This is a genomic window from Citrobacter sp. Ca225, from assembly GCF_030337175.1.
Taxonomy (GTDB): domain Bacteria; phylum Pseudomonadota; class Gammaproteobacteria; order Enterobacterales; family Enterobacteriaceae; genus Citrobacter_A; species Citrobacter_A amalonaticus.
Genome location: NZ_JAOWCD010000078.1, coordinates 226,326 through 389,705 on the forward strand (window position 1 = coordinate 226,326; position 163,380 = coordinate 389,705).

General features: G+C 53.3%; 156 protein-coding genes, 3 tRNA genes, 1 other RNA gene and 1 riboswitch (1 of these 161 cut by a window edge). Of the genes, 86 read left to right on the forward strand and 74 right to left on the reverse strand.

What is annotated here, in order from left to right; all coding sequences use genetic code 11:
• Together edd and kdgA are read left to right on the forward strand one after the other, a co-directional pair.
• A protein-coding gene (gene edd, locus OGW13_RS13775) for a phosphogluconate dehydratase (protein WP_044257635.1) crosses the window boundary here: on the forward strand, positions 1-1,752 show its 3' portion. Its footprint begins 60 nt before the window's first position; the window shows 1,752 of its 1,812 coding nt (coding positions 61-1,812); its start codon lies off the left edge, out of view; it ends in the stop codon at positions 1,750-1,752.
• 35 nt (positions 1,753-1,787) lie between these two features.
• Positions 1,788-2,429: a bifunctional 4-hydroxy-2-oxoglutarate aldolase/2-dehydro-3-deoxy-phosphogluconate aldolase gene (kdgA, locus tag OGW13_RS13780; RefSeq protein WP_043000369.1), complete on the forward strand. Its 642-nt coding sequence runs from the start codon at positions 1,788-1,790 to the stop codon at positions 2,427-2,429.
• Between the two features lie 105 nt (positions 2,430-2,534).
• Here the strand turns inward: kdgA and purT are convergent, their stop codons facing one another.
• A complete protein-coding gene (gene purT / locus OGW13_RS13785) occupies positions 2,535-3,713 on the reverse strand; it encodes a formate-dependent phosphoribosylglycinamide formyltransferase (protein WP_287116218.1) in 1,179 nt (392 codons plus the stop codon).
• Positions 3,714-3,844: 131 nt separating this feature from the next.
• Between purT and yebG the strand changes: the two genes are divergently transcribed.
• The 4 genes from yebG to ptrB all read left to right on the forward strand — a co-directional run bounded on the left by yebG (position 3,845) and on the right by ptrB (position 7,480).
• On the forward strand, positions 3,845-4,135 hold the full coding sequence (yebG, locus tag OGW13_RS13790; RefSeq protein WP_043000371.1) for a DNA damage-inducible protein YebG: 291 nt from the start codon (positions 3,845-3,847) through the stop codon (positions 4,133-4,135).
• 73 nt (positions 4,136-4,208) lie between these two features.
• Positions 4,209-4,562: a protein YebF gene (gene yebF / locus OGW13_RS13795; RefSeq protein WP_043000372.1), complete on the forward strand. Its 354-nt coding sequence runs from the start codon at positions 4,209-4,211 to the stop codon at positions 4,560-4,562.
• A gap of 94 nt (positions 4,563-4,656) precedes the next feature.
• Positions 4,657-5,316 (forward strand): tellurite resistance TerB family protein, encoded by a 660-nt coding sequence (locus OGW13_RS13800; RefSeq protein ID WP_061070010.1) that lies wholly within the window; start codon positions 4,657-4,659, stop codon positions 5,314-5,316.
• Between the two features lie 88 nt (positions 5,317-5,404).
• The gene (gene ptrB, locus OGW13_RS13805) at positions 5,405-7,480 is read left to right on the forward strand and encodes an oligopeptidase B (RefSeq protein ID WP_181627569.1); all 2,076 of its coding nucleotides are present in this window, start codon (positions 5,405-5,407) and stop codon (positions 7,478-7,480) included.
• Here the strand turns inward: ptrB and exoX are convergent.
• From exoX to OGW13_RS13820, 3 genes are all read right to left on the reverse strand, one after another.
• Positions 7,462-8,124, reverse strand: coding sequence for an exodeoxyribonuclease X (gene exoX, locus OGW13_RS13810; RefSeq protein ID WP_287116219.1), 663 nt, complete (start codon positions 8,122-8,124; stop codon positions 7,462-7,464). The genes ptrB and exoX overlap by 19 nt on opposite strands.
• Before the next feature lie 23 nt (positions 8,125-8,147).
• On the reverse strand, positions 8,148-8,810 hold the full coding sequence (locus OGW13_RS13815) for a carbon-nitrogen hydrolase family protein (protein WP_287116220.1): 663 nt from the start codon (positions 8,808-8,810) through the stop codon (positions 8,148-8,150).
• Positions 8,811-8,918: 108 nt separating this feature from the next.
• A complete protein-coding gene (locus OGW13_RS13820) occupies positions 8,919-9,149 on the reverse strand; it encodes a DNA polymerase III subunit theta (protein ID WP_042318454.1) in 231 nt (76 codons plus the stop codon).
• A 137-nt stretch (positions 9,150-9,286) separates the two neighbouring features.
• On the opposite strand from OGW13_RS13820, the gene yobA reads away from it, so the two are divergent.
• From yobA to pphA, 4 genes are all read left to right on the forward strand, one after another.
• Complete coding sequence (gene yobA / locus OGW13_RS13825) at positions 9,287-9,661, forward strand: CopC domain-containing protein YobA (RefSeq protein ID WP_043000377.1); 375 nt, start codon at positions 9,287-9,289, stop codon at positions 9,659-9,661.
• A gap of 2 nt (positions 9,662-9,663) precedes the next feature.
• Complete coding sequence (gene copD, locus OGW13_RS13830; protein ID WP_090049236.1) at positions 9,664-10,536, forward strand: copper homeostasis membrane protein CopD; 873 nt, start codon at positions 9,664-9,666, stop codon at positions 10,534-10,536.
• Positions 10,537-10,552: 16 nt separating this feature from the next.
• Entirely contained in the window at positions 10,553-10,891 is a 339-nt protein-coding gene (locus OGW13_RS13835) for a YebY family protein (protein ID WP_043000379.1), read from the forward strand.
• A 408-nt stretch (positions 10,892-11,299) separates the two neighbouring features.
• A complete protein-coding gene (gene pphA, locus OGW13_RS13840) occupies positions 11,300-11,962 on the forward strand; it encodes a protein-serine/threonine phosphatase (protein WP_090049235.1) in 663 nt (220 codons plus the stop codon).
• Here pphA and OGW13_RS13845 read toward each other — a convergent pair whose 3' ends face one another.
• From OGW13_RS13845 to yebS, 5 genes are all read right to left on the reverse strand, one after another.
• The gene (locus OGW13_RS13845) at positions 11,963-12,154 is read right to left on the reverse strand and encodes a YdfD/YebW family protein (protein ID WP_043000391.1); all 192 of its coding nucleotides are present in this window, start codon (positions 12,152-12,154) and stop codon (positions 11,963-11,965) included.
• 101 nt (positions 12,155-12,255) lie between these two features.
• Positions 12,256-12,492, reverse strand: a complete 237-nt coding sequence (locus OGW13_RS13850; protein ID WP_161215572.1) for a YebV family protein — start codon at positions 12,490-12,492, stop codon at positions 12,256-12,258.
• Between the two features lie 114 nt (positions 12,493-12,606).
• The gene (rsmF, locus tag OGW13_RS13855) at positions 12,607-14,046 is read right to left on the reverse strand and encodes a 16S rRNA (cytosine(1407)-C(5))-methyltransferase RsmF (protein ID WP_287116221.1); all 1,440 of its coding nucleotides are present in this window, start codon (positions 14,044-14,046) and stop codon (positions 12,607-12,609) included.
• A gap of 77 nt (positions 14,047-14,123) precedes the next feature.
• Entirely contained in the window at positions 14,124-16,757 is a 2,634-nt protein-coding gene (locus OGW13_RS13860; RefSeq protein WP_287116222.1) for a PqiB family protein, read from the reverse strand.
• On the reverse strand, positions 16,726-18,009 hold the full coding sequence (gene yebS / locus OGW13_RS13865) for a membrane integrity lipid transport subunit YebS (RefSeq protein WP_043000395.1): 1,284 nt from the start codon (positions 18,007-18,009) through the stop codon (positions 16,726-16,728). Before yebS ends, OGW13_RS13860 begins: the two co-directional genes overlap by 32 nt.
• A gap of 130 nt (positions 18,010-18,139) precedes the next feature.
• Here yebS and msrC point away from each other — a divergent pair, with 130 nt between their 5' ends.
• The 4 genes from msrC to htpX all read left to right on the forward strand — a co-directional run bounded on the left by msrC (position 18,140) and on the right by htpX (position 22,575).
• Positions 18,140-18,637 carry a free L-methionine (R)-S-oxide reductase MsrC gene (gene msrC, locus OGW13_RS13870; protein WP_287116223.1) on the forward strand — a complete coding sequence of 166 codons (498 nt, stop codon included), beginning with the start codon at positions 18,140-18,142 and terminating at the stop codon, positions 18,635-18,637.
• Positions 18,638-18,734: 97 nt separating this feature from the next.
• Positions 18,735-19,421 (forward strand): RNA chaperone ProQ, encoded by a 687-nt coding sequence (proQ, locus tag OGW13_RS13875; protein ID WP_043000397.1) that lies wholly within the window; start codon positions 18,735-18,737, stop codon positions 19,419-19,421.
• Positions 19,422-19,440: 19 nt separating this feature from the next.
• A complete protein-coding gene (gene prc / locus OGW13_RS13880; protein WP_043000398.1) occupies positions 19,441-21,489 on the forward strand; it encodes a carboxy terminal-processing peptidase in 2,049 nt (682 codons plus the stop codon).
• A 192-nt stretch (positions 21,490-21,681) separates the two neighbouring features.
• Positions 21,682-22,575 carry a protease HtpX gene (gene htpX / locus OGW13_RS13885; RefSeq protein WP_287116224.1) on the forward strand — a complete coding sequence of 298 codons (894 nt, stop codon included), beginning with the start codon at positions 21,682-21,684 and terminating at the stop codon, positions 22,573-22,575.
• A 32-nt stretch (positions 22,576-22,607) separates the two neighbouring features.
• On the opposite strand, the gene OGW13_RS13890 is transcribed toward htpX, so the two are convergent.
• Positions 22,608-23,981, reverse strand: a complete 1,374-nt coding sequence (locus OGW13_RS13890) for an MFS transporter (protein WP_287116225.1) — start codon at positions 23,979-23,981, stop codon at positions 22,608-22,610.
• A gap of 176 nt (positions 23,982-24,157) precedes the next feature.
• Here OGW13_RS13890 and kdgR point away from each other — a divergent pair, with 176 nt between their 5' ends.
• A complete protein-coding gene (gene kdgR, locus OGW13_RS13895; RefSeq protein ID WP_043000400.1) occupies positions 24,158-24,949 on the forward strand; it encodes a DNA-binding transcriptional regulator KdgR in 792 nt (263 codons plus the stop codon).
• Between the two features lie 111 nt (positions 24,950-25,060).
• Here the strand turns inward: kdgR and OGW13_RS13900 are convergent, their stop codons facing one another.
• The gene (locus tag OGW13_RS13900; protein WP_043001907.1) at positions 25,061-25,300 is read right to left on the reverse strand and encodes a YobH family protein; all 240 of its coding nucleotides are present in this window, start codon (positions 25,298-25,300) and stop codon (positions 25,061-25,063) included.
• Positions 25,301-25,460: 160 nt separating this feature from the next.
• On the opposite strand from OGW13_RS13900, the gene mgrB reads away from it, so the two are divergent.
• From mgrB to rlmA, 6 genes are all read left to right on the forward strand, one after another.
• Positions 25,461-25,604: a PhoP/PhoQ regulatory lipoprotein MgrB gene (mgrB, locus tag OGW13_RS13905; protein ID WP_042318479.1), complete on the forward strand. Its 144-nt coding sequence runs from the start codon at positions 25,461-25,463 to the stop codon at positions 25,602-25,604.
• Positions 25,605-25,678: 74 nt separating this feature from the next.
• Positions 25,679-25,966: a YebO family protein gene (locus tag OGW13_RS13910; protein WP_287116226.1), complete on the forward strand. Its 288-nt coding sequence runs from the start codon at positions 25,679-25,681 to the stop codon at positions 25,964-25,966.
• Positions 25,967-26,622: 656 nt separating this feature from the next.
• Complete coding sequence (locus OGW13_RS13915) at positions 26,623-26,766, forward strand: DUF2627 domain-containing protein (protein ID WP_043000402.1); 144 nt, start codon at positions 26,623-26,625, stop codon at positions 26,764-26,766.
• Positions 26,767-26,778: 12 nt separating this feature from the next.
• Positions 26,779-26,988, forward strand: coding sequence for a transcription antiterminator/RNA stability regulator CspE (cspE, locus tag OGW13_RS13920; RefSeq protein ID WP_001062678.1), 210 nt, complete (start codon positions 26,779-26,781; stop codon positions 26,986-26,988).
• 220 nt (positions 26,989-27,208) lie between these two features.
• Positions 27,209-28,954 (forward strand): peptidoglycan DD-transpeptidase FtsI2/PBP3(PARA), encoded by a 1,746-nt coding sequence (gene ftsI2 / locus OGW13_RS13925; protein ID WP_109740317.1) that lies wholly within the window; start codon positions 27,209-27,211, stop codon positions 28,952-28,954.
• Between the two features lie 63 nt (positions 28,955-29,017).
• Positions 29,018-29,827, forward strand: coding sequence for a 23S rRNA (guanine(745)-N(1))-methyltransferase (rlmA, locus tag OGW13_RS13930; RefSeq protein ID WP_044264753.1), 810 nt, complete (start codon positions 29,018-29,020; stop codon positions 29,825-29,827).
• On the opposite strand, the gene mntP is transcribed toward rlmA, so the two are convergent.
• The 5 genes from mntP to manX form a co-directional block, all read right to left on the reverse strand.
• A complete protein-coding gene (gene mntP, locus OGW13_RS13935) occupies positions 29,824-30,390 on the reverse strand; it encodes a manganese efflux pump MntP (protein WP_044264752.1) in 567 nt (188 codons plus the stop codon). The two genes, rlmA and mntP, sit on opposite strands and share 4 nt — an antisense overlap.
• A 417-nt stretch (positions 30,391-30,807) precedes the next feature.
• The gene (locus OGW13_RS13940) at positions 30,808-31,266 is read right to left on the reverse strand and encodes a DUF986 family protein (protein ID WP_061070018.1); all 459 of its coding nucleotides are present in this window, start codon (positions 31,264-31,266) and stop codon (positions 30,808-30,810) included.
• A 61-nt stretch (positions 31,267-31,327) separates the two neighbouring features.
• On the reverse strand, positions 31,328-32,179 hold the full coding sequence (locus OGW13_RS13945; RefSeq protein WP_287116227.1) for a PTS mannose transporter subunit IID: 852 nt from the start codon (positions 32,177-32,179) through the stop codon (positions 31,328-31,330).
• A 12-nt stretch (positions 32,180-32,191) separates the two neighbouring features.
• A complete protein-coding gene (locus OGW13_RS13950; protein WP_042318487.1) occupies positions 32,192-32,992 on the reverse strand; it encodes a PTS mannose/fructose/sorbose transporter subunit IIC in 801 nt (266 codons plus the stop codon).
• Between the two features lie 58 nt (positions 32,993-33,050).
• Positions 33,051-34,019, reverse strand: coding sequence for a PTS mannose transporter subunit IIAB (gene manX, locus OGW13_RS13955; RefSeq protein WP_200050087.1), 969 nt, complete (start codon positions 34,017-34,019; stop codon positions 33,051-33,053).
• Positions 34,020-34,390: 371 nt separating this feature from the next.
• Here manX and OGW13_RS25890 point away from each other — a divergent pair, with 371 nt between their 5' ends.
• Both OGW13_RS25890 and yoaE read left to right on the forward strand, forming a co-directional pair.
• Positions 34,391-34,474 carry a hypothetical protein gene (locus OGW13_RS25890; protein ID WP_371192182.1) on the forward strand — a complete coding sequence of 28 codons (84 nt, stop codon included), beginning with the start codon at positions 34,391-34,393 and terminating at the stop codon, positions 34,472-34,474.
• On the forward strand, positions 34,462-36,021 hold the full coding sequence (yoaE, locus tag OGW13_RS13960; protein ID WP_043000408.1) for a CNNM family cation transport protein YoaE: 1,560 nt from the start codon (positions 34,462-34,464) through the stop codon (positions 36,019-36,021). Before OGW13_RS25890 ends, yoaE begins: the two co-directional genes overlap by 13 nt.
• A gap of 6 nt (positions 36,022-36,027) precedes the next feature.
• Here the strand turns inward: yoaE and pdeD are convergent, their stop codons facing one another.
• The 4 genes from pdeD to pabB form a co-directional block, all read right to left on the reverse strand.
• Positions 36,028-37,626: a cyclic di-3',5'-guanosine monophosphate phosphodiesterase PdeD gene (gene pdeD, locus OGW13_RS13965; protein ID WP_287116228.1), complete on the reverse strand. Its 1,599-nt coding sequence runs from the start codon at positions 37,624-37,626 to the stop codon at positions 36,028-36,030.
• 151 nt (positions 37,627-37,777) lie between these two features.
• On the reverse strand, positions 37,778-39,142 hold the full coding sequence (sdaA, locus tag OGW13_RS13970; protein ID WP_044257644.1) for an L-serine ammonia-lyase: 1,365 nt from the start codon (positions 39,140-39,142) through the stop codon (positions 37,778-37,780).
• 185 nt (positions 39,143-39,327) lie between these two features.
• A complete protein-coding gene (locus OGW13_RS13975) occupies positions 39,328-39,906 on the reverse strand; it encodes a CoA pyrophosphatase (RefSeq protein WP_043000411.1) in 579 nt (192 codons plus the stop codon).
• 3 nt (positions 39,907-39,909) lie between these two features.
• Positions 39,910-41,271: an aminodeoxychorismate synthase component 1 gene (gene pabB / locus OGW13_RS13980; protein WP_287116229.1), complete on the reverse strand. Its 1,362-nt coding sequence runs from the start codon at positions 41,269-41,271 to the stop codon at positions 39,910-39,912.
• A gap of 73 nt (positions 41,272-41,344) precedes the next feature.
• On the opposite strand from pabB, the gene OGW13_RS13985 reads away from it, so the two are divergent.
• Positions 41,345-41,524, forward strand: a complete 180-nt coding sequence (locus OGW13_RS13985) for a YoaH family protein (RefSeq protein WP_043000413.1) — start codon at positions 41,345-41,347, stop codon at positions 41,522-41,524.
• Positions 41,525-41,531: 7 nt separating this feature from the next.
• Here the strand turns inward: OGW13_RS13985 and OGW13_RS13990 are convergent, their stop codons facing one another.
• On the reverse strand, positions 41,532-41,876 hold the full coding sequence (locus tag OGW13_RS13990; RefSeq protein WP_043000414.1) for a RidA family protein: 345 nt from the start codon (positions 41,874-41,876) through the stop codon (positions 41,532-41,534).
• 129 nt (positions 41,877-42,005) lie between these two features.
• Here OGW13_RS13990 and yoaA point away from each other — a divergent pair, with 129 nt between their 5' ends.
• The 5 genes from yoaA to rnd all read left to right on the forward strand — a co-directional run bounded on the left by yoaA (position 42,006) and on the right by rnd (position 48,559).
• Positions 42,006-43,916, forward strand: coding sequence for a DNA repair helicase YoaA (yoaA, locus tag OGW13_RS13995; protein ID WP_287116230.1), 1,911 nt, complete (start codon positions 42,006-42,008; stop codon positions 43,914-43,916).
• Positions 43,917-43,973: 57 nt separating this feature from the next.
• Positions 43,974-44,669 carry a tRNA (adenosine(37)-N6)-threonylcarbamoyltransferase complex dimerization subunit type 1 TsaB gene (tsaB, locus tag OGW13_RS14000; RefSeq protein ID WP_061077780.1) on the forward strand — a complete coding sequence of 232 codons (696 nt, stop codon included), beginning with the start codon at positions 43,974-43,976 and terminating at the stop codon, positions 44,667-44,669.
• 59 nt (positions 44,670-44,728) lie between these two features.
• Positions 44,729-45,310 (forward strand): Slp/YeaY family lipoprotein, encoded by a 582-nt coding sequence (locus OGW13_RS14005; RefSeq protein ID WP_044264737.1) that lies wholly within the window; start codon positions 44,729-44,731, stop codon positions 45,308-45,310.
• A gap of 204 nt (positions 45,311-45,514) precedes the next feature.
• Positions 45,515-47,200: a long-chain-fatty-acid--CoA ligase FadD gene (fadD, locus tag OGW13_RS14010; protein WP_061070023.1), complete on the forward strand. Its 1,686-nt coding sequence runs from the start codon at positions 45,515-45,517 to the stop codon at positions 47,198-47,200.
• Positions 47,201-47,431: 231 nt separating this feature from the next.
• Entirely contained in the window at positions 47,432-48,559 is a 1,128-nt protein-coding gene (gene rnd / locus OGW13_RS14015) for a ribonuclease D (RefSeq protein ID WP_081048514.1), read from the forward strand.
• 44 nt (positions 48,560-48,603) lie between these two features.
• Here the strand turns inward: rnd and OGW13_RS14020 are convergent, their stop codons facing one another.
• A complete protein-coding gene (locus tag OGW13_RS14020; RefSeq protein WP_043000420.1) occupies positions 48,604-49,689 on the reverse strand; it encodes a tartrate dehydrogenase in 1,086 nt (361 codons plus the stop codon).
• Between the two features lie 103 nt (positions 49,690-49,792).
• Here OGW13_RS14020 and OGW13_RS14025 point away from each other — a divergent pair, with 103 nt between their 5' ends.
• The 7 genes from OGW13_RS14025 to OGW13_RS14055 all read left to right on the forward strand — a co-directional run bounded on the left by OGW13_RS14025 (position 49,793) and on the right by OGW13_RS14055 (position 56,593).
• Positions 49,793-50,710 (forward strand): LysR substrate-binding domain-containing protein, encoded by a 918-nt coding sequence (locus OGW13_RS14025; RefSeq protein WP_044257651.1) that lies wholly within the window; start codon positions 49,793-49,795, stop codon positions 50,708-50,710.
• 94 nt (positions 50,711-50,804) lie between these two features.
• Positions 50,805-51,443 (forward strand): leucine efflux protein LeuE, encoded by a 639-nt coding sequence (gene leuE, locus OGW13_RS14030; protein WP_044327136.1) that lies wholly within the window; start codon positions 50,805-50,807, stop codon positions 51,441-51,443.
• Between the two features lie 129 nt (positions 51,444-51,572).
• Complete coding sequence (locus OGW13_RS14035; protein WP_248381977.1) at positions 51,573-53,549, forward strand: acyltransferase family protein; 1,977 nt, start codon at positions 51,573-51,575, stop codon at positions 53,547-53,549.
• Positions 53,550-53,716: 167 nt separating this feature from the next.
• Complete coding sequence (gene yeaR, locus OGW13_RS14040) at positions 53,717-54,079, forward strand: DUF1971 domain-containing protein YeaR (protein ID WP_043000424.1); 363 nt, start codon at positions 53,717-53,719, stop codon at positions 54,077-54,079.
• 2 nt (positions 54,080-54,081) lie between these two features.
• Complete coding sequence (locus OGW13_RS14045) at positions 54,082-54,264, forward strand: DUF1869 domain-containing protein (protein ID WP_012132688.1); 183 nt, start codon at positions 54,082-54,084, stop codon at positions 54,262-54,264.
• Positions 54,265-54,517: 253 nt separating this feature from the next.
• Positions 54,518-54,937, forward strand: coding sequence for a translesion error-prone DNA polymerase V autoproteolytic subunit (locus OGW13_RS14050; protein WP_043000425.1), 420 nt, complete (start codon positions 54,518-54,520; stop codon positions 54,935-54,937).
• Between the two features lie 390 nt (positions 54,938-55,327).
• Positions 55,328-56,593 carry a Y-family DNA polymerase gene (locus OGW13_RS14055; RefSeq protein WP_044263724.1) on the forward strand — a complete coding sequence of 422 codons (1,266 nt, stop codon included), beginning with the start codon at positions 55,328-55,330 and terminating at the stop codon, positions 56,591-56,593.
• 64 nt (positions 56,594-56,657) lie between these two features.
• Here OGW13_RS14055 and OGW13_RS14060 read toward each other — a convergent pair whose 3' ends face one another.
• Entirely contained in the window at positions 56,658-57,494 is an 837-nt protein-coding gene (locus OGW13_RS14060) for an MBL fold metallo-hydrolase (RefSeq protein WP_044257654.1), read from the reverse strand.
• A 228-nt stretch (positions 57,495-57,722) separates the two neighbouring features.
• On the opposite strand from OGW13_RS14060, the gene OGW13_RS14065 reads away from it, so the two are divergent.
• From OGW13_RS14065 to OGW13_RS14080, 4 genes are all read left to right on the forward strand, one after another.
• Complete coding sequence (locus OGW13_RS14065) at positions 57,723-58,112, forward strand: RidA family protein (RefSeq protein ID WP_043000428.1); 390 nt, start codon at positions 57,723-57,725, stop codon at positions 58,110-58,112.
• Between the two features lie 31 nt (positions 58,113-58,143).
• On the forward strand, positions 58,144-59,124 hold the full coding sequence (locus OGW13_RS14070) for a threo-3-hydroxy-L-aspartate ammonia-lyase (protein WP_044257655.1): 981 nt from the start codon (positions 58,144-58,146) through the stop codon (positions 59,122-59,124).
• 52 nt (positions 59,125-59,176) lie between these two features.
• Positions 59,177-59,806 carry a helix-turn-helix transcriptional regulator gene (locus tag OGW13_RS14075; protein ID WP_043000430.1) on the forward strand — a complete coding sequence of 210 codons (630 nt, stop codon included), beginning with the start codon at positions 59,177-59,179 and terminating at the stop codon, positions 59,804-59,806.
• Positions 59,807-59,984: 178 nt separating this feature from the next.
• Positions 59,985-60,059: transfer RNA gene (locus tag OGW13_RS14080), tRNA-OTHER, on the forward strand.
• A gap of 59 nt (positions 60,060-60,118) precedes the next feature.
• Here the strand turns inward: OGW13_RS14080 and cdiA are convergent.
• Positions 60,119-61,003, reverse strand: a complete 885-nt coding sequence (gene cdiA, locus OGW13_RS14085) for a CdiA family class A beta-lactamase (protein ID WP_099433091.1) — start codon at positions 61,001-61,003, stop codon at positions 60,119-60,121.
• 191 nt (positions 61,004-61,194) lie between these two features.
• On the opposite strand from cdiA, the gene sedR reads away from it, so the two are divergent.
• Entirely contained in the window at positions 61,195-62,055 is an 861-nt protein-coding gene (gene sedR / locus OGW13_RS14090) for a beta-lactamase transcriptional regulator SedR (RefSeq protein ID WP_090049216.1), read from the forward strand.
• A 29-nt stretch (positions 62,056-62,084) separates the two neighbouring features.
• Here the strand turns inward: sedR and uspF are convergent, their stop codons facing one another.
• Entirely contained in the window at positions 62,085-62,513 is a 429-nt protein-coding gene (uspF, locus tag OGW13_RS14095) for a universal stress protein UspF (RefSeq protein WP_287116240.1), read from the reverse strand.
• Positions 62,514-62,678: 165 nt separating this feature from the next.
• On the opposite strand from uspF, the gene zinT reads away from it, so the two are divergent.
• Both zinT and ant(3'')-Ic read left to right on the forward strand, forming a co-directional pair.
• The gene (zinT, locus tag OGW13_RS14100; protein WP_043000434.1) at positions 62,679-63,329 is read left to right on the forward strand and encodes a metal-binding protein ZinT; all 651 of its coding nucleotides are present in this window, start codon (positions 62,679-62,681) and stop codon (positions 63,327-63,329) included.
• A 77-nt stretch (positions 63,330-63,406) separates the two neighbouring features.
• Complete coding sequence (ant(3'')-Ic, locus tag OGW13_RS14105) at positions 63,407-64,207, forward strand: aminoglycoside nucleotidyltransferase ANT(3'')-Ic (protein WP_287116231.1); 801 nt, start codon at positions 63,407-63,409, stop codon at positions 64,205-64,207.
• 104 nt (positions 64,208-64,311) lie between these two features.
• On the opposite strand, the gene minE is transcribed toward ant(3'')-Ic, so the two are convergent.
• From minE to minC, 3 genes are read right to left on the reverse strand one after another with little or no spacing between them, the layout of a single operon-like run.
• The gene (minE, locus tag OGW13_RS14110; RefSeq protein ID WP_043000436.1) at positions 64,312-64,578 is read right to left on the reverse strand and encodes a cell division topological specificity factor MinE; all 267 of its coding nucleotides are present in this window, start codon (positions 64,576-64,578) and stop codon (positions 64,312-64,314) included.
• Between the two features lie 3 nt (positions 64,579-64,581).
• Positions 64,582-65,394, reverse strand: a complete 813-nt coding sequence (gene minD, locus OGW13_RS14115; RefSeq protein WP_043000437.1) for a septum site-determining protein MinD — start codon at positions 65,392-65,394, stop codon at positions 64,582-64,584.
• A 23-nt stretch (positions 65,395-65,417) separates the two neighbouring features.
• Positions 65,418-66,125, reverse strand: a complete 708-nt coding sequence (minC, locus tag OGW13_RS14120; protein ID WP_090049212.1) for a septum site-determining protein MinC — start codon at positions 66,123-66,125, stop codon at positions 65,418-65,420.
• A gap of 126 nt (positions 66,126-66,251) precedes the next feature.
• Between minC and OGW13_RS14125 the strand changes: the two genes are divergently transcribed.
• From OGW13_RS14125 to ycgN, 3 genes are all read left to right on the forward strand, one after another.
• Positions 66,252-66,545 (forward strand): YcgL domain-containing protein, encoded by a 294-nt coding sequence (locus OGW13_RS14125; RefSeq protein WP_216081395.1) that lies wholly within the window; start codon positions 66,252-66,254, stop codon positions 66,543-66,545.
• A 68-nt stretch (positions 66,546-66,613) separates the two neighbouring features.
• On the forward strand, positions 66,614-67,273 hold the full coding sequence (locus OGW13_RS14130) for a fumarylacetoacetate hydrolase family protein (RefSeq protein WP_044257661.1): 660 nt from the start codon (positions 66,614-66,616) through the stop codon (positions 67,271-67,273).
• Between the two features lie 92 nt (positions 67,274-67,365).
• Positions 67,366-67,812: a cysteine cluster protein YcgN gene (gene ycgN, locus OGW13_RS14135; protein ID WP_042318693.1), complete on the forward strand. Its 447-nt coding sequence runs from the start codon at positions 67,366-67,368 to the stop codon at positions 67,810-67,812.
• A 222-nt stretch (positions 67,813-68,034) separates the two neighbouring features.
• Here the strand turns inward: ycgN and dsbB are convergent, their stop codons facing one another.
• Together dsbB and nhaB are read right to left on the reverse strand one after the other, a co-directional pair.
• Positions 68,035-68,565 carry a disulfide bond formation protein DsbB gene (gene dsbB, locus OGW13_RS14140; protein ID WP_043000441.1) on the reverse strand — a complete coding sequence of 177 codons (531 nt, stop codon included), beginning with the start codon at positions 68,563-68,565 and terminating at the stop codon, positions 68,035-68,037.
• Positions 68,566-68,706: 141 nt separating this feature from the next.
• Positions 68,707-70,251 (reverse strand): Na(+)/H(+) antiporter NhaB, encoded by a 1,545-nt coding sequence (nhaB, locus tag OGW13_RS14145; protein ID WP_043000442.1) that lies wholly within the window; start codon positions 70,249-70,251, stop codon positions 68,707-68,709.
• A 222-nt stretch (positions 70,252-70,473) separates the two neighbouring features.
• On the opposite strand from nhaB, the gene fadR reads away from it, so the two are divergent.
• Positions 70,474-71,193 (forward strand): fatty acid metabolism transcriptional regulator FadR, encoded by a 720-nt coding sequence (gene fadR, locus OGW13_RS14150; RefSeq protein WP_042318544.1) that lies wholly within the window; start codon positions 70,474-70,476, stop codon positions 71,191-71,193.
• 33 nt (positions 71,194-71,226) lie between these two features.
• Here fadR and OGW13_RS14155 read toward each other — a convergent pair whose 3' ends face one another.
• Complete coding sequence (locus OGW13_RS14155; RefSeq protein WP_043000443.1) at positions 71,227-72,759, reverse strand: SpoVR family protein; 1,533 nt, start codon at positions 72,757-72,759, stop codon at positions 71,227-71,229.
• A 328-nt stretch (positions 72,760-73,087) separates the two neighbouring features.
• Between OGW13_RS14155 and OGW13_RS14160 the strand changes: the two genes are divergently transcribed.
• Together OGW13_RS14160 and dadX are read left to right on the forward strand one after the other, a co-directional pair.
• Positions 73,088-74,386, forward strand: a complete 1,299-nt coding sequence (locus tag OGW13_RS14160) for a D-amino acid dehydrogenase (protein WP_044257663.1) — start codon at positions 73,088-73,090, stop codon at positions 74,384-74,386.
• 12 nt (positions 74,387-74,398) lie between these two features.
• Positions 74,399-75,469 carry a catabolic alanine racemase DadX gene (dadX, locus tag OGW13_RS14165; RefSeq protein WP_044257665.1) on the forward strand — a complete coding sequence of 357 codons (1,071 nt, stop codon included), beginning with the start codon at positions 74,399-74,401 and terminating at the stop codon, positions 75,467-75,469.
• Positions 75,470-75,569: 100 nt separating this feature from the next.
• Here dadX and OGW13_RS14170 read toward each other — a convergent pair whose 3' ends face one another.
• The gene (locus tag OGW13_RS14170; protein ID WP_043000446.1) at positions 75,570-77,306 is read right to left on the reverse strand and encodes a potassium/proton antiporter; all 1,737 of its coding nucleotides are present in this window, start codon (positions 77,304-77,306) and stop codon (positions 75,570-75,572) included.
• Between the two features lie 97 nt (positions 77,307-77,403).
• Complete coding sequence (gene ldcA, locus OGW13_RS14175; RefSeq protein ID WP_044263738.1) at positions 77,404-78,318, reverse strand: muramoyltetrapeptide carboxypeptidase; 915 nt, start codon at positions 78,316-78,318, stop codon at positions 77,404-77,406.
• Between the two features lie 138 nt (positions 78,319-78,456).
• On the opposite strand from ldcA, the gene emtA reads away from it, so the two are divergent.
• The gene (gene emtA / locus OGW13_RS14180) at positions 78,457-79,068 is read left to right on the forward strand and encodes a membrane-bound lytic murein transglycosylase EmtA (protein ID WP_044263741.1); all 612 of its coding nucleotides are present in this window, start codon (positions 78,457-78,459) and stop codon (positions 79,066-79,068) included.
• Here emtA and ycgR read toward each other — a convergent pair whose 3' ends face one another.
• Positions 79,069-79,803, reverse strand: coding sequence for a flagellar brake protein YcgR (gene ycgR / locus OGW13_RS14185; protein WP_043000448.1), 735 nt, complete (start codon positions 79,801-79,803; stop codon positions 79,069-79,071). It lies immediately after the preceding gene.
• 203 nt (positions 79,804-80,006) lie between these two features.
• On the opposite strand from ycgR, the gene OGW13_RS14190 reads away from it, so the two are divergent.
• Both OGW13_RS14190 and OGW13_RS14195 read left to right on the forward strand, forming a co-directional pair.
• Positions 80,007-80,261 carry a GlsB/YeaQ/YmgE family stress response membrane protein gene (locus OGW13_RS14190; protein ID WP_043000449.1) on the forward strand — a complete coding sequence of 85 codons (255 nt, stop codon included), beginning with the start codon at positions 80,007-80,009 and terminating at the stop codon, positions 80,259-80,261.
• 122 nt (positions 80,262-80,383) lie between these two features.
• Positions 80,384-82,495, forward strand: coding sequence for a TonB-dependent siderophore receptor (locus OGW13_RS14195; protein ID WP_109740635.1), 2,112 nt, complete (start codon positions 80,384-80,386; stop codon positions 82,493-82,495).
• 53 nt (positions 82,496-82,548) lie between these two features.
• Here OGW13_RS14195 and OGW13_RS14200 read toward each other — a convergent pair whose 3' ends face one another.
• From OGW13_RS14200 to dhaK, 4 genes are all read right to left on the reverse strand, one after another.
• Complete coding sequence (locus OGW13_RS14200) at positions 82,549-84,255, reverse strand: alpha,alpha-trehalase (protein WP_287116232.1); 1,707 nt, start codon at positions 84,253-84,255, stop codon at positions 82,549-82,551.
• A gap of 102 nt (positions 84,256-84,357) precedes the next feature.
• The gene (gene dhaM, locus OGW13_RS14205; RefSeq protein WP_104446519.1) at positions 84,358-85,791 is read right to left on the reverse strand and encodes a dihydroxyacetone kinase phosphoryl donor subunit DhaM; all 1,434 of its coding nucleotides are present in this window, start codon (positions 85,789-85,791) and stop codon (positions 84,358-84,360) included.
• 10 nt (positions 85,792-85,801) lie between these two features.
• Positions 85,802-86,434, reverse strand: coding sequence for a dihydroxyacetone kinase subunit DhaL (dhaL, locus tag OGW13_RS14210; protein ID WP_043000453.1), 633 nt, complete (start codon positions 86,432-86,434; stop codon positions 85,802-85,804).
• 10 nt (positions 86,435-86,444) lie between these two features.
• Entirely contained in the window at positions 86,445-87,515 is a 1,071-nt protein-coding gene (dhaK, locus tag OGW13_RS14215; RefSeq protein ID WP_043000454.1) for a dihydroxyacetone kinase subunit DhaK, read from the reverse strand.
• A gap of 240 nt (positions 87,516-87,755) precedes the next feature.
• On the opposite strand from dhaK, the gene dhaR reads away from it, so the two are divergent.
• A complete protein-coding gene (dhaR, locus tag OGW13_RS14220; protein WP_287116241.1) occupies positions 87,756-89,660 on the forward strand; it encodes a dihydroxyacetone kinase operon transcriptional regulator DhaR in 1,905 nt (634 codons plus the stop codon).
• Between the two features lie 236 nt (positions 89,661-89,896).
• Here the strand turns inward: dhaR and OGW13_RS14225 are convergent, their stop codons facing one another.
• Positions 89,897-90,613, reverse strand: coding sequence for a YebC/PmpR family DNA-binding transcriptional regulator (locus tag OGW13_RS14225; RefSeq protein WP_043000457.1), 717 nt, complete (start codon positions 90,611-90,613; stop codon positions 89,897-89,899).
• Positions 90,614-91,213: 600 nt separating this feature from the next.
• Here OGW13_RS14225 and OGW13_RS14230 point away from each other — a divergent pair.
• Entirely contained in the window at positions 91,214-91,525 is a 312-nt protein-coding gene (locus OGW13_RS14230; protein WP_043000459.1) for a hypothetical protein, read from the forward strand.
• Positions 91,526-91,912: 387 nt separating this feature from the next.
• Here OGW13_RS14230 and gap read toward each other — a convergent pair whose 3' ends face one another.
• The 3 genes from gap to OGW13_RS14245 all read right to left on the reverse strand — a co-directional run bounded on the left by gap (position 91,913) and on the right by OGW13_RS14245 (position 94,541).
• On the reverse strand, positions 91,913-92,923 hold the full coding sequence (gene gap, locus OGW13_RS14235; protein ID WP_043000460.1) for a type I glyceraldehyde-3-phosphate dehydrogenase: 1,011 nt from the start codon (positions 92,921-92,923) through the stop codon (positions 91,913-91,915).
• 78 nt (positions 92,924-93,001) lie between these two features.
• A complete protein-coding gene (locus OGW13_RS14240) occupies positions 93,002-93,982 on the reverse strand; it encodes a GlxA family transcriptional regulator (RefSeq protein WP_054176268.1) in 981 nt (326 codons plus the stop codon).
• A gap of 205 nt (positions 93,983-94,187) precedes the next feature.
• Positions 94,188-94,541: a helix-turn-helix domain-containing protein gene (locus OGW13_RS14245; RefSeq protein ID WP_043001911.1), complete on the reverse strand. Its 354-nt coding sequence runs from the start codon at positions 94,539-94,541 to the stop codon at positions 94,188-94,190.
• A 336-nt stretch (positions 94,542-94,877) separates the two neighbouring features.
• Here OGW13_RS14245 and oqxA point away from each other — a divergent pair, with 336 nt between their 5' ends.
• Complete coding sequence (gene oqxA / locus OGW13_RS14250) at positions 94,878-96,053, forward strand: multidrug efflux RND transporter periplasmic adaptor subunit OqxA (RefSeq protein ID WP_287116233.1); 1,176 nt, start codon at positions 94,878-94,880, stop codon at positions 96,051-96,053.
• A 24-nt stretch (positions 96,054-96,077) separates the two neighbouring features.
• A complete protein-coding gene (gene oqxB, locus OGW13_RS14255; protein WP_222168214.1) occupies positions 96,078-99,233 on the forward strand; it encodes a multidrug efflux RND transporter permease subunit OqxB in 3,156 nt (1,051 codons plus the stop codon).
• A 64-nt stretch (positions 99,234-99,297) separates the two neighbouring features.
• Here oqxB and oqxR read toward each other — a convergent pair whose 3' ends face one another.
• Positions 99,298-99,777, reverse strand: coding sequence for an efflux pump transcriptional repressor OqxR (gene oqxR, locus OGW13_RS14260; protein ID WP_043000464.1), 480 nt, complete (start codon positions 99,775-99,777; stop codon positions 99,298-99,300).
• Positions 99,778-100,663: 886 nt separating this feature from the next.
• On the opposite strand from oqxR, the gene OGW13_RS14265 reads away from it, so the two are divergent.
• Complete coding sequence (locus OGW13_RS14265) at positions 100,664-102,337, forward strand: methyl-accepting chemotaxis protein (RefSeq protein WP_054176266.1); 1,674 nt, start codon at positions 100,664-100,666, stop codon at positions 102,335-102,337.
• Between the two features lie 98 nt (positions 102,338-102,435).
• Here the strand turns inward: OGW13_RS14265 and ychF are convergent, their stop codons facing one another.
• Both ychF and pth read right to left on the reverse strand, forming a co-directional pair.
• Positions 102,436-103,527, reverse strand: a complete 1,092-nt coding sequence (gene ychF / locus OGW13_RS14270; protein WP_043000470.1) for a redox-regulated ATPase YchF — start codon at positions 103,525-103,527, stop codon at positions 102,436-102,438.
• Positions 103,528-103,643: 116 nt separating this feature from the next.
• Complete coding sequence (gene pth, locus OGW13_RS14275) at positions 103,644-104,228, reverse strand: aminoacyl-tRNA hydrolase (RefSeq protein WP_043000471.1); 585 nt, start codon at positions 104,226-104,228, stop codon at positions 103,644-103,646.
• A 274-nt stretch (positions 104,229-104,502) separates the two neighbouring features.
• On the opposite strand from pth, the gene ychH reads away from it, so the two are divergent.
• Complete coding sequence (gene ychH / locus OGW13_RS14280; RefSeq protein WP_012132144.1) at positions 104,503-104,781, forward strand: stress-induced protein YchH; 279 nt, start codon at positions 104,503-104,505, stop codon at positions 104,779-104,781.
• Positions 104,782-104,850: 69 nt separating this feature from the next.
• On the opposite strand, the gene OGW13_RS14285 is transcribed toward ychH, so the two are convergent.
• The 12 genes from OGW13_RS14285 to lolB all read right to left on the reverse strand — a co-directional run bounded on the left by OGW13_RS14285 (position 104,851) and on the right by lolB (position 116,583).
• A complete protein-coding gene (locus tag OGW13_RS14285) occupies positions 104,851-105,654 on the reverse strand; it encodes a cytochrome c1 (RefSeq protein WP_353622483.1) in 804 nt (267 codons plus the stop codon).
• A gap of 5 nt (positions 105,655-105,659) precedes the next feature.
• On the reverse strand, positions 105,660-106,799 hold the full coding sequence (locus OGW13_RS14290; protein ID WP_043000472.1) for a cytochrome b: 1,140 nt from the start codon (positions 106,797-106,799) through the stop codon (positions 105,660-105,662).
• Position 106,800: 1 nt separating this feature from the next.
• Positions 106,801-107,352, reverse strand: coding sequence for a ubiquinol-cytochrome c reductase iron-sulfur subunit (gene petA / locus OGW13_RS14295; protein WP_044257819.1), 552 nt, complete (start codon positions 107,350-107,352; stop codon positions 106,801-106,803).
• Between the two features lie 14 nt (positions 107,353-107,366).
• Positions 107,367-107,807: a pseudoazurin gene (locus tag OGW13_RS14300; RefSeq protein ID WP_044267213.1), complete on the reverse strand. Its 441-nt coding sequence runs from the start codon at positions 107,805-107,807 to the stop codon at positions 107,367-107,369.
• A gap of 11 nt (positions 107,808-107,818) precedes the next feature.
• Complete coding sequence (locus tag OGW13_RS14305; RefSeq protein ID WP_104446515.1) at positions 107,819-108,634, reverse strand: ABC transporter ATP-binding protein; 816 nt, start codon at positions 108,632-108,634, stop codon at positions 107,819-107,821.
• Positions 108,631-109,698 carry a FecCD family ABC transporter permease gene (locus OGW13_RS14310; protein WP_099433069.1) on the reverse strand — a complete coding sequence of 356 codons (1,068 nt, stop codon included), beginning with the start codon at positions 109,696-109,698 and terminating at the stop codon, positions 108,631-108,633. Before OGW13_RS14310 ends, OGW13_RS14305 begins: the two co-directional genes overlap by 4 nt.
• 64 nt (positions 109,699-109,762) lie before the next feature.
• Positions 109,763-110,815, reverse strand: a complete 1,053-nt coding sequence (locus OGW13_RS14315) for an ABC transporter substrate-binding protein (protein WP_054176263.1) — start codon at positions 110,813-110,815, stop codon at positions 109,763-109,765.
• Positions 110,816-111,035: 220 nt separating this feature from the next.
• Positions 111,036-111,263, reverse strand: a riboswitch (cobalamin riboswitch).
• 161 nt (positions 111,264-111,424) lie between these two features.
• Positions 111,425-111,934, reverse strand: coding sequence for a GNAT family N-acetyltransferase (locus OGW13_RS14320; protein WP_043001918.1), 510 nt, complete (start codon positions 111,932-111,934; stop codon positions 111,425-111,427).
• A 146-nt stretch (positions 111,935-112,080) separates the two neighbouring features.
• Entirely contained in the window at positions 112,081-113,760 is a 1,680-nt protein-coding gene (gene dauA / locus OGW13_RS14325) for a C4-dicarboxylic acid transporter DauA (RefSeq protein WP_071888393.1), read from the reverse strand.
• A gap of 137 nt (positions 113,761-113,897) precedes the next feature.
• Positions 113,898-114,845, reverse strand: coding sequence for a ribose-phosphate diphosphokinase (gene prs / locus OGW13_RS14330; protein ID WP_001518537.1), 948 nt, complete (start codon positions 114,843-114,845; stop codon positions 113,898-113,900).
• A 266-nt stretch (positions 114,846-115,111) separates the two neighbouring features.
• The gene (gene ispE, locus OGW13_RS14335) at positions 115,112-115,963 is read right to left on the reverse strand and encodes a 4-(cytidine 5'-diphospho)-2-C-methyl-D-erythritol kinase (protein WP_043000478.1); all 852 of its coding nucleotides are present in this window, start codon (positions 115,961-115,963) and stop codon (positions 115,112-115,114) included.
• Positions 115,960-116,583: a lipoprotein insertase outer membrane protein LolB gene (gene lolB, locus OGW13_RS14340; protein ID WP_044328030.1), complete on the reverse strand. Its 624-nt coding sequence runs from the start codon at positions 116,581-116,583 to the stop codon at positions 115,960-115,962. The genes ispE and lolB overlap by 4 nt, the downstream gene beginning before the upstream one ends.
• Positions 116,584-116,784: 201 nt before the next feature.
• Here lolB and hemA point away from each other — a divergent pair, with 201 nt between their 5' ends.
• The 6 genes from hemA to kdsA are packed head-to-tail and all read left to right on the forward strand — an operon-like array spanning position 116,785 to position 122,087.
• Positions 116,785-118,041, forward strand: coding sequence for a glutamyl-tRNA reductase (hemA, locus tag OGW13_RS14345; RefSeq protein WP_043000480.1), 1,257 nt, complete (start codon positions 116,785-116,787; stop codon positions 118,039-118,041).
• Between the two features lie 37 nt (positions 118,042-118,078).
• Positions 118,079-119,161, forward strand: a complete 1,083-nt coding sequence (gene prfA / locus OGW13_RS14350; RefSeq protein WP_044257688.1) for a peptide chain release factor 1 — start codon at positions 118,079-118,081, stop codon at positions 119,159-119,161.
• On the forward strand, positions 119,161-119,994 hold the full coding sequence (gene prmC / locus OGW13_RS14355; protein ID WP_287116235.1) for a peptide chain release factor N(5)-glutamine methyltransferase: 834 nt from the start codon (positions 119,161-119,163) through the stop codon (positions 119,992-119,994). Before prfA ends, prmC begins: the two co-directional genes overlap by 1 nt.
• Positions 119,991-120,383 carry an invasion regulator SirB2 gene (gene sirB2, locus OGW13_RS14360; protein WP_043000483.1) on the forward strand — a complete coding sequence of 131 codons (393 nt, stop codon included), beginning with the start codon at positions 119,991-119,993 and terminating at the stop codon, positions 120,381-120,383. The genes prmC and sirB2 overlap by 4 nt, the downstream gene beginning before the upstream one ends.
• A 3-nt stretch (positions 120,384-120,386) precedes the next feature.
• Positions 120,387-121,196: an invasion regulator SirB1 gene (sirB1, locus tag OGW13_RS14365; protein ID WP_043000484.1), complete on the forward strand. Its 810-nt coding sequence runs from the start codon at positions 120,387-120,389 to the stop codon at positions 121,194-121,196.
• A 36-nt stretch (positions 121,197-121,232) separates the two neighbouring features.
• Entirely contained in the window at positions 121,233-122,087 is an 855-nt protein-coding gene (gene kdsA, locus OGW13_RS14370) for a 3-deoxy-8-phosphooctulonate synthase (protein ID WP_043000485.1), read from the forward strand.
• A gap of 53 nt (positions 122,088-122,140) precedes the next feature.
• Here the strand turns inward: kdsA and chaA are convergent, their stop codons facing one another.
• Positions 122,141-123,241, reverse strand: coding sequence for a sodium-potassium/proton antiporter ChaA (gene chaA, locus OGW13_RS14375; RefSeq protein WP_043000486.1), 1,101 nt, complete (start codon positions 123,239-123,241; stop codon positions 122,141-122,143).
• 273 nt (positions 123,242-123,514) lie between these two features.
• On the opposite strand from chaA, the gene chaB reads away from it, so the two are divergent.
• Positions 123,515-123,745, forward strand: coding sequence for a putative cation transport regulator ChaB (chaB, locus tag OGW13_RS14380; protein ID WP_044267207.1), 231 nt, complete (start codon positions 123,515-123,517; stop codon positions 123,743-123,745).
• 196 nt (positions 123,746-123,941) lie between these two features.
• On the forward strand, positions 123,942-124,637 hold the full coding sequence (locus OGW13_RS14385; protein WP_044257693.1) for a gamma-glutamylcyclotransferase: 696 nt from the start codon (positions 123,942-123,944) through the stop codon (positions 124,635-124,637).
• Between the two features lie 47 nt (positions 124,638-124,684).
• On the opposite strand, the gene OGW13_RS14390 is transcribed toward OGW13_RS14385, so the two are convergent.
• Positions 124,685-124,930, reverse strand: coding sequence for a DUF1883 domain-containing protein (locus OGW13_RS14390; protein ID WP_042318612.1), 246 nt, complete (start codon positions 124,928-124,930; stop codon positions 124,685-124,687).
• 263 nt (positions 124,931-125,193) lie between these two features.
• On the reverse strand, positions 125,194-125,547 hold the full coding sequence (locus OGW13_RS14395) for a DsrE/DsrF/TusD sulfur relay family protein (RefSeq protein WP_043000489.1): 354 nt from the start codon (positions 125,545-125,547) through the stop codon (positions 125,194-125,196).
• A gap of 208 nt (positions 125,548-125,755) precedes the next feature.
• On the opposite strand from OGW13_RS14395, the gene OGW13_RS14400 reads away from it, so the two are divergent.
• Positions 125,756-127,162 (forward strand): YchO/YchP family invasin, encoded by a 1,407-nt coding sequence (locus OGW13_RS14400; RefSeq protein ID WP_287116236.1) that lies wholly within the window; start codon positions 125,756-125,758, stop codon positions 127,160-127,162.
• Here OGW13_RS14400 and narL read toward each other — a convergent pair whose 3' ends face one another.
• A complete protein-coding gene (narL, locus tag OGW13_RS14405; protein ID WP_042318615.1) occupies positions 127,163-127,813 on the reverse strand; it encodes a two-component system response regulator NarL in 651 nt (216 codons plus the stop codon).
• Positions 127,806-129,602, reverse strand: coding sequence for a nitrate/nitrite two-component system sensor histidine kinase NarX (gene narX / locus OGW13_RS14410; RefSeq protein WP_192502591.1), 1,797 nt, complete (start codon positions 129,600-129,602; stop codon positions 127,806-127,808). Before narX ends, narL begins: the two co-directional genes overlap by 8 nt.
• Before the next feature lie 352 nt (positions 129,603-129,954).
• Here narX and OGW13_RS14415 point away from each other — a divergent pair, with 352 nt between their 5' ends.
• From OGW13_RS14415 to narI, 5 genes are all read left to right on the forward strand, one after another.
• Positions 129,955-131,346: a NarK family nitrate/nitrite MFS transporter gene (locus OGW13_RS14415; RefSeq protein ID WP_044267202.1), complete on the forward strand. Its 1,392-nt coding sequence runs from the start codon at positions 129,955-129,957 to the stop codon at positions 131,344-131,346.
• A gap of 392 nt (positions 131,347-131,738) precedes the next feature.
• Positions 131,739-135,482 carry a nitrate reductase subunit alpha gene (locus OGW13_RS14420; protein WP_109740776.1) on the forward strand — a complete coding sequence of 1,248 codons (3,744 nt, stop codon included), beginning with the start codon at positions 131,739-131,741 and terminating at the stop codon, positions 135,480-135,482.
• Positions 135,479-137,014 carry a nitrate reductase subunit beta gene (gene narH / locus OGW13_RS14425; protein WP_044257698.1) on the forward strand — a complete coding sequence of 512 codons (1,536 nt, stop codon included), beginning with the start codon at positions 135,479-135,481 and terminating at the stop codon, positions 137,012-137,014. The genes OGW13_RS14420 and narH overlap by 4 nt, the downstream gene beginning before the upstream one ends.
• Positions 137,011-137,721 carry a nitrate reductase molybdenum cofactor assembly chaperone gene (gene narJ, locus OGW13_RS14430; protein WP_142765175.1) on the forward strand — a complete coding sequence of 237 codons (711 nt, stop codon included), beginning with the start codon at positions 137,011-137,013 and terminating at the stop codon, positions 137,719-137,721. Before narH ends, narJ begins: the two co-directional genes overlap by 4 nt.
• Complete coding sequence (gene narI, locus OGW13_RS14435; protein ID WP_044257700.1) at positions 137,721-138,398, forward strand: respiratory nitrate reductase subunit gamma; 678 nt, start codon at positions 137,721-137,723, stop codon at positions 138,396-138,398. The genes narJ and narI overlap by 1 nt, the downstream gene beginning before the upstream one ends.
• Here narI and OGW13_RS14440 read toward each other — a convergent pair.
• Positions 138,392-139,291: a DMT family transporter gene (locus OGW13_RS14440; RefSeq protein ID WP_104446507.1), complete on the reverse strand. Its 900-nt coding sequence runs from the start codon at positions 139,289-139,291 to the stop codon at positions 138,392-138,394. The genes narI and OGW13_RS14440 overlap by 7 nt on opposite strands.
• Before the next feature lie 107 nt (positions 139,292-139,398).
• On the opposite strand from OGW13_RS14440, the gene OGW13_RS14445 reads away from it, so the two are divergent.
• Positions 139,399-139,842 (forward strand): Lrp/AsnC family transcriptional regulator, encoded by a 444-nt coding sequence (locus tag OGW13_RS14445; RefSeq protein ID WP_044257703.1) that lies wholly within the window; start codon positions 139,399-139,401, stop codon positions 139,840-139,842.
• A gap of 95 nt (positions 139,843-139,937) precedes the next feature.
• Here OGW13_RS14445 and OGW13_RS14450 read toward each other — a convergent pair.
• The 5 genes from OGW13_RS14450 to OGW13_RS14470 all read right to left on the reverse strand — a co-directional run bounded on the left by OGW13_RS14450 (position 139,938) and on the right by OGW13_RS14470 (position 141,833).
• A non-coding RNA gene (locus tag OGW13_RS14450) (RtT sRNA) lies at positions 139,938-140,068 on the reverse strand.
• Between the two features lie 46 nt (positions 140,069-140,114).
• Positions 140,115-140,199: transfer RNA gene (locus tag OGW13_RS14455), tRNA-Tyr, on the reverse strand.
• Between the two features lie 35 nt (positions 140,200-140,234).
• Positions 140,235-140,319: transfer RNA gene (locus tag OGW13_RS14460), tRNA-Tyr, on the reverse strand.
• Between the two features lie 160 nt (positions 140,320-140,479).
• Positions 140,480-141,322: a formyltetrahydrofolate deformylase gene (gene purU / locus OGW13_RS14465; RefSeq protein WP_043000499.1), complete on the reverse strand. Its 843-nt coding sequence runs from the start codon at positions 141,320-141,322 to the stop codon at positions 140,480-140,482.
• 55 nt (positions 141,323-141,377) lie between these two features.
• Complete coding sequence (locus OGW13_RS14470; protein ID WP_043000500.1) at positions 141,378-141,833, reverse strand: YchJ family protein; 456 nt, start codon at positions 141,831-141,833, stop codon at positions 141,378-141,380.
• A gap of 111 nt (positions 141,834-141,944) precedes the next feature.
• Between OGW13_RS14470 and rssA the strand changes: the two genes are divergently transcribed.
• The 3 genes from rssA to galU all read left to right on the forward strand — a co-directional run bounded on the left by rssA (position 141,945) and on the right by galU (position 145,068).
• On the forward strand, positions 141,945-142,853 hold the full coding sequence (rssA, locus tag OGW13_RS14475; protein WP_043000501.1) for a patatin-like phospholipase RssA: 909 nt from the start codon (positions 141,945-141,947) through the stop codon (positions 142,851-142,853).
• 92 nt (positions 142,854-142,945) lie between these two features.
• Positions 142,946-143,959 carry a two-component system response regulator RssB gene (gene rssB / locus OGW13_RS14480; protein ID WP_043000502.1) on the forward strand — a complete coding sequence of 338 codons (1,014 nt, stop codon included), beginning with the start codon at positions 142,946-142,948 and terminating at the stop codon, positions 143,957-143,959.
• Positions 143,960-144,159: 200 nt separating this feature from the next.
• The gene (gene galU / locus OGW13_RS14485; RefSeq protein ID WP_125339778.1) at positions 144,160-145,068 is read left to right on the forward strand and encodes a UTP--glucose-1-phosphate uridylyltransferase GalU; all 909 of its coding nucleotides are present in this window, start codon (positions 144,160-144,162) and stop codon (positions 145,066-145,068) included.
• 139 nt (positions 145,069-145,207) lie between these two features.
• Here the strand turns inward: galU and hns are convergent, their stop codons facing one another.
• Positions 145,208-145,621: a histone-like nucleoid-structuring protein H-NS gene (hns, locus tag OGW13_RS14490; RefSeq protein ID WP_042318627.1), complete on the reverse strand. Its 414-nt coding sequence runs from the start codon at positions 145,619-145,621 to the stop codon at positions 145,208-145,210.
• Positions 145,622-146,225: 604 nt separating this feature from the next.
• On the opposite strand from hns, the gene tdk reads away from it, so the two are divergent.
• Positions 146,226-146,843 (forward strand): thymidine kinase, encoded by a 618-nt coding sequence (gene tdk, locus OGW13_RS14495; RefSeq protein WP_044257707.1) that lies wholly within the window; start codon positions 146,226-146,228, stop codon positions 146,841-146,843.
• Between the two features lie 139 nt (positions 146,844-146,982).
• Here tdk and adhE read toward each other — a convergent pair whose 3' ends face one another.
• Entirely contained in the window at positions 146,983-149,658 is a 2,676-nt protein-coding gene (gene adhE, locus OGW13_RS14500) for a bifunctional acetaldehyde-CoA/alcohol dehydrogenase (protein WP_043000504.1), read from the reverse strand.
• Between the two features lie 476 nt (positions 149,659-150,134).
• Between adhE and ychE the strand changes: the two genes are divergently transcribed.
• The 7 genes from ychE (at position 150,135) to OGW13_RS14535 (ending at position 158,036) form a co-directional block, all read left to right on the forward strand.
• Positions 150,135-150,782, forward strand: coding sequence for an NAAT family transporter YchE (gene ychE, locus OGW13_RS14505; RefSeq protein WP_043000505.1), 648 nt, complete (start codon positions 150,135-150,137; stop codon positions 150,780-150,782).
• A 752-nt stretch (positions 150,783-151,534) separates the two neighbouring features.
• The gene (gene oppA, locus OGW13_RS14510) at positions 151,535-153,163 is read left to right on the forward strand and encodes an oligopeptide ABC transporter substrate-binding protein OppA (RefSeq protein ID WP_156595181.1); all 1,629 of its coding nucleotides are present in this window, start codon (positions 151,535-151,537) and stop codon (positions 153,161-153,163) included.
• A gap of 119 nt (positions 153,164-153,282) precedes the next feature.
• Positions 153,283-154,203 carry an oligopeptide ABC transporter permease OppB gene (oppB, locus tag OGW13_RS14515; protein ID WP_043000507.1) on the forward strand — a complete coding sequence of 307 codons (921 nt, stop codon included), beginning with the start codon at positions 153,283-153,285 and terminating at the stop codon, positions 154,201-154,203.
• Between the two features lie 14 nt (positions 154,204-154,217).
• A complete protein-coding gene (gene oppC / locus OGW13_RS14520; RefSeq protein ID WP_044267192.1) occupies positions 154,218-155,126 on the forward strand; it encodes an oligopeptide ABC transporter permease OppC in 909 nt (302 codons plus the stop codon).
• A gap of 11 nt (positions 155,127-155,137) precedes the next feature.
• Positions 155,138-156,151, forward strand: a complete 1,014-nt coding sequence (oppD, locus tag OGW13_RS14525) for a murein tripeptide/oligopeptide ABC transporter ATP-binding protein OppD (RefSeq protein ID WP_043000509.1) — start codon at positions 155,138-155,140, stop codon at positions 156,149-156,151.
• Complete coding sequence (gene oppF / locus OGW13_RS14530; protein WP_043000510.1) at positions 156,148-157,152, forward strand: murein tripeptide/oligopeptide ABC transporter ATP-binding protein OppF; 1,005 nt, start codon at positions 156,148-156,150, stop codon at positions 157,150-157,152. The genes oppD and oppF overlap by 4 nt, the downstream gene beginning before the upstream one ends.
• Positions 157,153-157,199: 47 nt before the next feature.
• Positions 157,200-158,036, forward strand: a complete 837-nt coding sequence (locus tag OGW13_RS14535) for an ion transporter (protein WP_044267190.1) — start codon at positions 157,200-157,202, stop codon at positions 158,034-158,036.
• Between the two features lie 35 nt (positions 158,037-158,071).
• On the opposite strand, the gene OGW13_RS14540 is transcribed toward OGW13_RS14535, so the two are convergent.
• Together OGW13_RS14540 and cls are read right to left on the reverse strand one after the other, a co-directional pair.
• Positions 158,072-158,401, reverse strand: coding sequence for an HI1450 family dsDNA-mimic protein (locus OGW13_RS14540; RefSeq protein WP_043000512.1), 330 nt, complete (start codon positions 158,399-158,401; stop codon positions 158,072-158,074).
• Positions 158,402-158,435: 34 nt separating this feature from the next.
• Positions 158,436-159,896 carry a cardiolipin synthase gene (cls, locus tag OGW13_RS14545; RefSeq protein ID WP_043000513.1) on the reverse strand — a complete coding sequence of 487 codons (1,461 nt, stop codon included), beginning with the start codon at positions 159,894-159,896 and terminating at the stop codon, positions 158,436-158,438.
• 141 nt (positions 159,897-160,037) lie between these two features.
• Between cls and OGW13_RS14550 the strand changes: the two genes are divergently transcribed.
• On the forward strand, positions 160,038-160,211 hold the full coding sequence (locus OGW13_RS14550; protein ID WP_086512586.1) for a YciY family protein: 174 nt from the start codon (positions 160,038-160,040) through the stop codon (positions 160,209-160,211).
• Positions 160,212-160,252: 41 nt separating this feature from the next.
• Here the strand turns inward: OGW13_RS14550 and OGW13_RS14555 are convergent, their stop codons facing one another.
• Complete coding sequence (locus OGW13_RS14555; protein ID WP_043000514.1) at positions 160,253-160,549, reverse strand: YciI family protein; 297 nt, start codon at positions 160,547-160,549, stop codon at positions 160,253-160,255.
• A gap of 340 nt (positions 160,550-160,889) precedes the next feature.
• Here OGW13_RS14555 and OGW13_RS14560 point away from each other — a divergent pair, with 340 nt between their 5' ends.
• Entirely contained in the window at positions 160,890-161,567 is a 678-nt protein-coding gene (locus OGW13_RS14560) for a hypothetical protein (RefSeq protein ID WP_287116237.1), read from the forward strand.
• 514 nt (positions 161,568-162,081) lie between these two features.
• Here OGW13_RS14560 and OGW13_RS14565 read toward each other — a convergent pair.
• A protein-coding gene (locus tag OGW13_RS14565; RefSeq protein WP_109455549.1) for an IS3 family transposase occupies positions 162,082-163,289 on the reverse strand; the annotation gives its coding sequence in 2 pieces (ribosomal slippage) (positions 162,082-162,968 and positions 162,968-163,289; 1,209 coding nt in all).
• Positions 163,290-163,380: the final 91 nt, after the last annotated feature.

Genomic DNA, 163,380 nt, shown 5'->3' on the forward strand with positions numbered 1-163,380 from the left:
TCTGCCTACCTCGCTCGTATAGAACAGGCTAAATCCTCGACCGTTCACCGCTCACAACTGGCATGCGGGAATCTGGCGCACGGATTCGCGGCTTGTCAGCCAGACGATAAAGCCTCTCTGAAAAGCATGTTGCGTAACAATATCGCGATCATCACTTCCTACAACGACATGCTCTCCGCACATCAACCCTACGAACATTATCCGGACATCATTCGCAAAGCGCTGCATCAAGCCAATGCGGTCGGGCAGGTCGCGGGCGGCGTTCCGGCAATGTGTGACGGCGTCACGCAGGGGCAGGACGGTATGGAGCTTTCGCTGCTGAGCCGCGAAGTGATTGCGATGTCCGCCGCGGTGGGACTCTCTCACAACATGTTCGACGGCGCGCTGTTCCTCGGCGTCTGTGACAAAATCGTCCCGGGTCTGGCGATGGCGGCGCTGTCATTCGGTCATCTGCCTTCCATCTTCGTGCCGTCAGGTCCAATGGCGAGCGGCCTGGCGAATAAAGAGAAAGTCCGCATTCGTCAGCTTTATGCTGAAGGTAAAGTTGATCGTATGGCGCTTCTGGAGTCTGAAGCCGCCTCCTATCATGCGCCGGGCACCTGCACGTTCTACGGTACCGCGAACACCAACCAGATGGTGGTGGAGTTCATGGGGATGCAACTGCCGGGGTCCTCGTTTGTTCACCCGGATGCTCCGCTGCGTGAAGCGCTGACGGCAGCAGCAGCGCGCCAGGTGACGCGCCTGACCGGTAACGGTAACGAATGGATGCCGATCGGCAAAATGATTGATGAAAAAGTGGTGGTGAACGGGATTGTCGCGCTGTTGGCGACCGGCGGTTCAACGAACCATACCATGCACCTGGTGGCGATGGCCCGCGCTGCGGGTATCCAGATTAACTGGGATGACTTCTCTGACCTCTCCGACATCGTGCCGCTGATGGCGCGTCTCTATCCTAACGGCCCGGCGGATATTAACCACTTCCAGGCCGCGGGCGGTGTCCCGGTCCTGATGCGTGAACTGCTGAACGCGGGTCTGCTGCATGAAGATGTCAACACCGTGGCCGGTTACGGCCTGAAGCGCTACACCCTGGAACCGTGGCTGAACAATGGCGAACTCGACTGGCGTGAAGGTGCGGCCAAATCGCTGGACAGCAATGTCATTGCTTCCTTTGACCAGCCGTTCTCTCATCATGGTGGCACTAAAGTGCTGAGTGGTAACCTCGGTCGTGCGGTTATGAAAACGTCCGCCGTACCGGCCGAGAATCAGGTGATTGAAGCGCCGGCCGTTGTTTTTGAAAGTCAGCATGATGTCCTGCCGGCCTTTGAAGCGGGTCTGCTGGACCGTGACTGCGTGGTGGTTGTGCGTCATCAGGGACCAAAAGCGAACGGAATGCCAGAATTACATAAACTCATGCCGCCACTTGGTGTATTATTGGACCGTCGTTTCAAAATTGCGTTGGTTACTGATGGTCGACTTTCCGGTGCGTCCGGTAAAGTGCCTTCAGCCATCCATGTAACCCCGGAGGCCTATGATGGCGGACTGCTGGCAAAAGTACGCGATGGCGACATTATTCGGGTGAACGGACAGACAGGTGAATTGACGCTGTTGGTTGATGAGGCGGAGCTTGCCGCTCGCCAGCCGCATATCCCGGATCTGAGCGCATCGCGCATCGGTACGGGGCGTGAAATGTTCGGCGCGCTGCGTGAACAGTTGTCCGGCGCAGAACAGGGCGCAACCTGTATTCATTTTTAAGGCATATTTTGTAATCAGGCGAGAGAAAAACTCTGATGAAAAACTGGAAAACAAGTGCAGAAGCAATCCTGACCACCGGCCCGGTTGTCCCGGTGATCGTAGTGAATAAACTGGAACACGCTGTGCCGATGGCAAAAGCGCTGGTTGCGGGTGGGGTGCGCGTACTGGAAGTGACGTTACGTACCGCCTGCGCGATGGATGCTATCCGCGCTATCGCCAAAGAGGTTCCGGAAGCCATTGTGGGTGCGGGTACGGTGCTGAATCCGCAGCAACTGGCTGAGGTTACTGCAGCCGGTGCGCAGTTCGCTATCAGCCCAGGTCTGACCGAGCCGCTGCTGAAAGCGGCAACCGAAGGCACGATTCCGTTGATTCCTGGCATCAGCACCGTTTCTGAACTGATGCTGGGTATGGACTACGGCCTGAAAGAGTTCAAATTCTTCCCGGCAGAAGCCAATGGCGGCACTAAAGCGCTGCAGGCCATTGCCGGTCCGTTCTCTCAGGTGCGTTTCTGCCCGACTGGCGGCATCTCTCCCGCTAATTACCGCGATTACCTGGCACTGAAAAGCGTGCTGTGCATCGGCGGCTCCTGGCTGGTGCCGAATGACGCGCTGGAAGCCGGTGACTACGATCGTATCACCAGACTGGCTCGCGAAGCGGTTGAAGGCGCGAAGCAGTAAGCTACCCATGTGTAAGCCGTAGGCCCGATGAGACGCGTTAGCGCCGCCATCGGGTTTTGCCGGATGGTGGCATGACTGCCTTATCCGGCCTACGGTTGCTGTTGTTTACCCTGTCACTTTCACCTGCGCGGCGGCGTTCTTCGCGCGTTTAATAGCGTCATCAACGTTGTCTGCCGTTGCCAGCGCCACACCCAGGCGACGCGATCCTTCAATTTCCGGCTTACCGAAGAAACGGACCTGCACACCGGCACCGACGGCGGCCTGAACATTGCCAAACGTCACGTCCTGACTGGTCAGTTGCGGTAAAATCACCGCAGAAGCTGCCGGACCATACTGACGAATGGCCCCCACGGGCAGTCCGAGGAAAGCGCGTACATGCAGGGCAAACTCCGACAGATCCTGAGAGATCAGCGTCACCATGCCGGTATCATGCGGGCGAGGGGAGACCTCGCTGAAGATGACCTCATCCCCGCAAACAAACAGCTCCACGCCAAACAGACCGTGACCACCCAGGGCTAATACCACTTTACGGGCAATGTCCTGAGCGCGTTCCAGCGCCAGTGCGCTCATCTGTTGCGGCTGCCAGGATTCACGATAATCGCCATCTTCCTGGCGATGACCTACCGGTGCACAGAAATGGACGCCATCGACCGCGCTGACGGTGAGCAGGGTGATTTCAAAATCAAACTTCACAACCCCTTCGACGATGACCCGACCGGCACCCGCGCGACCGCCCTGTTGGGCATAGTCCCAGGCTTGTGACAGCTGCGCTTCGGAACGAATAAAACTCTGCCCCTTGCCGGATGAACTCATCACCGGTTTGACAATGCAGGGATAACCAATTTCAGCCACGGCGTCGCGGAAGGTGGCTTCACTGTCGGCAAAACGGAAGGTTGATGTGGGCAGTGCCAGTTCTTCTGCCGCCAGGCGGCGAATACCTTCACGATTCATCGTGAGTTTTGTCGCGCGCGCGCAGGGCACGACGTTCAACCCTTCCTGTTCCAGCGCCACCAGCATATCCGTGGCAATGGCTTCAATCTCTGGCACGATATAGTGCGGTTTTTCCAGCTCCACTACGCGACGAAGCGCGTCGCCATCCAGCATATTAATGACGTGAGAACGATGTGCGACATGCATGGCCGGTGCGTCGGCATACCGGTCCACCGCGATCACTTCCACGCCGAGACGCTGGCACTCGATGGCCACTTCTTTACCCAGTTCACCAGAACCCAATAACATCACCCGAGTTGCTGCCGGACGCAGCGCTGTGCCTAATATCGTCATGAAAATATCCCCCAACAAATTTGGCCGCAGTATATACGAAAACGTTTGCGTCTGTCTTTATTGCCAGGTTGATTTCAGCGGTGAAATAGAATATACTGTACATAAATACAGTAATATTGAGAGGCTGCAACATGGCGGTTGAAGTTAAATACGTAGTCATTCGGGAAGGTGAGGAAAAAATGTCATTTACCAGCAAAAAGGAAGCCGATGCGTATGACAAGATGCTGGATACGGCGGATCTACTCGACACCTGGCTTGAACAGTCCCCGCTAACGCTGGAAGACGAACAGCGTGAAGCGCTGTCGCTGTGGCTAGCCGAACAAAAAGAGGTGCTGAGCACCATCCTCAAAACCGGCAAGTTGCCTTCTCCGCAGGTGGTTGATAATGACGCCGCTGCCGGGGACGATACGCAGGCGGCCTGAATCTGACTTGCGCTCCTGACGTTTTGTACCATGCTTTTCCCTGTATCACTGTGCTATGGAGAAAGGGAAAAGTATGAAAAGAACGGGCGTGTTAGCCTGCTTGCTGTTGTTATGCACCAGCGTATCGGTGTCTGCGGCAGGTACGGACAGTAAGACGGTTAAATTCCTTAACTGTGAAGGTCTGGATACCGAGGGTATTGCGGCGAGCGTTAAGCGCGATTATCAGCAGAATCGCATTGCGCGTTGGGCCGACGATCAAAAACATGTGGGTCAGGCCGACCCGGTGGCATGGGTTAATCCAAAAGAGATCACCGGTGGCGAGGGTAAGTGGGTAGTACCGCTGACCGTGCGTGGGAAAAGTGCGGATATTCATTATCTGGTGAAGGTCGACTGCAAGGCCGGCACGGCGGAATATCGTTCGCAATAGCACGAACATTTGCGCATCTTTAGCGCTGACAGACATTTCCTGACATCCCCTCGGGTACGCTTTGACAATTCATTGTCAGTACTTGAGGGGCAAAATGGCTAACTGGCTTAATCAATTACACTCTCTTCTCGGGCAAAACGGATCGTCCTCCTCTTCTTCAGGTGAACAGGGATTAAGTAAGCTGCTGGTACCCGGCGCGTTGGGTGGTCTGGCGGGGTTACTGGTCGCTAACAAATCCTCACGCAAACTGCTCAGCAAATATGGCACCAGCGCGCTGCTGGTCGGCGGCGGTGCGGTAGCGGGGACGGTCTTGTGGAACAAGTACAAGGATAAAGTCCGTGCGGCGCATCAGGGTGAACCACAGTTCGGCGCGCAAAGTACGCCGCTGGATGTGCGCACCGAACGGCTGATCCTGGCGCTGGTCTTCGCCGCGAAAAGTGATGGCCATATCGATGCCAACGAGCGGGCGGCAATCGAACAGCAACTGCGTGAAGCCGGCGTAGAAGAGCAGGGGCGCGTTTTCATTGAACAGGCGATTGAGCAGCCGCTCGATCCTCAGCGCCTTGCGCAGGGGATCCGCAACGAAGAAGAGGCGCTGGAGATCTATTTCCTCAGCTGTGCGGCGATTGATATCGATCACTTTATGGAGCGCAGCTACCTGAACGCGCTGGGTGATGCGCTGAAGATCCCACAGGATGTCCGTGATGGTATTGAGCAGGATTTGAAACAGCAAAAACAGGCATTACCTGGCTAACGAAATACCGCGCGCAGCATGTTTCGCTTGCATCATTCGTGACTTTTGCCACCCTTAGAGGATGTATAAAGACGAAAGAAACAGACACATGCTGCCAAAAGCAAATCGTATCCCTTACGCCATGACGGTCCATGGCGACACGCGCATTGATAACTACTACTGGCTGCGGGACGACACGCGCTCGCAGCCCGAGGTGCTTGACTATCTGCAACAGGAAAACTGCTACGGACATCAGGTTATGTCTACGCAGCAAGCCTTGCAGGATCGCGTGCTAAAAGAAATTATCGATCGCATTCCTCCCCGCGACACCTCTGCGCCATACGTGAAGAACGGTTATCGCTATCGCCATCTCTATGAACCCGGGTGTGAGTACGCCATTTATCAACGCCAGTCTGCACTGAGTGAGGAATGGGATGACTGGGAAACGCTGCTTGATGGCAACAAACGGGCGGCACACAGTGAGTTCTACACTCTGGGACGACTGGCGATAACGCCGGATAACACCATTATGGCGCTGGCGGAAGATTATCTTTCGCGCCGCCAGTACGGGATCCGTTTTCGCAATCTGGAAAACGGTAACTGGTATCCGGAGATGCTGGATAATGTGGCTCCCGAATTTGTCTGGGCAAATGATTCCCTGACCTTTTACTACGTCCGTAAACATGCCACGACGCTCTTACCTTACCAGGTCTGGCGTCATACCGTCGGCACGCCCTCAGCCGATGACGAGCTGATTTACGAAGAAAAAGACGACACTTTCTACGTCAGCCTGCACAAAACGACGTCGCAACATTACCTCGTCATTCATCTGGCGAGCGCGACGACCAGCGAGGTTTTACTGCTGGATGCTGAACTGGCTGATGCTGAACCTTTCATCTTTCTGCCGCGCCGCAAGGACCACGAATACAGCCTCGATCACTATCAACATAAGTTTTATCTGCGTTCGAACCGCGAGGGTAAAAATTTTGGTCTTTATCGCACCCGTGTGCGCGATGAGAAACAGTGGGAAACGCTGATCCCGGCCCGTGAAGCGATCATGCTGGAAGGGTTTACGCTTTTTACCGACTGGCTGGTAGTGGAAGAGCGCCAGCGTGGCTTAACCAGCCTGCGGCAGATCAATCGTAAAACTCGCGAGGTGGTGGGGATTGCCTTCGACGATCCGGCTTATGTCACCTGGCTTGCGTACAATCCGGAACCGGAAACCTCACGCCTGCGCTATGGCTACTCCTCGATGACCACGCCGGACACGCTATTTGAACTGGACATGGATACCGGTGAACGACGGGTAATTAAACAGACAGAGGTACCGGGATTTGACGCCGCCAACTATCGCAGTGAACACCTGTGGATCACCGCCCGTGATGGTGTCGAGGTTCCGGTATCACTGGTCTATCATCAGAAATACTTCCGTAAGGGGCAAAATCCGTTACTGGTTTACGGCTATGGTTCCTACGGTGCCAGCATGGATGCCGATTTCAGCAGCAGCCGGTTAAGTCTGCTGGATCGCGGATTCGTCTATGCCATCGTTCACGTGCGAGGCGGAAGCGAACTGGGGCAGCAGTGGTATGAAGACGGTAAATTCCTGAAAAAGCGCAATACCTTCAACGACTATCTCGATGCCTGCGATGCGTTGATTGCCCAGGGCTACGGCTCGCCCTCTCTCTGTTATGGCATGGGCGGTAGCGCGGGAGGAATGCTGATGGGCGTGGCGATCAACGAGCGTCCCGAACGCTTTCATGGCGTGGTTGCCCAGGTGCCGTTTGTGGATGTGGTGACGACGATGCTGGATGAGTCGATACCCCTGACGACCGGTGAGTTTGAGGAGTGGGGGAATCCGAAAGATCCGCAGTATTACGCTTACATGAAAAGCTACAGTCCGTACGATAACGTCAGGGCGCAGGCTTACCCGCATCTGTTGGTCACCACCGGACTGCATGATTCGCAGGTCCAGTACTGGGAACCGGCAAAATGGGTGGCGAAACTGCGCGAGCTGAAAACTGATGACCATCTGCTGTTACTGTGCACCGATATGGATTCCGGACACGGCGGTAAGTCAGGTCGTTATAAATCCTGGGAAGGCGTGGCGCTGGAATTTGCATTCCTGATTGGTCTGGCACAGGGAACATTGCCCGGTAACGACGCAGTTCAGGCGTTATCCAGATAGTGTTTGAGGGTTAAACGCAGCTCCGGGCTCATGCTGTCGAGGTTGTTAAACAACCAGCGCAAATAGCCCGGATCGCGCTCTGCGACATCGGAAACGGCTTTGCCGCGATACTTACCAAAGGTGAAGGTGGTCAGTAACCCCGGCCGGCCGGTGATATCGACCATCTGCTCCGCCGTCCAGCCGGAAGTATTCATAATATCGATGAGCAGCGCGGCGGTAATATAGCAGTCATAGAGTGCGCGGTGGTGATGCAGACCCGCAGGCGTTTGTACGTTCAGTTTACGTGACTTGTAGAGCGCCATATTACTGTACTTAATCCCCGGCCAGAGGCGGCGGGAAAGTTTCATGGTGCAGATCCACTCGCCTGACATGTCTGGCAGCACACGACGGTCAAAGCTGGCGTTGTGCGCCACATACCATTCGCTGCCGTAATAGTGGGGGATAACCTCTTCAATCCACGGCTTATCTGCCACCATCGCTTCGGTAATGCGATGAATGGCCATCGCCTGTGGCGAGATTGGCCGGTCAGGGCGCACCAGGTGGCTCATAGGATTCACGATCTTACCGTCAACCACGTCAACAGAGGCGATCTCTACAATCCCGCCCTGCAGGCCACAGGTCTCAGTATCGATGATGCGCAGCATGTAAAACTCCTGACCGAAAACGATTAGCGTAATGGAATGATATCACCTTGCCAACCCTGCGTTGTGCGTTGCCCCGTTAATAACAGCGAACCACGGTCGGCGCGGACAATTAATTGCCCGCTTTCATCCCATAATGCGCTACTTCCTCGCGCATTGGCCATCAGTACGGCAATCGAGAATTGATGTGAGAAATGTTGTAACTGCGACGTGGAGGTCAGCAATTCCGGCTCACTGACGCTTTGGCTGGTGGTAAACAGAGAAAACGCCGGATCCATATCGACACCTTCCGGTTGCTCATCCACCACGCTGATAGTTTTCAGGCCCTTACCAAGACACGCGCCGTGGCTTTGAGGAAACAGACGCAGTGAGGTTATCCATGGTGCGAAGACGGCAATCCCTTTGACAAAACGGTTGTTATGCTCGACCGGAAGACCGGCAATGATCGTCATGCGGTGCGCGTGGGCGGCCTGAGAGAGCGGTTGTAGCAGACTGATATCGATATCCGGCGGCGCAGGCAGGCACTGCGATTCGTCCATGCAACCGAGTAAGGAGAGGGCGGGAAACACCAACAGTTCGCACTGTTGCCGGGCTGCTGCGTCGATGAAATTCAGGTGATGAGCGATATGTTCACGAACAGATGTTTTTAGCGGTTCATACTGTGCAGCAGCGATTTTCCAGCGTGACATAATGACTTCCTTTTCATAGTGTCTACAATCATCCTTAAATCATAGAATAAGAATGCACTTATACTGTAGCAGGCAATATGTAAGGATATGTAACTTCACGCCGAAAAATTATTTAGGTTTCGGCTCATACGGTAAACGGGACAACGAAACGGACGCCAGACGATGGGCGATCAGACGCTCGCGAAACCAGTCGCGCAGATGTGCAGGTTGCTCACGTTCTACCACTTCAGCGACAACGGGCATGTTGTAGCGCTCTTTAAACGCGACGCCGGCAGCGGCCAGATCTACGTTTACTTTGTCCATTTCAGCCTGTTCAAGCTGAGCCAGATTTTTGTGCATGGGCTTCTCCTTCGATCTTGCGCGCAGAAGTTACTAAGAGTCGACCACAATGGCAAGCCGCAATTGATGATTGTCGACGCGAACATTATAGAAGGTTATCCTCTCAGGATAAGTCATTACAAAAGGGAATAGTTGATATGGTCTCTCCTGCACGTACTTTCCGCTATACGCTCCTTTTTCTGGCAGCCGCTCTGGCAACCCCCACCGTGTGGGCGCATGCGCATCTGACACACCAGTATCCCGCGGCGGATGCCGAGGTGACCGCCGCGCCGCAGGCGCTGACGCTTAATTTCTCTGAAGGTATTGAGCCCGGATTCAGCGGAGCGACAATTACCGGTCCAAAACAAGAGGGAATCAGAACCCGTCCCGCAAAGCGTAACGAACAGGATAAAAAACAGCTCATCGTCCCGCTTGATGAAACGCTGAAGCCGGGCGAATACACGGTGAACTGGCACGTGGTGTCTGTCGATGGACACAAAACCAAAGGGCAGTACACCTTTAGTGTGAAATAAACATGCTGACGCTGACGTGGGTTGTTCTCCGCTTCATCCATTTTACCGCCCTGATGCTGGTGTTTGGCTCTGCGCTCTACAGCGCATGGCTTGCGCCGGCATCGATCCGCCGTCTGATGAGCAGACGCTTCCTGCGCCTGCAACAACATGCTGCGTTATGGGGTTTTGTGAGTGCATTACTGATGCTGGCAGTCCAGGGTGGGCTTATGGGCTCTGGCTGGCAGGATGTTATCTCCGTGTCTGTCTGGGGCGCGGTATTGCAAACTCAGTTTGGCGGTGTGTGGCTCTGGCAAATCGTTCTGGCGCTGGTTACGTTGGTTGTCGCGTTGATTGTGCCGCGTGATTTAGCGCGACTATTACTGCTCTTAACTCTCGCACAGTTTGCCCTGCTGACGGGGGGTGGGCATGCCACACTGCACTCGGGGGTTATTGGTGCGCTCCAGCAGACAAACCATGCAATGCATCTGATTTGCGCTGCAACCTGGTTTGGAGGACTGCTACCGGTGATTTATTGCATGCACATGGCAAAAGGACGCTGGCAGCAACAGGCGGTTTACACCATGATGCGTTTTTCCCGCTATGGGCATCTTGCCGTGGCGGGCGTATTACTCACCGGTATCACCAATCTGCTGTTTATTCAGGGTTTTTCCCTGCCATGGCAGACCGCCTGGGGGCAACTGCTTTTGCTAAAATGTGCACTTGTCCTGCTAATGGTGGCAATCGCACTGGCGAATCGGTATCTTCTCGTACCACGAATGCGGCAGGATAGTCGACGCATCAATCGGTGTTTTATTTGGATGACGAAGATCGAATGGGGAGTTGGCGCCGTCGTGCTGGCAATCGTCAGTGTGTTTGCGACGCTGGAACCGTTCTGAAGGACAGGCAAAATTCATGAAAAAAGTGATTCTCTCTTTGCTGCTTCTGACTAGCTCAGGGGTTGCGCTGGCGGCACCGCAGGTCATCACCGTAAGCCGTTTTGAAATCGGTAAAGATAAATGGGCGTTCAATCGTGAAGAGGTGATGCTGACCTGTCGGCCAGGAAACGCGCTGTATGTGATTAACCCCAGCACGCTTGTTCAGTATCCGTTAAACGATGTTGCACAAGAGCAGGTGGCGAGCGGTAAAACAAATGCGCAGCCCCTGTCGGTGATTCAGATTGACGATCCGGCAAAACCGGGTGAAAAAATGAGTCTGGCACCGTTTATCGAACGAGCGGAAAAGCTCTGTTAGTTACCAAAAGTATCTTTCTGATTTCCAATAAAAAACCGCAAGCCTTTTGTAAAGCGTCTTGCGGTTTTTACATTTCAGCCAGTGATCAGCGCCGTTTTTTTCCAGCCGTGCAAGCCGCAGACTGGAAAACCTGGCGTCGTCATCTATTCTTAAAAGGCAAGGCGACTTAGCCTGCATTAATGCCAACTTTTAGCGCACGGCTCTCTCCCAAGAGCCATTTCCCTGGACCGAATACAGGAATCGTATTCGGTCTCTTTTTATCTGTAGAACGGGTGCTTTTCCTGAGCCTAATGGCATTTCGCACTTATCATTCTGAGTAAACCATACCCACACCTGGGCATAAACGTCCAGCGTTTTTTGCTGCTATTGTTAAATTTGTGTTAGGGCGTGACTGAGGACAAAACTCTCATGAAACAGCCTGAAAAAATCTACCAAATGATCGAAGGGGCACAGTGGCGACACATCTGGGTGGTCGGGGATATCCACGGCTGTTTTGCGCTGCTGATGGCAAAGTTGCGGGCCTGTCGCTTTGATCCCTGGCAAGATTTACTGGTCTCTGTGGGCGATCTCATCGATCGCGGTCCTGACAGTTTGCGCTGCCTGCAGTTGCTGCATAAGCGCTGGATGGTGGCAGTCAGAGGGAACCATGAACAGATGGCGATAGATGCATTGCGTACGTCACAGTGGTCGTTGTGGACGATGAATGGTGGCGGCTGGTTTACGGCGTTGCCTGAGCAGAAACGGCATCATGCAACGCTGGCACTGGAATACTGCCAGCATCTGCCGTGGATCCTGGAATTGCATTGCCGCGAGGCGACCCATGTGGTCGCCCACGCCGATTACCCGGAAGATATTTATCAGTGGCAAAAGCCGGTTAACCTTACGGAGGTGTTGTGGCGACGCGCGCGACTGAGTGCGCATCTGGCAGGAGAAGGGACAGCTATCGCCGGCGCTGACCATTTCTGGTTTGGCCATACGCCGTTGCGTCAACGTGTAGACAGCGACAATCTGCACTACATCGATACGGGAGCGGTATTCGGCGGCGAGTTAACGCTGGTACAACTACAGTGATTAAAAGTCGCTGTATTGCTGGGCGGGCGCCCAGAATCCATCGATAAAATCCTCAACCGGAAAGCAGCCGCCCTGACGAATCCGTTGATCGTCCATATAATACAGGCACTGCCGCTCTGTATCGTAAACATCCACTACGATATCTTCGCAACCACCATCCAGATAACAGACAAACAGAACCAGTGCGAACATCCTATCCTCATTTTGTACAGCCATAACAAAAGTGTAGGAGGAATTAACGCAAGCGGGAAGGGGGAAATAAATAACCCGCCGGCAGACGGGTTCTTTTTGAATCAGGCAAGACGCATGATCCAGGCATCAGACTTACGATCGTAGTGTTTACGGAAAAGAACCGAATGTTCGCCATTCAGTAGGGCCGGAACGCTGGTTTCGTCGTCCCAGGCATCCAGTTGCATGCATAAATCCGGATCAGATTTACACGGAATGGTTAACGTTCGGTCTCCCGGCGACTCGCCGTGTAACTCGGCATCGTCAATTTCAAAGGCGCCAATGCGCACACTGGTTTTCATCATCGTGCTCTCCGTTAATTCGCTGATTGTGGTACGACCAGTTAGGCCGTCCATTTTTCAGCGTAGTCAACGCAGGCAAAAGCGCCAGTCAAAAAATGCGCAAATTTTCTGATTTCAGACGTTACCGGTAAACAATTTGCCATCACGAACCAGTTCACGCGGGTAACTGTTTTTCAGGCGCGAGCCGATCCGTTTGGCAAGGCCAATCGGCTGATGCTGGAAGGTCACCAGCACATCGTCAGTGGTGGGGACGGTCTGCGGGTAGACATCGCGACCGCGATACCACTCTTCGGCTTCCTGCTGAGACAGTTCAAACGCACAACGATGATTGACATCAGCCAGCGCGATGACCGCTTCGTGCTGCCAGCGATAACCTTTATTATGCGTTTCAGCCAGCTTAATGCCGAGCCGGGAGAAACGGACTTTGCCGATCAGCGGTTCTATCTCCGCCGGGAAAAGCCAGACCTCTTTATCACGCTGCCAGAGGCGCAGGTTTTCGCCCCAGTGCAGACTGAGGGCATTAGCTGCCTGGGTCAGATTCGCGGCTTCGCGACCTTTGACGGGGGTGAAGGGGAAGTTGCCCACTTTGTACTTCGGTGCTGGCAGTGCGGGAATGGAGGCCGTTTTACGCAGGCGGGCGACGAAGAATCCTTCGCAGTCATAAATCTGCGGGAACACATGCAGGAAACCTTCTGCCGTCAGCGCCTGATTCGCCTCAGGAAAAAGATCGCCCAACGGTAAAAATTCCACCGCCTCCGGCCAGGTCTCTTTCAGCCAGGCCAGCACCGACTCGTTTTCTTCACGATTCAACGTACAGGTTGAATAGACCAGCGTACCGCCAGGGCGCAGGGCGTGAAACGCACTTTCGATCAGTTCGCGCTGGGTTGCGGCAATCTCAAGATTGCTCTCAACGGACCAGTTTTTTAGCGCATCCGGATCCTTACGCACCACACCTTCACCCGAGCAAGGTGCATCAAGCAAAATCGCATCGAACATTTCCGGCAGCGCTGCACCAAATACGCGGCCGTCAAAATGGGTCAGTGCCACGTTACTGATCCCACAGCGACTGATATTGGCATGCAGCACTTTCACCCGACTGGCTGAGTATTCGTTCGCGAGGATCGCGCCCTGATTACCCATGCGCGCAGCGATTTGCGTGGTTTTTGAGCCAGGCGCGGCAGCAACGTCCATCACGCGTTTGGGGGAATTATCGTCGGCAAACAGGGCGGCAACCGGCAACATGGAACTGGCTTCCTGAATATAAAACAGACCGCTCAGATGTTCGGCGGTACTGCCGAGCGGCAGCGCATCTTCATCCTCACGCTCAATCCAGAAACCTTCTTCGCACCAGGGAACGGGCGTCAACGACCAGCCATACGGGGCGGTTAAGGTGAGAAAATCGGCCACTGAAATCTTAAGCGTATTCACGCGGATGCTGCGGCGTAACGGACGCTGACAAGCGGCGAGAAAATCGTCAAAAGAGAGGTGCGCAGGCATTGCCTCGCGCATTTGCGTTAAAAAGGCGTCAGGAAAATAAACAGCGTGTTGAGTCACGGGGGAGTACCACCGGCAGAAAAACAAGCGCGCAGTGTAGCATAAAGGCTCCGGCGCGAGCACGCCGGAGCCGGATATTAACGTGGCAGCGCGGTGCCCCATTCACGCCACTCTTTCGGTTCACTTTCCAGCAGCAGGAAGTGTTTACCCGCCTGCGCTTTCGGCGCCAGCGGAGTGCCAGGGGGCGTGGCGAAGGCGATGCCGCCGCGAATGAACTGATTAAAGGTACCGGTCTTCACTACGCCGCCCGTCAGGCCGAAGTCCAGACTGTAACCGGACGCCAGCCAGAAGACAGAGTTGTTGCGGACCAGGTGCTGGTAGCGTTGACTGATGCGCAAGGCGATCATCACGCGGTCAGACAGAGTACCGAGCGTCATGCCGGTGACAGTACCAACTTCAATCCCGCGGAACAGTACCGGCGTACCGATCGCCAGCGAGCCCGCTTCGGGAACTTCGAGCACAATACTCAGCCCGTCAAGGTAGCGTGAGTCGGTAATGGTCGCTTCTTGCAGTTCAAAGTCACGGCGCGGATTACCCCGACCCGGCTCGACGTTGATGTAGGGTTGCAGGATCGTGTCGAGATGTTCCACGCCAGCGGCCGAGATTTGCGGCGTAATCACAGAGAAGCGCGTCCCGCCACGGGCGAAGGTCTGCACATATTCCGGATACAATACCGCCTTCGCCTGTACCTCGTTGCGCGAAGTGAGCAGTTCAAGCGTCTGGATCTGTCCGATATCAATACCGAGGTAGCGAATGGGCATTCCTGCCGCCAGTTTCCCGGCATCAAAGGCGTGAAGGGTAATCTGCCCGCCAACCGCACGTGCGGCGGTTTCGGAAGCATACAAAATGCGCTTGTCGCCTTTGCGCTGGCTGGCGCTGGCGCCGCTGAGGTTATCAAAGCTGATCGCCCCCTTCAGCGCACGCGACAGGGGAGAGGCCTGCACGGTTAACCCGCTGCCGTTGAGCTGCACTTTTGCGCCACCTTCGGCCCAGAAGACGCTATTGCTGGTCAGCAGGTTGCGGTACTCCGGTTTGATGTGCAGATCGATATCAAAGGCGTCGGCGCGCGGGCGTACGGTAATCACTTCACCCACTTCAAATTTACGATACAGCACCACGGAGCCGGCCTGCACGTCCGGCAATGTTTCCGCTCGCAGGCTCAGGGTAGTGGTCGGCAGATCGCTCAGGCTATTCTCTACCGCTTTTTCCAGGTTGGCATACAGCGGATAGCTTGATTTCATTTCCCCTTTGCTGCCGGGCAATATGCGAATACCGCCACTGATCCATTCGCTGGCGCTGGCACCGAGGAACTCCACGCCATCCAGACCTACTTTGACATCCACGCGGCTGTTGACCACGAATTTGCTGTCACCCTGGACCAGGCCACGATGTTGCGGATCGACCGCCACAATAAACTCGACCCCTTTGCTGGTCAGCTTACGTTCGATCACCTGCCCCACCTGGACGCCGTGAAGGATCAGCGGTTGACCTGCATCGATACCGTAGCTTTCGGGCGCGGTCAGGGTAAAGGTCAGAACGTCCGGTTCGTGGAGCAGTGCTTTTTCACCGGGGACGACCACGAACTCGCTGCGCGGTTCACCGGTGCCGGGCACCAGTTCAAAGGTTTTACCCGTCAGTAACGAACTGATATTAGCGTCACTGAGCGAAAGTTTGGAACTGCGCAATTCAATGCGCGTGCCGTCACGTAACAGCGCTACGACGCTGGGGTCAACGGTCATTTCACCGGTGACTTTGCCACCGGATTGTAAATCCAGTTTTGTGAGCTGGCCGACTTCGAGCCCCTGATACATCAGGGGCGTAGAATCAGCCTTCAGTCCTTCGCCGCTCGGCAGTTCAAGTTTAATAATGACGCCGCGCTGACTGTGGGCCAGATCTTTATACAGGCCGAAGGTATCATCTTGCTCTGCCGTTTTTGAATCATCGGGTGAGTCAAAGGCGATTGCACCATTTACCAGGGCCGCCAGACTTTCCAGTTTAACCTTCGCACCACTCAGGCTGACGTCAGCATCCACACCGGAAACGTTCCAGAAGCGACTGCCTTTTTTCACCAGATTGGTAAATCGGCGTTCAACCAGCACGTCGATGGTGACGCCCTGTTTGTTCGGGTTAATGCTGTAGTCGTAGACTTTACCGACCGGGATTTTGCGGAAATAAACCAGCGAGCCGCTGTTCAACGATCCGAGGTCTGGCGCGTTGAGATGAATCATCAGATCGCCGTTATCCAGCCGATATTTCGGCTGGGTGTCGAGGGCGACGAAATGATCTTGCTCTTTACCTTTACCGGGCATCATGCCGATATAATTGCCGCCGACCAGCGCATCGAGGCCAGAGACGCCCGCGAGCGACGCTTTAGGCGTCACCAGCCAGAACTGCGTCTCTTCGCGTAGCGCGTCTTTCATGTCGGACTTGATGCTGACCCGCACCTCAATTTTGCGTAAATCCTTGCTCAGGCTGATGTCCTGAACCGTACCCACCTCAACGCCCTGATAGCGAACAGGCGTACGGCCCGGGACAATGCCATCCGCAGACATGAAGTCGATGGTCACAGTGTTACCGCGATCTTCATAGCTGTTCCATATCAGCCATCCCGCAATCATTAATGCGATCAGCGGGAGTAGCCAGAATGGTGAGATACGGCGTTTCGTTTTAATCTGCGCTTCAGTCTGCGAAGCGGGCGTTTCCTGACTCATGTGCATCCCAAAGTAAGCGGCTGTCCAGCCATTCCACTGCAAGAATAGTCAAAATGACCGCTGAGCCGAAATAAAACGCAGCCGGTCCCATAGTAAAAGCAAGAATCTGGTCGCGGTTAATCAGCGACATGGTTAAAGCGATAACAAAAAGATCCAGCATCGACCAGCGACCGATCCACGTGACCAGACGCAAGAGTTGCATTCGCGTGCGTAAACCCTGTTCGCATTTGAACTGAATGCTGAGTAGCAGCGTAAACATGACGATCACTTTAGTGAATGGCACCAGAATACTGGCGATAAAGACCACGGCGGCCACGGCGACATTGCTGTTCGCCAGCGACAGGATACCGGACATGATCGTATCTTCCTGTCGTCCGCCGTTCACGTAGATAACCGAGATAGGCAGAAGGTTAGCAGGCAGCAGCAAAACAATCGATGCCAACAATGCCGCCCAGCATTTTTGGATGCTCTGGTTTCGGCGCTCGCGTAAAGGAATATGGCAGCGCGGGCAGCGGCCACGCGGGTCCGGATAGCCGGTAAAATGGCAGCCGAGACAAACGCGCAACTGTTCATCCGGACGCTTTGCCGGTCTCTGCGGATAAAAACGTTCCCATAGTTGTTCGATGTTCAGGTGCGACAGCGTCAGGATGCTCAGGACCACCAGCGCAATAAAGGCGTAAAGTCCTACGCCCGGCTGCAAAAAAGCGTAATCCTGAACTTTGATCGATGCCACACCAATGCCCACCAGATAGATGTCCAGCATCACCCACTCTTTAAGCCTTTCCAGCATTAGCAGCACCGGGCGCAAATTCATACCGAGAATATTGCCGAACCACAGATACGCAATTGCGGTGACGAGGATCAGCGGCGCGCCCGCGACACAAAACAGCACCATCGCCGCGGTAATGGGATCGCCTTGCTTTGTCATCTGCCAGATCCCCTGCATCACATTGGCATCAATACGGATGCCCAGCAGATAGATGTGCAGCAGCGGCTCGCCCCATGCGAAGGGCATCAGCAACAGCATGGTGACCGCCATCGCGCCCAGCCGCGTCAGCGACCAGTCGCGGCCATCACGAATTTTCGCCTGGCAGCGGGGACAGTATGCGCTCTGGTGAGAACGCATCTTCGGCAGACTAAACAGCAAATCGCACTGAGGGCAACGCTGATAGTGCGCACGAGGCAGTGCTTCGCTGATGGATCGGATCGCTATTTTTTTTGTCGGCGTGATCTGGGGTGTCTTGAGAGCCATGTATCGCGAATCAAAGTGTTAGATTTATGTAATCTTAACTCATGACGGGAATGATCTTGAGCATTAACGCATTTAATGCTTATTTTAATAGGCTGGCAGTATCAGAGTAAGACAACTAAGTGATTATATAATGAACAAGACAGAGCTATACGCGGAACTGAACCGCGATTTCCAGGCATTAATGGCAGGAGAGACCAGTTTTCTGGCCACGCTGGCGAACACCAGCGCACTGTTATACGAACGTCTTTCGCAAGTGAACTGGGCCGGGTTTTACCTGCTTGAGGGCGATACGCTGGTATTAGGTCCGTTTCAGGGCAAAATTGCCTGTGTACGAATCCCGGTGGGGCGCGGTGTGTGCGGCGCAGCCGTTGCCCACAATCAGGTGCAGCGGGTTGACGACGTTCACGCCTTTGATGGTCACATCGCCTGCGATGCGGCCAGTAATGCGGAAATTGTCCTGCTATTAACCGTCAATGGTCATATTATTGGCGTGCTGGACATCGACAGTACGGCGTTTGGGCGCTTCACCGCTGAGGATGAAGAGGGGCTTCGCCGGCTCGTTGCGCAGCTTGAAACCGTGCTTGCAATGACGGATTACAAAAAATTCTTTGCGAGCGTCGCAGGATAATCAACGGATAACGTAGCAATTACTGATGGCGTCATTATAATGACGCCTGTTCATGCCTGCTGCTTGTTGGCTACGTCCGTTGTAATCAGGAAATTTCATGGAAAATCAACCTAAGTTGAATAGCAGTAAAGAAGTCATCGCGTTTTTGGCCGAGCGTTTTCCGCAGTGTTTTAGTGCGGAAGGCGAAGCGCGCCCACTGAAAATTGGCATTTTTCAGGATCTGGTAGAGCGTATTGAGGGCGAAATGAACCTCAGCAAAACGCAACTTCGTTCCGCTTTACGTCTCTATACTTCAAGCTGGCGTTATCTGTACGGCGTTAAGCCGGGCGCAACGCGTGTCGATCTCGACGGCAACCCGTGCGGTGAGCTGGATGAGCAGCACGTTGAACATGCGCGTAAGCAGCTTGAAGAAGCGAAAGCTCGCGTTCAGGCGCAGCGTGCAGAACAGCAAGCGAAAAAACGTGAAGCTGCCGCTGCTGCAGGGGAAACTGAAGACGCCCCGCGTCGTGAACGTAAGCCGCGTCCTGCACCACGCCGCAAAGAAGCGACTGAGCGTAAACCGCGTGCTGAAAAACCTGCCGCGAAAGCGCCTCGTGCACCTCGTGAAGAGAAATTGACTCCGGTTTCGGATATTTCAGCGCTGAGCGTTGGACAGTCTCTGAAGGTGAAAGCGGGCAACGATGCGATGGATGCCACCGTATTAGAAATCACCAAAGATGGCGTCCGTGTACAGCTGAATTCGGGTATGTCTTTGATTGTACGCGCAGAACACCTGGTGTTCTGAAACGGAGGCCAGGCCTGGCATGAACACATTTTTTAGGCTTACCGCGTTAGCTGGCCTGCTTGCAATAGCAGGCCAGACCTTCGCAGTGGACGACATTACGCGTGCCGATCAGATTCCTGTTCTTAAGGAAGAAACCCAGCACGCGACGGTGAGTGAACGCGTCACGTCGCGTTTTACGCGTTCTCACTACCGTCAGTTCGATCTCGATTCGGCCTTTTCCGCCAAAATTTTCGACCGCTATCTGAATTTACTCGACTACAGCCACAACGTGCTGTTGGCGGGGGATGTCGAACAGTTTGCGAAGAAGAAAGGGCAACTGGGTGACGAATTGCGTTCGGGTAAGCTCGACGTTTTTTACGATCTCTATAATCTGGCGCAAAAACGCCGCTTCGAGCGTTTTCAGTACGCACTGAAAGTGCTGGAACGTCCGATGGACTTCACCGGGACTGACACCTTCAATCTCGATCGCAGCAAAGCACCCTGGCCAAAAGATGAGGCTGAGCTGAATGCGCTGTGGGACGGCAAGGTGAAGTTCGATGAGTTAAGTCTGAAACTGACCGGCAAAGACGATAAAGAAATTCGTGAGACGCTGACGCGTCGTTATAAATCCGCGATCCGTCGTCTGACGCAAACTAACAGTGAAGATGTCTTCTCACTGGCGATGACCGCGTTTGCGCGGGAAATCGATCCGCATACCAACTATCTCTCGCCACGCAATACCGAGCAGTTTAATACCGAGATGAGCCTGTCCCTTGAAGGGATTGGTGCCGTGCTGCAAATGGACGATGACTATACGGTCATTAACTCCATGGTGGCTGGCGGTCCGGCGGCGAAGAGCAAGGCGATTAGCGTCGGCGATCGCATTGTTGGTGTGGGTCAGACCGGTAAGAGCATGGTCGATGTGATCGGCTGGCGCCTGGATGATGTGGTTGCGCTTATCAAAGGGCCAAAAGGCAGCAAGGTTCGTCTTGAAGTTCTGCCTGCCGGCAAAGGCACAAAAACCCGTATTGTCACACTGACGCGTGAGCGTATCCGTCTGGAAGACCGCGCCGTTAAAATGTCTGTGAAGACGGTAGGTAAAGAGAAAGTCGGCGTACTGGATATCCCGGGCTTCTACGTTGGCCTGACTGACGATGTCAAAGTTCAGTTGCAGAAACTGGAAAAACAGAACGTCAGCAGCATCGTCATCGATCTGCGGACCAACGGCGGCGGGGCGCTGACGGAGGCTGTTTCGCTGTCCGGTCTGTTTATTCCTTCCGGTCCGGTGGTTCAGGTTCGTGACAACAACGGTAAAGTCCGTGAGGACAGCGATACCGATGGTGTTGTGTATTACAAAGGCCCGCTGGTGGTTCTGGTCGATCGCTTCAGCGCGTCGGCATCGGAAATTTTCGCCGCGGCCATGCAGGATTACGGTCGTGCGCTGATTGTTGGTGAGCCGACTTTCGGTAAAGGTACCGTGCAGCAGTATCGTTCGCTGAATCGTATTTACGATCAGATGCTCCGTCCAGAATGGCCCGCACTGGGCTCCGTTCAGTACACGATCCAGAAGTTCTATCGTGTGAATGGCGGCAGTACTCAGCGTAAAGGCGTCACGCCGGATATCATCATGCCGACGGGGAATGAAGAGACCGAAACCGGTGAGAAATTTGAAGATAATGCGTTGCCGTGGGATAGCATCGATGCCGCAACGTATGTGAAATCAGACGATCTGACGCCGTTCGGCCCTGAATTACTCAAAGATCATAACGCGCGTATCGCGCAGGATCCTGAGTTCCAGTACATCATGAAGGATATCGCCCGTTTCAATGCGATGAAGGATAAACGCAACATCGTATCTCTGAATTACGCACAGCGTGAAAAAGAGAATAACGAAGATGATGCGCTGCGCCTGGCGCGAATCAATGACCGGTTTAAACGAGAAGGAAAACCGGTTCTGAAGAAACTGGACGACCTGCCAAAAGATTACCAGGAACCGGATCCGTATCTTGATGAAACGGTGAAGATTGCGCTGGATCTGGCGACGCTCGAGAAAGCGAAGCCCGCGGTACAACCGACCGCAACGAAATAACCTCATACAGGCACAAGAAATTGTGCCTGTTTTTTTAACAAGCGCATGAAGTCGTCAGCCTGATGCAGAAAAATGTAAAGTTGTGTCTTTCTGGTGACTTACCGGGCATTGATGCTTGAAAATAGCCGTACGACCCATACGATGTGGGTAATCGCATAGTGCGTTTTGTTAAGTTGAGGTTAAAAGAAAATTATGATGCGAATCGCGCTTTTCCTGTTGACGAACCTGGCCGTCATGGTCGTTTTCGGGCTGGTGCTGAGCCTGACAGGGATTCAGTCGAGCAGCGTTCAGGGCCTGATGATTATGGCGCTGCTGTTCGGTTTCGGTGGTTCCTTCGTTTCACTGCTGATGTCAAAGTGGATGGCCTTACGCTCCGTCGGTGGGGAAGTGATCGAGCAACCGCGTAACGAAAGAGAGCGTTGGTTGATGAATACGGTCGCCACGCAGGCGCGTCAGGCCGGTATCGCCATGCCGCAGGTCGCTATCTACCATGCGCCGGACATTAACGCGTTTGCCACCGGGGCGCGCCGTGATGCCTCTCTGGTTGCGGTCAGTACCGGTCTGCTGCAAAACATGAGCCCGGATGAAGCTGAAGCCGTTATTGCTCACGAAATTAGCCATATCGCGAACGGTGACATGGTTACCATGACGCTGATCCAGGGGGTTGTGAACACCTTTGTTATCTTCATCTCGCGCATTCTGGCGCAGATCGCCGCTGGTTTTCTCGGTGGTAACCGTGATGAAGGCGAAGGCAGCAATGGCAACCCGATGATCTACTTTGCGGTCGCAATGGTACTGGAACTGGTGTTCGGTATTCTGGCGAGCATCATTACCATGTGGTTCTCTCGTCACCGTGAATTCCACGCTGATGCGGGGTCCGCCAAACTGGTCGGCCGTGAAAAGATGATTGCTGCGCTTCAGCGTCTGAAAACCAGCTACGAACCGCAGGAAGCATCCAGCATGATGGCCTTCTGTATCAATGGTAAAGGTAAATCGCTGAGCGAACTGTTTATGACTCACCCGCCGCTGGATAAACGTATCGAAGCGCTGCGCAGTGGGGAATACCTGAAGCAAGCCTGTCGGTAAGAAGAGAAAGCGCGTCCATGGACGCGCTTTTTTTACGCCTGTGCCCGGGGCTGTGTGATGCGTAGACCGCTCACCACCGCTGCCACGGTCGCCAGAATCCCTGCCATCAGCAAAGAAACATGCGTGCCGTTATCTCCGAACTGGTTCAACAACAGCGCAACCAACGCCGCACCTGAGCTTTGTCCTAACAGACGGGCGGTGCCCAGCATGCCGCTGGCGCCGCCGCTGCGTTCACGTGGCGCAGAGGTGATGATCGTGTGGTTATTGGGGGATTGAAATAAACCAAACCCGGCACCGCAGAGAATCATCGGCCAGATGATATTCAGATCGGACGGCACGGCAGGAAGTAATACCAGGGCAAACAGTCCACTTGCCATCACCAGCAGGCCCAGCGCGCCCAGTAAACCGGCATGGACGCGTTCAATCAGATACCCGGCCAGCGGCGCCATGACCATCGTTGCCAGCGGCCAGGGGGTGAGTAACAAACCGGTTTCTACTTCACTCCGCCCCAGTACCGTTTGCAGATAGAAGGGCAGGGAGACCATCGCCAGCATCTGCGCGCAGAAAGAGCAGATTGAGGTGCCAATCGACAGTGAAAAAAGAGGAATACGCAGCAGGTCGACCGGCAATAATGGTACCGGTAATGAAAGCTGACGACGGATAAAGAAATAGCCCACCACCATCATTGCCGCCACTTCGGCCCCGATCAGCGTCATGGGTTGTCCCTGTGCAAAACCACTCAGTGCGGTGATCAACAGACCAAACGTCAGCGCATTCATCACGGCGCTGGGGAGGTCAAAACGCGGTTTATTGCTGCGTGAGCCATTAGGCGGCAGAAAGCGCATTGCCAGGATCAACGCAATAATCCCTAACGGCACATTGATCAGAAACAGCCATTTCCACGAGGCAATTGAGAGGATAGCGGCCGCGATGGTTGGGCCTGCGGCCGCAGAGACGGCAACGATAAAGGAGTTGATACCCATCCCGCGACCCAGATGGCGCTGAGGATAAATCAGACGAATCAACGCCGTGTTGACGCTCATCAGCGCCGCGCCGCCGAACCCCTGAACGACACGCGCTATCGTCAACATTTGTAGCGAGTCCGCGAGAGCGCAAAACAGTGAGGCCAGCAGAAAAACCACTAGTCCGCATTTGTAGATGCGTCGATAGCCAAACATATCGCCGAGAAACGACAGCGACAGTAACGAGACGACAATGGCGATCTGATAGGCGTTGACGACCCATATTGAGCTGGCGGCGGAGGCGTGTAAGTCAGTGGCTATCGTGGGGAGCGCCACGTTGGCAATGGCACCGTCCAGTACGGCCATCGAAATACCAATAACGATGGTTAAAATAGCACCATATCGCTGTGGAAGCGGCAGGCCGTCGGCCTGGGATTTATTCATGTGATTGATAGTTTTTGCGAAGAATATGATCAGGGTAGTGATTTTAGCATTGATATTCAGGCTTTATATCGCAGATTTGTAACGAAGTAAGCAAAGATGGATTGCGGGGGCCTGGCCATGAAATTATAATAAAAAATCGTTCTGATTTTTATAAAACACTCGTAATGAGGTGATAGATGGCTAACGCAGATCTGGATAAACAGCCTGATTCTGTATCTTCCGTGCTGAAGGTTTTTGGCATTCTGCAGGCGCTGGGTGAAGAGCGCGAAATAGGGATTACCGAGTTATCACAACGCGTCATGATGTCAAAAAGCACCGTTTATCGCTTTTTACAGACCATGAAAACACTGGGATATGTGTCACAGGAAGGTGAATCCGAGAAGTATTCTCTGACGCTGAAACTGTTTGAACTGGGCGCTCGCGCGCTACAGAATGTTGACCTTATCCGCAGTGCGGACATCCAGATGCGTGAACTCTCTCGTCTGACGAAAGAGACGGTGCACCTCGGCGCGCTGGACGAAGACAGCATCGTCTACATTCATAAGATTGATTCGATGTACAACCTGCGCATGTATTCGCGTGTGGGTCGCCGCAACCCGCTTTACAGCACCGCGATTGGTAAAGTGCTGCTGGCCTGGCGCGATCGTGACGAAGTGAAGCAGATTCTGGACGGCGTTGAGTACAAGCGCAGTACCGGGCGCACTATCACCACCACGGAAGCATTGCTGCCGGTGCTGGATAAAGTCCGCGAACAGGGTTATGGCGAAGATAACGAAGAACAAGAAGAAGGTTTACGCTGCATTGGCGTACCGGTATTCGATCGTTTCGGCGTCGTGATTGCGGGGCTGAGTATCTCCTTCCCCACGCTGCGTTTTTCTGAAGAAAAACTGCATGACTACGTTTCGATGCTGCATACCGCGGCGCGTAAAATCTCTGAGCAGATGGGTTACAACGATTATCCGTTCTGACGATGTCATGCTGTCGATAGTAAAGAAACGGCCGGCATTTTCGCCGGCCGCTTTAATCCTGTGACATTCTGCTTAAGCAATACGCCAGGCGCGACTCACGACGATGGGATATTAACCGTTATCGACGACCACGGTACTCTTGCGCAATATCGGACAATCCGTTAATCCGATGATACCGCTATCGGTATGAACATATTGCGCGGTGGCGGTTCCTCGCGCGGTGAGATACTTGCATTGCAACCCCAGCCCGGCAGCATTCTCCTGACTGCCTATCAGCACACCATACCCACTGAGTAATAATCCAATCCATACAAGCGCAAACAACACGATAGCGCGAATAATCAAACGCATTATGACCTCTTTTCTTCTATAAGTTAGATTGAGCTTAGCGCTTACGCTCATTGATACAAGTAAATGATTCTTAAAAAATCGCGAATGTCTGCTGTAGTTAGTCCTGGTTTAAGATACGCATGATAATTTGGTGGCATAAGATGTTGATGCGGAGAGTGGAGTGAAAAAGTTTCGATGGATAATTCTGGTGGTGGTAGTGCTTGTGTGTCTGCTGCTGTGGGCCCAGGTGTTCAACATCATGTGTGACCAGGATGTACAATTTTTCAGCGGAATTTGCGCCATCAATAAATTTATCCCCTGGTGAGATCATTTTTTCATCCGTTGATTTCCTTCCTGTGGCGCGGTGGTAAAATGGCGCGTCTACATTGAGGTGGTGAAATGAACGAAGTCCTGAATTCCGGCGTGCTTAATTTTGCGTCGTTGATTGTATCGGTGGGGGTTCTGGTTGTTGGGCTGGTGCTGTGGTTCTTTATCAACCGTGCGAGCTCGCGAACCAATGAGCAGATTGAGCTGCTTGAAGCGTTGTTAGACCAGCAGAGGCGACAAAATGCACTATTGCGTCGTCTCTGTGAAGCGAACGAGCCGGAAAAAGTGGCAGAGGCATCGCCTAAGGCTAATGACCCGCAAGAGGATGAGGATATCATCCGTCTGGTCGCAGAACGTTAATCCTCGTGTAACAGGAAGCGAAGGGGCTGGCGTCTCGCCAGTCTTTCCTTCCTGGTTTGTTATCCTGCACCCTATTAGTGCAGTCGCATGCCGCTTCGCTATATCCGTTCCTTCTTGTGTCATTGTGCGAGTTATTGCCAGCACACACGTAATTATATTTTTCCATACGTTAATAATGTGATCTTCCCCGTTTTGTGAGAATGATCGGCTTTATAATAAGCGAAACGTTTCTTTCACTATTTTTGTGCATTGTCATCATTCTTTCATTAAATGAGTGCATAAGAACAGTAGATATCAAGATGGAGCGAAATGTGGCGTTATTATGATATCGGGCCATTTTGCGTTGAAACAAATTATGCATAACAAAGCAGAATTTGTGATAACCGCAGATTGCTACGTTTTGACATCGCAACGATCTGGAAGTCGCGAAATTATTGAGCTATGGTTGAAAAGATCCCGCCGCGCTGCGGGTCTGGTAAGGGCTCAGCGAGCGCGCGGGAATATATCGGCTTGAGGATTGACGCATAACTGTGCAGATACTCTGTATCGACTGGCGAGATTTGTGCGACCGATCGAGACACGTTTAAAAATGGCTTGCCATAATTAACGTTGTATGTGATAACACGTTTTGGGTTAAACGAGGTACAGTTCTGTTTATGTGTGGCATTTTCAGTAAAGAAGTCCTGAGTAAACACGTTGTCGTTGAATACCGCTTCTCTGCCGAGCCTTATATTAGTGCCTCAAGCAGTAATGTCTCAGTTTTATCTATGTTATGCCTGCGGGCGAAGAAAACACTCTAAGGAATTTTGCAAATGGCAAAGATTAAAGGTCAAGTTAAGTGGTTCAACGAGTCTAAAGGTTTTGGCTTTATTACTCCGGCTGATGGCAGCAAAGACGTGTTCGTACACTTCTCCGCTATCCAGGGTAATGGCTTCAAAACTCTGGCTGAAGGCCAGAACGTTGAGTTCGAAATTCAGGACGGCCAGAAAGGTCCGGCTGCTGTTAACGTAACAGCTATCTGATCGACACCACTGATTTGAAGCGCATCTGCGCATCAACCTCAGATTTAAAGCCTCGCTGATGCGGGGCTTTTTCATTCATCTTCCTTCAAAGTATGTCTGAATGCCTCCTCCGTTAGCGCTTTGTTGCAAAGCCGTGATGTTATTAGCATAGTTTTCACCGCTTTCCCGCCGTTATTCCCGTTAAATCAGTCACCTGAATATCATGTTTGCCGGAGAACAGGTGAAAAAGAAAAATGATGGTACGGTGCGAAGTTTCACACCGCTGCGTTTTGCGCTGCTTTGTATCGCCATATTGCTGAGCCTGGGACTGTTGCTAGGGCGCGTTGCCTGGTTGCAGATTGTTGAACCCGACCGTCTGGTCAAACAAGAAGATATGCGCTCATTGCGTGAAGTCACCACGGCATCGCCGCGTGGAATGATCACCGATCGGCAGGGGCGACCATTGGCGGTCAGCGTACCGGTGAATGCGGTGTGGGCTGACCCCCACACGTTATTGAGCAAAGGAGGCGTAGGCGACAACGAACGCTGGCAGGCGCTGGCCAACACGCTACATCTTTCACTCACGAACCTGGCGGCGCGCGTTAACCACGATCCGTCGGCAAGGTTTATCTATCTTGCGCGTCAGGTCTCTCCTCAACAGGCGCAGTGGATCGATAAGCTGAACCTGCCCGGCATCAATTTGCGCGAAGAGTCCCGGCGCTTTTATCCGGCAGGACATGTCGCGGCGAATCTGATTGGTTTCACCAATATCGACGGGCAGGGCATTGAAGGGGTTGAGAAAAGTTTTAACGCACAGTTAATCGGAAAGCCGGGCTGCCGCCTGGTCCGCAAAGATAAATTCGGTCACGTGATTGAAAACATCACGGAAGTTAATCCTGTGCCGGCGCATGAACTACAACTCAGCATTGATGAGCGGCTGCAGACCGTCACCGAGGATGCGCTGGACAATGCGGTTAGCTGGAACAAAGCGGAATCCGGCGCCGCCGTGCTGGTGAACGTTGCCACTGGCGAGATCCTGGCGATGGCCAGCTTCCCCGATTTTAACCCGAACAATCGTGATGGTGCGGTGCTTGATGATTTTCGCAATCGTGCGATTAGCGATACTTTCGAGCCGGGCTCGACGGTGAAACCGCTGGTTATCATGACGGCGCTTGAGCAAGGGATTGTCCAGCCTGATAGCGTGATCGACACGCATCCGTTTTACCTCGACGGGCATCGGATTCGCGATGTGGGCTTTTATCCGGAACTGACGCTGACCGGCATTTTGCAAAAATCGAGTGACACCGGGGTTTCGCATCTTTCATTAGCAATGCCCGTCCAGCGTGTCGTCGATACCTATCGCCGCTTTGGCTTTGGTCAACCCACGGGGCTGGGACTCACCGGTGAGAGCCAGGGGGTGATGCCGCAACGTCGTTACTGGAGCGATCTGGATCGCGCGACCTTTGCCTTTGGCTACGGCCTGATGGTGACGCCGCTGCAACTGGCGCACGTCTATGCCACGATTGGCAGTTTTGGCCTGTACCGACCACTCTCTATCACGCGCATCGACCCGCCCGTTATCGGCAAGCGTGTCATGTCGGAAGCGCTGGTCAGACAGGTGGCGCACATGATGGAAAGCGTCGCCCTGCCGGGGGGCGGTGGGACGAAGGCGGCGGTCCGGGATTATCGCGTGGCGGTTAAAACCGGGACGGCGAAGAAGATCGGCGCTGACGGTAAATACATTGATAAATATGTGGCTTACACCGCAGGGGTGGCACCGGCAAGCAACCCGAAGTTTGCGCTGGTGGTAGTGATCAACGATCCGCAGAACGGGGCCTATTACGGTGGCGCGGTGTCGGCACCGGTTTTCAGCCAGATAATGGGCGATGTGCTGCGACTGGAAAACGTCAAACCGGATGGGATGCCCGCCGACTCCAGCCATTTGCTGGTGATGCAGAGCAATTCGCCGACACACTCCACGCGCTAAGTGATTCTCCCGGGGCGTAAATCGCGTTACACTTGCGCCCTGAATTTACCTGCCGGAGTTGTTATGTCGTTTTCCTGTCCACTTTGTCACCAGCCCCTTGCGCACGTTAATAACAGTTTTATCTGTCCGCAGCGGCATCAGTTTGATGTGGCAAAAGAGGGATACGTTAACCTGTTGCCGGTACAGCATAAGCGTTCACGCGATCCGGGCGACAGCGCGGAGATGATGCAGGCACGGCGTGCGTTTCTGGATGCCGGACATTATCAACCCTTGCGTGATGCTATTGTTGAGCAGCTTTCCGCGCGTCTCGACGCGTCGGCAACCTCGATTCTTGATATCGGCTGTGGGGAAGGGTATTACACTCATGCCTTTGCCGGTGCGTTGCCGACGGCGACCACCTATGGACTGGACGTGGCGAAAGTGGCTATTAAAGCGGCGGCCAGACGCTATCCGCAGGTAACATTCTGCGTCGCCTCAAGCCATCGTTTGCCGTTTGCAGATGCAAGCCAGGACGCCATTGTGCGGATTTACGCGCCGTGTAAAGCGCAAGAGCTGGCGCGCGTGGTCAAACCGCAGGGGTGGGTGATGACGGCAACGCCGGGACCGCGCCATTTAATGGAGCTGAAAGGGTTGATTTACGATGAGGTCCGACTCCATGCGCCGCATGCTGAGCAACTGGAAGGGTTCACCCTGCTGGAGGATATCGCACTGGCGTATCCGATGCGCCTGAACGGAAAGGAAGCGGTAGCGTTATTGCAGATGACGCCTTTTGCCTGGCGGGCAAAGCCGGAGGTCTGGGAACGTCTGGCAAGTACAGAAGTGTTTAACTGCCAGACAGATTTTCGTCTTCACCTCTGGCAGCGTGCGGATTAACCGTGAAAGTGCGTCCAGAGGATCTGGACGCCGATACCGATCAGTACCACCCCGCCCAGAATTTCAGCCCGTTTGCCAAGCAGCGGGCCAATGAAGCGACCAATCATCATCCCCAGTGTGGACATGATAAGCGTGGCACAGCCAATAGCCAGTGCCGTCGCGATAATATTGACCTGTAAGAACGCCAGACCCACGCCGACCGCCATAGCGTCGAGGCTAGTGGCGATAGCGGTGGTGACCAGTAACCAGAAACCGTGACGGCGCAGTGGTTCATCATCTTCATTATCCGCGCCGCGAAATCCCTCAATGATCATTCGTCCGCCCAGAAAGACCAGCAGGATGAAAGCAATCCAGTGATTCCATTCCAGCACGAATTTGCTGGCTAACATACCGAGCGCCCAGCCGATTAGCGGCGTTAATGTTTCAACTGCGCCAAAGATTAAACCGGTACGCAGGGCTTCAGAGAATTTGGGTTTATGCAGGGTAGCGCCTTTGCCAATTGATGCGGCAAAAGCATCCATCGACATGCCAAAAGCGAGAATAATAGTGGCGGTGATATTCATGACAGCGTCCTGACCGGGGTTTCCATAAAACACACCACTGCCCCCAGTAAACATGCACACCTGAACCCGGGGTTCATACAGTATGCATAGCAGTTGATGTGCCTATGGTCTCGCCTGACTGAAAGAGATTTCAGTCCGTACGTGCCACGTTTTGCAACGAGTATGTTGACACGTACATTTCCGGAGTCTGGAAATCGGCTACTCCCCAAATGACGGCGCAACCTTAACATATTTTGAGAATATAAAACAACAACGGAGAAATATTATTTGATCTCTAGTTGAAAACGATTTTCATTTGGGTTTATTGGTAGATAGAACGTTAAAATAAATAACATTTGCGCTGTCGTATTATAGCCTTAGCTATGTTTTTAACTGCAAGTAAATTGCGAAAAATAAAGCCCAGGCTATATCTCTAACTTACTGATAGGAAACGAGAAGTTTATATATCTTTTCCAGATCGTCGATATTCCGTACACGAATAAGCAGACGCCGTTGCTCTAATTGCATCACCAGAACACCATCTTCCGATAAATTCATCGCTTTAATGCGGTTATATTCTATCCAGACGTTGGCGAAGAAAAATCCATCCTGTTTGAAGAGGATCTTAGGGACCCGGATCCAGAAAATATAAAACCCCATTAAGGCCAGAGCACATAATAACCAGGTGGTGATGATTGCCCCATGGCTGGTGACATTGTTGTAGATAAGAATTGCGATGAGGCCAATGAAGATGATGCTGTCGACGCGGCTTCGGCGCAGCAGGGGAATCGCAAGCAAAGTCGGGCCATTGCGGCGTGGCATGATGAACTGATCGTAAATGGCATAAGCCAGTAACGCGGCAATAAAGAAAACCAGCACCAGGTCCGTGATAGTCATTGAGCCTTGTTCCTCCAGATAAAAAAAGGGGCCTTATAGGCCCCGGTAGTGTACTACAGTCTTACAGACCCAACAGGCCGAGCGCATAACCCGCGATACCGATGACAAAGAAGCCAACGATAATCCACAGTGGGTTGACTTTCTTACGCAGCAGCCACATACAGGCGAAGGTCAGCAGCAGCGGAACCAGACCCGGCATCAACTGGTCGAGAATGGTCTGTACGGTGGTAACACGTGTCTGCCCATCCTGACCGGTGATAGTTGAAACCACCAGCGGGATGTTTACATGCGTCCACTTGTTCACCAACGCCCCCATGACAAACAGGCCGAGGATTGACGCCCCCTCAGTCAGTTTTTGCAGGAATCCGCCGCCCATATCTTTAACGATATCGACACCTTTGCGATAACCGTAGGCGACACCGTAGTAACGGGTCAGCAGACGGACTGCGTTGAACAGAATGAAGAACAGCAAGGGACCGAGCAGGCTGCCGCTCATCGCGATACCCGCACCTAACGCGGCGAATACCGGACGCACAGTACCCCAGAAAATCGGGTCGCCCACGCCTGCCAACGGGCCCATCAGACCGACTTTGATACCGTTAATGGCACCATCGTCAATTTCTGCGCCGTTAGCACGCTGTTCTTCCATCGCCAGCGTTACGCCGAGCACCGGCGCGGCTATATACGGATGGGTGTTAAAGAATTCCAGGTGACGCTTGATGGCTTGCTTACGCGCATCGTTGTTCTCTGGATACAGGCGACGGATAGCCGGTACCATGGAGAAGCAGAAACCCAGCGCCTGCATACGTTCGAAGTTCCATGAACCCTGAAACAGGTTAGAACGAATGAACACGCCACGAATGTCACTCTGTGTGAGTTTTTTCTCAGTGGTAGTTTTAGTCATATCAACCATTTCGCTCACCTGCTAGTCCAGTTCGTTATCGAGGGAGTTGTCACCCGCAGCCTGTGCTGGTGCACCCGCCACGCGGTTATATTTCGGGCTCAGTTGGATGTAGAGGATGGCCATGACCGCACCAATCACACCCAGAGCAACCAGGTTGAAGTTAGTAAATGCCGCAGTCACGAAGCCGAGGTAGAAGAACGGCATCAGGTAGCCTGCACGCATCATGTTGATAACCATCGCGTAACCGACCACAACGATCATGCCACCGGCGATGTTCAGACCGCCAGTCACCACTTCCGGAATCGCATTCAGCATGCCCTGAACTTCGCTGGTGCCTACGGAAATCGCAACGATAACCGCCGGGATAGCGATACGCATCGCCTGCAGGAACAGGGAAGAGACATGCAGCCAGGAGAGCGCTGTCAGGTTACCGTTTTCCGCCGCTTTATCCGCCGCGTGCTGGAATGCCACGGTGATAGTACGAACGATGATCGTCAGAACCTGGCCTGCTGCAGCCAGCGGAATCGCCAGCGCGATACCGGCACCGATGCTTTGGTGACCCGCAATAACCAGAACGGTAGAGATAATGGACGCCAGTGCGGCATCAGGTGCAACGGCAGCACCGATGTTCATCCAGCCAAGGGCGATCATTTCCAGGGTACCACCGATGATAATACCGGTTTTCATATCCCCGAGAACGGCACCAATCAGCGTACAGGCCACCAGTGGGCGGTGGAACTGAAATTCATCGAGTACCGACTCCATACCCGCGATACATGCGACGATGAACACCAGCACAATCTGAAGAGTGGTAATCTCCATTGTACTTCTCCTATTGCTATAACAGCCTTAAGTGTGAAAGCTCATTCAATGCCAGGGGTTACTTGCCCACTTTGGCAATCAAATCCATCATTTTCAGTTTCTGATCGGTTGACACTTTACGCGCCTCAAGCTCAATACCGCGGGCATTAAGTTTGTTAAAGGCTTCGATGTCTTTCTCATCGACAGAGATGGCGTTGTTGACCTGCGTTTTACCCTGACGGAAAGCCATGCCGCCAATGTTTACGGAGGTGATTTTTACGCCGCCTTCGACAATGCGTTCAACATCGGTCGGATTGGTGAACAGCAGCATTACACGTTCGCCCGCGTATTTCGGGTTGTTGTAAACGCGAATCATCTTGGCAACATCCACCACGTGAGCGGTCACGCCAGGAGGCGCCACCTGCGTCAACAGCGTTTTACGCACGGTGTCTGCCGCCACTTCATCGCTGACTACGATAATGCGGGTCACGTTGGTTTCTTTGGTCCAGCGGGTAGCCACCTGACCATGGATCAAACGGTCATCAATACGGGCAAGACCGATTTGCATATAATCGTTCGGTCCCATTGGTTTTGCCGGGGCCGCGGCTTTGGGGGCCGTTGCGACGGGGGCAGGGGCGGCTTTTTCCACCGGTTTCGCTTTCAGCGCTTTCACGCCTTCGCGACCGGTTTCAACTGCCAGCGCGACCAGTTCATCGAAGCTTGGGTTGTCGTCACGCGCCATCAGCGTTTCGACCAGCATAGGGATGTTCACCCCGGCAATCACTTCATGCTGTTCTTTGTCGACGACAATGCGGCTGGCAGCGTTGAACGGACTGCCTCCCCATGTATCGACGAGAAACAGCACGCCGTTACTGGTATCGAGTTTTGCCAACTGAGCGTTGTACTTTTCAATCAGCGTTTCGGCATTTTCGCCGGGCACGAAATCGATCCAGCCGACGTTTTCCTGCTCGCCTAACAGCATTTCTGCTGTCTTGAGTAACTGCTCTGCAGCCCAACCATGTGTGCCTATAACAATAGCAATGGTCACTTGCTACCTCCTTTATTATCGTTAACACATCAACGTGAGAGATGTATTTGAATCGCCGTCCGCAACAGAATCGATTCAGATAAGGGTTACAATGAAAAACATATGATGTCCTTGAATTATTTTAGATATCGAAAAAAATATTTTATGTGATGAAGATCCGTAATTTAGTTTTCGGCAATGAGAAATTTCGTAGAGTAAAATATCCCTGTTACAACACTTTGCAAAGGAAGGTAAATCTTTGCCAAAAACAGGTTGCCTCTGTTATGTTTACGTTCTGTTTAACTAACCAGGAGTATAGGGCACTAGCCCGCTGTATGGATCGTCACCGACGTCATTTCACTTTCAGGCCGCATCGCGCCTGCCAGTCTGGCATGTCTTGCCACACGTTTTATCTGCACTGTGTTTTATCGCCTGTTAACCATTCCTTAAGCAGGAGCTTGTCATGGAATTCTTAATGGACCCCTCGATTTGGGCGGGTTTGCTCACGCTTGTCGTCCTGGAAATTGTCCTGGGTATCGATAACCTGGTTTTTATTGCGATTCTTGCGGATAAGCTGCCGCCGAAGCAGCGTGACAAAGCGCGTCTGATTGGTTTATCCCTGGCGCTCGTGATGCGTCTGGCCTTGCTGTCTATTATTTCGTGGATGGTCACCCTGACCCAACCGCTGTTCACCGTCATGGATTTCACTTTCTCCGGTCGCGATCTGATCATGCTGCTGGGGGGTATCTTCCTGTTGTTTAAAGCCACGACGGAACTTCATGAACGGCTGGAAAACCGCGAACACGATTCCGGGCATGGTAAAGGTTATGCCAGTTTCTGGGTTGTCGTGACGCAGATCGTTATCCTGGATGCGGTATTCTCGCTGGATGCGGTGATTACTGCCGTCGGTATGGTGAACCATCTGCCTGTGATGATGGCGGCGGTTGTGATCGCGATGGCGGTGATGCTGCTGGCATCCAAGCCGCTGACGCGTTTCGTCAACCAACATCCGACGGTGGTGGTGCTCTGTCTGAGCTTCCTGCTGATGATTGGTCTGAGCCTGGTCGCCGAAGGTTTTGGTTTCCATATTCCGAAAGGCTACCTGTACGCCGCAATTGGCTTCTCGATCATTATCGAAGTGTTTAACCAGATTGCGCGTCGCAACTTTATTCGCCATCAGTCAACACTGCCGCTGCGTGCGCGCACGGCTGACGCGATCCTGCGTCTGATGGGGGGTAAACGTCAGGCGGCAGTAGCGCATGAATCCGACAGCCAGGCCGCCGTTCCGATCCCGGAAGGAGCATTTGCGGAAGAAGAACGCTATATGATTAACGGCGTGCTGACGCTGGCACAGCGCTCGCTGCGCGGCATCATGACTCCGCGCGGTGAAATCAGCTGGGTGGATGCTAATCTGAGCGTTGATGAGATCCGCGAGCAGTTGCTCTCCTCGCCGCACAGCCTGTTCCCGGTGTGTCGTGGCGAACTGGATGAGATCATCGGTATCGTGCGGGCGAAAGAGCTGCTGGTGGCGCTGGAAGAGGGCGTTGACGTCGCGGCTATTGCGTCGGCTACACCGGCTATCGTGGTGCCGGAAACGCTGGACCCTATCAACCTGTTGGGTGTCCTGCGTCGTGCACGCGGTAGCTTTGTTATCGTCACCAACGAATTTGGCGTGGTGCAGGGGCTGGTTACGCCACTGGATGTCCTTGAAGCCATTGCCGGTGAGTTCCCGGATGCTGATGAAACGCCGGAAATTACCGTTGACGGCGAAGGCTGGTTAGTCAAAGGCGGCACCGATCTGCATGCCCTGCAACAGGCGCTGGCGGTGGATAACCTGGTTGATGAAGACGAAGACATCGCCACGGTCGCGGGACTGGTGATTGCGGCTAAGGGTCACATTCCCCGTACGGGCGATGTGATCGAGGTTCCTCCGCTGAGCATTACCATTGTCGACGCTAATGACTACCGCGTGGATCTGGTGCGAATTGTTAAAGAACAACCTGCGCAAGAAGAAGAGGAATAATCCTCTCTAACGCAGGGGCATAACGGGCGCGATGCGTCCGTTATGCCTGGGCGGCGGCGGGTTACTGCCCGCCAGCCACTGCGGAAAATCGCGCAGCGGCATCGGCTTCGCAAATAAAAATCCCTGCAGTAAATCCACACCGTGGCGACGCAGATGCTGCGCCTGCTCCTGCGTTTCAACTCCCTCCGCGACCAGTTCGATATTTAGTCGTTGCCCAAGGGCGATGATGATGTCGGTCACCGTTGAATTGACCGCATCAGTACCAATCGCATGGGTAAAGGACTTATCAATTTTCAGAATGTCAGGGCGCAACTTTTCCAGCCATGACAACGAACTGTTGCCGGTTCCAAAATCATCGATCGCCAGCTTGATGTTTTGCCGTTGCAACGCGTGAACGATTCGGTAATCAACATCCTGCAGCGCATCCCGCTCGGTCAGTTCTATCACCAATTGCTGAATGGGCTGCTGACTGAACCAGTACTGATCGAGATCTTTTAGCAATTCACCCTGCTGAAAATGGCTGGCAGCGACATTAATACCAATATGAAACTGGCTGCTCATGGGGAAAAAATGACGTTGCCGAATGGTTTCCGCTAGCACATAACGCGTCAGTGGTGCGATCTGGTGATGCTCTTCGGCAATCGGGATAAAGACGTCCGGTGAAATCCACCCCTGACGTGGATTATTCCAGCGCAGCAGGATCTCCACCCCCATGCACTGTCCGGTCCGCCCGTTCAGTAGCGGCTGGCAAAAAAGCTCAAATTCGCGCTGTGCCAGCGCGAGGTTAATCTCCCAGGAAAAACTCATTCGACTGGCGGTGGCCAGCCACGCCAGATAGCCCACCAGCAGACTGAGCAATAATGCCAGCGGCAGCTGCGCGGGCAGGGCTTTGAACGCCAGCGCTTCTGCTGCTGGCCCGGTCACGCTAATAGTAAAGGGATAGTGCTGTGAGGTGAGTTGATAGCGTTGCTCATCGTTGAGCGCAGGCAGGCGCTGTACTACGCCGCTCCCGTAAATTAAATGTCGGTTGCCGACTGTCAGGCTGGCAGCGGTAATCTGCGGCTTACGCGGTTCCAGCAGCAGCCTGGTAAGCAGGTCGATATTGATAATCTCCAGTATTCCGTCCTTACCGTCGGGAGAGGCCGGGTACCACTGGACGAGAATCGGGCTGCCTTTAATCAGCAGTGGATCGGTGGACAACAGCAGTTGCGCGTTTGCGGTAGGGAGGTCGGGCTGAAGCTGATGAACCGGGATATTGCGATAGCCAAAGACGCTGGAACAGTACAGTATGCCGCGCTGGACCAGGGCAATTGCGCGTACCGTTTGCAGTCTGGCAGCCTGTTTGCGCAGCGGGAGATGCGTAACGGAGCAGGGAAGGCCAATCAGTGGTAACAGGATATCGCGACCATTCTGCAACGGACGCAGTACTTCATCGAGCGTGGCGACCGCCCTGGAGGCAAAGGTAACGGTGTGGTGGTGATTTAAATTGCGCTGTGAAATAAATCGGACGCCCAGGGTCAGGATGAGCGTAATGAGCGCGCAAAGTATGCACAGGATAAAACGTTTGCGACGATATTTTTTTATGATCCGTTGTGCTGTCTGCATGCGGGCCGCCTGATAACCGTCAGCCACAAAAGCCAACCGTAACAGAGCAAGTGTAGTGGGGAATTGGCGAGCAGACGAGAAAGGGGGCAAAATTTCGCCCATCCGTTGCAGATGGGCGAGGAAAAAGTATTAGCGTCGCTTGCTGAAGTATTTAGTCACACTGAACTTTAATCGCCAGACCACCGCGTGAGGTTTCGCGGTATTTGGCGTTCATATCCTTACCGGTTTCGTACATCGTTTCGATGACTTTATCCAGTGAGACGCGCGGTGCGCTGGTACGACGCATCGCCATCCGTGCGGCATTGATCGCTTTTACAGAGGCAATTGCATTACGTTCAATGCACGGTACCTGCACCTGACCGGCAACCGGGTCGCAGGTCAGCCCCAGGTTATGCTCCATGCCAATTTCAGCGGCGACACACACCTGCTCCGGGCTCGCGCCCAGCAGTTCCGCAAGACCGGCCGCCGCCATTGAGCAAGCCACGCCTACTTCGCCCTGACAGCCGACTTCCGCTCCCGAAATCGAGGCATTCATCTTATACAACGCGCCGATGGCGCCTGCCGCCAGGAAGTAGCGGGTATAAATATCGGGACTGACGGACTCAATAAAGTGATCGTAGTAGGCCAGAACGGCTGGCACGATACCGCACGCGCCATTGGTTGGCGCGGTGACCACCCGACCGCCTGCCGCGTTCTCTTCGTTGACCGCGAGGGCGAACATGTTCACCCAGTCGATCACATTCATCGGGTCGTTAGAGAGCTTATCGCTGGAAACCAACATCCGACGCAGCGCAGAGGCGCGACGCGGAACGCGCAGTGGACCCGGCAACACGCCTTCGGTATTCATACCGCGATCGATACAGGCCTGCATGGTCTGCCAGACGTGACCGAAGTATTCTTCAATCTCTTTTTTGTCGTGCAAGGCCAGTTCGTTCTGCATCGCCAGTCCGGAAAGGGACAGGCCAGTGTTGTTGCAATACTCCAGCAACTCGGTTGCGGATTTGAACGGATAAGGAACGCTTACCTCATTTGCCGCATCCTGACCAAAGTGCTCTTCATCGACGATAAAACCGCCGCCGATGGAGTAGTAGGTTTTGCTGTAAACGACGGCATCGCCGTTATAGGCATGGATCTGCATGCCGTTTTCGTGCAGCGGCAGGTTGCCGTTATGAAAACGCATGCCGTCGTTTTGGGGGAAATCCACTTCGTGCTGACCGTGCGCCAGCAGCAGGCGACCGCGCGCCTCTACGTCGCGGATGAAACCTGGGATACTATCAATATCCACGGTGGCTGGCTCATTGCCTGCCAGACCCATAATAATGGCGATATCGGTGTGGTGACCTTTACCCGTGAGCGACAGTGAACCATACACGTCGACGGCAACACGAGTAACGCTATCCAGTAATCCTTTTTCGACCAGGTCATCGACGAACTGTTTACCCGCCTTCATAGGCCCTACAGTATGGGAAGATGAGGGACCAATCCCCACCTTAAACATGTCGAATAGACTAATCACGATAATACTCCTGACAGGGTGACTGGAAACTTCCAGAAACGATGTAATAACTGCGCATAGTGTAAGAGGGAACGCGGGGATCGGCTTAACTATTCACATGAATTAAACTAATGGGTAACCGCGTTTTTACTAATGTTGTGACGGGAGTTTCAGGTTGTGTCTTCTGCGCGTAAAGATAAGTATAGTCAGGGCTTCACACCAATTTGTAGCGCCAGTTCACGAATAATTCCGGCGGTCATTCCCCAGACGAAATAATGCTCATACCAGGAAAGCCACACGCGATGCGAATCCCCGCGACGCCAGACATCCAGCGGGTGATAGCGGCCTAAATGCAGCGCCTGCGCCAGCGGCATTTCAAAGACGGCGGAAACCTCGTCTTCGCTGGCGCGGTAAGGCAGATTAGGCGGAATAATGCCCACTACCGGCGTGACCTGGAAGCCGGTCACGCTGTCCACCGGCGGCAGCACGCCGATCACATCAACGGCTTCTGGCGGGATTGCCACTTCTTCTTCGGCTTCACGCAGCGCGGCGGCGATGAGAGAGGCGTCGGTGCTGTCAACCGCGCCGCCGGGGAAGGCCACCTGCCCGGCGTGTTTGCGTAAATGCACCGAACGCTGGGTCAAAAGCAGCCCTGGCTGGGGGCGGCGAACCACGGGAATGAGCACGGCGGCCTGGCGCAGGTTCAGCGACTCGCGATTAATCTGCGGGCGCAAAAGTTGGAAGCGCGATAGAAAATCATCCAGCGTCAGGCTCTTGTTTTCCACGTTTCAGTTCTCCAGTTGTTGCAGGATACGATTCACTTTATCAAAGGTTTCCTGATATTCCGCCTGTTCCTCGCTATCGGCAACAATACCGCCGCCAGCGGAACAGTACAGTTGACCGTTCACGGCGGTCAGGGTGCGGATGGTAATGCTGGTATCCATATTGCCGCAGACGCTCAGATAACCGATGCTGCCGCACCAGGCGTTACGACGGTGGGGTTCCAGCTCATCAATAATTTCCATGGCGCGCACTTTCGGTGCCCCGGTAATCGAGCCGCCCGGAAACGCGGCGCGGAGCAGGTCACTGGCATGCCGCGTGGGGGGTAACCGCGCGATCACGGTGCTGACCAGATGATGCACCGCCGGGAAGGGTTCAACCACGAACAGTTCCGGCACCTTCACCGAGCCCGGTACCGCCACGCGACCAATGTCGTTGCGCATCAGATCGACAATCATTACGTTTTCCGCCCGATCCTTTGCTGAGTTCGCCAGTTTCTGCGCCTGTTTCCGGTCTGCCTCTTCCTGCGGCAATCGCGGCAGGGTGCCCTTAATGGGGCGGGTCTGAATGTCGCCATCAGCCAGAAGAATAAACCGTTCAGGCGACAGGCTCAGAATGGCGCCGTCATCCAGGCGTAAAAACGCGCTGAACGGGGCGCGGTTCGCCTGATTGAGCCGCGCGAAGGCCAGCCACTCATCGCCCTGATAAGACGCCTGAAAACGCTGGGCCAGATTGACCTGATAGCAGTCGCCACTGTGCAGATACGCCTGCACCTGGCGGAATTTTTCGCCGTATTGCTCACGCGTCATGTTCGATTGCCAGTCGGTGGTTAACCTGAACGGCACACGCGCAGGAGGTTGCTGGCTTTCCAGCCAGGCGAGTCTGGCGTGGGCGTCCGTGTGGCTGAGTAAGCTCACGGTCTGGCGCTGATGATCGACAATCAGCGCCCAGTCGTAGAGGCCTATCGCCATGTCCGCCAGCGCGATATCCTGCCGGGCATAGCTGGGCAAAGATTCGAAGCGGCGTCCCAGATCGTAGCCAAATAACCCCAGCGCGCCACCCTGGAACGGTAAATCGGCGTTCACTGGCGGCTGAAGATTCAGCGCGGTCAGTGCGCTTTGCAGTACAGCCAGCGGATCGTCATGAGTAAGACGACAGCCTTGCGCATCGCAAATCTGCGTGGTTTCGCCGTGCGTTTTCACGGTGCAAAGCGGATCGGCTACCACAATGTCAAAACGGCTATGCGGGTGATCCGCGTGACCGGAATGCAGCAGCATTGCCCACGGCAGATGGCTTATTGGCGCGAAATACTGTTCGGCGGCGTCCTGACGCCAGGGGAGCGTGATAATAGCGGGAGATAACGTCTTCATTGATCCTGACTGTGCTGGCTATGTTCCGGGTTGCATGAAATAATTAGCGCAGACAATTTAGCAGGAGTTATCGATGTTTGCAGGTTTACCTTCACTCAGTCACGAACAGCAACAGAAAGCGGTTGAGCGTATTCAGGAACTGATGTCACAGGGTATGAGCAGCGGTCAGGCGATTGCGCTGGTGGCCGAAGAGCTGCGCGCCACCCATACCGGTGAGCGGATTGTGGCGCGTTTTGAAGACGAAGACGAGTAGCCCCGGCTTACACCGCGGCGACGATTTTAATCTCAACTTTATATTTCGGGTTCATTAATCCAGCCTGAACCGTGCAGCGTACTGGCGCATGACCGGCCACAACCCAGGCGTCCCAGGCTTTGTTCATCGCTGCGAAATCATGCTTATCGGCAAGGAAAATGGTGGCATCAAGAATGCGTGACTTGTTGCTGCCTTGCTGTTCCAGCGCGGCGTCAATCTGTGCCAGCGTGTTGGCGGTCTGCTCGAAGGCATCGGCATCAAGGTTTGCTGGTACGCCAGTGTAGTAGAGCGTGTTGTTGTGGATCACCACGTCAGACCAACGATCTTCGGCATCAATACGGATGATTGTCATAAAGCCTTCCTCTTTTACGTTCTGCATAAAATGGCAAGACTGCCATATTGTCAGGGCGGCGTCACCTCTTCAACTGGCGTAAGCCGCTGCGGCCTGACATAATCCCTGTTCAAATCAACAGGGGGTAGTGTGACGGACGATTTTGCACCAGAAGGTCAACTGGCTAAAGCGATACCGGGTTTCAAACCGCGCGAACCACAGCGGCAGATGGCGATGGCCGTCGCTCAGTCCATCCAAAAATCACAGCCTCTGGTGGTAGAGGCCGGAACGGGGACAGGGAAAACCTACGCCTATCTGGCACCGGCGCTGCGCGCAAAAAAGAAAGTGATTATCTCGACCGGTTCGAAGGCGTTGCAGGATCAGCTATACAGCCGCGATCTGCCAACGGTGGCTAAAGCGCTGAAGTACACCGGAAGGCTGGCCCTGTTGAAAGGACGTTCAAACTATTTATGCCTGGAGCGCCTTGAACAGCAGGCGCTGGCGGGCGGCGATCTGCCTGTTCAGACCTTAAGCGATGTGATCCTGCTGCGCTCGTGGTCGAATCAGACCGAAGATGGCGACATTAGTACCTGTGTCAGCGTAGCCGAGGATTCTCAGGCCTGGCCGCTGGTCACTAGCACCAACGACAACTGCCTCGGCAGCGACTGCCTGTTGTATAAAGACTGTTTTGTGGTGAAAGCACGTAAAAAGGCGATGGACGCGGACGTGGTAGTGGTGAACCATCACCTGTTTCTGGCCGATATGGTGGTCAAAGAGAGCGGTTTCGGTGAGCTGATCCCGGAGGCGGAGGTGATGATTTTCGATGAAGCTCATCAGCTACCGGACATCGCCAGCCAGTATTTTGGCCAGTCGCTCTCCAGTCGTCAGCTAATGGATTTGGCGAAGGACATCACCATTGCCTATCGTACCGAGCTGAAAGACACCCAGCAGTTACAGAAATGCGCCGACCGTCTGGCGCAAAGCGCGCAGGATTTCCGCTTGCAACTGGGTGAGCCGGGATATCGCGGCAACCTGCGTGAACTGCTGGCCGATCAGCGGGTGCAGCGCGCGTTTTTACTGCTCGATGATACGCTGGAGCTGTGTTACGACGTGGCGAAATTATCCCTTGGACGTTCGGCGTTGCTTGATGCCGCGTTTGAGCGCGCTACGTTGTATCGCGCACGTCTCAAACGGTTGAAAGAGATCAACCAGCCCGGTTATAGCTACTGGTACGAATGTACCTCGCGCAATTTTACCCTCGCGCTGACCCCGCTGACGGTGGCGGACAAGTTCAAAGAGGTGATGGCGCAGAAGCCAGGAAGCTGGATTTTCACCTCGGCAACGCTGTCGGTGAATGATGACCTGCATCACTTTACGGCGCGTCTGGGGATTGAAGAAGCGGAATCAATGCTGTTGCCGAGTCCGTTTGATTACACCCGCCAAGCCCTGCTCTGTGTGCCGCGTAATCTGCCACAAACCAATCAACCGGGCGCGGCGCGACAGCTGGCGGCAATGTTAAGACCGATCATCGAAGCGAACAACGGACGCTGCTTTATGCTCTGTACCTCGCATGCGATGATGCGCGATCTGGCGGAGCAGTTCCGCGCTACCATGACGCTTCCGGTGCTGTTGCAGGGTGAAACCAGCAAAGGCCAACTGCTGCAACAGTTCGTCAGCGCGGGTAACGCATTGCTGGTGGCGACCAGCAGCTTCTGGGAAGGGGTGGACGTGCGCGGCGATACGCTGTCGCTGGTGATCATCGACAAACTGCCGTTTACATCGCCAGACGATCCGCTACTGAAGGCACGGATGGAAGACTGTCGTTTACGTGGCGGCGATCCGTTTGATGAGGTGCAACTGCCCGACGCGGTGATTACGCTGAAGCAGGGCGTCGGTCGTTTGATCCGTGATGCCGATGACCGTGGCGTGTTGGTGATTTGTGACAATCGACTGGTGATGCGACCTTATGGCGCGACGTTTCTTGCCAGCCTGCCGCCGGCGCCGCGCACCCGGGATATCGCCCGTGCTGTGCGATTCCTCGCAATACCATCCTCCGAGTAATTTGTTACGGAGTATGGTAAGATGCGGGCCATTTTATTGATCTAAGCACGAAGACTCATGCGAATTCTGGCTATCGATACCGCCACAGAAGCCTGTTCTGTGGCGCTGTGGAACGACGGTACTCACTCTGCTCATTTTGAGCTTTGCCCACGAGAACATACTCAACGCATCCTGCCGATGGTGCAGGATATCCTTGCCGCTAACGGCACCTCTCTGACTGAACTCAATGCGCTGGCCTACGGGCGCGGGCCGGGCAGTTTTACTGGCGTGCGCATCGGAATTGGCATCGCCCAGGGGCTGGCGTTAGGTGCTGGCCTGCCGATGATCGGCGTCTCCACGCTGGCGACAATGGCGCAGGGCGCATGGCGTAAAACCGGCGCGACTCGCGTTCTGGCGGCCATTGATGCGCGAATGGGCGAGGTCTACTGGGCCGAGTATCAGCGTGATGAAAAGGGCGTCTGGCACGGTGAAGAAACCGAGGCCGTGTTGAAGCCTGAGCAGGTCACCGAGCGCTTACAACAGCTTTCCGGCGAATGGGTGACTGTCGGGACGGGCTGGCCTGCCTGGCCTGAACTTGGCAAAGAGAGCGGACTGGCGCTGCGCGACGGTGACGTCCTGCTGCCCGCCGCGGAAGATATGTTGCCGATCGCCTGCCAGATGTTGGCTGACGGTAAAACCGTGGCGGTCGAACACGCGGAACCGGTTTATTTACGTAACAACGTGGCCTGGAAGAAACTTCCCGGAAAAGAGTGAATCTCAGTAGTATGACCCGTAAAACATCGGGTTAGCCGTTTGAGAAAAGGAGTCGCAGTATGGCGGTTCAAAAACAAGTTGTGAAAGGCCTGCTCGCGGGCGCCATCGCCCTAATGTTAAGCGGGTGCGTCACGGTTCCGGAGGCGATTAAGGGCTCCAGCCCCACGCCGCAGGACGATCTGGTGCGGGTGATGAATGCCCCGCAGCTGTATGTCGGACAGGAAGCGCGCTTTGGCGGTAAAGTGGTGGAGATTCAAAACCAGCAGGGAAAAACCCGTCTGGAAATTGCCACTGTTCCGCTCGATAGCGGGGCGCGGCCGATTCTGGGCGAACCGTCGCGTGGTCGTATATACGCCAATGTGAATGGCTTCCTCGACCCGGTTGATTTCCGGGGGCAACTGGTGACCGTCGTTGGGCCAATTACGGGTACCGTTGAAGGTAAAGTGGGTAGCACGCCGTACAAATTCATGACTATGGACGTGACGGGCTACAAACGCTGGCGGCTTGCCCAGCAGGTGGTGATGCCACCACAACCGATCGACCCGTGGTTCTACGGCGGGAGAGGCTGGCCGTATGGCTATGGCGGTTGGGGATGGTACAACCCAGGTCCTGCACAGGTTCAAACGATCGTCACAGAGTAACGCGTTGTATTATCAGTAAAAGAAACAGCGGCTGGTCCGCTGTTTCTGTTTTATTAACGTCATAACAAAAATAAATAGTGACGCGCTTCGCAACCTTTCAGTTGAGTAATTAATAAACTGGTACGCTGAGTTAATATTATGTTAACGGCTTGTTTATTATCTGGGGTTGAGATGACGACGAACACTCATTTTAGAGGTGATGCAGTGAAGAAGGTTTGGTTAAACCGTTACCCCGCAGATGTGCCTGCGGAGATCAATCCTGACCGTTATCAATCCCTGGTGGAACTGTTTGAACATGCTGTCGCGCGTTATGCCGATCAGCCCGCGTTTATGAACATGGGGGAGGTAATGACCTTCCGCAAGCTGGAGGAGCGTAGCCGCGCCTTCTCAGCTTACCTGCAACAGGGGCTGGGGCTGAAAAAGGGCGACCGCGTCGCGCTGATGATGCCAAACCTGCTGCAATATCCGGTGGCGCTGTTTGGCATTTTGCGTGCCGGGATGATTGTGGTGAACGTCAACCCGCTTTATACCCCGCGTGAACTGGAGCATCAGTTAAACGACAGCGGCGCGGCGGCGATTGTAATTGTCTCCAACTTTGCCCATACCCTGGAAAAGGTGGTAGACAAAACCAGCGTGAAGCACGTCATTCTGACCCGTATGGGCGATCAGCTTTCCACGGCTAAAGGCACGCTGGTGAACTTCGTAGTGAAGTACATCAAACGACTGGTACCGAAATATCATCTGCCGGATGCGATCTCTTTTCGCAGTGCGCTGCACGCCGGGTACCGTATGCAGTATGTTAAACCGGAAGTGGTTTCTGAGGACCTGGCGTTTTTACAGTACACCGGCGGAACGACCGGAGTGGCGAAAGGGGCGATGCTGACGCACCGCAATATGCTGGCTAACCTGGAGCAGGTGAAAGCCACTTACGGACCGCTTTTGCATCCGGGTAAAGAACTGGTGGTGACCGCGTTGCCGCTGTACCACATTTTTGCCCTGACCATGAACTGCCTGCTGTTTATCGAGCTGGGAGGGCAGAACCTGCTGATCACCAACCCGCGCGACATTCCGGGGCTGGTTAAAGAGCTGGCGAAGTATCCGTTTACCGCGATGACCGGCGTGAACACTTTGTTTAACGCCTTGCTGAACAATAAAGAGTTCCAGCAACTGGATTTCTCTTCGTTGCATCTTTCTGCGGGCGGCGGCATGCCAGTGCAACAGGCGGTGGCAGAACGCTGGGTAAAACTGACAGGACAGTATCTGCTTGAAGGGTATGGCCTGACCGAATGCGCGCCGCTGGTCAGCGTTAACCCGCACGATATTGATTATCACAGCGGCAGCATCGGCCTGCCAGTGCCATCGACCGAAGCCAAACTGGTGGACGATGACGACAACGAAGTGTCGCCGGATCAGCCGGGTGAACTGTGCGTGAAAGGGCCGCAGGTGATGCTGGGCTACTGGCAGCGTCCGGACGCGACCGATGAAATCATCAAAGACGGCTGGCTACACACCGGTGATATCGCAGTCATGGACGATGAAGGCTTCCTGCGCATTGTCGATCGTAAGAAAGATATGATTCTGGTCTCCGGCTTTAACGTTTATCCGAACGAGATCGAAGATGTGGTGATGCAGCATCCGGGCGTGCTGGAAGTGGCTGCCGTTGGTGTTCCGTCCGGCAGCAGCGGCGAAGCGGTGAAGATTTTTGTGGTGAAAAAAGAGGCTTCACTCACCGAAGAGGCGCTGGTCACTTTCTGCCGCCGTCAGCTCACGGGCTATAAAGTCCCGAAACTGGTTGAATTCCGCGATGAACTGCCGAAATCAAACGTCGGCAAAATTTTACGTCGAGAATTACGTGACGAAGCCCGTGCCAAAGTGGACAATAAGGGCTGAGCGTTAAGCAACACGTCAAACGCCGGGTGAATCCGGCGTGAGAGTGATCGCGAACCTTATGCCGATACCGGACAAGCCGAGATCACCTTATTAAAAACCAGGAAAATCAATTTATTGATTTTCGGCTGATAACCACAAAGAAGGAAAAACCACGCTTTTTTCTTCTTTGTCAGCAATCTGACGCCGGGTGAATCCGGCGTTTTTTTTGGCGTAAACCGAAGAGAATGCAATTTGAATTACCAAATGATCACCACTGACGACGCGCTGGCGACCCTGTGCGAAGCGGTCCGTGCGTTTCCTGCGATTGCCCTGGATACCGAATTTGTTCGTACCCGCACCTATTATCCGCAACTGGGCCTGATTCAGCTGTTTGACGGCGAACATGTCGCGCTGATTGATCCGCATGGCATTAGCGACTGGTCGCCGCTGAAAGCGATTCTGCGCGATACCGCCATCACCAAGTTTTTGCACGCGGGCAGTGAAGATCTGGAAGTCTTTCTGAATGCGTTTGGCGAACTGCCGCAGCCGCTGATCGATACCCAAATCCTGGCGGCATTTTGTGGTCGTCCCCTGTCGTGGGGTTTTGCATCAATGGTGGAAGAGTACACCGGCGTGGCGCTGGATAAGAGCGAGTCACGTACCGACTGGCTGGCGCGTCCACTGACTGAGCGCCAGTGCGAATACGCGGCAGCCGACGTCTGGTATCTGTTACCGATTGCCGGGAAACTGATGGCGGAAACCGAGGCGGCGGGCTGGTTGCCTGCGGCGCTGGATGAGTGTCGTCTGATGCAAACCCGTCGTCAGGAGATCCTGGCACCGGAAGATGCCTGGCGCGAGATCACCAACGCCTGGCAGCTACGCACGCGTCAACTGGCCTGCCTGCAACTGCTTGCCGACTGGCGTCTGCGTAAAGCGCGTGAGCGCGATCTGGCTGTTAACTTCGTGGTTCGCGAAGAGCACCTGTGGTCCGTGGCGCGCTACATGCCCGGCAGCATGGGCGAACTCGACAGCCTGGGGCTTTCTGGCAGTGAAATTCGCTTCCACGGCAAAACGCTGCTCTCGCTGGTTGCCAAAGCGCAGGCGTTGCCGGAAGAGGCGCTGCCGGAACCGCTGCTGAATCTGATGGATATGCCGGGTTATCGCAAAGCGTTTAAGGCGATCAAGGCGCTGGTGACGGAAGTGAGTACGGAACATCAGGTCAGCGCAGAGCTGCTGGCGTCACGTCGTCAGATCAACCAGCTGCTCAACTGGCACTGGAAGTTAAAGCCGCAGACAACGGAACCTGAACTCATTTCCGGCTGGCGTGCGGCGTTAATGGCGACGAAGCTCAATACACTACTGCAGGAATACCCGCAATAAGCGGCTGTTGCCGGATGTCATTAGCGGCATCCGGCACGATGGTTTTACGACTCTAACACCTTACAAATGGCATCACCGACCTGCTGCGTCGATGCGCTACCTTTCAGATCCGGCGTTTTAGGGCCAGTGGCAATGACGTGCTCAATCGCTGCCAGAATTCCGTCATGCGCGGCGGTGTACTTCGCTTCTCCTGCACCGAGGAAATCCAGCATCATCGCCCCCGCCCAGATGGTCGCAATCGGATTGGCGAGGTTTTTGCCATAAATATCCGGTGCGGAACCATGTACCGGTTCGAACAACGAGGGGAAGTTACGCTCAGGGTTCAGGTTAGCCGAGGGGGCAATGCCAATGGTGCCGGTACAGGCCGGACCGAGATCGGAAAGAATGTCGCCAAACAGATTCGAGGCGACCACCACATCGAAGCGCTCCGGCTGCATCACAAAACGGGCGCAAAGAATATCAATGTGCTGCTTGTCCCAGCGGATATCGGGGTAGTGCTGCGCCATGGCTTCTACGCGTGTATCCCAGAACGGCATACTGATTGCCAGACCATTGGATTTGGTCGCCGACGTCAGCGTCTTACGCGGGCGGCTTTGGGCTAATTCAAACGCATAGCGCAGAATACGATCCACGCCCCGACGGGTGAAAACGGACTCCTGGATGACCACTTCATGCTCAGTGCCTGGGTTGATATGTCCGCCCAGTGAAGAGTATTCCCCTTCAGTGTTTTCACGCACGACGTAGAAATCAATATCGCCAGGCTTCTTGCCGGCCAGCGGGCAGGGCACGCCGGGGAAGAGGCGAACCGGGCGCAGGTTCACATACTGATCGAATTCCCGACGGAATTTCAGCAGCGACCCCCACAGGGAAATATGGTCCGGAACCGTCTCCGGCCAGCCGACGGCGCCAAAGTAAATGGCGTCAAAGGAGGATAACTGTTCGCGCCAGTCATCCGGCATCATTTTCCCGTGCTCAAGGTAATAATCGCAACTGGCCCATTCGAACGTCTCAACGCTGAGCGACAGATCCCAACGTCTGGCGGCGGCCTGCAAAACGCGAATGCCTTCTGGCAGCACTTCCTTACCGATGCCATCACCAGCAATGGCGGCAATACGACAGGTTTTTTTCATACCAGTTCTCACTTGTAGGGTAGCAAAATTGACTTCCTCCTTATCCTATAATTGACTGATCCACAGTTAATCTCCCTAACTGGTGAAACATAAAACACAGATCATGAATAATCCTCCTCTGCTGACTGATTTACGCGTCTTTATGCTGGTCGCCCGTCGGGCGGGATTCGCTGCCGTCGCCCAGGAACTGGGGGTCTCACCCGCCTATGTCAGTAAACGCATTGCGCTGCTTGAACAGAACCTGAATGTGGTTCTGCTGCACCGCACCACGCGTCGCGTCACCATTACGGAAGAGGGTGAGCGCATCTATGAATGGGCGCAGCGTATTCTGCATGATGTCGATCAGATGATGGATGAACTCTCTGATGTCCGGCAGGTTCCGCAAGGGATGCTGCGCATCATCAGTAGTTTTGGTTTTGGTCGACAGGTGGTGGCTCCTGCGCTGTCCGCCCTGGCAAGACAGTATCCGCAACTGGAGTTGCGCTTTGATGTGGAAGACCGGCTGGTGGATTTAGCCAATGAAGGTGTCGATCTCGATATCCGTATTGGCGACGACATTGCGCCAAATTTGATCGCCCGCAAGCTGGGAACGAACTACCGAATCCTTTGTGCATCGCCGTCGTTCCTGGCACAGCACGGTACGCCAAAACAGCTTGCCGATCTTGCTACCTGTTCCTGCTTAGTGATCAAAGAGCGTGACCATCCCTTTGGGATCTGGCAATTGCAGAATAAAGAGGGGGAGCACGCCATTAAGGTGACCGGGCCGCTGTCATCGAATCATGGTGAGATTGTGCATCAGTGGTGTCTGGACGGACAGGGGATTGCGCTGCGCTCCTGGTGGGATGTCTGCGATAACATTGCCAGCGGTCATCTGGTGCATGTCCTGCCGGAGTATTACCAACCGGCCAATATCTGGGCGGTGTATGTTTCGCGACTGGCGACGTCAGCCAAAGTGCGTATTACGGTGGAATTCTTACGCCACTATTTTGCCGAGCGCTATCCGGCATTCTCACTGAAATAAAGCGGGGGATAAGCGCTTCCCTTGGACTGGTGCATCCGTTAGCATATTGTTTCGCAGTTAAGCGAAAAAGTGGTTTCAGGAAGAAGAGGTTAACGTGTTTGCAGAGTATGGTGTACTGAATTATTGGACTTATCTGGTCGGGGCTATTTTTATTGTCCTGGTTCCGGGACCGAACACGATATTTGTGCTGAAAAACAGCGTCGGACGTGGAATGAAGGGCGGTTACCTTGCGGCAAGCGGGGTATTTATTGGTGACGCGGTGCTCATGTTTCTGGCGTATGCCGGGGTGGCGACGCTGATTAAAACGACGCCAGTGCTGTTTAATATCGTCCGCTATCTCGGTGCCTTTTACCTGCTTTATCTGGGCGCAAAAATCCTCTATGCCACGCTTAAAGCAAAAAGCGGTGAGACAACTGAAGACGCGGTTCCCTTTGGCGCCATTTTTAAACGTGCGCTGGTATTGAGCCTGACGAACCCAAAAGCCATTCTGTTCTACGTCTCCTTTTTTGTGCAGTTTATTGATGTGAATGCGCCGCACGCGGGACTGTCATTCTTTATTTTAGCGATCACGCTTGAAGTGGTGAGCTTCTGCTATCTGAGCTTCCTGATTATCTCGGGCGCCTTTGTCACCCAGTACATTCGTACCAAAAAGAAACTGGCGAAGGTCGGGAATTCGCTGATTGGCCTGATTTTTGTCGGTTTCGCCGCACGGCTGGCGACCCTACAGTCGTAAGCCATGGAGCCCGCCATCGGCGGGTTTTTTATTGAGGTAAACGACAACAAAACAGCGTGTCATTGGCGGTTCACTTTTGAATAATCTCATGTAAAATCCGCACTTTGTATTTCGTTCGCAGGATAATCGATGAAGTATCGTTCTGATATTGACGGCATAAGGGCGATTGCCGTATTGCTGGTGGTGTTATTTCACGCCGGATTTTCGCTATTTGCATCCGGTTTCATCGGGGTCGATATTTTCTTCGTCATTTCAGGCTTTCTCATCGCATCGATAATAAAAGACCGAATGGATGCGGGGCATTTCAGCTTTAGCGATTTTTATTTGCGTAGAATATGGCGATTGCAGCCAGCAATGCTGACAATGATGCTGCTGTGCGTTGTCATGGCGTCGCTATTCTGGTTGCCTGAAGATTATGCCTCTTTTCTCAAAAGCATAAAGCAGACGCTGCTGATTGTCTCAAACCGCTATTTTGGCGATGAAACAACCGCCTATGCAGCGCCTGATTCAAACGCCATGCTGTTGCTTCACACCTGGTCTTTATCCATCGAGTGGCAATGGTATGTCTTTTTCCCGGTAATCTATTACGTCATCCGTAAAAAAACGCACGAACGGGCGCTTAACTATCTGGCGCCATTGCTGACGATTGCAGGCATCTATATCGCCTGGCACTACTCAGGTGCGCATCCGACGAAAACGTATTATTTCTTCGCCTCCCGACTCTTTGAGTTCATGCTCGGTGTCTGTGCCTGTATTTATCTCCCGATGGCACAAAAAATAAACAAGATCGCGCTTAATAGCCTTTCGTTCATTGCGGTGGCGGCAATATTGTTTGTTAGCGTCAGAAGTGATGTCATTCTGGGTTATCCCAATGCTTACACCCTGATCGTTTGCGTCAGTACCGCGGTGTTAATTTTCACCGGTAGCCAGCAAAATATTCTGACCTGTAAATTGCTGTCATTCCCGCCGTTGGTCTGGCTTGGCACGATCTCCTATTCGCTTTATCTCTTTCATTGGCCGATTTTCGCGACACTGCACTACATCGGTATTACCAGTGTCTATGCCAGAATGGCTGGTCTGGGTCTGGCTGTGTTGCTGGCGATGGGATCATATTATTTCATCGAGAAACCCTACCGGAAGCCTCGTCAGTCGTTGAAAAAAACGCTGATTCTGCTGGTGGTTATCCCACTGATTGCCATTATTACCCTGATGTCGGTCAGTAAGCGTTTTGACGGATTTAGCTATCTACGATTCGGCGAGTCGTTAAGTCATATCAACCATGTGCTCAAAGAGACGAAGATAAAGCAGCGTCAGGATTGTATGAACGAAAACGTCACAGGAACCGATATGGCTTGTGTGGTGGGGGATAAAACCGCTTCTGAGAAAGCGCTCCTGATGGGCGATTCGCACTCTAATCAGTACTGGAATTTCTTCGATATTATGGGGAAAAATGCGCATGTTGCTGTTGATATGAAAGCGACTTCACTGTGCCTGGCGATTCCCCGTGTGTATCACGACGATCTCTATACTTATAAAGGCGATTATTACCGGGCCTGTCATGAGAATGTCAAAAAATACTATGAAGCGATCCGAAACCATAAATATAAATATGTGATCATTTCTCAGGTCTGGGAAAACTATGCGGCATTCAGGGTCAGATCGCAGATTGAGGATTCCCCATCGCCTGCGGAATCTATCAATATTCTCACCCGAGCCACGGAACAGGCAATACAGGACATTATTGATGCCGGGGCGCAGCCGGTACTGGTGAAAACGATGTTCCCGATGCCTAAGAACTTCCTGACCTGTTTTTATGAACATTTTAAGACGCGGGGAGAGTATGAGCCTCAGGCATGCAACCCGAATCCACAGATTAATAAAAGTGTCTGGACGGAACCGTTTTTTGCCACGTTACAGGCCCGCTTCCCATCGTTGATTATTGTCGATCCCAAAAATGTGCAATGTCCTGACGGGCTGTGCAGGACGGAAATTGAGGGCATACCGCTGTATCGTGACGTCGGTCATTTAAATGATTACGCCACGAAAGCGTTGGGGGAGGTGTATCTGGAGCAATTTGGCAATCCATTAAAAACACCTGGTCGATAATATAGCAGGAGGAGAGCCTGGAGGCAGGCTTTCCTCTCTCAGACAAAACCAGTGATGAATGTCACTTGCCCCTTTTGGTGTATTTAAAATGCCAGTTATGAGGCGTAACCTTTCTGGAACAGCGGTTTACTCACAATCGCATCCTACCGACTGGAAGAGGGAAGGACATGCTTCAGATTCCACAAAATCATATTCACACACGTGCCACGCCGTTCTGGAACAAAGAAACGGCACCTGCCGGAATTTTCGAACGCCACCTTGATAAAGGAACCCGACCGGGCGTTTATCCCCGTTTGTCGGTGATGCAGGGGGCGGTCAAATATCTCGGATATGCGGATGAACACAGTCCAGAAGCCGAAACAGTGATGATCATTGAAGCGGGCCAGTTTGGTGTGTTCCCACCGGAAAAGTGGCACAACATCGAAGTGATGAGCGATGACACCTATTTCAATATCGACTTTTTCGTCGCGCCAGAGGTACTGATGGAAAGCGCGAATCAACGAAAAGTCATTCATACCGGGAAGAAATAATCATGGGCAAAGCAACCTATACCGTCACTGTGACGAACAACAGCAATGGCGTCTCTGTCGATTACGAAACCGAAGCGCCAATGACTTTACTGGTGCCTGACGTCGCCGCTGAAGTGGTGAAAGATCTCGTCAATACCGTGCGTTCCTACGATACGGAAAATGAGCACGACGTCTGCGGCTGGTAAGTCACGCTATGCAGAGAGGAAACCGGCTGTCATCGCCGGTTTTTTTTTGCTTTCCGGAAATGCTCCCTTATACCAGTCCTGAAACGGCGGACGTCGTCACTCAGCGCAAAAATTTACAAACCGTATATTTGTAGGATCAATAAATGGTTACGCACAATGTGGCGACGCTTTGCGCAGCGGCGTGTTGCCAATGACTTGATCCCTGTCGGAGTTGAAATTACTGTATATAAAAACAGTATTAAAGGTGTGCATTATGACGTTGTACAGACCTGCGGAATGGCATGAAGTCATTACCTTTCCACTTTTCAGCGATCGGGTTCCGTGCGGATTCCCCAGTCCGGCGGCCGATTACGTTGAGCAGAGTATCGATCTCAACAAATTACTTGTTCAGCATCCCAGTTCGACTTATTTCGTCAGGGCTGCTGGCGACTCGATGATCGATGCGGGGATCGGCGACGGCGATCTGCTGGTGGTGGACAGTTCACGTACTGCCAGCCACGGAGATATCGTGATTGCGGCGGTGGAGAGGGAATTCACGGTGAAGCGGTTGCAGTTGCGACCTACCGTTCAGCTTAACCCTATGAACAGCGCCTATTCTCCCATCATCATCGGCAGTGAGGACGCCCTGGCGATTTTTGGCGTCGTGACATTTATTGTAAAGGCAGTGAGTTAACTATTGCTGCGTATTGTTCGTCCCCCAGGCGTTGCAAACCGTACACGGCTGGTTTCCTTGTGATTCCCCGGTGGCCTTAAGTGGTATCCCAATGGCAGGCAGGTTAATGAGTAATTAACCTGCCTGTTTTGTGAGCAGACATACCCACTTCGGTTTACGTTGTTACGGAGAGGAACGGAGATATCCGACTGACGTAGGGATACGGCATGCGAACAAACTTGATTAACAACGTCATGTCACTCACCCACAGGGTTATGCACCGTTTCTGTGGATAACCGACCACTTTTTCAGGCAGAACAATCCACTAAAAAAAGCGCCAGAATTTTGCTTGCAAGTTATAAAATATTTTAAATAATACTGTATATAAATACAGTTTCTATGGGGTGTGACGTGTTTGCGTTATGCGATGTGAATTCATTTTATGCGTCCTGTGAGACGGTATTTCGGCCCGATCTGAAAGGCAAACCGGTTGTTGTGCTGTCAAATAACGATGGTTGCGTGATTTCCCGTAGTCCCGAAGCGAAACCGTGGGTGGTCATGGGAGCGCCCTATTTCAAGCAAAAAGAGGCGTTCCGGCGTCATGGGGTGGTGTGTTTCAGTTCGAATTATGAACTCTACGGTGACATGAGCAATCGGGTCATGTCGACGCTCGAAGCGCTATCACCACGCGTTGAAATTTACAGTATCGACGAGGCCTTTTGCGATTTGACGGGAGTCCGAAACTGTCGGGATCTCACGGATTTTGGCAAAGAGATCCGCGACACGGTCTTAAAGCGGACACATCTGACACTCGGCGTGGGGATTGCACAGACAAAAACGCTGGCCAAGCTGGCCAACCACGCGGCGAAGAAGTGGCCGCAGCAGACGGGTGGCGTTGTGGATCTGTCGAATCTCGAACGGCAGCGAAAACTGATGGCGGCTCTGCCGGTTGATGAGGTGTGGGGCGTTGGTCGTCGTATCAGTAAAAAGCTGACCGCGATGGGCATAGAAACGGTACTCGATCTGGCGGATACGCACATCGCGGTGATACGCAAGCACTTCAATGTCGTACTGGAAAGAACCGTGCGGGAGTTACGCGGTGAGCCTTGCCTGGCGCTTGAGGAGTTTGCGCCCGCGAAGCAGGAGATTGTTTTCAGTCGCTCATTCGGCGAGCGCATTACGGAATACGAACAGATGCGCCAGGCGATTTGTGCTTATGCGACGCGCGCGGCGGAGAAGCTCCGGAGTGAGCATCAGTATTGTCGGTTCATTTCGACATTTGTGAAAACGTCGCCGTTTGCGCCGAATGAAACCTGGTACGGCAATAGCGCGTCCGTAAAACTGCTGACACCGACGCAGGACAGCCGGGACATCATCAGCGCAGCCACGCGATGCCTGGACGCTATCTGGAAAGAGGGGCATCGTTATCAGAAGGCTGGAGTCATGCTCGGTGATTTTTTCAGTCAGGGCGTGGCGCAACTCAATCTGTTCGATGATAACGCACCGCGTCCCGGCAGCGAGAAGTTGATGGAAGTTCTGGATACGCTCAATGCCAAACAGGGAAGGGGAACGCTGTACTTTGTCGGGCAGGGGATTCAGCCACCATGGCAGTTAAGACGGCAGATGCTTTCTCCGCGCTACACCACGCGTTTTTCCGATCTGCTGGTGGTCAGGTGATCGTCGCTGCAGGTATGAATCATCGGGAGACAGAAAACACGGTCTCCCTTCACATAATCTGCTCCTACATGGGGAAAGTCAGCGTGAGTCCCACGCCCGTTTCTTTGAGATCCACATAACGGGACAGATGGATTTTTGCGGCAAGATCGGTGCAATGGCTGGGATAAAGCGTAGTAGCCGACAATGCGCTAAGATATTTCCCGGTTTCCGAGAGTAAGGATTCATCAGCATTAAGGAGATGAAAGCCGCCTATAACGGAAGCAATTTTCGATTCTCCAGTGACTGATTTTGCGTGCTCAATAATATTACAAATCCCGGCGTGGGAACATCCGGTGACAATCACCAGTCCATCCTTTGTCTTAATTGCCATTGCACTATCATCAATCACGTAATCAGCCGTTAACTCACCATCATGATTATGTGTGTGGCCTACCGGATTTTGCGCTTCAAAATGGTTAAGGCGGGGGATTTGCCCTAAAAAAGTGATGTCTTCGGATAATTTCAGGGGTTGTGTGGAACTGACGATATTAAAGAAGTAATCAAAACAAAGGGCATTATGGTTCATCCCAATGGGTTTCGACTCATAAAATTTAGGCGTAAATGCGGCGGGGTGGGCGATGATATCGACTTTCTTTGCTGGAGATGATGGAAGTCTGTCGTAATGCTGGAATAAATGGTTTAACCCCCAGGTGTGATCGTTATGTCCATGTGATAATACAATTTTATCAATGTGCGTAAGATCGATATCCAGGATCTGTGCATTTTTTAAAAAAATATCAGAATAGCCAACGTCAAAAAGAAGTTTTAAGCCTGAGCATTCAATGTAATAGCAAACGCCAGGTTCTCCGGTCAAATACCTGTCAATGTAAGTATTGTTATCTACCAGTATGGTTAATTTCATCACTCTGCATCCCATTCGGATTCACTATATCGATTGAGGCCATTATCGAACCTTTTGATTTTCTGACGCAAATCATAACCGCGATCTCTGTCACATAAGCGAGGAGCGGAAACGGCGGACGTCAAAACAAGGGGTAGTCGCACAGCGCAATGTGGTGTATAAAAGACTTATACAAAAAGTATAAATTAATACATTATGTATTAGCTATGGAACGCAGGAGAGATGCACATGCACCCGGATATCACATTGAACACAACATCCCATGGGCTTCCTCCCGCTGGACACTACTCGGCGAGCGTGACAGCAGGGGGATTTGTTTTTATCTCAGGGCAACTGCCAATCACCCCGCATGGTGAGAAAAAGGCGGGGGCGTCTTTTGAGGAACAGACCAGACAAGTTCTGGAAAATGTCGATGCCTGTCTGAAGGGGGCCGGTGTCTCCCGTCAGCATCTGGTTTCCGTACGTGTCTATGTGACAGATATCAACCAGTGGCCGACGTTTAACGACATTTACGCCGAATGGATTGGCGATTTCCGTCCATCTCGTGTCGTTGCTGGGGTGGCAGAACTGCATTATGGTTCTGCCTTAGAAGTAGAAGCACTCGCGCTGGCGCAATAAGCCCGACGCTTAACGCTATACAGGTGAAAAAATGGTTGAGATTACACTCCCGGAATATGCTGATGTTGCCGCCGCCGCAGGGCGTATTGAAGGATATGCAAACAAGACGCCGGTGATGACCTCCCGGACCGTCAATGCGGAATTTGGCGCTGACGTTTTCTTTAAATGTGAAAACCTACAGCGTATGGGAGCCTTTAAGTTTCGTGGGGCGATGAATGCATTACGCCAGTTTACGCCGGAACAACGTGCTGCTGGCGTGGTGACATTTTCTTCCGGAAACCATGCTCAGGCGATAGCGCTGTCAGCTAAATTGCTGGGTATTCCGGCGACAATCATCATGCCTCATGATGCGCCAGCCGCGAAAGTAGCGGCAACCAAAGGGTATGGTGGCAATGTTGTTATGTACGATCGCTATACGGAAGATCGTGAACAGATTGGCCGTGAACTGGCTGAGAAACAGGGACTGACGCTCATCCCTCCCTACGATCATCCGCATGTTATCGCCGGTCAGGGCACGGCCACCAAAGAGTTAATTGAAGAGGTTGGTCCGCTGGATGTTCTTTTTGTCTGTCTGGGGGGCGGTGGTTTACTTTCAGGTTCAGCACTGGCCGCCCGGCAACTTTCGCCAGATTGCATAATTTATGGCGTGGAGCCTGAAGCCGGTAACGACGGACAGCAGTCTTTTCGAAGCGGAAAAATCGTTCACATCGATACGCCAAAAACGATTGCTGATGGTGCACAGACGCAACATCTGGGGCACTATACGTTCCCTCTGATTCAAAAATACGTCAATGATATTCTGACCGTTTCAGACGATGAATTAATTGCTTCGATGAGGTTTATGGCCGAGCGTATGAAAGTCGTCGCAGAACCCACGGGCTGTCTTGGCTTTGCAGCGGCAAGGGCGAGAAAAGCAGAACTCAGCGGGAAAAAAGTCGGCATTATCATCAGCGGCGGCAATGTGGATATCGCGCGCTACGGTGAGTTTCTGGCCGGGAAATCCGTTTCGTGAGGCTGTAAACGGATAGCAATAATGACAACGGGCATCACTGTGGGAGACCGGCATGCCAAAAAACGACGAGAATTCGCTTCTCAGCCAACTTGACACTATCGCGAAGGGATTAAGCGAAACGTTTTCTCCTTTTTGCGAAGTGGTTGTTCATGACCTCAAGGATCCTGAGCATGCGATTATGTCGATACATAATAATTTATCCGGTCGTGAGGCGGGACAACCGGCGACGGAACTCGGGCTGGCAAGGATTGCCTCTCCAGATTTTCCTGAAATTATTGCGAACTACGGCAATCAGTTTGCTGATGGCCGTCCGGTAAAAAGTACGTCTATTGGCATTAAGGATGAAAAGGGTAATTACGTCGCCGCATTATGCCTTAATGTCGATATGACGCTTTTCCGGGGGATGCAAAGCGCGCTGGCGCGTTTTACCGAAACAGAGAGTTCACCGGTGCGTGAACATCTTGACCCCGGGAGCACTGAAGTCATTCGCCAGCGCATCGATGACTTTGCCGCGAAACGCGCCACCACGGCGCGCGCGCTTAAAACGGAAGACAGAAAGGTTCTGATCCAACAGTTACGCAAAGAGGGATTGCTGAATGTGCGTAAATCCATGGATACGGTGGCACAGCATTTAGGGGTGTCACGGGCGACAGCCTACCTCTATGCGCGCCAGTCCGGGTGAATTCGCCGGTGTGCGATATATCATCTCTTATATATTGCCCAGCATGAATAATGAGCAAACGAACGGTAATAATAAGGGAAAGTCATCCACACCTATTGCAGGGGTAATTTGAGTTATGTATTATCTCGCCCGGTTCTGATAATGAGTAGATTCTCAATCGGAAATAAAAACCGGCAGACCGCCATTAGCTCATCTGGAAGAGCGAACGACTTTTGTTGTAGGGAACGGGGTTCGAGGCCTCGATGGCGGCCCAAATTTGAAGGCCCAGACATCTGTCTGGGCCTTTTTGCTTTCTTCGCTTACCCGCCGGGCTCAAAGCCCTTCCGTCACAATCTTTGCAGCGGCGGCCAGAATATCTTTACGCCCTTTGGCGTCCTGCTGTGGCTGTGTAAAGTAGGTGACGAGGATCAGCGGCGCACGATCTTCGGGCCAGATCACCGCGATATCATTGGTTGTGCCGTAATCACCGCCTCCGGTTTTATCGCCAACCACCCACCCTTCAGGGAGTCCGGCACGAATGCTCTGACCGCCGGTCGTATTGCCTTTCAACCATTCGACAAGCTGTGCACGCTGTGCGCCAGCCAGCGCATCGCCCAGCGTCAGTTTGTGCAGGCTTTTCGCCATCGCCAGCGGCGAGGTCGTGTCGCGCTCATCGCCAGGGATGGCGGTGTTCAGCTCGGGTTCTTTCCGGTCCAGACGAAACGTCGTGTCGCCAATTGAGCGGGCAAAAGCCGTGACGTTACTGGTACCGCCCAGGTGCTCAAGTAATTTATTCATTGCCGTATTATCGCTGTATTGCAGCGTGGCAGCGCTTAGCTCCGCTAATGTCATCTCTTTATCGACATATTTTTCCGTCACCGGATTCCAGTTCGTCAGATCGGCTTTTTTGATGACCATTTTCTGCTGCAAAATATCGTGCTGAGTTTCACTCTGTTTTAATACCGCGGCAGCGACCATTGTCTTACTGGTACTGCACATGGCAAAGCGCTCATCACCGCGATAAAGGATTTGCGAACGATCGGCGGTATTAATCAGCGCAACGCCCAGTCGGCCACCCGATTGTTTTTCTAATGCTGCCAGCTTTTGTTGGACCTGTGCGGGCTCCCCCTGCGTGCGAGCCAAAAGCGGTGAACTGGCAGTAAAGAAAGCGAGCACGGCGGCAATAAGTACCGTCTGATGCCCTCGTTTTTTAAACATAAATAACATCCTTGATAATCAGTAAATTGATCAATGCACGCACTTTATTTTTCCGCTCAAACAGACAAAAGAAGAAAGAGAATTAAAGGCGCATGATGTGTTTGCGATGCCAGAACTATCCGCTCTCTGCGCTTGCTTAACAAGCGAGAAGAATTTACCCTGGGATAAAGAAAATCTTATGAGTCTTTATTATGCGCTCTAATCTTCCGCTTAATGCCCTACGAGCCTTTGAGGCTTCGGCTCGCCATTTGAGTTTTACTCGTGCGGCACTGGAACTTTGTGTCACGCAGGCCGCCGTCAGCCAGCAGGTACGTATCCTGGAAGATCGCCTGAACAGAGTGCTGTTTAAACGTCTGCCCAGAGGGCTGGAGATGACGGATGAGGCGCAGGCACTGTTTGCCGTCCTGACCGACGCCTTTGGTCAAATCGACACCATTTTTCGTCAGTTTGAGGGTGGGGAATATCGTGAAGTGCTCACGGTTGCTGCAGTCGGTACCTTTGCCGTTGGCTGGTTACTGCCGCGCATTGATCAATTCCGGCAGGCGCATCCGTTCGTTGAGCTACGCCTGCGTACAAATAATAACGTTGTGAATCTGGCGGCTGAGGGACTGGATTTTGCCATCCGCTTTGGCAATGGCTTGTGGCCCGCCACCCATAACGAAATGCTGTTTGAGGCTCCGCTGACTGTCCTGTGCACGCCAGAAACGGCCCAACGGCTCAGGCGGCCAGCCGATCTCTTGCAAGAGAATCTTCTGCGTTCATATCGGGTAGATGAGTGGGATAACTGGTTTGCTGCAGCAGGCGTGACGGCAGAGCGGATCAATGGTGCCGTTTTTGACTCCTCACGTCTGATGGTTGAAACGGTTATCCATACCGGCGGTGCGGCACTGGTTCCGGCAGTGATGTTTGCCAGAGAACTGGCGGCCGGACAACTCGTTCGCCCCTTTGACATTGAGATCCAAATGGGCGGTTACTGGCTCACCCATCTGAAGTCGAAACCGATGACGCCCGCGATGGAAATCTTCCGCGACTGGATCGTTAAAATGGCATAAACGGGAGCCCGCAGACTCCCGTTTGCGGCTCAGCGAACGACCAGCACCGGACAGTGCGCGTGACGCACAACGGCGGCGGCGGTAGAACCTAACAGATATGTTGAAATACCGGGCTGGTGTGACGCGATGATCACCAGGTCAGCACTGACGGTATCCGCCAGCTTCAGGATCTGATCCTTCGGGGGGCCGTATACCACATGCGTCTGTACCCGTCCTTCAGGGATATCGAATTGCTTCACAATCTCGTTGAGTTTTTGTAATGCCTTCGTCTGCAGTCCATTTTTATCCGGGAGTTCGCCAGAGTAGGCGAGCCCCAGGGATGCATAAAAGGGGACTGAGGGAATGACTGACAGAAAATGGACTTTTGCCGTTTTGGCGTGGATTTTGACCTGAGGAATAATCTGCCGGGTGAGATCGGCTTCTGAGATATCAATGGGCACCAGAACAGAACGATACATAGTCATTACCTCCTGTTTTTTGTCTCCGGTTTCAGTATATCGAATCTGGTTTTTGCATAAAAAGTGACCAGATCAAGTTTCCTTCATTTACGCGCAACAGTGTTGAATAAATTTTATTGTTATAATATAACATTTCATCTTGTTCATTTGATTGAGGGTACGACGTTGGCTATTCATTGGAAAAAATTATCTGTTTCTCTGGGAATGTTGTGGTTCAGCAGTTATGCCTTCGCCCATGGCGATCACGCGCATGGTGTGCCGTTGACGGAGATGGAACAGAAAGCAGCGGAAGGCGAATTTGCGGATAGCAATGTTAAGGACAGGGCGCTTACCGACTGGGATGGCATGTGGCAATCCGTTTATCCTTATCTGGTCAGCGGTGAGCTGGATCCGGTTTTCAAACAGAAGGCGGCAAAGGATAAGGGGAAAACGGCGGAAGAGGTGAAAGCCTATTACCGGAAAGGCTATGCGACGGAAGTCGACACCATTGGTATCGAAAATGGCGTGATGGAGTTTCATACCGGTAAGCAGGTGGCTTCCTGTCAGTATGACTATGCCGGGTACAAGATCCTGACCTACACCTCAGGTAAAAAAGGGGTGCGTTATCTGTTTGAATGCAAAGACGCAAACAGTAAAGCGCCGAAGTTTGTGCAGTTCAGCGATCATATTATTGCGCCGCGGGCGTCGAACCACTTCCATATTTTTATGGGCAATACCTCACAGCAGGCGCTACTGGAAGAGATGGATAACTGGCCAACCTACTATCCTTATCAACTCAAGGCGCAGGCCGTGGTAGACGAAATGCTGCACCACTAAATTCAGGCTCAGCCCGTTGCTTGTCAGCGGGCTTCCTGTCGCGCTAAGGTGGCACCTGACATGATGACGGTGAGGCGATGACATTGAAGATTCCGGATACCCTTCGGAAACAACTGGAAAAGGCGACGGCCATCATTGAACGGATCTTTGAAGAGGATCTGTTGGCCATTCACCTGTACGGATCTGCCGTTGAAGGTGGGTTAAAACCTTACAGCGACATTGATTTGCTGGTCACCACGCGTGTGCCGCTGACGACGGCACAGCGAGAAGCGCTGATGCAGGAACTCCTGACGGTGTCAGCCTGGCCTGGTACGTCGACGCTCTGGCGGGCGCTTGAGGTGACGGTTGTGGTGCATACCGATGTGGTGCCCTGGCGTTTTCCCCCCCGACGGGAAATGCAGTTTGGCGAGTGGTTGCGCGAGGATATTCTCGCCGGGAAGTATGAACCCGCACAGCAGGATAGCGATCTGGCGATTTTATTGACTCAGGTGCGTAGTGCCAGCATGGCTTTAACCGGCGAGCGTGCGGATTTGCTTTTTGAGCCGGTCCCGGAAAACGACATTCGGGAGACATTCCGTCAGACGCTGACGCTCTGGCAGGACAATGGTGATTTACAGGGCGACGAGCGCAATATCGTGTTGACCCTGGCGCGCATCTGGTACAGCGTGGCGACAGGCGGTTTTACCGCGAAAGACAGCGCGGCAGACTGGTTAATGCCTTATCTCCCGGACGAGCACGCTTCTCTACTTGCAGCCGCGCGGCTCGACTATCTGGGACAGGTAAGCGTTGACTGGGCAGAGATAATACCCGCCGTCTCGCGCTTTGTCTGCTATGCAAAAGCAAAAATAGCCGAACAGTTATCGCTCGTGGATAAGTGATGCCATATTTCAGGCATCGTGATTGCCGTAACATCAGAATGGTTGATAATAAAAAAGGCAGATCGCTCTGCCTTTTTTTACCAGGAATTATCTGAGTAGAGCGTTTATTTCAACTCTTCAGCTTCCGGCAATGTAACGTTAAGTTCGAGAATGGAAATATCGCCGTCCTTTTGTTCAAGCTGAACGGTGACCATTTCCGGATCAATTTGTACATACTTACAAATGACCTCAAGAATATCTTTACGCAACTGCGGTAAATAATGCGGCTCAGCGTCACTACGACGACGCTCAGCAACGATAATCTGCAATCGCTCTTTCGCGATGTTCGCTGTACTCTTTTTCCGCGAGAGAAAAAAATCCAGTAATGCCATAACTTATCCTCCGAACAGGCGTTTGAGGAAACCTTTCTTCTCTTCGTCAATGAAGCGGAAAGGACGTTCTTCTCCCAACAGACGATCTACCGTATCGGCATACGCTTTACCTGCGTCTGCATTGATGTCCAGAATGACCGGTTCGCCCTGGTTAGAGGCGCGCAGAACAGACTGATCTTCCGGGATAACTCCGACGAGTTTAATGCGCAGGATCTCCAGCACATCTTCCATACTGAGCATGTCGCCACGGTTAACACGGCCAGGGTTGTAGCGCGTCAACAGCAGATGTTCTTTAATCGGATCTTCACCGTTTTCGGCACGGCGCGATTTAGACGCCAGGATTCCCAGGATACGGTCAGAGTCGCGTACCGAGGAGACTTCCGGGTTGGTGGTGATAATCGCTTCGTCAGCGAAATAGAGCGCCATTAGCGCGCCGGTTTCAATCCCCGCAGGGGAGTCGCAAACGATAAACTCGAAATCCATTGCTTTCAGATCGTCGAGAACCTTTGCCACGCCTTCACGCGTTAATGCGTCTTTATCGCGCGTCTGAGAGGCCGGAAGAATAAAGAGATTCTCAGTGCGCTTGTCCTTGATGAGCGCCTGATTGAGTGAAGCATCACCCTGAATGACGTTGACGAAATCATAAACAACCCGACGCTCACACCCCATAATCAGATCGAGGTTACGCAGGCCGATATCAAAATCAATAACGACAGTTTTCTTTCCCTTCTGGGCCAAACCAGTAGCGATGGCCGCGCTGGAGGTGGTCTTGCCAACGCCCCCTTTACCCGAAGTAACTACAATAATGCGTGCCATAGAAATTCCTTGTTAAAAAGGGATCAATTCAACGGTTGAACTGTCAAAGCGTTATCTGCTAACTGCAGACGCGCCGCTTTGCCATAAAATTCTGCTGGGATTTTATCACTCAGCCAGTAAACACCTGCGATAGACACCAGTTCTGCCGTCAGATGGGTACAAAAAATTTGCGCATCCCGGTCACCACTTGCCCCTGCCAGCGCGCGACCTCTCATCATGCCATAGACATGAATATTGCCATCGGCGATCAGCTCAGCGCCAGCACTGACGTGACTTGTAACAATCAGATCACATTGTGGTGCATAAATGCGTTGACCGGAACGAACGGGTATATCAATAAATCGCGTTTTTGTGACGGGAGTAGCGTTTTGCACTACAACGGCGGGAGCAATGGGTTCAGCCGGAGCGGAACGCGCCATTTTCTCTTTACCTTCAGTGAGTAAAGGAAGGCCCATTTTGTCGATTTCAGCTTTGAGCCGGGCATCTTTACAACCGCTGACGCCAACAATACGCAATCCCGTCGACGCCACCACCTTTTGCAACTGCGGCCAGTTTACCGGCGCATCAAGGCTACTGACATTCACTACCACAGGAGCATGTTTTAAAAAAGCAGGAGCCTGAGCGATTTTGTCTTCTAACGCCTGACGAATAACCTCGGGTTCTGCTTCATGTAAATGAACCACTGATAAGGTGAAGCTACTGCCTTTAAGTTCGATGGGCGTGTTTGACATCCTGGCCTTACTCAATTTGCTATTTATCATCCCCGATGTGGAGTGATATTCCGAAGTCCAGAAGGCATGTTATAGTCACTATTATATTGAGGCAAGTCGCCATCCGTTTAATTCAGAGTAAAATGTATGTTTTGTGTGATCTACAGAAGTGCTCAGCGTGACCAGACCTATTTGTATGTCGAAAAAAAAGACGATTTCTCACGTGTGCCTGAAGAACTGATGAAAGGATTTGGTCAACCACAACTGGCAATGATATTGCCGTTAGATGGTAGCAAAAAGTTAGTCAACGCCTCGCTGGATAAAGTAAAACAAGCCTTAACGGAGCAGGGATATTATTTACAACTGCCTCCGCCGCCCGAAGATTTATTGAAGCAACATCGTTTCAACGCCTCACAAAACAATCCAGAAACCGATAAATAAACGGTACCCGGCGTCATACCTGTCGGTGCCATTCCTGAAGTCAACGATGACAAATTAGGGGAAAATGAATGTATCAACATCATAACTGGCAGGGTGCGCTGCTTGATTACCCGGTAAGCAAAGTGGTGTGCGTGGGGAGCAACTACGCCAACCACATCAAGGAAATGGGCAGCGTCACGCCGGATGAGCCGGTGCTGTTTATCAAGCCGGAAACCGCCCTGTGTGATTTGCGCCAGCCGCTGGTCATTCCGACGGATATGGGCTCGGTGCACCATGAAGTCGAACTGGCGGTATTGATCGGCGCGACGCTGCGTCAGGCGACCGAAGAGCATGTTCGTAAGGCTATCGCTGGATATGGCGTGGCGCTCGATCTGACGCTGCGTGATATCCAGGGCAAAATGAAGAAGGCCGGGCAGCCCTGGGAGAAGGCAAAAGGATTCGATAATTCATGCCCGTTATCCGGATTCATTCCGGTCGCAGAATTTAACGGCGATCCGCAGGCGACGCCGCTGGGTCTGACGGTCAATGGCGAGGTTCGCCAGCAGGGTACAACGGCGGATATGATCCATAAAATCGTCCCCTTAATCGCCTATATGAGCAAATTCTTTACCCTCAAAGCGGGTGACGTCGTGCTGACCGGCACCCCGGAAGGCGTCGGACCGCTCGCCAGCGGCGACGAGCTGGTGGTCAATTTTAACGGTCACACCCTGACAACCCGTGTCCTGTAATGCCTGCTTGCCGCCTTTTTAGGCGGCAAAACTTGCATCAACGTGCCAGACTGGTTATAAGGTGCAGCTTTATAGCAATGGCGGATACCCTGATGAGCGATTTACCTTTCTGGCAACGTAAAACCCTGGATGAAATGACCGATGCCGAATGGGAGTCGTTATGTGATGGCTGCGGTCAGTGCTGCCTGCATAAGCTGATGGACGAGGATACCGACGAGATTTATTTCACCAACGTCGCCTGCCGCCAGCTCAACATCAAAACCTGCCAGTGTCGCAATTACGAACGTCGGTTCGAGTACGAGCCTGACTGTATCAAGCTAACGCGTGATAACCTGCCCACCTTTGAATGGTTGCCGATGACCTGCGCCTATCGTCTGCTGGCGGAAGGGAAAGGACTGCCTGAATGGCACCCGCTGCTGACGGGGTCGAAAGCGGCAATGCACGGCGAGCGAATTTCGGTGCGTCACATTGCGGTAAGAGAGTCAGAAGTCCATGACTGGCAGGACCATATTCTCAACAAACCGTCATGGGCGGACTAAATCGCTTGGTCTGATTTCAGGCTAACGGCAAAAAAACGCTCCCGGTTGGGAGCGTCAGACTGCTGACAAAGAAGGAAAAGACGTGGTTTTTCCTTCTTTGTGGTTATCAGCCGAAAATCAATGAATTGATTTTCCGGGTTTTTAATGAGGTGAACTTTGCTTGTCCGGTATCGGGATGAAGTTTGTCATCGCTCTCACGCTCCCGGCTGGGAGCGTCTGAGATTAACGACCGAACAGATCGCGTCTTTTCGGTTTAAGCGGCTGAGCAATCAGCACCAGAACCGCGACGACCAGATAGGCAACGAAAATGCCTAATAGCCATTGCGGCATTTCCAGAGATAAAAATTCCCACTGACGCTCGGCGCAATCACCAGAGGCGACAAACACCTGTGGTAACCATTTGTCCAGTGGCAACCAGGCAGGGAAGCGAGCCATGAAATCACAGGTCATGAACGGGGAAGGGTGTAACTGGATCATGGTATGTTCCCATGTCAGTTGAACCCCACGCCAGGCACTGTAGATCCAGATAATCAACGCCACATAGCGCAACGGTGTTTTAGGCGCAATAGCCCCAACCAGACCGGCCCCCATGACGCCAAACAGCGCACAGCGTTCGTAGATGCACAGTACGCACGGCTTAAGCAGCATAACGTGCTGAAACCACAGCGCGACCAGTTCAAGCGCTAAGGCAGTAAAAGCCATCAATAACCACGCGCCCCGACCCCGTGAGCACTGGTTCAAATATCGCAACATAATAATTTCCCTGCAACATGCGTAGACACGGCAGTGTAAACCAATTCGATTACCGCGCCACCAGGAGAAACTCAAATATTGTGTAATTGGAGAAATATCACGCAAAAAGGCAAACCGGGCAGTGAAATGCCCGGTTAGTTGTTATGAAAGTGTAGCTAACCAACCGGTTTGCATCATCCACTCGGTCATTGGCGTCAGGGTAAACTCGACGCACAGCAGGCCGACCAGCGTCAGCACGATGGTATAGGGCAGCGCCATCCAGACCATCCGACCATAGGAGAGGCGAATCAGCGGTGCCAGTGCGGAGGTGAGCAGGAACAGGAATGCCGCCTGACCGTTCGGCGTCGCCACGGATGGCAGGTTTGTCCCGGTGTTGATCGCAACGGCTAACAGCTCGTATTGCTGCAGGGAGATCGCACCACTTTCCATGGCCGCTTTGGCCTCGTTAATGTAGATAGTACCGACGAAAACATTATCCGAGATCGACGAGAGCAGGCCGTTGAAGAGATAGAACAGCGTCAGTTGCGCGTGCTCTGAGGCTTGCAATACGTACTGAATAATCGGCGAAAAGAGATGCTGGTCGATAATCACCGCGACAATGGAGAAAAAGACCGTCAGCAGCGCGGTGAATGGCAGAGATTCGGTGAACGCCTTGCCAATGGCATGTTCATCCGTCACGCCGGTCAGCGACGTTGCGAGGATAATCACGGAGAGGCCAATCAGTCCCACTTCCGCCAGATGCAGCGCCAGGGCAATCACCAGCCAGACGCCGATAATCGCCTGCACAATCAGTTTTACTCTGTCCTGACGTGAACGCTGATGGCGGCTCTGATCGTCAAACTGCTGCAATACGTCACGCACTTTTTCCGGCAGTGTTTCGCCATAGCCAAACCAGCGCAGTTTCTCAACCAGTACACAGGTGAGCAGGCCGCAAATCAGTACCGGAACGGTAACAGGTGACATCCGCAGGAAGAAGTCGCCAAAGTGCCAGCCAGCGGCTTTGGCGATGATCAGGTTCTGCGGCTCACCCACCATCGTCATCACGCCGCCCAGAGCGGTACCCACCCCGGCATGCATCATCAGACTGCGCAAAAAGCCGCGGAATTGCTCAAGCACTGTTTTGTAGTGTTGATCAATGTGACTGTCATCCAGGATGTCGCTATCATCGCCGCGGGAAGAGGCCACGCGGTGATAAATGCCGTAGAACCCGACGGCGACGCTGATCACTACCGCTACCACGGTCAGTGCGTCAAGGAAGGCGGAAAGGAAGGCCGCCGCCACACAAAACGCCAGCGACAGCAGCATTTTAGAACGAATGCTCAGCAGCAGCCGGGTAAAAATAAACAGCAACAGCTGCTTCATAAAATAGATGCCCGCGACCATAAACATCAGCAGCAGTAAAACTTCCAGATTGTTTGCCACCTCTTCGCGAACATGCGCGGCGCTGGTCATCCCGATGATAACTGCTTCAATGGCTAACAAACCGCCCGGTAGCAGTGGATAACACTTCAGCGCCATCGCCAGCGTGAAGATGAATTCCGCCACCAACAACCAGCCCGCAACAAACGGGTTGATGATGAAAATCAGTGGATTAACTATCAGGAAGATCAGTAGCGCAAGCTTGTACCAGTCTGGCGACTGGCCTAAAAAGTTGCGCCAGAGCGCGCGGCCCCATGAGAGTTCCATTATGGTTTCCCTTACCTTATTTATTGAAATGATGTTTTTATGGTTAGCGACAAAGAGTAACGGTCAGTCTGAATGCAGGCAAGCCTTTCACCCCAGACAGCCAGCGTTATCAAGAAAATGAAGCCTTGATCCACTTTTTCTTCGTTGTGTCTCCTATCGGGCATGTAACCCGTCTGGTATGATGAGTGTAACTATGTTTTGCTGTGTAATGGAAATCTCACTATGGTCATTAAGGCGCAGAGCCCGGCGGGTTTCGCGGAAGAGTACATCATTGAAAGTATCTGGAATAACCGCTTCCCTCCTGGCACTATCTTGCCTGCAGAACGAGAACTCTCCGAACTGATTGGGGTGACACGTACCACTTTACGTGAAGTGCTGCAGCGCCTGGCGCGAGACGGTTGGTTGACCATTCAGCATGGCAAACCGACGAAGGTGAATAATTTCTGGGAAACCTCCGGACTGAATATTCTTGAAACGCTGGCGCGTCTCGATCACGAAAGCGTCCCGCAGTTGATCGACAATCTGCTGTCGGTGCGGACCAACATCTCCACCATCTTCATTCGTACCGCGTTTCGTCAGCATCCTGACAAAGCGCAGGAAGTGCTGGCGACCGCGCAGGAAGTGGCCGATCACGCCGATGCGTTTGCCGATCTCGATTACAACATTTTCCGTGGTCTGGCATTTGCCTCCGGCAACCCGATTTATGGTCTGATCCTGAACGGCATGAAAGGGTTGTATACCCGCATTGGTCGTCACTATTTTGCCAATCCGGAAGCGCGCAGCCTGGCGCTGGGTTTCTACCATAAGCTGTCGCAACTGTGCCTGCAGGGCGCGCACGATCAGGTGTACGAAACGGTGCGTCGTTACGGTCACGACAGCGGCGAGATCTGGCACCGGATGCAGAAAAACCTGCCCGGCGATTTAGCCATTCAGGGCCGCTAAAAACGAACCCCCTCACGATGAGGGGGTTTTTGTTTACAGGCTGTTCATTCTGGGGGGGCAGCGCTCCAGCAGTTCCACGCTTCCGTCCTCGTTTTGCTGTTCCAGCAACACATCAAATCCCCACAGCCGATGCACATGCTTGAGCACCTCTTTGCGGCCTTTATCCAGCGGCGCGCGATTATGCGGAATATAGCGCAGGGTGAGGGAACGATCGCCCCGCAGATCCACGTTCCAGACCTGAATATTCGGCTCTACGTTGCTCAGATTATATTGCGACGAGAGGCGGTTGCGGATTTCGCGGTAGCCTTCTTCGTTATGAATGGCAGAGATTTCCAGATAGTTATGCCGATCGTCATCCAGCACCGTAAAGAGGCGAAAATCGCGCATCACCTTCGGCGACAGGAACTGGCTGATGAAGCTCTCATCTTTGAAGTCGCGCATGGCAAAATGCAGCGTTTCCAGCCAGTCGGAACCGGCGATATCCGGGAACCAGTACTTATCTTCTTCCGTCGGCGACTGGCAGATGCGCTTGATGTCCTGGAACATAGCGAAACCCAGTGCGTAAGGGTTTATGCCGCTGTACCACGGGCTGTTATAAGGCGGCTGGAACACCACGTTGGTATGGCTGTGTAAAAACTCCAGCATAAAACGTTCGGTGACTTTCCCCTCGTCATACAGGTGGTTCAGGATGGTGTAATGCCAGAACGTGGCCCAGCCCTCGTTCATCACCTGCGTCTGTTTTTGCGGATAAAAATACTGACTGACTTTGCGCACGATGCGCAGGATCTCGCGCTGCCATGACTCTAGCAGTGGGGCATTTTTTTCCATAAAGTAAAGCAGATTTTCCTGCGGTTCTGAGGGATAGCGCCGCGCTTCGGCAATCGTCTTCTCTTCCTCTTTTTTCGGCAGGGTACGCCACAGCATGTTCACCTGGCTTTGCAGATACTCTTCACGACTCTGTTGGCGGGCCTTCTCCTCCTGGAGGGAGATTTTCTGCGGGCGTTTATAGCGATCAACGCCGTAGTTCATCAGCGCGTGGCAGGAGTCGAGCAATCGCTCAACCTCGTCCACGCCGTATCGCTCTTCGCACTGAGTGATGTAATTACGCGCGAAGATCAGGTAATCAACAATGGAGCTGGCATCAGTCCAGCTGCGGAACAGATAGTTATTTTTGAAGAACGAGTTATGTCCGTAACAGGCGTGCGCCATCACCAGCGCCTGCATGGTAATGGTGTTCTCCTCCATCAGGTATGCAATACACGGGTTGGAGTTGATCACAATCTCATAGGCCAGCCCTTGCTGACCGTGCTTGTACAGTCGTTCGGTCTCGATGAATTTTTTACCAAACGACCAGTGAGGATAGTTAATCGGCATTCCGACGCTGGAGTATGCATCCATCATCTGCTCGGAGGTGATGACCTCAATCTGGTGCGGGTAGGTATCCAGTCTGTAGAGTTTCGCCACCCGATCTATTTCCGCCAGGTAGACATCCAGCAGATCAAACGTCCAGTCGGGTCCATCGCTCAAGCGTGTGGTGTCCTTGTTCATGGAATCAATCGTAGCCATTCGCGCACCCTCATTGTTGGCGGCACTCTCTGTGTGGAGCACCTCATTTCAAGCATAGAACACCCGGTTAAAAACCGTGTCAGTGAAGAAATATTTTCTTTGCGATTTCCGCTGGTCGACTCGCCAGATTACGGGGTGGTCACGATATTTTCTGCTGGATAAAAATAACCCACAGCATGAGATGCCAAAGCAGGGAGTTCATTGCTCTGCCTGCTATATGTGAGATGTGTCACCATAAAAAAGCCATATGTTGAATAATATTTTCATCTGGGTTATCAAGATGTAATTAGATGATTGTTCTTTTACTGTTACTGTTAACGGAGTGGCTATGCGAGTTGTCATACTGGGAAGTGGCGTCGTTGGCGTGACCAGCGCCTGGTATCTGAGTCAGGCTGGACATGATGTTACCGTCATCGATCGTGAACCCGGCCCGGCGCTGGAGACCAGCGCGGCGAATGCGGGGCAGATCTCTCCGGGCTATGCCGCGCCCTGGGCTGCGCCGGGTGTACCGCTGAAAGCGATTAAATGGATGTTCCAGCGCCATGCGCCGCTGGCCGTTCGTCTTGACGGGACACAGTTCCAGCTAAAGTGGATGTGGCAGATGCTGCGCAACTGCGACACCAGCCACTACATGGAAAACAAAGGGCGGATGGTACGTCTGGCGGAATACAGCCGTGATTGCCTGAAAGCGCTACGTGCGTCGACCGGTATCCAGTATGAAGGGCGGCAGGGCGGGACGCTGCAACTGTTCCGTACCGCGCAGCAGTATGAGAACGCCACGCGCGACATCGCCGTGCTGGAAGACGCCGGTGTGCCGTATCAGTTGTTGGAAGCCAGTCGACTGGCGGAAGTCGAGCCGGCGCTGGCGGAAGTGGCGCACAAACTGACCGGCGGCTTGCGTCTGCCGAATGACGAAACCGGCGACTGCCAGCTCTTTACCCAGCGTCTGGCGCAGATGGCCGAACAGGCGGGCGTCAAATTCCGCTTCAACACACCGGTGGATAAACTGCTCTGCGAAGGCGAACAAATTTACGGCGTGAAATGTGGGGATGAGATCGTTAAAGCCGATGCGTACGTCATGGCGATGGGGTCTTACTCCACGGCGATGCTGAAAGGGATTGTCGATATTCCGGTCTATCCGCTGAAAGGCTATTCGCTGACGATTCCGGTGGCGGAAGAGGACGGCGCGCCGGTTTCGACTATTCTTGATGAAACTTACAAAATCGCCATTACCCGTTTTGACCAGCGCATCCGCGTGGGGGGGATGGCGGAAATTGTCGGTTTCAATACCGAACTGCTCCAGCCGCGTCGGGAAACGCTTGAGATGGTGGTGCGCGATCTCTACCCGCGCGGGGGGCATGTTGAGCAGGCGACATTCTGGACCGGTCTGCGGCCAATGACGCCGGACGGTACGCCCGTTGTGGGACGTACCCGCTTCAAAAATCTGTTGTTAAATACCGGACACGGTACGCTGGGATGGACGATGGCCTGTGGTTCAGGGCAGTTGCTGAGCGATATATTGTCAGGTCGCACGCCCGCCATTCCGTATGACGATTTGAGCGTGGCGCGCTACCACGCAGGCTTTACGCCTTCACGTCCCCAACATCTGCACGGCGCACATAACTAAGAAGGACGAGAGATGACCCGCCCTATACTGGCCAGCCTTGACCTGCAGGCGATGAAACAAAACCTGAGCATTGTGCGTCAGGCCGCACCGGACGCCCGCGTCTGGTCAGTGGTGAAAGCCAATGCTTATGGACACGGCATAGAACGTATCTGGAGTGCGCTGGGCAACACCGACGGTTTTGCCCTGTTGAATCTGGAAGAGGCGGTCACCCTGCGTGAGCGCGGCTGGAAAGGGCCGATCCTGATGCTGGAAGGTTTTTTCCACGCTGAAGATCTGGAACGGTATGACACCTGGCGTCTGACCACCTGCGTGCACAGCAACTGGCAGCTCAAAGCGATCCAGAATGCGAAGCTTAAGGCGCCGCTGGATGTCTATGTGAAGGTTAACAGCGGCATGAACCGCCTGGGATTCCAGCCGGAACGGCTGCAAACCGTCTGGCAGCAACTGCGCGCGATGCCGAACGTCGGTGAAATGACGCTGATGTCGCATTTTGCCGACGCTGAGCACCCTGACGGGATCCACAATGCAATGGCGCGCATCGAGCAGGCTGCGGAAGGGCTGGATTGCCGGCGTTCGCTGTCAAACTCCGCGGCCACGCTGTGGCATCCTGATGCACATTTTGACTGGGTACGCCCGGGCATTATTCTCTATGGCGCTTCGCCGTCAGGTCAGTGGCGCGATATCGCCAATACCGGACTGAAGCCAGTGATGACGCTGAGCAGCGAAATCATTGGTGTACAGACACTAAAAGCGGGAGACCGCGTCGGCTATGGCGGACGTTATACCGCCAGAGGCGAGCAACGTATTGGTATCGTGGCGGCTGGCTATGCGGATGGCTATCCGCGCCATGCGCCGAGCGGCACGCCGGTGCTGGTGGACGGTGTCCGGACCACGACGGTGGGAACAGTGTCAATGGATATGTTGGCGGTGGATTTGACGCCATGCCCGCAGGCGGGCATCGGAACGCCGGTGGAGCTGTGGGGCAAAGAGATCAAAATTGACGACGTGGCGCAATCAGCTGGAACGGTGGGTTATGAGCTGATGTGTTCGCTGGCGTTACGCGTTCCTGTTGTGACAGTGTAACTTTTTTGGTATTGCCGGATGCTGGCGCGATGCGCCTGATCCGGCCTACAGCACACGCTACGCGGCGTCTCAGTAGGCCAGATAAGCGCCGGTAGAGTCACTATTCTTCGTCTTCATCCCCGGCAACGCGGACACCGACTTTGCGCACCTGATTATCCTCTTTTTCGGCAACCGTCCAGATCATCCCGGCAAATTCGACCTGGTCGCCGACGACCGGGGCGGCACCCAGCAGTTGCTGAACAATTTCACCCAGCGTTTGCTGCTTATCGCGGTACTCCGTTCCGTCATCCAGACCATAAATCAGCGCCACATCGGCATACTTAGCGTTGGCTTCCAGAATAAAGTCGCCGAAGAAGCGCTGATCCAGCGCCACCGGCGGCGACTGGCTGAACAGTTTGCCCAGCGCCGGAAGATCGCGTTCACGCCCGATGACGCACAGCACATCGCCTTCACGCAGACGGGTGCTGCCGGTGGGATGAAACAGTACATTGTCACGAAACAGCGCCGCAATACGCGTTTCCTGAGGCATATGCAGATCGCGCAGCGCCGCGCCGACACACCATTTATCGGCACTGAGCTGATAGACAAACTGCTCCCACGGATTGTCCGGATGAATATCCAGACCCACGCGTGAGACCGGCCAACCGACCGGTGGTACCACCACCTTCGCCTTTTTCGCCGCCCAGGAGAGCGACGTCCCCTGCAAAACCAGTGACACCAGCACTACGAAGAAAGCGACGTTAAAGAACAGACGGGCATTTTCCAGACCCGCCATCATCGGAAAGACGGCAAGAATGATCGGTACCGCACCGCGCAGACCCACCCAGCTAATAAAGACGCGTTCACGCAGATTAAAACCGCGGAACGGCAGCAGTCCGATAAATACAGAGAGTGGACGGGCAATGAAAATCATCCCGGCGGAAAGAATCAGCGCCGGAATAGCAATCGGCAACAGGTCAGAAGGATTCACCAGCAGTCCGAGCACAAGGAACATGCCGATCTGTGCCAGCCAGGCCAGTCCGTCGAAGTTTTGCAAAATACCATAGCGGTTGCGGATAGGGCGATTGCCCAGTAAAAAACCGCACAGATAGACCGCCAGGATCCCGCTGCCTTCCAGCGCCGTGGTCAGGGCAAACACCAGAATCCCGCCGCTCAGGGCTAATAGCGGGTAGAGTCCGGCGGGCAGAGAGATACGATTAATCATCTGCTGTAGCAGATAGCCGCCGCCCAGCCCAAGCAGGATGCCCAGACCAAACTGTTGAATAATGTGGACAGCGAACATCCAGCTTAAGCCGGTTTCGTGTTGCTGAATCATCTCGATCAGCGTAATGGTCAGAAATACTGCCATCGGGTCATTACTGCCGGATTCAATTTCCAGCGTCGCGCCGACACGCTCGTTCAGCCCCTTGCCGCCAAGCAGGGAAAAAACCGCCGCCGCATCCGTTGAACCGACAATGGCGCCAATCAACAGACCCTGAATCAGATCGAGATTAAACAGCCAGGCGGCAATCATACCGGTTAACCCGGAGGTGATCAGGACGCCAACGGTCGCCAGAGAAAGCGCCGGGCCCAGCGCGACGCGAAACGAACTGGCCTGCGTGCGCATCCCGCCATCGAGCAGAATAATCGCCAGCGCAAGGTTACTGACCATATAGGCGAAGGGATAATTATCGAACGGGATGCCGCCGACGCCATCGACGCCCGCCAGCATGCCAATGGCCAGGAAGATAACCAGAATCGGAATGCCAAGGCGTGATGAAAATGAACTGAGTAAGATACTGCTGGTAACGAGGACGGACCCCAAAATGAAAAGACTGATTATTGCCGCGGCGTCCAACGTTCGATTACTCCTCAATCAGGAATTTTTTGGTGCATTGACATTATCATATTAACGGCTACATCCGGGCGTTACTTAGTCCTGCAGCCGTTTTTTTTTATGATTTCAGAAAGGGATGACCCGAGATCGTCAGTTGTGTACCGTTTTGACTGTTTTGCAATACGGCATGCGCGCCCAACGCCAGCGTAACGGTTCGCGGCTCATGACCAAAATCGAGTCCGGTTATCAGGGGAATAGAGAGGCGTTCACGTAAAAACGCATACACGGTGTTAAGATCGTAACCGGCATCATACTCATTCGGGGTGCTACCGCTGAAACTGCCCAGCACAATGGCGCTCTGCCGGTTCAATATACCGGCGTCAACCAACTGCAATAACATGCGCTCAACGCGAAAAGGGTGCTCGTTAATGTCTTCCAGTACCAGAATGCCGTTTTCTATTTTGGGCATCCACGGGGTACCGATGAGCGAAATCAGCATCGCCAGATTACCGCCCCACAGCGTTCCTTGCGTGTGGCAGGCCGGACCGTCGCCTTGCCATTCCACCGTGTACTGCGCGTGACGCAATGCCTGCCAGAAATGGGTTTGCGTAAAGGTATTCAGCTCCGGCGCGCCAACGTTCGCCGCCAGCATTGGACCACTGAAAGTGATGACATTGCCCAGCGCCAGCAGACCGCACTGGATCGCCGTAAAATCACTGTGTCCGCAAATAAGCAGCGGATCCCGCTGTTGTCGGGCGGCAAGGGCCTGCCAGTCGATGTGTTGCAGTAGACGGCTCGCTCCATAGCCACCGCGCACCGGCATGACGATGGTGTCCGGCGCGTTGAGATGCACAAGGTCGTTCACGTCCGCCAGACGCTCCGAATCCGTACCCGCAAAGCGTTGATGGCGACGACTGACCACCGCCGTATTATCGACCTGATGCCCGGCCTCTTTAAGGCGCTGGATACCAAGTAAAGCCGCGTGCTGATTGATGCAGTAGCCCGAGGGGGCAATTAAGTGAAACCGGGACATGGCAATTCCTTGCTACAACAGAAACCAAATGTATATCATGCCGCTTATAGTAGAACGTTTTGCCGGAGGGTGCTTTGCTTATCCGGTTTATAACGGTGGTTTTAGTAACAAAGCGTTCCGGCGATAAGGACAGAAGACGTGAAATTGAGATGGTTTGCTTTTTTAATTGTGCTGCTTGCAGGCTGTAGTTCAAAACAAGATTATAAAAATCCCCCGTGGAACGCGGAAGTGCCGGTAAAACGTGCCATGCAATGGATGCCGATCAGCGAAAAAGCCGGTGCGGCGTGGGGCGTTAGCCCACAATTGATTACGGCGATTATCGCCATTGAGTCAGGCGGGAATCCCAATGCGGTTAGCAAATCGAATGCGATAGGGTTGATGCAATTAAAAGCGTCAACTTCAGGACGCGATGTCTATCGTCGGATGGGCTGGAGCGGCGAGCCTACGACCCGTGAACTGAAAAACCCGGAACGGAATATCTCAATGGGCGCTGCCTACCTGAGTATTCTGGAGACCGGCCCGCTCGCCGGCATTGAGGATCCGCAGGTGATGCAGTACGCGCTGGTCGTCTCCTACGCTAACGGCGCAGGCGCACTGCTACGCACGTTCTCTTCCGACCGGAAAAAGGCAATTAACAAAATCAACGATCTCAGCGCTGATGAGTTCGTTGAACACGTCGCGGATAATCATCCTGCGCCTCAGGCGCCGCGCTACATCTATAAATTGCAGCGCGCGCTGGATGCGATGTAATTAGTCGCGCACTTTATTTGATTTTTCGCGCGCTTCGCGCTCAAGGGAAAAGATAATCCGCTGAAGTTCCCGCTCCACCGCCGGGCCGACGTTGAGAAAACGAAAGCTCAGGCGGGGAGTGGAAATGGTCTCGTTTTTGCCGTCAATCACTTTGCGTTCGGTGACGGAAATCAGCTGTGCGTCAAAGTGAAACATTCCCCATTCCCCCATATCCAATGCCACCTGCGAAAAACGCATCCCTTCGGTGAGACCTGACGGTTTCGGGCCTTCCAGCAGAGCACCCATTCCGCCGAGGGAAAGATCGTACAGACGAAAACGTAGGGTGCTGTTATCCGGCATCTGTGCCGTACAACCGTAGGGAGGATGGAGCGGCGCGCAGATGCGGAAGTATTCCCGTCGTTGCACAAACCACAGCGCCGGAGGGAGCGGGGTGATAAAGGCGGGAAGCTGCTGATACTCACCGCTCTGCAACTGCTCAAGAGTAAACTCGACCTTCGCGCCCTGGGTTTCGGCGGTAAAGGTAATATTGCGCGCTTTTTGCACGGCGAGATTTTCTTTTTGCTGACTGCCAAAATCCATCACCAGCCTTTCGGCCGAGACGTCAAGGATCTTGCTGATGAATTGTCCGCCGGACCAGGAGACGCGCAAAGGCACCTGGTTGCTGTTTAAGTCGCGAAGAACCCCCAACACCGCCAACGGATTTTGCTTCAGGAACTGCTCATTGTAATGACTCACGCGGAATGCCTCCTGGCTGCCTGACAGTCTATCGAACGGTTATCGGCAAGACGCAGGAGAACTTAATACAAACGCGTGATTTTTTTTACCAAAGACAAATAATTCAGCCTCGCAGAAACAACGGGGATCAAGGGGGTGCCTATACTTAACGGACAAGCGCAAGAAACGGTTGCGTGTGGTTTCCCTGAAAAGAGGGTCTGAACATGGGAATTATTGCCTGGATTGTATTTGGTTTGATTGCCGGTGTTATCGCCAAATTGATCATGCCGGGACGTGACGGCGGCGGATTCATCCTGACCTGTATACTCGGCATCGTCGGTGCTGTAGTGGGCGGATGGCTGGCGACCATGTTTGGTATTGGCGGCACGATCAGTGGTTTTAACCTTCACAGTTTCCTGGTCGCTGTGGTGGGCGCCATTGTGGTGCTGGTGGTATACCGGCTCGTACGCCGCGATTAATAACAATACGGCTCCTGCGGGAGCCGTGTTTTTAATGGTATTCCCCTTCAATTCCTCTCTTGATTTACCCATTGAAATGAGAATAATTGGCATTCCAATTCAAACTTATAATTATTCTCACTATGACAACTTCTTGTTTTCGACTTTGCGCGCTTTCTGGCTGTATCTCACTGGCTCTGACCACATTGTCATATGCGGCGGACACCAACGAATCGACTATTGTCGTTTCAGCGACAGGTCAGGAGAGCCTGCTGCCTGCCTGGACTAACAGCGCCACCAAATCTGCTGTCCCGGAAAGTAAAACGCCGCAGGTGATTAATACCATCGATAATCACGAGATCGCGTTACGTCATGCGAATTCCGTCAACGAGATCCTGCGCTATGCGCCGGGGGTGTCGACAGAAATGCGCGGCAATACCTCCTACCTGAGCGAGTACAAGATTCGCGGTTTCTCTGTCGATCAGGAGTACTACAACGGCCTGCAGTTGCCGTACAACGTCACTGGCAACACCAAAGCACGTATCGACCCGCTGCTGGTGGAAAGCGTCGATATTCTGAAAGGGCCCGCCTCTGTGCTGTATGGCAGCGGTTCGCCAGGAGGACTGGTGAATATTCAGGGCAAAAAACCGCAGGCTGAACAAAAAACGGAGATCGGCTTTAATACCGGTACGCGAAATCTGAAAGAAGGCTATCTGGATTCCACCGGCAAAATCAGCGACAGCGACTGGAATTACCGTCTGCTGGGCAAGGCGACGGAGGGCGACGATCAACCGCGCACCACCCGTTATGAAGACTATCTGTTGGCGCCCTCCGTCACCTGGCAACCAGACAGCAAAACGCGCCTGACGCTGGATGCGCTGGTGCAAAATACACCGTCGTTGTCGCCGTCAAACCCGTTACCCATTGCCTATTTGCGCTCGGGGTATGCCGATCGCCGTGATTACGCCGGTGATGAGTGGAGTGGCTTTAAGCAGCGTCAGTGGATGGTGGGTTATCATTTCGAACATGAATTTGACAGCGGTTGGGGATTCAGTCAGCGGGCGCGCTATTTTGATGTTGATACGCACCAGCGCAGCGTCTATTCAACCGGCAATGGCACAAACCCGGTCTGGATGCTGAACCGCTTTGCCTATACCACCGATGAAGATCTGAAAAGTTTCAACATTGACAACCAGGTAACGAAAACGGTCACGCTGGGCGACTGGCAGCACCATATTCTGGCCGGTTTTGATTATCAGAAACTCGACAGCCATTACTTCTACCGTTACGCCAGCGCCACGCCGGGAATCGACATGCGCGACCCGGATTTCCATCAGGTGCATACTGCCGATCTGGGGTTGTACACCGCACAGAAAAACCGCCTTTCTTATCAGCAAAATGGCTACTACTTGCAGGATCAGGTGGCGTTTGGCGGCTTAAATCTGTTGGCCAGTCTGCGTTACGACGACTATCGGTCAACGACGACCGACGCGCTGCAAAATGATGAGAAAACCTGGATCGCCCAGGACCGGGTGACCAAACGTTTTGGCGCGCTTTATGCCTTTGAAAACGGTATTTCACCGTTTATCAGTTATTCCGAAGGCTTCAAACCGATTTCACCGCAGGGCACGCTGACGTCAAAAGAGGTGAAGCCGACAACCAGCAAACAACTGGAAGGCGGGGTGAAATACCTGCTGGCCGATTACGCGACCACGCTGACGGCTTCCGTGTTTAACATCCGTCAGAAGAATGTTCTTTCCGCCACGCCAACCTGGGATTATCGGCAGACCGGGGAGATCGAATCAAAAGGCGCGGAACTGTCGGTGATTAGCCGACCAGGTGACAACGTCACGTTGATTGCCAACTACGCCTATACTCATGCGATCAATACTGAAGACGAAACATACGAAGGCAAACGCCCGACACAGGTGCCGGAGAATGCGTTTAATCTGTGGGGCGATTACACCTTCGATGCGACCGTACTGCGCGGGCTAACAATGGGCGCAGGGGCGCGCTATACCGGGCCGATGGAAATTGCGCCGGATAACAAGAGCGGTAAACTCGGAGGCACAACGCAGTACGATCTCGCCGTGTCATATCAGTTGGGCGAGGCGCTGCCTTCATTGCGCGGCGTGACGTTAAAAGCCAGCGCGCAGAATATCACCAACAAAGAAACCTTCAGTTGCTACGACAGCACCAATTGCTGGATTGGTCGTGATCGTACCGTTCAGGTCGGGGCAAGCTACCGTTTCTGATCGCGTGAAGCGAAAACCGGCCTGGTATTTCCAGGCCGGTCAGGCGTTGGCTATTACGGCGTTGCCTGTTTTTGTGTCGGTTCGGTGGAGGTCTGGCGAGTCACAGGACGTTTTTCCGGCACGTTGTCGCATGGATTTTCCTTCGGACAGATCAGGTCGAGCATCTTCAGCGTGACGCCGTTGCTCCAGCCAAAACCATCCTGTAACGGATATTCACCGCCGCCACCGCCGGTTCCGGTGCTGCTGACGTCATATTTTTCCACCAGCTTTTGCTCGCGATTGTAGGTGTGCTGCACGTTGGTCAGAAAACGCCAGCTTACCTCCATTGCCACCTCACTCTGTCCATAGTTCTGTAAGCCCTCGGTGGCGACCCACTGCAACGGCGCCCAGCCGTTTGGCGCATCCCATTGCTGTCCGCTTTTCACCGAGGTGGTGGCAAGCCCGCCCGGCTGCAGCAGATGCGCGCGAGTGGCCACGGCCATTTTGCTGGCGCGATCTTTCGAGGCCGCGTTGACATACAGTGGGAACAGGGCGGCAGCGGTCAGTTGATTACGCACCTGCTTGCTCTTCAGATCGTAATCCGCATACCAGCCTTCTTTGTCATTCCACAGGTAGTGCTCAATCGCTTTCTGTCTGGCGTTCGCCAGCGAATCGTACTGGTTGGCTTTTGCTTCATCCCCCGCGGCTTTGCTGGCGCGCGCGAGGATTTTTTCCATCTTGTACAGCAGCGCGTTAAGATCCACCGGAACGATGCTGGTGGTCCGCAGCGTGCCGAGCTGCTGTGGGTTATCCATCCAGCGCGAACTGAAATCCCAGCCGGATGCCGCCGCAGCGCGCAGATCGCGATAAATGTCGGTGGCCGGACGGTTTGGATTGCTTTTTGCCGTGGCGATATCCTCAACCCAGGATTCCGGTCGTGGCGTATCCCGCTCATCCCAGTAGCGGTTCAAAATGGTGCCATCATCCAGTTTCACCACCCGTTTGTTCTGTTGACCTGCCTGCAGCGTTTCGACGCCTTCCATCCAGTAGAGATACTCTTTTTGCAGTTGCGGCAGGTATTTTGTCAGCGCATCGTCGCCGTCATGCTGCGCCAGCAGTTCCACCATCAGGGAGAAGAAGGGGGGCTGGGAACGGCTCAGATAGTAGGTGCGGTTGCCATTGGGGATATGACCGAAGGCATCAATCTCCCAGGCAAAGTTCGCCACCATATCGGCAATTTTGTCCCAGTGATCGCTTTCGGCAAGTCCCAACATGGTGAAGTAGCTGTCCCAGTAATAGACTTCCCGGAAGCGCCCGCCGGGTACCACGTAAGGTTCAGGCAGCGGCAGCAACGAATCCCATTTTCCCGCGCTTTCGGTAGAGCGTGTTAATACTGGCCACAGCCCGTCGATATGTTCGCGCAGCGATTGTCCTTCCGGCGGAACATATTTTTCTCCCTCTTTTGGCAACGTGAAGTTGACGCTCACAAAGTGGCGTAAATCGAAACTGGATTGATTTTTTTGCATCCGGTAATCCGCAAGGATCATCAGCGGATCGCTGTTTGGCACGGCATCAGCAAAGGTCTTTTGATCGGGGAACAGTCTGGCATTCTGCACATCGTTAAACAGCGGGCCGAGCAAAATATCCGGCGGTTGCGGCGGGGTAACCGGCATCTCTTCTGCGTGCACAGACAGTGAAGAGAAGGACAGAAGGGTGCCGGAAACCGCTAATTTTATGACCCACGACAGCGAACCAGACGTGCAAAAAGCAGGGGTATGCATTGATTCATCTCCTTAGTGTGTACCGAAAAACGGTATCTACCATGAGAAAATCGTAGTCCAGGATCGCCCCCGGCGCGTTGTTACCCTCCTTTTTTTGCGACGTTACAGGGTTTTCCTTTCCCTGACGACGCGATTTTGCGCCACATCAAGGGTCAACCGCTCACCCGTCTGCACATCGTCAAGTGCGTCGCCCTGCTGGCATATCCAGGCGATGCCCATCTCGCGGGCGATCAAGGCGCCATGCGCGAGCGGACTGCCTTCACGCAGGCAAATGCCTTTCACCACGTTCGGGTCGAATTCCGGCACTGTTGAGGGAAACAGATTGTCGGCGACCAGGATGGCAGGCGCGGTGAAATCAGGCAACGTCAGCGGGCTTTGCAGCAAATGACGTAGCGTGCGATGCAGGAGATCGTCGATATCGATGTAGCGCGCCTGCAGATAGGCATCATCCAGTTGCCGATACTGCATGCTGAGGCTGCTCAGCACCTGCTGCCAGGCATATTCCGCCGTACAGTGTTCACTACGCAGGATCCCGCAGGCGGTATCAAACAGCTCTGGATCGTCCAGCAACATATGGTGACCAGAGAAAATGGCCGCCAGGTCACCAGGCCAGTGTTCTTCCATGCGGGTGAGCAGCGTCATCAGATCGAGCAGGGTGAGATCCAGCGCGTTACGCAGTCGCGCCTGTTCTGCAACGGGACTGAGATCCGAGGCTTGTCGAACCGGCGGCAGTGTTGGGGTGTAACAGAACGCGCTGCCCGTAATCTTCTCCGTCGACGATGCGGTAATTGCGGCATCGTCCAGCGATTCACCGAAGTTCTCCGCAGCCAGTTGGCTAAATGCGGCGAGCGCGTCATCCGCCTGCGCTCCGCTTGCCAGCAGACGGATCGTGTCATTACAGCGAACCTGCAACAGCGATATCTGATTAAGGCTATCCGGCGTGACGCACTTGCCGTTTTTTTCCAGCAGCAGATCCGCGTCAAAGGCTGACAGCGTTGCCACAAGCCGGGACGCCGGACGAATGTGCAAACCGTTAGGGTTTTTGATCACCACGGACACTGATTTTGCCGCTGCGTCCGGTGTGCTAAAAACCGGAGTCATGCGGCGCTCATCAGCAGAAGAGGGTAAACCCAGTTGCTCGCGCTTAGCTTCAAGGGCGTTCATCGCATCGGCGATGACCTTTTCGATATCCGCGCCCGCGGCGGCGCTCACCGTTGCCGCCAGCGTCCCTTCAACCAGTGGCGCGGCGCACAGTCGCACTTTCCCGGCAATGCTCGGGTCGAGAAGATCCAGCGCCGTTTCCGCACTGAGCAGGGCACTGCCGATGTCCATCATCACCAGCACGTGGTCGGTATCAGCAACAGACTCGATCGCCTCCATCACCTTGATAGGGTCGGTACCGATGGGGTTTTGCGGATCGTCTATACCGGCGGCAACGGCGATTTTACAGTCGCCGCCCATTAACATCTGTTGCGCCAGTTCGCCCACCCCCTCACCGAGGCGGGCGCTGTGAGAGACTATCACCAGGTTTACCATCTTACTGTCCTTACTCTTTTGCTGCGGCTGCCAGCATCTGGATCATAAACATCACCGAGGTTGCGCCCGGATCCTGATGCCCGATGCTGCGCTCGCCCAGATAGCTGGCGCGACCTTTGCGGGCTTGCATCGTAATTGTGCTTTGCGCGGCGGCTTCAGCCTGAACGGCGGCGGCGTCCAGCGCGGCGGTGACGGAGAGGTTCTGTTCGCTCGACTGGCGCAGTGACTCCGCCACCGGCACCCAGACATCGCACATCGTTTTATCACCCGGCTCGGCTTTACCCCGGCTGATCACGCCATCGGCGCCTTCACGCATCATTTGATAGAGTTCATTTAGCGACAAACTCTGGTGCGCCTGAGTGACCTGCGCGGCGCGGATAAAAAAGGTGCCGAACAGCGGGCCGCTGGCTCCCCCGACGTTTGACAGCAGCGTCATCCCGGTATTTTTTAAAATGAACCCAATATCTTTATCCGCAATGGACGGTAATTTTTCGACCACTTTGCTAAAGCCGCGATGCATATTCAAACCGTGGTCGGCATCGCCAATCTCGCGATCCAGCCCGGTGAGATAATCACTCTCTTTGCTGAAAATCTCCCCGCAGCGATAAAGCCAACTCACAATTTGTTCTCTGTTCAGTGACATGACGCTCTCCTTAGTTGCCCCAGTTCAGGCCTGGGGTATGAACCGGTGCGTCCCAGAGTGCCAGCGTCTCGTCATCCACTTTTAACAGGGTGATGGAAAAGCCGGTCATATCCAGTGACGTACAGTACGAACCAATCAAATTACGTTCGATAACGATACCCGCCTGCTGGCAGCGTTCGTCAAGGCGGTTATAGACGCCATACAGTTCAGAAAGCGGCGTGGCGCCGAGGTTATTGACCAGCGCGATGACGCGATCGCCACGCTGCAAAGGCTGTTTGCCTTGCTTATCCTCCTGCCAGACGCCCTGAGCGGGATCCCAGTGGCGCAGCGTGCGGCTATAGGTGCCGTTTTCCAGTAGGGTATCGAACATCTCATCAACGGTCTGATCGAGGGAGACGAAAGCGCGACGGTCGATGCCGGGCTCGCCGTGGATCCCGACTCCGAACTCCATTTCATTGTCGGCAAGGGTGAAAGAGGGCTGACCGGCGGCCGGAACCGTACAGGCAGCGAGGGCGATACCGATCGAATGGCCGTGATTATTAAGTTTACGGCCAAGTTCCGCACACGCTTCCAGGGAATCGCCGCGCTCTGCCGCCGCCCCGACCAGTTTTTCAATCAGCACGGTGTTGGCGACGCCGCGTCGTCCGGCGGTATAGAGACTGTCTTTGACGGCCACGTCGTCATCCACCACCACAGTGGTGACTTTCACGCCACTTTCGTGCAGCAGTTCAGTGGCGGTTTCGAAGTTAAGAATATCGCCGGTGTAGTTTTTCACGATCAGCAGCACGCCTTCGCCGCCGTCAATCTGCATGGCGCATTCAAACATTTTGTCGGGTGTTGGAGAGGTAAAAATTTCGCCGGGGCAGGCGCCAGACAGCATGCCCTGACCAATATAGCCGCAGTGCATGGGTTCATGCCCGCTGCCACCGCCGGAAAGCAGCGCGACTTTGCCCTGAACGGGGGCATCTGCACGGGTCACATACACCGGATCCTGATGCAGGGTCAGCGACGGGTGCGCTTTTGCGAGGCCAGCCAGTTGTTCACTCAGTACGTCTTCCACACGGTTAATCAGCTTTTTCATTCTCTTGCTCCGGGTCTTAGGCTCCAGGGGATCGATGGTGTACAACGCCACGGCGACCGCTCGCTGCCGATAACGTAATTGTGCCCCAGCGCGCGAAAAAGAAAATTCATCGATGTTATGTTCCAAAAGAGAACATTTATTTTGATGAATGTTCCATAACGGAACGTAAAAGCGCGAGATACCGCAGAATTGCGAGCGACCGCACCCTGAAATGAGGGAAAACAGACAGTGAATAACAGCGTGAACATAAGCGATGAATCGAATATTCCTGAATTTATTCGCGACTCGTGGCTACGCTGCGGCAAAATAATGCAGCGTGATTTCTGGGCGCAACCGCACCGGGCACAGGGACTGACGTTTGATTCGATTTGTCGGCGTAAGACGGCGATGCTCACGCTTGGGCAGGCGGCGCTGGAGGATGCATGGGAATACATGGCGCCGCGAAAGTGTGCGCTGTTCATTCTGGATGAGAGTGCGTGTGTGCTGAGCCGCTGTGGCGATCCAAAAACGCTCGGGCAACTGGCGGAACTCGGTTTTGTCGACGGCACCTATTGTGCCGAAAGCATCATTGGCAGTTGCGCGCTGTCGCTGGCCTCTGTCGTAGGGCAACCGGTAAAAACGCTGCCCGATCACCATTTTAAACATGCGCTCGGTGCGTGGTGTTTTTGCTCAACGCCTGTTTTCGACAACCATGGACGCCTCTTAGGATCCATTGCGCTGGGCTGTCCGGCAGATCACGCATCGCCTGCCGATCTGCCATTAACCCTGGCGATTGCGCGTGAAGTGGGAAACTCGCTGCTCACCGACAGCCTGCTTGCCGAATCAAACCGTCATCTCAATCAACTGTACGGTTTGCTGGAGAGCATGGATGACGGCGTGATGACCTGGAACGCGCAGGGCAGTCTGCAATTCATCAATGCTCAGGCGGCACGGCTACTGCATCTTGATGTGACGGCTGCCCATGGCAAAAACCTCAATGAACTCCTGACGCTGCCCAGCCTGCTGGTGCGTGCGATCCGCCATCAGCGCCCGCTGCATCATGTTGAGGCGACATTTGAAAGCCAGCATCAGTTCGTTGATACCGTGATTACCCTCAAACCGATTGTCGAAACGCAGGGCACCAGTTTTATTCTGCTGCTGCATCCGGTGGAGAAGATGCGCCAGTTGATGACCAGTCAATTGGGTAAAGTAAGCCATACCTTCGCGCAGATGGCGCAGGACGATCCGCAGACCCAGCGTATCGTTCATTTTGGTCGTCAGGCGGCGCGGGGCAGTTTTCCGGTGTTGTTATGCGGCGAAGAGGGCGTGGGTAAAGAGTTGCTGAGTCAGGCTATTCATAATGCCAGCGAACGGGCAGAAGGCCCGTATATTGCGGTGAACTGTCAGCTGTATGCCGATCAGGTACGGGATTTTATCGCCAGTACGGCGGATGACGACAGCGAAGGGCGGTTGAGCCGCCTGGAACTGGCGCACGGCGGTACGCTGTACCTGGAAAAAATTGAGTATCTGGCGCCAGAACTGCAGTCGGCGTTGTTACAGGTGATTAAACAAGGGGTGATCACTCGCCTGGACGCGCGGCGGGTGGTGCCAGTTGACGTGAAAGTGATTGCCGCCACAACGGTGGATCTGGCGCGGCTGGTGGAACAAAACCGCTTTAGCCGCCAGCTCTATTACGCGTTGCACGCCTTTGAAATAATGATTCCACCGCTGCGACAGCGGCGTAACAGCATTCCTTCGCTGGTGAATCACCGCCTGCGTCGCCTGGAAAAACGCTTTTCGACCCGCCTGTTTATGGATGACGATGTGCTGACTCCGCTGATTGCCTGCGACTGGCCGGGGAATGACTTCGAGCTCAACAGTGTCATTGAAAATACGGCGCTGAGAAGTGACTACGGGCGTATTCACCTGAACCATCTGCCGGAATATCTCTTTAACGAGCACCGAGCCTCAGAACCCGCGACCGATCGTTTCTCTGCCAGCGTCGCTTTCAGTGATATTGAGAAAGACGCCATTATTCACGCGGCAAGGGTGACCGGTGGGCGGATTCAGGAGATGGCCAGCCTGCTGAAAATTGGCCGCACCACCTTGTGGCGAAAAATGAAGCAATACAATATTAACGCCGCGCATTTTAAGTTGAGTCCCTGATAAGCGGGATTGTTGCAGGAGAGTGAAGGCGATTTTTGTAGGTTGCGGCAAAGGGGACCCATCACGGGTGCCCTTTGCGCGATCTGCAGTCTGGTACCAGGGAGACGGGTCTGTTCTGAACGGTGAGTCCAACGGGTCGATGGACACTATCCCTGATACCCGGCTAAATATGCTTCGTTATAACAACGTGATAAGGTTAAAAACCTGCCATAATGGCAGATTCCTTTCATTCTTAATTAGAGATTTGCAACGTTATGATAGACTTTTTGAACATCATCGTCATCTTCAAGGGCATTAACAAGACCTTCAAAGATTTCTAAATCTTCTGGTGAAAGTTCAACTTCAGATTGAGCAATCATTTCTAATTCTGTTGTTGAGAATTCAGTAATACCTGCTGCTTTTAGCGCTGCAATTCCTTTGTGAAGGTCTGTAGGTTCAGTATAAATAACGATGTTTCCTTCTTCTTCGGTTACATCGCGAACATCAACTTCAGCTTCAAGCAAAATTTCAAAAATATGGTCAGGGTCTGTTCCTTTAAATACAATCACGCCAGTATTGTCAAACATATAGCTGACAGAACCTGCCGCGCCGATATTGCCGCCTTTTTTATTGAAAATTGTGCGGACATTAGCAATCGTACGGTTAACATTCGACGTTAACGTTTCAGCGATAACCATTGCACCATTGGGGCCAAAGCCTTCATAACGCCCTGGCACGAACGTTTCATCTCCGCCACCTTTAGCTTTATCAATGGCTTTATCAATAACGTGTTTTGGGACCTGTGCTTGTTTTGCACGTTCAATAACGAACTTTAAAGATGTGTTTAATTCAGGGTCTGGTTCACCTTGTTTGGCCGCGGCATAAATTTCTACACCGAACTTTGCATATACGTTAGATGTTGCACCGTCTTTAGCCGTTTTTTTAGCAACAATATTGGCCCATTTACGTCCCACTGGAATAGTCCCCTCGAAAATTTAATCACAAAGCATACAGGTTAATAACCTGCGTGCTTTTCCTCGTACATTATATCATGATATGTAAATTCTCGTCTATGAGAAATAAAAATATCCCATTTCATGGAGTGTTGTTTTAATACTATCAATTGTTAATATTATGGATAAACTATATTCGAAATGTTTCTGATTCTTTTTCTATTCTTAATTGTTGAACCGCAGCAATAATACATACGACAAGAGAAACAAAAGTGATTAACCTGGCAAAATACCTTTTTAAAGGCTTTCGATAACGCATTAACTAAACAGCTATCAAAATGCTGGGTCTGGCATTATGCAGGCCACAGGAGAGATCGGATTATGAAGGTTGTCATTTCAAATGGCATTCATGCAAGTACCGCCTTCGCCTTATATAACACGTTCACGTCTGCTGTTGGCTCGCAGAGGATAGACTGGCTGGTCCTCAGGTCTGCTATGAACGATAAACGAAGGTCAGAAGCGCCTGAAAACTCGCTATCAGAAGAAATACTCTTCATTAACTACACCATGAAATACCTTTTGGTGATAGGGTTATATTTCTCATAACAGGAGATAAAACTAATGATTGTAAGAACCTGGCACGGCTGCGTTCCACTTGAACATGCGGATGGCTTTGCTATGCATCTGGAGAAAACAGGAGTAGAGCATTCAAAGAGCATCCCAGGAAACATAGGCGCGTTTGTTCGCAGAGAAACGCAGGGTGGTTGGGAACATTTTTTTCTTGCTACCTACTGGCAGGATCTCCAGTCGGTGAAGGCGTTTGCTGGAGAAAACTATCACGTGGCGGTCACCTACCCGGATGACGAAGAATTTGAACTACTTTCTGATCCTTACGTTTTCCAGCATGTTGTTGAGTCCGTCTCACCCCTTTAATCCCATGTCGGGGCAACCTGTCTGTAACCCGGAAGTTGAATAACACCCGTACTAATTACTATCAGCAACGTCCGCTCATGGCACATAGCCGACGTGATATTGATTTCCCCTGGCGACGAGTTTTGCCCAACATTTCAAAGAAAATGTGGGCAGCATGTCGATGGACTACCCTATGCGTTAGCGCATGTTGTTGGCCTGCGATCGTCTGAAAAATACCGAAACATCGTCGTACTGATTGCCAACGCGTTGGATTACGAGTCTGACAGTGCGTTTGGTAAAGTCTTTAAACGTCTGATGGGCTGTTCACCCAGATTGCACCGCCAGGTAAGCGGCAGCAATTAAAAATCCACGCCAGGCGTGGATTTTTAAGGGGGCGATAGCAGGGGATTAGTGTTCACGCCTTGCCATCAACAGTGCCAGGTCGACGAGGCGGTTGGAGAATCCCCATTCATTGTCATACCACGCCAGAATTTTGACCATATTTCCGCCAATCACCAGCGTCGACAGGCCGTCGATAATGGAAGAACGCGGGTCGCCCTGGTAGTCGCTTGACACGAGTGGTTCATCGCTGTAACCGAGGATCCCTTTCAGTGGTCCCGCTGCGGCGGCTTCACGAAACGCATTATTGACCTCTTCCGTCGTCACATCCCGCTCAAGCGTTACGGTTAGATCGACAATGGAAACCACCGGAACCGGTACGCGCAGCGAGTAGCCGGTCAAACGACCATCCAGCTCAGGAATGACTTTGCCAAGCGCCTTCGCGGCACCGCTGGAGTAAGGCACAATCGACAGTGCGGCGGCGCGAGCGCCACGAAGGTCTTTTTCCGGCTGGTCATGCAGCGCCTGACTGTTGGTATAGGCGTGGGTGGTGTTCATCAGACCATGCTTAATACCGAAATGCTGGTGCAGAACCTGCGCGGCAGGTGCCAGACCGTTAGTGGTGCAACTACCGTTGCTGACCACGACGTGTTTATCCGGGGAGTAGAGGCCATCGTTAACGCCCATCACGATGGTTAAATCTTCGTTTTTACCGGGGGCGGAGATAATCACGCGCTTTGCGCCACCGCTGTGGATATGCACCGCTGCTTTGTCACGGTCAGTGAAGAAGCCGGTTGCTTCAATAACAATATCAACTTCGCTTTGACGCCATGGGATGTTGGCGGGGTCGCGTTCGCTGAACACGGTAATGGGTTTACCGTCAACGACAAGCTGCCCTTCACCGGCGGTGACGTCGGCATCGAGTTTTCCGAGCAGCGAATCGTATTTCAGCAGATGCGCCAGTGTCTTACTGTCTGTCAGATCGTTGATTGCCACAATCTGAATATCCGGGTTACCCAGCGCTGCACGCAGTACGTTGCGTCCGATACGGCCAAAACCGTTAATGCCGACCTTTACCATGATTAACTCCTTATCTGTTGTCTCTGAAGGTAATGTAGGTCGGTCATCAGTTGGCGTAAATGACAAAAAAGGATCACTTTACGCCATTTTACGACAGTGAAAGCGCTGACGATATTCTCCCGGGGTGAGCTGGAGCTGTTTTTCAAACAGTCGCCGTAGGTTAATGCTGCTGCCAAATCCCGTTTGTTCAGCGATACGATCCAGCGTCTCGTTGGTCTGCTCCAGACGCTGTCGTGCAGCAGCCAGACGGGCTTCGGCGACGTAACGGGCCGGCGAAGCGCCGGTTTCCCGGGTAAACACGCGGGTGAAATTACGCGGGCTCATGGCGACTTTTGCCGCCAGTTTATCCACACTGAGGTCGGCGGTGAGGTTTTCGAGCAGCCAGGCCTGTAGATCGCTAATGGGGCCCTGGGTACTGATCTGCTGAAGGTTGTAGCGGCTAAACTGCAACTGGCCTCCGGGTCGGCGCAGGTACATGACGAAGTCCTGAGCGATGTCGCGTGCCAGACTGAAGCCGTAGTCCTCTTCAACCAGGGCAAGCGTCAGGTCAAAGCCGGAACTGACTCCGCCTGACGTCCAGATGTGTTCGTCCTGAATATAAAGCGGACCGCCTTCGACGCGCACCTGAGGGAATTCTGCCTGCATGGTTTCCAGTAGCTTCCAGTGGGTGGTGGCTCGTCTGCCGTCCAGCAGTCCGGTTTGCGCCAGCAGCATCGCGCCGCCGCAAATGGATGCAATGCGGCGGGCATGGGGAGCGGCAAGGCGCAGCCAGTCAACCACTGCAATCCCTTCCTGCGGATTTTGACCTCTGCCGGTGATAATGATGGTATCCAGAGGCTCACGAGGGTCAATTTCATGCAGGCGATGATCTGCCAGTAAATTTAAACCAGACTGACCATGGATCACCTGATGCGGTTGAGTTGTTGCTAACTGCACCTGGTAACAGATGTCCGTAGCACCTTCCGGATGCAGGCGATTGGCCTGCATCAGAATGTCGGCAATACCAGCGGATTCAAACAGCATACCGCCATCGGGGACAATGATGAGTATCTTCTTCATGTCCTGAAAAGTAATCTTTTTACAGAATAAGTCAACAGCACAGACGCAGATGGAAGCGGTCTTATCCCTGCCGCAGAGACTGTCCCGCCTCTGACCGCCAGTAAACGGGCGGTGAATCGTGACAATAAGCGGCGAAGAGAGGGTCAATCAATTCATCAGGCTGGCGTAGAGGCATTCGCGGTGGTCCTGACCCCCGACAGAGGCATTACTGACATTGGCGTTTACTCAACGGGCAACCGGCATTGCGGCGCCATGCGCCGGGAGCCTGACCATACTGACGCTTGAAGCTGCGGTTGAATGACTGCTGAGAGTCAAAGCCCAACGCGATCGCCACGTTCAAAATCGGTTCGTCGCTGTGGGTTAAGCGTTCAACCGATTTTCGCAGCTTTTGCGCGCGAATATACCCGGCGATGGGATAACCCGTATGTTCTTTGAAGATGCGCTGAAGGTGCCATTTCGAATAACCGGCTCGTCTGGAAACGGTGTCGATGTCCAGGCGGTTATCAAGGTTGTTATTGATCCAGTCGAGTAAATCGTGAATAAATGCGCCAGTGTTCATCTCGCTTCCCCCGGGCTGCGTATCAAAAAGCATCTTTATCTGTTGCATTTAAAGGTGGCTCCTTTTGAAAATAATTGCAAGTTTTATTGTTACATTTAAATCCCTGCCTGAAACAGGTCTTTTCACATCCGCTCAAATAGCACATAAAGTGCAACAATTATTCTTGCACTTAGTTAAGCGCCTTCCTACAATCGCCGCGATAGTGTATTTGCAACTGTTACAGTTTTGTGGCGATGAACGACACAAATGGCCTTAAGTCAGCTACCGGACAAAGGAGGTGGCGCGGCGTCTCCCGCAGCGTCTTGCCCGGCGGCTACCAATACCGGAATAAAAATAATGAGCCTGCAAAAAACCTGGGGTAACGTTTATCCGAGCGCGCTGGGGGCGATGTTGCTCTCTATGTTGCTTGTCGGATGTGATAACAGCGTCGCGCAAAACGCCGCGCCGCCTGCGCCCGCCGTCAGTGCTGCTGACGTGGTCGTAAAATCCATTAGCCAGTGGGATAGCTTTAACGGTCGGATTGAAGCGGTGGAGAGCGTCCAGCTACGCCCCCGCGTCTCTGGTTACATTGATAAAGTGAATTACACCGACGGTCAGGAAGTGAAAAAGGGCGAGGTGCTGTTCACGATTGATGACCGAACCTATCGCGCGGCGCTGGAACAGGCGCAGGCGAACCTGGCAAGAGCAAAAACGCAGGCAAGCCTGGCACGAAGTGAGGCGAACCGCACCGATAAACTGGTCAACACGAATGTGGTATCCCGCGAAGAGTGGGAGCAGCGCCGTTCGGCCGCCACCCAGGCGCAGGCCGATATTCGCGCTGCCCAGGCGGCGGTTGACGCCGCGCAGCTGAATCTGGACTTCACCAAAGTCACCGCGCCTATTGACGGTCGCGCCAGCCGGGCGCTGATCACCAGCGGGAACCTGGTGACTGCGGGCGACAGCGCCAGCGTCCTCACCACGGTGGTCTCGCAGAAGACGGTTTACGTCTATTTTGACGTGGACGAGTCAACCTATCTCCACTATCAAAATCTGGCCCGCAGCGGGCAGGGGGCGTCCAGTCATCACACGGCGCTGCCGGTTGAGATTGGCCTGACGGGCGAGGAGGGCTATCCCCATAAGGGCAAAGTGGACTTCCTGGATAACCAGCTGACGCCGAGTACCGGCACCATCCGTATGCGCGCGCTGCTGGATAACGCGCAGCGTCAGTTCACACCGGGACTTTTTGCCCGCGTACGCCTGCCGGGTAGCGCGGAATTCAAAGCCACGCTGATTGACGACAAAGCGGTGCTGACCGATCAGGATCGTAAGTACGTGTATATCGTGGATAAAGAGGGTAAAGCACAGCGTCGTGATATTACGCCGGGGCGTCTCGCCGCCGGCTTACGCATCGTGCAGCAGGGACTGAACCCTGGCGACAGAGTCATCGTCGAGGGCTTACAAAAAGTGTTTATGCCGGGTATGCCGGTTAACGCCAAAACCGTTGCCATGACCGCCAGCAGCGCCCTCAACTGATCCCTTGACCTGAGAATCCAACCCATGGACTTTTCCCGCTTTTTCATCGACAGGCCGATTTTTGCCGCCGTCCTGTCGATTCTGATTTTTATCACCGGGTTAATCGCCATCCCGCTGCTGCCGGTGAGCGAATATCCTGACGTCGTGCCGCCAAGCGTGCAGGTGCGCGCGGAATACCCCGGCGCCAACCCGAAAGTGATTGCCGAGACCGTGGCGACGCCGCTGGAAGAGGCGATTAACGGCGTTGAGAACATGATGTACATGAAGTCCGTCGCGGGTTCCGACGGCGTGCTGGTGACCACCGTCACCTTCCGTCCGGGAACCGACCCGGATCAGGCGCAGGTTCAGGTGCAAAACCGCGTTGCGCAGGCCGAAGCGCGTCTGCCGGAAGACGTGCGGCGTTTGGGCATTACCACCCAGAAACAGTCCCCGACGCTGACGCTGGTGGTGCATCTGTTTTCGCCCAACGGTAAGTACGACTCCCTGTATATGCGTAACTACGCCACGCTGAAGGTGAAGGACGAGCTGGCGCGTCTGCCGGGCGTCGGCCAGATCCAGATTTTCGGCTCGGGTGAATACGCGATGCGCATCTGGCTGGATCCCAACAAGGTGGCGGCGCGCGGGCTGACCGCGTCGGATGTGGTGACAGCGATGCAGGAGCAAAACATACAGGTGTCCGCCGGGCAGCTTGGTGCCGAGCCGCTGCCGAAAGAGAGCGATTTTCTGATCTCCATTAACGCCCAGGGCCGTCTGCATACAGAAGAAGAGTTTGGCAATATTGTCCTGAAAACGACGCAGGACGGTACGGTCGTCCGCCTGCGCGACGTGGCGCGTATCGAAATGGGGTCCGGCAGCTATGCGCTGCGTTCCCAGTTGAACAATAAAGACGCGGTCGGGATTGGTATCTTCCAGTCGCCGGGGGCGAACGCCATTGATTTGTCTAACGCGGTACGCGCGAAAATGGACGAACTGTCCACGCGCTTCCCGGCAGATATGAAGTGGGCGGCACCTTACGATCCGACGGTCTTTGTACGTGATTCGATCCGTGCGGTGGTGCAAACGCTACTGGAAGCGGTGGTGCTGGTGGTGCTGGTGGTGATCCTGTTCCTGCAAACCTGGCGCGCGTCGATTATTCCGCTGATCGCGGTGCCGGTGTCGGTGGTGGGTACTTTCAGCATTCTCTACCTGCTGGGCTTCTCGCTGAATACCCTGAGTTTGTTCGGGTTGGTATTAGCCATCGGTATCGTGGTGGACGACGCCATCGTGGTGGTGGAAAACGTCGAGCGAAACATTGAAGAGGGGCTTGCGCCGCTTGCGGCAGCGCACCAGGCGATGCGAGAAGTGTCCGGGCCGATTATTGCGATTGCGCTGGTGCTGTGTGCGGTGTTTGTGCCGATGGCGTTTCTCTCGGGCGTCACCGGGCAGTTCTACAAGCAGTTTGCGGTGACGATCGCGATTTCCACGGTCATCTCTGCCATTAACTCGCTGACGCTCTCTCCGGCACTGGCGGCACTGCTGTTAAAACCGCACGGCGCGCCGAAAGATTTCCCGACCCGGCTAATCGATCGTCTGTTCGGCTGGATTTTCCGTCCGTTTAACCGCTTTTTCCACCGCAGCTCGAACGGCTATCAGGGGCTGGTGGGTAAAACGCTGGGACGACGCGGCGCGGTATTTGCGGTGTATCTGCTGCTGCTTTGTGCCGCAGGCGTCATGTTTAAAGCGGTGCCCGGCGGGTTTATCCCGACGCAGGATAAGCTGTATCTGATTGGCGGCGTGAAAATGCCGGAAGGTTCGTCGCTGGCGCGCACCGACGCGGTGATCCGCAAAATGAGCGAAATCGGGATGAATACCGAAGGCGTGGACTATGCGGTTGCGTTCCCGGGGCTGAACGCGCTGCAGTTCACCAACACGCCGAATACCGGGACCGTCTTTTTTGGCCTGAAGCCGTTCGACCAGCGTAAACATTCTGCGGCGGAAATAAATGCGGAGATCAACACGAAAATTGCGCAAATTCAGGAAGGTTTTGGCTTCTCCATTCTGCCGCCGCCGATATTAGGGTTGGGGCAGGGCTCCGGGTATTCGCTGTATATTCAGGATCGCGCAGGTCTGGGTTATGGCGCGCTGCAAAACGCGGTGAATACCATGTCCGGGGCGATTATGCAGACGCCGGGAATGCATTTTCCGATCTCAACTTATCAGGCTAACGTTCCGCAGCTGGATGTACAGGTCGATCGTGATAAGGCGAAAGCGCAGGGCGTGTTGCTGACCGACCTTTTCGGTACGCTGCAAACCTATCTGGGCTCGTCGTACGTGAATGACTTCAACCAGTTTGGCCGTACCTGGCGCGTGATGGCGCAGGCTGACGGGCAGTTCCGCGACAGCGTGGAAGACATAGCCAATTTACGCACCCGTAATAGCCAGGGCGAAATGGTGCCAATTGGCAGTATGGTGAAAATCACGACCACCTACGGGCCGGATCCGGTAATCCGCTACAACGGCTACCCGGCGGCGGATCTGATTGGTGATGCCGACCCGCGCGTGCTCTCGTCTGCGCAGGCGATGACGCAGCTGGACGCGATGTCTAAGCAGATCCTGCCGAACGGGATGAACATTGAATGGACGGATCTGAGCTTCCAGCAGGCCACCCAGGGCAACACGGCGCTGATCGTCTTCCCGGTCGCGGTGCTGCTGGCGTTCCTGGTCCTGGCGGCGCTGTATGAAAGCTGGACGCTGCCGCTGGCGGTGATCCTTATCGTCCCGATGACCATGCTCTCCGCGCTGTTTGGCGTCTGGCTGACCGGTGGCGATAACAACGTGTTCGTGCAGGTGGGGCTGGTGGTGCTGATGGGGCTGGCCTGTAAAAACGCGATTCTTATCGTGGAGTTTGCCCGCGAGCTGGAAATTCAGGGCAAAGGCATTATGGAAGCCGCGCTGGAGGCGTGCCGCCTGCGTTTACGTCCGATTGTGATGACCTCCATCGCCTTTATTGCCGGGACTATTCCGCTGATCCTCGGCCACGGCGCGGGCGCAGAAGTGCGCGGCGTCACCGGTATCACGGTATTTTCCGGCATGTTGGGGGTGACGTTGTTTGGTCTGTTCCTGACACCGGTGTTTTACGTGACGCTGCGAAAGTTCGTTACGCGCGGTAAACCGATAAGGGATGTTTTGCCGGTTTCTTAAAGAATTGCACATAACAAAAAACCGCCTTCACCGTTTAGGCGGTTTTTTTTCAGTCAGGAAATAACTAATGCGCTTTTTTAGACTGGGTATCAATCTCAGGGACCGGATCGCACCCGCTGGTATCGGCTTTTTTGACCTCCTCCAGCGCGCTTGCCACGGTATGGCGAGCTAATACCTCTAACGAAGCTTGCTCCGCTTCATCGGCGATAGATTTGAAGTACCAGCAAGCGTTGGCGCTGACCACGCAGCGAGCCGGTACGTCAGGACGCGATGCCCATAGCTTTTTATCTTCAATAACAGAAAGGTAGATATCACGCAGGGTGATCTCTTCCGCCGGGCGACCAAGATGAATAGAACCGTTGCGGCCAAGCGTTGAGACGATGATACCGTCCCGCGTGAGCGGAACCATTAATTTGCGAATAAAGCTCGGATTTGCTTCCAGACCATAGGCCAGAATTGCACTTGTCGAACGTTCACCCGATTGCTCCGCCATCGCTACGCTGAGAACCATCTGCAAAGCTGTCGGGAAGCGGTAATCTAACATTTTATTGTCCTGGGTTGCGGTGAATCTTGTTCTTTTTGGCACCGCGGAGGTGGATAATCAGTAAACATCAATATAACAAAAACGGTAATTTTTTTGAAGCAGTCAACATTTGACCTGACATGCCAGACGAACAGCCTGGGATCTCAGTCCAGAGAATCAGACACTGAAACGATGTTATCAAACCAAAGGATTGAAACCCTGTTTTACACATTGTTATAAACCCAGGTGACGTCAAATAATTCTGTGCTGAACGTGGTTTGTATTCGTTATAGCCATACTCATATTTAGTGGTGAGTTTCATTGCCTGACAATATCGCCGAATCCGTGTTCACTTATAACACCAAATGTACGCTATACGTAGGAGGACAAAATATCATCAATTCAGGTCTGTGGAGTAAAAATATCAGTCTATCCTTTCTGAAACTTTCAATGGATTAAAGCCTGTCGTTTAATAATAGTGGTGATTTCTTTTTATCGGCCCACGTTAGTATCAATGTTAACTATTTTTCATGCAATTAATGGAAGTGGGTTGAGGGGGTATCTTTAGATTAATATGGAATCGGTTGTTGTTTTTTTATTCTTTTGTTTCCGGTATGAAATTATGCGATAAAAATTGAGTTGTCTTTTTCAATTAAAAAACAACATGATACGGTTTATTTTACACGCGATTTCCTGTCTCGTTTCACAATGTCAATGTTTTTCTAAGAGAATGGTTACGTTAAAGTCCTCTCCCTTTCTGCCGATAGATACGCTGGCACATGTTTAAAACATGATCAATTTCAATATGTTAGCTTGACTCCGCCCTTAAGTCGAACGCTCCCGGCATTGTTCTGGTTTTTTCAACGGGTGGCAGGGAAAAGGTGACTTTTTTTGTATGAGATAGCAAATGAAAATAAATGATTTTGGTGTTGGTACCCGAATGGGAGTTGGCTTCAGTATTGTTCTCACCCTTGTCGTTATTATGGCTGTAACGGGGATCGTTAAATTAAATGGCATATTGAAAGAAACCCATGCTATTACGGACAGGTTGCTGGTGCTGGAGCGACTCACGGGGGCGTGGGGGGCGGCAATTGACTATAATGGTGCGATGGGGCTATCTGTACTGACTTCCTCTGATGATGGAATTAAAAAATTTGCCCAGTCAAAGATGAAGGTAATGTCAGAGCGGGTGAGTGCCATTCAGAAGGAACTGGCAGAATTAATTGTCTCTGATACGGGTAAGTCACTCCTGGCGACCGTGGGGGATAAAAGAAAGCTGTACATCGATATCCGCAATGAGGCGATTCGCATCAGTGAACAAGGGAATGGTGATGCCACCAATGCATTTATTCGCCAGAAACTCATTCCCGCCATGGAGGTCTATTCCGGCAGCGTAAAAGCACTGGAAAATTACGATAAAGCACAAATTGATGAAGCCAGTGGGTCCATTCAGGAGAATGGCTCGGCGGCAATTCAGGCTCTGATTGTTCTTGGCGTCATCGCTATTGTCGTCGGCAGTCTGTTAGCGTGGTTTATCACACGTGGGATAACTCGCCCATTGCTGTCAGCCGTTAATGTGGCTCGGGAAGTGGCGTCCGGTAATCTGGGTATCGACGTCAAAGTGGAATCCCGAGACCAGCCTGGACAACTGATGCTCTCCCTGAGGGAAATGACAGAGAGTCTGCGTAATACGGTACGCAAGGTTCGTGAAGGGGCCGACAGCATCGCGTTAGCCGCGGCTGAAATTAATAGTGGTAACACCGATCTGGCCTCTCGCACGGAAGAGCAAGCGGCAGGGGTAGAAGAGACTGCCTCGACGCTGGAAGAGCTGACGGCAACTATTAACAATACTGCAGCAAACACGGCGCAGGCGCATCGTTACGTGAGTGAGACAGCCTCTGTCGTGAAACAGAATGGCGCCGTTATGAGTGAAGTGTCTTCCCGGATGCAGGAAATTTACGATTCCTCATCAAAAATGGCGGACATCATCCAGGTTATTGATGGTATAGCCTTCCAGACCAATATTCTGGCGCTGAATGCAGCAGTAGAAGCTGCGCGAGCGGGTGAATCCGGACGTGGTTTTGCTGTGGTGGCTGGAGAAGTCCGAACACTGGCACAACGCAGTGCGTCAGCTGCCCGTGAAATTAAGGAATTGATCGATGATTCTGTCTCCCGTATTGCCTCTGGCCGCAATCTGGTTGAAAAAGCAGATGCTGGCATGATGGGAATTGTTTCCAACGTTCAGAACATGACTCAACTGATTGAGGAAATCGCACAAGCGAGTCGGGAGCAGAGTGATGGGATTGCCCAAATCAACAGTGCGATGGGACAGATTGATACCACCACACAGCAAAATGCCGCGCTCGTTGAAGAGTCAGCTGCAGCTGCCTCTTCAATGCAGGAGCAGTCTCGTGTACTCCAGGATATGGTGAGCGTGTTCAGTTTGAATGAGGAAGGAATACAACCAGTAAACATGACCTCAGAAAAACGTGTTAGTCGCCAGAGGGAGAGGAATAATGGCGAAAAATATGTAGTGTCCAAAAAGATAGCTTCAGAAACAGACAACTGGGAAACGTTCTGAGCACCCTAATACGAAAAATCCACGCAATTGCGTGGATTTTATAGTTTTTTGTGATTCTCATGAGATTCAGCGAAATCTCATGAGACAACAGAAACCAATTAGACGTTGAACAGGAAGTTCATCACATCGCCATCTTTAACGATGTAATCTTTCCCTTCAGCACGCATTTTACCGGCTTCTTTCGCGCCTTGTTCACCTTTGTAGGTGATGAAGTCGTCAAACGCGATCGTCTGTGCGCGGATAAAGCCTTTCTCAAAATCGGTATGGATTTTACCTGCCGCCTGCGGTGCGGTGGCGCCGACAGGAATGGTCCATGCACGCACTTCCTTCACACCAGCGGTGAAGTAGGTCTGCAGGTTCAGCAGCTTGTAACCAGCACGGATCACGCGGTTCAGGCCCGGTTCTTCCAGCCCCAGTTCCTGCATGAACTCGTCGCGCTCGTCATCGTCGAGTTCAGCGATGTCCGCTTCAACGGCGGCGCACACCGGAACCACGACGGAACCTTCCTTCGCGGCAATTTCACGTACCTGATCGAGATACGGGTTGTTTTCGAAACCGTCTTCGTTCACGTTGGCGATATACATGGTCGGTTTCAGCGTCAGGAAGCTCAGGTAGCGGATCGCCGCCTTATCTTCGTCAGTCAGATCCAGAGAACGCAGCATGCCAGCTTCAGAGAGTTGCGGCAGGCATTTTTCCAGCGCGGCCAGCTCGGCTTTTGCGTCTTTATCGCCGCCTTTGGCTTTCTTCTGTACGCGGTGAATAGCGCGTTCGCAGGTATCGAGATCCGCCAGCGCCAGCTCGGTGTTGATCACGTCAATATCTTCCGCCGGGTTCACTTTGCCCGAAACGTGAATAATGTTGTCGTTTTCAAAGCAGCGCACCACGTGGCCAATCGCTTCGGTTTCACGAATGTTGGTCAGGAACTGGTTACCCAGACCTTCACCTTTGGACGCGCCTTTTACCAGACCGGCAATATCAACAAATTCCATTGTGGTCGGCAGGATACGCTGCGGTTTAACGATCTCAGCCAGCTGCTCCAGACGCGGGTCGGGCATCGGCACGACGCCGGTATTCGGCTCAATCGTACAGAATGGGAAGTTTGCCGCTTCAATACCGGCTTTGGTCAGCGCGTTGAACAGGGTAGATTTCCCGACGTTGGGCAAACCGACGATACCGCATTTGAATCCCATGATTTAAATCACCTTAATATCTTAATAATCAACCTGTTGTAGAAAACAGATTGTAGAAATGGAAATAACTTTGCCTATTATACACAGCGTACGGCAAAAATGCCGCACATCACTGCTTATTGCGCTTTAAAGGCGTGCAATCGATTCGTTGCTTTGGTCAAACCGTCTTTGAACCATACCTCAGTGCAACGCGCCGCTTCGTCAATCGCGTCATCAATTAACTTCTGTTCTGAAACAGGCGGTTTGCCTAATACAAAGCCGACAACTTTATTTTTATCGCCCGGATGACCGATTCCGACACGTAAGCGATGAAAGTTAGGGTTATTGCCGAGCTTGCTGATAATGTCTTTCAGCCCGTTGTGTCCGCCATGACCTCCGCCGAGTTTAAATTTTGCCACGCCAGGGGGAAGATCCAGTTCATCGTGGGCCACTAAAATTTCGTCGGGATTGATGCGATAAAAACTCGCCATTGCGCCGACCGCTTTGCCGCTCAGATTCATAAACGTGGTGGGAACTAATAAACGGACATCTTCACCTTCCAGACTGACTCTGGAGGTGTAGCCAAAGAATTTCGGCTCTTCGCGCAGAGGAGCACGCAACCGCTCTGCCAGTAAATCGACGTACCATGCGCCCGCATTATGTCGGGTGGCTGCATATTCAGCGCCGGGGTTCGCCAGGCCGACAATCAGTTTAATCGTCACGTTTTTATCCTGAGTGTTTCAATAACTGGCGCGTAGTTTACTGTCTGTCGCCCCGCTTGACAAAGCACCGTGTCACTTTACCCGGAAACTGAATAATTGCCTTTATTGATTATTGGAAAGTCAAGGTGTTCAGAGGCTTATTTGTAAAGATTTGTTGAATAATGGGGTGTAATTGTGATCGCAGGCGCACTACCAAAGTGGTGTGTTGTCTATACTTTACACATATGGATTAGGGGTATTCCCTGAAGCAACCCAAAAGTTCCGGAGGTGACACATGAAACGCAAAAACGCTTCGTTACTCGGTAATGTGCTCATGGGTTTGGGGTTAGTGGTTATGGTGGTTGGTGTGGGTTACTCCATTTTAAACCAGTTGCCGCAATTTAACCTGCCGCAATTTTTCGCACATGGTGCAGTGCTCAGTATCTTCGTCGGCGCCATTTTGTGGCTGGCGGGTGCCCGCGTAGGGGGGCATGAACAAGTCAGCGACCGCTACTGGTGGGTGCGCCATTACGACAAACGTTGCCGCCGTAACGATAATCGTCGTCACAGTTAACGTTCCCTGCAAGATAATGACCAGCCAGCATCAGGCTGACTGGTCACGGTTTGCGATTTCTTTCTCGCGTTATTGTTGTGCGCGTCTTTTCATCCGCAGCATCATCCATAATAACGCCAGCATGATGGCGAGATACCCCATGACGTACATTCCCTGATGTTTTCTCGCCGTCAGGTCGGGATCGGCCGCCCAGGTCAGAAAGGCGGTGACATCCCGTGCGTACTGTTCTTCAGTTTGCGCGACATGCGATTCTGACTGCCATTCGATTTCGCCGTCCGCCAGCGGTTTTGGCATGTTAATCACCCCACCAGGATAATAACGATTCGCCTTCAGTTCCGGGTCATCAGGCAGATAACCGGTTAAGAGCGCGAAGAGGCAATCCGCGCCTTGCTCAGTGTAGGGAATAAACGCGTCCAGCAGAAATTGCGGAAAGCCGCGATCGTAGGTTCGGGCGCGAACGATATAACTTAAATCCACGGGCAGGGCGCCGTTATTCAGGTGTCTCGCTTCCTGATCGTTGAGATAAGGCGAAATAAAGCTGTCGTTCAGGGTGCCGTCCCGCTCACCGGGTTGACCGTCATCCTGAATAATCGGAAAGACATAGCCGCTGGCGAGATTTTTCGCGTCTTCTGTCGTTAGTTCCGGGCCGCCGGGTTTGGTCAGCGTGCGAAACGTCAGGTATTTCATGCCGTGACAGGCCCGACACTTCTCTTCATAGACCTGCAAACCGCGTCGCAATTGCGCCTTATCATATTCTCCGGAGAGACCGCTGAAGCTCCACTCCTGGCGCGTGGGAACAGGCTCTTGCGCGAATGTGGGGCTCATCGCGCAGAGTACCACCCACAGCATGCTGCATCTGAGTAATTGTCTCATCATCTTCAGTCCTGCTTTTCCAGAAAACGACGACAGGGCAGCACCAGTAAAAACCAGGCGAAATAGCCGATTGTCGACAGTTGCGAGACCGCGCGGATCCATCCCTCTTCATTACGAATGCCCTCCGTCAGATCGGGGCCAACCAGGGCTTTTGATCCCAGCCACCCAAGAAAACAGACGTTCAGCACCCACAGCCAGAAACCCCATTTCACCCATTTGCTGTAGTGACGAAAACGTGCGCGGGAGGTATCCAGCCACGGCAGAAAATAGAAGATCAGCACCGCGCCGCACATCGCCACCAGCCCGACGAGTTCGTTCGGGAAGCAGCGCAGAATGGAAAAGAAGGGGAGAAAGTACCACTCCGGGGCAACAATCGCCGGAGTCACCGTGGGATCCGCCGGGATGAAGTTATCCGCGCTGCTCAGATAGTGCGGCGCGAAGAACAAAAACCAGGTGAACAGCATCAGGAATAACGTGATTTTAATAGCATCTGCATCCGTGATTCGGTAATCGAAGAGCAGACGACGAGACGCTTTCTCGCTGAAGGCCCGTTTCATCGCGTGAGCAAAGGCCGACTGTACCGTACGGACGTGGAAAATCGTCATCACCACGACCACAACGGGAAGAATAAAGTGCAGGACGTAAAAGCGCCCAAGCGTAGGGGTGCCAGGCGCATAGCCGCCTACCAGCAAGGTATACAACCCGTCGCCCACTACCGGAATAGCGCGGGCGAAACTGGTGATCACCGTCGCTGCCCAGTAGCTCTTTTGCCCCCAAATCAGGCTGTAGCCAAGAAACGCGGTGATCATCAGCAGCACGTACAACGTGACGCTAACCATCCACATCGTCACATACGGTCTGCGGTAGACGCTGTAATACATGCCACGGAAAATATGCAAATAGCAGGCAAAGAAAAACAGCGATGCGCCGATGGCGTGCATATTGCGCAGCAACTCTCCGTGACTGACCGCGCGCATGATGTGGATGATGGAATCAAACGCCAGCGATGTCGTCGGGACGTAAAACATCGCCAGCACGATACCGGTCAGGATCTGTATTCCCAGCATCACCAGCAGGATCGCACCAACGGCAAACAGCCATACACCGGCGATGGAGCGCGGGAAAGGAATGCGCCAGCGGATTATCTCACACGTCCTTAGCGCCTATACGCACGGTCAGACCATCAGGATGAAAGGCAAACTCAGGAACGGCCAGATTAGTGGTTGCGGGGCCGCGGGTGACCCGTCCGGACGTATCAAACTCCGAACCGTGACACGGGCAAATCCAGCCCTGTCCACCGGGTCTGGTATTGGGAACACAGCCGGCATGCGGACAATACCCCTGAACAACCAGCCACTGCGGATAGTCAGACGCGACCCGTTCGCTGTCCGATTGCGGATCGACAAGCGTGCTGTGGTCACCCGTGCGGGCCGCGACGATCTCTTCCGGCGTGCGATGATGGATGAGGATCAGCTTCCCTTGCCAGATGCGTCTGAGGGTTTGTCCTGCGGCGATCCCCGCCAGCGAGACGTCTATCGGCTCATTTTCTCCGCGCGTTGTTTCGTCCGGCCCTAATGCGGAAATTAACGGCCAGACGGCGGCGGTCACTCCCGCTGCGCCAACAAATTTTGTCAATTTGCACAGGCAGTTGCGTCGTTGCTGCTGAATGTCTTTATCCGGCTGTTTGTTCTCCACCACCACAGCGCTCTCCCTTACTGTTTATCAATACGCGAATAGATATCCTGGAAGCGCTTATTAGCGATCCCGGGGGCCGTAAACGCGCGATAGCTGTCCGGCAGGGTGGCGTTGCCGACTTTAATCAGCATGACCATCCCTTGCGCATAATGCGGGGTGCATTTAATGCCGTAGAAGCCCGCGTTGTCATACTTCACTGCGATCTCCTCATCGATTTTGCCGATAAATCCCGGGTAGCCCGCAGGCGAGAGTTCAGCAATCGAGGCTGCGTTGTGACTCTTATGTTTGCGGATAAATTTCACCGTATCGCCAGGCTGAATCTCCAGGTAGTCTGGCTCATAGACCATGGGGCCTGCTGAACCGCGATTCTTCATCAGTACTTCGTGGGTTTGCGCGAAGGCAGAGGCGGTGAGGAGCAGCAAACACAATACGTTCAGGCTCTTTTTCAGAGAGTTCATGGGGGGCTTCCTTAGGTTTCTTCAGGTCTTTGATAACGAATAAAACAGTTCGCACCATGGCGATCGCGCTCGACGATGGCGTCAATGCCAAACCAGGCGCGGAGATTCTCGCGGGTGAAAATGGTGCAGGGACGGCCCTGCATTTCCAGACGACCGGCGTTCATCACGATGATGCGATCGCAGAACATGGCAGCATGATTGAGATCGTGGAGAGCGGCGACAACCGTCAATTTTTCGCGTTTCACCAGACTGAGAAGGCCAATCTGATGTTGAATGTCGAGGTGATTAGTGGGCTCGTCCATCAGTAGCAGTTGTGGCTGCTGAGCGAGTGCGCGGGCAATATGCAGGCGTTGTTTTTCGCCGCCGGAAAAGGTGTGCCAGCAGCGATGGCGAAGATGCTGAAGATCGACTTTCTCCAGCATGGTCTGGACGATATCGTCATCGTTGTCCGACCACGGATTCAGTAGGCTCAGCCACGGGGTTCGCCCCAGCGAGACGGCCTGTATCGCGGTCAGGCGCTCACTGGTTTCTGCCTGCTGCTCAACCAGCGCGACCTGCTGCGCCAGTTGACGACGTGAATAGCGATGCAGCGCTTTTTGCTGCAACAGGATGTGACCGGCGGTGGGCTTCAGCAGACCGGCCAGCAATGAAATCAGCGACGTTTTCCCGGAACCATTGGGGCCGATAATGCCGACAAACTCACCCGGCGCCACGCTGAGTGAGACGTCATTGACGATCACTTTGCCTTTCACCTGCCAGTGCAGACTTTTCGCCTGAATTATCGCATCGCGGGTGGCAACCAGAGTCGGTACAGGATTGACGGTCATTTGGTCGGGTTTCCTCTGATCAGGATGATGGAAAACGCGGGCGCACCAACCAGGGCCGTAATAACGCCGATAGGCAGAACTTGTCCGGGGAGAAGCGTGCGGGAGATAACATCGGCGACGATCAGGAAAATGGCGCCGATCAGCGCGCTGACAGGCAGCAAACGATGGTGCTGATGGCCTACCAGCAGACGGGCGGCGTGAGGGATCACCAGTCCCACAAAGCCAATTGCGCCGACGATGGAGACCATAATGGCCGTCATACCCGTTACGGCGGCAATCAGCACGCCACGTGTGCGTTTTACCGGAATCCCCAGTGAGGCGGCGGACTCCGCGCCAAAAGAGAAGGCATCCAGATGGCGGGCATAACAGAAGCATATCGCAACGCCAACTAACGCTGTGGGGATCGCCAGCACCACATCCGGCCAGCGGACGCCGCTCAGATTCCCGAGTAACCAGAACATAATGCCGCGTGCCTGTTCCGCGTTAGCTGAACGGGTGATGATCAGCGAGGTCAGCGCATTGAATAACTGGGAACTGGCAATCCCGGCGAGAATGATTTGCGTCGTCACCCCACCGCCTTGTCTGCCGCCTGCCGCTACCGCCAGAAGGGCCACAAACAAAAAGGCAGTCAGGGCACCGACAAATGCGCCGAACGACATGCTGATCATCCCGGCGCCCAGTCCGGTCAGCGCAACCAGCACCGCACCGGTTGATGCGCCTGCGGAAATGCCCAGCAGATACGGCTCGGCAAGCGCATTGCGCAGTAACGACTGTAAAACCACGCCGGACACGGCCAGGCAGGCGCCACAACTGGCGGAGACCAGCGCACGGGTCAGGCGATAGTTCCAGACAATCCCGGCATCCAGCGCATCAACCGGATAATCGGTATCAAACAGATGGTTTGCCAGCGTGTTGAATACGTGCTGCCAGGGAATAAACGTCTCGCCAATGGCGATCCCTGCCAGCAGGACGCCACACATCAGCACGCTAACCCAGAGGGCATGGCCACAAACATTGACCGCCAGCCGACTAACGGCGTGACGCGTCCTGCGTAAATCGCTCATAGTAACCTGCGTTTGGAGTGCATAACACGCGCCGGCCCCGTCAGGAACTGGCGCGAAACGAGGGTTAATGCGCGGCTTGTGGATGCGCTAAGCCATACTCAACCAGGGCGTCAGCCAGTTTTTCAACACCGTCAATCGTTCTGATTCCGGCATTCATGGTCTGTACATCAATCACTGGTAAATGATCGGCTTTAACGGCGGGGATCAGCTGGGTGACCGGGTCGGATTTCAAATAATCCATTTTCACCTGCCAGTCATCGGCCGGGAAACGTCGACGACTCATTTCCCCCAGCACAATCACTGTCGGTTGGGCTTTGGCGATGGTTTCCCAACCGACCGTTGGCCACTCCTCTGCGGAATCAATGACGTTTTTGATACCCAGGGTCTGCGCAATCCAGGCAGCAGGCCCTAATTTCCCGGCGACATACGGATCCAATTGCAGGTCGGCGCTGGAGAACCAGAAAACGGCGGAGACGCTGTTGTCCATCCCGGCGATTTTGTTCTTCGCTGCCGTTTCACGTGCTTTGAGGCTGGCAATCAGTTCTTCGCCCTTATCCTGAACGTCGAAGATCCTCGCTAAGTCGGCCACTTCCTGATAGACCATTGCGATATCAAACATGCCTTTGCGCACGCCGTCACCGCCATCTTCGTTATCTTTCGCGCAGTCTGCCGGTGCGGTATAGACCGGGACTTTCAGTTCGCTGAACTGTTCATAAGACGCCACCGTGCCCGCAGGGCCGATCTGCCATTCGAACTGGCTGGCGACCAGATCCGGTTTTTTGGCAATGATGCCTTCGAAGCTGGGGATGTTCTGCGCAATAACCGCAATCTTGTCATTTGCCGCCTTATACGCGTCGGGAACGGGCCCGAACCACAGCGATGTGCCTACCACGCGATCGGCCAGGCCCAGCGCATACAGGATCTCAGTGCTGTTTTGTCCTACGGTGGCAACACGTTTTGGCGCTGCGTGAAATGTCATATCTCGACCACAGTTTTTTATCGTCAATGGATATTCCGTTTTGGCTGCATGAGAAAGACCTGAGGTGAGAAACAGTGCGGCACCAGCAACAACCAGAAGCATTTTTTTATAAGGTAAAGAGGTAACATTAGCGTGCATTATTATCATCCCGTTCATGCCAGAATCTGAACGTCTGGTCATGGATTATATCGTTCCATATATCGGGAGAGTTCATGACGATAGATGACAGGACATCGTGAAATTTATGCATGACGTTATGCAAATAAAGAAAGTCAGCGGTTCAGTCAAGGATCTGATTCACTCTTTCACGGTGCCTAATATCAAATAATTCATCACATGGACCATCCCGTCCACTCAATGGGGTATAAATTTGACAGCAGGTCTCCTGACTCACGGTAATCAGAATATCGGCCTTCCCATAAAGATTCGCTTTACAGTGACCTGCAACAAAATATGCTGCACGAGGATATTCTGCATCCGCCTACAGTTGCGGGGGCAGTCATGGAATGGGATTGCAATAATCCGCACCATGTTCCTATTCATTACAATGTTGGTGCAATGAAATACTGTCGAAAAAGACTGTATCGGCATTTGTTAACAAGATCAATCGCAAGGGGAAAGACGAATTTTATTGAGTGGGATAAATTTTAGTTGTTGTGTATCAATGTGTTATGTTTTTTTTGAGGATGAAATTGCGGATGTCGAAATGTAATAATGAAAAGCTAAATGAGAATTGATTGACATTGATCAAGTAATATTCTTATTCATGCGTGATTTACGTGATCTCTCCATATGCACTAATTGCCAGTCATCGTGCATATCCATCACAACCTGAAAATGATTACGTCGCCAGAATGAATAACCTCCCGGTAAAAAATGATGGGTATGTAAGTATAATAAGTTGTACCGCTGCTGCTCGCAGAATGTTTCAGCAAAAGCGAGTAACTGACGTCCAATACCTTTTCTGCGGTAACGTTTGTCCACATAGCAGCGACAAATTTCTGCCGTTTCTGTCAAAATATAGCGTCCGCGAAGTTCGGCTATACGGTCGTCATATTGGCAGACGGCCAGGGTCGCAATGAGTTCCTGCTTTTCGCTCCAGGCGCACAGCAATACATTGCGCTGCTGTTGAATATACTGCTGTTGCAGGTTAAAAACATCCTGTCCGGGAGTAGGGGCAGGTCTGTCAGCCGCAAAAAATTCATTCAGATGTTGAATCAGAAATAACTGAACCGCCGGAATATCTTCTCCGGTCATTTCACGTAGCGTAAATGAAATCACGAGTTGTCACTCTTATTTGCAGAAACTGAAAGCTAATAATAACAACACGGGAGGGGAAAAACAGGGGACAGAGCGGAAAATGTTCCGGCCTGTACAGGAACAGACCGGTAAGCGCAAAAAGATTATAAATCAGCCAGCGCCGCGTCGCGGTTCGGGAAAAAGGCCAGACGACCCGGAATCGGCTTAATGCCAGCGCGCGCCATCGTGCGCAGCGGCTGGAACTCAAGGTTACTTACGCGCAGTTCGCAGCCTTCTGGCAATCTTTTCACAAAGCGCTGGAAGGCATCCAGACCACCTGCGTCCAGCACCGGTACCGCGTCCCATTTCAGTACGACAATGCGTTTTCCTTCGATGCGTGACTCCAGATCGGTAAACAATCCTTCAGCGGCTGCAAAGAACAGTGGGCCGATCACGCGCAGCACCAGTACATCATCGGGGACCTCGACGTTAACCGCTGCCAGTCGCGTCATGCGTGCAATACGGCGCATAAACAGTAACGAGGCCAGCACAATCCCGACGCTGATGGCAATGACCATGTCAAACAGCACCGTCAGTGACATACACATCATCATCACAATGATGTCGTCTTTGGGAGCATGACGCAGCAAATCCACAACTTTGTGCGCTTCACTCATATTCCAGGCCACCATCAGCAGCAGGGCCGCCATCGCCGACAGCGGCAGCCATGAGAGCAGCGGTGCCAGCGCCAGCAGCGCCATGATCACCAGCAGCGCGTGGATCACGGCGGAAATAGGGGATGTTGCGCCAGCGCGGACGTTTGCCGCCGAACGGGCAATCGCCGCCGTTGCGGTAATCCCACCAAAGAAGGGGGCGACAATATTACCCAGGCCCTGACCAATCAGCTCGCTGTTGGCTTTGTGTTTCGTGCCGGTCATTCCGTCGAGTACCACGGCGCAGAGCAGGGACTCGATTGCCCCCAGCATGGCCATTGAGAAGGCCGCCGGAAGCAGGGCGCGCAGGGAATCCCAACTCAACGTGAAATCAGAATCCGGCAGGTTCCACGGCAGCACCAGTTGCGGCAGCAGTTGCGGTATCCCGTTGCCCTGTGAGCCGTCGGCCAGAATATAGTGGAACTGAGAACCAATGGTGGCAACGTGGCCGCCCAGCAGGTTGACGATCCCCATGACAGCACAGCCGGCGAGTAGGGCGGGCAGGTGGCCCGGCAGGCGAATGCCCAAACGCGGCCACATCATCAGCGTGCCCAGCGTGACCACCCCGATGGCGGCATCGCCCAGGTTAATGCTCGGCAGAGCCATAAATAGCGCGCCGACTTTTTGCAGATAGTGTTCCGGAACGTGGGCCATCTGCAAACCGAGGAAATCTTTGATTTGCATGGTACCAATGGTGATACCAATCCCTGAGGTAAAACCTAAGGTAACTGAGACCGGGATGTACTCAATCAGGCGGCCAAAGCGGGCCAGGCCAAAGAGGATCAGGAAGACCCCGGACATCAGCGTCGCGACAAGCAGGCCTGCCAGCCCAAACTGTTGTGAAACGGGGTAGAGGATCACCACAAACGCGGCGGTCGGGCCTGAGACGCTAAAACGCGAGCCTCCGGTTAAGGCAATAACAATCCCGGCCACAGCGGAGGTATAAAGTCCGTACTGCGGCGCGACACCACTCCCGATAGCCAGTGCCATCGCCAGCGGGATAGCAATAATCCCGACGGTGATCCCGGCAATCACATCACGGGTAAACCGTGAGGCGGTATATTTTTCTTTCCAACAAGCGTCGATGAGGGCGCGGAAAGGCATCACATGTGAGGAAAAAATTCTGTTCACAATAATGTTTCATCCATGAGCGCATCATCTGTCAACTCAATGAAATGGCGGGTTGGCAGGTGAAGGAGGCATAAGTCATACAAATAAAGGTTACAGACAAAAAAACCCGCCGCAGCGGGTCTTTGAGCCGGGTTCGATTAATGCTCGAACATAGCAGAAATCGATTCTTCGTTGCTGATACGACGAATCGCTTCGGCCAGCATACCCGACAGGGTCAACGTACGCACGTTCGGCAGTGCTTTGATTTCGTCGGTCAGCGGAATGGTATCGCAGACAACGACTTCATCAATCACAGAGTTACGCAGGTTGTTTGCCGCATTGCCTGAGAAGATCGGGTGAGTGGCATAAGCAAATACGCGTTTTGCACCACGTTCTTTCAGCGCTTCAGCTGCTTTACACAGCGTACCACCGGTGTCGATCATATCGTCAACCAGCACGCAGTCACGACCCGCTACGTCACCGATGATGTGCATCACCTGAGAGACGTTTGCACGCGGACGGCGTTTGTCGATGATCGCCATATCGGTGTCATTAAGCAGCTTAGCGATAGCGCGGGCACGCACGACGCCACCGATGTCCGGAGAAACCACAATCGGGTTATCCAGATTCAGCTGCAGCATATCTTCTAACAGAATTGGGCTACCAAATACGTTATCAACCGGTACGTCGAAGAAGCCCTGGATCTGTTCAGCATGCAGGTCAACGGTCAGAACGCGGTCAACGCCGACGCTGGACAGGAAGTCAGCGACAACTTTTGCCGTAATCGGCACACGAGCGGAACGTACACGACGATCCTGGCGCGCATAGCCAAAGTAAGGGATAACGGCGGTGATACGGCCTGCGGAAGCACGGCGCAGGGCATCAACCATAACGACCAATTCCATCAGGTTGTCGTTCGTTGGAGCACAAGTGGACTGGATGATGAAAATATCACCACCGCGTACATTTTCGTTAATTTGTACGCTGACTTCGCCGTCGCTAAAGCGACCTACAGCGGCGTCGCCGAGAGAAGTGTACAGGCGGTTGGCAATACGTTGTGCTAGTTCCGGGGTGGCGTTACCAGCAAAAAGCTTCATATCAGGCACGAGAAGAACCTCAGGCATGCGTCCATTGGTGGAAAGAGTTTGCCAAAAACTGTGCGGGCCAGGCAGGACTCTCTCCATGCGGTGTATTAACGAGCGCGATGCAACGTCTGGAACAGGGTGACGTTGTCACCGAAACTCAGCTTGCCCGGCTTACCCGTCATCATTTATGTTTTATGCGCGCTGGGTTCAAGGCCTCACACCAGTCACATACTGATGTATGCGTCTGGCAATTCGTCATCTCGCCAACGTACTGAAACTTCAATGAGTTAGAGTAACGCTCTATGCAGTGGAGAGAGGTTGACACCCTTCGCCACAAAGGCATTGAGCCATTCCGGGGCTTGCTCAAGCACCTGCCGGGCACGAGACTCTGTATCGAATTCAGCAAAGACACAGGCTCCTGTACCAGTCAGGCGCGACGGCGCGTATTCTAACAGCCAGGAAAGCGCCGCATCAACCTCGCGAAAACGTTTTCTTGCGATAACCTCGCAATCATTGCTGAATTCACATTTTAATAACGTTTCTATTGACCTTTTTGGCGTATTACGGGGGAGGTCGGGATCGTTAAAAATCATCGGCGTTGGAATACTGACGCCAGGATGAGCCACCAGGTACCATTTTTCGGCCGGTTCCACCGGGGTCAGGATCTCTCCGACGCCTTCGGCAAAGGCGGCGTGTCCGCGGACAAACACCGGCACGTCAGCCCCGAGCGTTAAACCGAGCTCGGCCAGTTCGTCCAGCGACAGACCACACTGCCAGAGATGGTTTAGCGCGACCAGCACGGTTGCCGCGTTCGACGATCCGCCGCCCAGGCCTCCGCCCATAGGCAGACGCTTTTCGATACGGATATCCGCACCGCTACCGGCTGGCAGCCGACCGCGCTCTGCGGCTGTTTTCATCAGCAGTCGCGCGGCACGGACGATCAGGTTGTCTTCATGTGCCACGCCGTCAACCGGCGTCAGGAGATGAATTTCGCCGTCGCGACGCGGTTCCAGGCTGAGGGTGTCGCCATAATCGAGGAACTGAAACAGCGTTTGCAGCGTGTGATAACCGTCCGCACGTCGTCCGGTGATGTATAAAAACAGATTCAGTTTTGCCGGAGAGGGCCACTGGGTCATCATTTTACAATCCAGTTATCCATTTTCAGCTTGATACGCTGAGCACCGTCGGAGAGTTCCATATTGGCCGGCATTGCCGGGGAGGTTTTGCTGTCGTACGCGCTATAGACCACTTTCCAGTTTTTTCCGTCCTGGCTGTAGTTCACTTCGCTCAGGCGGTACTGGTCGTCGAGTTTATAGTCGGTCGCGTCGCCCGGCAGGCCAAGGATCCACTGACGCAGGCTGTTTAGCGGGATCGGCATACCGGTCAGCTTGCCGATCATCTCTTCGGCATCGTCAGCGGTATAGCGCTGGCCTTTATTGTCCATCAATTGCACGTTACCCGGCTGCGCGTTCAGTTCAAGCTCGGTGCTGCCAAGCGGGTTGGTCAGCAGCAGGCGATAGCGATCCTGGCCGGTCTGCTGCCAGAAAAAGCGCGCATAGACCTTCTGCTCGTCGGAAATATAGGCAAACGCGCCGCGCGTTTGATACTGATTTAACTGGCGAACCTCCTGCTGATGTTGCCGCCATTGAGGAGAGTCCGGACTTTTCCCCGGGCCTTTCGGCGCGTTGATCGTACAGGCGGTCAGAACCAGGGTTGCCAGCGGAAGCAGGCGGATCAGGCGAAAATCAGGCAGGGTCATAATGATGACGAATCCTTGTGATACGTTGCAATAATAACCCTTAATGCTAGCGCCGCGCGGGTATATCGTCTACGTTCACGTTATCTTAATTTAAGCAATAAGCGATTACTCCAAAAGGGGGCACTCTCTTTTATTGATTCCGCGCATCCTGTATGATGCGAGCAGACTAACCATATCAACGCTGGTACTACTCCCGCAGACATGACCCTTTTAGCGCTCGGCATTAACCATAAGACGGCACCTGTATCGCTGCGAGAACGCGTAACGTTTTCGCCAGATACGCTCGATCAGGCGCTGGAAAGCCTGCTTGCGCAGCCAATGGTGCAGGGCGGCGTGGTCTTGTCGACGTGTAATCGCACGGAGCTGTATCTGAGCGTGGAAGAGCAGGACAACCTGCAGGAAGCGCTGATTCGTTGGTTATGTGATTTCCACAATCTTGATGAAGACGATCTGCGCAGCAGTCTCTACTGGCACCAGGATAACGATGCGGTCAGCCATCTGATGCGTGTCGCCAGTGGTCTGGATTCGCTGGTACTCGGTGAACCACAGATCCTCGGCCAGGTGAAAAAAGCGTTTGCGGATTCACAAAAAGGCCACCTGAACGCCAGCGCGCTGGAACGTATGTTCCAGAAATCGTTCTCCGTTGCCAAACGGGTTCGTACCGAAACCGATATCGGTGCCAGCGCCGTGTCCGTTGCGTTTGCCGCCTGTACGCTGGCGCGCCAAATCTTTGAATCACTTTCCACGGTCACTGTGCTGTTGGTCGGCGCGGGCGAAACCATCGAACTGGTGGCGCGCCATCTGCGCGAACACAAAGTGCAGAAGATGATTATCGCCAACCGCACCCGTGAGCGGGCGCAGGTTCTGGCCGATGAAGTGGGTGCTGAAGTGATCGCACTCAGCGACATCGATGAACGTCTGCGGGAAGCTGACATTATCATCAGTTCAACCGCCAGCCCGCTGCCTATCATTGGTAAAGGGATGGTGGAGCGTGCGCTGAAAAGCCGCCGCAATCAGCCGATGTTGCTGGTGGATATCGCCGTTCCGCGCGATGTCGAACCGGAAGTCGGTAAACTGGCGAACGCTTATCTCTATAGCGTTGACGATCTGCAAAGCATCATTTCGCACAACCTGGCGCAGCGCAAAGCTGCGGCAGTGGAAGCCGAAACGATTGTCGCGCAGGAAACCAGCGAGTTTATGGCCTGGCTGCGTGCTCAGGGCGCCAGTGAAACCATTCGTGAATACCGGAGTCAGTCTGAGCATGTACGGGATGAACTGACTGCAAAAGCGCTTGCTGCTCTGGAACAGGGTGGTGACGCGCAGGCCATTATGCAGGATCTGGCATGGAAACTGACCAACCGCCTGATCCATGCACCAACCAAATCTCTTCAGCAGGCCGCCCGTGACGGGGATGACGAACGCCTGAATATCTTGCGCGACAGCCTCGGGCTGGAGTAGCAACACACCCTTCTTTTTACAAGGTGCATTTACGCCTATGAAGCCTTCTATCGTTGCCAAACTGGAAGCCCTGCATGAACGCCATGAAGAAGTTCAGGCGCTGCTGGGTGATGCGGGAACCATCGCAGACCAGGAACGTTTTCGCGCATTGTCGCGCGAGTATGCACAGCTAAGCGATGTTTCTCGCTGTTTTACGGACTGGCAACAGATTCAGGACGATATCGAAACAGCACAAATGATGCTCGACGATCCTGAAATGCGTGAAATGGCGCAGGAAGAACTGCGCGAAGCGAAAGACAAGAGTGAACAACTGGAACAGCAGCTACAGGTATTGTTGCTGCCGAAAGATCCGGACGATGAACGCAATGCGTTTCTGGAAGTTCGCGCCGGGACTGGCGGTGATGAAGCGGCCTTATTTGCCGGTGATCTGTTTCGCATGTACAGCCGCTATGCCGAAACACGCCGCTGGCGCGTGGAGATCATGAGCGCCAGCGAAGGCGAGCACGGCGGCTATAAAGAGATTATCGCCAAGATCAGCGGCGACGGCGTCTATGGTCGACTGAAGTTTGAGTCCGGCGGGCATCGTGTGCAGCGCGTACCGGCAACGGAATCGCAGGGCCGAATCCACACCTCTGCCTGTACCGTGGCGGTGATGCCGGAGCTGCCGGAAGCCGAACTGCCGGATATCAACCCGGCCGATCTCCGTATTGATACCTTCCGTTCCTCCGGGGCGGGTGGTCAGCACGTTAACACCACCGACTCCGCGATCCGTATTACTCACCTGCCGACCGGCATTGTGGTGGAGTGTCAGGACGAACGTTCGCAGCACAAGAACAAAGCCAAAGCGCTCTCGGTGCTCGGCGCGCGTATTCGCGCGGCAGAAGTGGCGAAGCGTCAGCAGGCCGAAGCGTCAACGCGTCGTAACCTGCTGGGCAGCGGCGACCGCAGCGACCGCAACCGGACCTACAACTTTCCGCAGGGGCGTGTGACCGATCACCGCATCAACCTGACGCTCTACCGTCTGGATGAAGCAATGGAAGGCAAACTGGATATGCTGATTGAGCCGATCGTGCAGGAATACCAGGCCGATCAGCTGGCGGCGCTGTCCGAGCAGGAATAATGGATTTTCAGCACTGGTTACGTGAGGCGATAAGCCAGCTACAGGAGAGTGAAAGCCCGCGTCGCGATGCCGAGATCTTACTCGAATTCGTGACCGGAAAAGGGCGCACCTGGATACTGGCGTTTGGCGAAACGACGTTGACCGACGCCCAGCAGGCACAACTGGCGACGCTGCTGGCTCGCCGTCAACGGGGGGAACCGATCGCGCATTTAACTGGCGTGCGGGAATTCTGGTCGTTGCTGCTGTTTGTTTCACCGGCCACGTTGATCCCGCGTCCGGATACCGAATGTCTGGTGGAGCAGGCGCTGGCGCGACTGCCAACAACCCCGTGCCGCATTCTCGATCTGGGTACTGGCACCGGTGCGATCGCGCTGGCGCTGGCGTCTGAGCGCCCTGACTGCGAGGTCACGGCGGTTGACAGAATGCCGGATGCCGTTGCGCTGGCGCAGCGTAATGCGGCTCATCTGGCTATCAACAATGTCCATATTCTGCAAAGCGACTGGTTTAGCGCCTTGCCGGGGCAGCAGTTTGCGATGATTGTCAGCAATCCGCCGTACATTGACGAGCAGGATCCGCATCTGGCGCAGGGCGATGTCCGCTTCGAACCGCTGAGCGCCCTGGTCGCCGGTGACTGCGGAATGGCCGACATTGTGCACATCATCGAGCAATCTCGCACGCGGCTGGAAGCGGGCGGTTTTCTGCTGATCGAGCATGGCTGGCAGCAGGGTGCCGCGGTGCGTGACGCCTTTAATCGCGCGGGCTACCAGGCGGTAGAAACCTGTCGCGATTATGGCGACAACGAGCGTCTTACGCTCGGACGTAAGCCCGTATGAACAGCGTTACGCTCCTGTTAGGGGTTCACCTCGCTAGCATTGCGCTTTCCGTTAGTCTGTTTGTGCTGCGTTATGGGTGGAGTGAATGTCATTCTGCGCGGGCTCACGCGCGCTGGACGCGCGTCGTACCGCCGATTGTTGACACCGTTTTGTTGCTCACTGGTGTGGGGTTGATCGCTAAAACGCACATCCTGCCATTCACGGAGCAGGGGACATGGCTGACTGAGAAGCTGTTTGGAGTTATCATTTACATCGTTTTGGGTTTTATTGCGCTCGATTACCGTCGGGCGCGCAGTCGGCAGGCGCGATTAATCGCGTTCCCGCTGGCGCTGGTGGTGCTGTACATCATCATTAAACTCGCCACCACAAAAATACCGTTACTGGGGTAAGTCATGAGGTCGTTAGCTGATTTCGAATTTAACAAAGCGCCATTGTGCGACGGGATGATCCTGGCATCGGAATCTATCCGCCTGGATTTCCCTTCGCAAACTGTCTATGACGAGCTGGAACGTCTGGTCAGCCTGGCACAAGAAGAAATTAGCCAGCTTTTGTCTCAGGATGAGCAACTGGAAAAATTGCTGGCACTTTTCTACGGCGAGTGGGGCTTTACTGACACCCGCGGCGTTTACCGCTTGTCCGACGCGCTATGGCTTGACCAGGTACTGAAGAACCGCCAGGGCAGTGCGGTGTCACTGGGGGCAATTTTACTGTGGATTGCCAACCGATTGTCATTACCGCTGGTGCCGGTGATATTCCCGACGCAGCTTATTTTGCGTATCGAGTCGCTGGAAGGCGAGATGTGGCTCATCAACCCGTTTAACGGGGAAACGTTGAATGAGCATACGCTGGAAGTGTGGCTGAAGGGGAATATCAGTCCGGTCGCTGAGTTATTTAACGAGGACCTGGATGAAGCGGATAACGCGGAAGTGATTCGCAAGCTGCTGGACACGCTGAAATCTTCCTTAATGGAAGAACAACAGATGGAGCTGGCGCTGCGAGCGAGCGAAGCGTTACTGCAATTTAACCCGGAAGATCCGTATGAAATACGTGACCGGGGCTTAATTTATGCGCAACTGGAATGTGAACATGTCGCGCTGACCGATTTAAGCTATTTCGTTGAGCAGTGTCCGGAAGACCCGATCAGCGAAATGATTCGTGCGCAGATTAATAACATCTCGCATAAGCAAATTGTCCTGCATTAATTTATCGACATTCTTACTCATCATTAAGGCGATCCTATGAAACAAAAAGTGGTTAGCATTGGCGACATCAAGGTAGCAAACGATCTGCCGTTCGTGCTGTTTGGCGGGATGAACGTGCTGGAATCGCGCGATCTGGCGATGCGCATTTGTGAGCACTACGTGACCGTTACCCAGAAACTGGGTATCCCTTACGTGTTCAAGGCCTCTTTTGATAAAGCCAACCGTTCCTCTATCCACTCCTACCGTGGACCGGGCCTGGAAGAAGGGATGAAAATCTTCCAGGAACTGAAGCAGACCTTTGGCGTAAAAGTGATCACCGACGTTCATGAAGCCAGCCAGGCGCAGCCTGTCGCTGACGTTGTAGATGTGATTCAGTTACCGGCGTTCCTCGCGCGTCAGACCGATCTGGTGGAAGCGATGGCGAAAACCGGCGCGGTCATCAACGTGAAGAAACCGCAGTTCGTGAGCCCGGGTCAGATGGGCAACATCGTGGATAAATTCCATGAAGGTGGTAACGACAAGGTGATCCTGTGTGACCGTGGGGCAAACTTCGGTTATGACAACCTCGTTGTCGATATGCTGGGCTTCAGCGTGATGAAGAAAGTTTCTGGCAACAGCCCGGTGATTTTCGACGTGACCCACGCGCTGCAGTGCCGCGACCCGTTTGGCGCAGCGTCTGGTGGCCGTCGTGGTCAGGTGACTGAGCTGGCGCGTGCCGGTATGGCGGTCGGTCTGGCCGGTCTGTTCATTGAAGCGCATCCGGATCCGGACAACGCGAAATGCGACGGCCCATCCGCGCTACCGCTGGCGAAGCTGGAACAGTTCCTGGTGCAGATGAAAGCGGTTGACGATCTGGTGAAAAGCTTCGACGAGCTCGACACTGAGAACTAAGTCACGCAGAAACAGAAAACCCCGCCGCAGCGGGGTTTTTTTCGTCTGAGGGATCAGGCAAAGATCGTCATCAGATAGGCGGCAAACAGCGCCAGATGCGCCGCACCGTTCAGTACGTTAGTGCGCCCCGTTGAGAACGAGATATGGCACAGCACCAGTGACGCTACCATCACCACCATTTCTGGTGCGTCTAAGCCGAACACCAGGTCATTCCCCGTCGCCCACGCAATCAGCGTTACCACCGGTACCGTCAGAGAGATAGTGGCCAGCACTGAACCGAAGAACAGATTCATGGCGCGCTGCACCTGGTTATTCAGCACTGCTTTCAGCGCCCCAAGCCCTTCCGGAGAGAGGATCAGCAGCGCGACCAGGAAGCCGGTAAAGGCGACCGGGGCGTTCAGTTCGGTCAGCAGTGTCTCCAGCGGGTTTGCGTTCATCTTGGTGACGGCAATGACCGCAATCAGATGAATCACCAGCCAGACGGCATGCCACACATTACTGTGCGCAGAGGGCTTACCGTGATGCGGGTCGTCGTCGTCGCTGTCATCTTCGTGCTCATAAACAAACAGACTCTGGTGCGTTTTGGTCTGAATGAGCAGGAATACGCCGTACATCGCGGCAGAAATTAAGGCCACCAACAGCGCCTGGCCGGTGGTGAAATTCGCACCGGGCAGCGCCATCGGAAACACCAGCACGATAATTGCCAGCGGAAACAAGGCAATCAGATACTGTTTGATACCGAACAGATTCATATACTGAGTGGCGAACTTACGCCCGCCCAGTAATAACGAAAAGCCCACCAGACCACCAGTGACAATCATGATGATGGAATAGAGCGTGTCGCGCATCAGCGTAGGCGCCGCATCACCGGTCGCCATCAGCGCTGAGATCAGGCTGACTTCAAGAATGACCACGGACAGGCTCAGAATGAGTGAGCCGTAGGGTTCGCCGAGGCGATGAGCCAGTACGTCGGCGTGACGAACAACGCTAAAGGCGCTGCTTAAAATACCAATCAGGGCAAGAAGGTTAATGCCGATTACCGCTGGTAGTGAATGGCTGCCCCCCCACAGGAACAGCACTACCAGCGCCACAACCGGGAAAATAAGCGATGTCTCCTTATGGCGGGTTTTCACCGCCTCATGTGCATGTGTCATGAATGCTCTCCATCTCTGCAGGTCGATTTTAGTTATAAATGTAATAAAGCGTGTAAAAAATAACAGAAAACGCAGGCTTTACGGTGATATTTTACGAAATTTTACGGCATTTCGGCCTTTCACCTTTAAAACGACAGAAAGAGAAACTCTTGTTTATAGAGTGTTTAAATAACAGAAACTTATGCAGGCTGCAGGACGAATAAACCTTATTGTAGTGGCAGAGGCGCTCAGGGTTGACCACACTTAAGGTTTAGCCAAAAAGTGGAGTCAATGATGCCCTATCAAGCAAAAAAAGATCTGCCAGACAGCGTACAACACGTCTTACCCACCCATGCCCAGGAGATCTACAAAGAGGCGTTCAATAGCGCCTGGGAGCAGTACAAGGACAAAGCCGATCGCCGCGATGATGCCAGTCGGGAAGAGACCGCACATAAGGTGGCGTGGTCAGCAGTGAAAAAAGAGTATGCCAAAGGTGAAGATGAGAAGTGGCATAAGAAATCCTAACCACTTCAATTATAAGGTCTAACGCTATAGCTCCTGTGAACGCGTAGGCGAATCGTGCTACCCGCCCCCGTTGCTGCCTTGCAAGCGGCCCATGAATTGCATATTGTCGTGATATTGGTTTCAAAATGAGCAGTTAAAATGCCCGGAAGGCGTCAAAAAGTTGTCGCAGGGAAGTATGCAGTGGCGGAGGTGTAAGGTGTTAACGCGTGATTTCTTGATGAATGCCGATTGTAAAACGGCATTTGGTGCTATTGAAGAATCACTCTTATGGTCAGCAGAGCAACGTGCTGCGTCCCTTGCGGCGACGCTGGCATGCCGACCAGATGATGGACCGGTGTGGATCTTCGGTTATGGATCGTTGATGTGGAACCCGGCGTTAGAATTTGAGGAGTCATGTACCGGTACGCTGGTGGGATGGCATCGGGCCTTTTGCCTGCGTCTCACGGCAGGGCGCGGAACCGCGTGTCAGCCGGGACGAATGCTTGCACTAAAAGAGGGCGGACGCACCACCGGTGTGGCCTATCGTCTTCCGGATGCCTCGCTTGAACAGGAATTAACGCTGTTGTGGAAGCGCGAAATGATCACCGGCTGCTACCTGCCGACGTGGTGTCAACTGGCGTTGGACGACGGACGAACGGTCAATGCATTGGTATTTATTATGGATCCGCGCCATCCGCTGTATGAGTCGGACACGCGAGCGCAAATTATCGCCCCGTTGATTGCTGCTGCCAGTGGGCCGCTTGGTACGAACGCGCAGTACCTGTTTTCGCTTGAACAGGAGTTGCAGAAACTGGGGATGCAGGATGAGTGTCTTAACGATCTGGTGACTAACGTGCGCGGTTTGTTAGGGGAGTCCCTGCCTGAAGGTGTTTTGCGGCCGGGTTTCGCGTGAGGCTTATGTCGGCCCGGCTGCGTAAGCGCGACCGGGCCATTTGCGTATCAGGCGGCGATATAACTGATGGAATGTTCAAGCGACTGGCTATGACTGTCGATCAGGACATTCCAGACGCCGGTATACGGTACGGTCAACCATGCGTTATCACGGTTCTGCACGCTTAATATGTCGGTCTGCGTGTCTTTAACGTGATTTTTTTCGCTCATCAGATGGATGTGGCAACGCTCCGAACAGCGTACGACCACGGTATCCCCACCAAATAACTTCAAACTTGCCTTTACTAATGCCATTTCTCACCCCGTATTGAAAACAACGTACTTCCTTTCGGAAGTGCTGCGTGATGTTGTTCACATTTTACCCATGAGGCATAACACCAAAGAGTTAGGCTGCGGATGCTGATTTTGATCAAAAAATGGCATAACGATTAAACAATAGTGACAAAATCCCGGAGAAAAGCGTGATCGGGCGCACTTACTTTTGGTAAAGATACGCCCCAATAAGATTAAATTCGGAAATAACCGGCTGTTTCAGCAAGCTTGCCTGAAAAGGGGGATTAAAAGGTGAGCACTTTGTCGGCGGCCAGCGTCCATTGCGCCAGTTCCACCAGCGTTCCGACTTCCACGCCGTCGATCAGCGGCAGTGTCGTGATCCCGCGCCCGTCCGTGCAGGTCTTGCACAGTTTTACCGGGACGTTCTGGGCAGTAAGGATCTCCAGCATCTGCTGGATGTTGTAGCCTTCTGTGGGCTTCTGACCGCGCAAACCCGCCGTAACGGCATCCGACATCAGAAACAGACGAAGGTCTAGGTCGCTCGCCTGTTCACGTAACGCGATCGCCAGCCGCAGGCTGTTAAATAACGATTCGCTACCGTATGCCGCACCGTTGGCAATGATCACTATCTTTTGCATGTTGACTCCTGTTAGCGGGGAAGTTTGAATTGTCAGTCACTTATGTTACCGCGCAAGTGGGGTGATACCAACGAAAGTCTGTGGAAAAGGAGAGCCTGGCAAGAGTAAGGATATTCCTGAAAGTGTGAGAAAACCTGCAAAACGACGAGGAGTCAGGTAAGCTTTTTAAGGTTAAGTTAACTGAATTCCGTAAGAAGCTATCGTCAATTTGAGTCGTTTTGTATCGCATTCCCTCCCTCTCTGGTTACTCTTGCTGTTAGCAGGCGGTCACGCCAGTGCACAATCCGCCTTTATGCAACAGGCCGAAAATCCCTTTGATAATAACCAGGACGGGTTGCCCGATCTGGGCATGGCTCCCGAATCGCATGAAGGCGAAAAACATTTCGCCGAGATGGTAAAAGCCTTTGGCGAGGCGAGCATGATCGATAACGGTCTGGATACCGGCGAGCAGGCAAAGCAATTTGCCTTTGGCCAGGTGCGCGATGCGGTGAGTGAGCAGGTGAATCAACAACTGGAATCCTGGCTGTCGCCATGGGGGAAGGCCAGCGTCAACGTGCAGGTCGATAACGAAGGCAATTTCAACGGTAGTCGCGGAAGCTGGTTTGTCCCCTGGCAGGATAACTCGCGCTACCTCACCTGGAGTCAACTGGGTCTTACTCAGCAGGATGACGGGCTGGTGAGTAATGTGGGTATCGGCCAGCGCTGGGTGCGTGACGGCTGGCTGCTCGGCTATAACACTTTCTACGATAATCTGCTCGATGAAAACCTCCAGCGCGGCGGGCTGGGCGCTGAAGCGTGGGGGGAATACCTGCGGCTGTCGGCCAATTATTACCAGCCGTTTGCCTCATGGCGCGCCCATACGCCGACGCTGGAGCAACGAATGGCGCGCGGTTACGACGTAACCGCGCAAATGCGACTGCCGTTCTACGAATATCTCAATACCAGCGTTAGCCTGGAACAATATTTTGGTGACAGCGTCGATCTGTTCGATTCCGGAACGGGCTATCACAATCCGGTGGCGGTGAAACTGGGGCTGAATTACACCCCGGTCCCGCTGGTCACGGTCACCGCCCAGCACAAGCAGGGGGAGAGCGGTCTCAGCCAGAACAACCTCGGGCTGAACCTGAACTACCGCTTCGGCGTACCGCTGAAAAAACAACTGGCTGCCAGCGAGGTGGCGGAGAGCCAGTCGCTGCGCGGAAGCCGCTACGATCATCCGCAGCGCAACAACCTGCCGACGATGGAGTATCGTCAGCGCAAAACCCTGAGCGTATTTCTGGCAACCCCACCGTGGGATCTGCATCCGGGCGAAACGGTGCCGCTAAAATTGCAGGTACGTAGTCGGCATGGCGTTCGTCATCTCACCTGGCAGGGGGACGCGCAGGCGCTGAGCCTGACGGCGGGGGCAAACGCGGAAAGCGTTGAGGGTTGGACGGTGATTATGCCGGCCTGGGACAGCAGCGAAGGCGCGAATAACCGCTGGCAGTTGTCGGTAGTGGTGGAAGATGAGAAGGGGCAGCGTGTCTCTTCCAATGAGATCACGCTCACGCTGACGGAACCCTTTATGGCAATGCCAGGGGACGATCCGCGCTGGAGGTTGCTCCCGGAGGAGTAATCAGAAGATACGTTCCTGATGCACCCACACTGCCGCTTCAACACGTGATTTAAGCTTCATCTTCTTCAGCATATGCTTCACGTGGACTTTCACCGTGCTCTCGGTGATATCCAGGCGGCGGGCAATCATTTTGTTCGGTAGACCCTGGGCGATAAGCTTCAGAATGTCACGCTCACGCGGGGTGAGTTGGGTGACATCGCGATCGGAGGTGGCGCGGTTGGCGCGCAGGCTGGCAGCCAGCACCGGCGTTAACGCTTCGCTTAAGACCATCTCTCCGGCGGCAGCCTGCTGTAACGACTTAAGCAGATCTTCCGGTTCCATATCCTTCAACAGATAACCATCAGCCCCGCGCTTGAGCGCCGTCACGACATCTTCCTCATGATTCGACACGCTAAAGACGACGATCCGTCCGGACAGCGCTTTCTCACGTAATTTGTCTAAGGTTTCCAGCCCGTTCATCCCCGGCATGTTCAGGTCGAGCAGGATCAGATCCGGGTCAAGCGATTCGGCCAGTTCGATACCCTGTTCGCCGTTGCTGGCTTCACCGACCACGGTGATATCGGGCGCCATGCTGACAAGCTGTTTGACGCCGGTCCGCAACATCGGATGATCGTCGATGAGCAGGATAGTTGCCGGTTCCTGATTATTCATGGGTATCTCCTTGAACTTCTGTGAAGTATTTTTCGGGAATAAACGTGACAGCGACTTCAGTGCCTCCCGTCTCGCGACGGCGTACCTGGCAATCTCCGCGCAGGCTCTGTGCCCGGTCGCGCATAATGATCATGCCATAGTGGTTACTGCGTTCGGCGTTCTCAGGAACGCCGCAGCCGTTGTCCTGTACAGTCAATTTTACCTGCTTGCCTTTCAGCGCCACGGTGACCACCACATCATCAGCGTGAGAATGCTTAAGCGCATTGCTTAAGGCTTCGCGGGCAATTTGCAGCAGGTGAATTGCCTGATGCGAAGGCACCAGGCGCGGTGGTAACTGGTAATCCAGTTTCACCGTAAAACCAAAACGGACGCTGTATTCCTGGCAGCTGGCTTCCAGCGCGGGGCGCAGACCGGGTTCCGTCAGCCGTAAGCGAAACGTCGTCAACAGTTCACGCAGTTGCGCCCAAGACGCATTCAGCTCGTTGCGGATCTGGCCGAGCAGGTCGCGGCTGCTGTCAGGCAATGTCTCTCCCTGCATTTGCAGACAACTGACCTGCATCTTCATACAGGACAGTGATTGTGCAATAGAATCATGCAGTTCGCGCGCAATGGTTGCACGCTCTTCCATGACAATCAACTGCTGCTGGCGTTCCTGATTGCGATCCAACGCCAGCGTCGCGGTGAGCTGTTCCACGACGGTATCCACCAGTTGCTGCTGATCGTGGCTCAGGTGACGCCCCTGCGGCAGGGTCGCCAGCAAAATGCCGTACTGGGTATGGGTGTCCGTTAAGCGCCATTTCAGCGTCATTCCCCCTTCAATTGGCGGCAGCGACTCGCGGGGACAGAGATGGCACCCTTTATCATCACAGCTGATATCGGACTGGCAGGTAAATTCCTGATGGTTCTCTTCATCTTCCTGGTCATAAACCCGCAGTTCGATGTCATGCATTTGGGTCAGGTTTTGCAGACCGTTCAGCACCGGGGAGAGTCGTTCGCAAAGCGGCACCGGCGAATGCAGACGGCGGTTGGCCTGCCAGAGAAAAGAGAGGATCTGGTTTTTCTGCTCCAGCCCGGCCGTTTTTTCTCTGACGCGTTGTTCGAGCACTGAATAGCTTTCTGCCAGTTCGTCGGACATGTTATTAAGCGCGTCGCCGAGCATCGCCATCTCATTACGCCCGCCGATTTGCGCGCGTTGGGTAAAGTCGCGCTGACTGACGGCGCGGGCCATCGACAACAATTGCTTCCACGGCTGAAGCAGTCGCGCCCGCAGCCAGATAATGGTAAAGACCAGCAGCAGCGCCATAAAAATCGCCATCACCCGGTGCACCATCACCACGCGTTCGATGCGCATTTCGGTGGTGTGGTCAAACGCGGAGACGAGCCGATCAAGGCCAGCGACAAACTGGTTGACGTCGGCCGCGACGGCGTCTCTGCTACTGGCTTGCCGCAGGCCGGGGGAGAGTTCGCGATGCCAGTAATCCTGGAGGGCGCGCAGTTGTTCCTGCTGACCGTCGCGTTCTGCTGCGCGGGTCAGTTCCGGGCTGAACGCGGTCTGCTCCATCTCATCAAGCAATTTCTGGTCGTCAGCGCTCAGTGGTACCGCGGCGAGCAGTCGATAGCTTTGCATCCGCAGCGATCCGGTTTTATTAATGGCGTGCGCGCTACCCTGGACGCCCTGAACCAGCCAGCCAGAGACAGCCATACCCGCCACGCCGATCGCGGTTGAGAGCATCACAATAAGCGCCACCTGGTTAACCAGCGTGAGCGGAGAGAGACAACGTTTTAGCATAAAACCTTCTTCCTTCAGGTCTCCGGACAGCGAATGGGGAAACCTCAATGAATGACGAGAGTGCCGGGCAGAATCGGCAGTGGCGTTATTCTCGACCATCCCCTGGAGTATACCCATACCTAAAGCGAGTTACCTCTTAATTGCCGTATCCGGAGGGGATTTGAGGAAGGGGGTAGCTGCGGCAGGCAGCACTGTGAAAAACCACGTATTTTTTGGTGAATTATCCTACTCACTTAGGGTGATCATGATTTTTCTGTTGAGATATCGACAACTTTTCCTTTGATTTATATCAACTTACCTCGCGCTGTAAACCCTAATGTTTCAGGCATCGAATCGAGTATCAGAGGTGTCTATGAGTCACTCATCCGTCCCCGAAAGGGCATCTGGAGCTGTAATCACAGAATGGCGGCCGGAAGATCCGGCATTCTGGGCACAGCGAGGTCATCGTATCGCCAGTCGCAACCTGTGGATTTCTGTCCCCTGTCTGCTGCTGGCGTTTTGCGTCTGGATGTTATTCAGTGCTGTTGCGGTGAATCTGCCGAAAGTCGGTTTCACGTTTACCACTGAACAGTTGTTTATGCTGACGGCGTTACCGTCGGTCTCTGGCGCGTTATTACGTGTGCCTTACTCCTTTATGGTACCGGTCTTCGGCGGTCGTCGCTGGACCGCGTTCAGTACCGGGATCCTGATTATCCCGTGCGTCTGGTTAGGGTTCGCGGTACAGGATACGTCCACACCGTTCAGTACCTTTATCGTGATTTCACTGCTGTGCGGCTTTGCCGGCGCAAACTTTGCCTCCAGTATGGCGAACATCAGCTTCTTCTTTCCAAAGCAGAAGCAGGGCGGTGCGCTGGGGCTGAACGGCGGTCTGGGAAATATGGGCGTCAGCGTGATGCAGCTTGTTGCGCCGCTGGTGGTCTCGCTGTCGATCTTCGCTGTCTTTGGCAGCCACGGCGTTGAGCAACCGGATGGTTCGCAACTGTATCTGGCGAATGCCGCATGGATCTGGGTGCCGTTCCTCGCCTTCTTCACGCTGGCGGCCTGGTTTGGTATGAATGAACTGGCGACCTCAAAAGCATCGTTGAAGGAGCAATTACCGGTTCTCAAGCGCGGTCATCTGTGGATCATGAGCCTGCTTTATCTGGCGACGTTCGGCTCGTTCATAGGGTTTTCCGCAGGTTTTGCGATGCTGTCAAAGACCCAGTTTCCGGAGATTCAGATCCTGCATTATGCATTTTTTGGTCCCCTGGTTGGCGCGCTGGCGCGTTCTGCGGGCGGGGCGATCTCTGACCGATTAGGCGGGACTCGTGTCACGCTGGTGAACTTCGTGCTGATGGCGATTTTCAGCGGTCTGCTGTTCCTGACCTTACCAACCAACGGCGCGGGTGGCAGTTTCATCGCCTTCTTCGCGGTCTTCCTTGCCTTGTTTATGACGGCCGGGCTGGGTAGCGGCTCCACCTTCCAGATGATCTCCGTTATCTTCCGTAAGCTGACGATGGATCGCGTGAAGGCTGAAGGCGGCTCTGAAGAGAAAGCGATGCGCGAAGCGGCGACCGATACGGCAGCAGCGTTAGGCTTTATCTCTGCGATTGGCGCGATTGGCGGCTTCTTTATCCCGAAAGCGTTTGGTACCTCGCTGGCCTTAACCGGCTCACCGGTTGACGCGATGAAAGTCTTCCTGATCTTCTATATCGCCTGTGTGATTATCACCTGGTTGGTATACGGACGACATTCGAAAAAATAAAAACAGCAGTCATGTATTCCCCATTGCGCGGCGTTAGACCGCGCTTTTTTTTTGCCTCTGATTAGTTACAACATACTGATGGTTTTATTGTCACGTCGCTCTGTCAGTTCGTTGCGAAAAGAGGTCAACCAGAGGGGCATACCCCTTAATACCCACTCGTAAAGAATTTAACATTTACGGAAAATACGATTGAAAAAATAAGCTTTAGAAACAAATGGATATAGTTAAATGCCCAATCCTCCAAAAGGGGTATTTCAAAAATTACCCTCCGTTTTCATCCCTGTATGCCTTGATCGTTATCAATTCTCACGACCTTTCAGAGCGTTACCTTCGCTCTCAATCAAGCAATGTCGATTTATCAGAGAGCCGTCAGGCTCCACAGGAGAGAACCGATGAGTAAATTCCTGGACCGGTTTCGCTACTTCAAGCAGAAGGGTGAAACCTTTGCCAATGGGCACGGCCAGCTTCTCGAAACCAACCGGGACTGGGAGGATGGATATCGCCAGCGTTGGCAGCACGATAAAGTTGTGCGCTCAACCCACGGGGTTAACTGCACCGGCTCATGTAGCTGGAAAATCTACGTTAAAAACGGTCTGGTGACCTGGGAAACCCAGCAAACCGACTACCCACGTACCCGTCCGGACATGCCAAACCACGAGCCTCGTGGCTGTCCGCGTGGTGCGAGTTACTCCTGGTATCTCTACAGTGCTAACCGACTGAAATACCCGCTGATGCGCAAACGTCTGATGAAGATGTGGCGTGAGGCGAAGACACTGCACAGCGATCCGGTTGACGCCTGGGCGTCCATCATCGAAGACGCCGATAAAGCAAAAAGCTTTAAACAAGCGCGTGGTCGCGGTGGTTTCGTCCGTTCCTCCTGGCAGGAAGTGAATGAGCTGATTGCCGCTTCTAACGTCTATACCGTGAAAACGTACGGCCCGGACCGCGTAGCGGGCTTCTCGCCGATCCCGGCGATGTCGATGGTTTCTTATGCGTCCGGCGCGCGTTATCTCTCCCTGATTGGCGGCACCTGCCTGAGCTTCTACGACTGGTACTGTGACCTGCCACCGGCATCTCCGCAGACCTGGGGTGAGCAGACCGACGTGCCGGAATCCGCTGACTGGTACAACTCCAGCTACATCATCGCCTGGGGATCTAACGTTCCGCAGACCCGTACGCCGGATGCTCACTTCTTTACCGAAGTCCGTTATAAAGGCACCAAAACCGTTGCGGTAACGCCGGACTACGCTGAAATCGCCAAGCTGTGCGACCTCTGGCTGGCGCCGAAGCAGGGCACCGATGCGGCGATGGCGTTGGCAATGGGTCACGTCATGCTGCGTGAATTCCATCTCGACAATCCGAGCCAGTACTTTACCGACTACGTACGTCGCTACACCGACATGCCGATGCTGGTGATGCTGGAAGCGCGTGACGGTTACTATGCCGCGGGCCGTATGCTGCGCGCTGCTGACCTTGTGGATGCGCTGGGCCAGGAAAATAATCCGCAATGGAAAACCGTTGCCATTAACAACAATGGTGACATGGTTGCGCCGAACGGCTCGATCGGTTTCCGCTGGGGTGAAAAAGGCAAATGGAACCTCGAGCAGCGCGATGGTACGACCGGTGCCGAGACAGAACTGCAATTGAGTCTGCTGGGTAGCCAGGACGAGATCGCCGAGGTGGGCTTCCCGTACTTTGGTGGTGAAGGCACCGAGCACTTCAATAAAGTCGAACTGGAAAACGTGTTGCTGCACAAACTGCCGGCTAAACGTCTGCAACTGGCAGACGGCACAACGGCGCTGGTTACCACCGTCTATGACCTGACGATGGCTAACTACGGTCTGGAACGCGGTCTGAACGATGCCAACTGCGCCACCAGTTATGACGACATCAAAGCGTATACCCCGGCGTGGGCAGAACAGATTACCGGCGTACCACGTGCACAGATCACCCGCATCGCGCGTGAGTTTGCCGACAACGCCGATAAGACGCATGGCCGTTCGATGATCATCGTCGGTGCCGGTCTGAACCACTGGTATCACCTCGATATGAACTATCGTGGTCTGATCAACATGCTGGTGTTCTGTGGCTGTATCGGCCAGAGCGGCGGCGGCTGGGCGCACTATGTCGGCCAGGAAAAACTGCGTCCGCAGACCGGCTGGCAGCCGCTGGCGTTTGCCCTCGACTGGCAGCGTCCGGCACGTCACATGAACAGTACGTCGTACTTCTACAACCACTCCAGCCAGTGGCGCTATGAGACCGTTACCGCGCAGGAACTGCTGTCACCACTGGCGGATAAATCGCGCTACAGCGGTCATCTGATTGATTTCAACGTGCGTGCTGAGCGCATGGGCTGGCTGCCGTCCGCACCGCAGCTTGGTACCAACCCGTTGACTATCGCCGAAGACGCGAAGAAAGCCGGGATGACGCCGGTGGATTACACCGTCAAATCACTGAAAGAAGGTTCGATCCGTTTCGCGGCCGAGCAGCCGGAGAACGGGAAAAACCATCCGCGCAACCTGTTCATCTGGCGCTCCAACCTGCTGGGCTCGTCCGGTAAGGGGCATGAATACATGCTGAAATACCTGCTGGGAACTGAACACGGGATCCAGGGGAAAGATCTGGGTCAGCAGGGAGGCGTGAAGCCGGAAGAAGTGGAATGGCAGGACAACGGTCTCGACGGCAAGCTGGACCTGGTCGTGACGCTGGACTTCCGTCTGTCGAGTACCTGTTTGTACTCCGACATCGTGCTGCCAACGGCGACCTGGTATGAAAAAGACGACATGAATACCTCGGATATGCATCCGTTTATTCATCCGCTGTCTGCGGCCGTTGACCCGGCCTGGGAATCGAAAAGCGACTGGGAAATCTACAAGGCTATCGCGAAGAAATTCTCAGAAGTCTGCGTGGGGCATCTCGGGAAAGAGACAGATGTCGTCACGCTGCCGATTCAACACGATTCTGCCGCCGAACTGGCGCAGCCGCTGGACGTGAAGGACTGGAAAAAAGGCGAATGCGATCTGATTCCGGGCGTCACCGCGCCGCACATTATGACCGTTGAACGCGATTACCCGGCGACTTATGAACGGTTCACCTCGATCGGCCCGCTGATGGAGAAAATCGGTAACGGCGGTAAAGGGATCGCCTGGAATACTCAGAGCGAAATGGACCTGCTGCGTAAGCTTAACTACACCAAGGCAGACGGCCCGGCAAAAGGCCAACCAATGCTCAACACCGCCATTGACGCGGCAGAGATGATCCTGACCCTGGCGCCAGAAACGAATGGCCACGTGGCGGTAAAAGCCTGGGCCGCGCTCAGCGAGTTTACCGGACGCGACCATACGCATCTGGCGACCAATAAAGAAGAGGAAAAAATCCGCTTCCGCGATATCCAGGCGCAGCCGCGTAAGATCATCTCCAGCCCGACGTGGTCCGGTCTGGAAGACGAACACGTCTCTTACAACGCCGGTTACACCAACGTACATGAGCTGATTCCGTGGCGTACGCTGACCGGTCGTCAGTCGCTGTATCAGGATCACCAGTGGATGCGTGATTTCGGCGAAAGCCTGCTGGTTTACCGTCCGCCTATCAACACCCGTTCGGTGAAATCAGTGATGGGCGAGAAATCCAACGGTAACCCGGAAAAAGCGCTCAACTTCCTGACGCCACACCAGAAATGGGGCATCCACTCTACCTACAGCGACAACCTGCTGATGCTGACCTTGTCACGCGGCGGCCCGATTGTGTGGATGAGTGAAACCGACGCCAAAGATTTGGGCATTGAAGATAACGACTGGATCGAAGTGTTCAACAGTAACGGTGCCCTGACGGCGCGTGCGGTGGTAAGCCAGCGTGTTCCGGCCGGGATGACCATGATGTATCACGCCCAGGAACGTATCGTGAACCTGCCAGGGTCTGAAATTACCCAGCAGCGCGGCGGGATCCACAACTCAGTGACCCGTATTACGCCAAAACCCACTCACATGATTGGTGGCTATGCGCAACTGGCCTACGGCTTTAACTACTACGGTACCGTCGGTTCAAACCGTGATGAATTTGTTGTGGTACGTAAGATGAAGAACATTAACTGGTTGGATGGCGAAGGCAATGACCAGGTACAGGAGAGCGTAAAATGAAAATTCGTTCACAAGTCGGCATGGTGCTGAATCTCGATAAGTGCATCGGCTGCCACACCTGTTCTGTGACCTGTAAAAATGTCTGGACCAGCCGCGAAGGGATGGAATACGCCTGGTTCAACAACGTGGAAAGCAAGCCTGGCGTTGGTTTCCCGAATGACTGGGAAAACCAGGAGAAATGGAAGGGCGGCTGGATCCGTAAAATCAACGGCAAACTGCAGCCGCGTATGGGGAACCGTGCGATGCTGCTCGGTAAAATTTTCGCCAACCCGCATCTGCCGGGAATTGACGACTATTACGAGCCGTTTGACTACGACTACCAGAACCTGCACAACGCGCCGGAAAGTAAGCACCAGCCGATTGCCCGTCCACGCTCGCTGATTACCGGCAAGCGGATGGACAAAATCACCAGCGGTCCGAACTGGGAAGAAATTCTGGGTGGCGAATTTGAAAAACGCGCCAAAGACCAGAACTTCGAAAACATGCAGAAGGCGATGTACGGTCAGTTTGAAAACACCTTCATGATGTATCTGCCGCGCCTGTGCGAGCACTGCCTCAACCCGGCGTGCGTGGCGACCTGCCCGAGCGGCGCCATCTACAAGCGTGAAGAAGACGGCATCGTGCTGATCGACCAGGATAAGTGCCGCGGCTGGCGGATGTGCATCACCGGCTGTCCGTACAAAAAGATCTACTTCAACTGGAAGAGTGGGAAGTCCGAGAAGTGCATCTTCTGTTATCCGCGTATTGAAGCTGGCCAGCCAACCGTCTGTTCCGAAACCTGCGTGGGCCGTATTCGTTATCTCGGCGTACTGCTGTATGACGCAGATGCGATTGAAAGCGCGGCGAGCACCGAACACGAAAAAGATCTGTATCAGCGCCAACTGGATGTCTTCCTCGATCCGAACGACCCGGTGGTCATCGAACAGGCGCTGAAAGACGGTATTCCATTGAGCGTGATTGATGCCGCACAGCAGTCGCCGGTTTATAAAATGGCGATGGACTGGAAGCTGGCACTGCCGCTGCATCCGGAATATCGCACGCTGCCGATGGTATGGTATGTGCCGCCGCTGTCCCCGATTCAGTCGGCGGCGGATGCGGGTGAGCTTGGCAGCAACGGCATTCTGCCGGACGTCGACAGCCTGCGTATTCCGGTTCAGTACCTTGCTAACTTGCTCACCGCAGGCGATACCCAACCGGTGTTGCTGGCGCTGAAACGGATGCTGGCGATGCGTCACTATAAACGTGCGGAAACCGTTGACGGTAAAGTGGATACCCGCGCGCTGGAAGAGGTGGGCTTAAGCGAAGCACAGGCGCAGGAGATGTACCGCTATCTGGCGATTGCCAACTACGAAGATCGTTTTGTCGTACCGAGTAGCCATCGTGAACTGGCGCGTGATGCGTTCCCGGAGAAAAGCGGTTGTGGCTTTACCTTCGGCGACGGTTGCCACGGTTCTGACACCAAATTCAACCTGTTCAACAGCCGCCGCATTGACGCCATCGATGTGACCAGCAAAACGGAGCCGCACCAATGATTGAACTCGTCATTGTTTCGCGTCTGCTCGAGTACCCGGATGCTGCCCTGTGGCAGCATCAGCAGGAACTGTACGATGCACTCGCGTCATCTGAAAATCTTGATAAAGAGGATGCGCATACGCTCAGCGTTTTCCTGCGCGATTTAACCGCGCAGGAGATGCTGGATGTGCAGGCCAACTACAGCGAACTGTTTGACCGCGGTCGGGCAACCTCGCTATTGCTGTTCGAACATGTCCACGGTGAGTCACGCGACCGCGGTCAGGCGATGGTTGATCTGATGGCGCAGTACGAGCAGCACGGTTTACAGCTCGACAGTCGTGAATTGCCGGATCATCTGCCGCTGTATCTGGAATACCTGGCACAGTTGCCGAAGCGCGAGGCGCTGGGCGGGTTGCAGGACATCGCCCCGATTCTGGCGCTACTGAGTGCGCGTCTGCAACAACGTGAAAGCCGCTATGCGGTGCTGTTCGACCTGCTGCTGAAGCTGGCGAATGCGACGATCGACAGAGACAAAGTTGCCGAAAAAATTGCCGATGAAGTTCGCGACGATACGCCGCAAGCGCTCGATGCGGTCTGGGAAGAAGAGCAGGTGAAATTCTTTGCCGATCAGGGCTGCGGCGAGTCTGAAATCTCCGCTCACCAGCGTCGTTTTGCCGGAGCCGTTGCGCCGCAATATCTGAATATCACCACCGGAGGACAGCAATAATGCACTTCCTGAATATGTTCTTCTTTGACATCTATCCGTATATCGCCGGGTCTGTGTTTCTGATTGGTAGCTGGCTGCGTTATGACTACGGTCAGTATACCTGGCGCGCCGCGTCCAGCCAGATGCTGGATCGCAAGGGGATGAACATGGCCTCAAACCTGTTCCACTTCGGGATTCTGGGGATCTTCGCCGGTCACTTCCTCGGTATGCTGACGCCGCACTGGATGTATGAAGCGTGGCTGCCTATTGAAGTGAAACAGAAGATGGCAATGATTGGCGGCGGCGCGGCGGGCCTGATGTGTCTCGTGGGCGGCGTGTTGTTGCTCAAACGTCGTCTGTTTAGCCCACGCGTGCGGGCGACCACCACCGGCGCTGACATCCTGATCCTCTCGCTGCTGGTGATCCAGTGTGCGCTGGGACTGTCGACCATTCCGTTCTCCGCCCAGCATATGGACGGCAGCGAAATGATGAAACTGGTGGGATGGGCGCAGTCTGTGGTGACGTTCCACGGGGGGGCATCGGCGCATCTGGAGGGGGTGGCGTTTATCTTCCGTCTGCACCTGGTACTGGGGATGACGCTGTTCCTGCTGTTCCCGTTCTCCCGTCTGGTACACATCTGGAGCGCGCCCGTGGAGTATCTGACGCGCAAATACCAGATTGTTCGCGCCCGTCACTGATGGGTGGCTTTATCAGAAACCTCGCATTCGCGGGGTTTTTTTTCGCCCCAGCCGAGGTTATTTCCTGCCGCCGCAAACAGAATTAACGCGCCGCCTGTCAGTTGTGTGGCGTTAAGTGAATGACCAAACACCACGTTATCGACGACGATCGCCACCACCGGATAAATAAACGACAGCGAACCGGTAACAGGCGTGGGCAATTTCTGAATGGCGCTGTACAGCAACTGGTACATGATGCCGGTATGAACAATCCCCAGCGTCAGTAAGATACCCCACGGGTATGCGTGGATGAGCGCCGGGAACTGGGCCAGCGGCAAGAGCATGACCACTCCCGTCAGCACCTGAATAAAGGCAATATGCTGTGGCGCGATGCTTCTCAGTCTGCGGGTAATGATTGCCGTCAGGGCGTAAAAGAACGCTGCACCAAGTGCGAGGGCCACACCGGTTAACCAGGCTGTAGGATGGCCTCCGGTCAGTTCACCCGATAATAAAATGACCACGCCACCAAAGGCGAGGAACAGCCAGCCCCATTTTACTGCACTGACTCGCTCGCCCATCAGCATTCCCATCATCACCAGCATAAAGGGCTGGGTGTTGTACACCACGGTCGACAGACCGATTGAGATGCGCTCGTAGGCGGCAAACAGCAGCAACCAGTTTACGACCAGCGCGATGCCGCCCAGGATTGCCAGCCCCAACGTGACGCTGGTCAGCGGGCTAAACGGTTGTTTGCTGAGACGGATAAAGAGAAATAGCGCGATAGCCCCAATCAGGCAGCGCCAGAACACCACGTCAGTAACCGGCAGGCCGGAAAGTAACACAAACGCGCCGATTGAACCGGAAATCACCATTGCCAGGCTCATTTGCCAGACGCCTTGCTGAAGATCACGCATCACACACCTCCTGATTGAAGGCTCTATTTTCGAAAATGGCTGTTCGCTTTTACAGCGTTGATATAAGGTGAAATGCGTGAATAACTTTTTATTATCAGGAAAAATTGATGAATGACCTTATTGATGAAATCGATCGACGGATAGTAGCGTGTCTGGTAGAAGATGCGCGGATGTCATTAAAGGTATTGAGTGGTCGGGTAGGATTGACTTCACCGAGTACCGCTGAGCGTGTGAAACGCCTGGAAGAGCGCGGCGTCATTCAGGGATATGGCGCGCAGGTAAACCTGACTGCGCTGGGATATACCTTGCAGGCGCTGGTACGGGTTCGGCCTTTACCGGGCCTGCTTCATAAAGTGGATAAATATATTCAGGCGATGCCCGAATGTATTGAAAGCGACAAAGTGACCGGCGAGGATTGTTTCGTTATCCGGCTGGTGGTGCGCACCATCGATCAACTCGATACCTTGCTTGATGGACTTTCCGAGCATGCGCAGTGTAATACATCGATCGTGAAAAGCTCGCCGGTGAAGCGCAGATTGCCACCGATGTAGCGTTTTGCTGGGTGCCGTTCGAATCGAAATTTCCCCGCATGGGCAGAATACAGGGCAACGTCGATTGATTTGGCAAAGGGATAACAGGGAAGTGATGGTGGTGGGGGAAGGATTACTCGGCGCGTTGCGCCTCGCCCTTCGGGTCGTTGCCTGCGGCAACGCTTTCTCGCTACGCTCGAATCGAACCTTAATCGAAGCTTCTCATCCTTCCCCGCATGGGCAGAATATAGGGAAACATCAATTGATTTGGCAAAGGGATAACAGGGAAGTGATGGTGGTGGGGGAAGGATTCGAACCTTCGAAGTCGATGACGGCAGATTTACAGTCTGCTCCCTTTGGCCGCTCGGGAACCCCACCAGGGGTAAATATATTGTCAGAACTTACAGCGTGAATGGTGGTGGGGGAAGGATTCGAACCTTCGAAGTCGATGACGGCAGATTTACAGTCTGCTCCCTTTGGCCGCTCGGGAACCCCACCACGGGGTAATGCGTTTTACTGGCCTGCTTCCATTTCGGGAAGCGGGGCGCATCATATCAAATGATGCGCCCCTGTAAAGCATTCCGGCGAGAAAAATAAACTGGTTGCCTGATTTTTACCCGTAAAGGCGTAAAAGCTAACCAATTCATTTCTCAGTCGATTAAAGAATAATCGTCCGGTTGCCGTACACAAACACGCGCTGGGCAAGTACCTGATACAACGCGCGGCTCAGAACGTTCTTTTCGACGTCGCGCCCGGCGCGCATCATGTCTTCGGCCGTGTAGGTGTGATCCACATGGATGACGTCCTGCATGATGATCGGACCTTCGTCCAGATTGTCATTCACGTAGTGTGCCGTCGCGCCGATGATCTTCACCCCGCGCTCATAAGCCTGGTGGTAAGGGCGTGCGCCGATGAACGCCGGCAGGAACGAGTGGTGAATATTAATAATCTGGTTCGGGAAGCGCGCCACAAACTCCGGTGTCAGCACGCGCATATATTTCGCCAGCACCACGTAATCCGGTTGGTGCGCGTCAATCGCGTCCGCCATCTTCTGATCGTGCTCTTCACGGGTTAATCCTTCGTGACTGACCAGCTCGAAAGGAATTTCAAAACGCTCGACCAGCGAACGCAGCGTTTCGTGATTACCAATCACGGCGGCGATATCCACATCCAGACCGCCATAGTTGGCTTTCATTAACAGATCGCCCAGACAATGCGCTTCTTTGGTGACCAGAATCACCACGCGACGGCGCCCGGCAGGATTCAACTCGCGAATGGAGCCTTCCGGTAAGGCGCTATCCAGATCGGCCAGCAGCGTGGCGTCGTTAAAAATGCCTTCCAGTTCGGTGCGCATGAAAAAACGACCGGTGCGGTGGTCTACAAACTCATTGTTCTGCACGATATTCAGTTCATGTTTGTAGCAAATATTCGTAATACGCGCGATAAGCCCCTTCTGGTCAGGGCAGATGGTACGAAGCACTTTTCGTTGTAAAGAATGCATTGCAGCGGTAATCCTGTTGATGATGTTTGCTGAGTGAATACTGTCGGGCAATTGACTAGCCGCAGCATTTTTTAAATTTTTTACCTGAGCCACAAGGGCAGGGGTCGTTGCGTCCAAATTGCGGGCGTGTACCATCGATATAGTACCACTGACCGTTTTCTTTTAAAAAACGAGAACGTTCAATGATCGCCCCTGGTTTTTCGTGTTCGCGAAAACGGGCGACAAAACTGACGTAACCGGTGTTGTCCGCCTCAGACACGGTGTGTTCGAAAACGGTCAGCCCCAGCCATTCAGTTGTGGCAAATCCGGCACCGATCTCATCCCGGAAACGGGCCGCGTGACAGACCGAATGCCAGGTCCTGATCAAATAATCTGCGTCTTTCATCACAAAAGCGCAGTAGCGCGAACGCATGAGGTGCAATGGATCGGGTGCGACTTGCTCGCCAGACAGATATCGGTGGCAACATAGGCTATACTCGACTGCGCTACCACAGGGACAAAGCTGAGACACAAAAAACTCCCTGATAAAAAAACGGCGTATAAAAAAGCCTGGGTAGCACTATGTTAACTGAGCGTTGGAGATGTTGCTACGCCCGTAAGCCAGGGGAAGTTTGTTGGTCAAATGAGAAAAATGAAAATAGGTCTGGCGCTGGGCTCAGGTGCTGCGCGAGGCTGGTCCCATATTGGTGTCATCAAAGCCCTCAAACACATGGGCATTGATGTTGATATCGTCGCTGGGTGCTCCATCGGTTCGCTGGTTGGTGCCGCCTACGCCTGTAACAAATTGCCCGCGCTTGAAGAGTGGGTCTGTTCATTCAGCTATTGGGATGTCCTGCGTCTGATGGATCTCTCCTGGCGTCGGGGCGGACTGTTGCGCGGCGAGCGCGTCTTTAATCAATATCGCAACGTCATGCCCGTGGCTGAAATTGAACAGTGCAGCCGTCGGTTTGCGACGGTGGCGACCAATCTCAGCACGGGGCGTGAATTATGGTTTACGGAGGGCGATCTCCATCTTGCCGTTCGCGCCTCCTGTAGTATTCCCGGCCTGATGTCGCCCGTCGCTCACAATGGCTACTGGCTGGTGGACGGCGGCGTCGTTAATCCGGTTCCCATCTCACTGACCCGCGCGCTGGGCGCGGATATTGTGATTGCCGTCGATCTGCAACATGACGCGCATTTGATGCAGCAGGATCTGTTGTCATTGAACGTCAGCGATGACAGCCCGGAGGGAGATAATGACGGACTTTCCTGGCATGCGCGCCTGAAAGAACGGCTGGGCAATATTACCGCCCGCCGTGTGGTGACAGCGCCAACCGCGATGGAAATCATGACCACCTCGATTCAGGTGCTGGAAAATCGTCTCAAGCGTAATCGCATGGCGGGCGACCCGCCGGATATCTTAATTCAACCGTTCTGTCCACAAATCTCCACCCTGGATTTTCATCGCGCCAGCTCTGCCATAGAAGCAGGGCGATTAGCGGTAGAGAAAAAGATGGACGAGCTTTTACCTCTGGTGCGTGCCGGCGTTTGACGCACCATTTTTAACTACACTTAAGCATATTCTGACAGGCGTGTGTGGCAATAGCATGCCACTATTGAGTAAAGCCAGTCAGGGGAGAGAACATGACGCAGCCATTGGTCGGAAAACAGATTCTAATCGTTGAGGACGAGCCGGTTTTCCGCTCGCTTCTGGATTCGTGGTTTTCCTCTTTGGGAGCGACAACAGCACTGGCGGCCGATGGCATAGAAGCACTGGACCGTTTAGCTGATTTCACACCCGATCTCATGATTTGCGATCTTGCAATGCCAAGAATGAACGGCCTCAGTCTGGTGGAGCATTTGCGTAATCGCGGTGACCAGACGCCGATTCTGGTGATCTCGGCGACAGAAAATATGGCGGATATTGCCAAAGCTTTACGTCTTGGCGTAGATGACGTCCTGCTGAAGCCGGTGAAAGACCTGACCCGACTGCGGGAAACGGTGTTTGCCTGCCTGTATCCGAATATGTTTAATTCCCGGGTTGAAGAAGAAGAGCGCCTGTTTCGCGACTGGGATGCGATGGTGGATAATCCTGCCGCCGCGGCAAAATTACTTCAGGAACTTCAACCTCCGGTGCAGCAGATTATTTCGCATTGCCGGGTCAATTACCGACAACTGGTTTCGGCGGATAAGCCTGGACTGGTGCTGGATATCGCGCCACTTTCGGATAACGATCTCGCATTTTATTGTCTGGACGTTACCCGGGCTGGCGACAACGGTGTGCTGGCGGCGTTACTCCTGCGGGCGTTATTTAATGGTCTGTTACAGGATCAACTTGCACATCAGAATCAGCGTCTGCCGGAACTGGGGGCATTATTGAAACAGGTCAACCATCTGCTTCGCCAGGCCAATTTACCCGGACAGTTTCCGCTATTAGTTGGCTATTATCACAGTGAGCTTAAAAATCTGATTCTGGTTTCTGCCGGACTCAATGCGACATTAAATACCGGATTGCATAATGTGCAGATCAGTAACGGCGTTCCACTGGGAACGTTGGGTAATACTTACCTTAACCAAATTAGCCAACGCTGCGACGCCTGGCAGTGTCAAATTTGGGGGGCAGGAGGTCGGCTACGTCTTATGTTGTCTGCGGAATGAACAATCGAGAGGGCGGATGCAAATTGCCGTATCTGCCTTTCTCTGCGGGTGTTACTATCTGCGCCAGTCTTATACGTATTTATCTTAATTATACGAACACGCATCCTTTTCGGACCTGAGGCTTGTATCAGTCCTGATATACTCGATGCGATACAGATTGATGAACACGTTCAATACATGAACAGTCCAGGAGAATTTAAATGGCTGCCATTAACACGAAAGTCAAAAAAGCCGTTATCCCGGTAGCGGGATTAGGAACCAGGATGTTACCGGCGACGAAAGCGATCCCGAAAGAGATGTTGCCGCTGGTTGATAAGCCATTAATTCAGTATGTCGTAAACGAGTGTATTGCTGCGGGCATCACTGAAATTGTACTGGTGACGCACTCCTCGAAAAATTCGATCGAAAACCACTTCGATACCAGTTTCGAACTGGAAGCGATGCTGGAAAAACGCGTTAAGCGCCAGCTACTCGAAGAAGTTCAGTCTATTTGTCCGCCACACGTCACGATAATGCAGGTTCGTCAGGGGCTGGCAAAAGGCCTGGGCCATGCGGTATTGTGCGCCCATCCCGTGGTTGGTAATGAACCTGTCGCGGTTATTTTGCCTGACGTTATTCTTGATGAGTTTGAGTCCGATTTATCCCAGGATAATCTGGCTGAAATGATCCGTCGATTTGATGAAACCGGAAATAGCCAGATTATGGTTGAACCGGTCGCGGATGTGACCGCATACGGTGTGGTTGACTGTAAAGGCGTACCGCTGACACCAGGTGAAAGCGTGCCAATGGTGGGCGTTGTGGAGAAACCGAAAGCCGATGTCGCCCCGTCAAACCTGGCGATTGTTGGCCGCTACGTGTTGAGCGCGGACATCTGGCCTTTGCTGGCTAAAACCCCTCCAGGCGCAGGTGACGAAATTCAGTTGACCGACGCGATTGACATGCTGATCGAAAAAGAGACTGTTGAAGCCTACCATATGAAAGGAAAGAGCCACGACTGCGGCAATAAATTAGGTTATATGCAGGCGTTTGTGGAATATGGCATTCGACATAATTCGCTTGGTAGCGAATTTAAGGCCTGGCTCGAAGAAGAGATGGGTATTAAAAAGTAACCAGACGTTATAATTAACGAACTGAGACGGCGCTGACATCCAGCGCCGTTTTTTTATACCAACGCTTGATGAGAAATCGTCAGATTGCAGGCATAAAAAATCCCGCAGAGCGCGGGATTTTAAGCAAGGAGATTACAGATTATTCCTTAATCAGGAAATCGTCCAGTTGTTTACCTTGCTCTTCCATTGCTTTCTTGATCACTGCCGGAGTACGACCCTGACCAGTCCAGGTTTTAGTTTCACCGTTTTCGTCAACGTAGCTATATTTAGCCGGACGCGCTGCACGTTTAGCTTTGGTACCGGATTTAACCGCCGCCATGCTATTCAGCAGTTCATTCGGATCAATACCGTCAGCAATCAGCATTTCACGATATTGTTGCAGTTTACGAGTGCGCTCTTCAACTTCAGCGGCTGCCGCGCTTTCTTCTTCACGACGTTCGTTAACAACAACTTCTAATTTTTCCAGCATTTCTTCCAGCGTCTCAAGGGTACATTCTCTTGCCTGCGCACGAAGAGTACGGATGTTGTTCAGAATTTTAAGTGCTTCGCTCATTGTAGTAATCTCAAACTTATATTGGGGGTGGTTTGTTGAGCTAATAATAGAGCGTTAAATTCAGATGTGCAATAGCCAGGAATGTAAGGAATTCAAAATTGCCCTTTATTTTTTGCCTGCAATAAATATCCGAACTTAAATTTTTCTTGAAGGAACGCACAAAAAAAGGCTTATTGGCTGAGCGGTTACTCCTTTTTTCAGGCGAGAACATCCGGATTCAGGTCACATTTTCACATGATGAAATAGACATTCATTGTAGTGATTTCAACCTTTTGTATTAGTTTTGTTGATGAGCACAGTCTATTACTTCGCAACAGTTATGTAGAACAGTAACAATAAGTTCAGGGTTTCCATTAGGTCAGCGTTGATAAGCAGCGTTGATGAATATCAAACGCACATTACGACAAGAATGGGAGCCGCCGCGCATTGTTTGTTCAATTGTTAATTCGTATTTTCCGTACATTCGGCCCTACAGATTTTTCTCGCGCCGGGAGGGGGAGGCGGAAGATATAGCCAACGAGAACAGAACCTGGCACCGATAACGATTGAAATTATGCTACACTGCGCCCCGTCTTTATTTCACTTTGGTGAGGGTCTGTGGCCGATGGCACAGCTATATTTCTACTATTCAGCAATGAATGCAGGTAAGTCGACAGCCTTACTGCAATCTTCATACAATTACCAGGAACGCGGGATGCGTACTGTCGTATATACCGCGGAAATAGACGATCGTTATGGTGCGGGGAAAGTGAGTTCGCGTATCGGGTTGTCTTCTCCCGCCAAATTGTTTAACCAGAATTCATCGTTGTATGAAGAGATTGCAGCCGATAATGCGCGTCAACCTATTCATTGCGTGCTGGTGGATGAATGTCAGTTTTTAACCCGGCAGCAGGTTTATGAATTATCGGAAGTTGTTGATCAACTGGATATTCCGGTGTTGTGCTACGGATTACGCACTGATTTTCGCGGTGAACTGTTTGTGGGTAGCCAATACCTGTTGGCGTGGTCAGATAAGCTGGTGGAATTAAAAACGATCTGCTTCTGCGGGCGTAAAGCAAGTATGGTGTTGCGTCTTGATCAGGCAGGCAGACCCTACAATGAAGGCGAGCAGGTAGTTATTGGCGGCAACGAGCGGTATGTCTCGGTCTGTCGTAAGCATTATAAGGAAGCGCTGGAGGAGGGCTCTCTGACGGCGATACAGGAACGCCATAGCCACGACTAATTTTACCTACTGATAAACGCTTAGCGACGTGCTGAACCGTTTACAGACCCGACCGTGGGGCGACAACAGAGACGGATTTCGGAGATAAAAAAGCGGCCTCATCAGAGGCCGCTTTTACGTTGTAACAGTTCAGCGAGAATTACGCAGATTTCTTTGCTTTTTTCTCTGCTTTCGGAGCAGCGGCAACTTCTTTCGCCGCCGGGGTGCCTTCAGAGAACTCACGACCGTAGAAGGTATCCAGCAGGATCTGTTTCAGTTCGGAGATCAGCGGGTAGCGCGGGTTAGCGCCGGTGCACTGGTCATCGAATGCATCTTCAGACAGCTTGTCAACGTGAGCCAGGAAGTCAGCTTCCTGAACGCCTGCTTCACGGATTGACTTCGGAATACCCAGTTCAGCTTTCAGGCTTTCCAGCCATGCCAGCAGTTTCTCAATCTTCGCAGCAGTACGGTCGCCCGGTGCGCTCAGACCCAGATGGTCTGCGATCTCAGCATAACGACGGCGTGCCTGCGGACGGTCATACTGGCTGAAGGCAGTCTGTTTAGTCGGGTTGTCGTTCGCGTTGTAGCGAATAACGTTGCTGATCAACAGGGCGTTCGCCAGACCATGCGGAATGTGGAACTGTGAGCCCAGTTTGTGCGCCATGGAGTGACACACGCCGAGGAAGGCGTTCGCAAACGCGATACCGGCGATAGTGGCTGCACTGTGAACACGTTCACGGGCGACCGGGTTTTTAGACCCTTCGTTGTAAGACGCCGGCAGGTTTTCTTTCAGCAGTTTCAGCGCTTGCAGTGCCTGACCATCAGAGAACTCAGAAGCCAGTACGGAAACGTAAGCTTCCAGGGCGTGAGTGACGGCATCCAGACCACCGAAGGCACACAGGGACTTCGGCATGTCCATGACCAGGTTAGCATCGACAATTGCCATATCCGGGGTCAGGGCGTAGTCAGCCAGCGGGTATTTCTGACCGGTCGCATCGTCAGTAACAACCGCAAACGGAGTTACTTCAGAACCGGTACCAGAAGTGGTGGTGACCGCAATCATTTTCGCTTTGACACCCATTTTCGGGAACTTGTAGATACGTTTACGGATGTCCATAAAGCGCAACGCCAGTTCTTCGAAGTGAGTTTCCGGATGTTCGTACATCACCCACATGATTTTCGCGGCGTCCATCGGGGAACCGCCACCCAGCGCAATGATCACGTCAGGTTTGAAGGAGTTTGCCAGCTCTGCACCTTTACGGACAACAGAGAGCGTCGGGTCCGCTTCCACTTCAAAGAACACTTCAGTTTCAACGCCAGCCGCTTTCAGCACAGAGGTGATCTGGTCTGCATAACCGTTGTTGAACAGGAAGCGGTCAGTCACGATGAGCGCACGTTTGTGGCCATCAGTAATCACTTCATCCAGCGCGATTGGCAGTGAGCCACGGCGGAAGTAGATAGATTTCGGAAGTTTGTGCCACAACATGTTTTCAGCTCGCTTAGCAACGGTTTTCTTGTTGATCAGGTGTTTCGGACCAACGTTTTCAGAGATGGAGTTACCACCCCAGGAACCACAACCCAGAGTCAGGGAAGGTGCGAGTTTGAAGTTATACAGGTCACCGATACCACCCTGAGATGCCGGGGTGTTGATCAGGATACGTGCGGTTTTCATCATCTGACCGAAGTAAGCCACGCGCTCCGGCTGGTTGTCCTGGTCGGTGTACAGGCAAGAGGTATGACCGATACCGCCCATCGCCACCAGTTTCTCCGCTTTAATGACCGCGTCTTCAAAATCTTTCGCACGGTACATCGCCAGCGTCGGGGACAGTTTTTCGTGAGCGAACGGTTCGCTCTCATCAACCACTTTCACTTCACCGATCAGGATCTTAGTGGTTTCTGGCACAGTGAAACCTGCCAGTTCAGCGATTTTGTACGCAGGCTGACCTACGATAGCGGCGTTCAGCGCGCCATTTTTCAGGATCACGTCCTGAACCGCTTTCAGTTCTTTGCCTTGCAGCATGTAGCCGCCGTGGCTGGCGAAACGTTCGCGAACGGCATCGTAAACGGAATCAACCACAACAACAGACTGTTCAGAAGCACAGATAACGCCGTTGTCGAAGGTTTTGGACATCAGTACAGAGGCGACTGCACGTTTGATATCAGCGGTTTCATCAATAACCACTGGCGTGTTACCTGCGCCCACACCGATAGCGGGTTTACCGGAGCTATATGCGGCTTTAACCATGCCCGGACCACCGGTCGCCAGAATCAGGTTGATATCCGGGTGGTGCATCAGTGCGTTAGACAGTTCAACGGAAGGTTGATCGATCCAGCCAATCAGATCTTTCGGCGCACCGGCAGCGATAGCAGCCTGCAGTACGATATCGGCCGCTTTGTTGGTAGCATCTTTTGCACGCGGATGCGGAGAAAAGATGATCGCGTTACGGGTTTTCAGGCTAATCAGAGACTTAAAGATTGCCGTAGAGGTTGGGTTAGTGGTTGGTACGATACCGCAGATGATACCAATTGGTTCAGCAATGGTGATGGTCCCGAAGGTGTCGTCTTCAGACAGCACGCCGCAGGTTTTTTCATCTTTGTAAGCGTTATAGATGTATTCAGAAGCAAAGTGGTTTTTAATCACTTTATCTTCGACGATACCCATACCGGATTCGGCAACGGCCATCTTCGCGAGAGGAATTCGAGCATCTGCAGCAGCCAGAGCGGCGGCGCGGAAGATTTTATCAACTTGTTCTTGAGTGAAACTGGCATATTCACGCTGGGCTTTTTTGACGCGCTCGACGAGTGCGTTAAGTTCAGCGACATTAGTAACAGCCATAATGCTCTCCTGATAATGTTAAACTTTTTTAGTAAATCATCTGCTCGATACGTGAGTATAGACAGCGGGCGTTAGTTTGTATAAAAGCCAGAAAATCAATTGGTTACTTAACGTTCAGTTTGCTCTGATTTACTAAAAGAGCTTATGCGTCAGCGTCATCTAACTCTAACGCGTTACTTCCAGGTGGCGTAAGCAAGGTTACTCACTTCTGAGTAGCGATTACGTGATCTGGATCAAGATTTAGCAAAGCTGACACCTTTCAGCAGGCCGTTTTAGCCCTAAACGCTAAGTGTTGTGTAATTGTAGTGGTGAATGGGTCTCAAATTATCATAATTAAAACATATTAGTAACACGCAGGAAAGGTAGCAATTTTACGTTTGCCCTGGTGAAATGTGCTATGAAAAGGCGTATCTTCAGCACGGTTTTTACCCGGTTATTTTAACTTACTTTATACGGCTAACGCTTCGGAGCTAACCGTGATCCAAACGCTGTTTGATTTTCCTGTTTATTTTAAATTTTTCATCGGGTTGTTCGCGTTAGTGAACCCGGTTGGGATTATTCCTGTCTTCATCAGTATGACCAGCTACCAGACAGCGGCGGCGCGCAACAAAACGAACCTCACTGCTAACCTGTCCGTTGCGATCATTCTGTGGACCTCGCTATTCCTCGGCGACGGCATTCTGCAACTGTTCGGTATCTCAATTGATTCGTTTCGTATCGCCGGCGGGATCCTTGTGGTCACCATTGCGATGTCGATGATTAGCGGCAAACTGGGTGAGGATAAGCAGAACAAGCAGGAAAAATCAGAAACGGCGATCCGTGAAAGTGTAGGTGTGGTTCCCCTGGCGCTGCCGCTAATGGCAGGCCCCGGCGCGATCAGTTCAACCATTGTGTGGGGAACGCGTTATCACAGTGTGATGTACCTGCTTGGCTTCTTTGTGGCGATTGCGCTTTTTGCCCTGTGCTGTTGGGGACTCTTCCGCATGGCACCGTGGTTGGTGCGTGTTCTGGGCCAAACGGGTATTAACGTGATTACCCGAATTATGGGGCTACTCTTAATGGCGCTGGGCATCGAGTTTATTGTCACCGGTATTAAGGCCATATTTCCAGGACTTTTAAGCTAATTCGCTTTCAGATGAAATATCCCACGGAGCTGTTCACGGCTCCGTCTTTTTTATCATCCCGTCTCGTCACCTTTCTTACTTTCAGTCCCGCCTACCGGGAATCACTGATGCCTCTGTCGGTATTAAGTCCCTTGATTTAACAGTCTTTTTAATCCCTTTGCGAGGCTCTGCATTGTTATTTTGCTCACATCACAATCCGGGGCTTGCTGAAGGATAATTGAGATGATATTAGTTAATTCAATGAACTCGCAGATGAATGTGCTAAAAAATAACCAATTGTTAAATTTTTGTATATTTATACGCCTTTTGCAGAGATCAAGGGTCTCAGACGAATGGGGTATCAATAATTAATTGATTGCTAAGCGATTGTTGTTATTTTGCTTGTTTCGGAACGTTCCGCCGGAACGCAATTTTTTCTCTAAAAGAGAATTGCTTAACAAATCTGTAAATTGTATTGGCGGTTAATAAATGCTTTTGTTACTTTCCGACAGTTCATATTGCAGCGGATTGCTTGTTGATGAGAATAAATATCAACTAAGCAGTCTGGCCACTATTCATGCGCCCCCTGACAGGGGAGGTGCATAACGAATCGACGTAAGGTGATCAAACGAATCGCCAGAATAAATAAAGTCGGTGATAGCAGGCAGTAAACGACCTGGCAGCTGAAAGTCTCCGAAGCTGATCAGAGATCCCTGACGGGATTAACAGGCTGGTGATAAAACCAGTAATTATAATGAGGGAGTACAAACACAATGACCAACACGAAGAAAAGTTTAGTGGCGGCAGGAATTTTAACTGCGCTCATCGCCGGAAATGTCGCGACAGCTGCCGTCGTCCCCGCAGGTGTGCAACTGGCGGAAAAGCAGACGCTGGTGCGAAATAATGGTTCGGAAGTTCAGTCTCTCGATCCGCATAAAATCGAAGGGGTGCCGGAATCCAATATCAGCCGCGATCTGTTTGAAGGTTTAATCATCAGTGACGTCGACGGTAAACCGTCTCCGGGCGTGGCTGAGAAATGGGAAAATAAAGATTTTAAAGTCTGGACATTCCATCTGCGCAAAGACGCAAAATGGTCCGATGGCTCACCGGTGACGGCCCACGATTTTGTTTACAGCTGGCAGCGTCTGGCGAATCCGAATACCGCATCCCCGTACGCCAGTTATCTGCAGTATGGGCATATTGTCAATATTGATGACATCGTTGCCGGCAAGAAGCCGCCAACCGATCTTGGCGTTAAAGCCATTGATGATAATACCTTTGAAGTGACCCTCAGCGAGCCTGTACCTTATTTCTACAAACTGCTGGTGCACTCATCCGTTTCCCCGGTTCCTAAAGCCGCCGTTGAAAAATACGGTGAGAAGTGGACTCAGCCAGCCAATATCATCACCAACGGTGCGTATAAGCTGAAAGACTGGGTGGTTAACGAGCATATCGTGCTCGAGCGCAATCCTAATTACTGGGACAACGCCAAAACGGTCATTAATCAGGTGACGTACCTGCCGATCGCATCAGAGGTGACAGACGTTAACCGTTACCGCAGCGGTGAAATCGACATGACCTATAACAACATGCCGATTGAACTGTTCCAGAAACTGAAAAAAGAGATCCCGAACGAAGTTCACGTTGACCCGTATCTGTGCACCTACTATTACGAAATCAATAACCAGAAAGCACCGTTTACGGATGTCCGCGTGCGTACCGCGCTTAAGCTGGCGCTGGACCGCGATATTATCGTTAATAAAGTGAAAAACCAGGGCGACCTGCCGGCATACAGCTTCACGCCTCCGTATACTGACGGCGCAAAACTGGCTGAACCAGAATGGTTTGGCTGGACGCAGGAAAAACGTAACGAAGAAGCGAAAAAATTACTGGCCGAAGCCGGATATACCGCTGATAAACCGTTGACCTTCAACCTGCTGTATAACACGTCCGATCTGCACAAGAAACTGGCTATCGCCGCGGCGTCCATCTGGAAGAAAAACTTAGGTGTGAACGTCAAGCTGGAAAACCAGGAATGGAAAACCTTCCTCGATACGCGTCATCAGGGCAACTATGATGTTTCCCGTGCGGCCTGGTGTGCGGATTACAACGAACCGACTTCCTTCCTGAACATGGTGTTGTCTGACAGCTCAAACAACACGACGCATTATAAGAGCCCGGCGTTTGACAAGATCCTTGCCGATGCGCTGAAAGCAACGAATGAAGAGCAGCGTACTGAGCTTTACGGCAAAGCCGAGCAGCAGCTTGATAAAGATTCTGTGATTGTGCCGGTGTTCTACTACGTCAACGCCCGTCTGGTGAAACCGTGGGTGGGTGGTTATACCGGTAAAGACCCGATGGATAATATCCACGTCAAAGATTTGTATATTATCAAGCATTAATGGCAAAGGGTGGGGCAGCAGACGTTGCCCCACAGTGTCTTTTTTCGTCGACTCTCAACACCTCTCATTAGCGGTTCTGCGTGAAGAGGTGTAAAGGCACACGCCAGAAGGTACGGGCAATGTTGAAATTTATTCTACGCCGCTGTCTGGAAGCAATTCCGACGCTGTTTATTCTTATTACCATTTCGTTCTTTATGATGCGTCTTGCGCCGGGAAGCCCCTTCACCGGCGAACGCGCGCTGCCGGCAGAAGTTCTGGCAAACATTGAAGCGAAATACCATCTTAACGACCCTATCATGACCCAGTATTTCAGCTATCTGAAGCAACTGGCGCACGGTGATTTCGGTCCTTCTTTTAAATACAAAGATTATACGGTTAACGACCTGGTCGCTTCGAGTTTTCCGGTATCGGCGAAACTGGGCCTTGCCGCCTTTTTTCTGGCCGTGATCCTCGGGGTGAGCGCTGGCGTAATTGCCGCGTTGAAGCAAAACACGCGATGGGACTATGCGGTCATGGGGGTGGCGATGACCGGGGTGGTCATACCGAGCTTTGTGGTCGCGCCTCTGCTGGTCATGATATTTGCGATCACCCTCAAATGGCTGCCGGGTGGCGGCTGGAATGGCGGGGCGCTGAAATTTATGATCCTGCCGATGGTGGCGTTATCACTGGCCTATATTGCCAGTATTGCGCGTATCACCCGTGGCTCAATGATTGAAGTGCTGCACTCAAACTTCATTCGCACCGCGCGAGCGAAAGGGCTGCCGATGCGCCGTATTATTTTCCGCCATGCGTTGAAACCGGCGTTACTCCCGGTGCTCTCCTATATGGGACCGGCATTTGTCGGGATTATCACAGGTTCAATGGTCATTGAGACAATCTATGGTTTGCCGGGGATTGGTCAGCTGTTTGTTAACGGCGCGCTGAACCGCGATTACTCGCTGGTTCTCAGTCTGACGATCCTCGTGGGGACATTGACCATTGTCTTTAATGCGATTGTTGACGTGCTCTATGCCGTCATCGACCCGAAAATTCGATACTGATACTGGAGCTCGCGATGATGTTAGGTAAGAAAAACAGCGAAGCGCTGGAGAATTTCAGTGAGAAGCTGGAGGTCGAGGGGCGCAGCCTGTGGCAGGATGCTCGCCGTCGTTTTATGCATAACCGCGCTGCGGTTGCCAGTCTGATCGTGTTGGTGATGATTGCGCTGTTCGTGACGCTTGCACCGATGCTGTCGCAGTTCACCTACTTCGATACCGACTGGGGCATGATGTCCAGCGCGCCGGATAGCGAGTCTGGTCACTATTTTGGTACCGACTCCTCTGGACGCGACCTGCTGGTGCGCGTGGCGATTGGCGGGCGGATCTCGCTGATGGTCGGCATCGCGGCCGCGCTCGTTGCGGTGGTCGTGGGGACGCTGTACGGCTCGCTTTCAGGCTATCTGGGCGGCAAAATCGACTCGGTGATGATGCGCCTGCTGGAAATCCTCAACTCCTTCCCGTTTATGTTCTTCGTTATCCTGCTGGTCACCTTCTTCGGGCAAAATATTCTGCTGATTTTTGTGGCGATCGGGATGGTTTCCTGGCTGGATATGGCGCGTATTGTGCGCGGGCAAACCCTGAGCCTGAAGCGGAAAGAATTTATTGAAGCCGCGCAGGTGGGCGGCGTGTCGACCGGTAACATCGTCCTGCGTCATATTGTGCCTAACGTGCTGGGCGTGGTGGTGGTGTACGCCTCCTTGCTGGTGCCAAGCATGATCCTGTTCGAATCGTTCCTCAGCTTCCTGGGGCTGGGGACGCAGGAGCCGCTGAGCAGTTGGGGCGCGTTGCTAAGCGATGGCGCCAACTCGATGGAAGTGTCGCCGTGGCTACTGCTGTTCCCGGCCGCTTTTCTGGTGGTGACGTTGTTCTGTTTTAACTTTATTGGCGATGGCTTGCGTGATGCCCTCGACCCGAAAGACCGTTAAGGAGTGCAGCCATGAGCGTAATTGAAACTGCAGGCGTGCCGTTCGCGCAGCAAAGGGCTAACGCACTGCTGGACGTAAAAGATCTTCGTGTGACGTTCAGTACCCCGGACGGTGATGTCACCGCGGTGAATGATTTGAACTTTACGCTGCGCGCCGGAGAAACCCTCGGCATCGTCGGTGAGTCCGGTTCAGGTAAATCACAGACCGCGTTTGCGTTGATGGGGCTGCTGGCCGCGAATGGTCGGATAGGCGGTTCGGCGACGTTTAGCGGCCGCGAGATCCTCAATCTGCCGGAGCACGAACTGAATAAGCTGCGCGCCGAGCAAATCTCGATGATTTTTCAGGACCCGATGACCTCGCTGAATCCCTACATGCGTGTCGGGGAGCAACTGATGGAAGTGCTGATGCTGCATAAAAGCATGAGCAAAGCGGAGGCGTTTGAAGAGTCGGTCAGAATGCTGGATGCGGTCAAAATGCCGGAAGCGCGTAAGCGGATGAAAATGTTCCCGCATGAATTTTCCGGCGGTATGCGTCAGCGCGTGATGATCGCAATGGCGCTGCTGTGCCGGCCGAAGTTACTGATTGCCGACGAACCGACGACCGCCCTGGATGTTACCGTGCAGGCGCAAATCATGACGCTTCTCAATGAACTGAAGCGTGAATTCAACACCGCCATCATCATGATTACCCACGATCTTGGGGTGGTGGCCGGGATCTGCGACAAAGTGCTGGTGATGTATGCCGGTCGGACGATGGAATACGGTAATGCCCGCGATGTCTTTTATCAGCCCGTTCATCCTTATTCGATAGGTCTTCTCAATGCGGTACCGCGTCTGGATGGCGAAGGTGACGAGATGCTGACGATTCCGGGGAACCCGCCCAACTTACTGCGTCTGCCGAAAGGCTGTCCGTTCCAGCCGCGCTGTCCGCATGCGATGGAGATTTGTAGCACCACTCCGCCGCTGGAGGAATTCAGTCCGGGACGCCTGCGTGCCTGCTTTAAACCGGTGGAGGATCTGGCATGAACGCTGTAGATGAAAAACGTAAAGTCCTCCTGGAAATCGCCGATCTGAAGGTGCATTTCGATATTAAAGATGGCAAGCAGTGGTTCTGGCAGCCCTCAAAAACGCTGAAGGCAGTCGATGGCGTGACGCTGCGGCTGTATGAAGGAGAGACGCTGGGGGTCGTTGGCGAATCCGGCTGCGGGAAGTCGACCTTTGCCCGGGCCATTATCGGGCTGGTAAAAGCGACCGATGGTCGGGTGGCATGGTTGGGTAAAGACCTGCTGGGGATGAACCCCGATGAATGGCGGGACGTTCGCAGTGATATTCAGATGATTTTCCAGGATCCGCTGGCATCGCTGAACCCTCGCATGACCATTGGTGAAATCATCGCTGAACCGCTGCGGACCTATCATCCGAAATTACCGCGTCAGGAAGTGCGCGATCGGGTGAAAGCGATGATGATGAAGGTGGGCTTACTGCCAAACCTGATTAACCGCTATCCGCATGAGTTTTCGGGCGGTCAGTGCCAGCGTATCGGGATTGCCCGGGCGTTGATTCTGGAGCCGAAGCTGATCATCTGCGATGAGCCGGTCTCCGCGTTGGACGTGTCAATTCAGGCGCAGGTCGTCAACCTCTTGCAGCAGCTTCAGCGGGAAATGGGGCTGTCGCTGATCTTCATCGCCCATGACCTGGCGGTCGTAAAACATATCTCTGATCGCGTGCTGGTGATGTATCTGGGTCATGCCGTGGAACTGGGGACCTATGACGAGGTCTATCACAACCCACTGCATCCCTACACTAAAGCGCTGATGTCGGCGGTACCGATTCCCGATCCCGATCTGGAAAAGAACAAGACGATTCAGCTACTGGAAGGGGAATTGCCGTCACCGATTAACCCGCCGTCAGGCTGTGTATTCCGTACCCGTTGTCCGATAGCCGGCCCGGAGTGTGCGAAAACGCGTCCGGTACTGGAAGGCAGTTTCCGGCATGCGGTTTCCTGCCTTAAAGTAGACCCGCTATAATCGCAAGGGCTGACAAACTGTCAGCCCTTCTTTTCGCAGAGGTTATCGTGTCGTTTTCCTTGTCATCGCTTCGCAGGCAGATTTATCACCGCTTGTTCGATCTGAACACCCGCTCAGGGCGACGGGGCGAGGGGTTATGTGCTCTGTTCGCGCTGTTGAGCGTGCTGGTTATTTTTATTGAATCGGGCCTTGGCACGCAATATCACCTGACGCTTGATGAGTGGCATATTTTTGTCTGGCTTGAACTCATCATCACGCTGGTCTTTACGCTGGAATATTTGCTGCGTTTAGTGAGCTGGCCGAATCCGGCGAAATATGTCTTCAGCTTCTGGGGCTTAATTGATTTAGCGACTATTCTGCCGTTGTATGTGATGTGGCTGTGGCCGGAAATCAGCCTCAATTACGTTTTTGCCTGGCGGGCTATGCGGGCTATTCGTATCCTGAGGATCCTTAAGTTGTTGCGTTTTATGCCTTCATTACGGGTATTCTGGCGGGCGATTATGAGTGCCCGGCATCAACTGATTCTGTTTTATTCGTTTATCGGCATTTTGATGATTATTTTCGGCACGCTGATGTATCTCATCGAAGGACCGGAATATGGATTCACCACGCTGAATGCGTCGGTCTACTGGGCGATTGTGACCGTCACGACGGTTGGGTATGGCGATATTTCGCCACATACGCCATTGGGGCGGATTGTGGCATCAGTCCTGATTTTGATTGGCTATTCAGTGATTGCCATTCCTACTGGGTTGATCACCACGCATATGAGCATGGCGTTTCAAAGGCGGAATCAACAGCGCCAGTGCCCACAGTGCCAGCAGAGCCAGCATGAGCATAGCGCGAAATTTTGTAACCACTGCGGCAGTAAATTGCCGGACTAAGTAAAAAGAGCCGCGATTGCGGCTCTTGTCTTTGATTATTCGCGCCAGAGAATATGGCAGAGCTTGTGATTTTTTTCGCGACACAGCAACACGCGGGCAAAAATATCGTTGATCTCGCCGTCTTCACTGTCTGCCAGACCAATCACCACTTCGGCAAAGAAGTCCGGGTTCAGGTCATAATCCACGTGATCCTGCCAGTCTTCTGACGGATCAAATAACTCTGCGCCGCCGCGCTCCTCAAACTGCAGGTTGAACAGAATAATGTCCGCCGGGTCGAGGTTATCGGCCGCCAGTTCGAGAAAAATATCGTAAGCCTGCTCAAGCGTTTCGTCTTCAGTCAGGCGATTGTTCAGATCCATATCCATAGTGACTACCTGTTTACCGTCTCTTGGGCACGTTTTACAGCAACGGACTGAAGAAGTAAAACAGTCGCTCGGTGATCCGCTGCCAGAGCGGGCGTTTTAGCCACAAATTCGCGTCCAGCAGGCGAGAACGGGAGATATAATCGTCCTGCACAGCCGCCAGATCGCCGCCGAATCCGACGTCATCAATCACCAGCGTGATCTCAAAATTCAGCCACAGACTGCGCATATCCAGATTCACGGTCCCGACCAGACTGAGTTCACCATCGACCAGTACGCTCTTGGTATGCAACAGACCGCCTTCGAACTGATAAATTTTCACCCCGGCCGCTAACAGCTCGGTAAAGAAGGCGCGGCTGGCCCAGCCAACCAGGAGTGAATCGTTCTTGCGTGGCAGAATAATACTGACGTCCACACCGCGCTGCGCCGCTGTACAGATGGCATGCAGCAAATCGTCGCTCGGCACGAAGTAGGGGGTGGTCATAATTAAATACTCACGCGCCGAGTAAGCCGCCGTCAGCAGCGCCTGGTGTATCAGATCTTCCGGAAAGCCTGGGCCGGAAGCGATGGTATGAATTGTGTGTCCGCTGGCCTCTTCGAACGGCATTATGTTGACGTCCGGCGGCGGAGGCAGAATGCGTTTGCCGGTTTCAATCTCCCAGTCGCAGGAATAGACGATGCCCATTGCGGTTGCCACCGGACCTTCCATCCGCGCCATCAGATCCACCCACTGACCGACGCCCGCATCCTGTTTGAAAAAGCGCGGATCCACCATATTCATACTACCGGTATAAGCAATATAGTTATCAATCATCACCATTTTGCGGTGCTGACGCAGGTCCATGCGGCGCAGGAACACACGGAACAGGTTAACCTTCAGCGCTTCGACCACTTCGATACCGGCGTTGCGCATCATCGCCGCCCAGGGGCTGCGGAAGAAAGCGACGCTACCGGCAGAGTCCAGCATGAGTCGGCAATGGATCCCGCGTCGTGCGGCAGCCATCAGGGATTCCGCCACCTGATCCGCCATACCGCCAGGTTGCCAGATATAGAACACCATTTCGATGTTATGTCGTGCCAACTGAATATCGCGGATCAGCGCCTGCATCACGTCGTCAGAATCGGTGAGCAGCTGGAGTTGGTTGCCTTTAACCCCCGCGATGCCCTGGCGACGCTCACAGAGTTTGAACAGCGAAGCGGCGACGCTGCTGTTCTCTTCGGCAAAGATATGTTTGCAGGCTTTGAGATCGTTCAGCCACTTTGCGGTGGATGGCCACATTGCGCGAGCGCGTTCTGCCCGACGCTTGCCCAGATGCAGTTCCCCGAAGGATAAATAAGCAATAATTCCGACCAACGGCAGAATATAAATGATTAGCAGCCAGGCCATCGCAGAAGGAACCGCGCGACGTTTCATTAAAATACGTAATGTTACACCGGCAATGAGCACCCAGTAGCCCAGAATGACCAGCCAACTCACCACCGTGTAGAAGGTTGTCATAGATTAAAAATCCTTTTGAAAGCGTATTGTTATGAGTTTACGCGTCATGATAAATCTGGCAAATAAAAACACGGCAAAAGCGCTAGCCTGCCTGTCTGTGGGGGGTATAATGCCCATTCTTGCACTGTAAGAGTAGGTATCATGAAGCGGAGTAGAACGGAAGTGGGACGCTGGCGGATGCTGCGTCAGGCCAGTCGCCGTAAAGCGCGTTGGCTTGAAGGACAGTCGCGTCGGAATATGCGGATCCACTCAATCAGAAAATGTGTCCTGAATCAGCAACGGAATTCGCTGCTGTTTGCGATCCATAGCCTCTGAGTGAACAGGGCACCGCATGCGGTGCCCAATGAACACGTCTTTCAGAACGTCTTCTTAAAGGGTTTCACTGAAACCTGCGCGTAAACCCCGGCGGCAACATACGGGTCAGCCTCGGCCCAGGATTGCGCCTCTTCCAGTGAGTCAAATTCAGCAATCACCGTGGAGCCGGTAAAACCTGCCGCACCGGGATCGTTACTATCTACCGCTGGCATGGGGCCTGCAGTCAGGAGACGTCCTTCGTCGTGAAGCAACTGTAGTCGTGCCAGATGCGCGGGGCGGACGGAAAGACGCTTTTCAAGTGAATTCGGGTTATCTTGCGCGTAGATGACATAAAGCACGGATAGGGCTCCTTGTTCGGTAAAAGTGCTAAATACGTTATTTGAAAGGCCTCTTTACTGCAACGCAAAGATGACAGCCTTGTTAAGGCCGTACAATTGTCAGGGAATTTTTAGGAGAAAAATGGCGCTTATGGCGATGGCTTATTGAATATGATTGCTATTTGCATTTAAAATTGGGGCCTGGTTTTTCAACTGAAACGATTATGACTTCAATGACCCTTGAATAAAGTCTATTCGGCTTTCTTTAGATGTTCACCTCACATCCTCTGTAATTGATGTTCCTTACAACTCCCCAGAGCGTTAAGATAGTTAACCGATTGAGTTTTCAAGGTATGACAGGATGAGTGACACTACCGACGTCTTCAGCATGATAGCCGATATTACTATGGCTGGTACTGCTGTATGGGCTGCATTCAAAGCTAATGATTGGTTAAAAAATAAAGGATTGGATAATGCTGAATCTTTCTTTAGAGAGGTTCATGACCTGCATAAAAGATACTCAAAAATCCTGCGTTATGCTGAAGAGTCGAATCGAGTATTCCAGAATCAGGAAGGTCTGATGTCACCCAATCCTGAAATCATAAGCAATGAGCAATTCTGGGAAGTGAAAGCAAATCTCTACAAGACCAAAGAAGAGTTTGACCATTTTGTATCTTCGTATCTGCTAATGGATGCAATGGATATTAAGTTAAGTCCAGCCTCTGCTGAACTAGTTGAGAAGCAGATGAATGCACACAGTGAGTTTTGGGCAAAAGCGAGAGAGTTTAACAACGCAATATCTGAGATTGTTAGGCGTGGTGTGTTGTCTGAGGACATGCAGCGTGTCAGGGATGAAGTGACAGTCAGATATCAGATGGTGTTTGTAACTCTTGATTCTTCTATGGATATCAATGCTGAATTGAAGAAGATTAAATTTAAAGATTTCTACACACTGTCAAACTCAAGACCTTTTATGAAGATTTATGATGCTATGAGTGGTCTGATGGTCAGGTTGAAGGAGCGATTACGTCAACTTTAAGTTACCTGTTATTAACAGGTTTTATCAGGTGAATATCTATGCAATTTAACAGTATATTTCCAAGTATCTAAGCAGTTTTTCACAGTGTCTATGCAGTATCTTACAAGCACTTACATCACCCCTAAATAGCCTAAATTATTGATATATATAAATAATCTGCGCAACCTCTGTTTAGGGAAACTGTAGCGGTGTTAGTCGTCCCTCTCTCGACTCCTAGAAAAGTGCTATATACAGGACTATATAACGATTGCTGCCATAAAATTCACTCCCTAAATTAAGCTGTTCACTATAACATTAACCCCGATTTCAAAATTTTAAGTGGTGATTAGATGAGTGAAGATAGTGTTGTGGATTCAACCATACAGGGACTGAAAGAGAGGCTGTCAAGCCCATTATGGGGATATATCATTCTTTCGTGGGTAGGGTTTAACTGGAAACACATTGCAGTGATGTGCCTTAGCAAGGCTCCGGTGGAAGTGATCTTGACCCGCCATCTCCGGACAGCTTTTGTATCTTAAGTTAACGATGTCCGCTGCCGCCGATATTCCCTCGGGGAGTGATATCCCAGCGCGCTGTGCGGGTGGTTTTCATTGTAATGTGTGAACGCTGCTGCAAGGTTTCGCAGGGCTGTTCTCACATCTGGTTTTGGCATGAACGCGATATAGTCTTCCTTCATCGTCTTCACGAATCGTTCGGCCATGCCATTGCTCTGCGGGCTGCTCACCGCTGTTGTACACGGCTCCAGATTCAGCTCTCTGGCGAACCTCCGCGTTTCATGCGCGGTATATGCTGAACCGTTATCCGTCAGCCATTGAACCGGTGTGGTCGGCAGCCCGTCGCCGAAGCGCTTTTCCACCGACCTCAGCATCACATCCTGCACCGTCGAACTGTCGTAGCCTCCTGTGCTCGCTGCCCAGTCTATGGCTTCTCTGTCGCAGCAGTCCAGCGCGAACGTGACCCGCAGCTTCTCACCGTTGTCGCAGCCGAACTCGAAGCCATCTGAACACCAGCGCATATCGCTTTCTGCCACCGCGATTTTGCCCTTATGTTCACGCTTCGACCGCTCTGGTTTGTCATGCAGTAACAGCAGATTATGCTCACTCATAAGCCGGTAAAGCCGTTTGGCGTTCACGGGGGGCAGTCCCTCTGTACGGCGTTGCGTACGCAGGATGCCCCACACACGGCGATAGCCGTAACTGGGCATATCGCTGATGATATCGAGGATCTCTGACAGTATTTCAGCGTCTGCTTCGTCATCACGCCGGTTACAGCGCCTGTCCTGCCAGTCGGCAGAACGGTTAATTCGCAGTGACAGCTGCGCACGCGACACGCCCATGGTGCGGCTGACCAGGGCTATTCCCCGTCCTTTGGCAACAAGGGCGCGTGCGCTATCCATTTTCGCGACTGAGCGTACTCCACGGCTTCTTTCAGGATCTCAACTTCCATCGTCTTCTTGCCCAGCAGGCGCTGAAGCTCCCGGACCTGCTTCAGAGCAGCAGTAAGCTCAGAAGCTGGAACAACTTCTTCTCCGGCCGCAACGGCGGTGAGGCTGCCTTCCTGATATTGCTTCTTCCACTTAAACAGCAGGCTGGGCTGGATGCCATGCAGGCGGGCGACATGGGAGACATTCATGCCCGGCTCCATCGTCTGCTGGATAATGGCGATCTTCTCCTGAGGAGTTTTACGTTTACGGACTTCTTGCCCTAACAGGATCCCGGTCATCTCAAAATTGGCGTTAGTGTTAGACATATATTCAAGCCTATCTCTTATCTGGAGATACAGCTACTGTCTGGTGTTTCAGGGGGCTACATCA

Excerpts from the sequence above, each read along its gene's own strand:
- kdgA (WP_043000369.1), top strand. The coding sequence starts at position 1,788 with ATGAAAAACTGGAAAACAAGTGCAGAAGCAATCCTGACCACCGGCCCG.
- purT (WP_287116218.1), bottom strand. The coding sequence starts at position 3,713 with ATGACGATATTAGGCACAGCGCTGCGTCCGGCAGCAACTCGGGTGATG.
- yebG (WP_043000371.1), top strand. The coding sequence starts at position 3,845 with ATGGCGGTTGAAGTTAAATACGTAGTCATTCGGGAAGGTGAGGAAAAA.
- yebF (WP_043000372.1), top strand. The coding sequence starts at position 4,209 with ATGAAAAGAACGGGCGTGTTAGCCTGCTTGCTGTTGTTATGCACCAGC.
- OGW13_RS13800 (WP_061070010.1), top strand. The coding sequence starts at position 4,657 with ATGGCTAACTGGCTTAATCAATTACACTCTCTTCTCGGGCAAAACGGA.
- ptrB (WP_181627569.1), top strand. The coding sequence starts at position 5,405 with ATGCTGCCAAAAGCAAATCGTATCCCTTACGCCATGACGGTCCATGGC.
- exoX (WP_287116219.1), bottom strand. The coding sequence starts at position 8,124 with ATGCTGCGCATCATCGATACTGAGACCTGTGGCCTGCAGGGCGGGATT.
- OGW13_RS13815 (WP_287116220.1), bottom strand. The coding sequence starts at position 8,810 with ATGTCACGCTGGAAAATCGCTGCTGCACAGTATGAACCGCTAAAAACA.
- OGW13_RS13820 (WP_042318454.1), bottom strand. The coding sequence starts at position 9,149 with ATGCACAAAAATCTGGCTCAGCTTGAACAGGCTGAAATGGACAAAGTA.
- yobA (WP_043000377.1), top strand. The coding sequence starts at position 9,287 with ATGGTCTCTCCTGCACGTACTTTCCGCTATACGCTCCTTTTTCTGGCA.
- copD (WP_090049236.1), top strand. The coding sequence starts at position 9,664 with ATGCTGACGCTGACGTGGGTTGTTCTCCGCTTCATCCATTTTACCGCC.
- OGW13_RS13835 (WP_043000379.1), top strand. The coding sequence starts at position 10,553 with ATGAAAAAAGTGATTCTCTCTTTGCTGCTTCTGACTAGCTCAGGGGTT.
- pphA (WP_090049235.1), top strand. The coding sequence starts at position 11,300 with ATGAAACAGCCTGAAAAAATCTACCAAATGATCGAAGGGGCACAGTGG.
- OGW13_RS13845 (WP_043000391.1), bottom strand. The coding sequence starts at position 12,154 with ATGTTCGCACTGGTTCTGTTTGTCTGTTATCTGGATGGTGGTTGCGAA.
- OGW13_RS13850 (WP_161215572.1), bottom strand. The coding sequence starts at position 12,492 with ATGAAAACCAGTGTGCGCATTGGCGCCTTTGAAATTGACGATGCCGAG.
- OGW13_RS13860 (WP_287116222.1), bottom strand. The coding sequence starts at position 16,757 with ATGAGTCAGGAAACGCCCGCTTCGCAGACTGAAGCGCAGATTAAAACG.
- yebS (WP_043000395.1), bottom strand. The coding sequence starts at position 18,009 with ATGGCTCTCAAGACACCCCAGATCACGCCGACAAAAAAAATAGCGATC.
- msrC (WP_287116223.1), top strand. The coding sequence starts at position 18,140 with ATGAACAAGACAGAGCTATACGCGGAACTGAACCGCGATTTCCAGGCA.
- proQ (WP_043000397.1), top strand. The coding sequence starts at position 18,735 with ATGGAAAATCAACCTAAGTTGAATAGCAGTAAAGAAGTCATCGCGTTT.
- prc (WP_043000398.1), top strand. The coding sequence starts at position 19,441 with ATGAACACATTTTTTAGGCTTACCGCGTTAGCTGGCCTGCTTGCAATA.
- htpX (WP_287116224.1), top strand. The coding sequence starts at position 21,682 with ATGATGCGAATCGCGCTTTTCCTGTTGACGAACCTGGCCGTCATGGTC.
- OGW13_RS13890 (WP_287116225.1), bottom strand. The coding sequence starts at position 23,981 with ATGAATAAATCCCAGGCCGACGGCCTGCCGCTTCCACAGCGATATGGT.
- kdgR (WP_043000400.1), top strand. The coding sequence starts at position 24,158 with ATGGCTAACGCAGATCTGGATAAACAGCCTGATTCTGTATCTTCCGTG.
- OGW13_RS13900 (WP_043001907.1), bottom strand. The coding sequence starts at position 25,300 with ATGCGTTTGATTATTCGCGCTATCGTGTTGTTTGCGCTTGTATGGATT.
- OGW13_RS13910 (WP_287116226.1), top strand. The coding sequence starts at position 25,679 with ATGAACGAAGTCCTGAATTCCGGCGTGCTTAATTTTGCGTCGTTGATT.
- OGW13_RS13915 (WP_043000402.1), top strand. The coding sequence starts at position 26,623 with ATGTGTGGCATTTTCAGTAAAGAAGTCCTGAGTAAACACGTTGTCGTT.
- cspE (WP_001062678.1), top strand. The coding sequence starts at position 26,779 with ATGGCAAAGATTAAAGGTCAAGTTAAGTGGTTCAACGAGTCTAAAGGT.
- rlmA (WP_044264753.1), top strand. The coding sequence starts at position 29,018 with ATGTCGTTTTCCTGTCCACTTTGTCACCAGCCCCTTGCGCACGTTAAT.
- mntP (WP_044264752.1), bottom strand. The coding sequence starts at position 30,390 with ATGAATATCACCGCCACTATTATTCTCGCTTTTGGCATGTCGATGGAT.
- OGW13_RS13940 (WP_061070018.1), bottom strand. The coding sequence starts at position 31,266 with ATGACTATCACGGACCTGGTGCTGGTTTTCTTTATTGCCGCGTTACTG.
- OGW13_RS13945 (WP_287116227.1), bottom strand. The coding sequence starts at position 32,179 with ATGGTTGATATGACTAAAACTACCACTGAGAAAAAACTCACACAGAGT.
- OGW13_RS13950 (WP_042318487.1), bottom strand. The coding sequence starts at position 32,992 with ATGGAGATTACCACTCTTCAGATTGTGCTGGTGTTCATCGTCGCATGT.
- OGW13_RS25890 (WP_371192182.1), top strand. The coding sequence starts at position 34,391 with ATGTCTTGCCACACGTTTTATCTGCACTGTGTTTTATCGCCTGTTAAC.
- yoaE (WP_043000408.1), top strand. The coding sequence starts at position 34,462 with ATGGAATTCTTAATGGACCCCTCGATTTGGGCGGGTTTGCTCACGCTT.
- pdeD (WP_287116228.1), bottom strand. The coding sequence starts at position 37,626 with ATGCAGACAGCACAACGGATCATAAAAAAATATCGTCGCAAACGTTTT.
- pabB (WP_287116229.1), bottom strand. The coding sequence starts at position 41,271 with ATGAAGACGTTATCTCCCGCTATTATCACGCTCCCCTGGCGTCAGGAC.
- OGW13_RS13985 (WP_043000413.1), top strand. The coding sequence starts at position 41,345 with ATGTTTGCAGGTTTACCTTCACTCAGTCACGAACAGCAACAGAAAGCG.
- OGW13_RS13990 (WP_043000414.1), bottom strand. The coding sequence starts at position 41,876 with ATGACAATCATCCGTATTGATGCCGAAGATCGTTGGTCTGACGTGGTG.
- tsaB (WP_061077780.1), top strand. The coding sequence starts at position 43,974 with ATGCGAATTCTGGCTATCGATACCGCCACAGAAGCCTGTTCTGTGGCG.
- OGW13_RS14005 (WP_044264737.1), top strand. The coding sequence starts at position 44,729 with ATGGCGGTTCAAAAACAAGTTGTGAAAGGCCTGCTCGCGGGCGCCATC.
- OGW13_RS14020 (WP_043000420.1), bottom strand. The coding sequence starts at position 49,689 with ATGAAAAAAACCTGTCGTATTGCCGCCATTGCTGGTGATGGCATCGGT.
- OGW13_RS14025 (WP_044257651.1), top strand. The coding sequence starts at position 49,793 with ATGAATAATCCTCCTCTGCTGACTGATTTACGCGTCTTTATGCTGGTC.
- OGW13_RS14035 (WP_248381977.1), top strand. The coding sequence starts at position 51,573 with ATGAAGTATCGTTCTGATATTGACGGCATAAGGGCGATTGCCGTATTG.
- yeaR (WP_043000424.1), top strand. The coding sequence starts at position 53,717 with ATGCTTCAGATTCCACAAAATCATATTCACACACGTGCCACGCCGTTC.
- OGW13_RS14045 (WP_012132688.1), top strand. The coding sequence starts at position 54,082 with ATGGGCAAAGCAACCTATACCGTCACTGTGACGAACAACAGCAATGGC.
- OGW13_RS14050 (WP_043000425.1), top strand. The coding sequence starts at position 54,518 with ATGACGTTGTACAGACCTGCGGAATGGCATGAAGTCATTACCTTTCCA.
- OGW13_RS14060 (WP_044257654.1), bottom strand. The coding sequence starts at position 57,494 with ATGAAATTAACCATACTGGTAGATAACAATACTTACATTGACAGGTAT.
- OGW13_RS14065 (WP_043000428.1), top strand. The coding sequence starts at position 57,723 with ATGCACCCGGATATCACATTGAACACAACATCCCATGGGCTTCCTCCC.
- OGW13_RS14070 (WP_044257655.1), top strand. The coding sequence starts at position 58,144 with ATGGTTGAGATTACACTCCCGGAATATGCTGATGTTGCCGCCGCCGCA.
- OGW13_RS14075 (WP_043000430.1), top strand. The coding sequence starts at position 59,177 with ATGCCAAAAAACGACGAGAATTCGCTTCTCAGCCAACTTGACACTATC.
- cdiA (WP_099433091.1), bottom strand. The coding sequence starts at position 61,003 with ATGTTTAAAAAACGAGGGCATCAGACGGTACTTATTGCCGCCGTGCTC.
- sedR (WP_090049216.1), top strand. The coding sequence starts at position 61,195 with ATGCGCTCTAATCTTCCGCTTAATGCCCTACGAGCCTTTGAGGCTTCG.
- uspF (WP_287116240.1), bottom strand. The coding sequence starts at position 62,513 with ATGTATCGTTCTGTTCTGGTGCCCATTGATATCTCAGAAGCCGATCTC.
- minE (WP_043000436.1), bottom strand. The coding sequence starts at position 64,578 with ATGGCATTACTGGATTTTTTTCTCTCGCGGAAAAAGAGTACAGCGAAC.
- minD (WP_043000437.1), bottom strand. The coding sequence starts at position 65,394 with ATGGCACGCATTATTGTAGTTACTTCGGGTAAAGGGGGCGTTGGCAAG.
- minC (WP_090049212.1), bottom strand. The coding sequence starts at position 66,125 with ATGTCAAACACGCCCATCGAACTTAAAGGCAGTAGCTTCACCTTATCA.
- OGW13_RS14125 (WP_216081395.1), top strand. The coding sequence starts at position 66,252 with ATGTTTTGTGTGATCTACAGAAGTGCTCAGCGTGACCAGACCTATTTG.
- OGW13_RS14130 (WP_044257661.1), top strand. The coding sequence starts at position 66,614 with ATGTATCAACATCATAACTGGCAGGGTGCGCTGCTTGATTACCCGGTA.
- ycgN (WP_042318693.1), top strand. The coding sequence starts at position 67,366 with ATGAGCGATTTACCTTTCTGGCAACGTAAAACCCTGGATGAAATGACC.
- dsbB (WP_043000441.1), bottom strand. The coding sequence starts at position 68,565 with ATGTTGCGATATTTGAACCAGTGCTCACGGGGTCGGGGCGCGTGGTTA.
- nhaB (WP_043000442.1), bottom strand. The coding sequence starts at position 70,251 with ATGGAACTCTCATGGGGCCGCGCGCTCTGGCGCAACTTTTTAGGCCAG.
- fadR (WP_042318544.1), top strand. The coding sequence starts at position 70,474 with ATGGTCATTAAGGCGCAGAGCCCGGCGGGTTTCGCGGAAGAGTACATC.
- OGW13_RS14155 (WP_043000443.1), bottom strand. The coding sequence starts at position 72,759 with ATGGCTACGATTGATTCCATGAACAAGGACACCACACGCTTGAGCGAT.
- OGW13_RS14160 (WP_044257663.1), top strand. The coding sequence starts at position 73,088 with ATGCGAGTTGTCATACTGGGAAGTGGCGTCGTTGGCGTGACCAGCGCC.
- dadX (WP_044257665.1), top strand. The coding sequence starts at position 74,399 with ATGACCCGCCCTATACTGGCCAGCCTTGACCTGCAGGCGATGAAACAA.
- ldcA (WP_044263738.1), bottom strand. The coding sequence starts at position 78,318 with ATGTCCCGGTTTCACTTAATTGCCCCCTCGGGCTACTGCATCAATCAG.
- OGW13_RS14190 (WP_043000449.1), top strand. The coding sequence starts at position 80,007 with ATGGGAATTATTGCCTGGATTGTATTTGGTTTGATTGCCGGTGTTATC.
- OGW13_RS14195 (WP_109740635.1), top strand. The coding sequence starts at position 80,384 with ATGACAACTTCTTGTTTTCGACTTTGCGCGCTTTCTGGCTGTATCTCA.
- OGW13_RS14200 (WP_287116232.1), bottom strand. The coding sequence starts at position 84,255 with ATGCATACCCCTGCTTTTTGCACGTCTGGTTCGCTGTCGTGGGTCATA.
- dhaM (WP_104446519.1), bottom strand. The coding sequence starts at position 85,791 with ATGGTAAACCTGGTGATAGTCTCTCACAGCGCCCGCCTCGGTGAGGGG.
- dhaL (WP_043000453.1), bottom strand. The coding sequence starts at position 86,434 with ATGTCACTGAACAGAGAACAAATTGTGAGTTGGCTTTATCGCTGCGGG.
- dhaK (WP_043000454.1), bottom strand. The coding sequence starts at position 87,515 with ATGAAAAAGCTGATTAACCGTGTGGAAGACGTACTGAGTGAACAACTG.
- OGW13_RS14230 (WP_043000459.1), top strand. The coding sequence starts at position 91,214 with ATGATTGTAAGAACCTGGCACGGCTGCGTTCCACTTGAACATGCGGAT.
- gap (WP_043000460.1), bottom strand. The coding sequence starts at position 92,923 with ATGGTAAAGGTCGGCATTAACGGTTTTGGCCGTATCGGACGCAACGTA.
- OGW13_RS14240 (WP_054176268.1), bottom strand. The coding sequence starts at position 93,982 with ATGAAGAAGATACTCATCATTGTCCCCGATGGCGGTATGCTGTTTGAA.
- OGW13_RS14245 (WP_043001911.1), bottom strand. The coding sequence starts at position 94,541 with ATGAACACTGGCGCATTTATTCACGATTTACTCGACTGGATCAATAAC.
- oqxA (WP_287116233.1), top strand. The coding sequence starts at position 94,878 with ATGAGCCTGCAAAAAACCTGGGGTAACGTTTATCCGAGCGCGCTGGGG.
- oqxB (WP_222168214.1), top strand. The coding sequence starts at position 96,078 with ATGGACTTTTCCCGCTTTTTCATCGACAGGCCGATTTTTGCCGCCGTC.
- oqxR (WP_043000464.1), bottom strand. The coding sequence starts at position 99,777 with ATGTTAGATTACCGCTTCCCGACAGCTTTGCAGATGGTTCTCAGCGTA.
- OGW13_RS14265 (WP_054176266.1), top strand. The coding sequence starts at position 100,664 with ATGAAAATAAATGATTTTGGTGTTGGTACCCGAATGGGAGTTGGCTTC.
- ychF (WP_043000470.1), bottom strand. The coding sequence starts at position 103,527 with ATGGGATTCAAATGCGGTATCGTCGGTTTGCCCAACGTCGGGAAATCT.
- ychH (WP_012132144.1), top strand. The coding sequence starts at position 104,503 with ATGAAACGCAAAAACGCTTCGTTACTCGGTAATGTGCTCATGGGTTTG.
- OGW13_RS14285 (WP_353622483.1), bottom strand. The coding sequence starts at position 105,654 with ATGAGACAATTACTCAGATGCAGCATGCTGTGGGTGGTACTCTGCGCG.
- OGW13_RS14300 (WP_044267213.1), bottom strand. The coding sequence starts at position 107,807 with ATGAACTCTCTGAAAAAGAGCCTGAACGTATTGTGTTTGCTGCTCCTC.
- OGW13_RS14305 (WP_104446515.1), bottom strand. The coding sequence starts at position 108,634 with ATGACCGTCAATCCTGTACCGACTCTGGTTGCCACCCGCGATGCGATA.
- OGW13_RS14310 (WP_099433069.1), bottom strand. The coding sequence starts at position 109,698 with ATGAGCGATTTACGCAGGACGCGTCACGCCGTTAGTCGGCTGGCGGTC.
- OGW13_RS14315 (WP_054176263.1), bottom strand. The coding sequence starts at position 110,815 with ATGCACGCTAATGTTACCTCTTTACCTTATAAAAAAATGCTTCTGGTT.
- OGW13_RS14320 (WP_043001918.1), bottom strand. The coding sequence starts at position 111,934 with ATGACCGGAGAAGATATTCCGGCGGTTCAGTTATTTCTGATTCAACAT.
- ispE (WP_043000478.1), bottom strand. The coding sequence starts at position 115,963 with ATGATGACCCAGTGGCCCTCTCCGGCAAAACTGAATCTGTTTTTATAC.
- lolB (WP_044328030.1), bottom strand. The coding sequence starts at position 116,583 with ATGACCCTGCCTGATTTTCGCCTGATCCGCCTGCTTCCGCTGGCAACC.
- hemA (WP_043000480.1), top strand. The coding sequence starts at position 116,785 with ATGACCCTTTTAGCGCTCGGCATTAACCATAAGACGGCACCTGTATCG.
- prfA (WP_044257688.1), top strand. The coding sequence starts at position 118,079 with ATGAAGCCTTCTATCGTTGCCAAACTGGAAGCCCTGCATGAACGCCAT.
- prmC (WP_287116235.1), top strand. The coding sequence starts at position 119,161 with ATGGATTTTCAGCACTGGTTACGTGAGGCGATAAGCCAGCTACAGGAG.
- sirB2 (WP_043000483.1), top strand. The coding sequence starts at position 119,991 with ATGAACAGCGTTACGCTCCTGTTAGGGGTTCACCTCGCTAGCATTGCG.
- sirB1 (WP_043000484.1), top strand. The coding sequence starts at position 120,387 with ATGAGGTCGTTAGCTGATTTCGAATTTAACAAAGCGCCATTGTGCGAC.
- kdsA (WP_043000485.1), top strand. The coding sequence starts at position 121,233 with ATGAAACAAAAAGTGGTTAGCATTGGCGACATCAAGGTAGCAAACGAT.
- chaA (WP_043000486.1), bottom strand. The coding sequence starts at position 123,241 with ATGACACATGCACATGAGGCGGTGAAAACCCGCCATAAGGAGACATCG.
- chaB (WP_044267207.1), top strand. The coding sequence starts at position 123,515 with ATGCCCTATCAAGCAAAAAAAGATCTGCCAGACAGCGTACAACACGTC.
- OGW13_RS14390 (WP_042318612.1), bottom strand. The coding sequence starts at position 124,930 with ATGGCATTAGTAAAGGCAAGTTTGAAGTTATTTGGTGGGGATACCGTG.
- OGW13_RS14395 (WP_043000489.1), bottom strand. The coding sequence starts at position 125,547 with ATGCAAAAGATAGTGATCATTGCCAACGGTGCGGCATACGGTAGCGAA.
- narL (WP_042318615.1), bottom strand. The coding sequence starts at position 127,813 with ATGAATAATCAGGAACCGGCAACTATCCTGCTCATCGACGATCATCCG.
- narX (WP_192502591.1), bottom strand. The coding sequence starts at position 129,602 with ATGCTAAAACGTTGTCTCTCTCCGCTCACGCTGGTTAACCAGGTGGCG.
- OGW13_RS14415 (WP_044267202.1), top strand. The coding sequence starts at position 129,955 with ATGAGTCACTCATCCGTCCCCGAAAGGGCATCTGGAGCTGTAATCACA.
- OGW13_RS14420 (WP_109740776.1), top strand. The coding sequence starts at position 131,739 with ATGAGTAAATTCCTGGACCGGTTTCGCTACTTCAAGCAGAAGGGTGAA.
- narH (WP_044257698.1), top strand. The coding sequence starts at position 135,479 with ATGAAAATTCGTTCACAAGTCGGCATGGTGCTGAATCTCGATAAGTGC.
- narJ (WP_142765175.1), top strand. The coding sequence starts at position 137,011 with ATGATTGAACTCGTCATTGTTTCGCGTCTGCTCGAGTACCCGGATGCT.
- narI (WP_044257700.1), top strand. The coding sequence starts at position 137,721 with ATGCACTTCCTGAATATGTTCTTCTTTGACATCTATCCGTATATCGCC.
- OGW13_RS14440 (WP_104446507.1), bottom strand. The coding sequence starts at position 139,291 with ATGCGTGATCTTCAGCAAGGCGTCTGGCAAATGAGCCTGGCAATGGTG.
- OGW13_RS14445 (WP_044257703.1), top strand. The coding sequence starts at position 139,399 with ATGAATGACCTTATTGATGAAATCGATCGACGGATAGTAGCGTGTCTG.
- purU (WP_043000499.1), bottom strand. The coding sequence starts at position 141,322 with ATGCATTCTTTACAACGAAAAGTGCTTCGTACCATCTGCCCTGACCAG.
- rssA (WP_043000501.1), top strand. The coding sequence starts at position 141,945 with ATGAGAAAAATGAAAATAGGTCTGGCGCTGGGCTCAGGTGCTGCGCGA.
- rssB (WP_043000502.1), top strand. The coding sequence starts at position 142,946 with ATGACGCAGCCATTGGTCGGAAAACAGATTCTAATCGTTGAGGACGAG.
- galU (WP_125339778.1), top strand. The coding sequence starts at position 144,160 with ATGGCTGCCATTAACACGAAAGTCAAAAAAGCCGTTATCCCGGTAGCG.
- hns (WP_042318627.1), bottom strand. The coding sequence starts at position 145,621 with ATGAGCGAAGCACTTAAAATTCTGAACAACATCCGTACTCTTCGTGCG.
- tdk (WP_044257707.1), top strand. The coding sequence starts at position 146,226 with ATGGCACAGCTATATTTCTACTATTCAGCAATGAATGCAGGTAAGTCG.
- adhE (WP_043000504.1), bottom strand. The coding sequence starts at position 149,658 with ATGGCTGTTACTAATGTCGCTGAACTTAACGCACTCGTCGAGCGCGTC.
- oppA (WP_156595181.1), top strand. The coding sequence starts at position 151,535 with ATGACCAACACGAAGAAAAGTTTAGTGGCGGCAGGAATTTTAACTGCG.
- oppB (WP_043000507.1), top strand. The coding sequence starts at position 153,283 with ATGTTGAAATTTATTCTACGCCGCTGTCTGGAAGCAATTCCGACGCTG.
- oppC (WP_044267192.1), top strand. The coding sequence starts at position 154,218 with ATGATGTTAGGTAAGAAAAACAGCGAAGCGCTGGAGAATTTCAGTGAG.
- oppD (WP_043000509.1), top strand. The coding sequence starts at position 155,138 with ATGAGCGTAATTGAAACTGCAGGCGTGCCGTTCGCGCAGCAAAGGGCT.
- oppF (WP_043000510.1), top strand. The coding sequence starts at position 156,148 with ATGAACGCTGTAGATGAAAAACGTAAAGTCCTCCTGGAAATCGCCGAT.
- OGW13_RS14540 (WP_043000512.1), bottom strand. The coding sequence starts at position 158,401 with ATGGATATGGATCTGAACAATCGCCTGACTGAAGACGAAACGCTTGAG.
- cls (WP_043000513.1), bottom strand. The coding sequence starts at position 159,896 with ATGACAACCTTCTACACGGTGGTGAGTTGGCTGGTCATTCTGGGCTAC.
- OGW13_RS14550 (WP_086512586.1), top strand. The coding sequence starts at position 160,038 with ATGAAGCGGAGTAGAACGGAAGTGGGACGCTGGCGGATGCTGCGTCAG.
- OGW13_RS14560 (WP_287116237.1), top strand. The coding sequence starts at position 160,890 with ATGAGTGACACTACCGACGTCTTCAGCATGATAGCCGATATTACTATG.